This window comes from Prolixibacter sp. SD074 (assembly GCF_009617895.1).
Taxonomy (GTDB): Bacteria; Bacteroidota; Bacteroidia; order Bacteroidales; family Prolixibacteraceae; genus Prolixibacter.
This window is the reverse complement of sequence record NZ_BLAW01000001.1, coordinates 288,015-518,700: the sequence shown is the minus strand read 5'-3', so window position 1 is coordinate 518,700 and position 230,686 is coordinate 288,015. Positions and strand designations below refer to the sequence as shown.

At 43.9% G+C, this 230,686-nt stretch carries 182 protein-coding genes, 1 other RNA gene, 7 pseudogenes and 1 CRISPR repeat array (2 of these 191 only partly in view); of the genes and pseudogenes, 87 read left to right on the top strand and 103 right to left on the bottom strand.

What is annotated here, in order from left to right:
- Together GJU82_RS02190 and GJU82_RS02185 are read right to left on the bottom strand one after the other, a co-directional pair.
- A protein-coding gene (locus GJU82_RS02190; RefSeq protein ID WP_153630652.1) for a SusC/RagA family TonB-linked outer membrane protein crosses the window boundary here: on the bottom strand, positions 1-1,986 show its 5' portion. It extends 1,092 nt beyond the left edge of the window; the window shows 1,986 of its 3,078 coding nt (coding positions 1-1,986); the start codon lies at positions 1,984-1,986; its stop codon lies off the left edge, out of view.
- Positions 1,987-2,197: 211 nt separating this feature from the next.
- On the bottom strand, positions 2,198-3,433 hold the full coding sequence (locus GJU82_RS02185; RefSeq protein WP_153630651.1) for an ROK family transcriptional regulator: 1,236 nt from the start codon (positions 3,431-3,433) through the stop codon (positions 2,198-2,200).
- Between the two features lie 472 nt (positions 3,434-3,905).
- Between GJU82_RS02185 and nhaA the strand changes: the two genes are divergently transcribed.
- Together nhaA and ung are read left to right on the top strand one after the other, a co-directional pair.
- Complete coding sequence (gene nhaA / locus GJU82_RS02180) at positions 3,906-5,249, top strand: Na+/H+ antiporter NhaA (RefSeq protein ID WP_153630650.1); 1,344 nt, start codon at positions 3,906-3,908, stop codon at positions 5,247-5,249.
- A 128-nt stretch (positions 5,250-5,377) separates the two neighbouring features.
- Complete coding sequence (ung, locus tag GJU82_RS02175) at positions 5,378-6,040, top strand: uracil-DNA glycosylase (RefSeq protein WP_153630649.1); 663 nt, start codon at positions 5,378-5,380, stop codon at positions 6,038-6,040.
- A 30-nt stretch (positions 6,041-6,070) separates the two neighbouring features.
- Here ung and GJU82_RS02170 read toward each other — a convergent pair whose 3' ends face one another.
- Positions 6,071-6,334, bottom strand: coding sequence for an HAD hydrolase-like protein (locus GJU82_RS02170; protein WP_153630648.1), 264 nt, complete (start codon positions 6,332-6,334; stop codon positions 6,071-6,073).
- 158 nt (positions 6,335-6,492) lie between these two features.
- Here GJU82_RS02170 and GJU82_RS02165 point away from each other — a divergent pair, with 158 nt between their 5' ends.
- Positions 6,493-7,077, top strand: coding sequence for a penicillin-binding protein activator LpoB (locus GJU82_RS02165; RefSeq protein ID WP_153630647.1), 585 nt, complete (start codon positions 6,493-6,495; stop codon positions 7,075-7,077).
- A gap of 96 nt (positions 7,078-7,173) precedes the next feature.
- A complete protein-coding gene (locus tag GJU82_RS02160) occupies positions 7,174-8,574 on the top strand; it encodes a COG3014 family protein (protein WP_153630646.1) in 1,401 nt (466 codons plus the stop codon).
- Between the two features lie 131 nt (positions 8,575-8,705).
- Here GJU82_RS02160 and GJU82_RS02155 read toward each other — a convergent pair whose 3' ends face one another.
- Positions 8,706-9,161: a Dps family protein gene (locus tag GJU82_RS02155; protein ID WP_153630645.1), complete on the bottom strand. Its 456-nt coding sequence runs from the start codon at positions 9,159-9,161 to the stop codon at positions 8,706-8,708.
- Positions 9,162-9,262: 101 nt separating this feature from the next.
- Here GJU82_RS02155 and GJU82_RS02150 point away from each other — a divergent pair, with 101 nt between their 5' ends.
- The 5 genes from GJU82_RS02150 to GJU82_RS02130 all read left to right on the top strand — a co-directional run bounded on the left by GJU82_RS02150 (position 9,263) and on the right by GJU82_RS02130 (position 18,791).
- Positions 9,263-10,210, top strand: a complete 948-nt coding sequence (locus tag GJU82_RS02150; protein ID WP_153630644.1) for a LysR family transcriptional regulator — start codon at positions 9,263-9,265, stop codon at positions 10,208-10,210.
- Between the two features lie 408 nt (positions 10,211-10,618).
- A complete protein-coding gene (locus GJU82_RS02145; protein WP_153630643.1) occupies positions 10,619-11,806 on the top strand; it encodes a helix-turn-helix domain-containing protein in 1,188 nt (395 codons plus the stop codon).
- Between the two features lie 175 nt (positions 11,807-11,981).
- Positions 11,982-15,068, top strand: a complete 3,087-nt coding sequence (locus GJU82_RS02140; RefSeq protein WP_194830944.1) for a TonB-dependent receptor — start codon at positions 11,982-11,984, stop codon at positions 15,066-15,068.
- A 20-nt stretch (positions 15,069-15,088) separates the two neighbouring features.
- The gene (locus GJU82_RS02135) at positions 15,089-16,705 is read left to right on the top strand and encodes a RagB/SusD family nutrient uptake outer membrane protein (RefSeq protein WP_153630641.1); all 1,617 of its coding nucleotides are present in this window, start codon (positions 15,089-15,091) and stop codon (positions 16,703-16,705) included.
- Between the two features lie 808 nt (positions 16,706-17,513).
- A complete protein-coding gene (locus GJU82_RS02130) occupies positions 17,514-18,791 on the top strand; it encodes a DUF4010 domain-containing protein (RefSeq protein ID WP_153630640.1) in 1,278 nt (425 codons plus the stop codon).
- A gap of 180 nt (positions 18,792-18,971) precedes the next feature.
- Positions 18,972-25,799: direct repeats of the CRISPR family, unit length 36 nt; unit sequence GTTGTAAGTCTTTTCAATTTTGCATCAAACCACAAC.
- 207 nt (positions 25,800-26,006) lie between these two features.
- On the opposite strand, the gene cas2 is transcribed toward GJU82_RS02130, so the two are convergent.
- The 7 genes from cas2 to GJU82_RS02095 form a co-directional block, all read right to left on the bottom strand.
- The gene (cas2, locus tag GJU82_RS02125) at positions 26,007-26,345 is read right to left on the bottom strand and encodes a CRISPR-associated endonuclease Cas2 (protein WP_153630639.1); all 339 of its coding nucleotides are present in this window, start codon (positions 26,343-26,345) and stop codon (positions 26,007-26,009) included.
- A 62-nt stretch (positions 26,346-26,407) separates the two neighbouring features.
- A complete protein-coding gene (gene cas1, locus GJU82_RS02120) occupies positions 26,408-27,298 on the bottom strand; it encodes a type II CRISPR-associated endonuclease Cas1 (protein ID WP_153630638.1) in 891 nt (296 codons plus the stop codon).
- Positions 27,299-27,322: 24 nt separating this feature from the next.
- Positions 27,323-31,549 carry a type II CRISPR RNA-guided endonuclease Cas9 gene (gene cas9, locus GJU82_RS02115; RefSeq protein WP_153630637.1) on the bottom strand — a complete coding sequence of 1,409 codons (4,227 nt, stop codon included), beginning with the start codon at positions 31,547-31,549 and terminating at the stop codon, positions 27,323-27,325.
- Positions 31,550-31,962: 413 nt separating this feature from the next.
- The gene (locus GJU82_RS02110) at positions 31,963-32,541 is read right to left on the bottom strand and encodes a hypothetical protein (protein WP_153630636.1); all 579 of its coding nucleotides are present in this window, start codon (positions 32,539-32,541) and stop codon (positions 31,963-31,965) included.
- 535 nt (positions 32,542-33,076) lie between these two features.
- On the bottom strand, positions 33,077-33,376 hold the full coding sequence (locus GJU82_RS02105; protein WP_153630635.1) for a type II toxin-antitoxin system RelE/ParE family toxin: 300 nt from the start codon (positions 33,374-33,376) through the stop codon (positions 33,077-33,079).
- Positions 33,364-33,546 (bottom strand): hypothetical protein, encoded by a 183-nt coding sequence (locus GJU82_RS02100; protein ID WP_153630634.1) that lies wholly within the window; start codon positions 33,544-33,546, stop codon positions 33,364-33,366. The genes GJU82_RS02105 and GJU82_RS02100 overlap by 13 nt, the downstream gene beginning before the upstream one ends.
- A 34-nt stretch (positions 33,547-33,580) precedes the next feature.
- The gene (locus GJU82_RS02095) at positions 33,581-33,874 is read right to left on the bottom strand and encodes a hypothetical protein (protein WP_153630633.1); all 294 of its coding nucleotides are present in this window, start codon (positions 33,872-33,874) and stop codon (positions 33,581-33,583) included.
- A gap of 257 nt (positions 33,875-34,131) precedes the next feature.
- On the opposite strand from GJU82_RS02095, the gene GJU82_RS02090 reads away from it, so the two are divergent.
- Positions 34,132-34,749: a tyrosine-type recombinase/integrase gene (locus GJU82_RS02090; RefSeq protein WP_228488758.1), complete on the top strand. Its 618-nt coding sequence runs from the start codon at positions 34,132-34,134 to the stop codon at positions 34,747-34,749.
- A 151-nt stretch (positions 34,750-34,900) separates the two neighbouring features.
- Here the strand turns inward: GJU82_RS02090 and GJU82_RS17150 are convergent, their stop codons facing one another.
- The 3 genes from GJU82_RS17150 to GJU82_RS02075 all read right to left on the bottom strand — a co-directional run bounded on the left by GJU82_RS17150 (position 34,901) and on the right by GJU82_RS02075 (position 37,591).
- Positions 34,901-35,086 (bottom strand): hypothetical protein, encoded by a 186-nt coding sequence (locus GJU82_RS17150; RefSeq protein ID WP_194830943.1) that lies wholly within the window; start codon positions 35,084-35,086, stop codon positions 34,901-34,903.
- Between the two features lie 241 nt (positions 35,087-35,327).
- Positions 35,328-36,434 (bottom strand): Fic family protein, encoded by a 1,107-nt coding sequence (locus GJU82_RS02080; protein ID WP_153630631.1) that lies wholly within the window; start codon positions 36,432-36,434, stop codon positions 35,328-35,330.
- Positions 36,435-36,670: 236 nt separating this feature from the next.
- A complete protein-coding gene (locus tag GJU82_RS02075; RefSeq protein ID WP_153630358.1) occupies positions 36,671-37,591 on the bottom strand; it encodes an IS1595 family transposase in 921 nt (306 codons plus the stop codon).
- 9 nt (positions 37,592-37,600) lie between these two features.
- Here GJU82_RS02075 and GJU82_RS02070 point away from each other — a divergent pair, with 9 nt between their 5' ends.
- Positions 37,601-38,620, top strand: a complete 1,020-nt coding sequence (locus tag GJU82_RS02070) for a serine/threonine-protein kinase (RefSeq protein ID WP_153630630.1) — start codon at positions 37,601-37,603, stop codon at positions 38,618-38,620.
- A gap of 352 nt (positions 38,621-38,972) precedes the next feature.
- Here GJU82_RS02070 and GJU82_RS02065 read toward each other — a convergent pair.
- A pseudogene (locus GJU82_RS02065) lies at positions 38,973-40,082 on the bottom strand (IS91 family transposase); the annotation flags it as partial.
- A gap of 102 nt (positions 40,083-40,184) precedes the next feature.
- Positions 40,185-40,364 (bottom strand): annotated as a pseudogene (locus GJU82_RS17145) (tyrosine-type recombinase/integrase); the annotation flags it as partial.
- 243 nt (positions 40,365-40,607) lie between these two features.
- On the opposite strand from GJU82_RS17145, the gene GJU82_RS02055 reads away from it, so the two are divergent.
- The 4 genes from GJU82_RS02055 to GJU82_RS02040 are packed head-to-tail and all read left to right on the top strand — an operon-like array spanning position 40,608 to position 46,954.
- Complete coding sequence (locus GJU82_RS02055; RefSeq protein WP_153630627.1) at positions 40,608-41,804, top strand: hypothetical protein; 1,197 nt, start codon at positions 40,608-40,610, stop codon at positions 41,802-41,804.
- Complete coding sequence (locus GJU82_RS02050; protein ID WP_153630626.1) at positions 41,801-42,394, top strand: hypothetical protein; 594 nt, start codon at positions 41,801-41,803, stop codon at positions 42,392-42,394. The genes GJU82_RS02055 and GJU82_RS02050 overlap by 4 nt, the downstream gene beginning before the upstream one ends.
- Positions 42,378-46,070 carry an ATP-binding protein gene (locus GJU82_RS02045; RefSeq protein ID WP_153630625.1) on the top strand — a complete coding sequence of 1,231 codons (3,693 nt, stop codon included), beginning with the start codon at positions 42,378-42,380 and terminating at the stop codon, positions 46,068-46,070. The genes GJU82_RS02050 and GJU82_RS02045 overlap by 17 nt, the downstream gene beginning before the upstream one ends.
- A 5-nt stretch (positions 46,071-46,075) precedes the next feature.
- Positions 46,076-46,954, top strand: a complete 879-nt coding sequence (locus GJU82_RS02040; RefSeq protein WP_153630624.1) for a hypothetical protein — start codon at positions 46,076-46,078, stop codon at positions 46,952-46,954.
- A gap of 220 nt (positions 46,955-47,174) precedes the next feature.
- On the opposite strand, the gene GJU82_RS02035 is transcribed toward GJU82_RS02040, so the two are convergent.
- Positions 47,175-47,579, bottom strand: a complete 405-nt coding sequence (locus tag GJU82_RS02035; protein ID WP_373921445.1) for a transposase — start codon at positions 47,577-47,579, stop codon at positions 47,175-47,177.
- A 63-nt stretch (positions 47,580-47,642) separates the two neighbouring features.
- Positions 47,643-48,725 (bottom strand): IS5 family transposase, encoded by a 1,083-nt coding sequence (locus GJU82_RS02030; RefSeq protein WP_153630622.1) that lies wholly within the window; start codon positions 48,723-48,725, stop codon positions 47,643-47,645.
- 130 nt (positions 48,726-48,855) lie between these two features.
- Between GJU82_RS02030 and GJU82_RS02025 the strand changes: the two are divergent.
- A pseudogene (locus GJU82_RS02025) lies at positions 48,856-49,383 on the top strand (transposase); the annotation flags it as partial.
- A gap of 1,245 nt (positions 49,384-50,628) precedes the next feature.
- Here the strand turns inward: GJU82_RS02025 and GJU82_RS02010 are convergent.
- The 7 genes from GJU82_RS02010 to GJU82_RS01980 all read right to left on the bottom strand — a co-directional run bounded on the left by GJU82_RS02010 (position 50,629) and on the right by GJU82_RS01980 (position 56,845).
- Complete coding sequence (locus tag GJU82_RS02010; protein ID WP_153630618.1) at positions 50,629-51,927, bottom strand: IS1380 family transposase; 1,299 nt, start codon at positions 51,925-51,927, stop codon at positions 50,629-50,631.
- 526 nt (positions 51,928-52,453) lie between these two features.
- A complete protein-coding gene (locus GJU82_RS02005; RefSeq protein WP_153630617.1) occupies positions 52,454-52,876 on the bottom strand; it encodes a hypothetical protein in 423 nt (140 codons plus the stop codon).
- 15 nt (positions 52,877-52,891) lie between these two features.
- Positions 52,892-54,133, bottom strand: a complete 1,242-nt coding sequence (locus GJU82_RS02000) for a transposase (RefSeq protein ID WP_194830942.1) — start codon at positions 54,131-54,133, stop codon at positions 52,892-52,894.
- Between the two features lie 142 nt (positions 54,134-54,275).
- Complete coding sequence (locus GJU82_RS01995) at positions 54,276-55,610, bottom strand: hypothetical protein (RefSeq protein WP_153630615.1); 1,335 nt, start codon at positions 55,608-55,610, stop codon at positions 54,276-54,278.
- A gap of 4 nt (positions 55,611-55,614) precedes the next feature.
- On the bottom strand, positions 55,615-56,046 hold the full coding sequence (locus tag GJU82_RS01990; protein WP_153630614.1) for a hypothetical protein: 432 nt from the start codon (positions 56,044-56,046) through the stop codon (positions 55,615-55,617).
- Positions 56,047-56,222: 176 nt separating this feature from the next.
- Positions 56,223-56,504 carry a helix-turn-helix domain-containing protein gene (locus GJU82_RS01985; RefSeq protein WP_228488529.1) on the bottom strand — a complete coding sequence of 94 codons (282 nt, stop codon included), beginning with the start codon at positions 56,502-56,504 and terminating at the stop codon, positions 56,223-56,225.
- Positions 56,501-56,845: a type II toxin-antitoxin system RelE/ParE family toxin gene (locus GJU82_RS01980; RefSeq protein ID WP_153630612.1), complete on the bottom strand. Its 345-nt coding sequence runs from the start codon at positions 56,843-56,845 to the stop codon at positions 56,501-56,503. The genes GJU82_RS01985 and GJU82_RS01980 overlap by 4 nt, the downstream gene beginning before the upstream one ends.
- Before the next feature lie 289 nt (positions 56,846-57,134).
- On the opposite strand from GJU82_RS01980, the gene GJU82_RS01975 reads away from it, so the two are divergent.
- On the top strand, positions 57,135-58,010 hold the full coding sequence (locus GJU82_RS01975) for a site-specific integrase (protein WP_228488756.1): 876 nt from the start codon (positions 57,135-57,137) through the stop codon (positions 58,008-58,010).
- A complete protein-coding gene (locus GJU82_RS01970) occupies positions 57,995-59,203 on the top strand; it encodes an IS91 family transposase (RefSeq protein WP_153630610.1) in 1,209 nt (402 codons plus the stop codon). Before GJU82_RS01975 ends, GJU82_RS01970 begins: the two co-directional genes overlap by 16 nt.
- A gap of 437 nt (positions 59,204-59,640) precedes the next feature.
- Here GJU82_RS01970 and GJU82_RS01965 read toward each other — a convergent pair whose 3' ends face one another.
- From GJU82_RS01965 to GJU82_RS01955, 3 genes are all read right to left on the bottom strand, one after another.
- The gene (locus tag GJU82_RS01965; RefSeq protein WP_153630609.1) at positions 59,641-60,588 is read right to left on the bottom strand and encodes a hypothetical protein; all 948 of its coding nucleotides are present in this window, start codon (positions 60,586-60,588) and stop codon (positions 59,641-59,643) included.
- A gap of 122 nt (positions 60,589-60,710) precedes the next feature.
- A complete protein-coding gene (locus GJU82_RS01960) occupies positions 60,711-61,319 on the bottom strand; it encodes a hypothetical protein (protein WP_153630608.1) in 609 nt (202 codons plus the stop codon).
- On the bottom strand, positions 61,316-61,912 hold the full coding sequence (locus GJU82_RS01955) for a hypothetical protein (RefSeq protein WP_153630607.1): 597 nt from the start codon (positions 61,910-61,912) through the stop codon (positions 61,316-61,318). Before GJU82_RS01955 ends, GJU82_RS01960 begins: the two co-directional genes overlap by 4 nt.
- Before the next feature lie 231 nt (positions 61,913-62,143).
- On the opposite strand from GJU82_RS01955, the gene GJU82_RS01950 reads away from it, so the two are divergent.
- Positions 62,144-63,019, top strand: a complete 876-nt coding sequence (locus GJU82_RS01950; RefSeq protein ID WP_228488755.1) for a site-specific integrase — start codon at positions 62,144-62,146, stop codon at positions 63,017-63,019.
- Positions 63,004-64,212, top strand: a complete 1,209-nt coding sequence (locus GJU82_RS01945) for an IS91 family transposase (RefSeq protein WP_153630599.1) — start codon at positions 63,004-63,006, stop codon at positions 64,210-64,212. The genes GJU82_RS01950 and GJU82_RS01945 overlap by 16 nt, the downstream gene beginning before the upstream one ends.
- 390 nt (positions 64,213-64,602) lie before the next feature.
- On the opposite strand, the gene GJU82_RS01940 is transcribed toward GJU82_RS01945, so the two are convergent.
- Entirely contained in the window at positions 64,603-65,814 is a 1,212-nt protein-coding gene (locus GJU82_RS01940; protein ID WP_153630606.1) for a phospholipase D family protein, read from the bottom strand.
- Between the two features lie 896 nt (positions 65,815-66,710).
- Here GJU82_RS01940 and GJU82_RS01935 point away from each other — a divergent pair.
- Both GJU82_RS01935 and GJU82_RS01930 read left to right on the top strand, forming a co-directional pair.
- The gene (locus GJU82_RS01935) at positions 66,711-67,586 is read left to right on the top strand and encodes a site-specific integrase (protein ID WP_228488754.1); all 876 of its coding nucleotides are present in this window, start codon (positions 66,711-66,713) and stop codon (positions 67,584-67,586) included.
- A complete protein-coding gene (locus GJU82_RS01930) occupies positions 67,571-68,779 on the top strand; it encodes an IS91 family transposase (RefSeq protein ID WP_153630605.1) in 1,209 nt (402 codons plus the stop codon). Before GJU82_RS01935 ends, GJU82_RS01930 begins: the two co-directional genes overlap by 16 nt.
- Before the next feature lie 411 nt (positions 68,780-69,190).
- Here GJU82_RS01930 and GJU82_RS01925 read toward each other — a convergent pair whose 3' ends face one another.
- The 5 genes from GJU82_RS01925 to GJU82_RS17320 all read right to left on the bottom strand — a co-directional run bounded on the left by GJU82_RS01925 (position 69,191) and on the right by GJU82_RS17320 (position 73,308).
- Positions 69,191-70,486 (bottom strand): NAD(P)/FAD-dependent oxidoreductase, encoded by a 1,296-nt coding sequence (locus GJU82_RS01925; RefSeq protein WP_153630604.1) that lies wholly within the window; start codon positions 70,484-70,486, stop codon positions 69,191-69,193.
- A 31-nt stretch (positions 70,487-70,517) separates the two neighbouring features.
- A complete protein-coding gene (locus tag GJU82_RS01920) occupies positions 70,518-71,255 on the bottom strand; it encodes a ZIP family metal transporter (RefSeq protein WP_153630603.1) in 738 nt (245 codons plus the stop codon).
- 59 nt (positions 71,256-71,314) lie between these two features.
- Positions 71,315-71,761, bottom strand: coding sequence for a hemerythrin domain-containing protein (locus GJU82_RS01915; RefSeq protein ID WP_153630602.1), 447 nt, complete (start codon positions 71,759-71,761; stop codon positions 71,315-71,317).
- 81 nt (positions 71,762-71,842) lie between these two features.
- The gene (locus tag GJU82_RS01910; RefSeq protein WP_153630601.1) at positions 71,843-72,490 is read right to left on the bottom strand and encodes a DUF6448 family protein; all 648 of its coding nucleotides are present in this window, start codon (positions 72,488-72,490) and stop codon (positions 71,843-71,845) included.
- 167 nt (positions 72,491-72,657) lie between these two features.
- On the bottom strand, positions 72,658-73,308 hold the full coding sequence (locus GJU82_RS17320) for an AraC family transcriptional regulator (protein ID WP_228488528.1): 651 nt from the start codon (positions 73,306-73,308) through the stop codon (positions 72,658-72,660).
- A 736-nt stretch (positions 73,309-74,044) separates the two neighbouring features.
- Between GJU82_RS17320 and GJU82_RS01900 the strand changes: the two genes are divergently transcribed.
- The 6 genes from GJU82_RS01900 (at position 74,045) to GJU82_RS01875 (ending at position 81,131) form a co-directional block, all read left to right on the top strand.
- Complete coding sequence (locus tag GJU82_RS01900) at positions 74,045-74,920, top strand: site-specific integrase (RefSeq protein ID WP_228488755.1); 876 nt, start codon at positions 74,045-74,047, stop codon at positions 74,918-74,920.
- The gene (locus GJU82_RS01895; protein ID WP_153630599.1) at positions 74,905-76,113 is read left to right on the top strand and encodes an IS91 family transposase; all 1,209 of its coding nucleotides are present in this window, start codon (positions 74,905-74,907) and stop codon (positions 76,111-76,113) included. Before GJU82_RS01900 ends, GJU82_RS01895 begins: the two co-directional genes overlap by 16 nt.
- A 440-nt stretch (positions 76,114-76,553) precedes the next feature.
- Complete coding sequence (locus GJU82_RS01890; protein WP_228488754.1) at positions 76,554-77,429, top strand: site-specific integrase; 876 nt, start codon at positions 76,554-76,556, stop codon at positions 77,427-77,429.
- Complete coding sequence (locus GJU82_RS01885) at positions 77,414-78,622, top strand: IS91 family transposase (RefSeq protein WP_153630598.1); 1,209 nt, start codon at positions 77,414-77,416, stop codon at positions 78,620-78,622. Before GJU82_RS01890 ends, GJU82_RS01885 begins: the two co-directional genes overlap by 16 nt.
- A 440-nt stretch (positions 78,623-79,062) precedes the next feature.
- Complete coding sequence (locus GJU82_RS01880; RefSeq protein WP_228488754.1) at positions 79,063-79,938, top strand: site-specific integrase; 876 nt, start codon at positions 79,063-79,065, stop codon at positions 79,936-79,938.
- Complete coding sequence (locus tag GJU82_RS01875; protein ID WP_153630596.1) at positions 79,923-81,131, top strand: IS91 family transposase; 1,209 nt, start codon at positions 79,923-79,925, stop codon at positions 81,129-81,131. The genes GJU82_RS01880 and GJU82_RS01875 overlap by 16 nt, the downstream gene beginning before the upstream one ends.
- Before the next feature lie 523 nt (positions 81,132-81,654).
- Here the strand turns inward: GJU82_RS01875 and GJU82_RS01870 are convergent.
- From GJU82_RS01870 to GJU82_RS01860, 3 genes are all read right to left on the bottom strand, one after another.
- The gene (locus tag GJU82_RS01870) at positions 81,655-84,213 is read right to left on the bottom strand and encodes a DEAD/DEAH box helicase family protein (RefSeq protein ID WP_153630595.1); all 2,559 of its coding nucleotides are present in this window, start codon (positions 84,211-84,213) and stop codon (positions 81,655-81,657) included.
- 4 nt (positions 84,214-84,217) lie between these two features.
- Positions 84,218-86,137, bottom strand: coding sequence for a site-specific DNA-methyltransferase (locus GJU82_RS01865; protein WP_153630594.1), 1,920 nt, complete (start codon positions 86,135-86,137; stop codon positions 84,218-84,220).
- A 352-nt stretch (positions 86,138-86,489) separates the two neighbouring features.
- Complete coding sequence (locus GJU82_RS01860; RefSeq protein ID WP_153630593.1) at positions 86,490-87,650, bottom strand: tyrosine-type recombinase/integrase; 1,161 nt, start codon at positions 87,648-87,650, stop codon at positions 86,490-86,492.
- 317 nt (positions 87,651-87,967) lie between these two features.
- On the opposite strand from GJU82_RS01860, the gene GJU82_RS01855 reads away from it, so the two are divergent.
- Together GJU82_RS01855 and GJU82_RS01850 are read left to right on the top strand one after the other, a co-directional pair.
- Entirely contained in the window at positions 87,968-88,192 is a 225-nt protein-coding gene (locus GJU82_RS01855) for a hypothetical protein (protein WP_153630592.1), read from the top strand.
- Positions 88,193-88,324: 132 nt separating this feature from the next.
- Complete coding sequence (locus tag GJU82_RS01850) at positions 88,325-88,981, top strand: hypothetical protein (protein ID WP_153630591.1); 657 nt, start codon at positions 88,325-88,327, stop codon at positions 88,979-88,981.
- Positions 88,982-89,395: 414 nt separating this feature from the next.
- Here the strand turns inward: GJU82_RS01850 and GJU82_RS01845 are convergent, their stop codons facing one another.
- A complete protein-coding gene (locus GJU82_RS01845; protein ID WP_153630590.1) occupies positions 89,396-90,226 on the bottom strand; it encodes a 1,4-dihydroxy-6-naphthoate synthase in 831 nt (276 codons plus the stop codon).
- Positions 90,227-90,229: 3 nt separating this feature from the next.
- Positions 90,230-90,922, bottom strand: coding sequence for a futalosine hydrolase (mqnB, locus tag GJU82_RS01840; protein ID WP_153630589.1), 693 nt, complete (start codon positions 90,920-90,922; stop codon positions 90,230-90,232).
- Between the two features lie 422 nt (positions 90,923-91,344).
- On the opposite strand from mqnB, the gene folE reads away from it, so the two are divergent.
- Together folE and fabD are read left to right on the top strand one after the other, a co-directional pair.
- Positions 91,345-91,971 carry a GTP cyclohydrolase I FolE gene (folE, locus tag GJU82_RS01835; protein WP_153630588.1) on the top strand — a complete coding sequence of 209 codons (627 nt, stop codon included), beginning with the start codon at positions 91,345-91,347 and terminating at the stop codon, positions 91,969-91,971.
- A 202-nt stretch (positions 91,972-92,173) separates the two neighbouring features.
- Positions 92,174-93,064: an ACP S-malonyltransferase gene (fabD, locus tag GJU82_RS01830; RefSeq protein ID WP_153630587.1), complete on the top strand. Its 891-nt coding sequence runs from the start codon at positions 92,174-92,176 to the stop codon at positions 93,062-93,064.
- Between the two features lie 80 nt (positions 93,065-93,144).
- Here the strand turns inward: fabD and araD are convergent, their stop codons facing one another.
- The 6 genes from araD to GJU82_RS01800 all read right to left on the bottom strand — a co-directional run bounded on the left by araD (position 93,145) and on the right by GJU82_RS01800 (position 100,918).
- Complete coding sequence (gene araD / locus GJU82_RS01825) at positions 93,145-93,831, bottom strand: L-ribulose-5-phosphate 4-epimerase AraD (RefSeq protein ID WP_228488527.1); 687 nt, start codon at positions 93,829-93,831, stop codon at positions 93,145-93,147.
- A 43-nt stretch (positions 93,832-93,874) separates the two neighbouring features.
- Positions 93,875-95,920, bottom strand: coding sequence for a M13 family metallopeptidase (locus GJU82_RS01820; RefSeq protein ID WP_153630586.1), 2,046 nt, complete (start codon positions 95,918-95,920; stop codon positions 93,875-93,877).
- A gap of 262 nt (positions 95,921-96,182) precedes the next feature.
- Positions 96,183-97,571 carry an aminopeptidase P family protein gene (locus tag GJU82_RS01815; RefSeq protein WP_153630585.1) on the bottom strand — a complete coding sequence of 463 codons (1,389 nt, stop codon included), beginning with the start codon at positions 97,569-97,571 and terminating at the stop codon, positions 96,183-96,185.
- Between the two features lie 214 nt (positions 97,572-97,785).
- Complete coding sequence (locus tag GJU82_RS01810) at positions 97,786-98,562, bottom strand: uracil-DNA glycosylase (protein WP_153630584.1); 777 nt, start codon at positions 98,560-98,562, stop codon at positions 97,786-97,788.
- Between the two features lie 41 nt (positions 98,563-98,603).
- Complete coding sequence (locus GJU82_RS01805) at positions 98,604-99,968, bottom strand: DUF1080 domain-containing protein (protein WP_194830941.1); 1,365 nt, start codon at positions 99,966-99,968, stop codon at positions 98,604-98,606.
- Between the two features lie 242 nt (positions 99,969-100,210).
- Entirely contained in the window at positions 100,211-100,918 is a 708-nt protein-coding gene (locus tag GJU82_RS01800; protein ID WP_153630582.1) for an AAA family ATPase, read from the bottom strand.
- A gap of 222 nt (positions 100,919-101,140) precedes the next feature.
- On the opposite strand from GJU82_RS01800, the gene GJU82_RS01795 reads away from it, so the two are divergent.
- Positions 101,141-102,196: a Gfo/Idh/MocA family oxidoreductase gene (locus tag GJU82_RS01795; protein WP_153630581.1), complete on the top strand. Its 1,056-nt coding sequence runs from the start codon at positions 101,141-101,143 to the stop codon at positions 102,194-102,196.
- Between the two features lie 387 nt (positions 102,197-102,583).
- Here the strand turns inward: GJU82_RS01795 and GJU82_RS01790 are convergent, their stop codons facing one another.
- The 4 genes from GJU82_RS01790 to GJU82_RS01775 form a co-directional block, all read right to left on the bottom strand.
- Positions 102,584-102,823: a hypothetical protein gene (locus tag GJU82_RS01790; protein ID WP_153630580.1), complete on the bottom strand. Its 240-nt coding sequence runs from the start codon at positions 102,821-102,823 to the stop codon at positions 102,584-102,586.
- Positions 102,824-102,859: 36 nt separating this feature from the next.
- Entirely contained in the window at positions 102,860-104,152 is a 1,293-nt protein-coding gene (locus GJU82_RS01785; RefSeq protein ID WP_153630579.1) for a Gfo/Idh/MocA family protein, read from the bottom strand.
- Positions 104,149-105,108 carry an FAD:protein FMN transferase gene (locus GJU82_RS01780; protein WP_194830940.1) on the bottom strand — a complete coding sequence of 320 codons (960 nt, stop codon included), beginning with the start codon at positions 105,106-105,108 and terminating at the stop codon, positions 104,149-104,151. Before GJU82_RS01780 ends, GJU82_RS01785 begins: the two co-directional genes overlap by 4 nt.
- Before the next feature lie 97 nt (positions 105,109-105,205).
- The gene (locus GJU82_RS01775; protein ID WP_153630577.1) at positions 105,206-106,546 is read right to left on the bottom strand and encodes a Gfo/Idh/MocA family protein; all 1,341 of its coding nucleotides are present in this window, start codon (positions 106,544-106,546) and stop codon (positions 105,206-105,208) included.
- A gap of 272 nt (positions 106,547-106,818) precedes the next feature.
- Here GJU82_RS01775 and GJU82_RS17840 point away from each other — a divergent pair, with 272 nt between their 5' ends.
- The 5 genes from GJU82_RS17840 (at position 106,819) to GJU82_RS01750 (ending at position 111,936) form a co-directional block, all read left to right on the top strand.
- On the top strand, positions 106,819-107,538 hold the full coding sequence (locus GJU82_RS17840; protein ID WP_153630576.1) for a flavin reductase: 720 nt from the start codon (positions 106,819-106,821) through the stop codon (positions 107,536-107,538).
- Positions 107,539-107,571: 33 nt separating this feature from the next.
- Positions 107,572-108,150, top strand: a complete 579-nt coding sequence (gene rbr / locus GJU82_RS01765) for a rubrerythrin (protein ID WP_153630575.1) — start codon at positions 107,572-107,574, stop codon at positions 108,148-108,150.
- A gap of 509 nt (positions 108,151-108,659) precedes the next feature.
- The gene (locus GJU82_RS01760; protein WP_153630574.1) at positions 108,660-109,604 is read left to right on the top strand and encodes a glycosyltransferase family 2 protein; all 945 of its coding nucleotides are present in this window, start codon (positions 108,660-108,662) and stop codon (positions 109,602-109,604) included.
- Positions 109,585-110,481, top strand: coding sequence for a lysylphosphatidylglycerol synthase transmembrane domain-containing protein (locus GJU82_RS01755; RefSeq protein WP_153630573.1), 897 nt, complete (start codon positions 109,585-109,587; stop codon positions 110,479-110,481). Before GJU82_RS01760 ends, GJU82_RS01755 begins: the two co-directional genes overlap by 20 nt.
- Positions 110,482-110,559: 78 nt before the next feature.
- On the top strand, positions 110,560-111,936 hold the full coding sequence (locus tag GJU82_RS01750) for a sodium:solute symporter (protein WP_153630572.1): 1,377 nt from the start codon (positions 110,560-110,562) through the stop codon (positions 111,934-111,936).
- A gap of 411 nt (positions 111,937-112,347) precedes the next feature.
- On the opposite strand, the gene GJU82_RS01745 is transcribed toward GJU82_RS01750, so the two are convergent.
- Positions 112,348-113,676 carry a Gfo/Idh/MocA family protein gene (locus GJU82_RS01745; RefSeq protein ID WP_153630571.1) on the bottom strand — a complete coding sequence of 443 codons (1,329 nt, stop codon included), beginning with the start codon at positions 113,674-113,676 and terminating at the stop codon, positions 112,348-112,350.
- Between the two features lie 372 nt (positions 113,677-114,048).
- Positions 114,049-114,195, bottom strand: coding sequence for a hypothetical protein (locus GJU82_RS01740; RefSeq protein WP_153630570.1), 147 nt, complete (start codon positions 114,193-114,195; stop codon positions 114,049-114,051).
- A gap of 389 nt (positions 114,196-114,584) precedes the next feature.
- Here GJU82_RS01740 and GJU82_RS01735 point away from each other — a divergent pair, with 389 nt between their 5' ends.
- The 10 genes and pseudogenes from GJU82_RS01735 (at position 114,585) to GJU82_RS01690 (ending at position 124,696) form a co-directional block, all read left to right on the top strand.
- A complete protein-coding gene (locus tag GJU82_RS01735) occupies positions 114,585-114,722 on the top strand; it encodes a hypothetical protein (RefSeq protein WP_153630569.1) in 138 nt (45 codons plus the stop codon).
- 346 nt (positions 114,723-115,068) lie between these two features.
- Positions 115,069-116,178, top strand: a complete 1,110-nt coding sequence (locus GJU82_RS01730) for a mannose-1-phosphate guanylyltransferase (protein ID WP_153630568.1) — start codon at positions 115,069-115,071, stop codon at positions 116,176-116,178.
- A 587-nt stretch (positions 116,179-116,765) separates the two neighbouring features.
- Positions 116,766-117,887, top strand: a complete 1,122-nt coding sequence (locus GJU82_RS01725; RefSeq protein WP_153630567.1) for a glycosyltransferase family 4 protein — start codon at positions 116,766-116,768, stop codon at positions 117,885-117,887.
- A 338-nt stretch (positions 117,888-118,225) separates the two neighbouring features.
- Positions 118,226-119,320, top strand: a complete 1,095-nt coding sequence (locus tag GJU82_RS01720; RefSeq protein ID WP_153630566.1) for an MraY family glycosyltransferase — start codon at positions 118,226-118,228, stop codon at positions 119,318-119,320.
- A 293-nt stretch (positions 119,321-119,613) separates the two neighbouring features.
- Complete coding sequence (locus tag GJU82_RS01715; protein ID WP_153630565.1) at positions 119,614-120,702, top strand: DUF2027 domain-containing protein; 1,089 nt, start codon at positions 119,614-119,616, stop codon at positions 120,700-120,702.
- Between the two features lie 100 nt (positions 120,703-120,802).
- Positions 120,803-120,928 (top strand): annotated as a pseudogene (locus tag GJU82_RS17835) (four helix bundle protein); the annotation flags it as partial.
- A gap of 136 nt (positions 120,929-121,064) precedes the next feature.
- Positions 121,065-121,461: RNase P RNA component class A (gene rnpB / locus GJU82_RS01705), an RNA gene on the top strand.
- A 112-nt stretch (positions 121,462-121,573) separates the two neighbouring features.
- A complete protein-coding gene (locus GJU82_RS01700; RefSeq protein ID WP_153630564.1) occupies positions 121,574-121,933 on the top strand; it encodes a four helix bundle protein in 360 nt (119 codons plus the stop codon).
- A gap of 66 nt (positions 121,934-121,999) precedes the next feature.
- Positions 122,000-123,412: a capsule assembly Wzi family protein gene (locus GJU82_RS01695; RefSeq protein WP_153630563.1), complete on the top strand. Its 1,413-nt coding sequence runs from the start codon at positions 122,000-122,002 to the stop codon at positions 123,410-123,412.
- A 54-nt stretch (positions 123,413-123,466) separates the two neighbouring features.
- Positions 123,467-124,696 carry an S-adenosylmethionine:tRNA ribosyltransferase-isomerase gene (locus tag GJU82_RS01690; protein WP_153630562.1) on the top strand — a complete coding sequence of 410 codons (1,230 nt, stop codon included), beginning with the start codon at positions 123,467-123,469 and terminating at the stop codon, positions 124,694-124,696.
- Between the two features lie 161 nt (positions 124,697-124,857).
- Here GJU82_RS01690 and GJU82_RS01685 read toward each other — a convergent pair whose 3' ends face one another.
- Entirely contained in the window at positions 124,858-126,549 is a 1,692-nt protein-coding gene (locus tag GJU82_RS01685) for a sodium:alanine symporter family protein (RefSeq protein WP_153630561.1), read from the bottom strand.
- A gap of 334 nt (positions 126,550-126,883) precedes the next feature.
- On the opposite strand from GJU82_RS01685, the gene GJU82_RS01680 reads away from it, so the two are divergent.
- Positions 126,884-127,150 carry a hypothetical protein gene (locus tag GJU82_RS01680; RefSeq protein WP_153630560.1) on the top strand — a complete coding sequence of 89 codons (267 nt, stop codon included), beginning with the start codon at positions 126,884-126,886 and terminating at the stop codon, positions 127,148-127,150.
- 12 nt (positions 127,151-127,162) lie between these two features.
- The gene (locus GJU82_RS01675; protein WP_153630559.1) at positions 127,163-127,363 is read left to right on the top strand and encodes a PspC domain-containing protein; all 201 of its coding nucleotides are present in this window, start codon (positions 127,163-127,165) and stop codon (positions 127,361-127,363) included.
- Positions 127,364-127,533: 170 nt separating this feature from the next.
- On the opposite strand, the gene GJU82_RS01670 is transcribed toward GJU82_RS01675, so the two are convergent.
- A complete protein-coding gene (locus tag GJU82_RS01670) occupies positions 127,534-129,666 on the bottom strand; it encodes a Tex family protein (RefSeq protein WP_153630558.1) in 2,133 nt (710 codons plus the stop codon).
- A gap of 110 nt (positions 129,667-129,776) precedes the next feature.
- Between GJU82_RS01670 and GJU82_RS01665 the strand changes: the two genes are divergently transcribed.
- From GJU82_RS01665 to GJU82_RS01655, 3 genes are all read left to right on the top strand, one after another.
- Positions 129,777-130,055: a response regulator gene (locus GJU82_RS01665; RefSeq protein ID WP_153630557.1), complete on the top strand. Its 279-nt coding sequence runs from the start codon at positions 129,777-129,779 to the stop codon at positions 130,053-130,055.
- 199 nt (positions 130,056-130,254) lie between these two features.
- Positions 130,255-130,485, top strand: coding sequence for a LytTR family transcriptional regulator DNA-binding domain-containing protein (locus tag GJU82_RS01660; protein WP_194830939.1), 231 nt, complete (start codon positions 130,255-130,257; stop codon positions 130,483-130,485).
- Between the two features lie 54 nt (positions 130,486-130,539).
- Positions 130,540-130,785: a hypothetical protein gene (locus GJU82_RS01655; RefSeq protein ID WP_153630555.1), complete on the top strand. Its 246-nt coding sequence runs from the start codon at positions 130,540-130,542 to the stop codon at positions 130,783-130,785.
- A gap of 2 nt (positions 130,786-130,787) precedes the next feature.
- Here GJU82_RS01655 and GJU82_RS01650 read toward each other — a convergent pair whose 3' ends face one another.
- Complete coding sequence (locus GJU82_RS01650) at positions 130,788-131,564, bottom strand: NUDIX domain-containing protein (protein ID WP_228488525.1); 777 nt, start codon at positions 131,562-131,564, stop codon at positions 130,788-130,790.
- Between the two features lie 260 nt (positions 131,565-131,824).
- Here GJU82_RS01650 and GJU82_RS01645 point away from each other — a divergent pair, with 260 nt between their 5' ends.
- The gene (locus GJU82_RS01645; protein ID WP_194830938.1) at positions 131,825-134,284 is read left to right on the top strand and encodes a glycoside hydrolase family 3 C-terminal domain-containing protein; all 2,460 of its coding nucleotides are present in this window, start codon (positions 131,825-131,827) and stop codon (positions 134,282-134,284) included.
- A 224-nt stretch (positions 134,285-134,508) separates the two neighbouring features.
- Here the strand turns inward: GJU82_RS01645 and GJU82_RS01640 are convergent, their stop codons facing one another.
- Positions 134,509-135,450: an aldo/keto reductase gene (locus tag GJU82_RS01640; protein WP_153630554.1), complete on the bottom strand. Its 942-nt coding sequence runs from the start codon at positions 135,448-135,450 to the stop codon at positions 134,509-134,511.
- Positions 135,451-135,736: 286 nt separating this feature from the next.
- Between GJU82_RS01640 and GJU82_RS17830 the strand changes: the two genes are divergently transcribed.
- From GJU82_RS17830 to GJU82_RS01625, 3 genes are all read left to right on the top strand, one after another.
- On the top strand, positions 135,737-135,829 hold the full coding sequence (locus GJU82_RS17830) for a CatA-like O-acetyltransferase (RefSeq protein WP_153630553.1): 93 nt from the start codon (positions 135,737-135,739) through the stop codon (positions 135,827-135,829).
- Between the two features lie 118 nt (positions 135,830-135,947).
- Complete coding sequence (locus GJU82_RS01630) at positions 135,948-136,877, top strand: NAD(P)H-binding protein (RefSeq protein ID WP_153630552.1); 930 nt, start codon at positions 135,948-135,950, stop codon at positions 136,875-136,877.
- Positions 136,878-136,915: 38 nt separating this feature from the next.
- Complete coding sequence (locus tag GJU82_RS01625) at positions 136,916-137,455, top strand: RpiB/LacA/LacB family sugar-phosphate isomerase (RefSeq protein WP_228488524.1); 540 nt, start codon at positions 136,916-136,918, stop codon at positions 137,453-137,455.
- Positions 137,456-137,676: 221 nt separating this feature from the next.
- Here GJU82_RS01625 and GJU82_RS01620 read toward each other — a convergent pair whose 3' ends face one another.
- The 3 genes and pseudogenes from GJU82_RS01620 to GJU82_RS01610 all read right to left on the bottom strand — a co-directional run bounded on the left by GJU82_RS01620 (position 137,677) and on the right by GJU82_RS01610 (position 139,924).
- Positions 137,677-138,552, bottom strand: a complete 876-nt coding sequence (locus GJU82_RS01620) for a DNA adenine methylase (RefSeq protein WP_153630551.1) — start codon at positions 138,550-138,552, stop codon at positions 137,677-137,679.
- A gap of 2 nt (positions 138,553-138,554) precedes the next feature.
- Positions 138,555-139,442, bottom strand: a pseudogene (locus tag GJU82_RS01615) (NotI family restriction endonuclease).
- A 329-nt stretch (positions 139,443-139,771) separates the two neighbouring features.
- On the bottom strand, positions 139,772-139,924 hold the full coding sequence (locus GJU82_RS01610) for a hypothetical protein (RefSeq protein ID WP_153630550.1): 153 nt from the start codon (positions 139,922-139,924) through the stop codon (positions 139,772-139,774).
- A gap of 418 nt (positions 139,925-140,342) precedes the next feature.
- Here GJU82_RS01610 and GJU82_RS01605 point away from each other — a divergent pair, with 418 nt between their 5' ends.
- From GJU82_RS01605 to GJU82_RS01595, 3 genes and pseudogenes are all read left to right on the top strand, one after another.
- Positions 140,343-141,062, top strand: a complete 720-nt coding sequence (locus tag GJU82_RS01605; protein ID WP_153630549.1) for a DUF6261 family protein — start codon at positions 140,343-140,345, stop codon at positions 141,060-141,062.
- Positions 141,063-141,234: 172 nt separating this feature from the next.
- Positions 141,235-141,504: a hypothetical protein gene (locus tag GJU82_RS01600; RefSeq protein WP_153630548.1), complete on the top strand. Its 270-nt coding sequence runs from the start codon at positions 141,235-141,237 to the stop codon at positions 141,502-141,504.
- 622 nt (positions 141,505-142,126) lie between these two features.
- Positions 142,127-142,369 (top strand): annotated as a pseudogene (locus GJU82_RS01595) (4a-hydroxytetrahydrobiopterin dehydratase); the annotation flags it as partial.
- A gap of 2 nt (positions 142,370-142,371) precedes the next feature.
- On the opposite strand, the gene GJU82_RS01590 reads toward GJU82_RS01595, so the two are convergent.
- From GJU82_RS01590 to GJU82_RS01545, 10 genes are all read right to left on the bottom strand, one after another.
- Complete coding sequence (locus GJU82_RS01590) at positions 142,372-144,948, bottom strand: phosphatidylglycerol lysyltransferase domain-containing protein (protein ID WP_228488523.1); 2,577 nt, start codon at positions 144,946-144,948, stop codon at positions 142,372-142,374.
- A 605-nt stretch (positions 144,949-145,553) separates the two neighbouring features.
- Positions 145,554-146,582, bottom strand: a complete 1,029-nt coding sequence (locus GJU82_RS01585; protein WP_153630545.1) for a type II glyceraldehyde-3-phosphate dehydrogenase — start codon at positions 146,580-146,582, stop codon at positions 145,554-145,556.
- Between the two features lie 28 nt (positions 146,583-146,610).
- Entirely contained in the window at positions 146,611-147,675 is a 1,065-nt protein-coding gene (locus tag GJU82_RS01580; RefSeq protein WP_153630544.1) for a class I fructose-bisphosphate aldolase, read from the bottom strand.
- A 29-nt stretch (positions 147,676-147,704) separates the two neighbouring features.
- Entirely contained in the window at positions 147,705-149,780 is a 2,076-nt protein-coding gene (locus GJU82_RS01575; protein ID WP_153630543.1) for a copper-translocating P-type ATPase, read from the bottom strand.
- Positions 149,781-149,957: 177 nt separating this feature from the next.
- Positions 149,958-150,344, bottom strand: coding sequence for a DUF302 domain-containing protein (locus GJU82_RS01570; RefSeq protein ID WP_153630542.1), 387 nt, complete (start codon positions 150,342-150,344; stop codon positions 149,958-149,960).
- A gap of 5 nt (positions 150,345-150,349) precedes the next feature.
- A complete protein-coding gene (locus GJU82_RS01565) occupies positions 150,350-150,562 on the bottom strand; it encodes an SHOCT domain-containing protein (protein ID WP_153630541.1) in 213 nt (70 codons plus the stop codon).
- 20 nt (positions 150,563-150,582) lie between these two features.
- Complete coding sequence (locus GJU82_RS01560; RefSeq protein WP_153630540.1) at positions 150,583-151,221, bottom strand: Spy/CpxP family protein refolding chaperone; 639 nt, start codon at positions 151,219-151,221, stop codon at positions 150,583-150,585.
- A 95-nt stretch (positions 151,222-151,316) separates the two neighbouring features.
- Entirely contained in the window at positions 151,317-151,883 is a 567-nt protein-coding gene (locus GJU82_RS01555) for an AraC family transcriptional regulator (protein ID WP_194830937.1), read from the bottom strand.
- A gap of 862 nt (positions 151,884-152,745) precedes the next feature.
- On the bottom strand, positions 152,746-153,384 hold the full coding sequence (locus tag GJU82_RS01550) for a Spy/CpxP family protein refolding chaperone (protein ID WP_153630538.1): 639 nt from the start codon (positions 153,382-153,384) through the stop codon (positions 152,746-152,748).
- Positions 153,385-153,438: 54 nt separating this feature from the next.
- On the bottom strand, positions 153,439-153,651 hold the full coding sequence (locus GJU82_RS01545) for a hypothetical protein (RefSeq protein ID WP_153630537.1): 213 nt from the start codon (positions 153,649-153,651) through the stop codon (positions 153,439-153,441).
- Positions 153,652-153,974: 323 nt separating this feature from the next.
- Here GJU82_RS01545 and GJU82_RS01540 point away from each other — a divergent pair, with 323 nt between their 5' ends.
- Genes GJU82_RS01540 through GJU82_RS01530 form a run of 3 tightly spaced genes read left to right on the top strand, consistent with a single transcriptional unit; the run spans position 153,975 to position 155,006 of the window.
- Entirely contained in the window at positions 153,975-154,217 is a 243-nt protein-coding gene (locus GJU82_RS01540) for a DUF2007-related protein (protein ID WP_194830936.1), read from the top strand.
- A 6-nt stretch (positions 154,218-154,223) separates the two neighbouring features.
- Complete coding sequence (locus tag GJU82_RS01535) at positions 154,224-154,610, top strand: diacylglycerol kinase family protein (protein WP_153630535.1); 387 nt, start codon at positions 154,224-154,226, stop codon at positions 154,608-154,610.
- Positions 154,611-154,622: 12 nt separating this feature from the next.
- Complete coding sequence (locus tag GJU82_RS01530; protein WP_153630534.1) at positions 154,623-155,006, top strand: VOC family protein; 384 nt, start codon at positions 154,623-154,625, stop codon at positions 155,004-155,006.
- A gap of 251 nt (positions 155,007-155,257) precedes the next feature.
- Here the strand turns inward: GJU82_RS01530 and dinB are convergent, their stop codons facing one another.
- Entirely contained in the window at positions 155,258-156,331 is a 1,074-nt protein-coding gene (gene dinB, locus GJU82_RS01525; RefSeq protein ID WP_153630533.1) for a DNA polymerase IV, read from the bottom strand.
- On the opposite strand from dinB, the gene GJU82_RS17825 reads away from it, so the two are divergent.
- Entirely contained in the window at positions 156,297-156,497 is a 201-nt protein-coding gene (locus tag GJU82_RS17825; protein ID WP_153633266.1) for a helix-turn-helix transcriptional regulator, read from the top strand. The genes dinB and GJU82_RS17825 overlap by 35 nt on opposite strands.
- On the opposite strand, the gene GJU82_RS01515 is transcribed toward GJU82_RS17825, so the two are convergent.
- From GJU82_RS01515 to GJU82_RS01495, 5 genes are all read right to left on the bottom strand, one after another.
- Positions 156,480-157,745 (bottom strand): DEAD/DEAH box helicase, encoded by a 1,266-nt coding sequence (locus GJU82_RS01515; RefSeq protein ID WP_153630532.1) that lies wholly within the window; start codon positions 157,743-157,745, stop codon positions 156,480-156,482. The genes GJU82_RS17825 and GJU82_RS01515 overlap by 18 nt on opposite strands.
- A gap of 99 nt (positions 157,746-157,844) precedes the next feature.
- Positions 157,845-158,168, bottom strand: a complete 324-nt coding sequence (locus tag GJU82_RS01510; RefSeq protein ID WP_153630531.1) for a hypothetical protein — start codon at positions 158,166-158,168, stop codon at positions 157,845-157,847.
- Between the two features lie 81 nt (positions 158,169-158,249).
- The gene (locus GJU82_RS01505) at positions 158,250-158,858 is read right to left on the bottom strand and encodes a 3'-5' exonuclease (protein ID WP_153630530.1); all 609 of its coding nucleotides are present in this window, start codon (positions 158,856-158,858) and stop codon (positions 158,250-158,252) included.
- Between the two features lie 15 nt (positions 158,859-158,873).
- A complete protein-coding gene (locus GJU82_RS01500; RefSeq protein ID WP_153630529.1) occupies positions 158,874-159,506 on the bottom strand; it encodes a DUF5063 domain-containing protein in 633 nt (210 codons plus the stop codon).
- An 86-nt stretch (positions 159,507-159,592) separates the two neighbouring features.
- Positions 159,593-161,512, bottom strand: coding sequence for an ATP-dependent DNA helicase RecQ (locus tag GJU82_RS01495; protein ID WP_228488522.1), 1,920 nt, complete (start codon positions 161,510-161,512; stop codon positions 159,593-159,595).
- Positions 161,513-161,660: 148 nt separating this feature from the next.
- Here GJU82_RS01495 and guaB point away from each other — a divergent pair, with 148 nt between their 5' ends.
- The 6 genes from guaB to GJU82_RS01465 all read left to right on the top strand — a co-directional run bounded on the left by guaB (position 161,661) and on the right by GJU82_RS01465 (position 169,192).
- Positions 161,661-163,133 carry an IMP dehydrogenase gene (gene guaB / locus GJU82_RS01490; RefSeq protein ID WP_153630528.1) on the top strand — a complete coding sequence of 491 codons (1,473 nt, stop codon included), beginning with the start codon at positions 161,661-161,663 and terminating at the stop codon, positions 163,131-163,133.
- A gap of 68 nt (positions 163,134-163,201) precedes the next feature.
- Positions 163,202-164,341: a peptidylprolyl isomerase gene (locus GJU82_RS01485; protein ID WP_153630527.1), complete on the top strand. Its 1,140-nt coding sequence runs from the start codon at positions 163,202-163,204 to the stop codon at positions 164,339-164,341.
- Entirely contained in the window at positions 164,338-165,189 is an 852-nt protein-coding gene (locus tag GJU82_RS01480) for a hypothetical protein (RefSeq protein ID WP_153630526.1), read from the top strand. The genes GJU82_RS01485 and GJU82_RS01480 overlap by 4 nt, the downstream gene beginning before the upstream one ends.
- A gap of 13 nt (positions 165,190-165,202) precedes the next feature.
- Complete coding sequence (locus tag GJU82_RS01475) at positions 165,203-166,558, top strand: peptidylprolyl isomerase (protein ID WP_153630525.1); 1,356 nt, start codon at positions 165,203-165,205, stop codon at positions 166,556-166,558.
- A gap of 11 nt (positions 166,559-166,569) precedes the next feature.
- Positions 166,570-167,535, top strand: coding sequence for a MoxR family ATPase (locus tag GJU82_RS01470; RefSeq protein ID WP_153630524.1), 966 nt, complete (start codon positions 166,570-166,572; stop codon positions 167,533-167,535).
- A gap of 31 nt (positions 167,536-167,566) precedes the next feature.
- Positions 167,567-169,192: an OstA-like protein gene (locus GJU82_RS01465; protein WP_153630523.1), complete on the top strand. Its 1,626-nt coding sequence runs from the start codon at positions 167,567-167,569 to the stop codon at positions 169,190-169,192.
- Positions 169,193-169,227: 35 nt separating this feature from the next.
- Here the strand turns inward: GJU82_RS01465 and GJU82_RS01460 are convergent, their stop codons facing one another.
- The 4 genes from GJU82_RS01460 to GJU82_RS01445 form a co-directional block, all read right to left on the bottom strand.
- Positions 169,228-169,449, bottom strand: a complete 222-nt coding sequence (locus tag GJU82_RS01460) for a DUF2795 domain-containing protein (protein ID WP_073170646.1) — start codon at positions 169,447-169,449, stop codon at positions 169,228-169,230.
- An 87-nt stretch (positions 169,450-169,536) separates the two neighbouring features.
- Positions 169,537-170,082, bottom strand: a complete 546-nt coding sequence (locus GJU82_RS01455) for a cob(I)yrinic acid a,c-diamide adenosyltransferase (RefSeq protein WP_153630522.1) — start codon at positions 170,080-170,082, stop codon at positions 169,537-169,539.
- Between the two features lie 17 nt (positions 170,083-170,099).
- Positions 170,100-170,798, bottom strand: coding sequence for an ABC transporter ATP-binding protein (locus tag GJU82_RS01450; RefSeq protein WP_153630521.1), 699 nt, complete (start codon positions 170,796-170,798; stop codon positions 170,100-170,102).
- Positions 170,799-170,861: 63 nt separating this feature from the next.
- A complete protein-coding gene (locus GJU82_RS01445; RefSeq protein WP_153630520.1) occupies positions 170,862-171,623 on the bottom strand; it encodes a hypothetical protein in 762 nt (253 codons plus the stop codon).
- A 101-nt stretch (positions 171,624-171,724) separates the two neighbouring features.
- Here GJU82_RS01445 and recG point away from each other — a divergent pair, with 101 nt between their 5' ends.
- From recG to rsxA, 9 genes are all read left to right on the top strand, one after another.
- Positions 171,725-173,833: an ATP-dependent DNA helicase RecG gene (gene recG / locus GJU82_RS01440; RefSeq protein WP_153630519.1), complete on the top strand. Its 2,109-nt coding sequence runs from the start codon at positions 171,725-171,727 to the stop codon at positions 173,831-173,833.
- A 44-nt stretch (positions 173,834-173,877) separates the two neighbouring features.
- Positions 173,878-175,728 (top strand): sensor histidine kinase, encoded by a 1,851-nt coding sequence (locus GJU82_RS01435; RefSeq protein ID WP_153630518.1) that lies wholly within the window; start codon positions 173,878-173,880, stop codon positions 175,726-175,728.
- Between the two features lie 210 nt (positions 175,729-175,938).
- The gene (locus GJU82_RS01430; RefSeq protein ID WP_153630517.1) at positions 175,939-176,361 is read left to right on the top strand and encodes a SoxR reducing system RseC family protein; all 423 of its coding nucleotides are present in this window, start codon (positions 175,939-175,941) and stop codon (positions 176,359-176,361) included.
- Positions 176,362-176,373: 12 nt separating this feature from the next.
- Positions 176,374-177,261, top strand: coding sequence for a Fe-S cluster domain-containing protein (locus tag GJU82_RS01425; RefSeq protein WP_153630516.1), 888 nt, complete (start codon positions 176,374-176,376; stop codon positions 177,259-177,261).
- Between the two features lie 34 nt (positions 177,262-177,295).
- Entirely contained in the window at positions 177,296-178,633 is a 1,338-nt protein-coding gene (gene rsxC, locus GJU82_RS01420; RefSeq protein ID WP_194830935.1) for an electron transport complex subunit RsxC, read from the top strand.
- 39 nt (positions 178,634-178,672) lie between these two features.
- Positions 178,673-179,653, top strand: a complete 981-nt coding sequence (locus tag GJU82_RS01415; RefSeq protein ID WP_153630515.1) for an RnfABCDGE type electron transport complex subunit D — start codon at positions 178,673-178,675, stop codon at positions 179,651-179,653.
- Positions 179,650-180,297 carry an RnfABCDGE type electron transport complex subunit G gene (locus GJU82_RS01410; RefSeq protein WP_228488521.1) on the top strand — a complete coding sequence of 216 codons (648 nt, stop codon included), beginning with the start codon at positions 179,650-179,652 and terminating at the stop codon, positions 180,295-180,297. The genes GJU82_RS01415 and GJU82_RS01410 overlap by 4 nt, the downstream gene beginning before the upstream one ends.
- 5 nt (positions 180,298-180,302) lie before the next feature.
- Positions 180,303-180,878: an RnfABCDGE type electron transport complex subunit E gene (locus tag GJU82_RS17140; protein WP_228488520.1), complete on the top strand. Its 576-nt coding sequence runs from the start codon at positions 180,303-180,305 to the stop codon at positions 180,876-180,878.
- Positions 180,879-180,884: 6 nt separating this feature from the next.
- On the top strand, positions 180,885-181,457 hold the full coding sequence (rsxA, locus tag GJU82_RS17135; protein WP_194830933.1) for an electron transport complex subunit RsxA: 573 nt from the start codon (positions 180,885-180,887) through the stop codon (positions 181,455-181,457).
- A gap of 675 nt (positions 181,458-182,132) precedes the next feature.
- Here rsxA and GJU82_RS01400 read toward each other — a convergent pair.
- From GJU82_RS01400 to bcp, 7 genes are all read right to left on the bottom strand, one after another.
- Positions 182,133-184,232: a S9 family peptidase gene (locus GJU82_RS01400; RefSeq protein WP_153630514.1), complete on the bottom strand. Its 2,100-nt coding sequence runs from the start codon at positions 184,230-184,232 to the stop codon at positions 182,133-182,135.
- Positions 184,233-184,677: 445 nt separating this feature from the next.
- A complete protein-coding gene (locus tag GJU82_RS01395; RefSeq protein WP_194830932.1) occupies positions 184,678-185,379 on the bottom strand; it encodes a NigD-like C-terminal domain-containing protein in 702 nt (233 codons plus the stop codon).
- 206 nt (positions 185,380-185,585) lie between these two features.
- Positions 185,586-186,887 carry a threonine synthase gene (gene thrC / locus GJU82_RS01390; protein WP_153630512.1) on the bottom strand — a complete coding sequence of 434 codons (1,302 nt, stop codon included), beginning with the start codon at positions 186,885-186,887 and terminating at the stop codon, positions 185,586-185,588.
- A 4-nt stretch (positions 186,888-186,891) separates the two neighbouring features.
- Positions 186,892-188,103, bottom strand: coding sequence for a cofactor-independent phosphoglycerate mutase (locus GJU82_RS01385; protein ID WP_153630511.1), 1,212 nt, complete (start codon positions 188,101-188,103; stop codon positions 186,892-186,894).
- A gap of 33 nt (positions 188,104-188,136) precedes the next feature.
- Positions 188,137-190,560, bottom strand: coding sequence for a bifunctional aspartate kinase/homoserine dehydrogenase I (gene thrA, locus GJU82_RS01380; protein ID WP_153630510.1), 2,424 nt, complete (start codon positions 190,558-190,560; stop codon positions 188,137-188,139).
- 105 nt (positions 190,561-190,665) lie between these two features.
- The gene (gene recA, locus GJU82_RS01375; protein WP_153630509.1) at positions 190,666-191,688 is read right to left on the bottom strand and encodes a recombinase RecA; all 1,023 of its coding nucleotides are present in this window, start codon (positions 191,686-191,688) and stop codon (positions 190,666-190,668) included.
- A gap of 21 nt (positions 191,689-191,709) precedes the next feature.
- Positions 191,710-192,174, bottom strand: coding sequence for a thioredoxin-dependent thiol peroxidase (gene bcp, locus GJU82_RS01370; RefSeq protein ID WP_153630508.1), 465 nt, complete (start codon positions 192,172-192,174; stop codon positions 191,710-191,712).
- A 179-nt stretch (positions 192,175-192,353) separates the two neighbouring features.
- Between bcp and GJU82_RS01365 the strand changes: the two genes are divergently transcribed.
- The 6 genes from GJU82_RS01365 to GJU82_RS01340 all read left to right on the top strand — a co-directional run bounded on the left by GJU82_RS01365 (position 192,354) and on the right by GJU82_RS01340 (position 199,034).
- Positions 192,354-193,874, top strand: a complete 1,521-nt coding sequence (locus GJU82_RS01365) for an SPOR domain-containing protein (protein ID WP_153630507.1) — start codon at positions 192,354-192,356, stop codon at positions 193,872-193,874.
- 108 nt (positions 193,875-193,982) lie between these two features.
- Positions 193,983-194,258, top strand: a complete 276-nt coding sequence (locus GJU82_RS01360; protein WP_153630506.1) for an ATP-dependent Clp protease adaptor ClpS — start codon at positions 193,983-193,985, stop codon at positions 194,256-194,258.
- Positions 194,259-194,294: 36 nt separating this feature from the next.
- A complete protein-coding gene (locus tag GJU82_RS01355; protein ID WP_153630505.1) occupies positions 194,295-194,774 on the top strand; it encodes an NfeD family protein in 480 nt (159 codons plus the stop codon).
- Complete coding sequence (floA, locus tag GJU82_RS01350) at positions 194,771-195,763, top strand: flotillin-like protein FloA (RefSeq protein WP_153630504.1); 993 nt, start codon at positions 194,771-194,773, stop codon at positions 195,761-195,763. Before GJU82_RS01355 ends, floA begins: the two co-directional genes overlap by 4 nt.
- A 1,346-nt stretch (positions 195,764-197,109) precedes the next feature.
- Positions 197,110-197,961: a UDP-2,3-diacylglucosamine diphosphatase gene (locus GJU82_RS01345; protein WP_153630503.1), complete on the top strand. Its 852-nt coding sequence runs from the start codon at positions 197,110-197,112 to the stop codon at positions 197,959-197,961.
- Entirely contained in the window at positions 197,958-199,034 is a 1,077-nt protein-coding gene (locus GJU82_RS01340; protein ID WP_153630502.1) for a glycosyltransferase family protein, read from the top strand. The genes GJU82_RS01345 and GJU82_RS01340 overlap by 4 nt, the downstream gene beginning before the upstream one ends.
- A 118-nt stretch (positions 199,035-199,152) precedes the next feature.
- On the opposite strand, the gene GJU82_RS01335 is transcribed toward GJU82_RS01340, so the two are convergent.
- Positions 199,153-202,770, bottom strand: a complete 3,618-nt coding sequence (locus tag GJU82_RS01335) for a PAS domain S-box protein (protein WP_153630501.1) — start codon at positions 202,768-202,770, stop codon at positions 199,153-199,155.
- A gap of 131 nt (positions 202,771-202,901) precedes the next feature.
- Positions 202,902-204,536, bottom strand: a complete 1,635-nt coding sequence (gene treF, locus GJU82_RS01330) for an alpha,alpha-trehalase TreF (RefSeq protein ID WP_153630500.1) — start codon at positions 204,534-204,536, stop codon at positions 202,902-202,904.
- 325 nt (positions 204,537-204,861) lie between these two features.
- Between treF and GJU82_RS01325 the strand changes: the two genes are divergently transcribed.
- Complete coding sequence (locus GJU82_RS01325) at positions 204,862-206,169, top strand: MFS transporter (protein ID WP_153630499.1); 1,308 nt, start codon at positions 204,862-204,864, stop codon at positions 206,167-206,169.
- 245 nt (positions 206,170-206,414) lie between these two features.
- Here the strand turns inward: GJU82_RS01325 and GJU82_RS01315 are convergent, their stop codons facing one another.
- The 13 genes and pseudogenes from GJU82_RS01315 to GJU82_RS01260 form a co-directional block, all read right to left on the bottom strand.
- Positions 206,415-210,875: an efflux RND transporter permease subunit gene (locus GJU82_RS01315; RefSeq protein ID WP_228488519.1), complete on the bottom strand. Its 4,461-nt coding sequence runs from the start codon at positions 210,873-210,875 to the stop codon at positions 206,415-206,417.
- Positions 210,875-211,915 (bottom strand): efflux RND transporter periplasmic adaptor subunit, encoded by a 1,041-nt coding sequence (locus GJU82_RS01310; protein WP_194830931.1) that lies wholly within the window; start codon positions 211,913-211,915, stop codon positions 210,875-210,877. Before GJU82_RS01310 ends, GJU82_RS01315 begins: the two co-directional genes overlap by 1 nt.
- A gap of 185 nt (positions 211,916-212,100) precedes the next feature.
- Positions 212,101-212,682, bottom strand: a complete 582-nt coding sequence (locus GJU82_RS01305) for a TetR/AcrR family transcriptional regulator (RefSeq protein ID WP_194830930.1) — start codon at positions 212,680-212,682, stop codon at positions 212,101-212,103.
- A 442-nt stretch (positions 212,683-213,124) separates the two neighbouring features.
- Positions 213,125-213,637 (bottom strand): family 43 glycosylhydrolase, encoded by a 513-nt coding sequence (locus GJU82_RS01300; RefSeq protein ID WP_228488518.1) that lies wholly within the window; start codon positions 213,635-213,637, stop codon positions 213,125-213,127.
- A gap of 276 nt (positions 213,638-213,913) precedes the next feature.
- Positions 213,914-214,096, bottom strand: a pseudogene (locus GJU82_RS17820) (transposase); the annotation flags it as partial.
- Positions 214,097-214,120: 24 nt separating this feature from the next.
- A complete protein-coding gene (locus GJU82_RS01290; RefSeq protein ID WP_153630496.1) occupies positions 214,121-214,552 on the bottom strand; it encodes a hypothetical protein in 432 nt (143 codons plus the stop codon).
- Between the two features lie 31 nt (positions 214,553-214,583).
- On the bottom strand, positions 214,584-215,090 hold the full coding sequence (locus tag GJU82_RS01285; RefSeq protein ID WP_153630495.1) for a transposase: 507 nt from the start codon (positions 215,088-215,090) through the stop codon (positions 214,584-214,586).
- 187 nt (positions 215,091-215,277) lie between these two features.
- Entirely contained in the window at positions 215,278-217,137 is a 1,860-nt protein-coding gene (locus tag GJU82_RS01280; RefSeq protein ID WP_153630494.1) for an alpha-amylase family glycosyl hydrolase, read from the bottom strand.
- A 295-nt stretch (positions 217,138-217,432) separates the two neighbouring features.
- Positions 217,433-217,723: a hypothetical protein gene (locus GJU82_RS17300; RefSeq protein ID WP_228488517.1), complete on the bottom strand. Its 291-nt coding sequence runs from the start codon at positions 217,721-217,723 to the stop codon at positions 217,433-217,435.
- A complete protein-coding gene (locus tag GJU82_RS01275; RefSeq protein WP_228488516.1) occupies positions 217,720-218,676 on the bottom strand; it encodes an IS110 family transposase in 957 nt (318 codons plus the stop codon). The genes GJU82_RS17300 and GJU82_RS01275 overlap by 4 nt, the downstream gene beginning before the upstream one ends.
- Before the next feature lie 757 nt (positions 218,677-219,433).
- Positions 219,434-220,915 carry a RagB/SusD family nutrient uptake outer membrane protein gene (locus GJU82_RS01270; protein ID WP_194830929.1) on the bottom strand — a complete coding sequence of 494 codons (1,482 nt, stop codon included), beginning with the start codon at positions 220,913-220,915 and terminating at the stop codon, positions 219,434-219,436.
- Between the two features lie 201 nt (positions 220,916-221,116).
- Positions 221,117-224,329 (bottom strand): TonB-dependent receptor, encoded by a 3,213-nt coding sequence (locus GJU82_RS01265; protein WP_194830928.1) that lies wholly within the window; start codon positions 224,327-224,329, stop codon positions 221,117-221,119.
- Between the two features lie 212 nt (positions 224,330-224,541).
- Positions 224,542-225,528 carry a FecR family protein gene (locus tag GJU82_RS01260; RefSeq protein ID WP_153630491.1) on the bottom strand — a complete coding sequence of 329 codons (987 nt, stop codon included), beginning with the start codon at positions 225,526-225,528 and terminating at the stop codon, positions 224,542-224,544.
- A gap of 315 nt (positions 225,529-225,843) precedes the next feature.
- Between GJU82_RS01260 and GJU82_RS01255 the strand changes: the two genes are divergently transcribed.
- The gene (locus tag GJU82_RS01255; RefSeq protein ID WP_153630490.1) at positions 225,844-226,416 is read left to right on the top strand and encodes an RNA polymerase sigma factor; all 573 of its coding nucleotides are present in this window, start codon (positions 225,844-225,846) and stop codon (positions 226,414-226,416) included.
- A gap of 210 nt (positions 226,417-226,626) precedes the next feature.
- Here the strand turns inward: GJU82_RS01255 and GJU82_RS01250 are convergent, their stop codons facing one another.
- From GJU82_RS01250 to GJU82_RS01240, 3 genes are all read right to left on the bottom strand, one after another.
- On the bottom strand, positions 226,627-227,811 hold the full coding sequence (locus GJU82_RS01250; protein WP_153630489.1) for a sugar MFS transporter: 1,185 nt from the start codon (positions 227,809-227,811) through the stop codon (positions 226,627-226,629).
- A 33-nt stretch (positions 227,812-227,844) separates the two neighbouring features.
- Positions 227,845-228,780 carry an ROK family protein gene (locus GJU82_RS01245; RefSeq protein WP_153630488.1) on the bottom strand — a complete coding sequence of 312 codons (936 nt, stop codon included), beginning with the start codon at positions 228,778-228,780 and terminating at the stop codon, positions 227,845-227,847.
- Positions 228,781-228,932: 152 nt separating this feature from the next.
- Positions 228,933-230,686: the 3' portion of a glycoside hydrolase family 38 C-terminal domain-containing protein gene (locus GJU82_RS01240; protein WP_153630487.1), read on the bottom strand. The gene runs 1,486 nt beyond the window's last position; the window shows 1,754 of its 3,240 coding nt (coding positions 1,487-3,240); its start codon lies off the right edge, out of view — the gene reads right to left on this strand; its stop codon occupies positions 228,933-228,935.

Sequence of the window (230,686 nt, the reverse complement as noted above, 5' to 3'; positions counted from 1 at the left end):
ATCAGTATCGTTACCTACCTGTGCCCAACTGGCACGCAATTTTGAATAAGTCATCGCTGAATTATCCAACTTCAGCAGATCGTTGAAAAGGATGGAAGCACTAACCGACGGGTAGAAATACGACCAGTTCGATTCCGGAAGTGTCGATGACCAGTCGTTACGCGCCGAGCCATCCAGGTAGAACCAACGGTCATACGACAGACTAACCGTTCCGTACAACGAATTGATCTTCTTCTCCTGTAATGGAGTAAAACCGGGAAAAACATTTATTGAACTTAAAACTGGTGGAGCGTCCGGAATACGAAAATGGTCTCCATTTACGCTGTGACCACGATAGGTGTGGTGCATAGCGTTTCCACCAAATGAAGCGCTCAGGTTGACCTTGTCGGTCAAATCCTTGTTAGCCGTAAAAAGGAAATCAGCGTTGGTTTCCTGGGTCTGGCTTTCACGATAATTGAAACGTCCCGTTGAATAGTACCAGTGTCCGTACTGGTTAACCTGCTCGATATTCATTGTCGTCATATCGGTCCCCACACGAACATAGGCCGAAAGCCAATCTGTAAAGCTATACTGAATCTTGACAAATCCCTGGAAACGATCTTTCCAGTCTTTATTCTGATCGTGATAAACCATCCAGTATGGGTTCGAATTCAAGGATGTCGGACCGATTGAACTCAATGTTACCGGATCCTGGTAGTTTTTCAGATCGTTGATATCAACGTTTCTGGGAATATTAACCAAATAAGCCATGACACCTTCCGTACCCAGCGTCGGGCGGTTCTTACCATACTGCTTGAAATAAGTGGCTTTAGCATCTACGGTCAGCTTATCGGTTAGTTTGGAAAACGCTCTCAGGTTGAAGTTATTTCTCTCAATTTTTGAGTTGGGAATCATGGAATTAATCTGCGAATTGGTATAAGAAAACCGCATATTAATCTTATCATTCCCTCCATCCAGAGCAACCGTATTAATAGACGAAACTCCTGTCCTAAAGAAATCTTTCACATTATCCGGTTGCGGACTATACGGACGATTTTCGCCGGTATAATACAACTGACTGGAACCATCCATCATTGGCCCCCATGAACCTCCGGCCTCTTTCAAATCACCGACAGTTGAAGGAATCGCCCCCTGTGTCCCCTGGCCATATTGATTCTGATAGTCCGGAAGCAACATCGGGTTCTCAAAAGTAGTATTCGATGTAATGCTCACACCAATACCTTTCCGGGAAGATCCTTTCTTGGTGGTAATCATGATAACGCCGTTAGCAGCACGCGAACCATAAAGTGCGGCAGCATTCGGGCCTTTCAACACCGAAATCGAAGCAATATCATCCGGGTTGATGTCACCAATACCACTACCATAATCCAATTTGGAATATTCTCCCGTGTCCGCTTCGTTAGCCGAACCGAAACCTGAGTTATCCATCGGTACACCATCCACCACATAAAGCGGCTGGTTATTGCCGGTTAGCGAGTTGTTACCACGAATGATCACCCGGGAACTACTACCCGGTCCGAACGAGCCTTGCGTAATGGTTACACCGGCGACACGACCTGAAAGTGAGTTAATTGGGTTAGCATCCTTCACGGTAGACACTTCGTCACCTTTGACTTCGCTAACTGCATACCCCAACGATTTCTTTTCGCGGGTAACACCAAGCGCTGTGACAACCACTTCATCAACTGCCACATCCCTGGACTTCATTGTAACATTAATGGTCGAACGACCATTCACGGGAATCTCCTGGGTTTCCATACTAACAAATGAAAACACCAAAGTAGCATCTCCCGATTGTACAGTAACGGAGTAATTACCATCGGCATCCGTAACCGTACCGTTGTTTACTCCTTTCTCAACGACCGTTAACCCGGGTATGGGTTGACCGTCGGGCCAGGAAACAACTGTTCCTGTAACCGTGTGCTGGGCATATGCACCACTAATAGATGCTAGATACATTCCAAAAGCAAAAAAGAATTTCTTCATAAGACTTCTATAAATTCTATGATTAAAACAGAATTTGTACAATAATATTGCGATGTATCGCAGAAATGTAATGGTCCACCGAAGAACAGACAAAAATTGCCGAGTATTAACAACAGTGCATCTCCATCAAGACAAATTATAGATAAATGCTAATTAAGCAACAATCACCAGTGTATTCCGGCTAAACTGACAATCCCCCGTACAAATCTGTTTACTTGAGTTCATCCATGGCGTCACCAAAAACCTTTTGGAAAAGCATGGCAGCTATTCCGAGCAAACCCGAGTGCTCATCAATCTCCGAAATTTCGAGACGTACATTACTGCAGATATTTTCCAGGCAATACTGGTTTAAGGACTGTTGGATAGGTGTCATAATGTATTGGTTGGCTTGTGAAATAGGACCACTCAGGACTATCAATTCCGGGTTAAGCAATTGAATCAGAATGGAAAGTCCTTTCCCTAAAGCACTGCCTACTTGATTTAAGATAGAAATGGCGAATTCGTCACCACCGCGTGCGGCATTAATCACATCTTCTGTCTGCATCTCATCCGGATTATTCTTGAAAATCCGGGTTAATTGCGAAACCGTGCCATTTTTAACGCCACTTATCGCCAGGTTAAGTAGTTTATGAGCCGATGCCATGGTTTCGATACATCCCCGTTTGCCGCAAATACACAGTTCGCCTTCGTCCTCCAGCCTGATGTGACTGAATTCGCCGGCAAAACCACGGGAACCACTGTAAAGCTGGCCGTTTAATATCATCCCAACGCCAAGTCCCCAGCTCCAGTTCAGCACAACCGAATTCACGGTATTCTGCGCTTTACCGAAAACAAATTCACCAAAAGCCTGCATCCTTGCATCATTATCAATGTATACAGCCTTCTGAAATTTGGCACCGAAACGCTTTTTTACATTCCGTAAAGAGGGGTCCTTAATGGTGAAATTGATCCCTTCCTTTGAATCAATCAATCCCGGCATGTCAACGCCCACAGCAACGATCTTATCTTCCGGGATGCCAGTTTCACGAACCAACTCATTCGCTGCCTTGTGAAGCTTATCCACCAGTTTCGGATCATCAATATTGGTTTCAATAAACCGGATAGGGGTTACTTCCTCGTTGTGACAATTAAATATGGTTGTTTTTGCTTTATAGCGTCCCATATCGACCGCAATGATATAAAAAGCTTCGGCCACCAAACTGTAAAGAGCAGGTTTTCTTCCACCCCTTGACTCTCCAATACCGCTGGTTTCAACTGCTTTTAAGGCGATTAACTCATCAAGCAGCGTTTTAGTCGTGGGCAGGCTGATACGAACCTCCCTACTCAGATCGGACGCTGACAGCGAACGGTGTTCATACAATAAACTCAGTATCTGCATGCGCTGACGATAGCGCTTGATACCATTCACTGTCAATCTTCGGCTTTCCTCTTTACTTATCAGAATCATTTATCGCGTTTCCAATATTTGCAGGTACCAATTAAAGATAATTTTACAATTAAGTCAAGTTATTATTAAAGTTTTTTAAAAAGAATTAATAGTTCTGCATCTTTACACAGAAGTTCTTGTAAAAATAACAACACATAAAACAAGTCTTCTAGAATCGTGTATGTTTGAACATTTTGCATAGGTACAGCTTCTTATATTTCTCTTCATTTGAAAAATCAATCACGCGTTGACCATTCGGAAAAAAAGCGGAATTTTGGTATATTCCCATCAGATCACCGATGAAAGTCAACTGATTTTTTCTTCCATCCACATCGTTACTTCTTCTTCAAACTTCACTGGCAATTTTTTGTTATCTTGTATCAGGCAGCCTGACTGGAAATTTTCCCGACAACGGGAATTTTTTACCTTAGCAGGGTTATTTTTCAGGCCGCTTGGTCAAACGATTTTCTTAACCTGACGACAAATTCACCTTATGCAGGAAATGGTTTCCAAAAAAGTTATCCAGGCATCCCGCCGAAGATTTCATCAATTTCTCGAAAACGATGCCTCGGGAGGTATCCTACTCATTGTCTGTACAATTGCTGCTCTTCTCTGGGCCAACTCCGCCTTTCATGCATCATACGAACATTTGTGGCATACCGAAATTGCCCTTAAGGTGGGTGGTTTTGAAGTGGGAATGCACCTGTTGCACTGGGTAAACGACGGTTTGATGGCCATTTTCTTTTTTGTGGTTGGGTTGGAAATCAAACGGGAAGTCATTGCCGGTGAACTGTCGGGCATGCGGAAAGCTGCTCTTCCGGCGCTGGGAGCACTGGGAGGGATGGTTTTACCCGCCCTGCTATTTTCGGCGCTTACCATTGGGAAAGACGGCGCACAGGGTTGGGGAATCCCCATGGCTACCGATATAGCCTTTTCACTGGGAATTTTAAGTTTGCTGGGCAAGCGGGTTCCGCTTTCGCTGAAAATATTTCTGGTGGCACTGGCCATAGTCGACGACCTGGGTGCCATTATGGTTATTGCCATTTTCTATTCTTCAAATCTGCAGCTTGAATACCTGATGCAGGCGTTGGCGCTCATTTCGCTCCTGCTCATCATCAACTGGATGAAAGTTCGTAAACCCTGGGTTTATGTGGTAATTGGGACCATTGTCTGGTATTTCTTCCTGAAGTCGGGCATACACGCTACCATTGCAGGAGTACTGGTCGCCTTCACCGTTCCGTTGCGCCGGAACCTGATGACCAACGAATTCAACGATCATGTCGAAAAATTTAATCTTTGCGATGATTGCGCTACGTCCTATACCCTTCCCGACCAGGAAATACATAAACTCGATAACCTGAAACGACAAATCAAGTTGGTCCAGAGTCCGGCCCAACGCATCGAACACATGATGCACAAGATGGTGAATTACTTCATCATGCCGGCATTTGCCCTTGGGAATGCCGGCGTAGTGCTTGATGGCAGCAATATGGGCCCATACGGATATCTGAGCCTAAGCGTGGCCCTTGCCCTGTTTGTAGGAAAAGCACTGGGTATCACGCTCTTTTCATGGGGTGGAGTGAAGCTGGGGCTAGCTGAATTACCACAAAATATCAAATGGCCACACATGTTCGGAGTGGCTATCCTCGGCGGATTGGGATTTACTATGTCACTCTTCATTTCAAACCTGGCCTACTTCGACCTTTCTATGCTAAATGCTGCAAAATTGGGGGTTTTGGGAGGTTCACTGGTGGCTGGAGTTGTCGGATATTTGCTATTGTCCAAAATTCTTCCCCGACCGAAAAATGAGGAATTCAGCTACCCCGTGGAACCGTAACAATGAACAGTGAACAATGAGAATTGAACAATAAAGGCAAAAGAGTAGGCTCAGGTGCAGATTAAGAAAATCTGAAAAAGTAGTTCTAAAATCTTAAGTCTAATATCTAACGTCTATTATCTCTTTCTATGGATGTCAAAATAGAAGAAAGCTGGAAGAAAGTATTAAACGGAGAATTCGATCAACCCTATTTCGAGTCGTTGGTGAAGTTTGTCAAAGACGAATACGCCCGCCACAAGGTATATCCACCTGGGAAATGGATGTTCCATGCGTTCGATTGCTGCCCGTTCGATGACGTAAAAGTGGTGGTACTCGGGCAAGATCCCTATCACGGTCCCGGACAAGCGCATGGACTTTGTTTTTCCGTTCAGGATGGCATCGATTTTCCCCCTTCGCTTCAAAACATCTTTAAAGAATTGAACAACGATTTGAATATTCCCATGCCGAAAAGCGGTAATCTCGAACGCTGGGCACATCAGGGAGTATTTCTGCTTAACGCGACACTAACCGTTCGTGCCCGTCAGGCTGGTTCGCACCAGAACAACGGCTGGGAAACTTTCACCGATGCTGTCGTCCGCAAACTGGCCGAAGAAAAGGAACACCTGGTTTTCTTGCTGTGGGGAGCCTACGCCCAGCGCAAAGGCGAATTCATCGATACCAACAGGCATCTCGTATTAAAGGCGCCGCACCCATCACCTTTCTCTGCCAACCGGGGCTTTTTCGGTTGCCGGCATTTCAGCAAAACCAATGCCTACCTCGAACAACACGGAAAAACACCTATTGAATGGTAGAAGAAACGTTGAATTCTAAATGTTTCAATTTTAATTAACTGAATTTCGTACATCCCTTTTCCAGGAAAATAAACAAGGAACAACCCCCACCGCTTCTTCGTCCACTTCATCCGTAAGGGAAAAATGATGCTTAAATGAATCGAAAAGCAGCGGACCGATAAAAGAAAGCAGTTGATCTTCTTCCGGCGCCTTGATATTCATTCCGCGCAAAGCGTAACGAATGGAATTGAAAATCCCCACTTTCGGGTCGGTCAGTGTGCCACGGAGGTCGAAAAGGATATTCCGGTAGGCCATGAGTGTTTTCGCACAAAGTTAAAAAAGTCGATAAAAGCTTCCCATACGAATTCCAATTGAAACAAATTAATGGCATATTTCGAGCAATCGCCTTAACTTACGGCATATATTTTGTAAAAGAGAAAACCGAAAATAGATTGTAACCAAAAGGAATCATCATGAAAAGACAAATTCAATTATTTGCGCTGATAACTTTTGCCCTGATACTGGGCTCCTGTTCACGCCAGGTAACCCGCGTTGCCACCGACCAGGCCATCGATTTAAGCGGCCGCTGGAACGATACCGACTCGCGCCTCACGGCCGAAGCGCTGACCGAGCAGGTACTCAATCAACGTTGGCTCCACGATTTTGAACGAGCTCATGGCCGCAAGCCTGTGGTCGTAGTCGGGTTGGTGTATAACAAATCAACTGAACACATCGACACCGACACCTATATAAAAGACGTCGAACGGTCGTTCATCAACAGCGGACAGGTACGCCTCGTGCAAGCCGGTGAAAAACGCGAGGAACTCCGTGCCGAACGTCAGGATCAGAATACTTATGCCGCACCGTCTACCGCAGCCAAATGGGGCCGTGAATTGGGCGCAGACTTCATCATGCAAGGCGACATCAGCTCCATCGTCGACGCATACAAACGGAATAAGGTAGTTTACTACCAGGTAAACGAGGAGCTCACCAATCTCGAAACCAACGAGGTGGTTTGGATGGGCGAAAAGAAAATCAAGAAAGCGATCCGCAACTGATTTACTTATCAACAAATATAGTACAGCCCTGTTCGGTTAACTGAAAAGCAGGGCTGTTTCCCTTTTTTCTACAACACAGCCAAACCATTTCCCGGCATGAAGAAAATAATTTTCCTTACCGGATTGTGTATTTTTCCGTTGTTGCTTTTCACCGGATGTGCCACGTATTATCAGAAAAATCAAGCTTTTTACCAGGCATTCGAAAGCGGCAACATTGATAATGCCGAAAAAATTATCGAACAGTCTGAGAAAAAGGTGAAGCCTAAAGACAGGCTGTTATATCTTCTCAACCGGGGAGTAACCACGCGCATGTTGGGCGACTACCGCGAGAGCATCAAACTGTTTGGCGAGGCCGACCATATGATTGAAGATTACAGCACTAATTATGGTGCCGAAGCGCTGGCGCTCGTCACCAATCCCATGGCCACCCCCTACCGTGCAGAAGATTTCGAAAAGGTGCTCATTCACTTTTATCAGGCCCTCAATTACATCGATCTGAAGCAATACGACGATGCGCTGGTAGAATGCCGCCGCATCAACCTGCAACTGCACGCCATTAACGACAAATACCCCGACCACAAGAACCGGTACCAGGACGATGCATTTGCGCAACTGCTCACCGGCATTATTTACGATGGACTGAAGGATTACAACAACGCTTTTATCTCCTACCGGAACGCTTACAATGTGTACCAGAACAGCTATGCCAAAAACTTTGGCCTCACAGCTCCCGAACAGCTAAAACACGACCTGGTGCGCACCGCTGCCCTCATCGGTTTTAGACAGGAACAGCATCAATACGAAGATGAGTTCGGTTTTCAGTACCAACAGGCTGACTCCATCGGTTCCTCCGCAGTATTCTTCTGGCTCAATGGTTTGGGACCGGTGAAGAGCGAATGGTCGGTAAACTTCACCATGGTAAAAGGCGAAGGCGGCTGGGCCACTTTTGTGAATGACGAGTACGGCCTCTCCTTCCCCGTCTTCATCGGCGACCTTTCATCCAATGAAAAATCGAGCCTCGATGATTTACGTTTCATCCGGGTAGCCATGCCCCGCTACTCCGACAGGCAACCGGTATATAACGAAGCCACCCTGACAACTGCATCCGGGAAAAGTTATCCGTTGGAAATGGCCGAAGACATTGATGCCATCGCGCACAAAACGTTGCACGACCGCCTGTTGCGCGAAATGGGAGAAGCCATTCTCCGCCTGGCAGTAAAGAAAGGTATTGAAGCAGCTACCACCCAAAAAAACGATGCGTTGGGCATGCTGGTAAGCCTGGCGAACGCCGTTACCGAAAAAGCCGATACCCGCAACTGGCAGACCCTACCTTACGAGGTTGGCTATACCCGCGTTCCACTCCACAATGGCGAGAACCATCTCACCTTACACTTCACACCCGGGAATCAGGCACAAACCTTCAATGTGAATGGGCAAAGCGGCGAAACACGATTTATTACCTACCATACATTGGAAAGCTCGCCGCCGCAGCCATAAATTTCAGGTTAGGGCTGTGCCATTTCAGGTTACAATTTTCACGTTGTGCCGTGTGGTTACGAGAGTTACTGTTGTTACTGTTCACCTCCGGCCCTTATTCATATCATAAACTGGGTTCACCGGGTTTTGATTTAGGATAAAGTGGCATTCAACATCCACAGCTTCTTCTCGGTAGAGGCAATTAATTCGCTGAACAGCGCGACCGTCCCCTCGTCACCGTTGTTGGAAGCCGTTTCCTGTACTTCGCGGTACTCGCCCAGCAGATGTTCGAAGTTCTCCACAGTAATTTTCAAATTCTCTTTTCCGCGAGGTACATCTGCGACCGGTTCTACGCTGGTTTGGTCGAGGTATTCGCTGAACTGGTGGTAAGGTACCCCACCCAAAGTAAGAATACGTTCTGCCACATCGTCTACCACATCGGCCAATTCTGTGTAAAATCCTTCATACATCTTGTGTAACTGGTAAAATTCGGGACCTTTCACCAGCCAGTGCATGGTGCGCATGTTTTGATAAACGACCTGCAGATCGGCCAGTACATTGTTCAGTTGATTTACTACACTGTCGTTGTTTGTTCTTTTTGTTTCCATGATTCGATATTTTAATTGTTTGTTATCCTGTTTTGTTACTTCAAAGGTGATATTTTCTATTTTTATAAATATTTATAGATACATAAGCAAAAGATTATACCATGACCCTATTGCAACTATCGTATGTAATCGAGTTGAGCCAGCACGACTCATTCTCACTGGCAGCCAGGAGGTTACACATATCCCAGCCGGCATTGAGCCTGCAAATCAGCAAACTGGAAGAAGAGTTAGGGATGAAGCTGTTCAAACGTTCACCCAACCGGGTGGCACTGACAGCAGAGGGAGAGCTGTTTGCCGGTAAAGCCCGTGAACTACTGCAATTGGCCGGCAACCTGAAGGATCTACCTTTCGAACTGGGGAAAAAGCCGGAAGGAGAGCTGCGGGTGGGTGTCATCTCAACACTCGCACCCTATTGGTTTGCGATGTTTCTCGACCAGTTCGGCCAGGAGTATCCCAACATCCGGTTAACGGTAAGAGAGTTAAAGACTGAAGAGATTATCAGCCAGCTGAAAAACGGCCAGTTGGATGCAGGCTTCATCTCCACTCCCGTTTCGGCACCGGGAATGGTCTTTCGTCCGCTTTTCTATGAGAAATTCTACCTCTATGTGTCCGAACAGCACGAACTGTATGCCTCAGAAAGTATCGATTTGGACAAAGTTGATTTGAGGGAGATGTGGTATCTGCAGGAAGGGAACTGCTTTCAAAACCAGGTCGACTCGGTATGTGTATATGCGAAAGAACCCGGAGAATATCAGAATATCGTTTATCTGTCCAACTCCATCGAATCGCTTTGCCGGATAGTGGAGAACAGCGGCGGCATTACGTTCATACCCGAAATGGCTACCCTTTCGGTAAGTCCGGAAAAGGAGCAGATGATAAAAGAAATAGTTGGAACACCGCCTGTTCGTGAAATCAGCCTGGCCACCACCCGCATTTCAAAGAGCGACCGCCTCATCGAATTTCTTTTAGGGGAGGCTTTGAAGATCATTCCCAAACGAATGCTGGCCAACCCGGTAGAGAAGACGTTGGACACCGGATTACGGTTTTAATTCCCTTTCAACCCTAATTTGCGTATCAACAGCAATGGCGAATGGCACAAATGAAGAAGGGCGCTCCGACCGGAACACCCTTTTGTGCAGGTGTCACAAACATTTGCCTTTCACCTGAAATGTAACCTAAGCACAAAACTCAAAATGTGTAATTTGAACCAAGTTGCCAACTGTAGCTGTGACAGACACAAACAACAGGAGAGAAACAGGTGTATCTACTCCCAAAAAACACCCAAATTAAACGTTTATTCATTTTGCATTAACACAGCTGAAAGTATGACAAAAAGATTTTTTGTATCTTGCAGAAGGTAAAAACCAATTTTCAATTGGTACATTTTTCTTCCCCCTTTGGCAATTGATCTCATTTGTGGCATTCAATAATTAATTGATATACTGTACCAACAGCTTATGATACGTTACCTGGCTGTCCTCAATCCACTTTACGCAACCCTTTTTTGGGCCATTGTACTTACCATTGGAACGTTTCGAATGAACCGTGCTAAGTTTATGCTTGGGGTATTTATGATGGTGGCATTTTTACTATACCTGGGACATGCGTTCTATTTCATCCGCCAATTTGGCATTTTTACCTGGTATGAATGGGTATATACCCTCACCAGCCTGGCTGTCTTTCCGATGTATTACCACTACATAAGATTACTGACAGTTGAAACGCGCCTGAAACCAGCCGAGTTACTACATTACCTTCCCGGAGCGATTATCGCCATTGCCAGCCTCCTGCTTATTATATTTATGGGCCCAATTAACCGGCTCGCTTATATCCGCCACCTGGAACATGGTTCACACTCGTTTTACCTTTCCGCCAATCCGTGGATTAATGCCTGTCAAATGATTTTCCTACTGAGCCGCCTCGTTTTTGCAATCCAGGTATTTGCTTACCTGGTATTGAATATCCGGCTCATCCGGAAACACAAGGAGAATATTGCACAATATTATTCCAATCCGGAAGAACTGAGCCTGAACTGGGCACAACTGATGTATATTTTTCTCCTGCTCACTTCCATCGCAAGTTTTATCTTCAATGCGATGGGGCGCAGTAGCTTTCTCGACAACAGCCTGAAACTGCTCATTCCTTCCTTCACTTTCTCCGTGCTGTTGTTCATTATCGGTTATCTGGGTAACCGTCAGGACCAGATTGTGAAACAGATTGTTAAACTCAATGAGCTGTACCCTGAAAGAGAGGCAACAGAAAATGAACCAAACGATGTGGTTGTCAAACTCGAAGAGTATTTCACTTCCCAAAAGGCCTTCTTAAACAAAGACCTGAAAATTTGGGAGGTTTCGAAAATGCTCAACAGTAACCGGACCTATGTTTCAGGTATCATCAACAAGCATTACGGAATGAATTTCTGCAGCTATGTCAACCATTACCGTGTAGAGGAAGCACGCCGGATGCTCAAAGCAGAATCGTTTGACGGCTATACGCTGGATCATATCGGCGACCTGTCGGGATTTGGTTCACTAAACTCCTTCATCCGTGCCTTTCAAAAAGAAACCGGCATTACACCCGGGAAATACCGAGAAGACCGCAAAATCAGGACGGGCGATCAACCATATGCCCGAATAAAATCATAAGCACCTGATTACACCTTAATTTTCTGTTTTACCGAAAAGGATTTACCTGCACTTTACTCCTCATAATACCGATTGAAGATGTGATTTTTTTTCTCACTTTTACTGTTCGAAACGGGACAAGGATGGTAAGCTGATAAAAAAATGATAGGTCAGCCTGAATGAACAGGAAACCAGTTTGGAATCTTTGCTCGACGCCTTGTTTGATGGAACGCCAGTTACATACAGCGTCAACGGCGATCACGTAGTACTGTCGCGTTCATCCGAAAATGTCACGGGGAATGCTCAACCCCAGGGGCACACTGTATCGGGTAAAGTAAGCGATGGAAGCGGTGCTCCCCTTCCCGGAGTTACCGTTGTTATTAAAGGGACCACACACGGAACCATCACCGATGCCAACGGCGTTTATCACCTGGCTGATGTTCCGGCCAATACAACCCTGCTTTACTCCTTTGTAGGAATGAAGAATAAAGAAATTACCTACACGGGGCAAAGCACCATCAATGTAAAGATGGAGGAAGAAAACATCGGTCTGGGCGAGGTTGTCGCTGTAGGATACGGTGTACAAAAGAAAAGCGTTGTGACCGGCGCCATTGCCAGCGTCAATTCGTCTGACATCGGCAACACTTCGGTTTCGCAGGCACAGCAGGCACTGCAGGGAAAAACTTCCGGTGTGCAGGTTATCAACGCATCCGGAGCTCCTGGAGCCCCCATCAAAGTGAGGATTCGCGGATACTCATCGAACAACAACTCCAATCCGATCTACATCGTCGATGGTATCAAAACCACCGATATTTCCAACCTCGATCCGGATGATATCAGTTCCATGGAGGTATTGAAAGATGCCGCATCAACAGCCATTTACGGAGCCGAGGGTGGTAATGGTGTTGTCATCATCACCACGAAAAAAGGAAAATCAGGGAAACCCACCATTACTTACGATTTCCAATATGGATTGCAGAGTGTAGGGCATACGCCGAAGCTGATGAACACTTCGCAGTACAGCACCTTCATGAACGAAGCGGGATTAATTTCAAATGTCGACCAGACCTATAACACCGACTGGCTGGGTGCCATCTTCGAAACCGCGCCCATGCAGAAGCATCACATCTCCTTCTCCGGAGGTAAAGATGGTTCCACCTACATGCTGTCGATGTCGTACCTCAATCAGGATGGTATCGTGGTAGGTCCGCAGGATAAATACAAACGCTACACCGTTCGACTGAACTCCGATCACCAGATTCTGCCCTGGATGAAAGTTGGAAATACGTTTACCTACTCCAACAGTCAACGTGCTGCCATCAACGAATCGGGTGGTGAGTTTGGTGGAGTTATCGGCAGTGCGCTGATGATTGACCCGGCAACTCCGGTAGAATATACCGGCGATGTACCCGCACATGTTCAGACTTTCATTAACAACGGAAATCCGATTTTGAAAGCGCCGGACGGAAACTACTATGGTATTTCCAAATACGTCTTCGGAGAAATCGTCAATCCATTCGTTACGCAGGCCATCACCAAAGACCGGACACAACAGGATCAACTGCAAGGAAATGTGTATGCCGTGCTGACGCCGCTGAAGGGATTGACCATCACCTCACGGTTCAACCTGAACCTGACCTACCAGAATTATCACACCTGGAATCCGACCTATTACTATACCGCAGAGCGGAATAACAGTGCAACCAAGGTAATTGATAACAATGACCTTTGGAAAGACTGGATGTTCGAAAACTTTGCTTCGTATAACCATAAATTCGGCGATCACGACCTGACGTTACTGTTGGGTATGTCATCCGAGAAAGCCACACACCGCATTACCAATGCACAGGGTGGTCCGATGATTATGGAAAATCCGGCTTATGCACAGCTCGATTTCATCTCATCGCAGAAGAATGACCAGGTCAATGGCCGCATCTACGACAACCGCAAAGAAAGTTACTTCAGCCGTCTTTCCTATAACTACAAAGACAAGTACCTGCTCGAAGGTAGTTTGCGCCGCGATGGTGCCGGCCTGTCACAACTGCCCAAAAGCGGCCGTTGGGGAGTCTTCCCTGCCGTTTCCGGCGGATGGGTTATCTCGAACGAAGATTTTTTCCCGAAATCATTTATCACCAATGCTAAACTTCGTGCCAGTTGGGGTCAGAACGGTAGCCTCTCCAACCTGGGGAACTACAGCTATGCTTCACTCATCTCATCGACGAGTAACGGATACGCCCTGACCTACCCGATGGCCGACGGTTCATTCGGAACAGTATTTGAACCATCACAGCTCGAGAACCCGAATCTCCGCTGGGAAACCAGTGTACAAACTGACGTCGGCCTTGACCTCCGTGCGTTCCACGATCGGTTGACCTTCACGATGGATTACTACAACAAGAAAACCACCGATCTCATCACGCAGAATACACCTGCTCTGGAAGCCGGAAACGCAGCTTCCCCTATCAATGCCGGCGACGTAACGAACAAAGGTTTTGAGTTCGAATTGGGATACCGGAATAAAATCCATGATTTCAACTACGGTATTCACCTGAATATGTCGACACTGAAGAACGAAGTAACCTACCTCAACCCGACACTCGATCGCCTCTACGGTGCCCAGGTAGGTTCGGGCTGGACTGCCACTGCTGTTCAAAAAGGTGAACCGCTCTGGTTCTTCTACGGATACAAAACCAAGGGAATCGACCCGAAAACCGGCGATCCCATCTTCCTCGATAAAAGTGGTCAGCCAACCAATAATGTAACGGAAGCCGATAAACAGTACATTGGAAGTGCAATTCCGGATCTCTATTACGGTGGAAGCCTGGATGCATCATACAAAAACTTCGATTTGAATGTGAACTTCCAGGGAACTTCCGGTAACGATGTAATGATGGGCTGGATTCGTAACGACCGTCCGACCATTAACCATCCGGAATATTTCTTCAAAAACCGCTGGACAGCCGACAACACCACGGCAACGGAGCCGCGTGCAGGAACGAATCCAAAAGCATGGAACAGTGACCTCCTGGTATTCAACGGAGCTTTCATGCGAATCAAACAGATTCAGTTGGGATACAACCTTCCCAAATCACTGATGAATAACTTACATATGAAATCTGCCCGGTTCTACATATCACTCGATGATTTCTTCACATTCACCAATTACATCGGTATGGACCCGGAAGCTGGTACCAACAACAACAATAACAACAACATTGGTATCGACCGGGGAACGTATCCAACTGCTCGTAAAGTAATGTTCGGAACATCCATTTCATTCTAATCAACTAAAACGCAATGAACATGCAGATCAAAAAATATAAATTCAAGGTGGCGCTACTATCCGCCATTTTCTTCCTGTCGGGCTGTTCTCAATCATTTCTCGATACCACACCCGAAGGTTCTATCCCTGTGGACAGCTTCTATAAAACCGATGCCGACGCTAAAGGTGCCGTGCTGGGAGTTTACGACATACTTCAATCGATGTACGCCTACGACTGGGACAGCATGTGGATGCTGAAAACCCTGTTGTCTGATGAAATCTATACCGGTGGCGGACACCGTGGTGATCAGCCTCCTTATGAGGAAATCAATGAGTTCCGTTACAGCTCCAGCAACCCGGTTATTACCTGGTTGTTCCAGATGTCGTATTGGGGTATTTACCGCGCCAACCTGGTGATTGCGAAAATCAAACCCGAATCGGCCGCGAAAAAGCAGGCTATAGCCGAAGCGAAATCGCTACGAGCCATGCTTTATTTCGATCTGGTAACTTTATGGGGGAAAGTGCCGTTAGTAACCGAACCGGCAGCATCGCCCGAGCAGTACAACCAGCCACGCGCTAAAGTAGCCGACATCTGGGCGCAGATTGAAAAAGACCTCAACGAAGCTATCCCGGATCTTCCGCTGAAAAGCCAGCAATCAGCCGCTGATAAAGTACGCGTTTCGAAAGGTATGGCTCAGGCTATGCTGGGTAAATCACTACTCTTTGAGAAAAAATATGCTGATGCAGCTGCTGAATTCCAAAAAGTAATCGATTCCGGTGAATACGGATTGATTTCCGATTATTCACGAGTTCTCCGTAAGGAACAGGAATTCGGACAAGAGTCACTGTTCGAGATTTCCTATTCGGCTGATAAAAACTACGATTGGGGTAACTTCCAGTGGGGCAACAACGGCCGTAACACCGAAAGCAACGTCCACTGGCAGCTTTGCGGTCCGCGTGGCGATGGTTGGTTCACCGGTGGCTCAACCGGACTGGTAGCCGGATGGGGATTTGCTTATCCGCAGAAATCACTTTGGAATGCGTATACCGCTGCGAACGATACCGTACGCCGAAATGCAGCCATGATGAGCGAAAACCAGTTAATCGCGAAAGGCGGAAAACTGCGGAACCCCGACCAGAACAACTCCTATCCCTGGGGATGCGAAGGCTATGTTCGGCTGAAATATGGTCCATGGGCCAACGAATCGAATACAAGCGAAACTAGTGTAAAAGAGCTGAATTACGCTACCAATGTTCGTTTGATGCGCTATGCCGATGTATTACTGATGGCCGCCGAAGCCTATAACCGGGCCGGCGATGATGCCAAAGCACTTCCGTTGATCAACCAGGTACGGGCAAGGGTTAACCTGCCTGCCCTCGCTTCATCAGGCGACCAGCTTTTCGCTGACATTAAAACAGAACGTCGTCTGGAACTGTCGTTCGAAGGCGTACGCTTCCAGGACTTGGTTCGTTGGGGCGATGCCAAAACGATATTGGGCGACCAGGGTAAAATGATTCCGGAAGGAACCTTTACCAACGGACAGGAAGATTATATGAGTATTTCGGGTGCAGGCTTCAAGGATAAGAATGTAGTGCTACCCATTCCGGAACAGGAGATTTCCGTTAACCCGCAGAGTTCACAAAACACTGGATATTAATCTTTCCTGATAAGGAACGATAAAAACAAACAAATCATTCATACAGTTGGGTTAAACCCGGGGCCACCCTGCTACTGCAGCGGTGGCCTTTTTTTTGAGAACGTAAATTAAGAGGACAGGCTCCAGACGCGAGACCTTAGACCATAGACCTCTTAATTGTTCATTGCTCATTTATTTAAAGGCTTTCAGGTTAAGCTTCGCGGTTTCTGTAGTTAGAAATGTTTCTGTCGTTGTCAGGCTGAAGGACTGAAAGTCCATAGCCCGGGGTAAGGAGTTTCAGTGGAAGCTGGAACGACGCCACCCCGGGGAACAAGTATGAGTGACTAGAAAAGGCGCACAGCTCGATCATCCTTGAAAAGCATATGTTCCTGCGCCGCACTTGGAGGCGTTGTATTTCAGGATGGACTTTGCTTTGCTCTGCTTTGCAATTGCTGTTCTTAGGGAGTCTCTTGTTTTATGCTATGAGTATAACCAAACTTACTCCTTTATTAAAATGCTAGTCAAACGGCCATCTTTGCGTGGAATATTTGGTTGCAAAAAATTTTATGGGTTCGATAGTAAGAAGCAAGACTCCAGATTCCAGACCTTAGACCTTCCTTCTCCCCATTGCTAATTTATCATTGTTAATTACTCATTGATTGGATCTTAGACCTACCCATTGTTCATTACTAATTGTTCATCTTTCATTGCTCATTGTTCATCACCCTTTCTCACATTTCGTTTTGTTCTCATCCGAAAAAAATAATTATGCCAAATGCACGCGAAATTCTATCTTTATTCATGCTAAACGGATAATGTAAAACAGCCTATGAACTTTATACCCAATATCCCCGACGAAATTGTCCACTTCCTGCTGGTGCTCGTTTTCTCGCTACTGATCGGACTGGAACAACGCCGTCACCACTCCTCGAAGGAAAACGCCGAACTTTTCGGCACCGACCGCACCTTTACCTTCATCGGGTTACTCGGTTACCTCCTCATCGTCGTCAACGAAAAATCGTTCGTTCCCTTTCTCACCGGCTTTGTCATCCTGGGCTTGCTCCTCGGCATTCACTATTACCAGAAAATCAAAACGCAGCAGAAATATGGGCTCACCAGCACTGTCCTGGCCCTGCTCACCTACTCCATTCCGCTGCTCATCATAACGCAGCCCATCTGGCTGACGCTGTCATTTGTGGTAGCCATTTTGGTGATCACCGAAATGAAGGACGAGTTTGTCACCATCATGAAAAAAATATCGCAGGACGAATTTATCACCCTTGCCAAGTTTATCGCTTTCGCGGGAATCATTCTTCCGCTGCTGCCCCACGAAAATATTTCCGAATCCATTCCGGTATCGCCCTATCACATCTGGTTGGCCATTGTGGTTGTTTCGGGTATCTCGTACGCCAGCTATTTGCTGAAGAAACTGGTCTTTCCCCGCTCCAGTCTCACCGTTACCGGTATCCTGGGTGGGTTATACAGTTCCACCGCCACCACCGTCATCCTGGCGCGGAAAGAGAAAAGTGAGAGCCTGGGCGCCGAAGTTGTCTCGGCTATTATGATGGCTAACGGCATGATGTACCTGCGCATTCTCCTGCTGGCCTTCCTGTTCAACACGGCCGTGGCCATGCGACTGATTGTTCCGTTCCTGCTACTCTTCGTTGTCTCGATGGTGTTATCGCGGACGGCGCTGATGAAATCAACACAATCGAATCCCGGAAGTAAACAGGTGGAAACGACCCACCGGAACCCGCTCGAATTCCGGACAGCCCTGGTGTTTGGTCTCCTGTTCGTACTGTTCGGACTGATTACTCACTACGTGTCGCAGGTGTATGGCAATGCCGGGGTCACCAGCCTCGCCTTTGTGGTGGGGGTCACCGATATCGACCCGTTCCTGATGAACCTGCTGCAACAAAAGAGCACCCTTGATGTATTGGTCGTGGCGCTGGCCATCCTGAATGCCACCAACAGCAACAACCTGTTAAAAATGATATACGCGCTTTCGCTAAGCGGAAGTACGGTCAGGAAACGAATGGCGGTTCATTTCGGGGTGCTGCTTGCGGCAGGTATCTTGTGTTCCGTCTGGTTTTACGTGATAAAATAAGAATGGCTTCGGTATAAGTGAAGGCCGGTTTGCCATCGGTTGAGTCCGTCCGGGGCTTCTTTTCCCCTCACCCTGTTGGTGGTCGGAGACCCCGACAGGGGTATTGCTCTCATGTAAAAACCGCCGTTGATAAAAAAACCTGACAACAGGTTTCGGTAACCTGTCAGGTTAGAAACAACATCCGTAAGTCTTTTCAATTTTGCATCAAACCACAACATTATGCTGAAAGTCTAAAAATGCTTTTAAGTTGTAAGTCTTTTCAATTTTGCATCAAACCACAACACAACTTTGTTTTGTAATAATTTTTCATAGTTGTAAGTCTTTTCAATTTTGCATCAAACCACAACGCATTCCAAGGACACACGCCGGAGATTTACGTTGTAAGTCTTTTCAATTTTGCATCAAACCACAACACAACTTTGTTTTGTAATAATTTTTCATAGTTGTAAGTCTTTTCAATTTTGCATCAAACCACAACAGTTCGCGGCTCGTAAATAACATTTGTTTGGTTGTAAGTCTTTTCAATTTTGCATCAAACCACAACACATAGAACCTCAAAGCATCAACTTGCTGCGTTGTAAGTCTTTTCAATTTTGCATCAAACCACAACCCCTGGTAAGTAGCACCCTTGCCATCAGCCGTTGTAAGTCTTTTCAATTTTGCATCAAACCACAACGCTTCCCACCAATTGGATAACCGACCCGGTGTTGTAAGTCTTTTCAATTTTGCATCAAACCACAACCTCGGCCTGGTTATCCTCGGAACCGATAACGTTGTAAGTCTTTTCAATTTTGCATCAAACCACAACATCAAGTATGACAACCCCCCATCCAGTTAAGTTGTAAGTCTTTTCAATTTTGCATCAAACCACAACAAAGGTTACCGGTCCACTTCCGGTATTTTGGTTGTAAGTCTTTTCAATTTTGCATCAAACCACAACCTTTGAAACCCTGCAACAGATCACCAAATCGTTGTAAGTCTTTTCAATTTTGCATCAAACCACAACAACAATGTTTGCCTTACTTCAGGCATTTTAGTTGTAAGTCTTTTCAATTTTGCATCAAACCACAACATCAAACAGGTTGTAACTAATATTCTTGAGTTGTAAGTCTTTTCAATTTTGCATCAAACCACAACCCCTGTAAGCCTTTTGCTTGTCCCCATTTTGGTTGTAAGTCTTTTCAATTTTGCATCAAACCACAACTCTTAGCGCTGAATATGGTCTAAGGGAAAAGTTGTAAGTCTTTTCAATTTTGCATCAAACCACAACATACCCGATGAAGAACCCGACTTTCCGGCTGTTGTAAGTCTTTTCAATTTTGCATCAAACCACAACGCAGACGAAACGGAGGTATCAGAAGCAGATGTTGTAAGTCTTTTCAATTTTGCATCAAACCACAACAATATCCCATTCATTTTCATTTGAAGTAACTGTTGTAAGTCTTTTCAATTTTGCATCAAACCACAACCGCGAACATAAATCAGCTGACGGGTACAACGTTGTAAGTCTTTTCAATTTTGCATCAAACCACAACAGTAACCAACCTGGATGGTCCGCGTCGGGGTTGTAAGTCTTTTCAATTTTGCATCAAACCACAACTGTTTACTAATCGTGCGAATATTCTTTTTGGTTGTAAGTCTTTTCAATTTTGCATCAAACCACAACGCGGGTCTTGGTACCAAGACACCCATTGCGGTTGTAAGTCTTTTCAATTTTGCATCAAACCACAACCACTTTGGTTTTTGCAAAACCATTTTGTATGTTGTAAGTCTTTTCAATTTTGCATCAAACCACAACGGAAGGACTACGAATAAGTGAAGTCATCAAGTTGTAAGTCTTTTCAATTTTGCATCAAACCACAACAAAGCTCATCAATTGTGAGCAATGTTTTTGTTGTAAGTCTTTTCAATTTTGCATCAAACCACAACGCTCAGTATCTGCAATGATTGAGACTTCGAGTTGTAAGTCTTTTCAATTTTGCATCAAACCACAACGAAGTCCCTTCCAGTAAGCGAGCGCCGCTTGTTGTAAGTCTTTTCAATTTTGCATCAAACCACAACGCCACGTAAAAAATTGGGCGTGGAAGGCTGGTTGTAAGTCTTTTCAATTTTGCATCAAACCACAACCTGCTATATCTTTAATCTTTGAAATAGAAAGTTGTAAGTCTTTTCAATTTTGCATCAAACCACAACCGCCGATGACGAAGACATTCGAGAGCTGGCGTTGTAAGTCTTTTCAATTTTGCATCAAACCACAACCGATTATCTTATGGATGAAATTGACGAAAAGTTGTAAGTCTTTTCAATTTTGCATCAAACCACAACTGGGTCGAAGGCTCTTACACTTCAAATGTCGTTGTAAGTCTTTTCAATTTTGCATCAAACCACAACCAAGATTTCTCCTAGGGCTAAATGCCCTAGGTTGTAAGTCTTTTCAATTTTGCATCAAACCACAACGCTCGTCAACTTATACTTATATTGCAAACGGTTGTAAGTCTTTTCAATTTTGCATCAAACCACAACTTGAAAGTTGATTCAGGATTGCTGATTGGGTTGTAAGTCTTTTCAATTTTGCATCAAACCACAACCACTCGCTATGTGTAAATGGGTCGGAGCTAGTTGTAAGTCTTTTCAATTTTGCATCAAACCACAACTCGGCAGTGGATCCAGTGTCGGCAGTTGCTGTTGTAAGTCTTTTCAATTTTGCATCAAACCACAACTGCGTTGCTCGGGGGTAAGTTGTATGGTCGGTTGTAAGTCTTTTCAATTTTGCATCAAACCACAACTATTTAGTCGGTTCACTTGTAGCCGGAACTGTTGTAAGTCTTTTCAATTTTGCATCAAACCACAACCAACTCCGCTCGAACCTATTTTACCACGAGTTGTAAGTCTTTTCAATTTTGCATCAAACCACAACCTCTGGGCAATTACTGATTTTGAGTAGGGGTTGTAAGTCTTTTCAATTTTGCATCAAACCACAACGGTTATGCCCAAGCGGTACTTCTTAATAAAGTTGTAAGTCTTTTCAATTTTGCATCAAACCACAACCTTGACTTGTTTGGGTATAGTTGATTTCTCGTTGTAAGTCTTTTCAATTTTGCATCAAACCACAACATGAATTCAAAAATGCAAAAAAAGAAGGTTGTTGTAAGTCTTTTCAATTTTGCATCAAACCACAACTCGGCAGTGGATCCAGTGTCGGCAGTTGCTGTTGTAAGTCTTTTCAATTTTGCATCAAACCACAACATGTTCCTTCATCAGCATGCGGGCTTTGTCGTTGTAAGTCTTTTCAATTTTGCATCAAACCACAACGCTTCATCTTTGTTTATTTTTTCGGATCCAGTTGTAAGTCTTTTCAATTTTGCATCAAACCACAACCGATTTTGAAGGTCTGTGAAGCGCGCGTCCGTTGTAAGTCTTTTCAATTTTGCATCAAACCACAACGGAGGTTCGACAACTTGCCCAGCCAAAATGTTGTAAGTCTTTTCAATTTTGCATCAAACCACAACTCCCTTCAAAATGAGCTTGCAAAACTTGGTGTTGTAAGTCTTTTCAATTTTGCATCAAACCACAACAAGCAAAACCATTCAATCCAATTTTGACCAGTTGTAAGTCTTTTCAATTTTGCATCAAACCACAACAGAAAATGGAAGCAAAATAAATTTAAAGTGTTGTAAGTCTTTTCAATTTTGCATCAAACCACAACTTAAGCAATTACAGAAAAAATATGATTGTGGTTGTAAGTCTTTTCAATTTTGCATCAAACCACAACATTTAAGGGGTGCATAATTTTTGCGAACTTGTTGTAAGTCTTTTCAATTTTGCATCAAACCACAACGTAATGAAGAGACCAGTCAAATTAAGTGATGTTGTAAGTCTTTTCAATTTTGCATCAAACCACAACCGTACGAATGAAACTCCGTTGAATTTACTGGGTTGTAAGTCTTTTCAATTTTGCATCAAACCACAACTGGCTCGATACCGTCAAGGTCAAGACATATGTTGTAAGTCTTTTCAATTTTGCATCAAACCACAACGACTGCTTATTTATGTGGCATGGCAAAATAGTTGTAAGTCTTTTCAATTTTGCATCAAACCACAACCCAGGTAGCGTCTTTGAGCCGCGATCATGGGTTGTAAGTCTTTTCAATTTTGCATCAAACCACAACCAGAACTGTGTGCTTGTACCTTTCCAACCGTTGTAAGTCTTTTCAATTTTGCATCAAACCACAACAGACAAGCCTAAGGCTATGCATCCCTCCAAGTTGTAAGTCTTTTCAATTTTGCATCAAACCACAACATACAAGAGATGTTCTTGTTTATAGGCGAAGTTGTAAGTCTTTTCAATTTTGCATCAAACCACAACTTTTAACTTTTTGCCAAGCTTTTATAATAAGTTGTAAGTCTTTTCAATTTTGCATCAAACCACAACCCCACGTTTACAATTGTGAAGATTTATATTGTTGTAAGTCTTTTCAATTTTGCATCAAACCACAACTGACGAGGATGGCGTGAAACTTGCTGAACTGTTGTAAGTCTTTTCAATTTTGCATCAAACCACAACAGAGAACCCAGTCCGGTAGCTAAACCTCCTGTTGTAAGTCTTTTCAATTTTGCATCAAACCACAACGGAGATTTATCACAGGTTGCTTCTGCTGAGGTTGTAAGTCTTTTCAATTTTGCATCAAACCACAACCCCGGAGAAGTCCTTGAACCGCGCCCCAACGTTGTAAGTCTTTTCAATTTTGCATCAAACCACAACTGACGAAGGCTATGATACTGTTGAGAAGATGTTGTAAGTCTTTTCAATTTTGCATCAAACCACAACATTGATGGGTATTCAATCATTCATAAAAAAGTTGTAAGTCTTTTCAATTTTGCATCAAACCACAACCAATTCATTTTCCTGAGCAAAAAGAATGTTGTTGTAAGTCTTTTCAATTTTGCATCAAACCACAACGTCTAATGAGTTGTATTATTTTGCCTCCTTGTTGTAAGTCTTTTCAATTTTGCATCAAACCACAACAAATATGGTAATCCTGGCAGAGAGAAAGATGTTGTAAGTCTTTTCAATTTTGCATCAAACCACAACATATTTTGATAGATGAAAATACTAAAATAGGTTGTAAGTCTTTTCAATTTTGCATCAAACCACAACATCATATTTTAAAGGGACTCGTTCTACATAGTTGTAAGTCTTTTCAATTTTGCATCAAACCACAACGAGCGCCCAGTTGTTGTACATCATCGATACGTTGTAAGTCTTTTCAATTTTGCATCAAACCACAACCGCATTCGATCAGCAAATGGATTTGATAGAGTTGTAAGTCTTTTCAATTTTGCATCAAACCACAACGCTACAATAGTAACATATAATTTATAATGGTTGTAAGTCTTTTCAATTTTGCATCAAACCACAACCATATAGTAATACGACATTCTTGTTTTAAAGTTGTAAGTCTTTTCAATTTTGCATCAAACCACAACAACCGATCATCACATAATCTGCTCCTAATGGTTGTAAGTCTTTTCAATTTTGCATCAAACCACAACAACATCATTAGCTTTTTTACTGCCTGAGATAGTTGTAAGTCTTTTCAATTTTGCATCAAACCACAACCAAAATTTGCTTTGTACCTGCATGTTTTTCAGTTGTAAGTCTTTTCAATTTTGCATCAAACCACAACTTCGAAGTCTCTATAATTGCAGATACTGAGGTTGTAAGTCTTTTCAATTTTGCATCAAACCACAACAAAATTGGCAGAACGAACCTCGTGCAATTAGTTGTAAGTCTTTTCAATTTTGCATCAAACCACAACACCATTATTTGATTCAATTTGTGAGATTGCGTTGTAAGTCTTTTCAATTTTGCATCAAACCACAACCAATTAAAGAGTAGAAATGCAGAGCATTTCGTTGTAAGTCTTTTCAATTTTGCATCAAACCACAACACATCAAGAGCCGCCTTAGCTCCCGATTTAGTTGTAAGTCTTTTCAATTTTGCATCAAACCACAACCTGCAAGCCATTCATTATATATGCTATTGCGTTGTAAGTCTTTTCAATTTTGCATCAAACCACAACCTAGTTAGCATTGATGCATATCCTAATACTGTTGTAAGTCTTTTCAATTTTGCATCAAACCACAACTTGAAAAGTATTGTCAACAGAATGATGCTGGTTGTAAGTCTTTTCAATTTTGCATCAAACCACAACTGAACAGCAACGGTTAAGCCCAACACGAATGTTGTAAGTCTTTTCAATTTTGCATCAAACCACAACCCTGGTATAAAATTTAAAAAATATTTCCTTGTTGTAAGTCTTTTCAATTTTGCATCAAACCACAACACTAATGGGTATTCTACAATTCATTGAAAAGTTGTAAGTCTTTTCAATTTTGCATCAAACCACAACCTATAAAAAAGTTATTTACTCCGCGTATCCAGTTGTAAGTCTTTTCAATTTTGCATCAAACCACAACGGTAGATCGAAGATAGACCCTTAGTTTATTGTTGTAAGTCTTTTCAATTTTGCATCAAACCACAACATACATCGGTAGGTCCCTCAACGCAGATAGGTTGTAAGTCTTTTCAATTTTGCATCAAACCACAACAGTTTTTGCTAAATCTTTAATAACTGCTATGTTGTAAGTCTTTTCAATTTTGCATCAAACCACAACTGACATGGCATGTTCCAAGGCTGTTGAAGAGTTGTAAGTCTTTTCAATTTTGCATCAAACCACAACTCTTCACTGCATCACGACCATCCTCAGCATGTTGTAAGTCTTTTCAATTTTGCATCAAACCACAACGCTGGGGTTAGCAACATGTATTCGTCTTTGGTTGTAAGTCTTTTCAATTTTGCATCAAACCACAACCTGACGATATAATTCCATACGAAACGGCAAGTTGTAAGTCTTTTCAATTTTGCATCAAACCACAACAAGATATGCCAATACCAGAAGGTAGAGTTGGTTGTAAGTCTTTTCAATTTTGCATCAAACCACAACCTAGGGCTTCTTCTGCCCCGTTTTACAGGGCTTATGGCGATTTATTCAATCCCTAAAATCGCGTTTGTACTCCAAAGAAGTGGTTCAATGCCTCATTTTTTCGATTCGAAATATAATGATGCTTTTGATAAATCAGCATGTCAAAGAGCGATATTCCGTTTCCAACTTTTCCAAAGTTTGGAACTTTGGAAAAGTTTCCGTTCAAATTTAAAACATTTCCAGTTGTTTAGGGCCTTCCGGCATGGGTGAACTACGTTTTCCCCAATAGTTGCTGATGTTGCCATACTGCTTATCGGTGACCGTCAGAATGCTGACCTGTCCCTTCTCCGGAACAAAACTTTTCACCCGCTTCATGTGCACCTCCGCACTCTCTTTACTGGCACAATGCCGGTTATATACCGAAAACTGCATCATGGAAAACCCGTCTTTCAGCAAATCCTGACGAAAACGGGTCGCCTGCCGCCGGTCCTTTTTCGTGGTAACGGGCAGGTCGAAAAAGACAAATAGCCACATAATGTGATAAGCGTTTAGGCGGGTTTGTTCCATTGTTTTTTGAATGCTTGCGTTTCTTTTAACTTTTCCAAAGTTCGAAACTTTGGAAAAGTTTTCTAATTAAAAACCGGATAAACGATTTTCCTACTCTCACCGCTAAAGCAACGGCCCAGCGAAGCCGTTGTCTGCGACAAAGCCACCATCAGCGGCCGCTTGTTATCGTTAATCACTACATCAATGCTCATCAGGTTCAGCATGGCCGCCTTCATCTCCTTATTCAGCATCGTTTCATCGGGAAATTCGCTGTACACAAGCAGGGCAAGCCTATCGACATAGGGCCGGTACGGTTCCATGATATCGTCGGCCAGGCAAAAGGCATTGTACCGGTTGTGATGGTGAATCCCCAGGGTAGGCAGCAATCCGGAACCGGATAAGGCACGGGCTACAGCTGAACGCAACAGGATATACCCATAATTCAGCAGATGGTTGGGCGCTGCTCCATACCGGTCGCGGTAAAAATCATTTCCCAGCAACCGGTTCCAGTAAATACGGGCAGCCAGTCCTTCCCGGTTTTCCACATCGCCACTTTTCACACTTTTGGCATAACTCCGCAACTCAAAAGCCTTATGCCCCGATTTCTCCAACATGGTTGCCTGGTTGTTGATTTTCGCCTCAATCGTTTGTTTCCACAAATTCTTCCGCAAGGGTTCGGTCGCACTAAGCTGTGCCCGGAACAGTTCGTTCTGCAAACTGTGACTATCCAGGTTCAGCAACATAGACGAAGGCATGTGCTTGCTGTCGCAAAATACAACCGCCACATTGTTGGCATTCAAAATCTCCAGTAGTTTCATACTAAAGCCAATTTGCGGATGGTCGAGCACCACAAAGCCGATATCTTCCACCGGAACCGTTTTCGTGCTCAGTTCATCTTTTGACTGAATGACCAGCTGGTTATTCTTCAGGCTCAGGTAATAAGGATTCGAGAAAAACAGGGTTCGTTTTAGCATCAGGTGTAGTTTAACGTTTACCTCTTACCTAGTATGTTTTTCGATAAAAGCTTTCGAATACTGGATATCTATTCGCCCTAACTCATCAACTTTTGTTGGTACTGCGCGAAAAGATGACGGCACTTTTTTCAATAAAAATGCATCCATATCGTCAATTTTACTCTCAGATGCATAAACATCCTTCTCTGAAGAAGAATGACTATTCCTCTGCAAAATAATATTTTGGTCCTCATCAAATTTTTTGATTTTAAAAAGCCTCATATTTAAGTCTTTCTGAGCATTCCAATTTATTTCATCGGGATGTTTATCAAATATCAAAAATTGATCGCCTGTGTGAATGGAGAACAAAAAAGGATATTTGGGACGTATCAATACTTTGTTTTTCACCAAATCAATTGAATTGATTAGAAAATATTCTCTCTTTTTAAATTTTGTTCTCCCTTCAGGGTTGTCTGGAATTAAATCGCCAAACAATCGGGCTTCATAGTTTGAGTCTTTTTCTTTTAGTACATACACATCACGCTTATACTCCTTCTCCGATAGATCGATTTTTCGAATTTCTTTCAATGGATATTGGCTTTGTTTGTAAGCCTTTAATCTGATTTTACGCAAAACCATCTCTTTTAATACCTTTGTCTTCCCATTTCTATCGACATAGCTGTACTCCGGCAAAATAATAACTCCATCCTTTTTAAGTTTATCAATTTTCACATCTCCTCTTTGACGCTTAAGATCGTAAAGGCGTTCCTTAATCATTTCGTCGATAATTGAAGGGATGTCTTTATCTCCAAAATCTTTTATTAACGAGCGCTGGACAAAAACATCTTGCCCTTCTCTTTTTATTAATCCATATGGATTTGGTTTATTCAGTGCTCCTCTTAAATTCAATTTCTGAGGATTTTCTTTCCCTAATTCCTCGAGTAATGGTTTTATTCGGTCGACTTGCTTTTGATAGATAAAAACTTCGTCTTTTAGTTTTTTCATGGTATCAACAAAGTTTTCCATAGGCTCCTGCAAATACACTTTTGCAGATGAATCTCCGCTAAAGTAATCCCGCTCATAACGATGAAATGCTTCCGACATTCGGTTGACTGTTCCTTTCTCCACACAAGCGACAGTGACGGCATCAATACAGTGGTGAATGTGATTACTTCGGTCTTTTTCTTCATATTGCCCCTGCACCCCCCATATTTTGCGAAGCGTATCGGTCACCTGCCCGTTAATCACATTTACCTTTTTAAAGTATGAGTTCAGATAAGCACGGGCATATTTGGTAATTATTCGTGTATCAACAAGATTGGCATTATTAAATTTAGCCGGAATTTCTTCCCGCTCAAAGGTCTTGTATTTCTGAGCCAAATAGTCCAAACGTAACCGGGCATAATGTGCTTTATACATCAATTCATCGTGAGCTAAAGCATCTCCTGCCGCGGCCTTTGCTGCCAACTTATATTTTTTATGTTCTGCTTTTAATGACACTAAAGAGACATTGAATTGTATTTCGTTACTTGAAATATTATATGACTTCAACCACCTGTCTCGGTTTTGAACTATGGTATCCGCATCAACTTGCTGTCCGTTATATGTTAAATCAAGAATAGCAGGCAGCACATCCTGTTTGTAATTCCGATTGAAATCTGCATTAGCCAGTGTTTTATTGATTAACGAATTGTCATTCCATTTACTACGGGGAATAGTATGTTCAATATCATACTTTTGCTCGGTAAAAAACTTTTGCGGTGTAATGGTATCACCGGTATAAAGACAATGCCCGTTTTGTTCTGCATAAAGAATGTACTTGGTAATTTGTGTAGCGGTTGGATGAATGTTTTCACGAACATTCTCATCATAACATTCAATAATTTTTCGCCTTGCCCAATCCCGGATTGCCTTCTGGTCTTTCTGATATTGCGTTAATGCTCGTCGATAACTGGCACTGTTTATTTCGCGGGCCAGTTCTACATTCACTTCCGTATTTTTATCAACCAACCCTTCTTCAATCAACTTATTGACCAAATGTTTTATTTGATGCATGGCTTTATTGAAAACCGGATTCTTAATAGAACTGATTTCGGGATTACCCAAGCGCATTTCTGCTTCCGGGTAAACCTCTATAGCCGACGGATGGTAAAGCTTACTGACGTCTATAATGTCATTTGGAAATTGCTTCGCTAAAACATCTTTTATAAAATCGGGAACGGTTTTCGTCGAGAGATATTCAACATTCTGAGGCCGCTTGTTTGTTGCTTGCTTTACAAATTTGTTCCAGCATTGTTGCTCTAAACTACTTCGTTCTTTTTCAGTCATCGATTCCAGTTCGGAACCTGAAAACCAAGAGTTAATTTCATTCGATATGCCGTTTTGATGTGCCCGCTGGCTGTTGGGATCATCACCAAAACCGGCTTCTTCACTTTTATATTTATCAATATAGTTGTTAACAACGGCATTCACCCTTTTTTCAAACGCATGTTTTACCATTGCTTCTTTAATGCAATCGGTAATTTCTTCAGTCTCCATTGGAGAGGTTTTCCGACCAAGTACTTTTTCAATATTGGCTGTAAAAACTGCATGAGAATACAACATTCCTTCCTTTAAATAAGGCAGAATCTTTTTGATGGCTGATTTACTCAGACTCCCATAGCCTTTCACCAATTTAATTTTCGCGAAAGCTTCAGCATCAACCCAGTTTAAATGCTTTTCTGCAAATTCCATTCTGGCTTGTTGCTTGGTTTTCTCTCCAAAAGAATCGGTAAACAAACAATGCCAAATGTCTTCAATGCTGATTTGCTTTTTGTTCTTTTCATCCTTATACCCTGTATTGAGCAACGGCAACGTGCTGTAATAATATTTTCCTTTCTCATCCTTTCCTAAGACCTTTTTAATTTTAGCAATGGTTGGACATCCTGGGAAAGTGGTTGTCATTGGAAAATTGAATTCAACTTCGGCAGTCAATTTCTCTTTGTCTCTTATATACCGATAATCCTTTTCACCACATAACCGTTCTGCTAACTTCTCAAATTCCACATCCTTCACATAGTCAAATTGACTGACAATTGACTTCTTTTCTTCTTTATTTAGTGGTCTAAGTCTTTCATCTGAATCGGTCTTTATTTTAATCCGGTTAATCGATTCCCATTTTCGGAACTCTTCAAACAGGGGATGAGAAATTGCAATTCGTTTCCGCTCTGGTTCCAGAGGACATTTTGCAACTAAATCTTTTTGACTCTTCAGCGGACGTTGGTAAAAAATGGCGAATCGAAGTTTTTCTCTTAATTCTGCATCAATCTTTTGTTTGTCGCAGATATAATTAAACTCGTGCAAATAATGTTTTTCCCGATCGATGTATTTCCCCCTAATTCGTTGAGTCGTTCCATCATCATGCTTCCATCCATAGATAGAGTAGAAATAGCAACCTAACGTTGGTTGTCCACTATTTGCAATCTGCTGTGACAACTCATTGATTTCAGTTGCCACTTTCCCTAGGTTCTCCTTTTTATTAAACTCCTTCTCAATAAACTCAATTATTATGGGAAAAGAGGATTCTTTCTTTAGTTGCCGTCTGATTTTAGCAGCCAATGATTTGGCCTTTTTATCATTTTTGTACATTTCAGCGACGGCTTCAAACGGTTCAGAAAAAGATGGAGCGTTTGTATGTTCTTCCAGTAATTTGCTAATGGCAATTTTGAATTGTTCAATCGCATCATCAGCCTGTTCCTCCTCTTGCGAAAGGTATCCCCTGCGCTGGGCTAAATGGTAAAATGCACGCCCTAATTGGAAGCGCCCAATTTGAGAATCCATCAATCCCTCTTTTGTAGCTGCCAAATAACGGAGGTAATACGGCTGCTTATATTTTTCAGTTTCTATATCACCACCTTTGGTGCCAGTACGTTGCCATTTGATGAATTCAACATTGTTGCACGGGTAGTTTTTCTTATATCGCCAATTGCTTATTTCTTCTTTCGACAATTTTGGACATAATCCATAATCTGACAAGACTTGCAAGGTGGTTACTTTTCTTCGTCTTGTTCTGTCAATACGTCGCCTGGCACTTCGAAAGCCACGCCTTGTTGCTGCTTTTGACTTTTCCTGTCCATCAACTCCCTTTGGGAAAATATAACTTCCTTTTGTTGGAATATCATTTCCATTTTCCACCTGCTTTTTAAGAAAGTGATGGAGTCTATCTTCTTTTTCCAAAACAGCCCATCCGATGCTGTTGGTACCAATATCTAAACCAAGTTTTACTTTTGTCATAGTTGTATTTCTTAGAATATTTATTACATTTGAACTGCATCAAATCACAATAAGGCTATATGCCGAAGGAAAAAATTTAGAGCCTCAACAGTAATGTTGAGGTTCGTTGTTTTTATAGATATGCTATAAAGGTCCTTTCGACTACTTCTTTTTTGCGGAAACTGTTTGTCTCTCCCATCCGTCCAACAAATTTTCTCCGTCTTAAAAAAAATGCACACTGATTTCATGTAAATGGTTCAGTTAGTTTCATTACTAAACGTATTTTCCGGCAAAAAAAGTATGCCAAATTATGTTTAGGTAAAAAACCAAGCGTTAGGAGTTTCTAATTTATCAATAAAATGTTGTTTCACAAATGAGGCCTTTGTATTTTTCAATTCCCCGCCAGTGGTACCAGGCCGGCGGAGAATGAAAGTTTAAAGGTCGTCAGTCGAACTGCCCGCGCCGCCTGCCGGTTTTGCGCTGGTCAGGGTATACTTGTTCAGGCGTGCCGGATCGTCACGATAGATGATTTGCGCGGCTTCGCTGAGGGGAACCAGCAACTGGTACACCTCGTTCAGGCGTTGTACCCGTTCCTGGGTCAATACGCCCCGCTCCTTTTTGTACTTCTCCTGGTTGATATTGGCCTCGCGCAGTTCGGTGGCTACTTCAGGAATGGAAGTAAGCACACTTTCGCCGCATCCTGCGGCCACCAACTCGTCGTGATGCGCTGTGCCCATGTCGCCCAGCGTTTCCATGAACAACACCATTTTAGCCTGACTGTCGCGGACTTTCATATAGTCGTTCAAACCAAACTGGTTCTGAACAGCCGTGTTACCATTGTAAGCCTTTCGAATAAAATAGGCCACGTTATTGTAGGCATCGCTGCACTTTTTCATGGCAGCATCCACCTTCTGTGTCCATTCACTCATCTCGTCGATGATAACGGCGTCCGGCTTGATTTCCTTCACCCGGCCAACAGCTCCCTGAACCGTTGTTACATAATCGGGTGTCATAGTTGAATCAAATGCGGTAAAATCGCCGATATCATCGCTTAATGTGGACTAAAATCCTGGAATGTATCCAAAACTTCCGGCAGCCTAACTGCCCGGTATGCAAAAAAGGGAGGTTGCGTTTTGCCGGTTTGGTGAAAGATGTTCCGTGGAAACCCGGATAGTGCCTACCCTGAAATCGTTCTTTGAAAAATTGCACAACCGGTTTACCGGCTAAAAACTTTTGGTTTTTGGCTGAACAGGAAAAGTATGTCCGGAGGAAAACGAAAAACGTGCCCAATATCCGGGTCCCAGCACTAAAACAGGTAAAATAGCACAACCGGCAGCAGAAAAACAACGGAAAGGATGCAGGAAAACCATTCAATCCCCATAGGGTATAGCTTTGAACAGCAACGGTTAAGCCCAACACGAATTAAAACACAATTGGGCGTGCATTTTGAGCGCAGTTGCCCTGAAAAAAGGCAGTAAGTATGCAAACCTACTGCCTTTTTTCAGGGCCCAACTGTGCCTTAATTCCTAATTTGTTTGCCTATGTTGCTTATTCCAATCTGTCAGCTTTTAATAATCTTGCTGAATGATAAACTCGTAAAATATCAACTTGAAATTCATTAATTATTTTGTACACAATCCGATAATTTCCTGAAATCACTTCTCTGATGAATTTCATATTTATCTCTGGAACTACCCGTCCAACGTAAGGATTGTCAATAATATCTTGTGCTCGATTGTAGATTTTATTTACTGTGATTGACGCATATCGAACAGAATCCTTTGCTATGTAATCAAAGATTTCTTTTAAATCATCTGTTGATAGTTCAGTCCAAACTAACTTGACCATTTCTCAATCATATTTTTTACATCATCGTTTGAAACAGTTTTACCTTCATCCGATTGTTTAATGCCTTCTTCAACTTTTTCTATAAATATTAATTGTTCAATAAGCTCATCAATTGTAAATGAATCAGGAAGATTGTCAATCGATTGCCTTACAGTATTTTTAGTCAACATATCTTACACTTTTAATTTTATACAAATATAATGACTATTGTCCAAAAGAAATTGATTTCTCAAATCTCCGTTGTTTTTTAGCCTTAGTCAGTTTTTGGTGTCCAATCGCATAAAGAATCATTAGAACCAATCCAAGTACAAATCCTGGCAGACAAAATATAACCAATCTATCTGCTTTATCCAAATTTACAATCAGATAGAGAAATGTCAGGATAAGGCTTAGTCCTCCAATTATCAAGGCAATATTCATCGCACGAAATAATTTCTTATTCTCATTGTCAGTCAAGTTTGGAATCAATCGAGATTTTTTGAATTTTAAGTTTTTCATGTCATTAAATTTTAATCGTTTATCATCGTGTAGGATGTTTCTTGCAATTAGGCACAACGGTCACTTGCAAGTTGTCGTTGCGGATTTCGAAGAGCGTCAGTGTCCGGTAGGACATGACGGTCAAGAAAGGAGCGGAGACAACGCACCGCACGAACCCCGCAATGCAATTTGCAATTTGTTGAACTTAACCTCACTGGCGTTCGGTGGTTTTACAGGCCACCGAAAACCAGTATCTTTGAGGCATTTAATCATTTAAAATAACGTATTATGACAAATTTAAAAAAAGATTTGAACAGGAAGCGGTTTTACGCAATCTAAGTGAAAGGACCCGTAAAAGTTACTGGTGGCACATTGCCGATTACAGTAACTTTTGCAAAAAAGACCCGGAACACACGGGAGTAGAAGAACTCAGGGCCTATTTTCAAAGTATGCCCACCGACGGGAACCACAAGCCGGGCAGTGTAAAAATGGGCTACTACGCCCTTCGGTTCCTCTTTACAAATATTTACCATAAAGAGTGGGCAAAAGAATACCTTCCAACGCCAAAGGTTGCCAAAACACTCCCGCTGGTTTTATCAAAAGACGAAGTGAGCGATGTACTTGGGGCTATTGACAACTTCAAGCACCGCGCTATCATCATGCTCATTTATTCCACCGGGGCCAGGGTATCAGAGAGTGTAAACATCAAACTTACCGACATTGACAGTAAGCGGATGCAGGTCAACATCCAGGAAGGCAAAGGGCTGAAACAACGTAAAGTGCCGCTATCGCCGGTTTTACTTTCTGTTTTAAGGGATTATTACAAAAAGTACAAGCCACAGCATTATCTTTTTGAAGGCGCGGGAGGAAAAGGTACCCACCTGGGCATTACTTGATGATGCCAATTATCTTGCCAGCCTGTCGGGAGCTTTGCCCTTGCGAAATAACTAATTGCAATAATTCACTTACTTTTTTCATGTCTATTTGCTTCATCGCTTTTCCTTTATTTGAAAAAGCAAGATAAACAGGCCTAATTTAGTGTCCGGATTATACCAGAATGGCCGTCCGGATGTTTTCGGAATTTGCTGCTCTATTATCTCCTTCCTTTGCCTTTGCCATATCAGTCAAACAGATGTAATCCTCTTCCTCAATTTTCGTAATTGAGATTATTGCATTTTTTATATCAATTGTACTTATTGTACTTACTTTACTTATTTTACTTACTTTACTCATAATCAAATTATTCCAAATGTACACTTTTTGATTCTGATGATAAAATTCTGTTTAATTGATTGCAGGGAACTCTCCCAGCATGAAGCATAACGTCCTGGCTATATGCGCCTGGGCGTGGCTTTCAGACCAGTTGTGATTTTATCAGCTTGAACGCATTAAAGGGGGTAAAACGAAACCCTCAATATACTGTGGAGCCCCGGCTGGCGTATTACAGCTATGTTGCCGGCTGGGCTTTAATTCTTTATTCAATTAATTCGTAATTTGTACTTCTTCCTCCTTCTTCTGCTTTTTTGAGAATCCCTTTATCAATCAAGTCTTGTATATCTCTTAATGCAGTATCTGGTGAACATTTTGTTATTTTTGCCCATTTAGATGAAGTTAATTTCCCAAAAAAATCTCCATCCAGAATTTTGTTAAGCATTAATTTTTGCCTTCCATTTTGGATTTTTAATGCATTTTCTATCCAGAAATTGTGTTTGTTAATTACTTTTTCTAAAATTATATTAGATTCATTTAGAGCATTTAGTAAACAATTTAAGAACCAGGTGAGCCATTTTGTTATATTTAAATCTCCTTTTTGGGTTTTTTCAAGAATTTCATAATATTCCTTTCTTTCTTGTCTAATTTGGGCAGACATACTGTAAAACCGCTGTGATATTCCATCTGCCCGTGCTAATAGCATATCACTTATTGTTCTGGCAATTCTTCCATTTCCGTCTTCAAATGGATGGATTGTGACAAACCATAAATGAGCAATTCCTGCTTTCAATACTAAATCAATTTTTTCATAATTATTGAACCAATCAAGAAAAGAATTCATTTCTTCATCTATTAGTGTTGCAGCCGGGGCTTGAAAATGAACTTTTTCTTTTCCCATTGGCCCGGAAATCACTTGCATGGGACCCGTAGAATCATTACGCCAATTACCGACGATGACTTTATACATTCCACTTCTCCCTGTTGGAAATAACGCATAGTGCCAATCAAAAACTCTTTCCTTTGTCAAAGGTTGGCTAAAATTCTGCGTAGCATCAAGCATCATGTCTACGATACCTTCAACATTTCTGTCTGATGGTATTAATCCGGAAATGTCCATACCCAATTTGCGAGCAATTGATGAGCGAACCTGTTCCGGGTTTAGTATTTCTCCTTCGATTTCAGATGAACGTAATATTTCAGTTTTTAATGTTTCTAATTCAGCTTGTTGTTTTAGATTAAATCCTAAAGATTCCATCTTGCCAACAATCCTTCCTTGCAGGTTTCTCACCTTTCCAAGTAACTCTATTAGTTCTTGGTCATTCCAAGTAAAGTTCGGCCAAAATTCGTTTTCGTAAATGTAAACCTTCATTTTATTCCGCAAATTTTACGGTAAATATAGTGGGTTTTCTCTGCATTTTGAAACTTTCTCCGCATTGTTTGCGTTATTTAAAGGCGTTTTTCTCCGCATCCGGGGTCATTAGCCTTGCCGGCAACGGCTGGGCTTTATTCAATTATTTTCAATTTTGTCAATAAATCCTTACCACTTTCAATCAATCCCTTTTCCCAATTTTCCTTATAATTATTTAAAATATTTGAATTAGGCATTTAAATAATACTTTGTTTATAAGGGAAGGGCTCTGCATTAACCATTCTGGTTAAAAGGCTATCGAAGATTCTTTCCTTCATATTACTTCGGTTAAACCGGTAGCAGTATTCATCAATATAGGCTTGCAAATTTTCGACTTGGTGGTGCATGCCCCGGAGCCAGCCTTTGAAGCCCATAATACACCTGTGCAAGTCAGGGAAGTTGCCGCCCTTTTTCCCTGAATCAACCTGCACAAGATTACTGAAGTCTTTTACCAAAGGGGAATATCCTCGCCATTTATCTGTCTTTATTTGTGCACTTGTCTCAATGGTCATTTTCATAAACCCACCAAGTTCCTTCGAACTGCTCTGCTTGATGACCTTTCCGTACATACGGCTAACTCCTTTGCCGTTTCTCTCAATGGCAAATACAACCAACTTCTTTTTGCCGTTTTTTCTCCCCACAACCCCTTCTTCCTGGCCGCCGACAACTGTTTCATCAACTTCGGCCTTGCCATCGATTTTATGGTTGCCACTGCTTTCCATGGCTTTCATTACCTTGCCTTTGAACTTCCAGCAGGTCTTTTGTCTTAACCCAAGCTTTCTGCTTAGTTCCGTACTGCTGATCCCTTTTTTACTCGTACTTACATAATAAACAATGTAAAAGGCCTTTAATACCGAGAACTTTAACTGGTGAAACAATGTCCCGCTCGTTGGGGAGGAGATTCGGTGGCAACTGGTACACTGTCTGTCGAATAGGCGCTTTCCGTTACAATAATTGGTGTGTCCACAATTGGGGCAAACAAAGCCAGTCCCCCATTTTAGTTCAGTCAAATATTGATAACAAGAATCTTCGTCAGGGAAACGTTCCTGAAACTCAAAAATAGTAAGGCTTCTGAATTTGTTCTCCATTTTTATAATATTTCCCCCTAAAGTAGACATTTCTATTGTATTTACAAAGAGCCTAATTCAATAGATAAATTTCAAATTATTGACCATTTAGGTAGCGGTTTCTTTGGACATGTATTTTTATGTTTTGACCCATTTTTAAAAAGGGAAAGAGCGATTAAAATAATAAAGGTACCTGACCCACCTAGATTTGTGACCGCAGTTAAGGAAGGGCAAACCCTTGATATTTGTAGACATAAACATATTGTTGATGTTAAAGAGGTTCGGGCTACACTTTTTGAAGGTGAACCAGTAGTGATGATAGTAATGGAATACCTTTCACATGGTTCTATTCAAAAACATATTGAAAAAAGATTTATCTCTACTAAGGAGGCAAGCCGAATTATACAAAACAGTTTATTAGGACTAGAGCATGCGCATAATCAAAATGTTCTTCATCGCGATATAAAACCAGGTAATATAATGTTTGGTGAGAATGGAGAAGCTAAGCTTTCAGATTTTGGATTAGCGATAGATTACCATGTGGAGCCAAGTGATGTTATGGGCTACAAACCCCATCAACCTCTTGAAGTAATTCAAGGCAATCCAATGGATAAATTAAGTGATATTTATGCAATGGGAATTACCTTCTACAGACTTCTAAATAATACTAATAAATTGGTTTTTAATTTTAAAACTAAGGAGGAATGGATGAAAGCTGTTAAAAAAGATTTATTTCCGCCCCGCCAATTTCAACCACATATACCTGACAAGATTATAAAAATTTTAAAAAAATCAATTCATAAAAATAGTAAAACTCGATTTCAAAGCTGCACAGCATTTAGACAAGCTTTGGAGAAATTATCCTTCGCTATTGATTGGACTAGAGTTGATGATGATTTATGGTCAGGTCAGCATAATGATGACCAGTTTGAATTAAGTAAAATAAGAAAGCGCAGTGGTTGGACGATAGATTTTAAGAAAAATAATATCAGACGGACATCAAATTGCTTGAAATCAATATCCGATTCTGAAGTTGACAACCAGTTTTATAAAATATTAAGAGAAACAACTTTGAACTAAAATGCACGAAACGCCAACAAATTAGGAATTAAGGCACAGTTGGGCCCTGAAAAAAGCCAGTAGGTTGATTTACCTGCTGCCTTTTTTTAGGGTAACTGCGCTCAAAATGCACGCCCAATTGTGTTTTAATTCGTGTTGGGCTTAACCGTTGCTGTTCAAAGCTATACACTATGGGGATTGAATGGTTTTCCTGCATCCTTTCCGTTGTTTTTCTGCGGCCGGTTTTGCTATTTTACCTGTTTTAAGGCCGGAACCCGGGTATTGGGCACGTTTTTCGTTTTCCACCGGGCATACTTTTCCCGTTCAGCCAAAAACCAAAAGTTTTTAGCTGGTAAACCGGTTGTGCAATTTTTCAAAGAACGATTTGCAGGGTAGGCACTATCCGGGTTTCCACGGAACATCTTTCACCAAACCGCAACCTCCCTTTTTTGCATACCGGGCAGTTAGGCTGCCGGAAGTTTTGGATACATTCCAGGATTTCAGCCCACACCGTATCCTGTTTCTCTAAAATACGGATTCCATCTTCCAAGGCTTCTTCTTTTTGGTTTTCAGTTTCCTGTGCCAGCAGTTGTTTTGCCGTTTCGATGTTTTGTTTCCGGTAACGACTGGAAAAGATACCGTAGTACCGCACCTTAAAAAAGCCCTTTGGCAAAATGTGCAACAAAAACCGGCGGATAAACTCATTGATATCCAGTTTCATTTCCCGGAACCTGCCTGTACGGTAATCTTTCCATGAAAAACGGACTTTGCCATCTTTCACTTCAATAATACGCCGGTCGGTAATGGCAATACGGAATACGTAACGCGAAAGGTATTCCAGTATTTTTTCAGGATTGCCCATGGGTTTCTGTACATTTACCACCCAGCTTTTTTGGTACAGGGGCGCAAGAAAACGCACGAATTGCTCCGGCCCTTTTATGCCTGTCAGCTTTCCGTGAAAATCGAGCCCCCCCTTTTCCTTCGACTGCTTTAGCATATCCAAAAACTTGCCCCTGAACTTTTTGGCCAACACTTTCCCGGCGATAAAAAAGTTGTTTTTGTCCGGTACATGTACCCAGTGTTCGCGGTCGAAGCCCAGGCCCCCTGCGGGCATGATGCAATGCAGGTGCGGGTGTTCCTTCATGTTTTGACCCCAGGTATGGAGTACGGTAACCAGGCCAATATCAGCGCCCAGGTGCTTTACGTCACGGGTAAGTTCGAGCAGGGTTTGTGAAACAGCTTTGAACAACAAGCCATACATCACTTTCCTGTTTTGCAGGCAAAGCGGGTTTAACTCATGCGGCAGGGTGAACACCAAATGGTAATACCCCACCGGGAGAAGTTCTTTCATCCGTTTGTCCAGCCATTCCAGTTTTTCTTTTTGCTGGCACACAGGGCAGTGGCGGTTGCGGCAACTGTTGTTTGCCTTGCCCACATAACTGCAATGGTCGCATTTTTCAAAATGGCTCCCAAGCCCTGCTGTACGGGTACGTCGACAGCAGGTGGATTAAGCCCTGCTGTCCTTTTGTTACCTTGTTTTGGCTGATGTAGTTTCCCCCGTATTCACGCAGTAAACTTCCTACAGTTATTTGTTCCTGCATAGCCCCTCCAGTCCTTCCAGCGTGTCCAGCGGATTTACCACCTGGCTTGTGTTGAGTTGCTGCACGTGGAGGTATTTGAGCGTGTTGCTTAAATCGGAATGCCCCATCAGGCGCTGTATGACCAGAATGTTGGTGCCCTGTTCGAGGTGGTGCGTGGCAAAACAATGCCGGAAATTCCACGCAAATTTATTATCTTTCGGCTACGGCGGAAAGAATCCTGTGGATTTTTCCGCAACGAAATCATAGCCTAAACCGTTACCATTCACAGTGAAAAAGAAGAGAAACAAACTAAAATATAATGACAAGCCAACGCACAAATAGCACATTTGGTGTTTTGCCGACACAAAAACCCTCACAAGAAAAACCAAAAGAGCTATTTCTTTGCTGACACACAGAAACCGTAAAAAATGTTTGCATTTAATTCAATAAAAGATTTAATAAGCACTCTCTATAAAGAGAGGGAAATAATTGACTTCCTTTTCTCCAAAAGAAAGAACAGCGTCAAATATGACAACCTTTTGGAGTTTGTGAATTTTGAAGAAGAAAAACTGACTTCTCTAATTGAAAAGAATATTTTAGTTCAATTTGGTAGTACCGTTGATTTAAACCAAGACATTTTGGATTTTCTTGAAAAATTCACTGATTCCATTGAGGAAATTAATTACGAATATACCAGTGGATTAATCCGCATCTTAAAAGAAAATATTCAAAATTGGGAACTTGAAAAAAGACCAAACAAACAGAATGAATATCTTCTTAAAACCAAACGAAATATTGGAAATGTTGGCAAAGATGTTTTAAGAAATATAACAACATTGCGGGGAAGTGTTGAAGATGTTTTTGCGACAGAGAAAGTTTTCAGTATCAAAAAAAGTAAACTACAGGAATATGATAATAAAAGAAAAAATCTCGATGAATTATTAGAACAGATTGATGCATTTTTTCGAGAAAGCACATGGGAATACTTCATTAAGATGGTGCAAGATGATGAATTAAACCAAATTATTTTGAGACTCGATAGAGATATTATTATTGCCAGACAGAATCTGATTGATATTACTCAGAAAATTCTCGATTTTATAAATCGAATCAGGCAAGATTCCCAAATATTCAAGCACATTCAAAAGGTTAAACTTTTAAAAGACCAGCTTTTATTAGCAGAGAAAAGCAATTTTATTGATGTGATTTCAAAAGATAATAGTCTCCAATTCCAGAATGAAATTCGATTTTCAACTCCTTTATCTCTCGATTACATTCAGTCAGAAGAAGCTTATAATATTCTCCTTAGAATAAGTTATAAGTTAAAGAAATCTATAAATATTGACGAAAAATCATCCGGAATCATCCGAAATGAATTCTTAAATGGAAAGGACAAAAACCATTATGTGGTTGACACTAATAAACTTAAAGAAAGCTTTTTGTCAAGGGGTGGTGATTTATTTGATTTTATAAACAACTATAATTTTGAGAAAGAACTTTCTTTCGAGGAAAAAGTCACTTTGTTCTGTAAATTAGCCTCACAATTCAGAGATGACTTTTCGATTTCAGATACTTATTCCAAAATTGAAAATATTGAATATGCACTAATTACACCTAAATTATGACTGGAACACCACCAATACAAACATCAGATATTTTTGAAAGACTAAGCAAAGGACAATTCATCAGCGAAGATAGCGGGAGTGATGAAGTAAAAGATTTGTTCAATATCATTGAGTTAGAAAACAATTATGAAATACTGAGAGATTATTTTCAACGTATTGGATTCATATTGGAAAAAGGGTCTGGTTACTATTATTTCAGCAGAAAAGAAACAAATCAGATTTTAGAAGATAAAGTTAAGCGGGCATATAAATGGATTGATATTCTCGACTTTTTTAATACTTACGCAAAAGCAATCGATGAGCCGTTCTCCCAAGGTACAATTTTCTCTCCGTCCAGAATATTTGAGAAATCAAAAGTAAACAGTGCTTTACAAGAAAAGTTAGAAGCGCTCAAAAACTATCAGGAATTTGCAACTGAAAAACCGCTTGAAAGGATTCAGAAACTCTCTCGATATATGGTCAAAGAAACTTTTTTTGACCTTACAAACGAATATTCAGATGAATTCAAAGTACTTGCTTCATATCGTTATTTGCAAAAATTAGTAGTATCAATTGTAATTGAAGAGGAAGAAGATGAAACATTTGAATAAGATAATATTTATTAAGTCTGGCAATATTGACTACCAGGAAATTGTGTTAAATGGCAATGTCCATTTTACAGGAGACCAAGGGGTAGGAAAAACTACTGTTTTAAGGGCTATTTTGTTTTTTTACAATGCGGATACTCAAAAACTTGGAATTCCAAAAGTTGCAAATAAAAGTGATTTTGCTGATTACTATTTCGAATTTCCAAACTCGCATATTATCTATGAAATAGCAACTAAAGAAGGGAAATATTTAATATGGCTTTACAAGGAACATAATCAACTTTGCTACCGATTTATAGATTCCGAATATAAAAGAGAGTTTTTTCTTGAAGAAACACCAAAAGGGATTTTGCCTTTAAAACCGAATAAAATTTCAGAAAATATTTTAACGCAAACACGACATTCCAGAAAAATTATAAAGTTTACCGAATATCGTAATATTATCTACGGTGCGACAAATCAGATTAATGGGTTAAGCCGTAATTTCAAGCAATATTCAATTATTGAAAGTCCTGCCTATCAAAATATTCCTAAAACGATTTCAAATATTTATCTCAACTCAAATCTAAAGTCTGATGCAATAAAAACAACAATTATAAACTCTATTAGTGTTGATGATTTTGCACTTAATGAGGGCAAGGGATACAAAGTTGACCTTAATGTTCTGAGGACACAACTGAGTGATTTCAAACAAGATTACAACGATATTTCTGCTTATGAGAAAATTAAGCGAAGAGCTGAATTAATTATTCAGAATTATGACGAATTAAACCTGCTTGAACAGACAAAAATAATTACCGCCAGAACATTGGGGGCAAATCAGAAATACCTAACAACCAAAATTGAAAAATTAGAAATTGATTCTTCCAAACTTGATGAGAAGCATACAGATTGTAAAAAGCAAATAAAAGAGTTGCTGGAAAACTTCAGTAATACAAAATCAGACTTTGATAAGAAGATTGCTATTGCACAGAAGAATGTAAATGATGCCCAAAGCAAAATTAAATACTACGATAATCTACAAAAAGAAAATCTGAAAGGAATTGACACGATCCTGGATTTTGTAGCAAAAGAGACAATTTTTGAAACTGAAAGAGGAAATATCGAGAATGAAATAAAACTGCTAACATCGAAAGTTGAATCGATTGAAGAAAAATACAAATCAATTTTACAGCAACTTGAAAATGCCCATAATGCGAGTCTTAATATTTTGAATGATAAGAAATCCACTTTAAAAGCAGATTCAGCAAGACAACGAAGCAAAATCATTGAACAATATGCCGAATTCATTGAGGATTTAAGGCAACTATTTGAGAAACAGTTGGAAGATGAAACTGAAATTCAAAATCAGTTGAATGATAAAGAACGAAAACTTAAGCGTCAAAGAGACAAAATAGACATTACTCGTTTCTTTGAAGAAGAAATTAAATCGGAACAAGACAAATTCATAGATTTCAAAAATCTTATATCAGAGAGTAACAATAATATTAAATTACATAAAGAAGAAATTGAAAAACTTCAGAATAAAGGGAATCACGAGAAAGAAATATTAAAGCTTCAATTTGAAAACAAAAGAAAAGAGCTTGATAACAAACGTATTGCCACACAAGAAAAGCTTGATGAAATTGAGGAAAAGCTCGAAGCATTTAAAGACTCACTTCATGAATTTCTGAACAAAAACTATCCTGAATGGGAACAAACAATTGGAAAAGTGTTTGACGAAAAGATTTTACTTTCACAAAATCTTTCCCCACAAATAATTGAGAACAATAAGTCATTTTATGGAGTAAAACTCAATCTTGATGAAATTGATTTAAATGTAAAGACGATTGCTGATTATCAAAGCGAAAAGAATAAATTGATTTCAGTCATTGAGGAAATTAAATCGGAATTTCAAAAAGAACAAACAGAGTTTGAAAATCAAGAGCAAAAAATAAACAATAAGTATAATCAAGTTCTTAAAAAGCTAAATCAAGAAGTACTGCAAACCAAGACACTCATTACTCAGACTGAGGTGAAATATTCTCAAGCGGAACTGAAAATATCAAATCTTCAGAAGGATGCTGAAAAGAAAAAAATAGAAGAATTATCCAAGATAGAACCTTTGATTAAAGAAGTTCTTCTAAGCATTGGTAAAAACAAACAAAAATATCAGGACATAAAATCAGAAAAAGAGAAGAAAGTAAAGGAAAAGCAGGAAGAGCAAAAACAAGAAACCAATAAATTAAAAAGCCATTTTGACAATTTAGAACAGAAACTGGATGCCCGGATTGTTGGGGAAAAACAAAAATACCTGAGCAAAGTTTCACAGGTCAAAAACGACAGGATAAACGAATTAGAAGGTAAGGTTGACACAAAACGACTCAGTAAATTAGAAGTTGAGAAAGAAAGACTGAATCAAAGCTTACAGTCAATTAAAGAATTGAATCAAGTCGTTGCTGTGTACAATGAGGATAAAATAAATTTGATTGATAAACTTCCAGAGTTTGAAGCGGCTTTCTCAAAATTGAGTTCAGAACTCAGCTCTTTAAAAGAAAAATTCCAAAAAGTGAACAAAGAACTTTCCGATAAACAGACACTAATAAAAAAAGAATTTGATAGCATCAACGATGAATTAAAGGAACAAAGAAGGCAGATAAAAGAATTTGAGCAATTTAAACTATCACCTTTTTACAATGATGTTGAATATTACGTGGAACACGATGAAGATTCAGCAAACGAGGAACTTTTATCCGATTTAATTAAAAGGATTCAAAATCTTCAACAAACCTTATCTGAAAAACTAAAAGATTTAAAATCATCGATAAACAAGTTTGCAAGCCCACTAAGAGAAGGGAACATTTTTAATTTTCCAACTACTTTTACAGATGATGCAGCATATTGTTCATTTGCGAATGACCTAAAGGATTTTGTGGTTGACAATAAAATTGATGACTATAAAAAATACATCAAAAAAAACCATTCAGATTTAATCAGCCTTATTGTAAAACACATTGTGCAGCTCTCATCCAAGAAGAAAGAAATTGATGAGATAATTTCAAAAATGAATAAAGATTTTGAAAAGCATAATTTCGTTGGAGTTGTCCAAAAAGTTGAGTTAAAAGCAGACCCAAGTGAAAATAAAGTATTCCAAACATTTGAGGAAATAAGGAAGTTTCATGCTGAAAATCCATTTGGTTTTGGAGAATTAAATCTGTTCACGGGATTAAAATTAGAAGAGAACAATGATACTGCATTTAAGTTACTTGTTGCTCTGATGACAAATCTTGCACAGGAACAAAACAAAATTGAAATCTCACTTGAAGATACTTTTGAACTTAAATTTAGAGTTGTGGAAAACAACAAAGATACCGGGTGGCAGACAAAACTTGCAGATATTGGTTCAAACGGAACTGATGTTTTGGTGAAAGCAATGCTGTACATTATGCTTTTAAATGTTTTAAAAGAGACGGCTTCAAAAAAACAGAACGACTTTAAACTCCATTGTATAATGGATGAAATAAATATTATTCATCCCAAAAACATTGAAAGTCTAATAAACTTTGCAAATGACAGAGGAATATGGATGATAAATGGCTCACCAGTTGAAACCAATGCAATGGCATACAAATATGTGTATGATTTTGAGAAAACACCAGATAGCATTACTCACGCAAACCGCCTGATTGCACAAAATTAAAACCGATGGAAGTTCCATTATCATTTATAGAAAAACTAATAGCCATTTCAAGAAAGGAAACTGTTTCTATTGGTCAGTTTAAATCGAAACAAAACAGAGCTTTATTAGATATCTTTTTGGAGGAAAACATCCTCCAAAAAAGCAAAAAGAAAAATAGCTTCATAATTTACACAAACAACAATGAGCAACTTAGAAACTTCCTCAGAGAACGATACGGAATTATAAACCTTGAAGACTATTATCAATTATTAAACAATCCTAACTCAACTAAAAGTGAATCAGCACAAATTGCCTCTGACTCAAAAACAAAACGGACAAAGGTTTACACAGGTTTCTTTGTTAGAACATTTGCCGATATTGTAGGCAATTTAAATGGCATAAATATAAACCTTAAAACCTTAAAAGGAAGTTCATTATTTATTTCAGATTTTAAAAATTTTGTTATTTCCGAAAATGTTACAATTGTTGGAATAGAAAATCCGGAGACATTCTATTTAATAGAAAATTACAGACATTATTTTGACAAAATTAAGCCTTTGTTTCTATTACGATTTAATAACAATGCATTTATTGAATGGCTACAACTTATTCCAAATAAGTATGTGCATTTTGGAGACTTTGACCTATCAGGAATAGCAATCTATATTACTGAATATCGAAACAAAATTGACTTTAATAGATGCAGTTATTTTATTCCTAATGACATTGAGAATTTAATTAGTAATTCAAAAAACTATAGAGACTATGTGAATCAATTAAACGACCCAAAAGTTAAAGGGCTTGACTTTGAGAATTATCCTGAGATTAAGGACTTGGCAAATATGATTAAGAAATATAGAAAGACGATTGAGCAAGAAGTGTTGATGAATTCCAGCGCTTCATAGTCAAGCACGTTTGCAATTCGCACAAGCCAACACACAAGCCTAAAATTGCAAAAGAGTATGACTTTGCCAACACTGACAGATGGACGAAAAAAAGTACGACCGCACAACAAATTAGGAATTAAGGCACAGTTGGGCCCTGAAAAAAGGCAGTAGGTTTGCATACTTACTGCCTTTTTTTTGGGTAACTGCGCTCAAAATGTACTTAGGGTCTGCTGATTTTCTATGCGCCACACGAGTTCGATATTGGAATGAGCAAAAGGTTTTTGTCAAATAATTCTAATCTCAGCAGGTTTTTGATGGCCGCTTTTAGTTTTTTAAGTAAGAGCGCAAAAGAACCTTTCCATTTTTCTGCCACTTGCAGCAATTTGGCCAGGTTCATGACAAAAAGGATCGCATTGACCCATGATTCGGACGTTTCAGGAAGCCTGGCCATGATATTGTTGAGCCCGTATCCTCGTTTGCCTTGTCCAAACTTGCCTTCTACGTGGTTTCGTTTGGCTGCTTCTTTTTTGTCACGGTATTTCTGACTGGCAGTTTGGCTGTCATTTTTCGGTGGCCTTCCCAGGGGTTTGCCGTAGATCTTAATCCCTTTTTCTTTCAGGTATTTGCGGTTTTCCCTTGTCAGGAAAATCTGGTCGCCAAGGAATACCCGGGGATAGCAACCATAGGTATGTTTAAAATTTTCTACCTACATTTTCAAATCCGTGCTTTCATTGTAGGCATCCCAGCTGAACCGGTCTATCCGGCAGAATCCGTTCACCTCACTGATGTTGATTTTCGCTCCAAATTCGGTTTTCGCTTTGTCTTTTCCCCGGACAATCGGACGCACATGGGGCTGGAAAATGTTCACAATGCGGTTCTCGCATTGATGGGTTCTATTCTCATACATCAATTTTTGCTGGCTGTAAACTTTCCGAATGGTTGCCATCAGTTCCCTGTCGCGTTTTTCCAGCAATTCCGACCGACCGGGTTTTAACAATAAGCTGTCAACTATTTTTAGATCGCGGGAAATGTATTGAAGCTGTCCCCTGATTCCCCGGCGAATCTGCTTCTTTGTCTTCTTTTTCTTCTTTGCAATGTTCAGGTAATGCTTGCGGGCATTCCTGCGGTAGGTTCTTGGTTTTGTTCCATCTGCCGGGCGAAGGTACAACAGGTCTATGATTCGTTCCAGATTTCCCCTGGAGGTGTTTAAGAGTTTCAAATCTGTCGGATAGGTGATCTCCTGGTCGGCCACAGTCGCATCTACTTTCAGTGTTCCCCGGTTATCATTCTTTTCGGGCCCGTCGTTTTTGTCCTTATCCTTGTCCGTTGCCTCTTCCTTTTGTTGCTGTTGTTTTCTTTTAATGCGGGACTGATGTGGTTTAATTTGTTCGGATGATTCGATGATTCGTTGGTTGAAAGCTTCAAACTCATCGCCTCCCAATCTTTTGCGGATATCGACAAACAGGCTGGCATCAAAAACCGGTTGGGTGGTAAAACACGGCAGCCCGCAAAAGTATTGCAGGTAAATGTTTTCCTGTATCATTTCTATGGTACCCCGGTCATCCAGGCCAAGCTTGTGCTTGACTATCAAGGCCGCTATCACCGTGCGGATGTTGACACTTTTACGCCCCGAGCCCGCATCGAGCTTCCGGCTATAAACGGCTGCAAGTGAATCCCAGGGAATCAATGCGGCTAATTTCACCCATCGGTTCTCCTTGTCCAACCCTTGTTCAAAAGGATGCTTGAACATATTTAAACTTAATTGGCTTTGTGGTGTGTAATCAATCATATCTGCAAGGGTTTTGAACCCAATTTATACAAAACCATGCATTTACACCAATCATCAGCCTTGAAAATATGAACAAATAAATGTTGATAATCAATGTATTAAATGTATTCTTTGAGAATATCAGCAGTTTAACCGCTTCCTCACGCCTTTATACAAAAAGGACTGGGTGGTGAATGTGCAGGCACCCATGGGCAATCCTGAAAAAATACTGGAATACCTTTCGCGTTACGTGTTTCGTATTGCCATTACCGACCGGCGGATTTTGGAAGTGAAGAATGGCAAAGTGCGATTTTCGTGGAAAGATTACCGTACAGGCAGGTTCAGGGAAATGAAACTGGATGTGGATGAGTTTATCCGCCGGTTTTTGTTGCACATTTTGCCAAAGGGCTTTTTTAAAGTGCGGTACTATGGAATTTTATCGAGCCGTTACCGTAAACAAAACATCCTGGCGGCAAAACAACTGCTGGCACAAGAGGTCGAAAACCGGAAAGAAGAGGCACTGGAAGATGGCGGCCAGGTTTGGGAAAGACAGGATACGGTGTGGACTGAAATCCTGGAATGTATCCAAAACTTCCGGCAGCCCAACTGCCCGGTATGTAAAAAAGGAAGGCTGCGTTTTGCCGGTTTGGTGAAAGATGTTCCGTGGGAACCCGGATAGTGATACTCTGCAAATCGTTCTTTGAAAAAATTGCACAACCGGTTTACCGGCTAAAAATTCCCTGTTTTTGGCTGAACGGGAAAAGTATGTCCGGTGGAAAACGAAAAACGTGCCCAATATCCGGGTTCCGGCCCCAAAACAGGTAAAATAGCAAAACCGGCAGCAGAAAAACAACGGAAAGGATGCAGGAAAACCATTCAATCCCCATAGTGTATAGCTTTGAACAGCAACGGTTAAGCCCAACACGAATTAAAACACAATTGAGCGCGCATTTTGAGCGCTGTTACCCTAAAAAAAGGCAGTAAGTATGCAAACCTACTGCCTTTTTTCAGGGCCCAACTGTGCCTTAATTCCTAAAATGTTGGCGGTTCGGTTTTTTATTTATTCTTTACTATTTAGTTTTTCGGGTAAATATTTTGTCAACATACCGAGTTCAAAAGAATTATATGTTGTTTGAATTAGGTCATTAATTTCTTCATCACTAAAATTTGAAAAATCTAATCTACCAATTGGTGCGTTCATAAATTCATTAACAATTTCATTCGTATCTGTTTTAATAATTTTATCGACACCTTCTTTAAATATTTTTATAATCTTAATAAAAAATATAAATTTATCATCATTACTTTTTAATAATTCAGAAAGTTTATTAATCTGTTCATTTGTTAGTCTTATTATTATAAATTTTAAAAATTTCGTATGTTGTCCTTGAACAATAGTTTATTATAAGTAAATTTTTTAATACATCAATTTTTTCATAATCATGTTTAATATTCTTTGTTCTATATTTGTAAACATCACTTTTTAAAACTTTCTCAATTGTTTCAAAATCATCGTTAAACGTCTTGGGGTCAAATGGAAGATACCCAAGTCTTGTCTTATAATATTTTAATTCTTTATTCTCATTTCGTTTCTGTCTTTTATTAAACTGACCGCCAACGATCTGGCGGTATGAAAAGTTGCGGATTTAACCGCACAAACCTCCGCTAACCGATGAACCTAAACAAATGTAGAAACTTAACCCGCATTATTCATCAGCCGGAGAATTGTGCATAAAACTATAGCGTTCATATTTTTGAAAGCTGGGCTTGATGAAAACTACACTAAATTCCGGTCGGGCGATATAAATATTGGGGACAACCGATGCCGTGTCCGGCTGTTCTTGTCCCAAAACTCTCATTTTTTGACAACAGGGCATAGCAATCCCATCATTGTGCCCTGCTTGGTTGTTCGCTGCTGTTTATTTTATTGAAAGACCAGTTGCCTGAACAGTTCCTGGTGTACGAACGCCTTGGAAAAGCGGTAGTACACCTTTCGCTTTGTCGTTTTTATTGTTGCCCCAATTTTCAACAATGATGCCCTAATAGTATCAACCTGCCATTTTTTGGCCGCTTCGAAGCCTGTTTTCTTTATTGCTTCTTTCACAAGTAAAAATATTTCGTAGGACAAGCTGCTGAGGAACAACCGAAAAAAGTTTGGCCAAAAGCCATGGTCGGACAACCTGTCCGAAAAACACATGTTTTTTACCTCTTTGATCCGGTTTTCGCTGGCCTCGCCCCGTTTTACGTAAAACCCAAAATAGATGGACCGGGCATCGGCTTCTTCCATATTGCTGACAATATGCCTGACGTTCAGCCCCTTTCCCGTGCTTTCTATCTTCGAGTAGCATTGTTGTGGTTTGTGCCAGGTGCCTGCTTGATAGGTATAGCTTATAAAATGTTGGTGCTTGGTGTTGTTGGAAACGAACAAATGGCGCACGGCTTTCTCCGCCCTTGCGGTTTTTTTCTTCAGTGTTTCGTTTGCGGCGATGCCAACGGCGAACTTGAGGCCAAAATCATCGGCCAGTTGGTAAAAAGCGGGGCAACTGAAGCCGCTGTCGGCCCGCACAATGATCTTCAGTCCGGGATAGGCGGCCCTTATCTTTTTCAATATCCGCTTTAAAATGGCAACGTACCATTTGTTGGAGTGGCTGTTACCCGGGCGTAGTACCGGGAGGATGATCTGCCCCGTGTCGCCATCGTGGAAAAACAGTTCGTTGTACATGAACTGGCCGTAATAGCCATTGAACATCGACAGTTGCTGTTCGCCATGGGTGGGGTCGTCGGTGCCGTCAATATCGATCACAAGTTGTTCCCTGCCCGCCAGTGTGAGTACATAGCGGTCAACCCACGCATTGCACAAAGCAAATACGGAATGCTTGTCAAAACCGTTCTCGAACCTTGACATGGTGGGCTGTGAGGCCAGTCCCCCTTCAAGGATGTCCTTTAACAGCGGGTCGTTTTTCAGGTACTGGACATCGTTGGCATCTTCGTAGCCCTGTACCATGGTGAACACGCGCTGCTTTAAAAGCTTATCAATGGGGTGGACTATACGAAATGGATCACGACAATCGGGAATCACCTGGCTAAAATAGTGCAATATGCGATGTTTCCTTTCGAGTTTTTCCAGCAGTAGTACGGCCCCGTCAGAACTGACTGCATCTGCTGAAAAATCCATGTTTATTGCTGTCCTGCCTCGGTAAAAAACGGTATCTTTATTGCTCATAAATGGGTGCGTTTAAAAGTGTTGTTGTTTCGTTTAATCTACTTAAAGATAACACTTTGCACCCATTTTATTGTACTCGAGATGAATAATTCGGGTTAAATATTAACCGCTGACCCCGCAATTTTTTATGACCACTTGTTATAGTGCGTTTTTTACGGGTAGGCATAAAAATAAAACAAAATGGTAGAATTTAGATTTGAAGGATATACATACGATTTATGGATAAAACCCTGGAAGAAAGGAAATAGAAAATACGAAGCATTAAGGTGGAAAACAGGATGGAAATGTACTTGGAAAAGAATACCTTATGAATTATTCATAAAGATGAAAAAGAAGTGGAATGCTTCTCGTGCGTTGGCAAATGCACTACGGTCTAGGCTATGCGTAGTGCGGGATTTCAAGGCACTTCACTGTCCGTTTACCGATTAGTTTATTTATAGTATTTTCTTTCATTTCAGCACTTTCGCCCGCATTACGTATAGCCAATGTTGTGCTTTCGTGCTTTATATTTCTTACTTGATTAATCTTACCAAAAGATATACTTCCCACTTTTCTTTTCTTTTAATAGTTTCTCATTGTCAAATCCCATTCCCTTATTGTATTGTTCGTCAAATATTGCAGGTAAATCTGGAGTGGTCACTATTGTATCTGCCTTTTCGATCTTATTCTCGGTAATAGCACCTGTCAAGTACCCACCTGATATTTCAAGTTCATCTGAGCAAATAAGTTTACCGTGTAGCTTTTCCCTCAGTAAAAGGTAGTTGATGAAAAACTGAGGTCTTTTTTTCTTGGCAATCATTGTAAGGAAGAAGGTTTCCAGGTCGTCAAGTTTAACTACCCATGGATACACATCACTTTCATCAACTTCCAACAATGTTGATAGGTCATTCTGGATTTGAGCAAATGAATTTATGTTTACAATTGACCATCTCCCGTTTTTAGTTTTCAAAATTTAGTAAAAGGCTTAACTGTCCGTCATTAGGAGATGGATCTGATTGAGGAAGGAAAGCCTTGGTGTCATATTGGCCAGCAATACTTTTATTATCGTGCTGATTTTGTAATAGATAAAATTGCGTAGTTCGTACATACGTTCTTTGTTTAGTGTTTTTACCCCACTTTCAAGCAACAGCCTTGTGTGCAGGGATGAAAGCGATGAGTATATGATGCTCATGGCTATTGTCAGTATTGCCAGCATGCTTTGTAAGCCTTCGAATGTTTTGATTTGTATGTCTTCCAGGTTGTAACATTCCTTGATATGTCGGTGGTACTCCTCTATTTTCCACCTAAAACCATAGGCTGTAAATGCTTCTTTGATTACTTCAACAATACTGTCTTTTGGAGAACGTGTCAGTAGCCAGCAATATCCGCCATTGGCCCTTTTGGTTACAACAAGCCAAAGATCATGCATCTTGCCCTTGATTTGATACTGGACCTTTATCGCCCCGCATTCATAGACCAACTGGCGCTTCTTGCTTTTCTGTATCCTTGTAGCCGTTAATTTCATGAACAACGGCACTTTCTGGCTTATTTTGTTCACTGCCATTTCTTCGCCTTTGTACATCAGCTTTGTGGTTTTCTTCAGGCGCAGGTTAAAGTTGCCTTCATTGGCAATAATGAAATCCCTGCAAATGGGACGGTCCATTCCCCGGTCGAATATTGTTGTGACATCTTTGTTAATGATTGCCCCTACTTCGCCCATTGCTTCAAGAACCTCCTTGTTTTCACTTTTTGCGCCATGGTCAAAACTGTAAAGCTTATTGTACAGGGGAGTCATTTCCTGGTCTTTGCTAAAGTGGACAACATTCATCAGCCAATACCCAAGGCCAATGGTTCCTTTATCGCCATCTTTCACATAGTCCAGCCCATCCATCATCTTGGCATATTTCTTTTGGATATCAGAGCCATCGAACAGGATGTAGTCCCCATGACAGATTTTGCTTTTTACACTGTTCATATGTCCCCGGAATAACTTCATGAAAAAATCTTTCTTGTTATAATGGTTCCTAAAGCGCTTGGTCGTCTGGCTCAACGAGATCGTATCGCAAATGCCTGTGGCTATCTTATTGACCAATACTGTACCTGTCTTGAGTATCCCGGTGGTCATTTCCCTGATACATCGGGCTTCCGGTTTTGTTAATTGACCCTCAAGCTTAAGAAAATAGCGACTGATCTTGTTCTGTACCTGTTTTGTTAATACTTTTGACATGAGCTGGTTTTTAGAGATTATTTGCTTTTGTTTGCACAATAAAAATAACCTTTTTAAACCAGCTTTCCTCATATATAAACATCTTTAAACCCCTGATATGACTGGATTGTAGGGCTTGATCAATCCATTTTTCGGGAGATGGTCAATTTATGTTTACAACTATCGAAAAATCATTCTCTTCATATTTGGTTGTGTCAATTTCCTCAATCAGATTACCATCTTTATCTTCTATTCGAAGGGGTACTTGGTCTACAAATTTTTGCTCAACGCGCTTTGTTTGAGTGTATCCATAGCCAATACTCGCTTTAAAATCATCTTTGATTCTGACAAATGCTTTATTTGGGTCACGGAGTGGTTCACGCAGGTTGTAACCCTTAGCTTCAATGATGAATGCATATTCCTTCCACAGGAAAAGAATGTCTTGTTCACAACCATCTACGTAATAGCCTTCAAATACTTTATAGTCCTTTCTAAAAAACCTTTTAAAAAGGTCAACGATTCGTTTTTCAAGTAGCTTCCCTTTTCTATCAATTAATTTGTCTTTGGCCTTTGGGTTCTTAGAACATACTCTTTCAAGCAAATCATCAACAGCATGAATGACTTGCTTTACCTCAAATACCTGAAATAATCCATTTCCAATATCTACAATCGGAAATTCATACAAAGGATTGCTTGGTCGTGTTGAAGTGTAGTAAAGAAAGTCGCTTTGATTTCTTGAACAAGTGAGTAAAGGTAATATTGCTTTGATTTTATCTAGCGACAAATCAGCTGTCACCAAGTCTTCAGGTTTAAAACGGTTGATGATGCCGTGATCGGCCATGAAAGTATAAAGGGGTCGTCTTTCTTCACCGAGTTTCTTGATTTCTTCTGGCGCTTCATCTATAACACCCATTTGGATTTTGGTGTAGGTAAGCCAATCATCTTGAAAAAGGTCTTTTCTTGTACCAAAACCTTGAAATTTTCGCTGTACTAAATCATCAAGGTTATTGTAGAACTGGATAAAGTCGCTTGTTTTTACACCCGTTTCTGCAACTATGGTTTCATCAATTTGTGAGTAAAGGTCATTAACCCAATTGATGGTCTGTTCTTCGTAGTTAAGCGGGCCTTGATTAAAATAGGAAAGGAAAGATGGCATAGCTACTTGCCTGATTTTTTTCCATTCATCATCTATCTCTTCATCTGGCTTTGGGAAGAATAGCTTGTCGTATTCTCTTTCGATTTCATTTAACAGTTCAACAATCTTATTCCATTTTTCAGGCGTGTATTGTATGTCTTTTCCATGGGTATCATCAGAGGAAATCAATAAGCCCCCAAGAAAGTAGAGCTGACGCATTGGGGAGGAAAGTTTACCCAGTTGATCTTGAGCTCTTCCTGATGCTATGTTCTTCATAAGTCCTGAAAGGTCACCAAGGAACCATTCTGTGTCATAAGTGGACACTAAACCCTTTAATTCTTGTGACTTAGTTTCAAGACTCATTAGATTATTTTTTCAAATACGTATAGATATCTCTTTGTTCGTCATGCAAGGCAGTGCCTTTAGATTTTAACCTTTCCCAAATTTTAGTTGCTGGTTCGGTCCTCCATTCTGTGGAGAGAGATTTTGCATCTGAAACATTTGTACTCGAAATGATTGTCACATCAAGCACTTTACTTGCTTCATCAATAAGCTTTTCTGTAATTCCTTTACCCTTGTATTGAATCATATTCCTATTATTCATTACAGTTATTTTACCTGTAGAGTCATCTATTTTGGTCACAGCAAATTCATACCAGTCTGTAGCTTTTAAGTCAGCTGGCATCACTCTAAAAACCCATTTCACATGACTATTCTCCTCTGATTCTTCAATCGAGTAAAGAAATTCATTTTCATTACCGTCAGAATCGGTACATATTAATTTATTTTCAAAGTTCATATTTACCTATCAATGTTTATTCAGCATGAAGCACAACGGTTTTGCGGTATAAAATCGTTGCGCATTTAAAACACAACCTTATCAGCCCGCTAAGCCGTTGATTAAATGTTATTTCACTCAAATATAGCACTATCCGCGCAATGTTTTATGACCGCGTGTTGTGCTTTCGTGCTTTATTATCTGGGTGTTAATTGAATTGATAAATTTAAAGCGTTTGCAACTAATAATAAGTTCGAAATCCTCACATCTTCACCATTTTCAATCCGAGAAATATAAGGTCGCTTTTTCCCTACCGCCTCAGCCAATTTCTCCTGACTCATATGCAATTCTTTTCGTCTATTTCTTATAATCTCTCCGAAATAGTAGGAATATGCTTCTTCTCGGAATCTCTCTCTACTTTCCGAACCTTCTTTTCCATAGCGTTCTGCTAATAAGTCCTTTGCTTTCATTGTTTTCATAATCCCTTATTTTTTAAATATTCCTCTAAAATTCTCTCTGCTTCCTTAATTGCTTTAACATAGTCTTTATTCGACTTTTTAATAAATCCATTCAGACAAACAGCCTTTGTACATTCAGAAAAATTCAGGTGGTCAATCGCAAATATTAAAACTCGATATTCGTTTCCAGCTTTAATCCTCAATTCATAAAACCTTGAATTAGTCAGCTTTTTAACAAAATTCGTATGAACTATTTTTACTTCTCCGATAATCTCAATTAGTTGAAAGAATTTATCAGAGACTCTTTGTCCTTGAGCATCTATGAAGGCCATGCATTTTTCTGTAATGTCAATTTCTCTCATGACACAAAGGTAACGAATTCGTTACATAAATCAAACAATTCAGTTAGTGTTTTTTTGCTCGCAGGGTCTTTTCTCAGCATGAAGCACAACGGTTGGTACATGTTGTCGGGGCGGATTTCGGAGAGCGTTCCTGTCCGTAGGACACGGAACTGCGATGCGAGAATCCGCAGTTGGCGTACCACCGAACCCCGCCCTGCAATATGTACATTGTTGAACTTAACCTCACTGGCGTTCGGTGGTTTTACAGGCCACCGAAAACCAGTATCTTTGAGGCATTTAATCATTTAAAATTAATTATTATGACAAATTTAAAAAAAGATTTGAACAGGAAGCGGTTTTACGCAATCTAAGTGAAAGGACCCGTAAAAGTTACTGGTGGCACATTGCCGATTACAGTAACTTTTGCAAAAAAGACCCGGAACACACGGGAGTAGAAGAACTCAGGGCCTATTTTCAAAGTATGCTCACCGATGGGAACCACAAACCGGGCAGTGTAAAAATGGGCTACTACGCCCTTCGGTTCCTCTTTACAAATATTTACCATAAGGAGTGGGCAAAAGAATACCTTCCAACGCCAAAGGTTGCCAAAACACTCCCGCTGGTTTTATCAAAAGACGAAGTGAGCGATGTACTCGGGGCTATTGACAACTTCAAGCACCGCGCTATCATCATGCTCATTTATTCCACCGGGGCCAGGGTATCAGAGAGTGTAAACATCAAACTTACCGACATTGACAGCCGACGGATGCAGGTAAACATCCAGGAAGGCAAAGGGCTGAAACAACGTAAAGTGCCGCTATCGCCGGTTTTACTTTCTGTTTTAAGGGATTATTACAAAAAGTACAAGCCGCAGCATTACCTTTTTGAAGGCGCGGGAGGAAAAGGTACCCACCTGGGCATTACAGCAGTACGGACTATTTGTATTAATGCACGGCACCGCACGCCACAGGTTAAAAAGCCTTACACGCCACACACTTTCCGGCATTGTTTTGCCACGCACCACCTCGAACAGGGCACCAACATTCTGGTTATACAGCGCCTGATGGGGCATTCCGATTTAAGCAACACGCTCAAATACCTCCACGTGCAGCAACTCAACACAAGCCAGGTGGTAAACCCGCTGGACACGCTGGAAGGACTGGAGGGGCTATGCAGGAACAAATAACTGTAGGAAGTTTACTGCGTGAATACGGGGGAAACTACATCAGCCAAAACAAGGTAACAAAAGGGCAGCAGAGCTTAATCCACCTGCTGTCGGCGTGCCGCACCGGGGGCCTTGGAAGCCATTTCGAGAAATGCGACCATTGCAGCTATACAGAGAAATCTTATAACTCCTGCCGCAACCGCCACTGCCCTGTGTGCCAGCAAAAAGAAAAACTGGAATGGCTGGACAAACGGATGAAAGAACTTCTCCCGGTGGGGTATTACCATTTGGTGTTCACCCTGCCGCATGAGTTAAACCCGCTATGCCTGCAAAACAGGAAAGTGATGTATGGCTTGTTGTTCAAAGCTGTTTCACAAACCCTGCTCGAACTTACCCGTGACGTAAAGCACCTGGGCGCTGATATTGGCCTGGTTACCGTACTCCATACCTGGGGGCAGAACATGAAGGAACACCCACACCTGCATTGCATCATGCCCGCAGGGGGCCTGGGCTTCGACCGCGAACACTGGGTGCATGTACCGGCCAAAAACAACTTTTTCATCGCAGGCAAGATATTGGCAAAAAAGTTCAGGGGAAAGTTTCTGTATTTGCTAAAACAAGCCAAAGAAAAAGGGGAACTCGATTTTCACGGCAAACTGGCAGGCATAAAAGGGCCTGTGCAGTTTAACCGCTTCCTCACGCCTTTATACAAAAAGGACTGGGTGGTGAATGTGCAGGCACCCATGGGCAATCCTGAAAAAATACTGGAATACCTTTCGCGTTACGTGTTTCGTATTGCCATTACCGACCGGCGGATTTTGGAAGTGAAGAATGGCAAAGTGCGATTTTCGTGGAAAGATTACCGTACAGGCAGGTTCCGGGAAATGAAACTGGATGTGGATGAGTTTATCCGCCGGTTTTTGTTGCACATTTTGCCAAAGGGCTTTTTTAAAGTGCGGTACTATGGAATTTTATCGAGCCGTTACCGTAAACAAAACATCCTGGCGGCAAAACAACTGCTGGCACAAGAGGTCGAAAACCGGAAAGAAGAGGCACTGGAAGATGGCGGCCAGGTTTGGGAAAAACAGGATACGGTGTGGACTGAAATCCTGGAATGTATCCAAAACTTCCGGCAGCCTAACTGCCCGGTATGTAAAAAAGGGAGGTTGCGTTTTGCCGGTTTGGTGAAAGATGTTCCGTGGGAACCCGGATAGTGCCTACCCTGCAAATCGTTCTTTGAAAAATTGCACAACCGGTTTACCGGCTAAAACTTTTGGTTTTTGGCTGAACGGGAAAAGTATGTCCGGTGTGGAAACGAAAAACGTGCCCAATATCCGGGTCCCGGCCCCAAAACAGGTAAAATAGCAAAACCGGCGGCAGAAAAACAACGGAAAGGATGCAGAAAAACCATTCAATCCCCATAGTGTATAGCTTTGAACAGCAACGGTTAAGCCCAACACGAATTAAAACACAATTGGGCGTGCATTTTGAGCGCAGTTACCCAAAAAAAAGGCAGTAAGTATGCAAACCTACTGCCTTTTTTCAGGGCCCAACTGTGCCTTAATTCCTAAAATGTTACAATGCGTTTTTTTGATTTTCGTTTTATCTTGGTTAATGTTAACTTTATAAACTATCAATTTATTAAATATAATTATTCGCTGTACTTCTTTTTGTAAATAGCAATAGCTTCTTCATTACCTAATTCTACAGCCATTTTTAAATACTTTTTTGTCAAATCTTTATTATCCTTTTCTTCATAATATTCCGACATATGCAGATACAACATTCTTTCCACTTCTTTTAAATTATCACTATTTGGATTTCCAAGTTTTGCGACCTCAATACATTTTAAAGCAAAATCAAAATTATTGTTATCCGCATATTGAACTGTCCATTTTATCCAATCAACTTCATTTCGCCAATCAATTAGTTGTAACTCATTTTCCTCTTTATATTCATGTCCTTTGCTTAGTTTATTTCCTACTCGAAAATTTTCAATCCCTTGTTTCGGTAATTCAGTATTATTTGTATCAACAATATTTTCTATTAGTATGAATTTTATGGTGTTTAAGCTTTCTGATTGCTTTTTCTTTTGTTCCTCCGGTATTTCATACAATGGTTTATCGTAATTGAAATAATCGAACATATAATAGATTGCTTTAGTAATTATATCCTTTGGAAAAGGTAAAACGCTATTGGGTTTATACAATTGGTATTCACTGTTCACTAACAAATCACCCATACCTGCCAGGATGTTGCCAACAAATGGAAAATGGTATAAATCATCAAGTTTCCATTTTTCTGGAAGTTTTATTTCGTTTTCAGATAATTGGGATAATTTTAATCGTATTTTAGAATCATCGAGATTGTTTGAAAACATATCTCTACTTTCTATATCCTTAATTGTTTTGAGCCAGATAAGTTCAAGATTAACTTTCTGTCTTTCTTGCCAATCATCCGTTTTGACAGCATTATCAAATTCCGTTTCAAGTCTTTTTTTTGTTTTAAAATATGGAGATTGGCTTCTTTTATTTTTTTGATATTGGGAAAATATTATCCCAAATATGACAATCCCAATTATAATATAAATTACCTCCATTTTGTTTTTTTTTAAGTATCAGTTTATTGTTAAAACAAGGCTAAAAGCTTGCTGTTAATATTCATTCCGTGCTTCCCCGCACAGAATATCACATACTCACGCTTCCTCGCGTTTGCCTCTCATCAAGAGGCTTCGCTTTTATAAGCCTTGTCCATTTCTTTTCTGCTAAATTTTATCTCTCCAATTTTTTGGAGTTGGGTTATAAACTGCCCAATTGTTATTTTCCCTTTTTTTAATTTTAAATATCCTTTTTTCAACTCTGACGCAAGCAACAGCCCAAATTTCATATTGACTGCTATTTTAATTCTTGGCAAATCCCAACCTTTTCTATCTCTTGCATTGTTAAAAATTAAAATAGGATGAAAGGTGTCGTCATTTAATAACTTGTGTTTAAATGGCTGAAATGTATCATTTTCACCAACATACTTGCCATTCTTGACTTCAATCCCGAAATAAATTTCTTTGAATTTTGCTTTTACATCTACATCAGCGTCAGAGGTTGGTTTTTCGCATTTGAAACCAATACTTTTAAATAAATCAAGGATTGCAAATTCTAATTCAACATCATCTTTTTTCGTATCCGTATCTTTTCTTGGTTGAACAATACGGTCAAGGAAATAGAACTTTGCTTCAAGTTTTTTTACTTTCTCAAGAGCTTTCCTAGTTTCATTTCTTTTTTTTCGATAAAAAGAGTCAGCCTCAATTAATTCTGGAATTTCCCTGTGTTTCAATTTTCTTTGTTTTTAGTCAACATTGGAATTAAAAATAAACTGAATGCGATTACTCTAATATATTTTGTAAGACTAAACAGTCCAAAAATGCCAAGAAGTACTCCAAGTATTTTTATGGTTGCAACATAATATAATCCATCAAAAATCAATGAAGTCAGATAGTTATTAATAATATTTGGGAAAAACACCAACGGAATAAATAACAATATAAAAGTAGTTTCAATTGCAATCATTGTGTTGGTTAATTTTTCATATTCACGTGTATGTATATAAAAGTTATTCTGTTGTGATTTCTCTGCATTGTTCCTTTTGTCTGCGAAGAAAAATACAAAATAGATTAATGATATGAGAATCATAAAAATAAGAAATATTAATGCCGAGTTTTTTTCTCTAAATACTTGTATTGTCAAAACGGTAGAACTTATAAGAAAAAAACAATAAAGAGCTTTCTCAATGAACATTCCTGTTTTCATCATTTTTTCTGATTTAAACATTCGGAATATGCTCATTAAAATGAGTGCTATTAAAATCCATCCCCACTCAAACAGAATCATAATTGCACAGAATACGAGTGAAAATTTTAAATAGTCCATATTAGTTGTTTTTGGTTTTCAAAATGCATTGTAACGGTAAGTATAAGAATAGTAGCCGATTGCGTGCCACTTTCCTGTCAAGTTACAAGAAAGTTGGAGCGGACTACAAACCTTGAATTTACTACTGAACCGGCTATTATTTTTATACATTGTTGAACTTAACCTCACTGGCGTTCGGTGGTTTTACAGGCCACCGAAAACCAGTATCTTTGAGGCATTTAATCATTTAAAATTAATTATTATGACAAATTTAAAAAAAGATTTGAACAGGAAGCGGTTTTACGGAATCTAAGTGAAAGGACCCGTAAAAGTTACTGGTGGCACATTGCCGATTACAGTAACTTTTGCAAAAAAGACCCGGAACACACGGGAGTAGAAGAACTCAGGGCCTATTTTCAAAGTATGCTCACCGATGGGAACCACAAACCGGGCAGTGTAAAAATGGGCTACTACGCCCTTCGGTTCCTCTTTACAAATATTTACCATAAGGAGTGGGCAAAAGAATACCTTCCAACGCCAAAGGTTGCCAAAACACTCCCGCTGGTTTTATCAAAAGACGAAGTGAGCGATGTACTCGGGGCTATTGACAACTTCAAGCACCGCGCTATCATCATGCTCATTTATTCCACCGGGGCCAGGGTATCAGAGAGTGTAAACATCAAACTTACCGACATTGACAGCCGACGGATGCAGGTAAACATCCAGGAAGGCAAAGGGCTGAAACAACGTAAAGTGCCGCTATCGCCGGTTTTACTTTCTGTTTTAAGGGATTATTACAAAAAGTACAAGCCGCAGCATTACCTTTTTGAAGGCGCGGGAGGAAAAGGTACCCACCTGGGCATTACAGCAGTACGGACTATTTGTATTAATGCACGGCACCGCACGCCACAGGTTAAAAAGCCTTACACGCCACACACTTTCCGGCATTGTTTTGCCACGCACCACCTCGAACAGGGCACCAACATTCTGGCCATACAGCGCCTGATGGGGCATTCCGATTTAAGCAACACGCTCAAATACCTCCACGTGCAGCAACTCAACACAAGCCAGGTGGTAAACCCGCTGGACACGCTGGAAGGACTGGAGGGGCTATGCAGGAACAAATAACTGTAGGAAGTTTACTGCGTGAATACGGGGGAAACTACATCAGCCAAAACAAGGTAACAAAAGGGCAGCAGAGCTTAATCCACCTGCTGTCGGCGTGCCGCACCGGGGGCCTTGGAAGCCATTTCGAGAAATGCGACCATTGCAGCTATACAGAGAAATCTTATAACTCCTGCCGCAACCGCCACTGCCCTGTGTGCCAGCAAAAAGAAAAACTGGAATGGCTGGACAAACGGATGAAAGAACTTCTCCCGGTGGGGTATTATCATTTGGTGTTCACCCTTCCGCATGAGTTAAACCCGCTATGCCTGCAAAATAAGAAGGCGATGTATGGTTTATTATTTAAAGCCGTTTCACAAACTATGCTTGAACTTACGCGCGATGTAAAGCACCTGGGTGCTGATATTGGCCTGGTTACCGTACTCCATACCTGGGGGCAGAACATGAAGGAACACCCACACCTGCATTGCATCATGCCCGCAGGGGGCCTGGGCTTCGACCGCGAACACTGGGTGCATGTACCGGCCAAAAACAACTTTTTCATCGCAGGCAAGATATTGGCAAAAAAGTTCAGGGGAAAGTTTCTGTATTTGCTAAAACAAGCCAAAGAAAAAGGGGAACTCGATTTTCACGGCAAACTGGCAGGCATAAAAGGGCCTGTGCAGTTTAACCGCTTCCTCACGCCTTTATACAAAAAGGACTGGGTGGTGAATGTGCAGGCACCCATGGGCAATCCTGAAAAAATACTGGAATACCTTTCGCGTTACGTGTTTCGTATTGCCATTACCGACCGGCGGATTTTGGAAGTGAAGAATGGCAAAGTGCGATTTTCGTGGAAAGATTACCGTACAGGCAGGTTCAGGGAAATGAAACTGGATGTGGATGAGTTTATCCGCCGGTTTTTGTTGCACATTTTGCCAAAGGGCTTTTTTAAAGTGCGGTACTATGGAATTTTATCGAGCCGTTACCGTAAACAAAACATCCTGGCGGCAAAACAACTGCTGGCACAAGAGGTCGAAAACCGGAAAGAAGAGGCACTGGAAGATGGCGGCCAGGTTTGGGAAAAACAGGATACGGTGTGGACTGAAATCCTGGAATGTATCCAAAACTTCCGGCAGCCTAACTGCCCGGTATGTAAAAAAGGGAGGTTGCGTTTTGCCGGTTTGGTGAAAGATGTTCCGTGGGAACCCGGATAGTGCCTACCCTGCAAATCGTTCTTTGAAAAATTGCACAACCGGTTTACCGGCTAAAACTTTTGGTTTTTGGCTGAACGGGAAAAGTATGTCCGGTGTGGAAACGAAAAACGTGCCCAATATCCGGGTCCCGGCCCCAAAACAGGTAAAATAGCAAAACCGGCGGCAGAAAAACAACGGAAAGGATGCAGAAAAACCATTCAATCCCCATAGTGTATAGCTTTGAACAGCAACGGTTAAGCCCAACACGAATTAAAACACAATTGGGCGTGCATTTTGAGCGCTGTTACCCTAAAAAAAGGCAGTAAGTATGCAAACCTACTGCCTTTTTTCAGGGCCCAACTGTGCCTTAATTCCTAAAATGTTATGCGGTCGGCTTTTATTTCAATCCTTTTATTCTTCATAATATAAACTGTCTAAAAATGCAGCTCTTGCGTCACATACTTTTTCTTCTGTCTCACTTTTAGGTTTTGGATTTTGCCACCAATTACTATCATAAATCCTTTCAACGATGTCATCCCAATATCTTTCGTAATCCATTTCTGATTGAATAATACCAAAATCTTTACAAAGTGCGGAACGATTTTTACTATCAAAGCACACAAAAGTATCAGGACGTTTCATACATAAAAGTCTTGTTGCAGTGAGATTTTTAGCATCTTCAAGTCGAGTCCCAATGAACGCCTTTTTAAATTCGTTAATGAAATTATCATACTGGCCTTTTGTTATGTGTCCAGTATTTGGAATGCAGCCTAAGGCATTTGAAATATTTATATCTTTATTTATTATTTTGTTTTTGAATATGCCTGCACCTTTCATACTACCGAAATAACCCCAATCTTCCGCTCCCTTTATATCAAGTTTGTTTGGAATACCTGCAATAAATTTTCTTTGGTCTTCTGACAACTCGTTGAAATGATTAACACTTTCAAATAATTCTTTAGCTATCTCTATTGTTCTCAATCTTCTGTCAAGACCGTGAGATGTTTCGTTGCGAACTTCAGTCATAAACTCTGACCAACTTCTGTTCATCATCGGAACTTCGTGGATTGGTTTTGGTTTTCTTTTTTTACTACCATATTGTCCTGAAAGACTTTTGATTTTTTGTCTATGATTTTTCCAAGCTATATGGTATTTTTCAAGGTCTAATTTATTGAAAGTCTTGCCGTCAGAAAATGTCTTGTCAACGAGTTTTATAGCATTATTGTATGTCTCAGCCGAATTACTGTCTTTGTGAGTAATTAATAAGCTGGCTTCTGTGTTACTTGAGAAAGCTGCTGTTGTAAAGTTTGCACTCCCTAATATTATTTCCCATTTATCAGTCTTGTCCGCAAAAAGGTAGAGTTTTGGGTGAAATGTTCCTTCTGGTTGTTGGATAAAATGAACTTTTTTGTCATTTAAGAATGCTTCAATAAAATCTGGGTGTGTCTGATAAAAATGAATTCCTACAACAATTTTTTGAATTTTCCCTTTATTAGTCAATAGGTCATTGAAAGGTTTAGAACCTGAACTTGCCCAAGCTGTTGACCAATAAAAATGGTCATACTGTTCGGTCAGTCGTCTGAATTCTTTTTCTAATTCTTTTGCTGTTGTTATAAGTTTCATATTTGTTTGTGTCGTTTTTTAAGCTGCCGCATAACGGTTGGTACATGTTGCGGGGCGGATTTCGGAGAGCGTTCCTGTCCGAAGGACACGGAACGGCGATGCGAGAATCCGCAGTTGGCGAGCTACTACACCCGCCCTGCAATATGTACTTTGTTAACGGCTGGTTTTTATTCATCGTCAATTTGTTAACAGTATAAAAGTATCAATTTCCGAACAAAAGTTTCAGGTAACCACTTCGCTTTTAAAATTTTTTTCAACCCCCAAAAGTCAAAGTTGCTTGTGGGTTGCAGGTAACCGCTGCCGATTTGTTTCGACGGCACGTGAGCCTGACTATTCCTAACTTACTCCGCTGGCGGAAAACTTGCCTAAACCAAATGTCCCTGCCAATTTTTTTATTCCATTCCAGGTACAAACGGCCAAAAATCAAACTGTCAGATAACCACCGGCTTTTCCTAAAAAAGTGCTGAACAGTCAGACTGTAAAACAGTTTTAGCAAATTGTCAGGCCGCGAAAATTGGCAACAGCACCAAACTTTACTTTGCAAGTTTTGTGACAGCAATTTTACAAGCGAGCAGAAAACCAAAGAACGGACTTATCAAATAACCACCAATTTATTTTTCTCAAACTTGCCGTTAACGGTTGGTGCAAGTGGAGTGCGGGATTTTGAAACGGTTTCCTGTCAAGCTGCCACGTAGCCAAGCCGGCTTTTTATTAAACATTATTTTAAAACCGACATCCGTCAAAGACGGATTGGCGGTGGTTGAACAGGGCGCGAACGCTGGAATACCGCGCCCGCCCGCATTACATTTGCACTTTGTTGAACTTAACCTCACTGGCGTTCGGTGGTTTTACAGGCCACCGAAAACCAGTATCTTTGAGGCATTTAATCATTTAAAATTAATTATTATGACAAATTTAAAAAAAGCTTTGAACAGGAAGCGGTTTTACGCAATCTAAGTGAAAGGACCCGTAAAAGTTACTGGTGGCACATTGCCGATTACAGTAACTTTTGCAAAAAAGACCCGGAACACACGGGAGTAGAAGAACTCAGGGCCTATTTTCAAAGTATGCTCACCGATGGGAACCACAAACCGGGCAGTGTAAAAATGGGCTACTACGCCCTTCGGTTCCTCTTTACAAATATTTACCATAAGGAGTGGGCAAAAGAATACCTTCCAACGCCAAAGGTTGCCAAAACACTCCCGCTGGTTTTATCAAAAGACGAAGTGAGCGATGTACTCGGGGCTATTGACAACTTCAAGCACCGCGCTATCATCATGCTCATTTATTCCACCGGGGCCAGGGTATCAGAGAGTGTAAACATCAAACTTACCGACATTGACAGCCGGCGGATGCAGGTAAACATCCAGGAAGGCAAAGGGCTGAAACAACGTAAAGTGCCGCTATCGCCGGTTTTACTTTCTGTTTTAAGGGATTATTACAAAAAGTACAAGCCGCAGCATTACCTTTTTGAAGGCGCGGGAGGAAAAGGTACCCACCTGGGCATTACAGCAGTACGGACTATTTGTATTAATGCACGGCACCGCACGCCACAGGTTAAAAAGCCTTACACGCCACACACTTTCCGGCATTGTTTTGCCACGCACCACCTCGAACAGGGCACCAACATTCTGGCCATACAGCGCCTGATGGGGCATTCCGATTTAAGCAACACGCTCAAATACCTCCACGTGCAGCAACTCAACACAAGCCAGGTGGTAAACCCGCTGGACACGCTGGAAGGACTGGAGGGGCTATGCAGGAACAAATAATTGTAGGAAGTTTACTGCGTGAATACGGGGGAAACTACATCAGCCAAAACAAGGTAACAAAAGAGCAGCAGAGCTTAATCCACCTGCTGTCGGCGTGCCGCACCGGGGGCCTTGGAAGCCATTTCGAGAAATGCGACCATTGCAGCTATACAGAGAAATCTTATAACTCCTGCCGCAACCGCCACTGCCCTGTGTGCCAGCAAAAAGAAAAACTGGAATGGCTGGACAAACGGATGAAAGAACTTCTCCCGGTGGGGTATTACCATTTGGTGTTCACCCTGCCGCATGAGTTAAACCCGCTTTGCCTGCAAAACAGGAAAGTGATGTATGGCTTGTTGTTCAAAGCTGTTTCACAAACCCTGCTCGAACTTACCCGTGACGTAAAGCACCTGGGCGCTGATATTGGCCTGGTTACCGTACTCCATACCTGGGGGCAGAACATGAAGGAACACCCACACCTGCATTGCATCATGCCCGCAGGGGGCCTGGGCTTCGACCGCGAACACTGGGTGCATGTACCGGCCAAAAACAACTTTTTCATCGCAGGCAAGATATTGGCAAAAAAGTTCAGGGGAAAGTTTCTGTATTTGCTAAAACAAGCCAAAGAAAAAGGGGAACTCGATTTTCACGGCAAACTGGCAGGCATAAAAGGGCCTGTGCAGTTTAACCGCTTCCTCACGCCTTTATACAAAAAGGACTGGGTGGTGAATGTGCAGGCACCCATGGGCAATCCTGAAAAAATACTGGAATACCTTTCGCGTTACGTGTTTCGTATTGCCATTACCGACCGGCGGATTTTGGAAGTGAAGAATGGCAAAGTGCGATTTTCGTGGAAAGATTACCGTACAGGCAGGTTCAGGGAAATGAAACTGGATGTGGATGAGTTTATCCGCCGGTTTTTGTTGCACATTTTGCCAAAGGGCTTTTTTAAAGTGCGGTACTATGGAATTTTATCGAGCCGTTACCGTAAACAAAACATCCTGGCGGCAAAACAACTGCTGGCACAAGAGGTCGAAAACCGGAAAGAAGAGGCACTGGAAGATGGCGGCCAGGTTTGGGAAAGACAGGATACGGTGTGGACTGAAATCCTGGAATGTATCCAAAACTTCCGGCAGCCCAACTGCCCGGTATGTAAAAAAGGAAGGCTGCGTTTTGCCGGTTTGGTGAAAGATGTTCCGTGGGAACCCGGATAGTGCCTACCCTGCAAATCGTTCTTTGAAAAAATTGCACAACCGGTTTACCGGCTAAAAATTCCCTGTTTTTGGCTGAACGGGAAAAGTATGTCCGGTGGAAAACGAAAAACGTGCCCAATATCCGGGTCCCGGCCCCAAAACAGGTAAAATAGCAAAACCGGCAGCAGAAAAACAACGGAAAGGATGCAGGAAAACCATTCAATCCCCATAGTGTATAGCTTTGAACAGCAACGGTTAAGCCCAACACGAATTAAAACACAATTGAGCGCGCATTTTGAGCGCTGTTACCCTAAAAAAAGGCAGTAAGTATGCAAACCTACTGCCTTTTTTCAGGGCCCAACTGTGCCTTAATTCCTAAAATGTTAGGTTTTCGTGCTTTTCTTGATATAAGATTTTTCAAATATTTCGTAATTATTTGTCATTATATTTACCACAAGAATTTTTATCCTCTGTTAAAATTAGTCTGAGCGATGAATCTTTTGTAATATAAACCCATGCCCAATTTATAAATATAATTAATTTATTGCGAACACTTAAAATAAGCATAAGATGCAAAAACATCCATATAAACCAGGCAAAATATCCTTTGAACTTCAAAAAGGGAAAGTCAACAACGGCTTTATTTTGTCCAATTGTTGCCATTGAACCTAAATCCCTGTATTCATAATCCATCGGTACTTTCCCACGGATTAACCGCTTAAGGTTCTTTGCTAAATTCTTGCCCTGATTTATGGCCACATTTGCAACCTGTGGATGCCCTTTGGCGTATTTTGGCGTTTCCATGTAGGCAATGTCGCCTAAGGCAAAAATATTTTCACTCCCAAAAACTTTATTTATACGGTTTACTTTTATACGGTTTACATGGGTAAAACTTTCAGCCGGTAAGCCCTCTACAAAATTACCTGTTACTCCTGCTGCCCAAATAACCGTTTTGGTTTTTACTTTATCGCCATTGCTCAGCGCAAGTGTATTCCCATTATATTCTTTTACAAATTTTTCGGTGAGCAGTTTCACCCCCATTTTCTTCAAATATCTTTGAGAAGCATTTTGGGCCCTGTCACTCATGTTATTTAAGGTATTTCTGCTCCCTTCTACTAAATAGATTTGAAATTTTGTAAAATCAATCCTGGGATAATCTTTTGGTAATACATTCTTTTTGATTTCTGAAAAAGCACCCGCCAGTTCAACTCCAGTGGCACCTGCACCAACAATTACAAGATTTAAATAAGCTTCCCTCTCATCTTCCTTTAGAGAAATAATTCTTTCAAAAATCTTCAAAATATGATTTCGGATTTTAATGGCATCGTAGGTGGTTTTCAATGTCAATGAATGACTGCAAATTTCATTTTTGCCAAAGAAATTTGTTTTGCAACCTATGGCAATAGCCAAAAAATCGTAATCGAAATCACCAATGCTCGTGCTAATTTTATTTTTGTCGGGGAAAATCCGGTTGACTTCCGTCAGTCTGATTTGAATATGCTTTTTGTTTCTAAAGATGTGTCGGAATGGAAACGATATATTTGCCGGTTCAATTTGTGAAGTAGCCACCTGATAAAACAATGGCTGAAATTGGTGATGGTTGATTTTATCAATTAGAAGCACATCAAACAGGTTTTCGTCCAATCTTCTTACCAACTGGATGCCTGCAAAGCCACCACCGACAACGATTACTTTTTTTCTTTTTATGTGAAAGCTATCTTTTTTCATAATCACTTTAGATTTACAAAAACCATGGTTACTAGCTAATAAACAACTTGAAAGCCATCATAAAAACCACGCCTATTGTTAAGGCTATGCCAATACTTCCAGGGGCTGTTTTATGGCAGGCATCAGGTAATACCTCCGCTCCAATCATCCATATCATTGCTCCTGCAGCCAGTCCTAGTCCGAAAGGAAGAAATGGCTCAAAAACCAATACCAAAAGAAATGCAGGAACTGCCATCAACGGTTGGGGCAAACTGGAAAAGACACTCCATAACCCGGCTTTCCAAATCTTAACCCCTTTGGGAATAAGTACCAGTCCGATAGCAAGGCCTTCCGGAACATTATGCAGCGCTATAACAATGCTGATCATTGAGCCGAAAGAAAGATTATCTCCGCCAAATGAGAGCCCCACCGCAATGCCTTCGGCAAAAGAATGGATAGTCATAACGCCAATGATAACGATAGCTTTTAACAGGTCAGCCCTTGCCAGATCGCCAACATCGGGTGTTTTGCGTTTATCCAGCCATTTTCGGCTTATGGAAATCAGGATTACACCCGTGATTACTCCCAGTAAGGTTAGTACAGCATTGCTATTTGTTCCTTCATTGATAAGGTCAAAAGCTGCAGTCAGTAATAACCCACTTGCGAGGGCACTCGCCAGGCTCATCTTGCTGACAGAAATCTTTTTGGTAAAATACAAAGGAATAACGCCCAAGCCGGTGGCAAGGGCAGTTATACCTGAGTAAATTAAAACAATCATGATATCTGACATAGCTTAACAAATTCTATTCTGTAAATCTGGTTCTGTTTTGCCGTTTAAAGCTCAACCGCTTAAATGAATTTAAGTCTGATATATTCTCCAACTAATATAGCGGTAGGGTATGAAACTTCTTCTTCTGTTTGTGCGTGAAGCATAAGTTTTTGAGCAAATTCAGCAACCTCAGGATGATGTTCTGCTGTTGCATGTTGCACTAAAACCTCCAAAGCCGCAACAATTTGTTTATGTTCTGCCAACATTTCCGGAAGTTCTGATTTCAGTTTGTCCGTCATTTGCAAAACCTCTTTCATTTCTTCAGAAAGGCTTCCTGATGAAAGAGATGACAACAGCCCCAAAGGGGGAAGCGCGTACTCTTCTTCTTTGACAAAATGCGGATGCATCAATTCAGCAACTGTTTTTGCGGCTTCGCCTGTTTTGCCTGAAAGCTGCGTGGCTTGCCGGAGCATGGCATGTAATTCTTCATGCTCTTTATTTAATGATATAGGTGTTTTAAATTCCATGATACTTTTATTTTACGTTATATGATTTTAATTGGTTCTTTATATCTTCAACAAGAGTCATTAAAAAGATGTTTAGTTAATCTATTCACCAACTCCATGTGGGGGGCCGGCCTTAATTTTTTGGTAGAGTTTATGAGAATATATGATATACTTTACATAACTGTCCACCCACTGACGGCCGGCTTCTACACTTTTGTCCTTATTCTTTTTGGCCTCCAAAGCTTTTTGGAACCATTTAGAAGTTTCCTTTTCCAATTCCTCTTTGAGAAGTGTTTGTAAGGGGTCAATATCACCGGTTTCAAGGGCTTTTTCTGCTATCCCAATATCCAGCGCATTGGGACTGGCCGGTTTCAATCCTGTAAAAGGCATACCTTCCGCTTCGCGGTGCAGCCTGACCGTGTTACTCATAAAATATTCCGTTGCAAGTTCTTTTGATTCACTACCTTTGCGGTAAACACTTAAACTTTGCCTGAATTTATTCCTCAACTCTTCTTCCTGCTTTTCGCCAATCCAAATAGCAACTTTACTAAAGTCACCGGTTTTGAGTGCTTCTTTTGCAGCCACAGCCACGGGCCCGTTTTCGCGGTCGCAATGGGCGGAGGCGGGAAATGCAGAGAATAGCAAGAATAACGAAACGAGAACAATCGGGATAATTGTTTGCAAATTGCCTTTACGGGATTGAAGTCTTTCGCGACTTTCCGTTCCTGAATTGAAATCTTTTGTTTTCATAATAAATTGTTTTAAATGTTTTTAATCGAATTATCAGGAACAAAAGTACATCAGGTAACAGCGTTGTGCGACCTACTTTGTAAAGTAGTACCCATTTAGCAACAATTTGAAGTCCATAATATAGGACTTCAGGTAAAAAATAACCAGTGCGGGTGATTATAACCATTTTAGAGTTGCTTCTTATATTCACTTGGGGTGAACCCGGTTAGTTTTTTAAATACCCTGTTGAATGCCGATTTCGTATTAAAACCACAATCGAATGCAATTCCTAAAATGGTCAGATTTTCAAATTCGGGATTGTCCATCCTTGATTTAACTTCATCCACCCTGTATTGGTTAACAAAATCGAAGAAGTTGACATTAAACTGTTCATTTATAACACGCGAAAGATGATGGGAAGGTATATTGAGTTTTTCGGCTAACCCGGGAAGTGAAAGGTTAGCGTCCAAATAGGGTTTTTCGTTGCTCATAAAACTTCGTATTTTGCTTACATATTTTTTCGCATCAGTCTCTTTCATGACCACGCCGGAATATTTCGGCTTCGGTTCCGTAACGTATTCGATGCTGCTGTCAGGATATTGAATAAAAATTTCCTTTTGCTTTAGGCCGAAATAGCCGATTAAGATGATGAAAACAGACAAAGAAAGAGTAAGGCCATGCGTACAAAAAACCCATGAGAACAACCCGAAAACATGATGGACAGTGGCAAAAAACATTAAAACCGTCCAAACAGCCCCAAAAGTATAAACAAGCTTCCGTAGCCAATCGAGGTTAACATTCTCATACGATGAAAAATTATTGAAAATATTGATATCCAATTTTTTAAAAAGCCGGATGGATAAAATAAAATAGAATGGTCCGGATAAAACTATGAGAATCAGGAATAAATTAAAAAGTAAAGGAATTCCTTGTTCACTTTCTACGTGGTCTAATCTTATTCGCTCCGATATTACCGGGATTAAAGAAGCAATAACTATATAAAGGTTGAATAGGATAAAAGGAATAAAATGTAAAAGTTTTTTCCTGTTGAATTCAAACTCTTGGTCAATCAATGCAGAAATGTATAAATACAGGAATGGCCCGTGAAGCAAGAGTAATGAAATAAAACTGGCTGACAGGAGGTGAAAATCTATAAATAATTTATTTGCAAATAAAGCGTATATGCCTGTATATAAGCCCAAATAAATTAACCAGTAAATCAGTATTTTATCATGTAAGGCCTTATTTTTCTGCAAAATCAAAATCGCAAAAAACAAGGCATTGAAGGCAGCTATCAAAAAAAAGTATTTCATTGTTTGTTTCTATAAAATTCAGCTATGTCTATAATTTGCAGAATGTTTTTTAGCATGAAACCTAACGGTCGAGTGTATGTGCCGTAAGGGATTGCGGAGTAGTTACCTGTCCACCGACACGAAAGTTTGAGCGGGCTACAATGCTTGAATACCCACTAAAACCCTTATGGCATATACACTTTGTTGAACTTAACCTCACTGGCGTTCGGTGGTTTTACAGGCCACCGAAAACCAGTATCTTTGAGGCATTTAATCATTTAAAATTAATTATTATGACAAATTTAAAAAAAGATTTGAACAGGAAGCGGTTTTACGGAATCTAAGTGAAAGGACCCGTAAAAGTTACTGGTGGCACATTGCCGATTACAGTAACTTTTGCAAAAAAGACCCGGAACACACGGGAGTAGAAGAACTCAGGGCCTATTTTCAAAGTATGCTCACCGATGGGAACCACAAACCGGGCAGTGTAAAAATGGGCTACTACGCCCTTCGGTTCCTCTTTACAAATATTTACCATAAGGAGTGGGCAAAAGAATACCTTCCAACGCCAAAGGTTGCCAAAACACTCCCGCTGGTTTTATCAAAAGACGAAGTGAGCGATGTACTCGGGGCTATTGACAACTTCAAGCACCGCGCTATCATCATGCTCATTTATTCCACCGGGGCCAGGGTATCAGAGAGTGTAAACATCAAACTTACCGACATTGACAGCCGACGGATGCAGGTAAACATCCAGGAAGGCAAAGGGCTGAAACAACGTAAAGTGCCGCTATCGCCGGTTTTACTTTCTGTTTTAAGGGATTATTACAAAAAGTACAAGCCGCAGCATTACCTTTTTGAAGGCGCGGGAGGAAAAGGTACCCACCTGGGCATTACAGCAGTACGGACTATTTGTATTAATGCACGGCACCGCACGCCACAGGTTAAAAAGCCTTACACGCCACACACTTTCCGGCATTGTTTTGCCACGCACCACCTCGAACAGGGCACCAACATTCTGGCCATACAGCGCCTGATGGGGCATTCCGATTTAAGCAACACGCTCAAATACCTCCACGTGCAGCAACTCAACACAAGCCAGGTGGTAAACCCGCTGGACACGCTGGAAGGACTGGAGGGGCTATGCAGGAACAAATAACTGTAGGAAGTTTACTGCGTGAATACGGGGGAAACTACATCAGCCAAAACAAGGTAACAAAAGGGCAGCAGAGCTTAATCCACCTGCTGTCGGCGTGCCGCACCGGGGGCCTTGGAAGCCATTTCGAGAAATGCGACCATTGCAGCTATACAGAGAAATCTTATAACTCCTGCCGCAACCGCCACTGCCCTGTGTGCCAGCAAAAAGAAAAACTGGAATGGCTGGACAAACGGATGAAAGAACTTCTCCCGGTGGGGTATTATCATTTGGTGTTCACCCTTCCGCATGAGTTAAACCCGCTATGCCTGCAAAATAAGAAGGCGATGTATGGTTTATTATTTAAAGCCGTTTCACAAACTATGCTTGAACTTACGCGCGATGTAAAGCACCTGGGTGCTGATATTGGCCTGGTTACCGTACTCCATACCTGGGGGCAGAACATGAAGGAACACCCACACCTGCATTGCATCATGCCCGCAGGGGGCCTGGGCTTCGACCGCGAACACTGGGTGCATGTACCGGCCAAAAACAACTTTTTCATCGCAGGCAAGATATTGGCAAAAAAGTTCAGGGGAAAGTTTCTGTATTTGCTAAAACAAGCCAAAGAAAAAGGGGAACTCGATTTTCACGGCAAACTGGCAGGCATAAAAGGGCCTGTGCAGTTTAACCGCTTCCTCACGCCTTTATACAAAAAGGACTGGGTGGTGAATGTGCAGGCACCCATGGGCAATCCTGAAAAAATACTGGAATACCTTTCGCGTTACGTGTTTCGTATTGCCATTACCGACCGGCGGATTTTGGAAGTGAAGAATGGCAAAGTGCGATTTTCGTGGAAAGATTACCGTACAGGCAGGTTCAGGGAAATGAAACTGGATGTGGATGAGTTTATCCGCCGGTTTTTGTTGCACATTTTGCCAAAGGGCTTTTTTAAAGTGCGGTACTATGGAATTTTATCGAGCCGTTACCGTAAACAAAACATCCTGGCGGCAAAACAACTGCTGGCACAAGAGGTCGAAAACCGGAAAGAAGAGGCACTGGAAGATGGCGGCCAGGTTTGGGAAAAACAGGATACGGTGTGGACTGAAATCCTGGAATGTATCCAAAACTTCCGGCAGCCTAACTGCCCGGTATGTAAAAAAGGGAGGTTGCGTTTTGCCGGTTTGGTGAAAGATGTTCCGTGGGAACCCGGATAGTGCCTACCCTGCAAATCGTTCTTTGAAAAATTGCACAACCGGTTTACCGGCTAAAACTTTTGGTTTTTGGCTGAACGGGAAAAGTATGTCCGGTGTGGAAACGAAAAACGTGCCCAATATCCGGGTCCCGGCCCCAAAACAGGTAAAATAGCAAAACCGGCGGCAGAAAAACAACGGAAAGGATGCAGAAAAACCATTCAATCCCCATAGTGTATAGCTTTGAACAGCAACGGTTAAGCCCAACACGAATTAAAACACAATTGGGCGTGCATTTTGAGCGCTGTTACCCTAAAAAAAGGCAGTAAGTATGCAAACCTACTGCCTTTTTTCAGGGCCCAACTGTGCCTTAATTCCTAAAATGTTGAACTTAACCTCACTGGCGTTCGGTGGTTTTACAGGCCACCGAAAACCAGTATCTTTGAGGCATTTAATCATTTAAAATTAATTATTATGACAAATTTAAAAAAAGCTTTGAACAGGAAGCGGTTTTACGCAATTTAAGTGAAAGGACCCGTAAAAGTTACTGGTGGCACATTGCCGATTACAGTAACTTTTGCAAAAAAGACCCGGAACACACGGGAGTAGAAGAACTCAGGGCCTATTTTCAAAGTATGCTCACCGATGGGAACCACAAACCGGGCAGTGTAAAAATGGGCTACTACGCCCTTCGGTTCCTCTTTACAAATATTTACCATAAGGAGTGGGCAAAAGAATACCTTCCAACGCCAAAGGTTGCCAAAACACTCCCGCTGGTTTTATCAAAAGACGAAGTGAGCGATGTACTTGGGGCTATTGACAACTTCAAGCACCGCGCTATCATCATGCTCATTTATTCCACCGGGGCCAGGGTATCAGAGAGTGTAAACATCAAACTTACCGACATTGACAGCCGGCGGATGCAGGTAAACATCCAGGAAGGCAAAGGGCTGAAACAACGTAAAGTGCCGCTATCGCCGGTTTTACTTTCTGTTTTAAGGGATTATTACAAAAAGTACAAGCCGCAGCATTACCTTTTTGAAGGCGCGGGAGGAAAAGGTACCCACCTGGGCATTACAGCAGTACGGACTATTTGTATTAATGCACGGCACCGCACGCCACAGGTTAAAAAGCCTTACACGCCACACACTTTCCGGCATTGTTTTGCCACGCACCACCTCGAACAGGGCACCAACATCCTGGCCATACAGCGCCTGATGGGGCATTCCGATTTAAGCAACACGCTCAAATACCTCCACGTGCAGCAACTCAACACAAGCCAGGTGGTAAACCCGCTGGACACGCTGGAAGGACTGGAGGGGCTATGCAGGAACAAATAACTGTAGGAAGTTTACTGCGTGAATACGGGGGAAACTACATCAGCCAAAACAAGGTAACAAAAGGGCAGCAGAGCTTAATCCACCTGCTGTCGGCGTGCCGCACCGGGGGCCTTGGAAGCCATTTCGAGAAATGCGACCATTGCAGCTATACAGAGAAATCTTATAACTCCTGCCGCAACCGCCACTGCCCTGTGTGCCAGCAAAAAGAAAAACTGGAATGGCTGGACAAACGGATGAAAGAACTTCTCCCGGTGGGGTATTACCATTTGGTGTTCACCCTGCCGCATGAGTTAAACCCGCTTTGCCTGCAAAATAAGAAGGCGATGTATGGTTTATTATTTAAAGCTGTTTCACAAACCCTGCTCGAACTTACCCGTGACGTAAAGCACCTGGGCGCTGATATTGGCCTGGTTACCGTACTCCATACCTGGGGGCAGAACATGAAGGAACACCCACACCTGCATTGTATTATGCCGGCGGGCGGCCTCAGCTTCGACCGCGAACACTGGGTGCATGTACCGGCCAAAAACAACTTTTTCATCGCAGGCAAGATATTGGCAAAAAAGTTCAGGGGAAAGTTTCTGTATTTGCTAAAACAAGCCAAAGAAAAAGGGGAACTCGATTTTCACGGCAAACTGGCAGGCATAAAAGGGCCTGTGCAGTTTAACCGCTTCCTCACGCCTTTATACAAAAAGGACTGGGTGGTGAATGTGCAGGCACCCATGGGCAATCCTGAAAAAATACTGGAATACCTTTCGCGTTACGTGTTTCGTATTGCCATTACCGACCGGCGTATTATTGAAGTGAAAGACGGGAAAGTGCGTTTTTCGTGGAAAGATTACCGTACAGGCAGGTTCAGGGAAATGAAACTGGATGTGGATGAGTTTATCCGCCGGTTTTTGTTGCACATTTTGCCAAAGGGCTTTTTTAAAGTGCGGTACTATGGAATTTTATCGAGCCGTTACCGTAAACAAAACATCCTGGCGGCAAAACAACTGCTGGCACAAGAGGTCGAAAACCGGAAAGAAGAGGCACTGGAAGATGGCGGCCAGGTTTGGGAAAGACAGGATACGGTGTGGACTGAAATCCTGGAATGTATCCAAAACTTCCGGCAGCCCAACTGCCCGGTATGTAAAAAAGGAAGGCTGCGTTTTGCCGGTTTGGTGAAAGATGTTCCGTGGGAACCCGGATAGTGATACTCTGCAAATCGTTCTTTGAAAAATTGCACAACCGGTTTACCGGCTAAAAATTCCCTGTTTTTGGCTGAACGGGAAAAGTATGTCCGGTGTGGAAACGAAAAACGTGCCCAATATCCGGGTCCCGGCCCCAAAACAGGTAAAATAGCAAAACCGGCGGCAGAAAAACAACGGAAAGGATGCAGAAAAACCATTCAATCCCCATAGTGTATAGCTTTGAACAGCAACGGTTAAGCCCAACACGAATTAAAACACAATTGGGCGTGCATTTTGAGCGCAGTTACCCAAAAAAAAGGCAGTAAGTATGCAAACCTACTGCCTTTTTTCAGGGCCCAACTGTGCCTTAATTCCTAAAATGTTGAACTTAACCTCACTGGCGTTCGGTGGTTTTACAGGCCACCGAAAACCAGTATCTTTGAGGCATTTAATCATTTAAAATTAATTATTATGACAAATTTAAAAAAAGCTTTGAACAGGAAGCGGTTTTACGCAATTTAAGTGAAAGGACCCGTAAAAGTTACTGGTGGCACATTGCCGATTACAGTAACTTTTGCAAAAAAGACCCGGAACACACGGGAGTAGAAGAACTCAGGGCCTATTTTCAAAGTATGCTCACCGATGGGAACCACAAACCGGGCAGTGTAAAAATGGGCTACTACGCCCTTCGGTTCCTCTTTACAAATATTTACCATAAGGAGTGGGCAAAAGAATACCTTCCAACGCCAAAGGTTGCCAAAACACTCCCGCTGGTTTTATCAAAAGACGAAGTGAGCGATGTACTCGGGGCTATTGACAACTTCAAGCACCGCGCTATCATCATGCTCATTTATTCCACCGGGGCCAGGGTATCAGAGAGTGTAAACATCAAACTTACCGACATTGACAGCCGACGGATGCAGGTAAACATCCAGGAAGGCAAAGGGCTGAAACAACGTAAAGTGCCGCTATCGCCGGTTTTACTTTCTGTTTTAAGGGATTATTACAAAAAGTACAAGCCGCAGCATTACCTTTTTGAAGGCGCGGGAGGAAAAGGTACCCACCTGGGCATTACAGCAGTACGGACTATTTGTATTAATGCACGGCACCGCACGCCACAGGTTAAAAAGCCTTACACGCCACACACTTTCCGGCATTGTTTTGCCACGCACCACCTCGAACAGGGCACCAACATTCTGGCCATACAGCGCCTGATGGGGCATTCCGATTTAAGCAACACGCTCAAATACCTCCACGTGCAGCAACTCAACACAAGCCAGGTGGTAAACCCGCTGGACACGCTGGAAGGACTGGAGGGGCTATGCAGGAACAAATAACTGTAGGAAGTTTACTGCGTGAATACGGGGGAAACTACATCAGCCAAAACAAGGTAACAAAAGAGCAGCAGAGCTTAATCCACCTGCTGTCGGCGTGCCGCACCGGGGGCCTTGGAAGCCATTTCGAGAAATGCGACCATTGCAGCTATACAGAGAAATCTTATAACTCCTGCCGCAACCGCCACTGCCCTGTGTGCCAGCAAAAAGAAAAACTGGAATGGCTGGACAAACGGATGAAAGAACTTCTCCCGGTGGGGTATTACCATTTGGTGTTCACCCTGCCGCATGAGTTAAACCCGCTTTGCCTGCAAAATAAGAAGGCGATGTATGGTTTATTATTTAAAGCTGTTTCACAAACCCTGCTCGAACTTACCCGTGACGTAAAGCACCTGGGCGCTGATATTGGCCTGGTTACCGTACTCCATACCTGGGGGCAGAACATGAAGGAACACCCACACCTGCATTGCATCATGCCCGCAGGGGGCCTGGGCTTCGACCGCGAACACTGGGTGCATGTACCGGCCAAAAACAACTTTTTCATCGCAGGCAAGATATTGGCAAAAAAGTTCAGGGGAAAGTTTCTGTATTTGCTAAAACAAGCCAAAGAAAAAGGGGAACTCGATTTTCACGGCAAACTGGCAGGCATAAAAGGGCCTGTGCAGTTTAACCGCTTCCTCACGCCTTTATACAAAAAGGACTGGGTGGTGAATGCGCAGGCACCCATGGGCAATCCTGAAAAAATACTGGAATACCTTTCGCGTTACGTGTTTCGTATTGCCATTACCGACCGGCGGATTTTGGAAGTGAAGAATGGCAAAGTGCGATTTTCGTGGAAAGATTACCGTACAGGCAGGTTCAGGGAAATGAAACTGGATGTGGATGAGTTTATCCGCCGGTTTTTGTTGCACATTTTGCCAAAGGGCTTTTTTAAAGTGCGGTACTATGGAATTTTATCGAGCCGTTACCGTAAACAAAACATCCTGGCGGCAAAACAACTGCTGGCACAAGAGGTCGAAAACCGGAAAGAAGAGGCACTGGAAGATGGCGGCCAGGTTTGGGAAAGACAGGATACGGTGTGGACTGAAATCCTGGAATGTATCCAAAACTTCCGGCAGCCCAACTGCCCGGTATGTAAAAAAGGAAGGCTGCGTTTTGCCGGTTTGGTGAAAGATGTTCCGTGGGAACCCGGATAGTGCCTACCCTGCAAATCGTTCTTTGAAAAAATTGCACAACCGGTTTACCGGCTAAAAATTCCCTGTTTTTGGCTGAACGGGAAAAGTATGTCCGGTGGGAAACGAAAAACGTGCCCAATATCCGGGTCCCGGCCCCAAAACAGGTAAAATAGCAAAACCGGCAGCAGAAAAACAACGGAAAGGATGCAGGAAAACCATTCAATCCCCATAGTGTATAGCTTTGAACAGCAACGGTTAAGCCCAACACGAATTAAAACACAATTGAGCGCGCATTTTGAGCGCTGTTACCCTAAAAAAAGGCAGTAAGTATGCAAACCTACTGCCTTTTTTCAGGGCCCAACTGTGCCTTAATTCCTAAAATGTTAGCGTTTCGTTGTTCATTTTTCTCGTTAATTTTCTTTCATTTTTGCTGCATTGTCTTCTTGTCCGTGCGTTAGGAACAGACACTCTCTTTGCCAAGTTTTGGCTTGAGGGTCGGCTGGTGCGACTTGGCAATGTGTGTGGCTGTTTAGCGTTGGCATTCCTATTCGTTTAAAGTATTTTCTAATGTCGTCTTAAATTCGTTTTCGCTGTTGTAATTGTAGAATGGTACGGCTGTTATCAAATAAGTGTCCGTGTGGATTTTGATTGTCTTTTGTTCTGCTCTGATTTCATTTAAAAAGTCTTCTTTCCATTTGTCGTGGCCTTTTAAATGCTCTCCTTTAGGTTCTATGAAGACTTGAAAAGTCATTTGTGCTCCGTTACGTTGCTTGCAGAATAATAAAAAGTCTGGTTCAAAGGCTCGTCCGAGTTTGTCGAAGATTTTAATTTCTCTTTCGTTTCGGATTAGGTAAATGTTTTCAAACTTCTGATTCAGTCCTTCAAATCGTCTGGAAAACAGTTCTACAAATTTCTTTTCTTCACTTGTTCCGTAGTTAGCATTGTAAACATACCAAGGCTCGTTGGCTACTAAAGTTTCCTGTCCGTCTGCTCTTTCGCTGTCTTTGTAAACTTTAATTTCTTTGTCTTTGAAAACTTTATGAATTGGTTCTTTGATATAGTCTGAACCTTCATATTCTGTCGAGTTGCTCTTTATGTCTGCTTCAATGATTTGCAGAAGTCCGTTTAAGGCTTGCAAATAGTCGAAATGGCTAATTTCTTTCAGTCGTTTGGTTGTTCCGCTAAAAGTAATTTCTAAACCTGCTAAAAAGTCTGTGCTGTCAATGAAATTGGAAAGTGAACCAACACTTGGAAAGTAATGTGATAAACTGTCGAAATAGAAAAATGGGTTTTGGCTTAATGCAAAACGGATTGTGTTTTTCGGAATTTCAGTCAGCTTTACATCTTTGGTTTTAATTACTTCATCATTTGATTGTGTCGGCTCCATTTCAAAAAAGGCACTTGACATTCTGCCAACTCCCGAAGATAAAGTGTGTCGGTAGTTAGTTTTCTTAACTCCTAAATCGGCAAACGATTTTATGTTGTCAAAACTCTTTGGCACTTTCTTATTGAAGAAAACGTGTCCGTCTTTGTAAAAATCTGTTTTCTTAAATTCAGGTTTTAAAAACAAATTAAGTTGAACCAAATTAGCATCATCTTCATAAATACCCGAATCAACAAGAGCTTTCTTCAATTCCGAAATGTAACGACTATCTTCTTTGGTGTGATAATACAATTCTTCCAATGTTTTCAAGTCGTTGGAAATTTCATCATCAAATTTTCGGGTAAACTTGTCTTGCCCTTCTTCTAAAGCAAACGGATAATACCTTGCACCACGTCCAATTAATTGGGCTTCTGAAAGTGTCGTTTTGCCTGGCTTTCCGTCTTTGCCGTCTCGGTCTTCATAAAGGCGAACAATGTCAAACAAATTCAAAACGTCCCAACCTTCGTTCAGCTTTTGAACGGCAAAAATGGCACGGATTGGATTGTTTTCATCTTCTAATGTATTGAGCAATATTTGGTTTTGTTCGGCTTCTGCGTCATTATTGGCACTCAAGCAATTTTCAAATCTGAAATTGGTTTGAATACGTTTTACTATTTCGTTGGCTGAAATGCCTTTGGCTTCAAAAAATCGGAAAGCCTTTTGAACGATTGGAACAGTAGAAGTCTTTTGAATTTTCTCTACCATTGACACCGAAAAATCGTCAATCAGTTTGTGAAAGTTCTCTTTGTTCTGCTCTGATTCCTTGATTGTCTTTTTGGCTTTAAATAGAATTACAGGCTTCAAATTGATATTGTTTGAAGTTGCCAATTCCTGACGATACATATTCAAAATCAAAGCCTGAATGATTCTATCCTTCTCGTCATACAAGGAACGAATAAGATTGATTTCTTTGGAATACTTGTCTTTACGAAACTCGGCAAGGTCGTATTTGAAAATAACTTTGTCTTGATAGTGTTTTACCAATTCCGCTGTTTCGGTATCAATGGTTGCCGTATACTCCAATAAGATATTTTCAAAATTGGAATCGTGAATTTTCTTTACGGTGTCTTCCCAACTGCCAAACAGATTGCCCGATTTTGTTCCTGCTACCAAGTGGTGAGCTTCGTCAGCAATTAAAACCAATTTTTTGTCTTTAAAATCTTCGTAGGTTACGCTGTTTTCTTTGGTGTTGTTCAGGTCAATGTGAAGCTGTTGAATGGTGGTAAACTTCAAATTGATATTCTGATTGTCGGCTTCTTCAAAGTTGTCAATCTCTTTGATTAGCACTTCTTTTCCGTCAATCACAATTTTGTCGTTGAACAAGTATTTTGAAGCCTGCGGATTGAGGAAATTGTCTTTGGTTTTCTGAATGATATTGTTGCTGTTTACAAAAAACAAAAAGTTGCGATAGCCTTTTTGGTAAAGGTGCAACATCAAACCTGCCATTATCAAAGTTTTTCCGCTTCCTGTTGCCATATTGTAAAGCAAGTGAAAGGGTCTTTTGGGTTTGCCTTCAAAATCTTCTGAATCGCAAAGAATAAAACGCTGAAAAGATTCAATCTGATAAGGTCGCTGACCAAATCCGGGCTTTAAATTGTCGGTTATGTGATTAGGAACGGTAACTTGTGCAATAGCTCTTTTACCAAATTCCTGTAACAATGTGTCATATAAAAACGCCATTCGATTACTTCTTAATTTGGTAAAAATTTTGGGTTACTTTCTTTTCTTCTGCGGTGCAAGTAAAGTCGGCATCATTAAGCGAAGAAAGATTTACATACAATTGGTTTTTGTCTAATAGCTCGCAAAGGTGTTGTTTTTGCTCGGCAAGGCTCAAGGCTTTAAACTCTTCCAAATGCTCATCTTGCTTCTTTATATCCACATTGTAATTCAAGAAGCTTTTTGCTTTCATCTGTTCCCAAACCTGTAAAAGTGCTTCAGTGTCTTTGGCTTCTTCAATCTGCTCAATGAAAGTTTGATTGTATTTTTTGAGTTCGAGATAGATAAATTCATCTGAACCATTTTGCTCAATCACTCTCTGAACGCGTTTTGAAGTTACAGTTTCAACATAGTCCATTTGCTCACACATAATGAATTTGCGATTTCCACCATCTTCCTTGTTTAATTCTAAAACTGCGTGTGCAGTTGTACCACTGCCTGCGTGATAATCCAAAACAATAGCATCTTTATCGTTACCAACAACGGCATAAACACAATCTTTTACATTGTATAATGATTTCGGAAAACTAAATTTATTTTCTGGAACTAATCTACTAACAATTTTTGTCCCATACTCATTAGCATCATATTTAGGGTCAATCCAAACAGTTTTGTATTGCCCAAAATTTTTACCGATTTCAACATCCCATTGGCCACTTTTTTTTCTTGCTCGAAGTAGGTCTTTTATTTCTTCAACGGATTGTCTCGCATATCTCCACTTTCTTTCAATATTATCATTATCTATTGGATAAATATAAACCTTACCGTCTTTGATAATTTCTCTTTTACTTGGGTGAAAATCATCTTCACATACTTCACCAAATTCAATTATTTCTGAAGTCTTTGGGTCAACAACAATTGGATAGAAACAATTTTTTGCATCACTTCTTAAACTCTCACCACCCCAATTTCTTAAATTGGAAAAGTCAATTTCGCTTTCGTCAATTATTCTATTTCCAATTAATTTCTTTCCTTTTGGGACAACAAAAAATGCGTATTCGTGTGTATATGAGAAATTTGTCCCTTGAACACCCCTTGGATTATGAACAATTGTTATGCAATGCACTTCATAATCTTTGAAAAACTCTTTAAGCATTACGCCCAAATGAGGTTGTTCATTTTCATCAATTGCTACTATCAATACACCATCTTTTCTCAATAAGTCTTTTGCAGCTATTAACCTATTATACATAAAGGTTAGCCAAGTTGAACGCTTAAAACTATTATTGTAAGTAAAAGTATCTCCTAATCCACCTGTATTATATGGTGGGTCTATGTAAATCAGTTTTACTTTTCCTGCAAATTCTTTTTTTAGAGTGTGCAAGGCTAAAAGGTTGTTTCCTTTTATAATCAGGTTGTCGGTTATCGTGCCGTTCTCGTTTCGTTTAAATTGGTCAAGTAGTTTGTCTCCGTCTTTGTCAATGCGTTTGGCATTTGTCAAAACCTTTGGTTCTAGGAGTTGGGTAATTTCGTCTTGTGCCAAAATTTCATTGAAAAAAATTTCCTCTCGTTCGTCTTCATCACGGCTTTGTCCGCCTTCCAAAATGCAGTCCTTAAATGGCCATACCAAAGCCACTTCGTTGCGTTGTTTTAAGTATTTGTCGTCAATGGTAAGTCCAACCTTGTTTTTGTATTGGGTGTAGCTATCGTTCAGGTAGTTTTTCTGCTCTAGAAACTGCACAAACAGGTTTTGGTTGAAAACCAAAGTGCCTTTCACGTTTACAAAAAACTTTTCTTTCAGGTCTGCATTGTCTAACAACAGTCCAATCAGTTCTTCGTCAAAGTTCTGTGCTTTGTTCAGCACCACCCATTTTTTCAGTTCTCCGTTGTCTGTCACAAAGTTGGGCTCTTTCTTTAGTTGTTGCTCTAATGTTTCGTATAGTTTCATTTATATCAAATCCTTAAATTTTAAGTTTCAAAAATACATTTTTCAATTCGGTAATCTTTCAATTTACCACAATTCTTGTCAACGAGTTTTCAAGGGTGGTGGGTGGGCTCGGGTGCGTCGGTAAGAAAACAACTCTTTTGCAAGCTGAAGCATCGGCTTGTGTGTCGGGGCTTGCAAATGTGTTGTTTTGTGTGTCGGCAATTTTCATTTTTCTTTGTCTTTATGCAGCAAAAATTCCTTTATCATTCTGTCGTCTGTTTTGTCTTTTTACAATGAACGCTAACTAGTTTATATGTGTACCAAAACTACCATATATTTCCCATACGGGAGTGTTATGTGTACCTTTGGTATCTTATATTTTGAGATCATCAAATGGGTTTTTAATGTTTTGCAATGCACGGTTACTTACGTGTGTATAAATCTCAGTTGTTTTTGACGATTTGTGTCCAAGCAATTCCTGAATATAGCGAAGATCGGTCCCATTTTCCAGTAAATGGGTAGCAAAACTGTGTCGCAAACAATGAATGGTGTAAACCTTCTTGATTCCCGTTTTTTCCAGGGTTGCTTTAAAAACCTTTTGCAGGCTCGATGCTGTTAATGGCCCTCCCGGGGTTTGTCCTTCTATCAGGTACTGTTTGGGCTGATAAGCATGATAATATTCTTTTATTTTCGACAATAAACGTTCACTAATCGGTATGACCCGGTCTTTTTTCCCTTTCGAGTCAATTACCGACAGTAACCTTCTCTTCGAATCAAGGTGGTTTAGTTTTAGCTGAATCAACTCACTTCTGCGAAGTCCACACGAGTAGATTAGCATCATCGCCATTTTATGCTTGGCGTTTGTAATTCCATTGAAGAATTTTTCCAAATCTTCTTTACTAAATACCTTAGGTAATGGCTTTCCCTTTATAGGACGTTCAATCTTTTCACTGACTATTCGACGATTGTAGTGGAATTGGTAAAACTGTTTCAATGCACTCACGGTCTGATTCTGAAAAGTAGCACTGAGCCCGTTTTTCATGATAAACTCCGTGTTAAAATGCATAATATCGTTATCCGTGATGGTCTCCGGTGTTTTGTTCTGGTGAAACCCAAAAAAGATTTCCAATTGATGGATATAGGTTTTGACACTGTTGGCAGCATACCGTTTTTGTTCCATCCATTTTTTGAAGGACTGGATTTTTGTCTTCACCTCAGGCGATACGTGCGATTTGATGTTCTTTAAATTGTAACGGGGCTTAATTGAGCCTGGACGCTGGGTAGGTTGCTTGCCATTTCTTTTCTTTAACTCCGAATAATCTACGTAGGCCATCCCTTTCAATGCCTCAAAAAAGGCATGCAAATCGAACTGCCCTTCCGGGACGTACCAACATCCCATCGTTTGGCCCCAGCGTGCACCGGCTACCTGCTTCACGCTGTCAATCACCTTCTGGTCGTAACCAAACCTTAGGGTGACCACTGTTTTATCACGGTGACGGGCTTTTTCAAGTACGATGGTCGGCTTTGTCGGCATCTTGTTAGTTATTTCAGTTCCTCAATGTAGAAAAAATTGCTCAAAAACCGGGCATCGGGGCCCCCATCCAAACCCCTTTTTCGGTCGTCATAATTTCCGTTCACCTGCCAGATCCGGCCATTCACCATAAAAAATCGGCCATTCGTCAAAATTATTGGCACAAAACATTTTTTTTACTTAAGTTGAAAACTCATTCGTTTACAGGACAGGAAAACGGGAACTTTTGAGCGATGTAGGAACAGCGGGGCCGGAAGATAGGAGGTTTTCTTTTTTCCCCGGCCAAAACGAATGCAAAGCGTTCTTTAAATAGAATCCCTGTGGCAAAAATACCGGCCGGAGAACGAAAGCAGGTGCCCGCCTTGAAGCAGCGCACAACTGCCTTGAAGCAACACACAACTGCCTTGAAGCAACACACAACTGCCTTGAAGCAACACACAACTGCCCTGAAGCAACGCACAACTGCCTTGAAGCAACGCACAACTGCCCTGAAGCAACGCACAACTGCCTCGAAGCAACGCACAAACCGGACGGTAGGGACGTGATGCTTTGCGTCTTGATGATTGCATAGAGCGCAGGCTTAAGCCCCGGTTTTCAGCAACAAAGGCATTCAATGATAAGCATTGGATAACGGCCGGTTTCCCGGCCAGTATGTTTAATTTCAAATATCTTAATCTATGACTAGGCCTAAATTATCTGAAGCGGAACTGCTGGAACGCAACCGCGTAGCGTTAGAAAACGCCGAACAACAACCCGAAATTGCATCAGCCATGTCCGACCTGGGCTACGATGCAGCCAAAATCGCCGAAGGTAAAACCTTGCTGGCAGAAACCCAGCAAACCTACGGATTCAACAAAACGGAAGACGACGAAACGTCCGAAGCCTACAGTAGCTTTGCAGCCAACCGCGACGCCGTCGACGAAATCTATCGTAAGCACCGCAAAAAAGCGAAAGTGATTTATCGTAAGGATCCGTTGATGCTCGCAAAACTGAACATCGACGGCCAAATTCCCGAAAGCTACGCTAAATGGCTCGAAGTGGTGCAAAAATTCTACACGGAAGCTATCGCCGATACGGCTATCCAGGAAAAATTGGCCGGTTTGAAAATTAGCCTGGAGGAACTGACTGCCACCCAGGCGCAAATTGAAGAGCTAAAAAATGCAAGGACCATTTACCGGCGCGAAGTCGGAGAGTCGCAGGAGGCTACCAAAAAGAAAGATGCCGCGTTCGCTAAAATGGATGACTGGATGTCGGAGTTCTATGCCGTCGCCCGAATCGCCCTCGAAGACCAGCCTCAGCTGCTCGAGGCGCTCGGCAAAATAGTCAAAAGCTAACGGCACATAGCCAAAAGAGGGTGTCCGAAAATGGATTCCCTCTTTTTTCGTATGGCCGAAGCCCTGAATGACCATCCGGAATATTCCCTGTCGGTGGTCGGAGGCCCCGACAGTGGTTTGTGTAATGGTTAACCAATTTTTCCGGCCTGAAAGGCCAACTCAATTCAGCCCGGTGGCAACGCCCCGGGTATGGTTGGTTGTGTTGTTGGAAGCGGTCGTGCGATGTCGTCGATTGAAAATGATTACTGTTTCGACCGCAAGGGAGCGGAGCATCTCATAATGTGAAAACCTGTCAGGTTTCGAAGACCTGACAGGTTTGTCCCGTTCTGGATTTCCCTGTCGGTGGTCCGAAACCCCGGCAGTGGTATGCTTTGGATTTGATGCTTGTTGAATTGGTCTGTTGCCCCTCCCGGCTTAATCCAAAAATATCGACCGTTCCAGTTTCGGAATAATCCCCAAATCTTCGGCTTTGCCGTACAGGGTGCGTACGGCTTGTTTGCCTTCCTCGCCCAGGTTGCGCGTAAATTCGTTCACATACAAATCGATGTGGCTGCGCATTACCGACTCCTCCATTTCCTGCGCATAGAGTTTCACAAACGGATAGGAGGCATCAGGTTGTTCGTAAGCATATTCCACACTGCGCTTCATCACCCGGTTAACCTTCTCCTGCACTTCGCGCGGCAAGTTGCGGTTCACCACAATACCACCCAGGGGAATCGGCGAGCCGGTGGCCTCTTCCCAGTACTCGCCCAGGTCGAGAATCTTTTTAAGCCCTCTCTTCTGGTAGGTAAACCGGTTTTCATGAATAATCAACCCGGCATCCATCTCTCCCGAAAGGACAACCTCTTCGATATCCGAAAACAGGTATTCCTTTTTCTCCTTCACGGTAGGATATGCCACACTAAGCAACAAATTGGCCGTGGTGTGTTCGCCGGGAACCGCAATGCGCAAACCGGGCACTTCGTCGGGATAAATCTTCGTTTTACTAATCAGTAACGGGCCGTTATTCCGCCCCAGCGCACTTCCGGCATCCAGCAAAACATATTGCGAAGTTAACTGTGCATAAGCCGCGTAACTTAACTTGGTAATATCAATTTCGCCGGCAAACGCCAGTCGGTTCAACTCCTCAACATCCGCCATAACCGTCTCAAAAGTCAGTCCTTCGGTATCGATGCGGTTATGGACCATCGCATCAAAAATAAACGTGTCGTTCGGACACGTCGAAAATCCAAGTGTTAAGTTCATATTTTATGAAATCTGTAGTACGGTAGCAAAGTTGCGAAGAATTTTCAACAATTCGTCCGTCAGGTTCTCCAAAGCGGTTGGGATGTCCCATTTGGTTGTGTCGCGCGATTCAACAAAATTCGAAATAGCGCGTATTTCGAGAAACGGAATGTCCTCCATCAGGCAAACGTAAAAAACAGCCGCGCCTTCCATCGATTCGATATCGGCATCAAAGTTCATCTTCAACTGGTCAATGGTGGTGTTACGGCCATGGCCCATATTCACACTCAAGCCATGTACATTGTGCAATTCCATGCTTTGGCGGAAATGCGGGTTCATCAGTTTTCCTCCCTGGAAAGGAAACTGATCTTCCTTCATAAAACCAGCCTGAAACAATGTTTTAAAACCGCCCGGCTCTTCAATGCCCAAATCGCCAAACTGTTCGGAGGTCACATTAACCACCGTGCCAATGGAAAGCTCGTCGTAAAAACTTCCGGCTATACCGGCATTAATCACTAAATCGTATTTTTCTTTCTGAAGAAGACGCGTCAAATGGTAGGTGGTGAAGGAAAGCCCCACACCGGTAAGAATTAAGTCAATCTCCAAATCGTGCCAGCGATAATGCGACACCGGGGAATTTTCGCCTTCTATTTCCTCCATATTTTCCAGGAAAAGCTTCAGTTCAAAACAAGTCGCTGCTACAAAAAGAACCCTCATCAGATTGTTTCGTTGGATTACATCAAATTAATCAACTGCCAAAGATAATGTTCCCATCTATTATGAAAATTACCTTTCACACATTCTTACTCACTTTTGAGGAAAAGGTTAATATTTGTCTTTAATTTGTACCCAGTTTAATTAAAGATGCTGGAAATCAAGAGATGGATCACTGTTTCTGATCTGCCGTTTTCTTTCCTTTGCAGGAAATAGATAAATGTACGGAAGACAGAATTGGAAAGCTCCAAACAATCAGCCCCGTCAACCGTTATTAACAATCGCTATCCTGTTGGGGCAACAGGCAGGAAAACGAATTTACAAAGGAAACGAAGAAGGAAAGTTATATGAAACGGGCATGATTGAAATCCTGAAGAATAATTGTTTCATGCTACATTTCCGTTAAAAATAAAAAATACCGACGAATGAAATTTTCGCTTAACAAAGAGAATAACGGGGGATACAGTAAAATAGAACACTACAATACCGAAAATGTAGAAAAACTGGCCACCAACTACCACGATGTACTGGGATTGCTCGGTGAAGATCCAAATCGCGAAGGATTGAAAAAAACACCCATGCGGGTAGCCAAAGCCATGCAGTTTCTGACCCAGGGATACAACATGGACCCGGAAGAAATTCTACAATCGGCCAAGTTCAAGGAAGATTACCGCCAAATGGTAATCGTAAAAGACATCGAACTCTATTCGCTTTGCGAACATCACATGCTACCTTTTTTCGGAAAAGCGCATGTTGCCTACATCCCGAATGGATACATTACCGGATTGAGCAAGATTGCCCGCGTAGTGGAAGCTTACTCACGCCGGTTACAGGTTCAGGAACGTCTCACGCTTCAAATTAAGGAGTGTATCCAAAATTCACTCAATCCGCTGGGGGTTGCCGTAGTCATCGAAGCTACCCACATGTGCATGGTGATGCGCGGCATCGAAAAACAGAATTCTGTTACGACGACATCCGATTTCACCGGAGCATTCGAAAAGGTAGCCACCCGCGAGGAGTTTATTCGACTTATTAGTTCCGATCTTTCATAAATTGGAGCTTTTTGAACGCTTCATGACCAGAAACCAGATGAACTTTCGCCTGGTTTTTCTCATTCGGGGGACAATGTTTATCTTTGCCACGCATTTTATTTGTACCAAACGGCATTGTAACTACCCCGAAGAATGATGTCGACAGTGCATATTTATTGGGGTTGTGTTCTATATGAAAATTGAAGGACTAAAAAATTAGCTGATGAAAGCATTCGTTTTTCCCGGACAGGGGGCCCAGTTTGTTGGAATGGGAAAAGACCTGTACGACAATTCCGATTTGGCCCGCGAACTTTTCGAAAAGGCCAATGATATTCTCGGTTTCCGTATTACCGACCTGATGTTTGAAGGCGCTGACGAAGATCTAAAACAGACCAAAGTTACGCAACCGGCCATTTTCCTGCACTCCGTGCTGCTGGCGAAAACCCTGGACGATGAATTCAAACCCGACATGGTTGCCGGTCATTCATTAGGCGAGTTCTCCGCGCTGGTTGCCAATGGAGCGTTGTCGTTTGAAGATGGATTGGTACTCGTATCGAAACGGGCGATGGCGATGCAGAAAGCCTGCGAACTGGAGCCTTCTACCATGGCGGCAATTGTGGGCCTGGAAGACGATGTTGTGGAAAAAGTTTGTGCTGAAATCGACGACGTAGTTGTCCCGGCCAATTACAACTGCCCCGGACAGCTGGTTATTTCCGGTTCGAACGAAGGCATCGATAAGGCTTGTGCCAAATTAACCGGGCTGGGAGCCAAACGGGCCCTCAAACTCATGGTTGGCGGCGCTTTCCACTCTCCGCTGATGGAATCGGCCCGCACCGAACTGGCCGAAGCCATCGAAGCAACAACCTTCGATAAACCCAATTGCCCGGTTTACCAGAATGTGACTGCATCAGCCGTTACCGATCCCGACGAAATCCGGAAAAACCTGGTAGCACAATTAACGGCTCCGGTACGCTGGACACAGACCGTTAAAACTATGATTGCTGACGGAGCTACTTCATTCACCGAAATTGGTCCGGGAAAAGTACTTCAGGGGCTGGTGAAAAAAGTCGACCGCAGTATGGAAACCAACGGTATCAACGCTTACCAGGCATAAGAAATAAACACACCATTAATAAAAAGAGACAACCGTTTTTCAGTTGTCTCTTTTTTTATGATTGAAAATTGATGTATTGTTTATTCAAAGAAATGGCGGTCGAGAAATTGCTTCTCCACCGGCGAAACATTCTTCAGCGCCAGGGTGTGATGGGCCATCCGGGCCACCGTCTCCAGTACCACCGTGTGATCGAACGCACGGCTCACATCTTCTCCCCAACAGAAAGGCCCGTGACCGTAAACCAAAACTCCCGGAATACGGGAAGGATCCAAATGCATCCGATCAAATGTCCCTACAATCACACTACCCGTTGCCAGTTCCGGATCCGCATCTTCCGGTTTCTGTTCAACAGGTGGCGTACAGGGAATTTCGCCATTGAAATAATTGGCATGTGTGATGCCTAACGGCGGAATGCCCAGTCCAGCCTGGGCCCAGGCTGTTGCATATTCGGAATGCGAATGAACAATCGCTCCAATTTCCGAAAAACTACGGTACAAAATCAAGTGTGTTTCCGTATCGGAAGAAGGTTTCAGTTCTCCTTCAATCACCTTTCCATCAATATCCACGACCACCATATCCGCAGGAACCATCTCATCATATGAAACCCCGGAAGGCTTGATAACGACCAGTCCGCTTTTCCTGTCAATCGCACTGACATTTCCCCAGGTAAAAATAACCAGTCCCTGCTCAACCAATCGCAGACTTGCTTTATAAACCTGGTGTTTTAAACTTTCAAGCATCTTAACACCAAAAAACTCCCACCTCAAAACGAAGTAGGATTTTCGTTATAATTTATATCTGTTGCCCACCTCACCAGATAACAGCTCTTTTGTCTTCAGGTAAATACATTTTATCACCCGGTTTAACATTAAAGGCTGCATAGAAAGCCGGTAAATTCCGCAACGGGCCAATTACCCGGTAACGGCCAAGAGAGTGTACATCTTCTTTAGCACGGCGCAGAGCTTCCTTATCACGAATATTCTGTGCCCACACATGCGCATAAGCCAGATAAAAACGCTGGTCGGGAGTAAAACCATCAATCTTACCGGTTTCCTTACTGCCCATTTTGAAAGCATCGTAAGCAATATTCAATCCACCCAGATCGGCAATGTTCTCACCCAGGCAAAGGCGTCCGTTAGCATGGACCGTATCGGTATCCAGAACCAGGAACTGATTGAACTCATTAACCAAAACATCGGCCCGCTTATTGAAACGCTTAGCGTCATCATCGGTCCACCAGTCATTCAGGTTACCGTTTTTATCGAATTTACGTCCCTGGTCATCGAAACCGTGAGTCATTTCGTGACCAATAACCACACCGATAGCGCCATAATTGACGGCATCGTCACCATTCACGAAGAAGAACGGAGGCTGCAGAATAGCTGCCGGGAATACAATTTCGTTCATGCTTGGATTGTAATAAGCATTTACCATCTGCGGAGGCATATGCCATTCAGTTTTATCAACCGGTTTATTTACTTTGTCGCGGTTGTATTCGAAACCAAATTTGCGTGCCCGCAGAACATTCTGTACATACGAGTCATCTTTGATCTCCAGGCCTGAATAATCACGCCATTTATCGGGATAACCAACTTTTACGCCAATGGCAGCTAATTTTTCTTCAGCTTTCTTTTTGGTCTCGTCACCCATCCATTCAAGATTCTTGATGCGGTTACCCAATGCTTTACGCAGATTTTCGACCAGGGCCAGCATACGCTGTTTCGCTTCGGGCGGGAAATACTTTTTTACATACAGCTGACCAATAGCCATACTCATTGCACCACTAACCGTCCCTTGAACACGCTTCCAACGTGGGCGCATTACTTCTACTCCACTCATAGTCTTTCCGAAGAAATCGAAGTTCTGTTTTACGAAAGCATCTGAAAGATAAGAAGCGGTACCGTCAATTAACGACCAGCGAAAATAGGTTTTCCAGTCAGCAACCGGAACGTCTTTAACCATAGCATCCACTTCCTTCATGAAAGCAGGCTGCTCTACATTGATGTCTTCCGGCTGTACGCCAATTTGCCGGAAATAAGAAGTCCAGTCAATATCGGGGGCCATTTCAACCAATCCTTTCAGATTGGTTTTGTTGTAAGTTTTATCCGGATCACGCTGTTCCAGACGAGTCATGGCAGCTTTAGCCATCCGGGCCTCCATGCTCATCACGGTCTCTGCATTTTTCTTTGCAGTTGCATCATCGTCGCCCATTAAGCCAAACATCCTGGCTACATGATCAACATATTCTGCACGAAGCTTTTTCGCATGGTCGTTATCATCGGTATAATAAGAACGATCGGGTAAACTGAGTCCTGACTGATAGATCTGGGAAATGACCAGGTCACTGTTTTTCGCATCGGGTGCAGCATAGAAACCAAACGGAGTGGTAAATCCATAGGTTTCGAATGTTGCCAACGTTTTCTGAACGTCTGCCGGAGTTCTAATGGCGGCAATTTCGTCGAAATATGGTTTTAGCGGGGTTAAGCCCTGCTTTTCAATTTTGGCCGTATCCATACCCAGATTATACATCGTGCCAATTTTGTAGGCAACGGTCCCGGGCTCGTTGGTTTTATTAGCAGCATCCTGAACAACAGTTTTTACCTGCTCTTCTGTTTTATCGCCCACTTGGTCGAATGAACCATAACGGCTTTTCTCTGCTGGAATTGGGTGCATTTTTTTCCAACCACCGTTGGCATACTCATTAAAATCCTGGGCCGGACTTAGTGTCGTGTCCAGATCGGCCAGATTAATTGCCGGTTCAGCTGATTCCGTCTTACCTTTTTCATTGCAGGAAGTCATTGAAAAAAGCAAGCCGGTACAAAGTGCGCATGAAAGCGCCACCAGTTTGTTTCTCATCTTTTTGATATTGTTAAAGTTAACACTTGAATAAATATTTTCTGTCTGGTTCATAAAGCTAATCAATGATAATAGGTATAAACAGGACCTTTATCATTACAGTCTGCATTTAATATTTTTCGATTCGCCGCTTCCACGAATCGACAATACAAACACAATTCTCACTAAATTGTTGATTCACAACAATTATATCCTAACAAACACAAAAAAAACAGCCGGCTTTAAAAACCGGCTGTTTCAGCATTGATGCAATCGTATTTTTTTAACCACGCATGGTTTCTTCCACTTCATCGGGCGTGATGGGCAGGCGTTTTCCTAAGATTCGCGCACCTTCACTGGTCACTACCAAATCGTCTTCGAGCCGGATACCGCCAAAATCGGCAAATTCCATCACCTTATCGAAATTGATATACTCTGTATTGATGTAATCTTTTCTCCACTTTTCAATCAAGGCAGGGATGAAATAGATACCTGGTTCATTCGTTAACACGAAGCCTTCCTGCAAACGGCGGCCCAAACGCAAACCAGCTGTTCCAAACTGTTCCATCGGACGGGTTTCTTCATCGTAGCCAACGTAAATCTGACCGTAGTCTTCCATATCGTGTACATCCAGTCCCATCATGTGACCGAGACCGTGGGGCATAAACAAAGCATGTGCACCATGACGAACAGCTTCGTCCACATCGCCTTTTATCAGGCCTAAATCTTTCAATCCTGACGCAATTACACGAGCTGCATTCAGGTGAACATCGAGGTACCGAACACCCGGTTTTACCATAGCAGTTGATTCGTTGTTGGCTGCCAAAACAATTTCGTAAATATCCTTCTGCTTTTGCGTGAATTTACCTCCTACCGGGACGGTACGGGTAAAGTCCGAAGCGTATCCCATCGACGTTTCAGCACCGGCATCTGTCAACATCAGCTTGCCTTTTTTCAGCGTAAGCGAATGGTCATGATTATGCAGCGTTTCACCATGTTGCGATAATATAATGGGGAACGAAACACCACCGCCACCAGCAAGGGCAATGCCTTCGATGGTTCCGGCAATTTTTTGTTCACTGGCGCCTTCTTTTGCCATTTTCATGGCCGTTACGTGCATTTCGTAACCGGTAGCGCAGGCTTTTTCTATCTCGGCAATCTCATACTGGTCTTTTACCGAACGCATATCAACAATATGCTTAATCAACTCAAGTGATGTATAATCAGGCAACTTAGCTGTATGAATTCCTAACAGGCCTTTCAGTAACAACCGGTTATTGGCCCGGTACGGAGGAACAAAATGTACTCTGCGGCCCTGCCACAAAGCTTTGTTAACGTAAGCATAAACGTCATTAAACGAATTGGTGCATTTAACACCCACCTCGGCAGCCTGGTCCTTCAGCAATGGTTGCGGCCCCATCCAGATAATGTCGTCAATATCGACATCGTTACCGAAGAGCATATCCGTCCCTTCGTCTACATCAATCAGTCCGAAAAGCCCGGGTTTATTAATTCCAAAGAAATAAAGGAACGTACTGTCCTGCCTAAAATGATAAGTGTTATCCGGATAATTCATGGGTGCATCCACATTTCCGGGAAGCAAAACCAATCCTCCGCTCATCTTTTCGCGAAGGCGATTTCTCCGCTCTATGTAAACCTCTTTTTTGAACATTTTACCTGATTTTTTATGGTTAATTCTACTCTACATAAGTTAGTAAATATTCACCGCCATGACAATATTTTCAGCCAGTTTCCTGCAACAAGGCAGATGAATATCAATCATAACATTTTACATATTGCAAGAGTTCAGAGTGATATCCTATTCCTGCAAAATTCATCTTATCAGGATGTTTTTCGACATAAAGCAACGAAAAATGTATTTCGTTCTATCCAGGAAATAGTCTCTGTTGACTGGCCTTTTTACCGGAATTGGCAAAACCGGTCCAGTCAATTTCGTTCTTCAAAGCGGCAAAGGGGTTAACCTTGCCAAATAAAAAGTCGCTGGTGCGGCCAGGCTTATCGTAACACATCATCGGATGTTGCATGTGATAAGCATGTTTCAAATCAAGTCGGGCAACCGCCTTTCCAGCGTGATTTCCCCAGATGAACCAACGAGCAGATGGCCGCTCAGCTGCAAGGAACTTCAGCAAACGCTGGGTGAAAGGCTGCCAGTAAGCGCTATGACTTCCCGTCATTCCCACCTCGCACGTGAAAGCTGTATTCAGCAACAAAACGCCCTGATCTTCCCAATGCTGAAAAAGCTTTCCCGGAGGAAGAACCGGAAAATCCTGCCCAATTTGTTCTTTCAACTCGTTGAACTTAACAACGTGACCATTGCTGGTTTTATACAATAGCCTGAGAATATTCTTCAACGAAACATTCCGAAACGGTTCCGACCAGGATTTCAATGTTCCCACTTCAAATGCACGACCAGTGGCTACTCCTTCCTGCGGATACGGGTCCTGTCCCAAAATAACCACCTTGATTTCATCCAGCGGAAGCATTAAAAAACGCAACACATTTTCCGACGACGGAGTATAGTGAGAAGATGAAATTTCCTCTTCAATATTTTTCAGGATGGCAATTATTTCATGATTCAGAAACGGATTCCATGAAGGATGAACCTCTCCCGGAAGTTGATCAATAAATTTGAAGTTTCCCATGAATTCAAAAATAAGAATTCTTGTAGTTGACTGAAATACAGTTAACCCGTAATTTTTTCAGGTAATCCGTTTAATTGTACTTTTTTCTTTCCGGCTGGCCGGGGTACAAACATATCTTTGGGTGTTAAACCTACTGAATCTATTACTTGTAAACAATACTCCAACCGCCCTAACTCGTTGGCGGCATTGTTTGTTCCAAAAGAAAACGTCAGGCCGGCTTGCTTCGCCCGTTTGATAAAGGCGATGCCCGGAATCCGGTAACGCGCGTTGATTTCCAAGGCCACATCATTATCTTTCAAGACTTTAATCACGCGATCCATTCGTTCAGTTGTCCACAATTCATCGTAATGCTTTGCCAATACATCCGGCAAGAAAGTCGGGTTGACGTAAATATCCACTGGTTCCTGTCTCATAATGGATTCGATGCGACTGACCAGCATTTCCATGAACTGCTGATCGTTATCGACAAATGTTTCTTCCGGAATCCACAACCGCATTCTCCGCCCCTTATCGTCGGTCCAGGTCATGGCATCGGTGAAAATGTAATCGAACTTTGCCACTGCTTCCGGCGAGAAAAGCGTTACCCACTCTCTTCCCTCACACTGCATGGCTTTGAGTACCGGTTCATCTTTGATACTTTCCAGGTATTCATTCAAGGTCTTGTCATCCGTTACCGGGAATTTCAATCCGCAGTTAGCTGCTACGCCATAATTGATGCCCAATTCGCGACCATGACTGCGGAGCTCATCCATTGTCAAGCCGCCTTTCAAGTGCGAATGGTAATCGATGACCGGAAATCCTTGTTGATTCAGTAATGTAAGCTGACGTGTAATATCGTCTTCGTGCTCAGGTTCCGGTATTTTCGTTTCCCCGTTCTTCTCCAACGGCATCACCCGAACTTCTTTGACATCTATTTCGCCATCCACCGACGTTTTGTATAGCGCCAGTGTGCCTTCCGAAAAAACCATATTGGCACACTGCTTATTCCGCATAGGCAATATGGGCTCGTTGTACCCGGTCACCTTTTTGCCGTTTACACTGACGACAATGTGACGTCCTTCGACCTCAACAGCCAGTTTAAACCATTGACCATCATTCGCTGTGCGGACAAAGTTATTCCGGATATGGCTCAGGCTACCGGTTTTCTCCTGGTTTCCTATTCCGTAATCGCTGTTATTAATAAAAACATGATATCCGTAGTGTTCCGGAATATCGGCGTCCGGTGGAAAATGGATACAAAAAATTCCTTCAGCCCCGGCAGTCGTTCTTACGTTTGCCTCGACTTTGAAATCTTTCAACGAAAATTTGCTGTGTATTCCGGAATTATTATCGGCCAGCACAAAATCCTGGTCATCGTGCTGAACATCCTTCAACATCCAGAACTTCTCAAAATTATTGGAATTCATCACAAGCCACTCCCCCGTCTTTGGTTTTTGCTGACAGGAAAGAGTTAATAAAAAAATTAGGGAAAGTCCCAATCTCAAGGGGAATGAAAATTTTCTCATGGAGCCAGGCGGGTTTAATTCGGTTTTGTTCGTTTCAGTGAAATGAGCAGCAAGTTAGCAAAAATGTTCATTTTCACCGCATCAGAGACCACCAAAAAAGGCGCTGATTATAAGCGCCTCCGGTTAGTTTCGTTTTTCTTATACTAAATAATTTGCCTGTTCTTAAGGACACTCACAATGGCATCGACAATGTGATCGTCCAGCATGGTAGAGTAATTAAAAATCAGGTCAAAATCGCAATTACTCACTTTTCGTCCGGCGATATGCTCCACAAAAAGGTCACGCTGCCGATCAATCTCAATCACATAATCACGGGCATCGGAGTACGAAAGACTGCTGATTTGCATGATGCGGTTCACCCGCCAATCGAGCGGGGCTTCCAGCCGGATGGCCAGTCGATCGCTGATTCCCTGGCTCAGAATTTCGCCTCCTCGTCCAACAATAATATGATAGCCCGCAATGGCAAACGAACGAATCACCGTTCCTACCGTTTCAATTACTTTCTGGTCGTCGGAATCGTACACCTTTTCGGTAGAAAAAGCGCTGGACACCTCCTCTAGTGGTACTTTTCGCTCGCTCAGGAAAACATTTTTCACATGAGTTGGATCCATTTCCAATTCATTGGAGGCTTCCTCCAGAATTTCTTTACTAATCCAGCGCCACTCAACATCAGTTTTGGTGTCCGACAGATAGCTGTATCCCGTCAATATTTTCGATAGCTTCGTCGCAATACGTTTGGCAGAACATCCGCATTCGCGCGAAATCGTGATAACTGGTCCCGGAGATATATGCCCTTCCAGTTTCTGCTGTCTGAAAACCTCTGAGTAGTTGCTTAGAATATTTTGTACCATAATCGAAGTTTTTTACACCCTGGAACAAGACAGAAATCTGAAATCCGGGGATGGTTCGTAATGAATGATTACTTTGCTTAAAGTTATGCCTTGAGTAATCACCTATCAAGCGTTTATGCTCAATGACACAGATGTTTTATAATATGTTTAACTGAAACATTTTAAAACCCAGTATTCTAAACCAGATTTTTTATCTTTGAATAACGGTAATTTGTATTCTTTATGGAAAAAATAATCAAAACAGCGCTGGCATCCTTTGGCATGTCGGGTCAGGTCTTTCACGGACCGACGATCAAGGTAAATCCTCATTTCCAAATCAGTAAAATACTTGAACGAACTAAAAATCTTTCGATAAAAAATTATCCCGAAGCAACAATCGTTCGTTCATACGATGAAATTATCAACGACCCGGAAATTGAGCTCGTCATCGTCAATACGCCCGATACCTACCATTACGAAATGACGATGAAGGCATTGGAAGCCGGGAAACATGTAGTCGTTGAAAAACCGTTTACCAAAACCACCGAAGAGGCTGCCCTATTAATCCGATTAGCCAAAGAAAACAACCGGATACTGACGGTATACCAGAACAGAAGGCTGGATAGTGATTTCCTTACGGTGAAAAGTATTCTGGAAGCTGGCATGCTGGGGCGTTTAGTGGAGTTTGAATCGCATTTCGACCGTTACCGGAATTTTGTCCGTGAAGGCAATTGGAAAGAGACCGGTGATGAGCGAACCGGTGTGCTTTTCAACCTGGGGTCACACTTGGTCGACCAGGTCCTGGTTCTTTTCGGCGATCCGAAAGCGGTGACTTGTCACCTGGCGGCCCACCGCGCCGGAGGTGAAGTTCCGGATTATTACGACATTCGCTTGCATTACGACGGGTTTAATGCCATTCTGAAAAGTTCCTACCTGGTTAGGGAACCCGGACCGCGCATGATCCTGCATGGAACGGAAGGCTCCTTCCTCAAATGGGGAGTCGATCAGCAGGAAGCCATGTTAACGGCGGGCCGCTTACCCAACGAGCCTGACTGGAACGAAGAACCCGAAGAGTGGTGGGGAACTTTGCATACCACCATCAACGGGGTTGAATACAAAGGCAGGGTGAGAACCATTCCGGGTAATTTCAAGGTTTTTTATGAAAACCTGTACGAAGCCATACGACATGGAAAAGAATTGTTGGTAAAACCCGGGGAATCAAAAAAGGTAATCGACGTATTGGAAACCTGTGTCGAAAGCCACCGTCATCGTCGCACCATCGATTTCAAACCGTCCTAAAAATACAAAGGGTAAGTGCCCTTTTTCAGACTACAGCCCGGACCAAATTCAACCTTCAACAGATTGCCATCTTCGGGATGCTGGAAATATTGCGCTCCAACCACGAGATTGTTCAACTGCTCCGTAAAAACGGCCCCACCACGATCAACGTTATCCGGCGTGAGCCGAAACCAGGTTCCTTTCTGCTATTGGTTAAACCAGGAAAACAAACAGGCATGGCGACCTTTAACTGGTGATACGACATTAGGAAATGCATCAATATCGGGCATATCATAGACACCAATCAACGGAATTGCCAAATCAAGCTTTTCCGTTAAATAAGTCGAATCGGGTTGAGTCGTCACTTTGTATTTTAAATTCAACGATTTTCACATGTTGTTTCTTCCATCAGTCCACCTTCCGGATTAACCTGACAATTCCGGAAATAACCAGTCTGATAATGCCAATAAGGGCATATAGCACAAAACTGATGAGCAAAACAATGTGAAGCTGTGAATACAGTTCGCTCCACGAAGTATCGTATCTCACAATGCTGTAGACATTCATCAGAAATGCGATGATAAAACTGATTCCCCAAAAGATCAGTTCCTTTCTTCTTCGTTGCCGGGTTATAATCCAATCACTCACAGTTTCTTATTTTATTGGTTCTCGACTTTCCTGTTTTCAAACAAGTTCGGTATTCTTTTTCCAGGCATATTCTTCGGGCCATTCAATGATACGATTTTCCTGCATCGCCTGCAGCCCCAGCAAAACCGCCACGGTCGCATTATAGCCTTCACGCAGTAATCCCGGATAAGGCCGGCCATTCCGGACGGCTAACACAAAACCCTCCATTTCCAGCAACGTATCATCATACTGATAATCTTCCACCAGGTACTCGCCGTTGTATTGCACAGCCGTTTCCGGGACCCAGCTGGCACCTCCTATCGGAATAGTTTCAAAAACATCCTTTTCAAGATTATTGATCAACTGAAGAAAACCGGGAGATGGAGGCGGGTTCTCGGAATATATCTTGCGGACCTCGGGTTCAATGGTTCCCAAATGCCCCATAATTTGCTCTTCCAGCCCGTATTTTCGGTTACTGATGACCGAATCATATATGACCTTAACTCCTTTCGGATAATCGTAAACGCAAGCTACATTGTCGTAAACTTCACGACCGTCTTTCCAAAAGCAGATGGAACCGGAACCCATCACTCTTGTGGGAATTTCACCCAGAAACCAGTTAGCCACCTGGATCTGATGAGAAGCCAGCTCAGTCATTAATCCGGCTGAATACTCATCATACATGCGCCAGTTGATTTTCCGTTCCAGCTCGGGGTGCCCGTCCGGAACCGGCCGGCGCCAATCGTTGTTGCGATGCCAGTACGCCCGAATTTGTGTAATCTGCCCTATTTCGCCGGAAGCGGCCCGTTCGTATGCCTTTAGGTAAGCTGGATTAAACATTCGTTGATGACCAATCTGCAGGATTTTACCCGTACGATTAGCTGTCAATGTCATGGCTTTGCTATCCCCCAGTGTTCGGGCCATCGACTTTTCGCAGAAAACATGAATGCCGCTATTCAGAAAATCGACGGTGATATAAGCGTGTTCATGAAGCGGCGTGGCAATGACGACTGCATCCAGGTTGTCGACTTCGTCAAGCATTTTCCGGTAATCGTAAAACGCTTTTGCTTTGCCTTGAGTAAGCTCAATCGCTCTTTGATAATGCGGCTCATAGTTATCGCAAACCGCGGCAACTTCGACATTCTTCAGTTGCTGACAATTGAGCAGCAAGGCCCGGCCACGGTCTCCAACGCCGACAAATCCAAGACGGACCCGGTCGGAGGCTGCGCTTCCAACCTGAGTTTCCCCGGCCATCGCTTTTAGCCATGGCATCGACGTTCCAAGCACAGCCGAGCTGCTGAGTAACGAAACATCGCGGATAAATTGTCGTCGTGTCCGTTCGTCTTTCATAACAATTGGTTTGGTTTAGTTTGGTTATTACAAAGAAATTGTTTTTTCTGAATTGATGCCCCTGGCCCGAAAGTAACTACCACTACTTCATCGTATTCAAATTCATTCAAAACAACATCATATTGTCCAGGCAAAAGAAACATAAAAGCCGTGGACAAAATTTCGCCATTGAGCGGAGATTTACTCAACACCGATACCGACTTGCCTTCGCTGACCGGCTTTCCGGTTTCCGGATGGATGATGTGATTAGACACCCGGCCCCAGCCATCATCCGCCAGCAACCGGTTAGAAGAAGTGGTCAATGAATGATTGTTCATCTCGAATTCGTGAAGTATTTCTCCCGGTTTCACGGGATTTCGAACCGACATGGGCCAGTATTCTCCGGAAGGATGTTTTCCAAGTGTTAAAATGGAACTATCACCAAAATTAATAACCGCCCGGTTAACCTGATGAGCTGTCAGTATTTTCTGCACTTTTTCAAGCGCATATCCTTTACCATAAGCGCCGAAATCAATTCCGGGTTTCCCCGAAAGAAAACGGATGCGTTGGCCGCTCTTATCAAATTCCATCTTGTCCATTCCGGAAAATTGAAGACACCCCTGTTCTTCATTTTTCGTTGGCGCTTCATCGTTATTCTTCCATAAGCCGGAAACCTTTCCCATATTAATATCAAAAACTCCAAGCGTTTTTCGATGATATTCCCGGCAATCGAGGAAAGCCTTCCATAATTCATCCGACGATATATCGATCCAATGGGTATGCTTCTGCTGATTGATATTCCCAACCGGACCGTTTTCCCGAAAACGACTGAAAAGAAATTCAATCCGCTCCACCTCTACCCGGATTTCATGAAATAACATTTCACAAACCTGCGGCGATTGCCCAAGAATAAGCATGTCGAACCGGGTTCCCATGGCCGGAAACGAACGAACACATATTTCTCTTTCTAAGTTCATTTTCAATACTGAAAAAACAGGAAAGTAGCTATCCTCCCGGACAGCTACTTTACACATACTCTATGCTATCATTAAAAAAAATAATCGCTTGTGGTTTTCATATTTTGGGGGCCCAGCCTTTTTCGTAGGCTCTTCCCCACATCTTCATAGCTTCGTTGTCGTTTAGAATACGGCCATTCTCTTCGTTGCACGTAATCGGTCGTTTCATCTTCCAGGCAATGTTGGCCAGGTGACACAACATAACTGATTTATGGGCTTCATCGATGGGTGAATGCTGCCCGACATGCTTTCCACGGACCGTATCGAGGAAGTTATTGATGTGATTTAACGTCATCATATCACCGGTTCCTACTGTGTCGGATGTACTTGATGTTTGTCCCGTTTTCTGTTCCCTGAATTTATGACCACTCAAATCATACACTTCATATCCAGAGCGATCGATAATAACTGAGCCTTTCGTTCCGAAGATCACCGAACCCCGATCGCGGCCATATAGTTTTGCCGCATTACAGCTCTGCCCTTCCCAGGTAATTATTTTATTGCCCTTAAATTCGTAATGATTGAGTAACGTATCGTAAAACTGCCAATCGTCGTCCTTATCAAAATAACGGTCGCCGGTGGCTTTTACATGTTTGGGAAAATCGACCTGCAAAGCCCAGCGACATACATCCAGCTCATGCGTGCCGTTGTTGCATGTTTCGCCGGTCCCCCAATTCCAGAACCAGTGCCAGTTATACGGATGGTAATTGTCGTGATATGCGGCACGTGGTGCTGGTCCCTGCCAAAGTTCCCAATCAAGGTAATCCGGAACAGGGACAGGTTTTCCCACACCAATGGTTCCCCGCTTGTTGTTATAAAAAGCTTTTCCCAGGTACACCCCGCCAATCATGCCATTATGGATTTCCCGGATAACTTCTATGGTGTCGGGAGCCGAACGCTGTTGGTTCCCCATCTGAATTACCTTCCCATATTTGGCCTGAAATTTCTTCAGCAATTCCCCTTCTTTCGGATTGTGTGAACAGGGTTTTTCTACATACACATGCTTTCCAGCCTCCATCGCCATCCATGAAGCCGGAGCGTGCCAATGATCGGGTGTCGCAATAAAAACAGCATCGATGGTTTTATCCTCCAGCAAACGCCGGATGTCCCGTTCGCCCTTCGGTACGTTTCCGGTTGCCTTTTTGATGTTGGCAATGGTTTTTTCTACCACTCGTGCATCGACATCGCAGATATGCGTCACGACTGCTCCTGCCGCTTTCCCAAATTCGCCGGCAAGGTAATCACCTCGGCTTCGCGTTCCGATACCGGCTACGTTAATTTGTTCGTTGGCTCCAATAATGCGACTGTAACTTCTGGCTGACATGCCGATTCCGCCAATGGTGATGCCGGCTGCTCCTACCGACGATTTCTTCAGGAAAGTTCGTCTGTTCTCCTTCATTGTAGTTAATTGGTTTGATTTTGTTCTCGTACCGTGTACGATACCGACACGAATATAAGGAAAAATTCAACCTCCAAAGGTGTTAAATAGCATAATCACATGCCGATTTACCATCATTTTTTATCCCTGGAATTTTGATGAGACAATTACCCTGACCTTCAAAATATCTCCATACGATGGATAATAATTAACGATAAATCGGTTCCTCAATTCCTGTTAATTTACTTCTATTATCGCTAAATTAGTGGCTTATTCACCCAAAACAACAACCCATGAACATCAACGCATTTTTCAAGGTAAGCTACGGGCTATACCTTATTTCTACTAAATCAGGAGATAAACTGGGTGGTTATGTTGCCAATACGGCTTTCCAGGTAACAGCTAAGCCGGCACGATTTGCCATCAGTTGTAACCGCGATAACTTTACCGCAGAGTTAATCCGCGAAAGCGGCATTTTCGCATTCTCCGTTTTGCGGGAAGATGCTTCGCCCGAAATCATTGGCACCTTCGGTTACAAGAGTGGCCGTGAGATTGATAAGTTTGAAAAGGTGAAAACCATCACGGCACAAACCGGGGCTCCCATTGTCACTGATTCTTCGGTAGCCTGGTTCGATTGTAAAGTGACCGAAACGCACGAAATCGGAACGCACATTCTTTTCATAGGAGAAGTGCTCGATTTCGACATAATTGACGAAGGGGCCAATCCGTTGACCTATGCTTATTACCATGAAGTAAGGAAAGGTTTGTCACCGAAAAATGCGCCAACCTATATTGAGATGGAAAAACTTGAAGAAGAAAAAACCGAACAACCCGCAGAAGAAGCTCCCGCCAAAAACGAAACCTGGACCTGTCAGGTTTGCCATTACAATTATGATCCGGAAACAGGAGACCCGATTACCGGAATTCCGCCGGGAACAGCATTTGAAGATCTTCCGGACGACTGGGTTTGTCCACTTTGCGGGGCAACAAAAGACATGTTCGAGAAAGATTAGTCAGACCAAAATAAACCAAAAATCAATTAATAAATGGAGACAAATATCAAAGGAACCCGGACCGAGCAAAACCTACTGAAAGCTTTTGCCGGTGAGTCGCAAGCGCGAAACCGCTACGATATGTTTGCGAAAATCGCGAAAAAAGAAGGCTATGAGCAAATCGCAGCCATTTTTCAGGAGACGGCATTGAACGAAATTGCACATGCTAAACGGTTCTTCCGCTTTCTGGAGGGAGGAATGGTGGAAATCACCGCTTCCTACCCTGCCGGGGTGGAAGGTACGACCGCCGAAAACCTCCTGGCTGCCGCCGAAGGTGAAAACGAAGAATGGACCGATTTATATCCGGAGTTCGCCAAAGTTGCCGAAGAAGAAGGTTTCAAAGCAGCGGCCCTGGCTTTCCGGAAGATTGCTGAGGTAGAAGCCGAACACGAAAAAAGGTACCGGAAACTGCTGGAAAATCTGGAAAACGATTTAGTCTTCAAAAAAAAGAAAAAGGTTCGTTGGAGATGCCGGAACTGCGGTTATATACACGAAGGAGAGGAAGCGCTGGAACGTTGTCCCGCCTGTTTGCATCCAAAAGCTTATTTTGAAGAAGAAAACGCCAACTATTAACCGGGAATACCCGAAACAAATCAAGGCCCTATCGAGGGCCTTTTTTTATGTAAAACCTCAAAGTAAACACCAAGAAAAAGGGCGGTAAATCTACCGCCCTCAATTTTCCACCAACAAAAATTATTTAACCTCAAATCCCCCCTGCGAAACAGACGACCACTTCTCTTTCTACAGGGTTGTACAAATATATATATTTTTTTTAACTGTCAATTACCCTTGCTTGTTAATGAATGTTAATTTCAAGTTTCCGGATAAAAGAGTAATCAGCTTACCAACAAAAACACATCCATAACTCACTCTTTTTCTAGTTTTTAAAACCGTTCAAACACATCTCCAATCAGTTAATTAAAACTCATTATAAATAGAACTCTTCCGATTGGGTGCAAAGCAAAAAATAATATTAAAATAAAAAAGGTAACCGAATAACTCCCATTTCATTTTTACCCAGTCATAAATTTAGACCACATCATCAAAAATCCTAATTTTGCCTCAAATCAGAAACAGCGTCCATGGAAAAGATTTCAGTAGTGGTCACCGTGTTTAACGAGGAGGATAATATCCGGCCACTGGTTGAACAAATATCTGCCGCATTAACCGGTTACCCGTTCGAGATTGTCTATGTCGACGATGGATCGACCGACAACACCGTCCAGGTTATCAAATCAATGAATAATCCGCACCTGAAGCTGGTTGAGTTGAAGAAGAATTTCGGGCAGTGCCCGGCACTAAAAGCCGGCATCGACTATGCTACCGGCGATTTCATCGTGACGATGGACGGCGATTTGCAAAACGACCCATCCGACATTCCGATGATGGTCGAGCAGGCCAAGAAAGGCGATTTCGATTTGGTTGCCGGCATCCGCGAAAAGCGGAAAGATGGCTTTATTCTCCGGAAACTGCCATCGAAACTGGGCAACTGGCTGATCCGTCGGGTAACGAAAGTTGATATCAAAGACAATGGTTGCGCCTTGAAGGTTTTCCGTGCCGATATGGCCAAAAGCATTCCACTCTATGGCGAACTTCACCGTTTCATTTCGGTACTGGCCCATTACGAGGGAGCCAAAATTGATCAGGTAAATGTGAAGCACCATGCCCGCATTCACGGAGAATCGAAATACGGTTTGTCGCGTACGTTCCGGGTACTCAGCGACCTCATCCTGATGCTCTTTTTCCGCAAGTACATGCAAAAACCGATGCACTTTTTCGGAACTTTTGGTATCCTTACCGGACTTGCCGGAGGTGCTATCCTCTTCTACTTTCTCATTCTGAAACTGATGGGTGAAGACATCTGGGGACGTCCGTTGCTGCTGCTCGGAATCATTCTGCTGTTTATCGGATTCCAAATCATCGCGCTGGGATTACTGCTCGATTACCAGATGCGCACCTATTACGAATCACAACACAAAGCTCCCTATCAAGTAAGGCGCGTAACCGGTGGAGAAGAAACGAATTAAAAAAATCGGGCTAAACCTGCTTAAACTGGTTATTTCAGCAGGGGCCATTGCCTGGGTGCTTTCCAAAATTTCCTTCCGGGAAGTGATGCACATTTTCGGGCAATCGGCGCCGGGATACCTGATGCTGGCCTTGCTGTTTTTTGTACTATCGAAAGTGTTGGCGGCTTTCCGGCTCAACCTCCTTTTCCGCGAAAGCGGGGCACACCTCTCATGGTGGCTCAACCTGAAGCTGTACTGGATGGGTATGTTCTACAATTTGTTCCTACCGGGAGGAATCGGCGGAGATGGTTACAAAATTTACCTCGTGAATAAGTTCCGGCAAAACGGACTGAAAAAGAACTTTAGCGCAGTAGTCATCGACCGGGTGTCCGGACTCGTCGCCATCGGATTGATTACCATCACGCTCTATTTCTTTTCGGCCATTCAAATTCCTTACGGACAATGGGCATGGGTAGGATACTTTTTGGTATACAGCGGATTTTTGTTGTTGCTGAGACTTTTCTTTCCCTTGTTCCTGAAGATCCATCTGCCGCTTACCGGTTGGTCGCTGGCACTGCAACTATCGCAACTGTTTTCGGCTTTGTTTATACTGCTTGCTTTTCATCAGCAGGCTCACCTCGTCGATTACCTGTTCCTCTTTTTCCTTTCGTCGGTTGCAGCAGCGCTGCCCATTACCATCGGCGGGGCCGGCGCACGCGAACTGGTTTTCCTGTATGGTTCCCAACAACTGGGACTGGCAGGCGACCTTTCCATTGCCCTCAGTTTTATGTTCTATCTTATTACTGCTTTTGCATCGCTGTGGGGAATTGTCTGGGTATTTCGTCCGCCCTTCCGGGAAGAAGGAGAAAACGATCTGACAACAGGGCCTGCTTCCTGAAAATAGCCTGCCAGGCAAACCATTTGGGCAGAACGATATTTTGTCCGATTTTTGCACCACACCAAAACGTCCGGCTGCATGATCAAATACGTTTTCCTGGTACTGTACCTTGTCATCATGATTTGGGTGGGCATTCGCTCCTCCCGGAAGATCAAAACTACGGGTGACTTTTTCGTTGCCGGAAAACGGGGCAGTTTGTGGCAGGTAACCGGTTCACTGCTGGCCACCATTTTGGGAAGTTCAGCCATTCTGGGAACCGTTAATCTGGCTTACACACAGGGATGGGCAGCTTCCTGGCTCATGCTTTCGGCGGCTGCCGGGTTCATTGTTTTGATACCACTGGCCAAATATGTCAGCCGTTTCGGAAAATATACGCTACCACAGCTTGTCGGCGATTTTTACGGTCTGAAAGCTAAAACGCTTGCTTCCATTATTATTCCACTGGCATGGATTGGCATTGTAGCGGCACAAATCATCGGGGCGGCGAAAATCATGAACAGCTTTTTCGGCCTGGGCTATGGCTACGGCGTCATGGGAGCCGGACTGGTTTTTGTTTTCTATACCCTCATCGGCGGGCAGGTTTCCATCCTGAAGACTGACCAGTTTCAGGCTTTCTTTATTCTCACCGGCATTTTGATTTCAGCCATCTACATTTTCTTTCATTTTCCGGTATCACCGGTAAGAATGACACCGCTCGGTTTCCCATTCAACCAAAATTTCGATGTGCTTGACCTGATAGTGCTGCTGCTCTCCTACTCGGCCACGTTTGTGGTTGGACCGGATATTTATTCGCGACTGTTTTGTGCCAATAGTGAAGAAACGGCCCGGAAAAGCGTGAGGCTGACGGCAATTATTCTCATACCGTTCGCTTTCCTGATTACCTTTCTGGGTGTTTTTGCCAGTTACCAGTATCCCGATCTGGATTACCATACCGGTTCGGCGTTGATTCCGGTTATCATTCACGTGATGCCCGAATGGGGCATCGGACTGATGATGGCGGCCCTGCTTTCGGCAGTGATGTCGTCGGCTGATACGACGTTGCTGACGGCATCTATTATCATCAGCGACCCCATTTCCAAAGGACTCGACACTAACAATTCGTTGCTGAATACCCGGCTGATTATCCTTGGGCTGGGCGGGCTCAGCATTTTGCTGGCGCTGGAAGTTACGTCCATCATCCAGGTATTACTGATTGCGCTGGCCGTATTTTCCGGGGCCTTTATTGTCCCAACTGCGGCTGGCTTGCTTGGTTTCCGCACAAGCGAGGCAAGAAGCACTGCAGCCATGGCAGCCGGAAGTATCCTGGCTTTAGCCGGAAAAGTATACAGTTTGTACGGCGACCGGATGATTGGCAATTGGATTATCGTTTCTGCATTCGCAGTGAATGCGATCATTCTGTTTAGCGGAAGAAAGGCACGAGACGTTAGACATCAAACACGAGACGCCAGACAATAGATTTTAGAAAAAAATCGTCAAACGGAAGGCCATATTCCGTTGCGGTCGAAACAACCTTTAATTTCCAATCAACACCATCGCACGACCGCGGTTCCCGCGCACTATGCAAACCACCGGTTAAAACTGGTGGCTATTCAACTCCAATCCTGCCGGGATTAGTTCTTACGTTTCTATTTCCAAACATACCTCTCCAGTCTTGAGTCCTGGAGGGACAGCTTAATTCAGCCCAATGGCAACGCCTTGGGATATATATGTGTGGCGAAACGCATATCGCCCTGTTAGGGCAGATTAATAGGAAGTTTAATCCCTGCTCTTAAAACTTAACACTTACTTCTTAAAAGTATAGAAAAAACAGGCTCCCCAATTGCTTGAAGAACCTGTCTTATATAACTAAACTTAGCGTATGGATAATCAAATCAGTTTCCAGGGAGCGCGATATTCATAACTTAATTTCGCGGTAGCAGCACCATCTTCGTCATCCACAAATGTCTCTGTTTCCGGATCCCACTTGATGGTACGCTGCAGGTCGCAGGCGATGTTGCCCAGGTTACAAACCGTGGCACTACTGTGTCCGATTTCTACCGGGACAACCGGATCTTTCCGCTCGCGAACGGCTTCGATGAAATTCACCTGGTGCGGAATCTTGGTTTCATACGGACCATCATCCTTAGCTGTTACTGCAGGCATGAATTTCTCGTCCGAAGCATTGAAATAACCACGGGCAACCTCAATCCAGCCAGTCTCGCCCCAAAACTTGACCCCTTTGGTCAGTTTCTCATCGAACGGCTCGGAAGTCATCACGGTTCCGTTGGCATACCTGAATGTCATGTACTCGGTTCCATCACCAATAGGCGAAATTTCGACAGGCCCACTGCCATCCATACCTAAGCCCCACTGTGCAATGTCGAACATGTGAGCGCCCCAGTCAGTCGTGAAACCACCACCCATTTCCTTGTACCAGCGCCAGGCACCCCAGAACTGCTCATCCTGCGGAGGATCGAGCGAAATAGGCGGATCGAGTTCATTATTAAAATGAATATCTCCGGGCAACGGGCCCAACCACCTGTCCCAGTTCAAATCATCCGGAACCGGCTCCTCAGGAAGGTTATAGGGAGTGGGCGGTGCACCAACATAGGCATTGATTTTCTCGATTTTACCCAGCTTGCCCGATTGTACCAGTTCAACAGCATGTTGGAAATTGGGATCGGAGCGTTGTTGGCTGCCGATGCCCAGGATCCGGTTATTGTCGCGAACGGTCTTGCGCAAAACCTGTCCTTCCTTGATGGTGAAGGTCATCGGCTTTTCGAGGTACACATCCTTGCCGGTTTTACAAGCAGCCACAGCAATCATGGCATGTGCATGGTCGGGTACGGCAATCACTACTGCATCAATATCCTCACGACCCAATAGGTCTTCATATTTTTCGTACGTTTTCACGTCTGCTTTCTGACCGGCTTTGGCATAAAAATCGGTCACGCGTTGCTCGAAACGTTTGCGTTTTCTTCCATACACATCGCAACCGGCCACTACCTGTGTACCCGGAATTTGCAGGAATCCGTTGAGCAGGAACATGGACTGACGGCCCATACCAATGAAGCCCATGCGGATGACTTTGTCTGTTGCAGCTGGTTTTTCTTTACAGGAGGAAAGTCCCGGAAGCACGGCCAGGCCAGCCATTCCGGCAGCGGTAGTCCCCAGAAAGCGTCTGCGGCTGACGCTCTTCTTCGCATTGTTTTCCATAGTTTACATTTAATAAGTTAAGTTACTAGTTCAGTGTTCGGTGTCCGAAAAACTGGCTACAAATTAATGAATATATGTTAATTGTACAGTATGGTCAGCGAAAATCTTCCGACAAAAAACAATCCTGAAAGGTTTTGGAAACCTGTCAGGATAGTCATTCCCGGTTATTTGCATATCAGTATCTACTCATCCCAACCCTTCTCTGCACAATAAAAATCTGCGATAAAACATAAAAGCCTGCTACCGTCATTTTGATATACAATGGGATGTTAACGAAGAAATTTTAGGCCGTGAAATTTACGGCTTCACGGAACGCCCCATAGAAGTTTTTCTTCATCTGTCATATTGCTTCGCAAGCGCCTGGCCCGCAATTTATTTATTCTTGCTTAAAGAAGAAATGAACGGATTAGTTCCCGATGTGTGGTCGACTATGAAAAACTCATTTCCGAGCTCCCGATCGGTTCGTAATTGAGCAACAATCAGCATCGGCAAGTCATTGTAATTTAATTTTCGTTTCATCTTGTGTATTTGAGGTTACACTTCATTTTACCATCAGAAAAAATCATGGCTGACATACTTTTGAAACCCCTTTATTAAGCTGTTAACCTTCTACAAATCCCCAAAAGCACCCCCTTCAAAATACACATGCTATCCGGAAAAAAAGTGGAGTGGAGAACTCCTCAAATATCTGTCCTTCCGTTGTTTGTTAATACCTTTTTTCAGGAAAAGGTTACCCCATTCTTTCGAAAATATTTTGAGAATCACGCAATCCCACAGTCTAACCCCCGCATAACAACCGACTATTGTGAATATTAATCTACAAAAACAGAACAAACTACGTTTAAGGGACCAGGAACATCAGGGCCTCTTTTCTTATAACCATCAGGTAAACCGCCGTTGGTAACCTGATGGCCGGATTGATTGGTAAATTCCGGGATACCCTGGAATTGTGGCGGTTCTTGCTCATCCTGGTGGTGATGTACCTGGTTTCAGCCGCCTTTATTTTCATGATTCTGACAAGACTGGGAAGAGCATCGGGAGCTTAATCTACATGATTATATTTTTTCTAAAAGAGAGGCTGCCCAGAAAAAGGGTGGCCTTTTTTTGCACCCCTAAATCCCCTTCTGAACTCATTCTAAATTATTTAAAATTTTCAGCAATTTACAAAAGACACCCATAGATCCTTATTTGTGGTGAACGGTCGTTTTTTGATGGTGGATGCATCAATTTGTATGGTGAACGGCAAAATTGGGCAAACGTGGACATCGGGACTCCCCCGTGGCTAATGGCATTAACATAATAATAATCACCCTTCTCCCGCTCGCCCCATCACAGCGCCCATCCGTGGAAAAAATTCACTAAATTCGCATCTTTGAAAATTCATTACACAAAATGAACACCAACAACTATCTTGTCATCATGGCCGGAGGCATAGGCAGCCGGTTCTGGCCCATGAGCACCGCCGAAAAGCCCAAACAGTTCCTGGACATACTGGGAACCGGGAAAACCCTCTTACAACAAACCGTCCATCGTTTCCGGAACATCGTTCCCGCTGAGAACATCTACATTGTTACATCGGCCAACTATCAGCAACTGGCGCTGGAGCAGATCCCGGAACTGAATGCCAGCCAGGTATTGCTGGAACCCTGCATGCGGAATACCGCGCCGTGTATCGCTTATGCAGCCTGGAAAATCAATCGGCAAAATCCGGAAGCCAACATCGTGGTGGCCCCTTCCGACCACCTCATTACCGATGAGCCACAGTTTGAGCAGGTCATTCAAACCGGGCTGGACTTCACCGCTGCAAACGACACCCTCCTAACACTCGGCATGAAACCCCATCGCCCCGAAACGGGATATGGTTACATTCAGGCCGATCAAAAGGGAAATCAATTTTCTCCCGAACCATCGGGACTAAATTCTCCATTTTCAATTCATACAGTGGCGGCGTTTAAGGAGAAACCCAACCGCAAAACTGCCCAGCAGTACCTCAATGAAGGCAGCTATTACTGGAACTCGGGTATTTTTATCTGGAGTGTACCGAGTATCATGAAAGCTATCCGGTCGTATCTTCCTGACATTGCTAAAATCTTCGACAAGGGAAAGGATGCCTATTACACCGAACATGAACAAACCTTCATCAACGAACATTTCCCTTCGTGCCCGAAAATATCCGTCGACTACGGCATCATGGAGAAAGCCGATAACATTTTCGTGTTGCCGGCCGATTTTGGTTGGAGCGACCTGGGAACCTGGGGTAGTTTGTGGGAAAAACGGGAACGTAACAACGATGGAAATACCATAGTAGGCAGCGGCGTTCACCTCTTCGAATGCGCCGATACCATCGTCCATGTACCCAATGAACGCCCGATGGTGTTGCAGGGATTGGACGGTTACATCGTAGTAGAAGCCAACGGCGTACTGCTGATCTGTAAAAAAGAAGAAGAACAGCGCATCAAGGATTTCCGCGAAAGCGTAATAGCGATGAACAATGTGCAATGAGTATATGAAAATGGACAGGTCAGGTTTAGATGAGGAATGATTCCTGTTTCAGTAGATATCCTATGTCTTTTTTTTCTTAGCCGTTTATTTTTTTATTCCATGCAGAGTATGCGCAAAGATTTTCGCGGAGAACGCAAAAATGCCATTACCAATGATATGCATTGATGAGCCGGTTAATTATGCCAGTTTTAATTTCTCATTGCACATTGTTCATCACCCTTACCCCGCTTCTCCCGCCCGCCTTTTCTCCCACGCCCCATCACAGCGCACATCCGTGTCAATCCGTCAACGAAAGCAGCCTCGGAGCGCCAATCATTTTCAATTCTCAATTTTCAATTTTCAATTTCAAACACGCCTTTCCACAATCAACGTCGAAGCTCAACAGCGCCCATCCGTGAAAAAATCCGTGTAAATCTCATCCTTTAGGCAACCTTTTCCATCCCGCGAGCATCATCTATGAAGATGCACACAATGAAACCCGCACAACTACGTTAAAGTTACGTGCGATTTAAAGTAGAAGTAATACGGGTTATAGTGCAAATTATCTACATTTGTGTGTCTCTTAACCTCAAACGTATTAAAAAGACATGCCAGAATTCATTTATGTAATACTGAGTTTCGGACTTTCGCTGCTGATTGCCGTCAGGAGCATCCCGACCATCATCCGTGTTGCCCATCAAAAACATCTGTTCGACGAACCGAACGGACGTTCAGCTGCCACACAGGTGGTCCCCACCCTCGGGGGAATTGCCATCTTTCTGGGTTTTGTATTGAGTGTGACCATTGCCGGAAACGGTTTTGTGATGCCCGGGTTGAAATACATCATCGCAGCAGTTATCATCATGTTCTTTGTGGGGCTGAAAGACGATATTCTGTCGCTGTCTCCATGGAAAAAACTGGTAGCTCAACTTGCTTCCGCTTTCATGCTGATTGTTTTGGCGGATATCCGTTTTACCAATCTTCATGGATTCATGGGAATTCACGAGATCAGTTATCCCGTTAGTTTCCTGCTTTCCGGTTTTGTGATGATTGTCTTCATCAATTCCTTCAACCTGATTGACGGCATCGACGGTTTGGCTTCCGGCATTAGCATCATCGCAGCCACGGTGTTCGGCGTATGGTTCTACCTGGCGGGGCACATCGAATACACCATTCTGGCTTTTTCCCTTATCGGTGCGTTAAGCGGATTTTTCTGGTTCAATGTCTATGGTAAGAAAAATAAGATATTCATGGGCGATACCGGCTCCCTTATCCTGGGAACCATCATGTCGGTCCTGGTTATTCAGTTCAACGAACTAAACATCATACAAACCCGTCCATTTGCTGTTGCTTCGGCCCCGGCTGTTTCCTTCGGAATTCTCATCTACCCGATGTTCGACACCATCCGGGTATTTGCCATCCGGGTCTCCCAGGGACGCTCCCCCTTTTCGCCCGACAAGAATCACATTCATCACCGGTTGCTGGCAACGGGCATGTCCCACAAAAAAGCCACCTTCACCCTAATGGCTGTTACAGCAGTTTATCTGGTTCCGGTATTCCTGCTTCAGGGATTGGGCATATGGGGTTTGATGGCGGTGAATCTTGTTTTTGCTATGGGTTCGGTAATGCTACTGGGACGACACATCCAGGTAAAACAGCTTATCCGCAAGGATGACCCCTTCCAGCAGATATTGATCCCGCACCGTAACAAACGCCTGATTGATGATTGATATGCCGAACCTGGAACGACAGGATAAAAAACCGGCGCCTGTGCGTCACGGACTGGTGAGAGCGCTCAGCCAACTCGACAAAATTAGTTTCTGGTAGATACTAATCTCTTTCTTCTTTCTTAAAACTTAACGCTAACACTTAAAACATTTTTCCACCTGAAACCGGCAACCTCAAAATAAATGAGTTTTGGTTCCAAACTACTGCAAATCAAGATTAAAAGACTAAAAATATGATGAAAAGTTATTTTGTTTACAACAAATAATCCTTTAACTTTACGCGGATAATATATAAGACAGACACCAACAGTTCTTATTGTAATAATTTTTAACCTCAAAAAATGAATACATTGAAGGAAGTCATCTATTTGTTTGTCACCTTCATCATGGCCGCCGGAATAACTTATTTTTCTGTCCCGACCTTAATTAAGGTGGCCCGCATGAAGCACCTCTATGACGAACCCAATCATCGCTCCGCTGCGACGGACGTTGTTCCGACATTGGGTGGTGTTGCCATTTATGTCGGCTTTATCATTAGCATGATTATTGGCAGCGATGGTTTTATGTTTTCTGAAATCAAATACATTATCGCAGCTCTGACCATTATGCTCTTCATTGGCCTGAAAGACGATATTGTTGATATGGCGCCGAAAAAAAAGCTATTGGGGCAGATTCTCGCCTCACTTATCGTCATCATTCTGGGCAACATCCGCTTTACCAGCCTGCATGGATTCATGGGTATCTATGAGATACCGTTCCTGGTCAGCGTACCGTTGACACTATTTGTGATGATCGTTTTGATTAACGCCCTCAACCTGATTGACGGTATTGATGGGCTGGCATCGGGAATCACCATCCTGACATCGGCTACATTTGGCGGATGGTTTTTTATTACCGGGCACTACGCTTACGCGATAACTGCCTTTGCGTTGTCCGGTTCGCTAACCTCTTTCTTCTGTTTTAACGTATTCGGAAAAGAAAATAAGATATTTATGGGGGATACGGGTTCTCTCATTCTGGGAATGATTATGTCCGTTCTGGTTATCCAGTTCAACGAATTCAATATTGGCCTATTCGGAATCAACGCCTTCAAAGGAGCACCGGCTATCTCCATCGGAATCATGATTATCCCGTTGATTGATACCCTTCGGGTATTTGTTATCCGAATACTGCGCGGTACCTCACCTTTCACTGCCGACCGGAACCACATCCATCACAAGCTGCTCGATTTGGGCCTGAGCCACCTGCAGGCTACATTAACCATCCTGACGGTTAATCTCGGATTCATTGTTTTGAGCATCTCGTTACAAAACGTCCCGGTAGGAAAAGCATTTATGATTATTGCCCCGCTGGCAGTATTAATGTCAAGTGTTCCGTCCTACCTGTTGCGCCGCAAAAAAATCCGCAAAACAGCGCTGCACACGTACCCGGATTGAATAAAAGTTTTAAGGCAATTTGTATAACACAGATTGCTTAATCCTGCATAATACCTGCACTTCATGAGTTTATTTGAACAATGAAAAAAGATGCACCATCCGTTTGAAAATTCGGATGGTTGGAAAAAAGCTTACCATTTAATCATCTAAATATACTCAGGTCTTTCCGGTACTAAAATTTTAGTCGGTGCAAAAGAATTCAATAAACAATCTGCTGTCTTTCATCTAATGTCTAATGTCTGTCATCTGGCGTCTTTTTTGTACCTTCGCGGGAATAAAAAAGAGACAGCAACATGCAAATCAAAATAGGAGACCGCGTACGGTTTTTAAATGACGTAGGCGGCGGTAAGGTAACATCCATCATCAACCCCGACATGGTGAATGTGGAAACGGAAGACGGCTTTGAATTACCGACCCTGGTGACCAAATTGGTCGTCATCGGCGGCGGCGACACCTACGGGATACCCGACAAGGCTTCCGAAAAGAACACGGCAGCCCATCCGGCCACAACAACAAAAGCAACTCCGGAAGAGGATGAGGAAGAAGAAACCGGGCCGGAATTCTATGGCTTTGCCGAAATCAACCAGGTGGAAGGCAACAACCAGCCGCGATTCATTTTCGCCGTAGTCCCCGAAGATGCCAACAACGCGGTAGGCGCAGGCATTACGCTCTATTTAATCAATGATTGCAATTACACCGTGTTATACCAGTTTGCCTACCACCGGGACCAAAATTACGAAACCCGCGACAGTGGTACCCTCGAGCCCAATACCCGCATCCAGTTGGAGCAACTTACGCAGGCTGATTTGGGCGACCTTCCCGCGTTCTGTTTCCAGTTGCTTTACTTCCGGAAACATGCTACATCGATGGAAGCGCCGGTACAAAAGGAGATTTCCCTCAACCCGGTGAAGTTTTATAAACAGAACTCCTTTTCGAAAAACGACTACTTCCGAAACCCCGCCATGACCTTTCCCCTGGTAACCGATCCACTCACAGCGGAACTTGAAAAGTTATCCGACAAGGAATTCAAAAAGATAGTCAGGGAAAAAGAAAAGCCGCCCCAAAAGAAGATGCAACCGGTAAGTCTGCCGAATCAGGATTTGGTTGAAATCGATTTGCATATCCAGGAACTACTCGACAATACCAGTGGCCTGTCAAATGCCGATATGCTGAAGGTACAAATGGATACCTTCCGGGAAGAGATGGCCAAAGCCATCGATTTAGGCGTGAAAAAGATTATTTTTATCCACGGTGTAGGCAATGGCGTACTAAAAAACGAACTACGCCGCGAGTTGCAGCGTAAGTACCGTAAATACTCCTTCCAGGATGCTTCTTTCCAGGAATACGGATTTGGCGCCACCATGGTGAACCTGAAACGATGAGCTTGAGAGTGGGAGATTAGCGATAAGAAGACCAAGTGACTTGAAAACGGATTAATGGGCTATTTTTCTTAATTTCATTATGTCTTAAAAAGTCGACCTCATGAAGAAAATGATTCGGACGCATAATGAGTTGGAAGTATTTCAAATCGCATTTAGTACAGCGTTGAAAATCCATCAATTAACCATTCATTTTCCGATAGAGGAACGCTATTCGTTGACAGGCCAGATCAGGAGAAGCACCGGTGAGAAATTCTCCCGTTCACCTCATCTCCACTTCTCCCTTTCTCCCCATCTCCGTTTCTCCCAATCTCAACTTCTCCCTCTCCCATCCAATTCTCAATATAATTCAGTATTTTCGCCCTGTCGCAGACCGTTCTATCGCGTTCCTTTCGGGGAATGAGGAAAGTCCGGGCAACGCAGGGCGCCATGCTTCCTAACGGGAAGGCGGGTGTAAGCTTGCAGTAGCGTAACAGAAAATAACCGCTGCTTTGGGTTTCGGCCCGAAACAGTAAGGGTGAAAAGGCGGGGTAAGAGCCCACCGGTATCTGTGGCAACACAGGTAGCCGTACGCCTCATGGGTTGTAAGGCCAAATATACTGCGAGTCCGTAAGGACACAGTACGGGCCCGCGCTGGTTCCGGTTCGCCGGATATCGCAGGGGGTAGGCTGCTCGAGGCTGCCGGTGACGGTAGTCCCAGATAAATGATAGAAGCCTTGCCGAGGCAAGGTACAGAACCCGGCTTACAGGTCTGCGATTTTTTATTTTACAGTATTAAGATTTAGGTATTAAGTTTTAAGACAATTGAATGAGCTTTTAAATTTGTTCTGAAGGCCAGTAGAAGCTTCTGAAAACTTTCGAAAAAACAAAAGAGATGTATCATTCATTTGAGAATCTGGAGGTATGGGAAAAAGCATATCGATTGGTAATCCAAATCTATTCCACCATTTCCAGCATCAAAGAATACTTTATCAGAGACCAGGTATTACGTTCAGCCCCGTCAATTCCGAGTAACATTGCTGAGGGAGCTGAACGAAACTCAAAACAGGAGTTCATTCGATTTTTACATATTGCGAAAGGCTCTTGCGGAGAATTGCGGACACAACTGATGATTGGCCGTGATTTAAAATTAATGGATGGCGCAGAAGAGTTCATAAAGCAAACAATCGAAATATCTTCGATGCTTCATGGCTTAATCAAGAAAATCGAAGCATCTCAAAATAAAACTTCATAGCAATAATCGAGGAACATTGCTCACTTCTCTTAACACTTAAAACATAACACTTAACACTCGTTTTTAATGAAATTTCTCACCACCATCGTCCTCCTGAGCATAAGCTCGGTTCTGTTTGCCCAAAAGTCCGGCTTCACTCCGGACTTTAATACGTCCTTTAGCAGTTACGCGTCTTCCGGTGACGACCTTCCTTTTTGGATGACGGCCAACCAGAATGGTGTATTCACCATGCACAACAATACGTATCAATTACTGCAGGCTGGACTGCAGCGCGGTTTGGAGCGTGATTCAGCCAAAACCTGGGGATATATGTATGGAGCCAATTGGGTATATGGGTATGCCGGCGCTTCCGACTTCCAGGTTAACCAGTACTGGGCCGGATTGCGTTACAAATGGCTGGTGCTACGGGCTGGAGCCAAACCCGAACCAGTACAGTATGCCGGGCTCTCGTCCACCAATGGCAACATGTACTGGTCGAACAACTCGCGCCCCTTACCGGGAGTGACCCTTTCGACCAACGGTTTCATCCCGTTTTTCTTCTGGAAGAACTGGTTTTCGTTTAAAGCCGAATACCAGGAAAATATACTTCGCGACGACCGCTATGTAACGGACAGTCATCTGCACCATAAAAGTCTTTATTTACGGGCGCAATTGCCAAAAAACTGGCGCATCACCGCAGGATTGGACCACAACGTATTTTGGGGAGGCACTTCCCCCAATTATGGCAAACTACCCGGAGCACAAGATTATTTCCGTTACATCCTGGGCATGGCTGGGAGCAGCATTGCTCCGGAAACCGACATTTTAAATGCCGAAGGCAATACGCTGGGGATGTACAGCCTGGAAATCAGGAAGAGCTATGCAAATATGTCACTTGCATTCTATTACAACCATCCTTTTGAAGATAAATCCGGCCTGGAAATGGCCAACCTGCGTGATGGTTTGTGGGGACTGCACTATGCCAGTGCCAACAGAACGGCATTCCTCACCGATGTAGTGGCCGAGTACATGAATACCCGTAACCAGAGTGGTTCATTCCACTTGATACCAGACCCGACACCAACCGATCCGAACCGTCGTCATGGCCGCGGGAGTGACAATTATTTCAATCATGGTGTTTACACATCCGGCTATGTGTATGAGAATCATATGATGGGAACGCCGTTTTTTGTTCCCACCATCAACAGCGAGGGAATCTCCACCGGTTTCCGCAGCACCCGTATGTGGATGCAGCACTTCGGGCTAAAAGGAAATCTTTGCACTCATTTCACCTGGAAAACCATGCTTTCATGGTCGCGCAATTTTGGACAATATGGCACTCCATATCCGTCGCCGCTGAATGAGTTCTCTTTTCTGGCAGCAAGTCGTTACCACAGCAGCAAATTACCATTCGATGTAAAATTCGGTGTGGCCGGAGATTACGGCGATCGTTTTCAAAACAGAATCGGCGCTTTTGCCGGAATTCACTACGCATTCTAAGTATGATTCGTTGTGTAAAACGACTCTATATCCTGAAAAATCAAGCTTTATTACATGGTTCAATCAAAGAATCTTCAAAATATTTCCGTACAGGAGTTCACATACGAGTTACCCGATGAGCGCATCGCCAAATATCCATTGGCTGAACGCGACCAGTCGCAATTACTCATCTGGAACCAGGGAGAAATCTCGGATGACACCTTCCATAATCTCCCGGCGCATTTACCGGAAAATTCGCTGCTGATATTCAACAATACGCGGGTCATCCGCGCACGGTTGAATTTCCGTAAGCAAACCGGGGCCCGGATCGAGATATTTTGCCTGGAACCAACCACGCCTGCTGATTATGCCCTGTCCTTTACGCAAACAGAGCGATGCCGTTGGAAGTGCATTGTCGGTAACCTGAAAAAATGGAAGGGCGAAATACTGGAACAAACGTTGGAGCTGGACAATCAGCCAGTTAAATTCCGCGCCGAAAGAGTTGGTGCTGCAGGTAATGCACAGGCAATCGAATTTTCATGGGATAACCCGGCTTTCACGTTCTCTGAACTGCTGGAAGCAACCGGAAACATTCCCATTCCCCCGTATCTGCACCGCGAATCAGAAGAAAGCGACCTGACCCGCTACCAGACGGTTTATTCGCGCATTAAAGGTTCGGTTGCAGCACCCACCGCGGGCCTGCATTTCACCGAAAGGGTATTTGATTCGCTTTCGGCAAGGAATATCCAACGGGCAGAACTAACGCTACACGTGGGCGCCGGCACCTTTCAGCCGGTGAAATCCGGCACCATTGGCGGCCATGTGATGCATACGGAACACATCCGGGTCGAAAAAACCTTCATTGAGCAACTTCGCGATAAACTGGATTCGGTAATTGCCGTGGGAACCACTTCCATTCGTACGTTGGAGAGCCTATACTGGATTGGCAAAAAGTTAATAGAAAATCCGGACCTGAGTGAAAAGGATTTATTGGTAGCCCAATGGGAACCTTACCAGGATGAAAATCATCTTCCCTCGCCACGACAAGCCTTATCTGCAGTGATTGATTACCTTGCAAGCAACAACATGGACAAGTTGAATACAGCTACGCAGGTTATTATCCTGCCGGGATACGAGTTTCGCATCGTCAGGGGAATGATAACCAACTTCCACCAGCCCCAAAGCACCTTATTGCTGCTCATTTCCGCCTTTTTGGGCGACGATTGGAAACGGGTCTATCAACATGCACTAAATAACAACTACCGTTTCCTCAGCTACGGCGATTCGAATTTGTATATTAAGTGAGTTTTAAGCCATAAGTTTTAAGTGTTAAGACTTGTGTGTTGGAGAAGAAACTTAGCCTTTTGCTTCTTTGTATCAAAGATTATTAGAGTAAAAAAATAACTGTCTCCCTGTGAAGGCATGGTCATTCTTAAAACTTAACACTTGAAATCTTAAACTTATTTTTACCCTTTCGGGACTTTTTCGCCGGGAAAACGCGTGGCATATTCCACCCAGAAGTTCTTCACTTCCGATTTCATCTCTTTCCGAAGCAATAAAATACCAATCAAGTTGGGAATCGTCATCATGGCAATGGTGATGCCGGAAAATGTCCAAACGATGGTAGTATCGACAAATGACGCGAGGAAAAACCCGATAACGTATACAATCCGGTAGTAAATAACCGTATGCACACCGAAAAGATAAGTCATGGCCCGCCCTCCGTAATACGACCAGGAAATAGCTGTAGAAAATGCAAATAACAGCAGTCCGATAGACACAATATAACTACCGTACTTGCCAAACCAGCTTTGGGTGAAGGCCACCGTCGTTAATGGTGCGCTGTGTAATAGCGATCTTCCTCTAAGGTAATAATCACCCAATTCCGGGACTTTTCCATCGTCCACCTCAATTTTTCCTGTATAGGGCTCATTATCCCGGTTGTATACTTTTACGTGATCGGCGATAGAACGTGCATGAAGGATGGTCAGGTTATTCTGGATAACAGCATTTTTCACAATCAAATTACCGGTAAAACGAGGAAATTCAGGACTGTCGCTCAACTGGTTCATGTCTCTTCGCAAATCCTTCATTTCCGAAACATTATGCTGATCGACCGGCTTGGCCAGAATTTCCAAATCAGCCGCCTGGAACCGGTTCTCAAACTTTTTGTTCCAAACCCCCGATGACAGCAAAACCATTCCGGTAAGCGAACAGATAATAATCGTGTCGATAAACGGTTCCAGCAGGGCTACCAAGCCTTCCGATACCGGCTCATGAGCACGGGCAGCGGCGTGGGCAATCGGCGCCGATCCCTGACCAGCCTCGTTCGAGAACAATCCCCGGTTGACTCCCCGGTTAAAGGCAAATGAAAAGCCAGCTCCCAGAAATCCGCCAACAGCTGCTGTTCCCGTAAATACATCGCGGAAAATGGAAATAAAGGAGGGGATAATATTTTGATAGTTATACAGAATAACCGCAAACGCACCTACAAAGTAAATGAGCGCCATAGCCGGTACGAGTTTTGATGTAACCTTCGCAATCCGCTTAATCCCTCCGATGATAACTAACCCCAGGAGAAATGCCAGAAGGGCTCCTGATAATATTTTATTGATCCCCCACGTGGCAAACAATGAATTGGAGATACTGTTTATCTGCGGCAAACTACCAGTTCCAAAAGAAGAAAGAATGGTGGCAATGGCAAAAATTACCGCCAACCAACGCATGTTTAACCGGTTTTTCATGTAATACATCGGTCCGCCGGCAATACTACCATCCGACGCCTTTTCGCGGTACTTATGCGAGAGGGTTACCTCTACAAACTTGGTCGTCATCCCCAGCATGGCAGTCACCAACATCCAAAATAAGGCTGCCGGGCCTCCCAGGTGAATAGCCAGGGCGACACCAGCGATATTTCCTGTCCCAACAGTCCCCGAAAGTGCAGTTGTTAACGCCTGAAAATGGGACGTATCTCCTTCATCATCCTCTTTATCGAATTTTCCCCGGACAATGCGAAAAGAATGTTTCATATATCGGAATTGGGGAAATTTCAGGTAGATGGTAAAAAAAACACCGGTTCCCAGCAGCAAAAAAACAAACCATTGAGAACCGCCAACATAACTGTCAATTAAGGAAAGAATATCGTTCAGCTTTTCCATGAAACAGGTTTTAGGGTTAAGCGACAGCTTCCAAAAATAGAAATATTAAGACGGAATCAAATATTTAGCCGGGATAAATCCATTCCAATCATCGTTTCCTCAAGCGATAGCCAACCCGAAACTTCAGCAGCAAAAAAGTTGCTTATCAGCCGGAATGGCTTCCCGTTGACAATTACCCTTTCCCGGCGTTAACCAAAGATTTCAGGGAAACCGGAATTATAAAGAAGATTAACAGTTGAGCATCGGTTCATTTACAAAAATTCCTTACTTTTGATAAGGAAGAATCCCGGCAAGTCCGGTTCATTTGAACTTTAATCAATCAAATTCAGATACTATGTTACCAAAGTTTCTATTTGCTGATAACTCACAGGTGCTACCTGATAATGTCTTCGTTGTCCATACCGAACAACCCCGGTTTATCGTTGAATGCGACATTGAAGGTTTCTGGACCAACCAGGAAATTTACTGGCTCGACGATAAACCGGAAAGCGATGAATTGATTTCGGATTTGCTCGACCAGGCAGGCAACTTTATGGAGCTGGAACTGGAAAACCAGGAGCGGCTGTACGACGAAGAAGAGGATGAAGAGGATGAAGACTAAACTATTCTAATCATGCAAACCGGGTCGCCTAAACGACTGATACGCTCAAGAACCGATCGAATGATTGCGGGCGTTTGCGGAGGGTTAGCTGAATATTTCGATCTGGATGTTAGTATCATCCGGATATTGTTTGTTGTGCTAACCATCTTCACCGTAGCATTTCCCGGTATTCTGGTCTACATCATCATGTGGATAGTCGTACCGGAACAATAACCCATCTCTCATCGGCAGTTTTTCACTTCATGTTAATGAAGTAGAAATTGATATGTGCTATCTAAATTGATTGCTTATTCGTTCCACACCATTTTCCCCTTTCTCATTCCAGAATTATCCTCAACTAAAAACACATTATCAGCCTATTGACTCTTTACGCTAATTTTATCTTAATAACCAGCTTGTTTCAGCGAAAGGGAAATACGCTTCCGCGGAATATCGACCTCCAGCACTTTCACCATCACATGCTGGTGTAACTTCACCACCTCGTTGGGATCACTGATAAACCGGTCGGCCAACTCACTGATATGCACCAAACCGTCCTGTTTAACGCCTACATCCACGAAGCAACCAAACTTTGTCATGTTAGTCACAATGCCCGGAAGCACCATTCCCGGCTGCAGATCATTAATGGAAAAGATACCATCGGCAAATTCAAATACCTTGATTCCGGAACGGGGATCGCGTCCGGGTTTGGCCAACTCAGCTATAATATCAGTAAGCGTGGGTAATCCCACCTCATCGTTCACGTATCGGTTTAAATCGATCGATTTCCTTAATTCCTCACTTGCCACCAAATCGGTCACCTGCTTGCCTAAGTCTTTCGCCATTTTTTGTACCAACGAATACCGCTCCGGGTGCACAGCTGAGTTGTCCAGCGGATTCGCAGCATCCGGGATACGCAGGAAACCGGCGCTTTGTTCGTAAGCTTTTGGTCCCATCCGGGGAACACTCTTCAACGCTTCACGCGAAGCAAACGGTCCGTTTTCCTTCCGGTAATCGACAATATTCTGCGCCAGCGTAGCCCCCAAACCGGAAACATAAGTCAGCAGATGTTTGCTGGCGGTATTCACATTCACACCCACCAGGTTTACACACGACCCCACCACCGAATCCAGGCTTTTCTGTAACTGCTTCTGGTCTACATCGTGCTGGTACTGCCCTACTCCAATGGATTTCGGTTCAATTTTGACCAACTCAGCCAGCGGGTCCATCAAACGGCGACCGATGGACACCGAACCACGAACCGTCACATCATACTGAGGAAACTCTTCGCGCGCTACTTTCGAGGCCGAATAAATGGAAGCTCCGTCTTCACTGACAACAAAAACCTGTAAATCGCGATCGTAGTGTGTATTCTTTACAAAATGTTCTGTTTCGCGGCTGGCGGTTCCGTTTCCAATGGCAATCGCTTCAATTTTATAGGTACTGACCAGTGCAGAGAGTTTCTTTTTGGATTGCTTCACCTCCGATTGCGGCGGATGTGGATAAATGGTTTCGTTGTGCAACAGATTTCCCTGTGCATCGAGGCAAACCACCTTGCAACCGGTCCGGTATCCCGGATCAACCGCCAGCACGCGTTTTTGTCCAAGTGGTGCCGAAAGCAGCAACTGACGCAGATTTTCTGCAAATACACCAATGGCTTCCGTATCGGCTGCTTCCTTCGACGAATTGAAAAATTCCGTTTCGATTGAAGATGCCAGCAAACGTTTATAACTATCCTTCACCGCAAGAGAAACCTGATCCGCGCTGGCATTACGCCCTTTCACAAAGAGCCTCTCCAAACGCTCCATTATGCGTTCTTCATCGGGTGATATGCTCAGTTTCAGGAATCCTTCCTTCTCTCCACGACGCATAGCCAGCATCCGGTGTGACGGACAACGCTTCAACGGCTCTTCCCAATCAAAGTAATCACGGTATTTAATGCCTTCCTCTTCCTTTCCTTTCACCAAACGGGAACGAATAACCCCGTCACGGGAAAAAATATTCCGCACAATGTTCCGGGCAGCCGTATTCTCATTTATCCATTCCGCAATAATATCACGGGCTCCGGCCAACGCGTCCTCAACGGTTGGAACTTCATCCGAAAGGAAACTCGCAGCACGTCCTTCCGGATCGTTCTCAAACTGCTTCATCACAATTTTTGCCAGCGGTTCCAATCCCTTTTCCCGTGCAATGGTGGCACGTGTACGGCGTTTCGGTTTGTATGGCAAATAAATGTCTTCCAGCTCGTTCGGATCGAGGCATTGCTCAATTTTCTCCCTAAGTTCCGGAGTTAATTGTTCCTGCTCCTCAATGGTTTTCAGAATGGTCGCCTTCCGTTTCTCCAGCTCGACCAACTTCTCCATTTCCTCCTTGATGTTACCAACAGCCACTTCATCCAGGCTCCCGGTTGCCTCCTTCCGGTAACGGGAAATAAACGGAACCGTTGCCCCTTCCTCTAAAAGGGCAATGGTATTCCGAACCTGACGTTCACTGATATTCAGCCTTTCGGCGATAATATGATTGAATTTTGCGTCCATGTGCGGTTGAAATTAAGGAATCCAAATTTACTGAAAACAGAAGGGATTTCCTCACGTTAGTTTTCCACAATGGTTCACTAGTAGAAGATGAAAAGCCTGCGGCTCAGAAAATGGCCAGGCTACTGCAACAAACTGCTCCCGATGCCGAACTATTAGCTGCCACCGAAACTGTGGAAACAACCGTCAATTGGCTGCAGGAGCATCCTGAACCCGCTCTAATCCTGATGGACATTCATCTGGACGATGGGTTATGTTTCGAAATCTTCGACACAGTGAAAGTAACTGCACCGGTTGTTTTTACGGCAGCCTATGATGAATATGCCATTCGTGCTTTTAAGGTCAACAGCATCGATTATTTACTGAGACCCGTCAACCAGGATGATCCGTGAAAAGCACTGGCCAAGTTCCGCGCTATCCATGAGAAACACAATCATGGACAGGTAGAATATCAACATCTTTTGCAGGAATTTTCGCCGGCATACAAATCACGTTTCCTGCTGAAAATCGGGAACCGGTACAAGTCGGTTTCCGTTAACCAAATCAAATACATTTACAGCAGCAAAGGCAATGTTTTCCTGCAAAGCGTCGATGGGCAGCCATTTGCGCTGGAGTTCGCTTGACCATGTACAGCGATTACCCGATCCTTCGGAATTCTTCCGGATTAACCGCAATTGTCTGATACACATTGATGCTGTAGAAGAAATGGTTGCTTACTCTTCAAACCGTTTGCAATTGCGGATTACAGACGAAAAACCACACGAAATGTTCATGGCAAGCCGCGATCATGTTCCGGAATTTAAACGCTGGATGGATCGATAGGCAGGAAAAATCTGATATCTTCGTATCCAATTATTCACCACAAAAAGTCATATCATGAAGAATCCTGTCGCATCTATTATCATTTTTGTCATTATCGGCCTGGTGCTGGGCTATTTAATTTTCGGACGTATTTCAGGCGAGTATGTCGACATCAGCACCATATTCAAAAGCTCATCTGGCGCCATTGAATCATTTGGACGAAAATTGGCCGGAATCTCCAAAATACGTCAGAATATCCTGATTACCGGCGGTGTTGGAGGAATTGTCGGATACGTTGTTTACCTGATTCGCAAAAGATAAATTTACCAACCGCCCTGAAGGCCTTCCTTCAGGGCTTTTTGGTACTGCTCCAGATTGAACCGGTATAGATAGGGCGCTTTATGCGCTCCGCCCTTACGGTGCTCTTCCAACCGAACAAGGACCCCGTATCCCAGCATTTTCCGCTGAAAATTTCGTCGGTCGAGCGTTTTTCCCAGAATCGTTTCATATAACTTTTGAAGTTCCGGCATGGTAAATTTTCCCGGAAGCAGGTTATACCCGATAGGTTGGAAATTCAACTGGCGTCTCATGGTTTCCAGCGCGGCCTCAATGATTTTATTGTGATCGAGGATTAGCTCTCCCACAGTTTGCAAATCGAACCATTCACACACTTCCGAATCCCAGCTTTTTGCCGGAATTGCATCCTCGTAATTTACCAGGGCATAAAATCCTACCGAGATGAAACGCTGTGTTAACCAGTTATTCTTTTCAACCTCGATTCCTTCGCTTCGCATCAACTCCAAAAACTTCTCCGTGTTGGACCGGTAAATATCACTGAATACATGAAATTGCTGAAGAAATATATTGTCTAGCCCCGTACGTTCATTTAGCACCCGGTTCGCAGCTTCTTCCATGGTCTCCTCATTTCGGACAAAACCACCGGGTAACGCCCACCGATCATCATGACGGATTTTCACCAGCAAAACTTTAAGCTGATTGGCATGAAAGCCAAAAATGACACAATCGAGTGAAATATGCGCCATATAGTGCTCATCTCCCCGATTGACAAACTCATACATTTCCTGTTTTTGATCCATCATGAAAATTTTACTGCAAATAAAATCAATTTTTTGTTTCAGTTTCGAATGAAATTAAATATCATTGTGTCAGTAAAACACATTAATAAATGTAAACTTTTTAGCGACCATGTAAAAACCAATGCTGTAAATTAACTGACAACGACTGATTTAATGCCATTGCAGATCAAACCAATTACCGGGCTGATATAGCATGAACTTTCGAAAGGGTGTCTTACCCGCTAAGAATGGACTTGTAAATAAACGATAAAACTTAAGGACCCATGAAACATTTTCACAAGCACTTGCTGCTTGGAGCACTCTTGTTGATGCTCTCATCCCATTGGGTAAATGCCCAGGGACCGAAATTAGGAGAAGATCCCATTTCAAAAGTCATATCGACCATGACACTGCAACAAAAAGCGGAATTGGTAATTGGTACCGGAATGCATTTCGAAATTCCCGATTCCATAAAAGATAAACTTCCCGGAGGTGGGGCAAATTCACCTTTTTTTCAGGCTCCCGACACGACTTTAGGGAAAACCTACAATCAAATGTTGGACGAACTGCAAAAAATTTTTCCCGGTGCTGCAGGACATACAGCGATGTTCCCTGAGTTCAATATTTCAACCATGGTATTAACTGACGGTCCTGCCGGTTTGCGCATTCAGCCAAAGCGAAAAGGAACCGACCAAACCTATTATTGTACAGCTTTCCCAATTGCTACCTTGCTGGCATCAACATGGGACAAAAACCTGGTGACAAAAGTAGGTGAAGCCATAGGTAACGAAGTATTGGAATATGGCTCCGATGTGCTGCTCGCGCCCGGAATGAATATCCAACGTAACCCGCTATGTGGCCGTAACTTTGAATATTATTCGGAAGATCCGTTTGTTACCGGACATATGGCAGCTTCCATGGTGAAAGGCATTCAGTCGGAAGGCGTGGGTACATCCGTCAAGCACTTTGCTGCCAACAACCAGGAAACCAATCGTCTTTCGGTGAACACCATTGTCAGTGAAAGAGCTCTTCGTGAAATTTATCTCGAAGGATTCCGGATTGCCGTACAGGAAGCCGATCCATGGACCGTGATGTCATCTTACAATAAAATCAACGGAACGTATACTTCTGAGAGCAGTGACCTGCTGACCAAAATTTTGCGCGACGACTGGGGATTCAAAGGCTATGTAATGACCGACTGGACCGGTGGAAGCGATGTGGTTGCTCAAATGGAAGCCGGCAATGATCTGGTTCAACCTGGAAATCCCAAACAGATTCACGAAATTATTGATGCCGTAAAATCCGGAAAACTGGATGAAAAAATACTGGATCGAAACATCGCCCGTATCCTGAGAGTATTGATGATGACACCCGATTTCAAGGGTTTTCATCATACCGATAAGCCCGAGCTGAAAGCACATGCCGCCATCACCCGCCGGGCTGCAACCGATGGAATGGTATTGTTGAAGAACAACAACTCAGCTCTTCCATTCGCCGGAAATGTAAAAAATGTAGCTGCGTTTGGAAATACTTCCTACGAAATGATTACAGGCGGGACCGGAAGTGGTGATGTGAACGAAGCCTACACGATCTCCCTGACAGACGGTCTGAAAAACGATGGCTACACCACTGATGCATCCCTGAAAGATATTTACGTACCCTATATTAAAGATACAAGGGCACACCAGCCAAAACCGAAAAACATCCTGGCTGCCATGATGGGTGGAAAAATTCCTATAGCGGAAATGAATGTAACACCCGGGCTAGCCAAAGACATGGCTGCCAAAACGGATGTGGCACTGATAACGATTGGCCGTAATTCCGGTGAAGGAAGGGATAGAACTGCCGGTCCCGGTGATTTCGAGCTGACGGAAACGGAAAAAGCGATGATTAAAAATGTGACTGACGCTTATCACGCAGCCAGTAAAAAAACCATCGTTATCCTGAACATTGGTGGTGTAATCGAAACCGCCAGCTGGCGCGACATTCCGGATGCTATTCTGTTGGCATGGCAACCCGGCCAGGAATCCGGTAATTCTATCGCCGATGTGCTAAGCGGAAAGGTCAATCCATCAGGTAAGTTGGCCGTTACTTTCCCAATGAGCTATTCAGATGTTCCTTCATCGGATAATTTCCCTGGCCACGCCATAAAAAGTGACAAGCCGGCAGACAACAAAGCCGATGGTTCAGGTTTCTCCTTCCTGCGCCGCGTACCATGGGAAGTTACTTATCACGACGGAATTTATGTGGGATATCGGTATTATGATGCTTTCAATGTAAAACCGGCTTATGAATTCGGTTACGGACTTTCATACACCACGTTCCAATACAGCAACCTGAAACTGAGTTCCGATAAATTTGATGGTTCGATGACCGTTACCGTGGATGTAAAAAACACCGGAAAAGTAACCGGACAGGAAGCTGTTCAGCTTTACCTGGGTGCCCCAAAAGGCTCCGTTGAAAAACCGGTGAAAGAGCTGAAGGATTTTGGTAAAACCAAATCGTTAAAGCCGGGAGAATCGCAAACGCTTGCGTTCAAACTTAGCCCGAGGAGCCTGGCATCGTTCCACACCGATTCATCGGAATGGATTGCTGACGCAGGAACCTATAAAGTTGAGATTGGTGCTTCGTCGCGAGATATTCGTTTGAACGGAACCTTCGACCTTGACAAGGAACTGATGGTGAAAAAAGTAAACAAAGCGTTAACGCCTGCAGCTCCGGTTAAAGAAATTCAACCAAATTAGATTTTAGGTAAATCGTTTGGAAATTCAAGGTGTTCCACAATTTATACTGATTCGGGGACGCCTTTATCCTTAAACAAAAAGATTTTCATTGATTAGCAAATACACGGATAAGTTTATGACAAGTAGATTTTTTTTCACTTTTTGATTGACTGTTAATTTACATTTTAAGCGCAAAAAAAGCGCCCGTGAGCAGGGCGCTTTTTTTAATTTGATTGAATATATGCTTAATCAAGATTTTCCCGGATAGCTTTGTTGATTTTTTGCAAGTCATCAAGCGTAAGTGTAAAACTGCACGCTTCTGCATTCTCACGAGCCTGCTTGCCGCTCTTCGCCCCCACCAAAACCGAAGTAATTCCCAACTGACTAAATGTCCAGTTAATGACAACCTGGGCCACCGTTTTGTTATGATCACGGGCTACAGATTTCAGCGCTTTAATAACCTTCTGCACTTTCGACCATTCCGGTTCGTGGTAATAGTCATAAAACTTATCCCGGAAATCACCTTCTTTAAATGTAGGAATCTCCTTAAATTTTCCGGTTAGCAAGCCACCGGCCAAGGTTCCGTACGAAATAACTCCCAAACCTTTTTCCTGGCAATACGGTACAACCTTCTTCTCGATGCTTCGATCGAGCATGGAATACTGGGGCTGCAAACTAACGAGCGGAGTAATTTTCCTCACCTCATCCATCTGCTCCGGAGTGAAATTGGAAACGCCCAGATATCGGAATTTACCCGCTTTCTTGATTTTTTCAATTGCTTCGAGAGTCTCTTCAATCGGCGTATCCGGATCGGGCCAATGCAACTGGTACAGATCGATGTAGTCAGTCTTCAGGCGACGGAGCGAATCATCAATCTCTTTCATCACCGATTCCGGCTTCAGGTTTTTGATGAAATCATCTTTGGTGCGAACGATTCCGCATTTGGTCGCCACCACCACTTTATCGCGATAGCCTTTGATGGCTTTTCCAACCACCTCTTCGGCATGGCCGGCCCCATAAGCCGGAGCAGTATCAATCAGATTTATCCCGGAATCAATTCCGGACCGAAGCGCATAAATCGATTCACTGTCATCGACATGGCCAAAAAAATCGTTCCCCATGGCCCATGTGCCCAGTCCAACAGCAGTAACACTCAAGTCCGTGTTATGGATTCTTCTTACGAACATAATAACATTTTAATTTTAGTACGTCCACGGCATAATGCACACAAACAATGAATCAGCTTAATTTGCATTCGCTGCAACGTATTATGAAGTTTCAATTTAAGCTAAACCCTCATCTCAACACATAACTAAAGTCAATGGTTCAGCCTTACCTACCGAAAAGCGAAGGAACACGACATCCCGTTTTTTATTTGGTACCTCTATCAATCGCTTCTGGCAGCCAACCAGGCGGAACCTTTTCGCTATCGCATCATCGACAATGAAGTGGTTGCGTTAGACGAAATTAATAATGCCGGTTTCTGTGTCGGTCCACCACGGACTGATGGACGGATACCATGTTGGGCCGTTTCTGACGACGTTTCAGGAATTGCTTGAATCCTAGGTCATGCAGAATTCGTATCGAAAGATAGCACCGGACAAACTTTTTATTTTTCGGTTTTAACCGGAAAGCAATATAGCTTTAAACTGAATGACAGAATGTAACCTAAAAACGAATGACCATGCAAACCATTTTAGGAGCAGGCGGTGCCATTGGCATTGACCTCGCAAAAGAACTACTGGCTTACACAGACAAAATCCGGTTGGTAAGCCGAAATCCCGTTAAGGTAAATGCCGGAGACGAACTCTTCCCGGCTGATTTGACGAATGCCGAAAGCATTGATGAGGCCGTTAAAGGTTCCGAAGTTGTTTACCTGGTGGTAGGATTTCCATACGACATCAAAGTATGGCGTAAGGTATGGCCACAGGTAATGAACAACGTGATTGCCGCCTGTAAGAAACACAACGCCAAACTGGTTTTCTTCGACAATGTTTACATGTACGATCGCGATTCGTTGGGCTACATGACAGAAGAAACCTCCATCCGGCCAACCAGTAAAAAAGGCGAGATACGCCGCCAAATTGCAAAGACGTTGCAGGATGAGACAGCCTCCGGTGAACTCACCGCTCTCATTGCCCGTTCAGCCGACTTCCTGGGGTTAACCAACAGTGTTCCTGTGGAAATGGTCTATAAAAACCTGGCCAAAGGGAAAAAGGCTCAATGGCTTGCCAACGCCAACAAAGTGCATCAGTACACATTTGTCCCGGATGCAGCCAAAGCGACTGCGATGTTAGGAAATACTCCCGATGTATGGAACCAGGTCTGGCATTTGCCCACCGACCATTCCCGGTTAACCGGAAAAGACTGGATTACACTTTTTGCCAAGACGATGAGTGTGGAGCCAAAGTTTACAGTCGTTCCCAACTGGATGTTGGGCATCATCGGCCTCTTCATACCCATCATGCGGGAGCTGAAAGAGATGAATTACCAGAACGAACGCGATTATGTTTTCAACAGCACCAAGTTTGAAGAGCGCTTCGATTTTACGCCGACCAAACCCGAAGATGCCGTCAAATATGTGGTTGAAAAATTAAATGTGTCGGCAGGCTAAATTGTGTAGCAGGTTATTTTTTTCAAAAACTTATCGTAATGAATGACGGTACTTACAAGGCGCAACAACGCTTACTTGAAAAATTTCCTAAATTTGCTCAGCTAAAAATTAAAAACACACACATGATTTACCTGGCATCTGACCACGCGGGATACGAACTGAAAAATCAAATCGGTGAGTTCCTGAAAGAGATGAACCTTGATTTTGAAGATGTGGGCCCACACACCTATGAGGCACAGGACGACTATCCTGATTTCATTATCCCGGCAGCCGAAAAAGTGGCCGAAAAACCATTAGAGAACAAAGCCATTGTACTGGGTGGCTCGGGTCAGGGCGAGGCGCTGGCAGCCAACAAAGTAAAAGGCGTGCGGGCAGCGCTTTATTACGGTGGCCCGAAAGATATCATCACCCTGTCGCGCGTGCACAACAATGCCAACGTACTTTCGCTGGGCGCGCGTTTTTTGACCATGGATGAGATTAAAGAAGTCATCAAACTCTGGCTGGCAACCGATTTCACCGAAGAAGAACGTCATGCCCGTCGTTTGGAAAAAATACTTGCCTACGAGACGAAGAAATAAGTCGGTTCAAAATATTTGAGTAAATGCTAAAGAAGGCTTCCTGTGACCGGGAAGCTTTTTTTTCACCGGAAAGGATCAAGGTCATTTGGGAATAGGACGATAGCAGTGCGTGTTCTGCAGAAAAGAATGTAACCGAAACTTCATTCAAGCGGGGCGCCATGCCGGGCCGTTCCGGCCACATTAAACCCTAACATTTATATAATAATGGGAACCAGTGTTTTCTATTTCCACCATTCAAAATTGTCCGATATGATGATTTCATTCTTTTGAATATGGTGTGTCGTCTTCATTGGAATTGTCCTAAAATCAAAGTTATATTTGGCGGCCAACCCCCTTATTTCTTCCGTATCATCATACGTGAGCATAAATTTTCCTTTCAGTTGAGCAGTCAAAGCAAACAAAGCGTCATGGTCGATTTCGAAATGAGTGTATAGTCGTTTTCCTGCAACAGTGTATGGTGGGTCAATGAATGAATAAGTATCTACATCATTCTTAATTTTCTCCAATTCTGCAAATGCATCACCGGTTACAAACTTCATTTTTGATTTTACATGACCAACCGCCGTAATTCTATCATACAGGGTTTTTGGATACCAACGAGATTTGATCCCCTTTCCGTTCTCACCATTTTTAATTAGCCCTGAACCTTTAGTAATTATTCCCCCATGAAAGATTCTGTTTTTAAGAATTGTGCTTAAAGCCTGTTCCTTTATCGTTTTGTCTTCCTTTTTAAGTATTGCATTTGCATTTTCAGGGTTTAGATCAAATGAATAGATTTTTTCCGCCAACCAATTATGATCTCCATTGATAATTACTTCCCAAACTGCCGCGACTTCATGGTCAAGCTCAACCATTACTATTCTGTCTGCTAAGTTTTCAAATGCACCGGTGAGACTAACTATTCCACCACCTGCAAATGGCTCGATTAATGTTTTGGGAGCTTTTGATTGTTTAAGCCATTTTCTCACAACAGGAATTAACCAAGTCTTCCCACCGGGATATCTGAATGGGCTTCTTTGCGGCACTGAAGCCACATTTACAACTTTTGGAGTTGTTTTCTTTTGCTTATTTTCAAATATTGATAATTGTCCGTCCATGATTAACCGCTTATTATGTCTGTTAATGACGGAGCATCTGGTGGATTTTTGTCCAAGTGCTCGTCAAGACGGTTTTGTAAAATATTGATGAATTCTGAAATATCTCCGGGCTCAGGAGTAGTTACTCTTAAAAGTGCAGGTTCAAACTCTGTATAAACTGTTTCACTTAGGACAAGATTGTTTTGTTTTTGTTCCTTATCAAACACAAGGTCGTACAAAAACCAAGCAATGTCAGCTTTTGATTTAGTGGTTGTAGGAAGTGATGGGAGCGTTTCAAAAAATGATTTTTGTAGAGCTACGGTTTGTTTCTTCTTCCATTATCGGAAAATTCCACCCTTGTAAAGCATTTGTGGAATAAGTCGCTTTCGAGATGAAGATAGATAATCAGGTTTGGGATAGTTGTATCCTGTTGCCCACTCAAAGTCTTTGGAAGGCTTTTTTATATACTCTTCAAATGGATTTCTAAGGTTTCCTGAAATATAAACACCTTGAATTTCGAGAGAAGCAAAATCAATTAGTTGACCTTTATCGTTATACTGTACAAGAACAAAATCTATGTTGCCTGCGGATTGACCGTTTTTGTCCAAAAGCTTGATTTCAGACAGGGAAGTCCAATTTGCTTTTTGTCCAAATGCAAATTCAGCGGCATTTTCAACAATAACCCAATCTTCTCTAAATCTCGTTGGACAGGTTATTACCGGAATTCCATTATGCCAAACACTACAAACTCCGAGTGGATTGTTTGCTTTATCCTTGGTGCAATTCGGTACTTTGTTGTTAAAAGGACAAAGTTTCTGCCTCCGATAACGTTGTGCTTTTGAGCCGTCATTCTCAATCGGAAAGCCAAAAACTTCACCCAATGGACTTTTATTTTCTGTTTGCTTTGCCATGCTCAAAGATATACATTTCTGTCGGCCGATAGAAATTATGTTGGCGTTTTCCACATTGGCTACAACGAGTTTATATGTCTAAAAAAACTACCATATATCTCCAATATGGAAGTCATATATGTACCTTTTGTATTTTATATTTCTGGTTCGGGTTGACAACTACTACTTGTTCGTTCGATTCTCATGTTGTTGGTTCATTTCGTCCCTCCAAAATAAAAAATCCCCAAAATTTCCGTTCGCATACCAGATCCATACGTTCACCATAAAAAATCGATCGTTCATCAAAAAAATCGGGCCTTTCGTCAAAAAAATTGGGTAGGTTAACATTTTTAACTTATATTCAATTCACGGTTTTCGACAGACAGGCTAATCAGCAGGAATTTTGTGGAGAAAGGAAGTGGAAGAGATGAACCGTCGTGGCGTTCATTGACCTGGATACATTTCGGTGCATCAACCACACCCAACGGGCTACCCTGAACCATTCAGATTATTTTGTTGGCATCAGATGGAGTACTCCGAAGGAACCAGGCGTGAAATCAGCATCTGGTGAAGCGCCTGCCGGAACACAGGCACTAAATTGGCACCTGATTTACTACCTGCCGGAACGCAGGCACCAAATTTGAATCTGATTTAGTACCTGCCGGAATGCAGGAGCTTCGTCCGGAAGCTGATTTAGTACCTGCCGGAACGCGGGCACTAAATTTGAATCTGATTTAGTACCTGCCGGAACGCAGGCACTAAATTGGCATCTGGTTTAGTACCTGCCGGAACGCGGGCACTAAATTGGCATCTGGTTTAGTACCTGCCGAAATGAAGGAGCTACATCTGAAGCAAAAAGGAATAACCAAACGAATCAAACAATATCAATTTTTATTCACTAACCTTTAAACCGTTTTTTATATGAAAAACATAGCTTATTCTCTTCTTCCGCTTGACGGATATTATACATTTAGTCAGCGGTTCCTGGAATTATTGAAAGCTGCCAGCTCCGGAACATTCGATTTGGCAGCCGTTATTTCACCCCTCGGGTCAGTTTTCCTCAAATTCGAAGCGGCGTACAAAAAAGAGCGAAAAAGTGAATATACCGCTAAGCTGGCGGCGGCCGACGAGGCGCGCGACCGGGCGTACCTGGCACTGCGCCATTACCTGGTGGCCTGCTCGTATGCCAGTGTCGAGGGGTATAGCGCTGCCGCGGATACCCTGCTGACCATTTTCAGTCGGCTGGGCTGGTCGATGCAAAAAGCGGGTTACCAAACCGAATCGTCGCGGCTGGGGAACCTGATAGCCGAACTGCAGACGGACGAAAACGTCGCTCTGCTGACTACCGCTGAGGCAACGCCCTGGCTGGAGCGTATGATGACGGCAGCGGATGCATTTGAGGCGATTTACCAGCAAAAGCTGGCCACCGATGCTGCCGATGATACCATATCCGCCTACCGGTTGCGGAAGGTGCTGCAGCAACAAATCGAAATAAGCTTGTCGTGGATGGACGTGCAGCAACAGTTCAACAAATCGGACGAACTGACCACCCTCATTGGACAAGTAAACGAGTTAATCGCAAATACCATGACCGCCGCCCGGGCCAGTGCCACCCGGAAGTCGTCGGCGGAAGAAGAATAATTGTTTTATTGGTTAGCATTTTTATCACTCATGCTTGTAGTTAAATTTAGTTAGGTTAAGTTTTTGGTTTAGCCGCCGGACAGATATCCGGCGGCTTTTTTATGCCACCCTGTCGGTGGTTGGAGACCCGGACAGGGGTTTGTTTTTGATCTGATGCGTTGAATTGGTTTTATTGCCCCACCCTCCCGAGCCTTCGGGACTCCCTACCCAGGGAGGAGACGGTCGCGAAGGATGTCATCCCTCAGCAGGGATGACATCCTTTTTTGTACGCCGCGGCCCTGAACAACGTTCCGGTGGTGTGGGGACTCCTTTCCATGCATTGCATGCATGGTTATTCAACTTCAATCCCATCCGGGATTGGTACTTCGTGGCAGGTTACCCTGTCGGTGGTTGGAAACCCGGACAGGGGTATTCGGCTGCAGCGATTCCAATGAGCCTGTAAGGCTCCAATTCCAAAGCTTGGGGCAACACGCCCCAAGTTAAAGGTTTCCGCGAAGCAGGAATGAAGCCTGAAGGGCTTCAACTGTTCATTCCCCTATTCTTTCTCCCGATATCGGAACGGATATGTGCCAACCCTTCAGGCTGGTGATGGCATTACGATACTGCCTCTTGGGACGTTGTCCCAAGCTTTGGCATGTCAGGCCTTCAGCCTGAAGGCGACCACACCTGACTGCGTCGGCAGACCTGTCAGCGGCACTCGTCGGTTGGATCTTTATCTACTCACCCTATCCGGACTGCGTCCGAATTGCCCCTCTCTACAAGTAAAGATGGGCGGGGGCCGGTGCTGGCATCGGCGTTTGTACTTGCATTCTTCCCGGTAGGGTTGTTTTGGGAAATGATGCCTTTCGAATATGCAGCGGCGTTAGTCCTTCTCTATGATTAGAGAAGGGTTGGGATGAGTAGAAAACCTTGTTTCAAACACTCAAAGGCGCTGACATTGGGCTGAATTAAACTGTCCCTTCGGGACGGAATATCATGTCCCCTGAGGGACGATATCATGGTAGAAAACAGGTTGCACCGGAACACCAGGAAACAATCCGGCGGCTCGATCCGTTGAGAAAAGAAAAAGCCATATGAAGTGGGAAGAAAAAAACAATCAACTGGAGAAAGAATTTACTTTCAACAATTTTGTGGAAGCTGTCGATTTTGTCAACCGGGTGAAAGGGCCGGCCGAGGCAACACAGCACCATCCCGATATTTTGATTCACAGCTATAAGAAGGTAAAAATCATGCTAACCACACACAGCGAAGGACATGTTACCCTAAAAGACCATGAGATGGCCGGGAAGATAGATGAGCTGGCCTAAACTTAAGGCTTGATGACTTTCCGCAGTACGCCCGGCAAGCTGAACAGGTCGTAATCGTTATTGTAAATGATGTACTTGTTTTCCCACCGGGGTGAAAACTTATCCTTAAAGCTTTTCAACCCTTTGTAATGAGCGAACGAGCGAAGTTTTTCGTACGCAAAGCGAATGGACTTTTCGGGAAAATTACGTCCTGTATCAATGCCAGCCATCGGGGCAAAGCCCATATTCACCGCCTTAAAGCCCTCCTTCTTCAGGAAGGAAAACATCTCCACCATCAAAAACTCAATAGCGCCATTGGGTGCATCTTTGGTTTTCCGGATTAAATCATAAGTAGCTTCGCCGGGCACATAATCGGGCATGATATTGGCAAAGGCAATCACCTTTTCTTCCGGGCTTTCGATGGTCAGAATGGTTTGCTGTTTCAGTTCATCAAAATCGAAAACGCCCTGCGAGAATACCATTTCGCCGTAACCCCGATCGTCGAGCCAATCGTTTGACACGGCATGAATTTTCTGCAATGTTCCGTCCATCACCGGTGGACGATGAACTTTGAACGTATACCCGGCTTCCCGGAGTTTGTTGTTCGAATTCCGAAGCGACTTCTTCTCCTTTCCATCGGTATTAAAGGTCTCCATTTCCAGGATAGCTTCCTGACCGAAATTCAGCGACTTCATCCCGAGTGATTCATAAACGGACAAACTCTCTTCAGGCACCCGGTAATAGATACTCGTCATTCCGTTGCCTTTACAAAACTTTTCGAACGATAAAATAATGACCGCCATCTCCTCATCGTTGGCACAAACCGGATTTTCCAGTACAACGGCATAATTACCAGCCACCCGATAGGATACAAATCCTTCGGCCCCTCCAGGGAAGAACAAAAGTTTGTCAGCATAAGTCTTGAAATAATCCAGCGGCGACCGGCCGTATTTCTGTACCAGTCTTTTCGCTTTCTCCATCTCCGACTCATCTATTTCCACCTCTATCACGTAAGGACGGATGACGGAATAGATCAGAAAGGACATAGACAGAAAGCCGGAAATATTGATAGAACGCAGAAAAGCTCTTGTATAAGCATCGGCCGGATGTAGTATATCGCTACGATATAGAAAGAAGTTTTGGATGGTATATCTTACCGACTGAGAAAAACTGAAATCGATATTAAACCGGGTCTTATCGAGGAAATAAAAGCCCACTACACCATATATAATCACCGCCAACATCGTAAAAAGTGAAGCTGCCAGCCCAATCCGTCCTAACCGGGCGCTGTTCTGGACGTAGTACTGTCGACGGGTAATCACCAGTGCAACCAGCAGAAAGACAGAGAGTGTTGCCTCTTCGTAATCGATGGCTTTGAACAGGTTTCCCAGGATAGAAATCACCACCAGTCCCATGGCCATGTACCAGGCCGTTTTCGAGCCCTTTAGCAGGAAGGCGGAAACCACCAGCAGCATCAGGCCTACAGCAAAAACCGCATCGTTGGATATGTGAATAGCTGACAGCGGCAAGAAATCGCGGAGTAACAGCACCCGGCTGTGAATAGCTGGCGTGAGCGCCGAAATGATGTTGACGATTCCTACAGCAAACGTCAGAAATACCGGCAACACACGCAATATCAGGTTATTCCTGACAAGAAGAAAACTAAAGGCGCCCGCCAGTAACATCAGCCAGAATTCGAAAAAGCGATAGAGGAACGTGGCCGCAACGGCATCCGTCAACGAATAGCCATAACGCACGAGGATGAAACTCAGCGAAAGCTCGATGGCTCCGAGTCCACGCAAAAATGGCGAGGCAATCAGGAACAATACCGAGATGATGTAGCCCATCACGGCCGCTCCCGGCGATAGCGGTAAACCGAGCGCCCACATGGCAATCAGCAGATGGGCAATCCCGATGAATTCGATTAGTATTGAAATAGCAATGGTCGCCAGAAATCCTTTCCGGTTAACGGCAATGGCCTGTATTTCGTTAATCCGGGCTTCCAAAGACGGGCTCAGTTTCACCAGCCACTGATACAATTTCCCTTTCCGGACAATGGACCGAAAAACCCAAACAAATAACAGAATAAGTAGAATTGAACCACCCAGTGCATAGACTTCGTCGGATGAAACGGAATGCTGGAGAGCCGAAATCAAAATAGCTGGCACAGCGACCAATACTACAGACAGAATTCCCACAAAAGCATAAATGGAAGACGCAAAGTGGATTTGCGATTTGGACACCTGCTGCTCTTCAATATCGCGGGTGAAGAAGGCCAGTGAAGAGATACCGCCTGCTGGCAGGAAAACGCTGACAAAATTCCGTTTGAGGAATAAAATCATGGCGCTACGCAAGGTGATGCGTTGGTTCACACTGCGGAAACTGAAGAAATACATGAGTCCCTGCACCGCAATGTAGATAGCGGCCAGCACCACACCTGTCAAAACTTTCAGACGGGAAGCGTTTTGCAACGTTTCGCGGATTTGAACCAATTCCGACTGTTCGTGTTTCACGAAGTAAACGGCCAGGCCGATAAACAGAAAAGCCAGAATGGCCTGAAAGATAATGCGGCGGTTTTCGCGAATAAGGGTGATCGTCATTTGCGGTAATTCGCGCCGCCAAAGTGGGCCCTTCAAATTTATTTGCATCGGAGATTGTGATTATACCACGGTAAACAAAGTTAACAAAATGAAGTTTTGATGTTATCACTTTTTATAAACAGGCTCATTTTACTGATGCCCGCTTTTCTTCCTGGTTAACTGCTTGAATGCTCGCCGCAATCAAGTCGTCTTTTGTTCAACCTCCATGCGTTTGGGCCATCAACCGGCCCTTTTTTCAATTACCACTGCGAACTTAGGCTATCAGGGCAATCACTTTTTGTGCCCCCCACGGATTTTAGGAAACACTAGAGCATCATGCCATTCGGAATGATTTAAAACAACATGTCAAAGATGGACTATACCATGTTCAACATGGAAATTCAATGCACAACAAATTGAAAAAATTGCTGAATGAACGATTTTGGGGCGTATCAACGAAACACCTTCAGCAATATATGAATTGGTTCAGAATGAAGGAGGCTTTAAAAGGAACTGCTCAGCCCTTAACTGAATTGGCCAATCGAACCATATTGGATGTAAATCCTAAAAGCCCCGATTTAACAGACATATCAACACTGAGGTCATTTAATTTTTAACATATTTTCCTAAAAGTTCCGCCTAATTCCCAGGCTTTTATTGGTCTTCCGAATAGAATTTTCGGATCTTTTTTCTATTCCGGTCAATGCCCTGATGGCATCAATGGTTTCCGGGATTACAATGGCCTGGTTGTCCACCACGTAAGCATAAAACAATTCATCACCTTGTACTTTCAACATGTCCTGCCACAGCGCCACTTCGTACATATCCCCATATGGCCTGTTCAATGCCAACATCAGCTCTTTGATGGTGTTATTGGCTGAAAGTCCGTCACCGTAGTTGATAAAGGCAACACGGGTGGATGTCCGGAAGGCATCCAACACTTCTTCTTTACTTGTTTCCCTGGTGAGCAGTATATTCCAGTAATGCAAATGGCTAAGGGTTTCCGGGACTTTAACGTCCGCGGTTATTACATCCAGATCGGGATCAACCGTCTGTGCATCGGGTCCCTGGTGGCTGGGTATTTCCTTTTCGGGCACCAGCGTATTCATGATCCCGTTCAGATGGCTTTCCCAGGGATCTGTTGCCCGGCGGAGCAGTGTCCCTCTTGCTTTTTTCAACAGCCCTGCGTTTTTCAGGGCGGTAAGCGTACGCACAATGGAGGTAGTATTGCATGATACAACTCTCGTTGACGCCCGGCCCAATGCCGTTTCATAGTTGTTTTCGGCGCTGAAAGAATGACCGGTTGTTTCGTGCTTCTCTCCGCCTTGAACAATAAATTTCAGGTTGGCTTCCTTGTATCTCTCAATATTTTTGGAAGCTATCTTCTTTGGAGTACAATCCACAATAATGTCCGCCTTTTTTATCAGGTCGGAGAGGGTGCCCTGTACTTTTATTTCTGCATTTTCCATTTGCTTCCTGAAGTCGTCATTAAAAGCAAATACCGGGTATTCCCTTTGTACAGCTATTTTTATCCGCCAGTCGGTAATAATGTCGCAAACCCCGGCCAGTTCCATATCGTCCTGTAAGGCAACGGCATCGGCCACTCTTTTTCCGATGACCCCGTACCCATTAACAGCAACTTTTACTTTTTCCATTTTTTTTAATTTTTAGTTATTTATAAAATCATGCAATGGTGATGTCCCTTGAAAGATAAACATCCTGAATGATATTCAGTAATTGGACACCTTCCTGAAACGGGCGTTGAAAAGCCTTCCTTCCTGAAATCAGCCCGGTACCCCCCGCTCTTTTGTTGATCACGGCAGTGCGTACAGCCTCCGCGAAATCGGATGCTCCTGAAGAGGCGCCGCCCGAATTGATCAAACCAATTTTTCCCATGTAATTGTTGACCACCTGGTAACGGCACAGGTCAATAGGGTGATTGGTGGCAAGCTTATCATACATTGCCGGGACCATTTTTCCAAATTTGAGGTCACGGAATCCTCCGTTAGTATCAGGAAGCTTTTGTTTGATCAGGTCAGCCTTAATGGTTACCCCGATATGGTTGGCTTGTCCGGTAAGATCGGCCGCGGTATGGTAATCCCTGTCTGCTGTTTTAAAGGCACTGTTTCGTGTGTAACACCATAAAATGGTGCCCATCCCCATTTCGTGTGCTTCCTCAAAAGCTTCCGATACTTCCTGTATCTGTCGGTCGGACTCGGCAGAGCCAAAATAAATGGTGGCTCCAACCGCCGCCGCCCCCAGGTTCCATGCCTCGCGTACCGACCCAAACATAATCTGGTCATAGGTATTGGGATAGGTCAATAGTTCGTTGTGGTTTATCTTTACTATAAAGGGGATTTTATGCGCATATTTTCGGGCATGCAATGCCAGTCCCCCAAAGGTGGTGGCCACCGCGTTGCACCCGCCTTCAATTGCCAGTTTGATGATATTTTCAGGGTCGAAGTACATGGGATTTGGGGCAAAAGAGCTGCCTGCTGTATGCTCAATACCCTGGTCAACAGGCAATATTGACAGGAAGCCGGTACCGCCCAACCTGCCATGATTATAGATGGAAGCGAGGCTTTTCAGCACTTGTACGTTGCGGTCGCTTCCTGTAAAAACCTTTTCGAGGTAATCGGGACCGGGAAGCGTGAGTTGGTCTGCGGTTATTGTTTCACAAGTATGTGTTAATAGATCATCCTGTGAACTGCCCAGGTATTCTTTAATTTTTTCTATCCTGTTTATCATTTTTTGCTGCTTATTTTAAATAGTTGTTTTTATTTTTTCATTTTACGTTTTAAGAATTGCGCGTTAATGGCAACTATGATGGTGCTCAGGCTCATGAAAACAGCCCCGACAGCAGGGCCCAGCACAAATCCTGCGGAGTATAATACACCTGCCGCCAGCGGGATCGCCACAGCATTATATCCGGTGGCCCAAATGAGGTTTTGGATCATTTTGTTGTAAGTTGCTTTACCGAATAATATCAGGTTGGCTATGTCTTTAGGATTACTGTTCACGAGAACGATATCTGCGGTTTCAGCCGCTATATCAGTTCCCGAGCCCACGGCGATGCCCACATTGGCTTGTGCCAGAGCCGGGGCATCGTTTACGCCGTCGCCGGTCATGGCCACGAACTCACCCTTGCCCTGTAGATCTCTAACGATCTCCACTTTTTGATGGGGTAAAACCTCAGCGAAATAGCCATCCAACCCGAGTTCGGATGCTACCGCTTTGGCCACCCTTTCATTATCGCCGGTAGCCATAAATGTCTTGATATTGTTATCTTTAAATGTCTTGATGGCTTCCCTGCTTTCGGGGCGAATGGCATCCGACAGCGCTATATAACCTGCAACCTTTTCATCAATAGTTACAAAGACCACTGTTTCCGCCTCGCTTGAAACCGAACCTTCGGGCATTTCCCAGTTTTTCTCTTTTAAGTAACCGGGGCTTACTACTTTTACCTGTTTCCCTTCAACCCTGGCTTCAACACCCTTTCCGGTAATGGCATTGAATTTTTCAGTTTTGGGGATATTTACTTTCAATTCTTTCAGTTTATTTATGATGCCAACGGCAATCGGGTGTTCCGAGTTTTGCTCCAAAGCGCCGGCCAGGCGGAACATTTCTTCCTTTTTAATTGCTTTGTTTATCGATTCATACCTGGCAACGCCGAAAACACCAGATGTCAATGTTCCTGTTTTATCAAACAGAAGCGTCGTGATTTTCCTTGATTCTTCAAAGGCCGTACGGTTGCGTATCAGCAAGCCGTTTTGCGCCGACACGGCCGTTGAAATGGCCACCACAAGCGGTATAGCCAGGCCTAACGCGTGCGGACAGGCAATAACCATGACCGTAACCATTCTTTCCAGGGCAAAAACAAAATCGTAGCCTAGCAACAGCCATACGGTTAAAGTCCCAAAACCAGTGGTAAGGGCGATATAAGTAAGCCATTTAGACGCCCTGTCGGAAAGGTTCTGCATTTTCGACTTGGTTTTTTGCGCTTCTTCGACCATTTTTATCACCTTGTTCAGGTAACTGTCCTTACCGGTATTCACTACCTTTACCTTCAGTGATCCGTTGCCATTAATGGATCCCCCGATCACCTTATTGTCCTTTTCCTTTTTTACCGGTTTTGATTCACCAGTAAGCATCGACTCGTTCAGGTAACTGCTGCCATCCACGATAACCCCGTCAGCCGATACTTTCTCTCCGGGTTTGATGAGGATAATGTCATCTTTTTGGAGTTCTTCCAGTTTCACATCTTCCACTTTATCGCCTTTCACCCGGTGTGCCTCGGCAGGCATCATGCTTACCAGCAGTTGAAGGGCTTTTGATGCCCCCAATACCGATTTCATTTCCAGCCAGTGGCCCAACAACATGATGTCGATCAATGTAACGAGCTCCCAGAAAAAGTCAACCCCTTTAAGGCCAAACACCGTGGCGGCGCTATAAAAATAGGCAACTGATATGGCCATGGCAATCAATGTCATCATTCCTGGGCCTTTGGCTTTTATCTCCTCATAAAACCCTTTTAGAAAAGGCCAGCCCCCCCAGAAGTAAACAAAGGTAGAAAGGATCAGCAAGATATATTTGTTGCCCGGGAGCAGCCACTCGTAACCCAAAAAGTCCTGTATCATGGGTGAGAAAACCAGGATTGGGATTGAAATGATGGTTGAAACCCAAAACCGTTTGCGAAAATCCCGGATCATCATGGCATGGTGATCATGCGACCCTTGGCCCTGCCCGCTGTGGTTACTGTCTTTATGCGTGTGCCCGTCATGGTGTTCATGTTGTTCATGGTGGTCATGCGCTTTATGGTGTCCGGGTTCCTGATGATTGTGTTGCTTATCCATTTCGCTTCATTTTACTTTATCATAAGATATTTTCCTGCTTTAATTTTTGGGTTACTGTTTTTTGTTCTTCACCGACAAGCCCAGCGTTACCCAATCGTGCATGCCGCCCACGGGTAGTACAATATTTTTTTGGGCGGACGTTTTTCATTGATATCCATATTTTGTTTCTAATTATGATTACACGGCGTCGATGACTTTTTGAAGTTTTGTGCGGATTTCCTTCGCAATGCTTTCGAGCTCAGCATTTCCAACGGCCATCATTGAAGCTACCGGGTCAACCGCTGCAACTTCTGTTTTGCTTTCATCCAGTTCCTGCACAATTACGTTGCAGGGCAACATGGTGCCTATTTTGTTTTCTGCCTGGAGCGCTTCATAAGCTTTGGGCGGGTTGCACGCGCCAAGAATCCTGTATTTCCTGAAATCCACATCCAGCTTTTCCTTTAGCTTTTCGTGGATATTTATTTCTGACAATACGCCAAAACCTTCTTTTTTCAATTCTTCTGTTACTTTTTCAACGGCTTCGTCGAAAGAATAATTGGTGGTTTTTTCAATATAATATTTCATATTTTCTACATTAAATCCTTTTTCCGTTCTTCAAATTCCTGTTTGTCTATTTCTCCCTTGGCGTAGCGCTCTTTCAAAATATCGAGCGCCGACTTGCCGGGGCTTTGACTGGCGCTGTTGTTCCTGTTGAACCTTTGCGCCAACGGCCAGATAATGGCAATCAGCACAACAATGCCGATTATCCACCACCAGCCCATTCCGAATCCTCCTCCCATCATAATATCCTCCTTTCTTTTTATTATTGATTATTTTGATTTTGCATCATTCTACCCTGGCCCTGGTTAATCATGCCACCTTTCATCATTCCGCCTTGTTGCATCATCATGTTTTTCAATTGCTCTTTCTGGTCGTTGGTGAGCACTGCTTTCATTTTTCCGGCGGTTTCATAAGCAGCTACTTTCATGTCGGTTTTTGTTTCGGAACAGGCTTCCATCTGGTTTTTTACCTGGCTGGCCGAGGCGTTGTCTGCCAGCAAACTATTCAACTTCATCTGTTTTTTACGCAGTTCTGACTGATAATCGAGTTGTTGCTTTTTAAACCCGGTTTGCAAATCGAAAAGTTGATTCACCTGGTCATCGGTGAGCGACAGTTGTTGCTGCATGTTTGGCAGGCGGTTCACCATCATGCCGTATTTTTTCATGAGCATGTTTTGGTTCATCATTTGCCCGCACATAGGGCACATACCATTGTTCATCATGCCCTGCATCATTCCGCCACTTTGCATCATGCCACCTTTCATCATTCCGCTGTTTTGCATCATCATGCCTTGTTTTTGATTTTGATTGTTGTTTTGTCCCATCATTTGGGCGCTTGCCGTATACCCTGCCATAAACAGGAGGGCTGTTGTAATAATTACTAACTTTTTCATCTTTTTCATGTCATTAAATTTTAAATTGTTTATGCAAAGTAGGTGAAAATTAATTGCTTAACTGTTACATAATTTTTAAAAGAGTTTATAGTATTTTATTATTTTCATAGTAGTAATTCCCTTTGTTTTAACTTTTTCTTGTATTGAAGCGGTGAATCACCGGTTATCGATTTAAACTGACTTGAAAAGTGAGCGAGGCTACTGTATCCCAATTCATAAGATATTTCTTCAAAATTATGCTCATCAAAAAGTATGAGTTCCTTCGCTTTTTCAATTCTCTGATTGATATAATATTTCTCAATAGTCAAATTTTCAACTTCTGAAAAGACCGTGCTTAGAGAACCATAGCTCAGTCCTGTTTTCGTTACAAGGAAATCAGATAAATTTCTTCTCTCCTTATCAATAGAATTTTTTTGTAACCAATATAAAATGTAGGCCTTTATCTGTTCCACAATCTGCATCTTTTTGCTCTCAACCAATTCAAAACCGCCTTTTTTCAATTCAACTTTCAACTCATCCAAATAGTCAGCATCCACATTTGAAGTTTCGATTACAACTTCCCCCAGATTAATTTCCTCGATTTTAATTTTCAGTTTATTAATAATTTTTTCGACAACCCATATACAATGCTGGCATCTCATGTTTTTTATATGTAAAACCCGTGTTTCCATGTTTAATCTATTATAAGTATAAAATACCCTGGAAAATGTAATTGACAATAATCTGGGATTGCTCATTATCTCAAAGTAAACACAATAGGCAATCCCATCAGAAGTAAATGATAAACTTCCGCCTAATCAAGGGTATTTCAAATTATAAAAGATTGAATGAGAATGCGCACTGACATTCCGGAAGTCGATAGTGTTGGCGGACCATTACTATTATTTTCTACCAAACTAACAGCGACATCTTTTAAATAGGTTGGAATTGAATGTATATGAAGTATAGATGATATAAAATATGATACTACTTCCTCAAGTTCGAAGTGCGGAATTAAGCCTTGAACCAACGAATAATACTGGAAGGACGATCCGGAACAACAATTATCATCTTTTTCACTTGAATCGTGGCCATGCCCATGTTGCGACTCAGAACTCGTGGATTCACCGTGGTGGTGATTAACCTCATGAACTTCTGCCAATGAAATAATGGCATCATTTGTCAGACAAACTGTATTTACCAGGTAAACACCCAAAAAAGATATAAGGCAAAATGCCGCAATCCGGATTGTAGGTATTTTGTACAGATAAACCATTTTGTCAATATAAAGCTGTTCTTATTTATCAAAAAGGAACAGCTATCTTCTATTTACAACAGAGTAAAATATAAATTGTTTTGTTCCGGCACCGAGTTGATTAAGGGCAGCGATTACCATGTAAAACCATTTTTTAGTATTTTTTCGGCGAGACCGATGTTTATGTAATACCTTAAAGAGAATGATGACAATGCAAAAATCCGAAACGGGTGAAGCCTAAACACGACTTCACTCATTCCGAACAAGGGTATTTCTACTTAATAATACGCCTCAATCCATTAATTGTTCATCATTCCTTTTCCCATGCCATGGCCGTTCATGTTATTATTCTGCATGGAATTCATCATCTTATTATTCTGCATGGAATTCATCATCCAACTTTGGAATTCTTTCTGTTGGGAATTATTCAGAACGGATTCCATTTGCTGAACCGTTTTATAGGCTTCTACGCCCATATCAATACTTACATCGGTGCAACTTTGCAATTGTTTGCGTACCGCTTCAGCTGAGGCGTTGCTCTGAAGCAACGACTGCAGTTGCAGTTGTCGTTTTTGTTGCAACGCGCTTAAATCGATCTCTTTTTTCTGATAAGCTGATTTCAGGTCAATCAGTTTCTCCGTTTGATCGGATGTCAGCGAAAGCTGTGACTGCATGCGGGGCAGCATGGCTACCATTCGTTCATACCTCCACATGGGCAAGGTCCCTCCCATCATATGGGAATAGTTACCATTCATCATACCTTGTCCCATCATTTCACCGGACATCATTCCGTAGTTTCCCGTTCGGTTTCCCTGCATCATCATGCCCGATTGATTGTGCATGTTGCGCATCGATCCCTGGTTCATGTTTGATTGTGCTTCAGCTGACAAGCCTGTTGCCAGAAGTACAGCGACAATTAATACTGCAATTTTCTTCATCACAAATTCTCCTTTTAATTTTTGTTAAAACATCTAATTCGTTACATCGGGTGATTACCCGGAAACAGTTTGTGCCGGTTCATTATTTTCGCAGTCGGCTATCTCTTTTACCTGGCATGCTGCGCATCCCTGAGCATCGTTACCATCTTCCATCGAACAGGAATGAGCGGTAAATTCGGCCTTCGGATCGAAGAGCATTTTCACGCCTAACGCCAGCATGACAAAGGCGACCAGTACGATTGATATGAGAAATATTTTGAAAAACATGGCTTCTGATTTTAGTGATTGAACTTTTCGTTGATTTACCTACCGGTGAGCATCATTAATAATGCCGGCCATTTCGTTTTTAATGGAGTATCGATTTCATTATAGCCTCCCTTCATTTTATTTTCAAAGTTAAGTCCGGCCAATGGTTTAGCTGTTACACAATCCGTGATAAGATTTATACATTCGGCAGGTTATCCTGTTTTTTAGATTTTTTAACATGAACTCTTCTTCTGAGGCAGGTGATTGTCTCCAAATTCCCGTTAGGGGAATTGAGTTTTATGAATTAACTGCTAACTTTAGCCATCATCAAAGTATCCATGACCATGAATGACATTAAAGCCATAGAAGTATTTGCCGGAACCAGTTGGGAAGCCGGCCTGGTGAAAAGCCTGCTGGAAAATGCAGCAACTGGAGTATTCGTTCAGGATGAAATCCAGGGAACTTTGGTGCCCTGGTACACGAGCGCCGGAGGGACAAGTTCGATCCGGCTGGTGGTTTCCAGCGAGGATGAAGAGAAAGCCCGCGAAGTAGTAAACCAGTATTTGACTGATATAGCCCGCCGTTAGTCGTAAATGAAAAAATCAAACGATAACTTTTTTGTCCGCAGAAAACGAGCCTTTGGCCATGCCTGGAGAGGATTGCGTCTCCTTGCCGGGAGAGAGGTTCATTTCCGCATACATCTGATCGCTTTCATCGTGGTGCTGGCGGTTGGCTGGTGGACAGGACTCTCCCTGGCCGAATGGCTCAGCATTATCATTGTGAGCGGGCTGGTTTTTACGGCCGAGGCATTCAACAGCGTAATTGAACGCCTTTGCGACTTCGTATCGCCGGAGTACCATACACGGATAAAAGACATCAAAGATATGTCCGCGGCAGCGGTTACCCTGGCAGCTATTACGGCCTTTATCGCAGGATTGATTATCTTCATTCCGAAACTTATTTTCCCACTGTTTTCGTAATTGAAAGAATAGATGAAGATTGAACACATTGCCATCTGGACGCTCCACCTGGAGGAGATGAAAACGTTCTACGAGACTTATTTCTCGGCGAAAGCCGGGAAACAATATCACAACCCGGATAAGCAGTTTACGTCCTATTTCCTTTCGTTCGATGAAGGAGCACGGCTGGAGCTGATGCACCGGCCGGGAATGAGCCAGAACTCAGGCAGCACAGACCTGACCGGAATTACGCATCTGGCCTTTTCGGTAGGTAACCGGACAACCGTTGATCAACTCACGGAAAGACTCCGCCGCGATGGTTACGTGATTGCCGGAGAGCCGCGGGTAACCGGTGATGGATACTATGAAAGTGTCATTCTCGATCCCGATGGAAACCATATCGAAATTACCGGGTAAAAACAAAATACCGGATGTAAATGTCTTCTCTTTACATACCATGGTTAATTTGCCGTACAAAATGTAAACTTACTTTGCAGACGTTCCCGCTCCTGCTTGAAATATCATTATACTCACCGGATTATTACTTATCGCCGGCGGCGTCATGACCGGTTTGACACTGGGCCTTTTCGATGTAATTCACCTCAATATTAAGACTTTCTACCTCTTCAATATTGTTCCGGCCGGATTGGTTTCCTTCCGGGCTCTTATTAGAATTCGAGGGTAAGCTGAACAGGAATTCCTTCACCCGGAAGGGTCAGATTTGACATGGTCAATCCCAAAAGACGAACGCCTTTTTGGGCTGCTTCGTCGTACGGCAACAAATCGACACCGGTGCGATACAGCTGCTTCACCCCGATAACGTTTCCGCGGAAGGTATGGCCCCGGGTAATCTGTTCGAAATCGGCATATTTCACCTTGAGCGTTATCGTCTTTCCCATGGCCTGCTTTTTCCTGACCCGGTTCCAGACAATTTCGGCGATAATTTCCAGTTCGTGCTTTAACTCTTCCGCATCATACAGATCGCGATCGAAAGTACGTTCCCCACCAATCGATTTCCGTTCCCGGTTTGGATTTACCGGCCGGTTATCGATGCCCCGGGCAATGTCGTAGTAATAATTTCCTGCTTTACCAAACGAACGAATAAGTTCTGTCCGTTCCAGTTTTTTCAAATCGCGCCCAAAATGAATGCCCATTTCATGAAAACGGGTGGCCGTTACTTTACCAACACCAAAGAATTTGTCTATCTCCAGCTTTTCTACGAATGCTTCAGCCTCTTCCGGCGGAATGACAAAGATGCTATCCGGTTTCCGGTAGTCGGAAGCAATTTTTGCCAAAAACTTGTTACAGGAAACCCCCGCTGATGCGGTCAGGTTAACTTCGTCCTTTATCCGCTGCTTGATTTCGCGGGCAATCAGGGTCGCCGATGGTTTTCCTTTCTTGTGAAAAGTTACATCCAGAAAGGCTTCGTCTAGCGAAAGTGGCTCCACCAGATCGGTGTATTCGTGAAAAATAGATTGGATTTGCCCTGAAACCTGACGATACGCGTCAAAGCGCGGTTTGATAAAGATAAGCTCAGGGCATTTTCGGGCTGCGGTAACAGAAGGCATGGCCGATCGGACGCCAAACTTACGCGCTTCATAACTGGCAGCAGCCACCACACCACGCTGCCGGCTTCCACCCACAGCCACAGGTTTTCTCCGCAATTCGGGATTATCTCGCTGCTCTACTGATGCATAGAATGCATCCATATCGATATGGATAATTTTCCGGATCGTTTCCATAACAGGATTTCCTTCGTACAAATGTAACAGGGAAATCCGAAACATTGAGAAAGGGACTTCCCTGCCCCGCGTTAACAATCTGCGAGAGCTGGCTGAAGTCTTCAATTATTCGTTGGATGAGTTAGTAGATATCGATTTGAAAAGTAAGCTATTTCTTTGGGGATGATTTGCCAGGGTTGCGTCCTTTGCCACCAGAACGATTTCCGCCTTTTCCGCCTTTGCGAAAGGGTTTTCCGTTCCCCCGGCCCCTGCCGCTAAACTTCTTCGGGTTATAAACCGGCGATTCGCCCAATTCGGGAGGCACCGGAATTTTGGTCACTTCCCGCTCAATCAGCTCTTCAATCTTCTTGAAATCGTGCTGATCCTTTTCGGTAATGAAGGTGATGGCAACACCGGAACGTTGGGCCCGCGCCGTACGACCGATCCGGTGCACATAATCTTCCGCATCGTTCGGCACGTCGAAGTTCAGCACCAAGTCGATGCCCTCGATATCGATACCACGAGACAGAATATCGGTAGCTACCATTATCTGCGTCTTCTTGTTACGGAAATTGCGCAGTACCTCCTCCCGCTCTCCCTGCTCCAAATCGGAACTAATGCCATCGGCACGGAATTTCATCTTTTTCAGCTCCCGGACAATCTGTGTTACATTGGCCTTGCGGGAAGTAAAAATGAGGATGCTCTCGCAATCATCCTTATCCTTTAGCAGATCACTTACCAGCGGTAACTTCTGGCTTTCGTAGGTCATGTACGCCACCTGTAAAATATTTTCAGCCGGCTTGGAAATAGCAATATTTACCTCCTGAGGCTCTCTCAGGATGCTGTTGGCCAGTTTGCGGATTTTGGGCGGCATAGTAGCTGAAAAAAGCAGTGTTTGCCGTTCGACCGGCAATTCTCGCACAATGCGCATAATATCTTCAAAGAAGCCCATATCGAGCATCCGGTCGGCCTCATCCAAAATGAGGTGACGGACCGTGGAGAAATCGCCGTAGCGCAAATTCATGTGCGCCAGCAACCGGCCCGGCGTAGCCACAATGATGTCAGCGCCTTTCCGCAGTGCCACCCGCTGCCGCTCAAAAGCATTGGCCTCACCCCCGCCGTAAACGGCAATCGACGAAACAGGACAGAAATAAGAAAAACCTTCGATCTGCTGATCGATTTGAAATACCAGCTCCCGCGTCGGGGCAATAATGAGTGTATCGATTCCTTTACTGCCTCCGCGTGCAACGCGATTGAGCACAGGGAGCAAATAAGCTGCTGTTTTTCCGGTTCCTGTTTGGGCACAGGCGATGAGGTCTTTTTCCTGAAAAATAACCGGCATGGCTAACTCCTGCACAGGCGTGCACTCCTCAAATCCCATGGATTCGAGTCCATCCATTACTTCCGGTTCAAAATCAAATTCGGTGAATTTCAATGTTATTGGGTTTACTGTTTTTACTTCTAATAAACTAAGTTTGGTATCTTCTCCCGGAACTTCTTATCCGGATGTTTTCATTTTCTGCTAAGCTATAAACTATTCGACATAAAGCACTAATCCCTTCAAATATTCTCCTTCCGGATGATAAATATCGATTAGATGATCAGCGGGTTGCGTCTGTTGGTGCAGGATGCGGACCTTCCGTTGATCGACGAAGAGTCCGGTTTCCCAATCCACTTCAAACTTGTTGCCATACTCCATCACCTCATGCGTGGTGGATCCGCCCCACAGATAACTATCTTCCGGTTCTACATCTGCTTTGAACGGAAGCGTTCTGGCATTTTTATCGTAAATCGCCGAAACGCTTTCTCCCAGGGCATTCCGAATGGCTTCGGCAATCAATGACCGGTTGGGCCACATTCCGGCCGAATACGCCTGATAAACAACGGTTCCGTTGTAATAAACGATACCGGGAATGAATAGGGTACCGTCCTGTCGGGATCAGATTGCCATCTGACCTTCCATTTCGAGCAGGCGAACATATATTTCGTACGAAACCCAGGCATCCGTAGCCGCATAGATTTGCTGAGATGTTGTTAAAATCGGGGCTTCCCAGTTAGTCAGGCGCTGTGATTTGGAAATACGGAATCCCAGCACAATTCCGGCCAGTTTCTTCAGGCTGAAATTTTCGATTCCAAAATCCTTGACATATTCCTGCAATTCAACAAATCCTCCCGGACGGAAATGATTGACATTCTTCAAAATCTTAATGTCATCGCGAATTGCTGCGCCACTCTTCACAATTTTTGTATCGGCCAAAATGCGGAGCAGGCTTTCCGGCAAACCGATTTTATTGATTCGGAACAAAAATGCTTTATCGGCAGTAGAAAGCTGAAGAAGGGCAACCGGATTGGTTTGCCCTTTTTTGAAAGAAGGGCGTGTTTCGGTATCGAAACCAAGAATTAACTGCTGTTCCAGATAGTGAACCGCTTCGTCTACCTGTTCCAGTGTCTCGATAAGCTGAATCTCACCCTCGAAATGATTCAATGGCAATTCATTCAGTTCTTCTTTCGAAATACACTTATGTAAAACAGTTGTTTCCTCCTTCATAACAATAAAATCTTCCTATTCCCCTCTGAAATTCTTGAATTGTTGTTTCAAAATCCAGTCGGGACTATCAATTTGTTCCTCTTCTTTATTCTGTACGGCATCTATCTTCTTCGCATCTTCCGACAAATCCACATCACCAAAAGTTAAATTATGCAATGCCCGAAGACCGTTCACTAATCGTTGTCCCCAATAATCAGCAAAGTTACTCCGGCACTCCAACAAAGCATCATTCATGACCTCAACCGTACCAATGCGGTACGACAGGATGAAATCCTTCAAATCCTGGTAAATATCAGCCATATTCTCTGCCAGACTTCCTTCAACAGGATCTTCGCTGTATTGCATTGCCGGATCGAAAACCTCCAGGTAGGCATCGTGCTCACCCAGTTTTACTTGCAGCTTACGATGCAAATAATTGTAATCTCCCTCCGAAACAAACTTCGCCGGCTCATCCTCCAGCATATTTTCCACTTCCGGAAGCAGCGATGCTTTCAAATACAACAACGGAAAAATCTTCTGCATTTTATGCACAAAATCCGTCCGGTTGAATTCGTCCATCGTCTCCAGCGTAGCACAATACTCGTTGGCTACAGTTACAAACTCAATAACATTTACAGAATAGACAATATGTGAACTTTCTCCTTCCATTAACCGATGACAGATTATTTTTATAAATCAGGCACAAAGGTAATATAAAAAAGCGAGAGAATTCAGACGCGCGCCTTTAGCTTTTGTCAGGATTCTCTACTATGTAAACGCCCGTCCGGACTGTTTATTATATCGCCATTATCCAGCATCCAGCGCGTTACGCCCAGCACCTGTTTTTCCTTCCCGTCCAACTCATGCACCAAATCCTGAATCGGTAATGGCTTCTCCATTAACAAATCATTCACCTTCCGGGAAATCCGCTCAAATTCCGAACGGGTAACACCGGCCTGATGTTCCTGCCGGCAAACATCACATTCACCACAAGGCTGACCATCCGTCTGTCCAAAATAATCGAGCAGGACCACACTTCGGCATTGCTCCTCCTGAGCAGCATAGCGAATGACAGCATCTACCCGGTCGAGGAACCGTTGCTTACGAATGGCGTAATTCTCCGGACTGATTTTGATCCGTTTTTCGTCAATCCGCTCCTTGGTGAAAATAACCAATGCACTTTTCCGTCTGGGAATATAGCGGACTACTTTCAGCACATTCAACCTGTTCAGGTATTCCTTCACCACTTCCAAGGTGGTCTTGGCCCGTTGTGCTAAAATCCGTTCATTTACTACCGTAAATTCGCTAAAAACGCCGGTATACGAACGAAGGAGCAGCTTGATGAACGCGTCGAAGGAGGCATTAACTACCTGAAATTTATATAGTTCATCGCGGTTCACCCGAAAAAAAATGCGTGATGCATGTTCCAGTTCATCGGTGAATTCGAGGTAACCTTCGCGTTGCAATATTTTCAGGCAATGAAAAACAGCCAGCGGCTGGAAATTGAAATTGCGCGAAAAATCGCCCAGGTTAAAATCGAAAGCCCGCCCTTTGGCCGTTCCAACAGCCACGCTGAAGTAGTTCCCCAGCGCCTGGTAAACCCGGCGAATCATGTCCATTTGTGGAAAACTATCGGTTACCTGTTTGTGTAGTCTTCGTTTATCGGTGGCATTGAAGAGCAGAACAGCTGCCGCCTTTTTCCCGTCACGACCAGCCCGGCCAGCCTCCTGAAAGTATGCTTCCAGCGAATCGGGCAAATCGACGTGAATCACGAAACGAACATCCGGCTTATCGATTCCCATGCCAAAGGCATTGGTCGCCACAATTACCCGCGATTTACCGCTCATCCACTCATCCTGCTTTGTTGCCCGTATTTCCGGCGCCAGCCCGGCGTGATAGAAATCGGCAGAAACACGCCCCCTTCTCAGCAATTCGGTAATTTCCCGTGTTTTCTTTCGGCTGCGAACATATACCACGCCGCTGCCTTTAGCCTTCTTCACCGTTTCGACCAGGTAGCCCAGCTTATCTTCTTTCTGCCGGACCATGTACACCAGATTTTCGCGGTAGAAGCTTTTTTGCAGGACATTCTTCCCGGCAAACCTCAGCTTGTCCTGAATATCGTCGACCACGTCAGGAGTAGCCGTTGCCGTAAGCGCCAAAACCGGAATATCGGGGAAATAGTCACGCAATGAAGCAATATTCAGGTACGAAGGACGGAAATCATATCCCCACTGTGAGATACAATGGGCTTCATCAACCGTAATCAGGTTGAGTTTCATCCGGTGCAGGTACTCCTGAAACGAAGTGCTGGCCAATCGTTCCGGAGAAACATACAGGAACTTATAATCTCCATAAACAGCGTTCTTCAGGGTGACATCAATCTCCATGGAAGTCATTCCTGAATACACCGCCAATGCTTTAATGCGACGTTTCTTTAGGTTTTCCACCTGGTCTTTCATGAGCGCAATCAATGGCGTTACCACCAGGCATAGCCCCTCGTTGGCCATCGAGAAAACCTGGAACGTAATGGACTTTCCGCCGCCAGTGGGCATCAATCCCAGCGTATCCTTTCCCGATTCAACCGAACGGATGATCTCTTCCTGCAACGGACGAAAATCGTCGTAACCCCAGTATTTCTTTAATATTTGATGAAAATCCCTCATATGATCAGACACACAAATTTAGGAATTAACCCGTCAAAAACTGGTCTGTTATCCATCTTTCATAAAGTACGTTATTTCCTGCCTCAACCTATGCTAACGATGAAGCACTTTTCATACATTTTTCTTATTTTAGCCCATCATTCACCTAAAAGCTTTACCCATGTCGTTTCTGTCCGATAAAGTTGTTCATGAAGGCCTGACCTTTGATGACGTCCTTCTTGTACCCGCTTATTCCGAGGTTCTTCCGCGGGATGTGGATATTTCTTCCAATTTCACACGGAATATCCGGCTTAATACGCCAATCGTGTCCGCAGCCATGGATACAGTGACCGACTCGAAACTCGCCATCGCCATTGCGCGTGAAGGTGGCATCGGAGTGATTCATAAAAACATGAGTATCGAAGCACAGGCAAAACAGGTGACCATTGTGAAGCGGGCAGAAAACGGGATGATCTACGATCCGATTACCATCTCGAAAGAGAAGAAAGTAGGTGATGCCCTTTCAATTATGGAAACGTTCAAGATTGGTGGCATTCCGGTTGTCGATGCAGCCGGCTTACTGGTGGGAATTGTGACCAACCGGGACCTCCGCTTCGAAAGAGATTTGCAGCGTCCGATTGCGGAAGTAATGACTGTGGAAAATCTGATTACGACGGATGTATCGACCAACCTGGAAAAGGCGGCCAATATTTTACAACAATACAAAATTGAAAAGCTACCGGTCGTCGACAAGCACAACAAGCTTATTGGATTGGTGACTTATAAAGACATTACCAAAGCAAAAGACAAGCCGCGCGCCTGCAAAGACGAGAAAGGCCGCCTGCGGGTAGCTGCAGCCGTCGGCGTAACGCACGACACCATCGACCGGATTGATGCGCTGGTAGAAGCACAGGCCGATGCAATTGTCATTGACACGGCACACGGTCATTCGCGTGGTGTTTTAGCGATGCTCAAGAAGGCAAAAAGTAAGTACCCTGAAAAGGAATTCGTTGTTGGAAACATCGGGACCGCGGAAGCCGCTTCGGAACTGGTTTTTGCCGGAGCAGATGCGGTTAAAGTCGGCATTGGCCCGGGTTCCATTTGTACGACCCGTGTCATAGCAGGAGTTGGAATTCCCCAGCTCTCCGCCATTTACAACGTAGCCAAAGCCATTAAAAACAGCGGCGTTCCGGTAATAGCTGACGGAGGATTACGTTATTCCGGCGACATCGTAAAAGCGTTGGCAGCCGGTGCACACAGTGTGATGGCCGGTTCATTGTTCGCTGGTGTGGAAGAATCGCCCGGCGAAACCATCATTTACCAGGGGCGAAAATTCAAATCCTATCGTGGAATGGGCTCCATCGAGGCTATGCAACAAGGCTCGAAAGACCGCTACTTCCAGGATGTGGAAGACGACATCAAGAAACTCGTTCCGGAAGGCATCGTAGCCCGGGTTCCTTACAAAGGCACGCTGTATGAAGTTATTTTCCAGATGATTGGTGGTTTACGTGCAGGAATGGGATATTGCGGCGCCCACAACATTCACAAATTGCACGAGGCTAAATTCACCCGAATCACCAACGCAGGCGTCACAGAAAGTCATCCGCATGACGTTTCTATTACCCGCGAAGCCCCCAATTATTCACGGGAATAAACACTTAATTTCAAAACCGGAGCAAACGACTGACTTATTTCATTTTTAGCTAAATAGCCCTTAAGTTCATGTTCGAATCCATTTGCAGTGTACTCCTTCTTCTCCTGCTGACATTAACCGGAATTTCGGCTAACGCCAAAGAGAAACAGGTCATCATGACCATTGGCGGAGATAAAATTTACAACGACGAATTTCTCCGGATGTACCAGAAAACCAACCTGAGCCTGCCGGATTCCCTTCAAAAAACACCACGGGAATACCTGCAACTGTTCATCGACTTTAAACTAACAGTGCGCGCAGCGGAAGCGCTTGGAACGGATACGCTGAGTTCATTCAAAAGTGAACTTGCCCGTTACCGGGAAGAATCAGCAGCTCCTTACCCCACCGATTCCACCATAAACAAGCAATTGATTCGTAGGATGTACAACCGGATAACAACGGAGGTAAAAGCGTCACACATCCTGATAAGGGTTCCGCCCAATGCATCACCGGCCGATACACTGAAAGCCTGGAAGCAAATGAACGATTTACGACAACGCGCCTTGAATGAAGACGATTTCTCCAAAATAGCCCTTAATTACCCGGACGATCCATCAGCCAGAACAAATAAAGGAGAATTGGGCTATTTCAGCTGGTCCATGATGGTTTATCCGTTCGAAAAGGCAGCTTATGAAACACCGGTGGGACAAATTTCGTCCATTGTTCGTACGCGCTTCGGTTATCATATAATTAAAGTAGAAGACACTACCGGATTAAAGGAATTTTATACAAATCATCGTGAAAAATACAGAACGGAAAGGTATTTTGACGGGACTGTTTATCTTTGTCCCTCGCAGAAAACGGCAACAGCGGTTGAAAAAATGGTAGAAGCGGGGGAAAACAGTACAATCATCATTGAAAAATTTAAGGATCGGAAGGGATTTTCACGCCGAACCGGACAATTTAAACCGGGAGACAACCTTGCTGTCGATTTTTACATCTTCAATGATACGGATGCTGCCGCAAAGGCACATTCCAAATTGGCAGTATTGCAGGGGAAGCAGCAACCGGAAAGATTCAAACAGTTAAACGAAGTACGGGGGACCTGCATGGCCGACTATCAGGATTACCTGGAAAAAGAATGGGTAAAACAACTTCGGCAAAAATATCCGGTTATGATAAAACATCAGGTGATGAACAAAATATTGAAGCTCACGGCAGAAAAATGAGGAAGATATTTTTAGCGCTAACAGGCATAATGATTCTTTTTACTGCCTGTCAAAAAGGAAATAAAGAAAACGGGAAAGATGCAATTGCCAAAGTTGGCGATAAATACCTCTACCGGGAAGATTTAGCCAGTGTACTTCCGCATGATTTGAACAGCACAGACAGTACCCGCCTGGCGACCGATTACATTCAACGATGGCTTCACCAGGAACTGATTCTGCAAAAAGCGGAAGAAAACCTGACGCCCGAACAAAAAAATGTTCAACACGAGTTGGAAGAGTACCGGGCATCGCTGTTAATTCATAAATACCAGGAAGAATGGGTACGACAACGACTCGACACCGTTGTTACAGAGAAAGATATTCGCGATTTTTATGACCACAATCCGGAGAAATTTAATCTCAACCAGGATCTGGTTCAGGGAATATACATGGAAGTTCCCAAAGAGGTTGGCCGTGCCGACGAGATTAAAAAGTGGATGCTGTCCAATAAGTCGAAAGATATGTCGGCATTGGAAGTATTTAGTTTCCAATACGCTACCAAATACGACAATTTTTCCGATAAATGGATGGAATTCAGTCGTATTGAGTCGCGCTTACCGATGGAAATTATGAACACGGATCGATATTTGCATCAAAACAACTTCATTGAAACGACTGATTCAACAAGCGCCTATTTCGTTGCTATTAAAGATTTTCGCTTAAAAGGGGGAAAAGCACCATTCAACTTTGTGAATGATCGGATAGAAAACTTAATTTTGAACAGCCGAAAAATGGAGCTGATTAAGGAGCTCGAGAAAAAAATATACGAAAAAGGCGAAGAAGAAGATCTTTTTACCATTATGAAATGATAATCACTACGATATGCTGAAATATACATTAAAAATTTTACTGCCTGTTCTGTTTTTGTTCGCAGCTTCGGCTCAAACGTTTGGCCAGGACAAAGTCATTGACCAGATCGTTGCTGTTGTTGGAGGAAATGTTATTCTAAAATCTGATATCGAAACGCAGTATCTTCAGATGCAGGCACAGGGTGCCACTTCAACCGGGGACATGAAATGTGAGATCCTGGAAAGTTTGCTTGAGCAAAAACTATTATTGGCCGAAGCTGAACTCGATACAACTATTACGGTGACGGACAACCAGATTAACCAAGAGATGGACCGCCGTATGCAATATTTCATCGAACACATTGGTTCGGAAAAAGAAGTGGAACAATATTTCCACAAACCCATCATCCAAATTAAAGCCGACATGGAGGATGCCATCCGCGAACAACTGATGACGCAGCAGATGCACTCTAAAATCACCGAAGATGTGACCGTTACACCATCAGAAGTTCGCCGTTTTTATAAAGAAATGAAGCCGGATGAAATCCCGATGGTGAAAGAACAGATGGAATACGCCGAAATTACAGTACTCCCCAAGATTAGTGAGAAAGAAGATCTCCAGGTAAAAACTCAGCTTCGTGATTTGAAAAAAAGGGTTGAAAATGGAGAGAACTTTGCAACACTGGCTGTTCTGTACTCCGAAGGACCTTCCGCAAGGAATGGTGGAGAATTGGGTTACCTGGGACGTGGTCAGCTCGATCCGGCATTCGCGGCCGTAGCTTTCAACCTGAAACCGGGAAAAGTATCGAAAGTGGTGAAGAGTGAAATGGGTTACCACATCATTCAGCTCATCGACCGGAAAGGTGAAAAAGTGAATGTTCGCCATATCATTATCAAACCCAAAGTGGAACCGGAAGAGCTGGAGCGCGCCAGGCAGCATATCGACAGCATTGCAAATTATATCCGTCGTGACAGCATATCGTGGGAAAAAGCTACATATCTCTACTCTTTCGACAAAGATACCCGGAACAATAATGGACTTGTTATCAATCCTCAGACCGGTTCTTCCAAGTTCGAAGCTAGTCAGCTAGACCCGGCAGTAAGTAAGGTGATTACGACCATGAAAATTGGTGAAATCTCCGATCCTTTCCTCATGCTTGACCCGAAACGTCAGCGTCAGGTATATACCATAGTCAAACTGCTTGATAAAACGGAACCACACAAAGCGAATCTGGCAGAAGACTATCAGCTCCTAAGCAATATGTATCTGCAAAAGAAAAAAGAAAATGTATACGAGGACTGGATTGCTGACCGGGTGGCAAAAACATATGTCCGCATTGACGATTCGTATGTTAATTGTAACTTCAAGTTCAAGAACTGGGTTAAATAACCACCTGGAACATGATGTTTAATAATGATACAGAAGCCGTCGACGCTTTACGTGTAAAGCACGACGAGCTTCTTCGCGAAATACAAAAGGTTATCTATGGTCAGGACGAAATCATCAAACAAGTCCTGATTTCCATTTTCAGTAAGGGACATTGTCTGCTGATTGGAGTTCCGGGGTTGGCCAAAACACTCCTGGTGAATACTATTGCCCAGGTTCTCGGCCTGCACTATAAGCGCATTCAGTTTACACCCGATCTGATGCCGTCCGATATTATTGGTACGGAAATTCTGGATAAAGACCGGGCATTCAAGTTTGTGAAAGGCCCTTTGTTCGCAAATATCATTCTTGCCGACGAAATTAACCGGACGCCACCGAAAACGCAGGCAGCATTGCTCGAGGCCATGCAGGAAAAGTCGATAACTTCCGCAGGCACCAGCTATAAGCTCGATGAGCCGTTTTTCGTATTGGCAACACAAAATCCTATCGAACAGGAAGGAACATATCCCCTGCCCGAAGCACAACTCGACCGTTTTATGTTTTCCATCTGGTTGGATTATCCTGCCCATGAGGATGAGATGACTATCGTGAAGAACACCACTTCCGATTATCATAACGAGGCAATGAATATTATTTCAGCCGAAGAGATTCTTCATTTTCAGGAACTAATAAAACGTGTTCCGATTAACGACAACGTGCTCAGGTATGCGGTTACACTGGCAGCCAAAACACGCCCGGGAACAAAACACGCGCCGGATATAACCAATAAATACCTCAAGTGGGGAGCCGGGCCAAGAGCGTCTCAGTTTCTTGTCCTTGGAGCAAAAACACATGCGGCATTGCATGGTAAATATTCACCCGATATCGAGGATGTGGAAGCGGTGGCTACGGCCATCTTACGCCACCGGATTATCAAGAATTACAAGGCGGAAGCGGACGGAATCGGTGTGGATGACATTATCGCTCAACTCATGAAATAATCACCTCGACCATTAATTTGAAAAATCACGGATGAAGCTATTGGCAACATATCGAAATGCCTTTCTTTTTTTGATTACAGCTATTGCCCTGTTTTCACTGCAATCCTATACTCCTCAACCACAGCCGCAGAAAAAAAGGAGAAGAATAGAACTGGAGCACGCCGATAGTTTAATGTATAATGAAAAAATTGTTGCCGATGCGCAACGATTGATTGGTCATGTGAGGCTGCACCACCAGGGTATTGTCATGACCTGCGACAGTGCATACTCATACAACAGTAAGAATATGGTCGATGCCTTTGGTAATGTTCACATTATTCAGGGCGACACACTCCACCTCTACGGACAGTACATCAATTACAATGGCGACAGCCGGATGGCCAAGGTCCGCCGTAACGTCAAACTCATTAACAAGACCATCACGCTGACCACCGATTCGCTCGATTTTAATATGAATACCAACATTGGGTATTACAACCACGGCGGAAAAATTGTGGATACAGCTAATGTGCTGACAAGCCGGATTGGACGATATTACGCTGATCAGGATCTGTTTTTCTTCAAAGATTCGGTTAAGGTAACCAACAAGGATTTTGTGATGCATGCCGATACACTGGAGTATTTGAGCGAAAAAGAACGTGTCCGCATTGTTGGCCCCACCACCATCGTGGGAACCAAAGAAAAAGGTAAACTCTTCTCGAAAAGCGGTTGGTACGATACTCAGACCAACATCTCCGAATTATATAAAGGCTCCCGCCTCGAACGCAATGACCAAATACTGGAAGGCGACACATTGTATTACAACAAAAACACAGGGGACGGGAAAGCTTTTCACAAGGTAAAACTGACCGACCTAAAAAATCACACGGTTATTACCGGGAAACGTGGCGTATACAACGAATTCAGTGATAAGGCAATGGTTACCGATTCAGCGTTGTTTATGCACTATTCCGAAAAGGACACCTTATTCATGCATGCCGATACGCTGCATTCGGTCCCGGATACATCGCAAACAAAAAAGAAAAAGGATCAGAAGATATTCCTCGCCTACTACGGCGTTCGCTTTTTCCGTTCCGATATCCAGGGAAAGTGCGACTCGCTGGCTTATCAGATGAGTGATTCGACCATCGAAATGTATCACGATCCGGTATTGTGGTCTCAAAACAACCAGATGACCGCCGACGTGGTTAAAATGACTACGCACGAAAAATCACCGGACATCGTGAATATGGAGAATAATGCCTTCATTATTTCGGAAGAGGATTCCGCAAAATTCAACCAAATTAGCGGAAAAGACATGCTCGGTTACATCCGCAACAATAACCTGTATAAAGTGGAAGTAAATGGCAACGGCCGTTCGATATATTTTGCCAAAGATAAAAATAACTACATCGGGCTAAACCGGGTCGAGAGCAGTAATATCAATATTTACCTGACCAACGGGCACATCAACAACATTACTTTCATAACCCGCCCCGACGCCAGGATGCTTCCGTTGGATGACGTGAATACAAGTGAAACGATGTTACAGGGATTTAAATGGAGACCGGAAGAGAAACCCAAAAACCGGTACGATGTTTTTTCAAAGGAGAAGAAAGAGTTGCGCCCCAAAGAAAAAGCGCAGAAACAAAACAAAATTGAATCTGCGCCCAAATAATTTCCTTAAGGACACGTCGCTAAGTAAAAACCTATTTAATATTCATCTTCATTGAAAAAGAAATCATCCTTGCTCGGATAATCCGGCCAAATATCTTCGATGGATTCGTACACTTCGCCCTCGTCCTCAATCTCTTGTAAATTCTCGATGACTTCTAAGGGCGCCCCTGATCGGATAGCATAATCGATCAACTCGTCCTTGCTCGCAGGCCAGGGGGCATCCTCCAATTTTGACGCTAGTTCCAATGTCCAATACATAATATTATTTAATTATATTATACCTTGCATTTTTTTGCGATTATAAGCATTTTTTTTTAAAATTTGATGCCTAATTTTCAATCTTTTTTATGCTTTCCAGGCGATTTCTTCCGCCCCAGTCTCATAGGATACCTTCCGGGATAAGACAAACAGGTAATCTGACAAACGGTTCAAATATTTAATTATTTCGTGTGGTACGTCGACACGTTGGGACAATTTATAAACATTTCGTTCGGCCCGGCGACAAACCGTGCGTGCCAAATGACAATACGATACCGGGTTATTTCCTCCCGGAAGAATGAAGTGCGTAAGCGGCGGAAGCTCAGCCAGAATCTTGTCCATTTCATTCTCGAGTTGTTTCACATCTTCTTCGCAACACGGCAAATGCTCGTTGCTGTCTACCCGGTCGGTATCGGTGGCCAACCGGGCACCAATAACAAATAATTTATTCTGAATCTGAATAAGTTCTTCTTTATCGGACTGCATGATATCCTGCGAACGAATCAAACCGATCCATGAGTTCAATTCGTCAACAGTACCATAGGCCTCCAGACGTGAATCTGACTTGGGAACACGTGAGCCACCTATCAGGCCGGTTGTTCCGTCGTCTCCTGTGCGGGTATATACACTCATTTGAAAAAGATTTAGCGTTAATAAATCGGATTACTGTTACGGTAATCAGCTTCAACTTCACCATCCTTGAGTTTGATAATTCGATGCGCGTGCCGGGCAATATCTTCTTCGTGAGTAACCAGAATAATAGTATTTCCCAGTTTATGAATCTCGGCGAAGAGTTTCATGATATCTTCCGAAATCTTTGAATCGAGATTACCAGTCGGTTCATCGGCCAATAAAATGGATGGATGGTTCACCAGGGCCCTGGCAACAGCGACCCGTTGCCGCTGACCGCCCGACAACTCATTCGGTTTGTGTTCAACCCGATCTTCAAGGCCCACCTGAACCAGTTGGGCCAAAGCCTGCTGTTCGCGCTTTTTACGGCCAATACCGGCATAAACAAGCGGCAACATCACATTTTCGAGAGCCGAATAACGGGGCAGCAAATTAAAGGTTTGAAAAACAAACCCTATTTCATCGTTGCGGATTTCCGCCAGCCGACCATCATCCAACGATCCCACATCAATGTCATTCAAGTGATAAGAACCGGCAGTAGGCGTATCGAGGCATCCGATGATGTTCATCAAGGTAGACTTACCAGAACCGGAAGCCCCCATAATGGTCACATAATCCCCCTTGTCTATCGAAAGGGAAACCGAACGCAAGGCTTGCACAACTTGTGGTCCTACGTAATAGTTCTTAATAACGTTGTTGAGTTGAATAACTTTTCCCATTTAACAGAATATTTCAACTTTATACAAAGTTAACGGAATTGCAACGGTTCATCCAATGCCTTGTTAATATCTTATCACAAAATTTTCTTTCTGCAAACCCCTCAGGCAGATAGCCAAACCTAAGGTAAAAAAATCAAGGGAAATACGCACGAATTCCTGTTTGGTCAATTCAATCCAACGAGTTTCCATTTGCGGACTATGATGAATTCCATTCACGATAATGGCCTTTGGCTTCTCTCCCCGGTTCCGGGTGATGTCCTGAATGATTTCACGGCAACGGTCCGGATCTTCGGGATAACTAATGACCACAAAGGAATTTTCTAAATCTGCTGTTGAAAAATCTGGTAAACCATATTGAACCGACACATTCGCAACCTTCGATTCCTCCAACAAATATTCCGTCACCGAAAGAAGTACGGGTTTTCCGTCATAATGAAAAACCGGAATGCGGCTATCAGCTTTTGCCAGATACAACAAACTCATTCCGGAAACCGCCCCTGCACAAATAATGTTTTTCGGTTGAAATTCGTTGATCAGCCGAAACAACATTTTCCCGTATTTTGGCAATAAATCATGTCTCCGGACCAGCAACTTCAGTTTTTCCTGTATATCCCCCTTCTCCGGAGCACTTCCGGGAACTTGCACACTGGAACGCATCAGCAATGCCCACGCTTTATCAATCGTTTCATAAGCATAGTAACTTCCCCGATTTTCAATCACGTTTGTCAGCAATCCAAAAAGGAAAGGGGAATGTATGCCATGGCCATACCGGTGACGGGCTGTTAACCAATAAGTAATATAACGTTTCAACTGAAATAGGGACATAAACGAAAATTGAAAAGATGTATTCCTTTTTTCACAAAAGTCAGGTTTTTCTTCCATGCTGCACGCAGGAAGTAAATATATTTTATTGTTATATTTGTTTCATGCCTGAATTTCTTGACCAAAATATCAAATTCCTGCCGGGAGTAGGCCCCAGGCGAGCCAGTCTGCTGAACAGTGAGCTGAAAATTTTTACTTTCCGGGAACTGCTTTACTACTTCCCATTCAAATACGTCGACCGGACCCGCTTTTACAATATCAGGGAAATTGATTCCAAATTGCCGTACATCCAGGTTAAAGGAAGAATTACCGGGGCCGAAGTGGTTGGAGAAGGACGAAGTCAGCGGCTGGTCGCCTTTTTCACCGATGGCACCGGAGTACTGGAATTGGTTTGGTTCAAAGGAATCAAATATGTCCGCTCATCGCTAAGTACGGCCAAACAGTACGTTGTTTTTGGAAAACCGACCGAATTCAACGGTCAATACAACATCGTTCATCCCGAACTGGAGGAAGCCGATAATCAACCGGGGAAGCAGGTGCAGGGTTACATTCAGGCATTTTACAACACAACAGAGAAACTGAAGAAGGGTTTTCTGAACTCGAAAGCGATTCTAAAACTTCAACAAAATCTTTTTCCGTTAGCCAAAGGAAAACTCAAAGAGACCTTGCCGGCCTGGCTGGTCGAAAAGTATCACCTCATGTCGTTGCCCGAAGCCATCGGAAATATCCATTTCCCACAAAATCCCAATGCGCTACGCAAAGCGGAATACCGGCTTAAATTTGAAGAACTGTTTTACATTCAGTTGAAAATCCTTCACCTGAAAGCCGACCGTCAAATGAAATTCCGGGGGCACCCATTCACCATAATCGGTGACTACTTCAACGAATTTTTTCACCACCATCTGCCCTTTGAGCTCACCAGGGCACAGAAGCGGGTAATCAAAGAGATCAGGAAAGATGTGGGGTCGGGCAAGCAGATGAACCGTCTGCTTCAGGGAGATGTAGGTAGTGGAAAAACCATGGTAGGGCTAATGACCATGCTCATGGCGCTCGACAACGGTTTTCAGTCGAGTATGATGGCCCCGACAGAGATCCTGGCCAACCAGCATTACAGTTCCATCAAGAAATTTCTGGGCAACATGTCCGTGAATGTCCGCTTGTTAACCGGCTCCACAAAAAAATCGGAGCGAAAAGAAATTCACGAACAATTGGAAAACGGCGAACTTCACATCCTGATTGGAACGCATGCTTTGCTGGAAGAAAAGGTGATGTTCAAAAATCTCGGGATGGTCATCATCGACGAGCAGCACCGGTTTGGTGTGGCTCAGCGTGCCCGTCTGTGGCGAAAGAATTATGTCCCGCCTCATGTACTGGTGATGACGGCAACTCCTATTCCGCGTACGCTGGCCATGACTGTTTACGGTGATTTGGACGTTTCCGTCATCGACGAACTGCCACCAGGACGAAAGCCGATTAAAACCATGCACTATTTCGAGAACAACCGTAAGAAGGTGTATGATTTCATGCGAAAGGAGATTGAGATTGGCCGCCAGATTTATATGGTGTACCCACTTATTTCCGAATCGGAAAAAATGGACTTCAAGAATCTTGAAGAAGGGTACAAGCACATAAAAACAGCATTCCCCGAACCCAAATACCATGTCGGCATGGTGCATGGAAAAATGCGTCCGAAAGACAAAGATGCCGAGATGGTGCGTTTCAAGAATGGAGAGACTAACATTATGGTGGCAACCACCGTTATTGAAGTGGGTGTAGATGTTCCCAACGCTTCGGTGATGGTGATTGAAAGCGCCGAGCGTTTTGGCCTGTCACAGCTTCACCAGTTGCGCGGCCGTGTGGGACGTGGTGCTGAACAATCCTTTTGTATCCTGATGTCGAAGTACAAGCTAGGCGCCGAAAGCCGGAAACGCATTGAAACCATGGTGGGCACAAACGACGGTTTCGAAATTGCCGAAGCGGATATGAAACTTCGTGGCCCGGGAGACATCGAAGGCACACAACAATCGGGTATGGCCTTCGACATGAAGATTGCCAACCTGGCTAAAGACGGTCAGATTTTACAATACGCCCGCGATATTGCTGCTGATATTCTGGAAGATGACCCCGCCTTGGCAAAGCCTGAAAACAATTTGCTTCGTAAACAATTGATTGCTTTACGAAAAAACCATTTAAATTGGAGCTCGATTAGTTGACGACAACCTGGAACTTGAACTTAACCTGATTTTGCTTTTTCCCAATGAATAAAATATCCGGAAATAACAACCAACGAAACATCTTCTACCGGTACTTTTTCACCTATACCCTGCTTTTCGGTGGTTTTGCGGCACTGTTTTTCCTTCCGTATCTGCGCATTCGTATCGACGAATTCACCAGCAATATTGAACTGCAGGAAAAGAACAAGATTGCCGTTCAATACCGGGGTTTGCTTGACGATATCGCTTTCGTGGTCACCGATATCATGTTTCTTTCGCACGAAGAGCACATGAGTGAGTATGTCAACAAGCCGAATCTTCAGGATAAAACGGCACTTTCGCAGGAGCTCAGTAACCTGATGGTGCAAAAATCGTTTTACGATCAGATTCGGTTTATCGACAAAAACGGGATGGAACGCCTGCGGATGAAAATGGATAAATACGGAAAACCTTATCTGATGAAGGAAGGTGCCTTACAAAACAAGGCCGATCAGGAATTTTTTATCCATACCATTCATCTCAAACCATACGAAGTCTATCTTTCTCCACTCAATATGAATGAGGAAAATGGCAGAATTGAACTTCCGCTGAAACCCATCATTCGCATTGCAACGCCCATTCCCGACAAAGACGGTTCGGTGAGAGGCATATTGGTTCTCAATCTAAATGCCGGTTACGCCTTGCGAAAATACCTCGAAGGAGACGGAAGCCACCAGGGAAATTCATTGCTGGTAAATCGTTCGGGCTATTACCTGCTTCACCCCGACCCAACCAAAACCTGGTCGTTTATCGACGAGGGAAATTCACGGAAAACCTTCCGGGAAGATTTTCCGGAGGCCCATAAAAAAATATGGGCCGAAAAAAACGGTCAGTTCCAGAACGATGAAGGTCTCTTTACCTTCCAAACCCTGCATCCGCTAACACGAATCAAAGAAGTTTACCGGGCATTGAACCTTCCGCTCGACAGCCTCCCTATATTTGGCGAATCGCAGGACTATCTTTTCAAGGTTATTTCGCATGTGCCGGAATCGCGCATAAAAGAAGGAGAACGACGAATATACAGTCGGCTGGGCGCTCTTTTTGCCGCAGTCTTTGTTTTACTGCTCTTCCTGGCGCGTTCGGTAGCCAAAACTCTTACTTATCGCCGGATGGACGAACTAAAATTGAAGCATTCGGAAGAAGAACTGCGGAAAGTCAACATTACTAAAGATAAGTTCATCAGCCTGTTGGCCCATGATTTAAAGAATCCGCTTTCTTCCATTATGGGCTTTGCCGAAGTTTTGCAAAGCAAAGATGAAGCTTTCCCGGAAGAACAACGACGAAGTTTTGCCAGGGTCATTCGCCATTCGTCGCGCAGCATGGTCGAATTAATTGACGATGTACTTGACTGGTGGCACGCGCAAAGCGGAACCCTCGTCGTTCAGCCGGAAGATTTCGACGTAAAAGAGCTGGTTGAAGCGGTGCTGATTTTGCCATCCGGTCAGGCCGAGAAAAAGGATATTAAGCTGGTAACCCGTATTGAGGAAGGATTACACGCCTATGCCGATCCCAAAATGATAGCCACGGTCATCCGGAACCTCGTTTCGAATGCCATCAAATTTTCCTATCGGGAGAAAGATGTCATTATCAGTGCAAAAAAAGAACATCAGCAGATACTAATTAGTATTCAAGACTTTGGGATAGGAATATCGGAAGCCAACCAGAAAAAATTATTCCAGGTAGGTCATAAATTTTATACCAAAGGGACCGAAAATGAACCGGGAACCGGTATTGGCCTGATCCTGTGTAAAGAATTCCTGGGAAAAAACAATAGCACCATCGAAGTAATAAGTACCGAAAACAAAGGAACCACCTTCCAATTTCGACTTCCTGCATCAGAAATTGAGAACACATAATTTTCTTGTTTTCTTGAAAAATACGCTCTCTTCTGATTATCAATAATATTATCACGCCTGTCATTTCGAATTATCTATATATCGAATTGTATATATTTTATTTAAAACAATGCTAAATTACCAATAGGTGTTTAAAGATATATCCTCAATAATCTGATAGATAAAAAAGCTCGTTACATTTGCGGGGAAATTTTCTACCGTTTAGGAAAAATGGAAAACAAGGGAAATATCTTCCATCGGGGAGTTGTAAAGTTTGTGGATGACCATCGGATTGTGGTTGGAATCGTTTCCCAGTCAGCCTGCGTATCATGCCAGGTCGGTGGCTCGTGCAACATGTCCGATATGAAGGAGAAGGAAGTGGAGATTGAAAATTGGAATGGCACTTATTCCAGGGGAGAATTTGTCGAAGTGATTGCCAGTGAATCGCAGGGATTCCGGGCACTTTTTGTTGCATACATCCTGCCCCTTATCATACTTTTATTCACACTCATTATTTTGCTTCAGACTACCGGCAATGAATCGCTGGCAGCACTGGCTGCATTGGGTATTTTAGTGCCTTACTACGGTATTCTGTATCTCCTGAAAGAAAAAATCAAACAAACACTGAATTTTAGTATTCGAAAACTGAAATAAACCTCAGATAAAATGAGCATTACACTGATCTATACTGTTGTTGTTCTCAGCGCCATCGGGATCATCGCTGCGATCATCCTGTACTATGTATCACAAAAATTCATGGTTCACGAAGATCCGCGTATCGACCAGATCGAGGAGGCGCTTCCAGGCGCCAATTGTGGTGGATGTGGATATGCCGGTTGTCGTGCTTTCGCCGAAGCTTGTGTAGCCGAAAACGAACTGAGCGACCTTTTCTGCCCCGTGGGTGGAAACGATTGCATGAAGGAAATTGCCGGTATTCTCGGATTGGAAGCGGTGCAGAAAGCACCCAAAGTAGCTGTTCTTCGTTGTAACGGGACCTGCGATCATCGTCCGAAAACCAACGCATTCGACGGAGCAAAATCCTGTGCTTCCGCTTCTGCGCTTTACAGCGGCGAAACCGGATGTGCTTTCGGTTGCCTTGGTTACGGTGATTGTGTGGATGTCTGCGATTTCGATGCCTTGCACATGAATCCCGCAACCGGCCTGCCGGAAGTAGACGATGAAAAATGTACCGCTTGTGGCGCCTGCGTCGATGCCTGTCCGAAAGACTTGTTCGAGCTTCGCAAGAAGATGCCGAAGGACCGCAAGATTTACGTGGCCTGCCGCAATGAGGACAAAGGAGCGGCAGCGAAAAAATCATGTGAAGTGGCTTGTATCGGTTGTAACAAATGTTTCAAAGTGTGCCCGTTCGATGCCATTACCATGGAAAACAACCTGGCCTTCATCGATTCGGACAAGTGTAAACTTTGCCGCAAATGTGTCCCTGTTTGTCCTACCGGCTCCATCATTGAAGTGAATTTTCCGCCAAGGAAAATCAAAACCGGGCAGGTAGCCGAGCCGACATCAGCCGGCTCCGATACAACAGATAAAGCCTGATAAACGAATAATTAACGATAAACTGGAGGTCAACGTGTTAAAGACATTCAAAATGGGAGGTGTTCACCCGGCAGAAAATAAATTGTCGGCCGGCAAAGCCATCGAAAAGCTGCCCCTCCCCACAACCGTCAGTATTCCCGTTGCTCAACATATCGGCGCTCCCGCCACCGTAGTGGTTAAACGCGGCGACGAAGTCAAAGTCGGTACGGTAATCGCGCAAAGTTCGGGATTTGTATCCACCAATATCCATTCATCCGTTTCCGGGAAAGTGAAGAAGATTGATGATGTGATGGATTCTTCGGGATACAGGAAAAAAGCAATCATCATCGATGTAGCAGGTGATGAATGGGAACAAGGGATAGATACTTCCGATACACTGATTAAAGAAACCCATCTGAATGCGAAGGAGATCAATGCAAAAATTCTGGCAGCCGGGATCGTCGGTTTGGGTGGAGCGACTTTCCCCACGCACGTGAAACTGAGCCCGCCTCCGGGAATGACAGCCGAGGTATTGCTCATCAACGGTGTGGAATGTGAACCTTACCTCACCTCCGACCACCGCTTGATGCTGGAAAAAGGCGCCGAAATTATTGCCGGGACCAAGCTGCTGATGAAATCGCTGGGCGTGAATAAGGCAGTAATTGGTATCGAAAACAACAAACCCGATGCAATTACCCGCATGCAGGATCTCACGGCCAACGAACCGGAAATCTCCGTTCAACCGCTGAAAGTAAAATATCCACAGGGTGGTGAGAAGCAGTTAATCAAAGCCGTTACCGGCAAGGAAGTCCCGTCAGGGGCATTGCCGATTGCCGTTGGTGCGGTAGTGAATAACGTAGGTACAGCCTTCGCCGTTTACGAAGCAGTGATGAAAAATAAACCCCTGGTCGAGCGGGTGGTTACCGTTACCGGAAAATCGGTCAAGGAACCGTCGAACCTAATGGTCCGTATCGGGACGCCTGTTACCGATTTGGTGGAAGCCGCCGGTGGCATGCCCGAAGATACCGGGAAAGTGATTAGCGGCGGCCCGATGATGGGACGCGCCATCACCACGCTGGAAGTTCCGGTGACAAAAGGAACATCCGGTATTCTCCTCATCCGCGACGAAGAAGCAAAGCGGAACGAGGTGGAACCTTGTATCCGGTGTGGCAAATGTGTGACGGTTTGTCCGATGGGACTCGAACCCTACCTGCTCATGACCATGTCGGAAAAGAAACTGTGGGAACGCAGCGAAGACCGTCATGTAATGGATTGCATCGAATGCGGCTCCTGTTCGTTCACCTGCCCGTCCAACCGACCGTTGCTGGATTACATCCGGTTGGGAAAAGGAACGGTAAGCAAACTCATCCGGGCAAGGAAATCACAGAACTAATCGAATATTAATCAGACAAAACAAACAGCAAAAATACCGATGAATAAACTGCTAACCGTATCACCTTCCCCGCACATAAAGGGTGATGAGTCCATACGGAAAATCATGTACGGAGTGGTACTGGCCATGTTACCGGCCTTTGCCATGTCGGTTATGTTTTTCGGCTGGGACAGCGTAAAGGTGACACTCACTGCCGTAGCGGCGAGTGTATTCTTCGAATATGTAATTCAAAAGTATATCATGAAGGTCAGGCCCACGGTCGACGATGGTTCCGCTATCGTTACCGGGATTTTGCTGGCCTTTAACGTACCGGTGGGATTGCCGGTATGGCTCATTGTTCTGGGAGCATTGGTTGCCATTGGCGTTGGAAAAATGTCATTCGGTGGACTGGGACAAAACCCGTTCAACCCCGCATTGGTAGGGCGCGTGTTCCTGCTCATCTCCTTCCCGGTCCAGATGACCACCTGGACAGCCAACAAGGTTGTCGCTGACGGTTTCTCAGGTGCAACTCCTCTCGGGCTTCTGAAAGAAGGACTGAAAAATGGTGAGACCATTCCCCAAATCACTTCCCAACTTCCCAGTCATTTCGATCTGTTCTGGGGAAATATGAGCGGTTCGTTGGGTGAAATTTCCGCGGTAGCATTGCTGTTGGGTGGTGTTTACATGCTGTGGAAGAAAATCATCAGCTGGCATACCCCCGTTGCCGTTTTGGGAACCATCTTCATTTTCGAAGGCATTCTGTGGTTAGCCAATCCGGAACGTTTCATGGACCCGATGTTTCACCTGTTTACCGGTGGTGCCATGCTGGGAGCTATTTTCATGGCAACTGATATGGTCAGCTCGCCAATGACGCATATGGGAAAACTGATTTTCGGCATCGGTATCGGAATCATCACGGTACTTATCCGAAACTTCGGGGCGTACCCCGAGGGTATTTCGTTCGCGATTCTTATCATGAACGCCTTCACCCCGTTGATTAACGCCTATGTCAAACCGACTAGATTTGGGAGGGTTGCATGATGGCTAAAAGAGAATCGAACTTCATCAATATGCTGGTAACGCTGTTTGCTGTTACCTTCATCGCGTCCGCCTCGCTTGGCCTGGTGAACGAACTGACCCGTGATGCCATCAAGAATGCCAATGCCAGGGCACAGGAAAAAGCGATTGCCTCTGTACTTCCCAACTTCGACAAGCTGGGCAAAAGTGTGATGGTACTTCCGAAAGACGGGCCCGACAGCCTGGAATTATTCCCGGCGTACGATGCACAAGGCAACGAAGTTGGAACCGCCGTTAAAACGTATACCAACAAAGGTTTCTCTGGTCACTTTACCGTCATGGTCGGCTTTAAACCCGACGGCACCATTTCCGGATACGAAGTACTGCAACACCAGGAAACACCGGGCTTGGGTTCCAAAATGGGCCAATGGTTCCGGAACAAGGATAAACCGAAACAGGATATCATCGGGAAAAATCCCGGCAAGGTTAATTTCCACGTGTCGAAAGACGGTGGAGATATCGATGCCATTACAGCGGCCACCATTTCATCACGTGCATTTCTGGATGCTGTACGCAGGGCCTACAATACCTGGAAAAATGAATCGGATGGGACGAGCGGTCCGACGACAACCAAAAACAAAGCTCAAACGAAAGGAGGTAACTCATGAATCAGATGAAAAACTTTACTAAAGGTTTACTGAAAGAGAACCCGGTATTTGTACTCCTGCTGGGAATGTGCCCCACACTGGGGGTCACCTCATCTGCTATCAACGGGATGGGCATGGGACTGGCCACCACCTTTGTGCTGGTGATGGCCAACTTTGTGGTATCACTGGTAAAAAGCGGCATCCCGGATAAAGTTCGTATCCCGAGTTTCATCGTTATCATCGCTACCTTCGTGACCATTGTCCAGCTGACCATGCAGGCTTACCTGCCGTCGTTGTATGAAAGCCTCGGGTTGTTCATCCCGCTCATCGTGGTCAACTGTATCGTATTGGGACGTGCCGAAGCTTTTGCATCGAAAAACACAGTTTGGTCTTCCATCATCGACGGATTGGGCATGGGGCTCGGTTTCACCTTTGCCCTGACGTTGTTAGGGACCGTTCGTGAGTTCCTCGGCAGCGGCAAAATTTTCGGATTGACCATCTATCCGGAACATTACGGTAGCCTGATTTTCATCCTGGCCCCCGGAGCCTTCATCGCGCTGGGTTACCTGATTGCCATCATCAATAAACTCAAAAAAGCCTGATAAGTTATGCAATACATTATCATTATCATATCGGCCATTTTTGTCAATAACATCGTACTGGCACAGTTCCTCGGAATCTGCCCGTTCCTCGGTGTTTCGAAAAAGACGTCAACCGCCATCGGTATGGCCGGGGCCGTTGCCTTTGTGATGACACTGGCAACCATCGTGACCTATTTGATTCAATATAATATTCTGAATCCGTTGCACGTAGAATACCTGCAAACCATTTCGTTCATCCTGGTGATTGCCGCACTGGTCCAGCTGGTCGAAATCATCCTGAAAAAGGTCAGTCCGGCACTTTACCAGGCGCTGGGCGTTTTCCTCCCGTTGATTACCACCAACTGTGCCATTCTGGGTGTAGCCATTCTGACCGTTCAGAAAGACTTTAACCTGATAGAAGGTGTGGTTTATGCCATCTCTACCGCTATCGGTTTTGGACTGGCGCTGGTGATTTTCGCCGGATTGCGCGAGCACCTCGACCTGATGAATGTACCGAAAGGTTTGAAAGGAACGCCTATTGCGCTGATTACCGCCGGTATCCTGGCGATGGCCTTCATGGGATTCTCCGGAATCGTTTAAGCCGAAATTTCGTACGAATTCGATATACAAAAGCTGCCCCGATGGATGTTGGGGCAGCTTTGTTGTTCTGTTACAATGAGGAGAAAATTAATGAATCCAAACTTATTTTTAACCACCCTCTGTCAACAATCGTATTGAGACAATTAGGTTTCCTCAATACATTTATATTGACAATTCTTCTTTTTTTCGCAATTATTTGTCAATAAAATATCGGGTCCCTTTCTCTGTCCATGAACCTAACCCGGGGTGGCGTCATCCCGACATGCGCCGCGGATTCCTTCCCCCGGGCTGTGGGCTTTCAGGCTTTCAGCCTTTTTCTCAACGCCGACAAAAGTTTTCGTGCTACCCTGGGGTAGGGAATGCTGCCGACAAAAGTTTTCGTGCTACCCTGGGGTAGGGAAAGCCGCCGACAAAAGTTTTCGTGCTATCCTGGGGTAGGGAAAGCCGCCGACAAAAGTTTTCGTGCTATCCTGGGGTAGGTTGAGCCGCCGATTTCTGTCGGCAACATTCCTGAGGGCCGGTTGAGCTGCCGATTTCTGTCGACAACTTCCCGGAGGCCGAAACCCTAAAGGAGACTTTTAGAGGCTGATGAAAGAAGGAGCAACCAGGTGACATACGAACAAAAAAGGCCACCTCAACCGGGGCAGCCTTTCATATCGTGCCAGGAAAAAATCCTTATTTCAGGTATTTATCGAGCCAGTTGAAGAAGACCCGTTGCCACAGGATACCATCCTGTGCCTGCAATACCCAGTGACTTTCTTCGGGGAAGTACAGGAACTCTGCCGGAATTCCGCGCAAGCGTGCTGCGTTAAAGGCTGCTTCGCCCTGCGTGTAAGGAATACGATAGTCTTTTCCACCGTGAATGACCAGAATCGGGGCATCCCAGTTCTGGACGTATTTATGCGGCGAGAACCTGGCGTATGACTTCATCGCTACCGGGTTTTTGAAGTCCCAGTACGAACCGCCCAAATCCCAGTTTACAAACCATATCTCCTCGGTGGTAGTGTACATTGCTTCGAAGTTGAAGATACCATCGTGGGCGATGAAGGCTTTGAAATAGCCATTGTTATGTCCGGCCAGGTAGTAAACCGAGTAACCGCCAAAACTGGCGCCTACTGCTCCCAGTCGGTTATTATCTACGTAAGGCTCTTTCGCCACGGCTTTAATAGCCGACATGTAATCGTCCATCGCCAGGCCGCCGTAATCGCCCGAAATTTCCTCGTTCCACCTGGTACCGAAACCGGGCAGTCCGCGGCGGTTCGGGGCAACGATGATGTAATCGTTGGCAGCCATCATCTGGAAGTTCCAGCGGTACGACCAGAACTGGCTAACCGTACTCTGCGGTCCACCTTCGCAATACAGCAACGTCGGATATTTCTTGTTCGGATCGAAATGCGGCGGATAAATCACCCACACCAGTTCCTTTTTGTTATCGACCGTTTTCACCCAACGTTTTTCCACCTTACCGAAAGTAAGCTGGTCGAGGTATTTTTTGTTGATAGCAGTAATCTGCATCGCTTTTCCATCAGCCGGGTTCACACTGTACAGATCAGCCGGATGCGACATGGAAACACGCTGTCCGATGAGCTTATTGCCGGCGGTCATCACACCCTGGTAGTTGTGCACCCCGTCTGTAATCCGGTGAATACTGTCAGCAGCTACATCCAGCGAGTACATTTCGTCGGTAGCGTGGATATCGGAAATGAAATAAATCGTTTTGCTATCGGCAGACCAAACCAGGCCGTGGACATTTTGGTCAAAATCCTTCGAATAATCCTTCTTGTCGCCGGTCGCCAAATCAGCAATGAAGAGGCGGTTTTTATCCGATTCGTAACCGTCACGCTCCATGCTTTCCCACGCCAGCTTTTTGCCGTCAGGCGAGAAAACCGGGTTGATGTCGTAGCCCATCATCCCTTTGGTATAGTTGATGGTTTCACCGTTAGCGATATCATACAGATAGATATCGGAATTGGTGGAAAGCGCGTAAGCGCGGCCCACTTTCTTTTTGCAGGTATAGGCAATCTTTTCCCCGTCAGGCGAGAAATTAACCTGCTCGATGCCGCCAAACGGTTTCATCGGCGTATCGAAGCGCCCGCCTTTCATGATATCGGTTCCGGCTACCACATTATTCTCGTTGTAGTCAGTCACGAAAACATGCTGGTAGGTGTAATCATGCCACTGGTCCCAATGCACATACATCAGGTCAGTTTCGAGACGGGCGTTTGCTTTCGGAAGGTCAGGAAAAAGATCATGCACACTCTTGTCAAGCTTCACTGCTTTGATGTAGAGAATCCGGTCCTGGGCAGGCGCATATTTGAACCCGATAATACCCCCATCAATATGCGAAACCTGGTGCTGACCGGAACCGTCGGGATTCATTTCCCATAATTGCACGCTTCCGGATTTGGAAGAGAGGTAACCAATCTTCTTGCCGTCAGGACGCCATTGGGGATTGAACTCTTTTTCCGGTGTGTCGGTCAGTTGTACCGGGGTTCCCCCATCGGTGGAAACCGAATACAAATCGCGGTAGGATTTATTTTCCGGAATATTGAAATAGGTTACAGCATATACCACCGATTTTCCATCGGGCGAAACTTCCGCCCCGCTCATTCGGCCAAACGACCAGAGCACTTCGGGAGTCATAATGTCGGAGGTCAGCTTGGGGACCTCGGGCACGAAATTCTTTTTCTCCACTTTCGGCGCTTTCGTGGCAGTGGTGCAGGCCATCAGGCTAACCATTAACAGCGGAAGTGTAAAAAGAGCCAGTTTTTTCATCCGTTTAAAATTTATAATTATGGTCCATAATTTAATTCTAAATTTGAGAACGTATGGAACCGCTTCGCTCTCACATGAATTTTTTTAATCATTGCCTTTGGCGAACTTTTGATTAAAAAAGTTCATGTTCGTTTCATTGTACAACAATTTTCTGATTTGACACAAATTTAACCGGAATAATCATTCGGTCAAGAAAGGGCAAAACAAAAGAGGGTGTCCTAAAAGTTGAATTGGAAAAGTGTTTACTTTCAAATTGAAAGCAATCTTGGATTTACCCCTCCTCCCGATGGACATCGGGACTCCCCTAAAGGTGAGGCTTAAAGTCCCCTTCAGGGGATTTAGGGGTAAATAACTAAAGCTGTACTTACAATTTGATAGTTCTGAAAATGCTCTTTGTACTTTTCGGACACCCTCTTTTGACTTTCTGCCTATGAATTATCCCTGCTCAGGTCCCGTAGTGGTATATCATAACCGGCTCCTGCACGGTCTGACCGTCATAGTTGGTATAACGGACAATGAAATTAATTGAATCATTGGCAGCAGCCTTCAGGGTCCCCAGCTTGAAGCTGACGATGCCCGAAGTCCGGTAAACCTGCTCATCGCCGCGGGCATTGTGCTTCAAATCGAGCATGTAGGGTTGCGTTACCCCATCTCCGGTTTCATCGTTCACCAGGTTGATGTAGTGCGTTGAACCAGCCGTGTAAAAGGAAATCTCCAGGTTCAGGATACTATCCTGCGACATCCAAATGTCTTTCATATCCACCGGGTCGTAGCCCATGCTGTCGGCATCGACTTCAGAAGCATTTGCAATGTTTTTGTAGAGGATTTCCCTTACATCGTTCACTTTTCCGTAATAGGTAAGCGAACCATCGCTATTGGTTTTATCATCCAAAGGATTGAAGTTCACCCATACCCGCTGATTGTCATAAACATTGAAATAGGGAACCGATGTAGCCATCGGGACAAAGGAATCGCCGTTGTCCAGTTGGATGACATACGAGTTAACATCCGGACTCTGTTTCTGTACAACGCCCAGGCTGACGATGAAGTCGCCCACAGAATATTTTCCGTCGTCATCTAAATCGCAGGATGTTGTTACAACAGCGAGAAACGACGCACCTAACAGCAATAATAGCACCTTTCTCATAACCATACCTTTCTCTCTTTAATAGTTCAGTTGGTATAAAGATGACGGCAAAAATCGTGTCAAAGGTTGCGTTCCGTAGTGTTAATTCAGGAGATCAATTAAGTGGTTGTGCAAATCATTGCCACGAATAGTTCTTTCACCCTTCTCATCCGGTGAACCGATCATTGTAATGGCAAGTTCACCGACGTTTAAATCACGTTGAATTTCTATTCCGCGTGCTCCAGCAAGAAAGCTTTGAATGAATCGAACGACGCGTTGAGTGAATCAATCATATGTTCGTTGCGCAGGAAATTCTCCAACCTTTCGGGCATCGGCACATTGCCTTTGCCAATCACGCCTTCCACTGTTTCAGTGAACTTGGCCGGGTGGGCTGTTTCCAGGAAAATACCGGCCTCGCCGGGAAGAAGATTATCTTCCAGCGACTGGTAACCGGTGGTCCCATGCGGATCGAGCAGGTAGCCCGTCTGCTTGTAAACGCGGCCCAGCGTTTCGCGAATCTCGTCATCGGTATATCGTGTCCCGGATATATCTTTGCGGATGGCTTCCACATCATTCTGGTACAAATCGAGAATGCGGACAAAGTTGCTCGGATCGCCGACATCCATGGCATTGGCAATGGTTGCCACCGATGGCCGCGGCTTGAACGCTCCTGTTTTCAGGTATTCAAAAACCACATCATTCCGGTTATTGGCCGCAATAAAACGGTGCACCGGAAGCCCCATTCGTTTGGCAAATAAGCCGGCGGTGAGGTTCCCGAAGTTGCCGCTCGGTACCGAGAATACCACTTTCTTATCCTTCTCGGGAAGATGGGCCCAGGCATTGAAATAATAAAATGCCTGCGGCAGAAAACGCGCCACGTTGATGGAGTTAGCCGAAGTAAGCGTGAGCTGCTTCTTCAGGTCGGCATCCGTAAACGCCAATTTCACCAGCCGCTGACAGTCGTCGAACGTTCCGTCAATTTCCAGCGCGGTAATGTTATGCCCCAGTGTGGTGAACTGTTTCTCCTGAATTTCGCTCACCTTCCCTTTCGGGTACAGTACGTAAACATGAATTCCGGGTACGTTAAAAAAGCCGTTGGCTACAGCGCTTCCGGTATCGCCCGAAGTGGCCACCAGCACATTTACCTTTCCCTTTTGCTGCGACAGGAAATAGCCGAGGAGACGGGCCATGAACCGGGCGCCAACATCTTTGAACGCAAGCGTCGGGCCATGAAAAAGTTCAAGCGAATAAATGGAATCGCGCACATGCACCAACGGCGCATCGAACGAGAGCGTATCGAAGACAATCTCCTGTAAATCTTCTTCCGGAATGTCCTCGCCAAAGAGATGCTTCGCTACTTCGAATGCAATTTCACGGAAAGTGAACGATTCCATCTCTTTGAAAAACCATTCCGGCAACGGGACGATGCGTTCGGGCATATACAACCCACGGTCGGGAGCCAGGCCTTCGGTTACGGCCGTGCGTAAATCAACGTTAGGCGCTTCGTTATTGGTACTGTAATATTTCATGGGTTTATTCGGTTCCGAGAAATTTTTTCATAAACTGGTTACCTTCCACCGTGCCGTACGCGCCTTTCGCTGCAGCTTGTTCGGTGTATCCGGTCACATCATCGGGCGTTTCTCCCGGCCGGTAAATAACAAAAGGGATGGCATCGCGGGTGTGTGTCCGGATTTTCCACGGCGTAGGATGATCGGGCAATAACGACAGCGCTACCGGCTCGTCCATTTTGGCCGTTTCCTCCAACAGATAACGGACCACGCGGTTATCGAGATATTCAATGGTTTTTACTTTCAAATCGTAATCACCTTCATGGCCCGCTTCGTCACTTGCTTCGATGTGAAGGTACACAAAATCGTGATCGCGCAACGCGTCGATGGTGGCCTGCGCCTTCCCTTCGTAATTCGTATCATATAAACCCGTGGCGCCTTCCACCTTGATCACATCCATGCCGGCATACACGCCAATGCCCTGGATGAGATCGACCGCCGAAATCACGGCAGCAGGCCCAAGGCCATACATTTCCTGCAACGTCTGCATCTTCGGTTTGTAACCGGGTGACCACGGCCACACGGAAGTCGCCGGATCTTTTCCGGCCTCTCTCCTTTTCCGGTTAACCGGATGATCGGCCAGTATTTTTTGTGAACCCAGAATCAACTGACGAATCAACTCCGCTGTTTCTTTGCCTTCCGGCGATAACGCTTCAGGCAACAAACCGGCAAAAGGCTTTTCAGGCACATCGTGGGGAGGAACACATTTCACCATTTTATTGCCGCCTTTAATAACCAGCAGATGACGGTACGACACGCCCGGATAGAAACGTATAATTTCAGTTCCCAGCTTCTCGTTCAGATAAGCAATCAGTTCTGCACCTTCTTCGGTCCCGATATGTCCGGCTGAATGGTTTTTCAGGATATCTCCCTCCACGCACACCAGGTTACAGCGCATGGCTAAATCGCCGGGTTGCAGTTCCACGCCCATGCTGGCAGCTTCCAACACGCCACGGCCTTCAAAAACAGCTTCCACATCGTAACCCAGCACCGCCATATTGGCCACTTCACTTCCCGGGTGCAACGACTCGGGAATGGTTTTGAACAACCCGCTCTTCCCCATTGCCGCCAGCTTGTCCAAATGCGGCGTATTGGCTGCCATCAGCGGGGTTAGGTTTCCTTTTGATGGCTCGGGCAAATCAGCCATTCCGTCTCCAAGGATTACTATATATTTCATTGTCTTTCTAATCTATTTTCAATTCCACATTCATTATATATTCGAAACCTTGATCAAATCGGCAAATACGCCGGCTGCTGTTACAGCAGCGCCTGCTCCGTATCCTTTGATTAGCATCGGAAACTCGTTGTACCGCTCGCTGGTGAGCAATACAATGTTGTTACTGCCTTCGAGGTCGAAGAACGGATGGCGGGCATCCACTACGCGCAAAGCCACTTCGGCCTGGCGATTTTCGAATTTACCAACAAAGCGCCAGCGTTGGTTATTAGCAACCAATTCCTTCCGGCGTTGCTCAAATTCTTCATCCATTTCGTTGATCGTTTCCCAGAATTCGTCCAGCGTTCCATCAAAGTATTTTTGCGGGATGAATGGTTCTATTTTCACGTCTTCTTTCTCGATTTCGTACCCGGATTCACGGGCAAGGATAACCAGCTTACGTACCACATCGATACCGCTTAAATCGACACGCGGATCGGGTTCCGCATACCCTTTGTCCTTCGCCATTCGGATAGCCATGCTCAACGGAATTTCTTCGCTTAGCGTATTGAAAATGAAGTTCAATGTCCCGGAAAGAACCGCTTCGATACGCTGGATACGGTCACCCGAACGTTGCAGGTCATTAATAGTGGAAATCAATGGTAATCCAGCTCCAACGTTCGTTTCGAACAGGAATTTCACACCTTTTTTACTGGCCGTATCTTTCAGTTTTTTATACCGGCTGAAAGACGAAGAAGCCGCGACCTTGTTTGCCGCCACTACCGAGATAAAGTTATCGAGAATATGATGGTAATGCCCCGCTATTTCGGCACTAGCCGTGCAATCGACAAATACGGAGTTAAACATGTTCAAATCAATCATCTTCCGGCAAAAAGCCGACATATTCGACTTCTCGTCCGAAGACTTCAGCAGGTTGTCTACTTCGCGTACCTGGATACCGTCGCGGTTGAAATACATTTTGCGTGAATTTGCTACGCCGGCCAGTTTTATTTTCAAACGGTGCTCCCGCGTCAAACGGGGTTGCTGCCGCTCTATCTGTTTCAACAAGTCGCGGCCAACGGTGCCGATTCCGACCAGGAAGATATTCAGTTCGATATAAGGTGACAGGAAGAACGATTCATGGACCACATTCAATGTTTTTCGTAAATCGGAATGTTTCACGACCCACGAAATATTTTGTTCGGAGGCCCCCTGCGCAATGGCGACTACGTTGATCCCGTTTTTCCCGATGGTATGGAAAAGTTTTCCGGCAATACCGGCCGAATGTTTCATGTGCTCGCCGACAATCGCCACAATTGAGAGGTTCTCTTCGATCGTTATTTTATTGATACGCCCGGAAGCTATTTCCGCAGCAAATTCATCTTCAATACCTTCACGCGCCACCTCTGCAGAAACCGAATCCACTGCAAAGCTGATGGAGTTCTCGGATGAAGCCTGCGAGATGAGTATCACATTGATTTCTTTTCGCGCCAGCACGCCGAAAATCCGGGCCGATATTCCGGTTACGCCAATCATCCCGAGGCCCTGAACGGTAATCAGGGTAATACCCGACATGGACGAAATTCCTTTGATGGGCCGATCTTTCCAATTCGTCTCCTCCAACCCGATGAGCGTCCCTTCGGCATTGGGGGCCATGGTATTTTTTATCTGGACCGGAATGCCTTTTTTGTAAACGGGCAAGATCGTGGGCGGGTAAATCACCTTCGCACCAAAGTGCGATAATTCCATTGCCTCCGAATAGGTTAGCGACGGAATAGGATATGCCTTGCTGATAACGCGCGGATCGGCTGTCATAAAACCATCCACGTCAGTCCATATTTCCAGCTTTTCGGCATCAAGCGCTGCAGCAAACAACGCCGCCGTATAATCGGAGCCTCCACGTCCGAGCGTGGTCATCACGCCATTTGATGAAGACGAAATGAAGCCCGGAGCCACAGCCACCCCTTTCAGGTTACTGCAGCGTTCGGCTATTAATTGATAGGTTTTGTCCAAATCGACATACGCACGGCCAAAATTTTCATCCGTTTTAATGACTGCCGCGCTGTCAATCAGTTCTGCCTTCAAAAACTCACTAATCAGCAGTGAGGACATTCGTTCACCAAAGCCAACAATTTTATCGAGGGTTTTCGGCGTGAGTTCATAAATCAGTGAAACACCCTGAAAAATTTTCTCCAGCTCTTCGAAATAAGGATGCAATTGGGCCGTCACGCCGTTCAATTGCCCGCCGGCAAAAAGTTGTCCGGCCATCTCTTCGTGCCGCGTTCGAATGGCTGATAAACCTGTTGTAAATTCTCCGCCTTCGGCTGTTGTCCGGGCAGTCAGCAGCAAGGTATCCGTAATGCCGCTCAGTGCCGATACCACCACGATGACAGGGGTATTTTGTCCTTTAACTATTTCGTCAATCCTTCTTACATTTTCATGCGATCCGACTGATGTTCCTCCGAATTTCAAAATCTTCATGGGCAAAATATTATGAATTATCAGCAATTCACTTGCACAAAGGTTAAAAAAATTCTGAACCGGGATTTCCCCGGTTCAGAATCACATGTATTTCTTAAGAAAAATTTATTGCTTGACCGGGGAAGTAATGGCTTCCAGAATTTTTGCTTCCAGTTCTTCCGCCAACTCCGGGTTATCTTTCAATAGGTTTTTCACGCCTTCGCGGCCCTGTCCGAGTTTTGTTTCACCATAACTGAACCAGGAACCACTCTTCTTAATGATGTTCAAATCAACTCCCAGGTCAATAATTTCACCTGTTTTCGAAATTCCTTCGCCATACATGATGTCGAATTCCGCTTTGCGGAAAGGCGGGGCGACTTTATTTTTCACAACCTTCACGCGCGTATGGTTTCCCTGTACCTCTTCGCCATCTTTAATCTGACCGATGCGGCGGATATCAAGACGAACAGAAGCATAAAATTTCAGGGCATTACCACCGGTGGTTGTTTCCGGGTTACCGAACATCACCCCGATTTTTTCGCGCAACTGGTTAATAAAGATACAGCAGGTTTTGGTGCGGCTGATGTTACCAGTCAGCTTACGCAATGCCTGCGACATCAGGCGGGCTTGCAAACCGACACGTGCGTCACCCATTTCGCCTTCAATTTCCGCTTTCGGGGTCAAGGCGGCAACCGAGTCAATCACAACCAGGTCAATTGCTCCGGAACGAATGAGGTTATCGGTAATTTCCAATGCCTGTTCACCATTATCGGGCTGCGAAATCAGCAACTCATCAATATCAACGCCCAGTTTACGGGCATAAAACGGGTCGAACGCGTGTTCCGCATCAATAATGGCAGCAATGCCTCCCTGCTTTTGTACTTCGGCAATGGCATGAATGGCCAGCGTGGTTTTACCCGACGATTCCGGTCCGTATATTTCGATAACACGGCCTTTGGGAAATCCACCAACACCCAAAGCCACATCAAGTGAGATAGAGCCTGAAGGAATTGCCGGGACATCCACGTGCGGACGGTCGCCCATGCGCATGATAGAGCCTTTTCCGTAACTCTTCTCAATTTTGTCCATTGTCAGCTGAAGTGCTTTCAGCTTTTCTTTGTTTACATTCTGCTGTTCTTCTTTAGCCATATAATTAAGCGTAATTTAGTTTCAGAGGTTGAGTTCTCCGGCTATTTGTGTTGTGTGTTCCTTGGTTTTCACTTTCCGGAAAATTTTCTCAATAATTCCTTCTTCATTAATAACAAATGTGGTACGCAACACTCCCATGTAAGTCTTACCGTACAATTTCTTTTCACCCCAGGCCCCATATGCCTGGAGGAGATCTTTTTCCGGATCGGAAATTAAATTGAACTTCAATCCGTACTTATCGATAAATTTCCGGTGCGATTCTTCGGAGTCGGGACTGACTCCAACTACTTCATATCCTTTTGAAATCCAGTAATCGTAGTTATCGTTCAGGTCGCAGGCTTCGGCAGTGCATCCCGGTGTATTATCTTTCGGGTAAAAATACAGAATTAACTTCTTCCCTTTGAAATCATCGAGCGAAATAGTTTTACCTTCTTGGTTTTTACCTTTAAAATCAGGAGCTTTATCTCCTTCGTTTAGTTCTTTCATAACCATAAATTTAGACTGATTATTACAAATATACTTTAAAATAGGATCACCACATAAAACAGATTATTAAAAGTGGTGTTCAAATTGATGACCGCGTTAGCGGGAAATAACCCAAAATTTGTATTTTTAACTCACGGACATCAATCAAAATGAGCTTTTCACTCCCAAAGAGAAAAAACATGAAACCAAAGCACCGGATTTTAAACATTTTCCTTACACTAATTTTGCTCTTTCTGTTGCCATTTAATGTATCGGCACAAAAGGAAAGGGATATGGAGGCTAAGGCCACGAATTATTTTCACGCCCAGAATTATAAGGATGCGCTGCCACTCTACAAAGAGCTTGTCAAAATGTATCCCGAAGATGAAGGACTCAATTACTACTATGGAGTTTCCATGGTAGAAACGGAGCACTACGGCCCCGATGCCTGGAAAGCGTTGCTGACTGCCTCTCTTGGCCGGGTACCTTCGGATGTATACTTCTACCTGGGAAAATGTTTCCACGCTGAATCGGATTGGGATTTAGCCACGAAATACTATCAGCGTTTTGCCGATTATGGGCGGAACAAGGATTTAAAACGATTGGGATTACGGGAATACATGGATTTATGTTCCCGGAAAATCAATCCATTTAAAGCAGCCACTGCTGATAAAAAAACACCAAAAGATACGGTTAAGCCGGTCCAGGATCAGGAAAAGCCATTATATGAATCATTCATCGCATTAACTGCGGAACAGAAAAAACATCATCCGGAGTTATTTTCGACAGACGACACGCAATCGGCAATACCTGGTAATATGAATAGTCCCAACGTACCGGTATCTGAAGTAACAGCAGAACAGAAAGAAAGATATCCTCATTTATTTGCTACCGAGAAGATCAATTCCGGAGAGGATTCCTCTGAAGATACAATGCCTGCCCCTGTTCAAAAGAAGATGTCCTCTCCGCCGGCAGGCCTCGATAATGCATGGTTCAACTTCCGGGTAAACAGCCGGATTAAATACCATGAACTGGAAGACTTCCGTACACAAGACGGAAAATCCATTTTTGCAAAAGGCTGGATTGCCAGCATACGGCAGGACTCACTGGCAGCTGCAACTCATCATCTGCGGAAAGAATATGAAGGGCAGGATCCGAAGAATAATGCCGAACTGTCACAAAAAATCCTTCAGGCAGAACAGCTCTCCTACAAATTAATGAGAGAAAGAGAAGATTATTTCCGTCAGGCCCGACATGCAGAACAACAATATTGGAATAGTCAGCCGGATAATGAAATTGAGCAATTTGCGACTGCACTTAAGGAAAAGCAGGAACAGCATATTAAAGAGCGGGAAGAAGCCTTGGCCGCCGAACAACAAGCTCCGGCAGCCAAGCCCAAACCTGTCGCAAGAAAGCCGGTTGTAACGCCACCAGCTGACAAAATTGAGTATCGCGTTCAGATCGGTTCATTTAGCAAAGGTTTACCGCCTTACGTACAACGCTTGTACGATAAACTTTCCAAATTCAGGAAGATCGACCATTATACCGACGATAAAGGAATTGTTGTCTATACCGTTGGTAAACTCCGCGATTATCATGCAGCCGTCAATCTGAAAAAACAACTTCGGCAGGAAGGTGCCAGTGACGCATTTGTGGTTGCATACAAGAACGGGGAAAGGATTAAAGTAAGTGAAGCATTGAAAATTCAGAAGGGTAAATAAATGTTTTTCTTAACCAATGTTCTTTCTTTTCGTGAAATTTGGAAATTGTTACTAATTTTAGTGGAGAATAACCGGAGAAAGGTTCAGCATGTAAAACAACGATTTCACATGGAAACACAGAAGAAAAAACAACACAGTTTAACGGAAGAGGTCGACAAGGAGAAGAGATATTCGTTGTTTCTTCATAATGATGATTTTCATTCATTCGATTATGTTATCGATGCGTTAATGGATGTTTGTCATCACAATGCGCAACAGGCCACGCAATGTACTTATCTCATCCATTTCAAGGGGAAGTGCGACATCAAGCAAGGCTCCATGGAATTTCTGCGGCCAATGCGTCAAGCCCTTGCAGGCAGAAGCCTGAAAGCAACAATTAAATAAGGCATAAACTATTTATTCACCCACTTTCATACACAAATGACTATCCTGACCATACTGCTTCTTATTTTTCTGGGAATCGTTTTATTACTTCTTGAATTTGCCGTGATCCCCGGAATCACCATTGCCGGAATCGGAGGTATGGTACTCTTTGGTTACAGCATCTACCTCGCGTTTGACAACTATGGTGTAGCCACTGGAATCGGGACAGTGCTTTTCATTATCATTGTTGTTCCCATCCTGATATTTAAGCTTCTTAAAGGGAAAATCGGAGATAGTATGTCACTGAAATCAACCATTATCGGAAAAACAAACCTGGTTGAGGATACCCGTTTCCATGTAGGAGACAAAGGAGTTACAGTTACCCGGCTTGGTCCTGTCGGAAAGGTTGAATTTGACAGACAGGTGATGGAGGGTAAATCAACCGGCCCCATGTTGGATGCCGGTACTGAAGTTGAAATTGTAAAAGTTTTTAAGAATCAAATAATCGTTAAACCCATAAAAAAAGAAAAGTTATGATTCCAGGTACTGTAGGAATAATTGTCGGGATAGTCGTCCTGCTGATTATCTTCCTTTATTTTATACCGATTGGACTTTGGTTTTCAGCCATCGTATCAGGGGTAAGAATCTCGTTGATGCAACTATTCCTGATGCGCTTCCGTAAAGTTCCTCCGGGTGTGATTACCCGGGCGATGATTGAAGCGCATAAAGCAGGATTGGGAGGAATCAAACGTGATTTACTTGAAGCGCACTACCTTGCCGGTGGGCATGTTGAAAATGTGGTGCACGCACTGGTTTCGGCTGAAAAAGCCAATATCGAACTTACCTTTAATATGGCGACAGCCATTGACCTCGCTGGCCGGGATGTTTTTCAGGCAGTTCAAATGTCAGTAAATCCAAAGGTTATTGACACACCACCAGTAACAGCCGTATCAAAAGATGGTATTCAGCTGATCTCTAAAGCCCGTGTAACCGTAAGGGCCAACATCAAACAGCTGGTGGGTGGAGCCGGTGAAGAAACCGTTCTGGCCCGTGTTGGTGAAGGTATTGTATCGTCAATCGGTTCATCATTCTCACACAAAGAAGTATTGGAAAATCCGGATTCTATCTCACGCGTTGTGTTGGAAAAAGGGTTGGACGCTGGTACTGCTTTCGAGATTCTGTCCATCGATATCGCCGATATTGACATTGGTAAAAACATTGGTGCGGTATTGCAAATGGACCAGGCCGAAGCGGATAAAAATATCGCTCAGGCAAAAGCAGAGGAACGCCGTGCAATGGCTGTCGCCCTTGAGCAGGAAATGAAAGCCAAGGCCCAGGAAGCGCGTGCCAAGGTGATTGAAGCCGAAGCACAGGTACCGCTGGCCATTTCTGAAGCCTTCAAAAATGGTAACCTTGGCATTATGGACTACATGAAGTACCAAAACATCGGTGCTGACACAGCCATGCGCGATTCGATTGCAAAAGATGAAAGTGGTTCATCATCCACCAGCAATCAATCGGAATAGATTAAGACCACTCATTATTTCAAAAGGAAAAGGAACGATCGATTATTCGTTCCTTTTTTGCTTTCCCCACTCCCCCAAAAATTGCCCCTGCAATCGTTTGCGAAATATTTTTAACATTGTCTTAATGAAAACAAGTGTTTTAAAACATACATTTGTCATGTGATTTTTATTCATAGGTTTGGATTTAGTTAGTTTTTATTGGTTTAGTTAGTTTTAGTTAGGTTGGAAAAGGATAGATGCCCGTCTATCCTTTTTTTTATTGACAAAAATCTGACATACAACCAAGTCAGCAGAAAGATTGACAGGTGTAAAATGACGTAATATGACCGACAAAAAAATAAAAGGACAATTAAAAACAGCCATACCAAAAAGATCATCTTTTTAAAATTCTTTTAAAAGTAGCTTAACACACAAACATGTTTTTCAGCATATATTTGTAATAGATTTTTATTCATAGGTTTGGATTTAGTTAGTTTTATTGGTTTAGTTAGGTTGGAAAGGATAGATGCCCGTCTATCCTTTTTTTTATGCCTAAGATTCGGGAATTCCCCCAATGCATTTTGAATCGTAAACAGCGTTTGAATTCCCGGCATAATCAAATCCGATATTGGTATGACTTATTATCGATTTAATCTTCTTTTAAAAATGACTTAACACAGAAACATGTTTTTCAGCATATATTTGTAATAGATTTTTATTCATAGGTTTGGATTTAGTTAGTTTTATTGATTTAGTTAGGTTGGAAAGGATAGATGCCCGTCTATCCTTTTTTTTATGCCTAAAAATTGCTGCCATCCAAATCCACAATTCAGTTCGCAGGTGACCATCGCCTCACACCACCTGCCGATACTAATTTCAAACAAAGACGAAGCTTATGCCGATGAAAAATATTTTGACTTTGTCTTCATTTTTTAAGGCACACTTAACATACAAATTATGTTTTTCAATATATATTTGCAGCGATTTTCAAACACAGGTTTGGAATTCGTTTTATGGATTAGTTAGTTTAGTTAGGTTGGAAAAGGATAGATGGCATCTATCCTTTTTTTGCCTTCACTTCTGAGGTAATTTTCCCCCGGAACGAAGATGTTTCGAAAGTTTTTGGCCGTTACTAATGCCGCCCAGATATATTACCTGCTTAACGCCGGTTTCTTCCACAATTGTCTTTCAACAGTAAACCCTGTACGCTATTGTTATGCACAAATTAAGTCCATACTACAATCATATGACTGGTAGTATTCCACTAACAATAACCTTCCGTTTTATTCATCATACCATCATTTCAGCTTAACATGCAAGACATTGAACATGACTTAATTGCCATATGCCAATTTTGATTAAAACGTATGACTAAACAAAGAAAAATTGATCTGGTGGTTCTATCAGATATTCATCTTGGAACCGCCGGAAGCCACGCCACCGAATTGCTGAAATACCTGAAAAGCATTCGTCCCAAAACCTTAATTCTGAACGGTGACATCATCGACATCTGGCAATTCAGGAAACGCTATTTCCCAAAATCACACCTGAAAGTAATTAAACACCTGCTGGGAATGGCATCCAAACGCACCAACATTTATTACATTACCGGAAACCACGATGAAATGTTCCGCCGCTTCAGCGGACTAAAAATCGGGAAGCTGAAGATTGTAAATCAGCTGGAACTCGACTTGGACGGCAACCGCAGCTGGTTTTTCCATGGCGATGTATTCGATGTAGTGATGCAATATTCCAAATGGCTGGCCAAACTCGGAGCGATTGGTTACGATACCCTGATTTGGCTGAATACTAAAGTCAACTGGATCAACCGTCAATTCGGATTTGAACCCGTTTCGTTCTCTAAAAAGGTGAAAAACTCGGTGAAAGGCGCCGTAAAATATATCAACTCTTTCGAAGACACGGCGGCATCGTTGGGCGCAAAGAAAGGGTACAAAAACATCGTCTGTGGGCACATTCACCACCCCGAAATCAAAGAATTGGAATTCCCGCAAGGCAACATTACCTATCTGAATTCAGGCGATTGGATTGAAAACCTCACCAGTCTGGAGTACGACGATGGCGAGTGGAAAATATTCAGTTTCCGCGACGATTTTGTGGAAGAAGACGGCTTCACTCCCAACGAACGCGAACAACTGGTTGATTTCGATCCGAAAGAGCTTTTCCAGGTACTGCTAAACGAATTTCAAGCGGAAGCATGAAAGTCCTCTACGCCATACAAGGAACCGGAAACGGCCATTTGAGCCGGGCACGGGACATTATTCCGGTAATTGAAGAATATGCCCGGCTCGATATTCTGATCAGCGGAACGCAAGCCGAAGTTGAGTTGGGACATCCGGTTAAATACCGGAAAAAAGGACTGGGTTTTGTCTTCGGTAAAAACGGAGGAATCGATATCCTGAGCACTTATCGCAATGCCAATATTTCCAGCCTGATGAAGGAGATTAATACCCTTCCGGTAAAAAATTATGACTTGGTTATCAACGATTTCGAACCGGTTTCGGCATGGGCATGCCGTCGGAAAAATGTACCGTGCATTTCACTCAGCCATCAGGCTTCGCTGCTAAGCAAACAAGTGCCCCGACCATCAAAAAAAGACCCGGCAGCGACTTTCCTGTTAGAAAACTATGCTCCCACCGATTTCCAGATAAGTTTTCATTTCGCTCCTTACGACGAGCATATTTTTACACCGGTCATCCGGAAACAGGTGCGGGATACAGAAACCGATGACAAAGGACACTACACAGTTTACCTCCCGGCTTTCGATGATAAAAAGCTGATTAAAAAGCTTTCTTTTTTTGATGACATACGCTGGGAGATCTTCTCTAAACACACCCGGTCGACCTATCAGAAAGGAAACATCACCGTTCGTACTGTTTCGAACGGGGCATTTCTGAAAAGCATGGCCGAATCGACAGGCGTACTTTGCGGAGCAGGTTTTGAAACTCCGGCAGAAACCTTATTCCTGGGCAAGAAGTTGATGGTAATTCCTATGAAAAGCCAATATGAACAGCAATGTAATGCAGCTGCGCTGAAACAGATGGGAGTACCGGTTATCAAAAATCTAAAAGAAAAAAATCTGCCGAAGATTGGTGACTGGTTATCAGATGGCAAGCCCATTCCGGTATTCTATCCCGACCAAACCCGAACTATCGTGAAGCAGATATTTGAAGGACATATTGCCAGGATACTCAAAGATAACGAGCACGAAAACAATTTACTGATCAGGGAATATTATCGCACCAACATACCCGAATATGAAACAACTGACTAACCGGCTGAATTGAGACAAGCAACACACAGAGTCCCTCCTTATCAAATAACAGTAATCCATTTTCCCGTACAAAAGCTGCCCGGAATCTCACTCCGGGCTCTTTTCATTCTAATTCGTCTTACTTTCCTGACGAAGGGATTGTGAAGTAAAAAACGGAGCCTTTTCCGGGGATCGATTCCACACCAATTTGTCCGCCCATCAGCTGTACCAGGCTTTCAGCTATGCTAAGGCCTAATCCCGTTCCCCCGATAGCTTGCTTCTGTGCGCTCACAGTCCGGTAAAAGCGTTCGAAAATTTTCTTGTGCTCTTCTTTTCGGATCCCCATTCCCGTATCACGAACGAAAAAGCGGGCACCACTTCCCTGGATGGCATAGCCTATTTCAATTGTTCCTTCCCGGGTATATTTGATGGCATTGGAGAGAAAGCTTGACATGACCTGCCGGATTTTCTCACGGTCAGCAATTAAACGATCCTGTCCGGCGGCATTTGGAAGTTTTTTAAGCAGAGCTACAGGCTTGCTCCGCACTTCGCGAAGGAACGAAAGGTGCAAATCTTCCAGCAGCTCAGATGGACAAAAATCTGTTTCTTTTAATGGAATTGCCTCTGTATCGAGGCGGGAAACAGCCATCACATCGTCGACAATGTTCAGCAGATGGTCAGCATTTGAATTGATGATACGAACAAACTGTCCACGTTTTTCCGAGTCGATATGCTCTTCCAGCAAATTCGCAAAACCAACGATAGCATTCATCGGCGTTCTGATCTCATGACTGATATTGGCCAGGAAAGCTGATTTGAGCTTATCTCCCTCCTCCGCTTGTTCCTTCGCTTTCACCAGGGCTTTTTCCATTTGTTTGTATTCCGTAATATCCATTACCACACCTTTGAGCCTGACAAGCACACTATTTTCAAAAATCGAAACAATGCGGTTATTTAACCATCGTTGTTGGCCATCCGGAAGAACGATGCGTATCTCATCTTCAATCATCTGTTTTTCGGACGAAAGTCGATCAAATAATTTTCTCATCAGATACTGGTCATCTGGCAATAGTCGCTCCAGAAAATCGCGGTAGGATAGCATTCTCTTTTCGGGATCCAAACCGAATATCTTGTTGCAGTTTTCTGAAGCATGCATGGTTTCGTTAACCAGATCGTACTCCCAGTCCCCCATCCGGGCAATTTCCTGTGCCTCTCTCAACGATGCCTCACTATTCTTCAGCTCGTTTTCAGCCCGCTTCTTATCCGTCACATCTTCCATGATAACGATGTACTGAGTAATTTCACCGGCATCGTTGGTAATGGGCGATATCGTTACAGTTTCCCAATAAAAGCTGCCGTTCTTTTTACGGTTTAGAAACTCACCTTTCCACTCCTTCCTTTGTTGCAGGGCCGACAACATTGTATTAAAATCATCTTCCGGAAGGTGACCGGGGTTCATAATTCTCGGACTCCGGCCTTTTACATCTTCCAGTGAATATCCGGTTAAAGCGGAAAAACGGGGATTAACGTACTGAATCAACCCATCAGCTCCGGTAATGATAAAAGATGCCGGGCTCTGCTCCACCGCGACACTTAGGGTCAGCAGCATTTCCTCTGCCTTTTTTCGCGGAGTAACATCATGCACGATGCCATGAACCATAGGTTTACCGCGAAGAACGATTGGGCCGCTAAATACTTCAACATCACAGGTAGAGTGATCGGCTTTCCGGTGCTTAAACTCGTAGTGATTATGCGTTGAATAATCGACGTTCTGCAGCTTATCTCTAATTTCATCTGACGGAAGCGTGTTAATATCCGCGATATTCATCGAGGTAAGCTCTTCGTATGTCCACCCATAGAACTCGACTGCTGCATGATTCGCATCAATGATATTGCCATTTCCCTTGTCTATCAAAAACATCACCGCATGGTTATTACTGAACAGTGTCCGGTAACGCTCTTCGCTGTCATGCAAAGCTTTCAGGGCTTTATTTCTTTCAGTAACATCGGTTGCCAATACCAAACGAGCAGGTCGGCCATTAAACGTCAGGCGATGAGAGCTGATAGCAACGCTAATCATTTCTCCGTTTTTCTTTTTGTGCCGCCACTCTCCGGCCCGATCGAAGTCGTCCTCATGCCTTCCCAAATCAATCATCATCTGTCGAATATCTTCTTCCGGACAGATATCTTGTATCGTCATCGACAGGAATTCTGTCCGTGGGTATTTATAATGTTTTACTGCCGCGTTGTTTACTTCAATAAATTGATTCGTTTCCAGATCATAAATCCACATGGGCTGTGGATTGTTGTGAAACAGGTATTTGTACTTCTGCTTGCTTTCCACCAAGGCCTCTTCTGCTCTTTTGTCCTCGGTAATATCCTGAATGACGCCAAACATTTTTACCGGTTTGTCAGCATCATTAAACTCCAGTGCACCTATTCCATGTAGCCACCGAACCTCCTGGTCGTTTTTTCGACGAATAGGGTAAACTCTGTCGAAAGGTTCGCCTTCTCCTATGACTTCATTCAGGAAATAATTTTCAATACTTTTACGGTATTCCGGAAGAATAAACTCCAACCATGATTTAATAGTCTTAGTTTCCGTTAGTTCGATACCGAACAACCGATCCAACGTTTCAGAACTGGTCCACTTTCCTGAAACCATGTCAAGAACATAGTGCCCCATTCGGCCAACCCGCTGCGCCTCTTTCAGCAATGACTCACTTTCTTTCAAGGCTGTTTCAGCTTGTTTTTGGCCGGTAATATCCTCGACACTTGCCCAGATATATTTTACCCCTTTCTCAACCAGGATTTGACCTTTCAACCGAACCGGTATCAAATGCCCGTCCTTATGGATATATTCCTTTTCGTACGGGCCAAAATGTCCCATATGCGATAAACTATTCAGTTGCTGCTCTTCCTGCTCCCGGCAATCCGATGGTGTCAGATCCCAGCAGGTTAGCTTTAGCGCTTCTTCCCGGGTATATCCTATTATACCGAGCATGGCCGGATTCATATCAACCAGTTTTCCATCCAGCGTTGTCAATACCAATCCAATGGACGTCAGGTTCAGGTATCCCTGACTGACAAATTCCATTGTCCAGTCGTGATCGTTTTTGCAGCGATAGATCAGGCCGGGGACATTATCCAAAATTGAGGAATACAATCGAAGATTATCTTGTAACGAGATGTCTGATAGAGGAGATTCCTCTTTCGAAATTTGATTTGCCGTAAGTTCCCCGGATATTTTCCCTACGGGTTGTTCAGCCAACAAAGCCAGCACCGGAGCCATCCGGGTTAATTGCTGAAATGAGTTATTTTCAAGTTTTGATTCTTCCGGGATTCCCCAGAACAATAGCAGCCCGTTTAATCTTCCCCCAACCAAAAGCGGAAGGCAAAAAACGGGAACCGCATCTTCCGACAAGACTTTTTCAATCACGGTTGTGTCGTTGTGTGAGGAAATTATATGGGGTTGACGAAGGCTGCCCCATCGTTTGATGAGCGGGGACAAAGCAGGGAAATCTTCTACTGGCTCAGTTACCGAGAGGTTGGAAAAAGAAATATCAAAATCCTTCCCGCTGACACGGGACAAAACCGATATGGCCCGGGCGTGTGCTAAGTTCTGAAGAAAAGATAACAAAGACATCGAGAAAGCACCATCTCTCGAAATAATAGTCAGGAAATCATCATAGGCTTTTTCGGCAATATAATTCTCATTATACAGCAAGTCAGCCTCCGGGGTAGCGTTTTTCATCATTAAATAAGCATACAGGTTAGCAAGTTAATTATTAGCATGTCAACTAAAAATTTCCGGATGTCGAATATATTCATGTGTTTATACTTTAAGAGTCAAAACAGATATATTCCATAACCGGAAAAACAAGAATATTATTTTTCAGCGGCCAATTGCTCGTAGACACCATTCGTCCAGCCAAACCCATCCTGATTGGGATATTCTCCGCCGCCACCGGGAACCTCAGGATTCACCACATTGTACTTCTCTTCCATCCGGTAATACTTTTGATAAACCTCTTCGTTCACCTTCATCCAGCGCTGTTTAATTTCGTCCGCGAGCGCATCACAACCATAATTGCGAAGTCCCTGAATCGTTATCCATTGCAGTGGCGCCCAACCATTGGGCGCGTCCCACTGCTGTCCGGTAGAATAAGGAGTTGTGGCCACTCCTCCCGCCTTTAGGAGTTCGTCCCCGACCAATTTCCTCACGCCAGCAGCCTGCCCGGCGGAAGCCATATGGAAGAAGAGCGGATAAACGGCTGCTAACGAAATAATACCAGTTTGTTTTCCCTTGGTATAATCGTAGTCGAAATAAAATCCTTTTTCGCCATCCCAGCAATAGCGGTTCAATGCATCCAGCCTTTTTTGCGCTTTTTGCTCAAACCGGGCTGAAGAAACCGAATCACCCTTTACCTTATATGCATGGCCAATGGTTTTTTCCATATTGAACATCAACGCGTTTAGGTCTACCGGAACAATATCGGTCGTGTGCATGGTATACAAGGGGAAACTTCCGTCAGGAGATTCCTTCAGCCAACGGCTCGAAAAATCCCATCCCGATTCGGCAGCCGAACGGAGATCACGGTACATCTTCAAACTATCCAGCGACGGATTAAGGGCCAGCGCCTGTCTTACCGTATGAACATCTTCGCTGTAAGCTTCCGAACGCGGAAATTCCCCTTTGTCATAATAACGATTCAACAGGGTGCCATCCTCCATCCGGACCACATGCCCGCAAGCTGCTTTACCAACATTGACTTTATCGGCACCATGCATCCAAAAGCTGTATTCCTCAACTATTTGGGGTAAATAGTGTACATAAACGGAATCATCTTTTTTCTGGCGGGCAAGTAAACTCACCATTAACGCAAAGAAAGGTGGTTGCGAACGAGTCAGGTAATAGGTCCGGTTTCCGTTGGGAATAAATCCTAGGGTATCGATAATGTAAGCAAAGTTATCAATCATCGAATTGATGACACCTATCTTTCCATCAGCAGCCAAGCCCAACATGGTAAAATAGCTATCCCAGTAGTAAACTTCGCGGAAACGTCCTCCGGGTACTACATACAAGTTTGGCAACGGGATAAGCGTTCCTGAATGAGCAACATCAGGTTGCCGCGACAATACCGACCATAAATGTCGGATATGTTCCCGAATAGGTAACGTATCAGGATTACTCATCGGATGATAGGAAGGGATAATAAAATGCTTCTCAACAAATTGCCTCAATACCTTCGTATTATCCTTATTTACAACACCTTCGTATGCTTTGCGAATTTTGACCGGAGATTCCTTCGGAACGCAATCGACGAACGTCTTGCTATCGGGAAAAATATCGGATTTTTGTACACTGTAAAACAACGGGCCGTAAAGAGCCTCAGGAGTACCAACATCAACGGGTTGGGTAATTTGTTTCTGACAACTGGTTGAGAACGTAACCAATAAGGTTAAGAACAGCCAGAAAAACGGACGGTGAATTGCCTGCCTGAAAGCAAAATATTTTTTCATATGTTCGATATTTACTCCTAAATTGCCTGGCACCTAGACCATTTGTCAGGAAAGGATACCAATTAAATGGTAAAAAGACATTTTGATGGTTAGGTGTACCTATTTTCCTTAATCCAAAGTTTCCAGCAAAACTTTGTTTGCTCCTACAAAATACATTCTACTGGAAACTTACCGAACCAAAAATAAGTTTTCTTAACCAGAAAAAACAGTTAAAAACGGGAAATACGGACGGATTATTTCATTTTAGCAAAAACAGACAAGGATTAATCTAATTTTCCCGAACAGCATGGTGCGGATTTGTTAATTTTGGGGTTCGGAAAGAACTATGCATACACCTGGAAACAATTATCTCTCGAGACCTCTCAACGGACTAAAAAACACCTTTCGTTCGTTGCAATACCGGAATTACCGGCTCTTTTTTGGCGGACAAAGCATTTCGCTCACCGGCACCTGGATTCAGCGGATTGCCATGCCCTGGCTGGTTTATCACCTGACAGGCTCGGTCGTGTTGCTGGGAGTTGTCGGTTTTGCCGGCCAGATTCCCACTTTTCTGTTGGCGTCCTACGCCGGCGTCATCACCGACCGCCGGAACCGGTACCATATTCTCATTGCTACCCAGATACTGGCTATGTTGCAGGCACTTACCCTGGCACTGTTCTACTTTCTTGGCATCATCGAGGTATGGCATATCCTGGTGTTGAGCGTTATGCTTGGCATCATCAACGCCTTTGATGCGCCGGCCCGGCAATCGTTCGTCATCGAAATGGTGGAGAGAAAACAGGATTTAGGCAACGCCATCGCACTAAACTCCTCCATGGTGAACGGTGCCCGCCTGATAGGTCCTTCCGTTGCCGGAGTACTGATTGCCACTACCGGCGAAGGTATCTGTTTCCTTATCAACGGACTGAGCTACCTCGTAGTCATCGCTTCGCTGCTGGGTATGAAAGTAACTCCGCGTGTTATCGCGAAGAAATCGACCCGCGTTATTCAGGAATTGAAGGAAGGTTTTCATTATACCTTCGGCTTTGCTCCCATCAAATCCATTATTCTGCTACTGGCGCTCGTCAGCCTGATGGGGATGCCCTACAATGTACTGATGCCCGTTTTCGCCAAAGAAGTGCTTCACGGCGATTCGCATACCTTTGGATTTCTGATGGCAGCGACCGGACTGGGAGCTATTACCGGGGCCATGTACCTGGCTTCGCGAAAAAGTGTGGACGGACTGGAACGTCTCATACCTGCAGCTGCTTCCGTATTTGGACTGGGCCTGATTGCCTTTTCGCAGTCGCGCCTATTCTGGTTATCGATGATACTCATGGTCCTGACTGGCCTCGGAATGATGCTCACGATGGCTTCCAGCAACACCATCATTCAAACCGTGGTAGACGATAGCAAACGTGGCCGGGTAATGAGCTTCTACACGATGGCGCTTATGGGAACCGCTCCATTCGGCAGCCTGTTTGCCGGAGCCGTAGCCAAAGCGGTGGGAGCGCCACTGACGTTAGCGATTGGCGGCACTGCGGTAACTACCGGGGCCATCCTGTTTGCCCGCCGGCTTCCCAAAATACAGGAAGGCATCTTCCCGGTATACCGCAAAATGGGAATTCGCTCCGGAAACCCGGGAAAACAATAGTATCGGTAAACGTTGTCGCGATTAAAGCATCCGAACATAATTTTTCATAAATTGGGAAATCAACATTTGATTTTTCCTTCCTGATACTTTGTCAAACATGCTCAAGCAAAAGCCCCAAACGATAGCTTTGAAAGCTGCAACGATTATTCTCGTTAGCTTTCTGTTCTTCAGTTGCAATTCAAGTTTTCACGGCATAATAGCAACCACTCTCATTCTAAAAACCATCCTTAAGAAAAACCAACCTGCTATCTTCCTGTTACTTCCAGGTAATGAACTTTCGTAACCAGATATTGCGTGAGGGCATCTACGTACCGATCGTGCGATTGCTGAACCTGCGCCTGAGCCTCCATCATATCTGAAACCCGTATCATTCCGGCTTTGTAATTATCATTGTTCTCTTTCAAATTCTCCTCCGCCTGCTGAACAGATGTCTTTGCCAACTGCACCTGCTGATAAGCTTCGTCAAGCTGGTTGCGGACCAGTTGCATTTGCAGCAGCAACTTCTGCGTGTTATCATTCACTGTGTTCACATTCTGCTCCTCCTTCAGCCTGCGCTCTTTTAACTTGTGCGAAGCTTCCCACCATCCGGAAATTGGAATTTTGATGGTCCCGAAAACCATACCGGTAGTGGAGCTATTGCTGTCGATATCCAGGTACTGACCACCAACTCCTACTCCCACCTGGGGCATATATTCACCACGCCGCAACTTTGTTTTGTACTTCTCTGCTTCCGAACTTTTTTGCAGCAACTGATATTCTGGTCTTTTCGCCAAAGCTTCCGCATGATTGATATAATACGCTTCCGGGGCCATCGCCTGAGGGATGGTATCAGCAAAATGAATTCCTGCCTGATAATCAATACCGATGTACTGGCAGAGAGCCATCTTGGCCATCTCAATCCCATTTGCTAACTTCAGGTGGTTCATTTTTAATTCATTCTGTTTCAATTCCACCTTTAACAAGTCGTTTCGGGTAATTAAACCAGCCTGGTAGGAGTCAGTCACCTCTTTGTGTAACGTATCCACCATCTGCATGTAGCGTTCCAGCGTTTTCCTCTTTTCATTCAACGCCTCAATCTGCCAATATTGTTTTTCAGTATTGAGAGCGACTTCTTTTTCGGTAGAAGTCAGCTGAAGCTGGTTAACCTCGATACCCAGATTGGCCAATTTGTTGCCTGTTGCGACCCTCCCACCGGCAAAAACCGGTTCGGTTGCGGTGAGCAATCCTACTGCACCTTTCTCCAACAAGGGAATATTCATCCCCGGAAAGTAGGCATACTGTGTTGCCAGACCTAAGTTCGCAGGATTCCCATCGTAAACCGGAAGGTCCCCACCCGGGATACTCATATCAAAAACTGATTTATTGTATTTGAAGGCCATAGTTGTCGCTTCAACCTGTGGAAAATATTTAGTAAAGGCTGCCTTTTTCTCCTGTTCGGCCGATTGAACATCCAGCATTTTATTTTTTACCTGGGCATTATTCTGCAATGCCAGCGTTTTGCATTGCTCCAGGGAGTACTCGCGGTCCTGCGCCTGGACCACCGGGCTTATCACCAGCAAAGCCAATAGGGTTAATATCACTGGTTTCATTTTTCCTCTGTTTGAAAGTTCATCAATGGTTACCTTTTCCCTTATTTTATCGGTGCCCCGGAAGATCAGCCAGTAGGCTACCGGAAGAATCAATACCAGTAAAACCATGGAGGTTAGCGTACCGAAACAGATAATGGTTCCCATGGGCGCCCATAACGAACTATTGCTGATAATCATGGGGATAACGCCCATCGATGCTGCAGCGGAAGTGAGGAAGATGGGGCGCATTCTCCGCTTGCCAGCTTCAAAAGCTGCCTCCAGAACCGTTTTCTTGTACTGATGCCTCAATTCTTCTGCATAATCAAGCATAATGATCCCATTTCGTACCAGAATTCCAATCAGACTAATAACTCCCAAAATAGAGGTAACACCAAAATCTTTCTCCATGATTAACATTCCAAGTGCAGCACCAACAATACTTAATGTAGCCGAACTCAAAACGAGCAGGGCCAGGCTGGGCTTCTTGAAATGGAAAACCAGAATCATAAAAATGATAAAAATACTAATGAACAAAGCTCCAAGCACTTGAGGAAGTATCTCGGAGTCCGTTTCATGTGCCCCTCCATAACTGATACGGTTTCCTACTGGTAGCTGCTGATTTTCGGCTATACTTTTTACTGCCCGGAAAACTTTATTGGTATTGGTCCCCATAACAACATCTCCTTGAATGGTGATAGTCCGAACGCCGTTTCTACGAACTATTTGTCCCTGTGTCCAATCCGGTTTGACATTGGCGATCTGCCGTAAAGGAACCGAAACGCCCGGGATAATTGAATGGATATACTCATCTCCAATATCTCCATAAGAAGCAGCTTTATTCGCGCGTTCGCTTTTCAGTTTAACCGGAATCTTATAATCGCCTTCCCACAGGGTGGTTAATGGCAACCCGTCAAAATCAATCGCCAGGTTCGTCGAAACAAGTGTTTTTGTAATCCCTAAACGGTTGGCCTCCGTATCATTGATATTTACCTCCGTTCCGGGCAGCATTCCTTTATAATTGGTATGTACCCAGGTTATTCCTGGGACCGTTCTCATTTTAGTGATAAGCGAATCAGCTATCGATTTCAGATCACCCAGATTATTCCCGGAAACTCTCACTTCAATAGGATTTGCAGCCTCCTGATAACTCAACTGTTTGAAACGAACATGGGCATTGGGAAAATAATCGGCATACTTTTGCGAATATTCATTCAACATTTCCTCTGTCCCGCGATTTGAATGCGTATTGACAATGAACTGCGCATAATTCTTAGCCGGCATCTGGGGAGCATAAGTAGTATGAAAACGAGGTGAGCTTGTTCCAATAAATGACGTAATCGATTTCACCCGGGCATCCTTATTCAAAATCTGCTCTAAACTATCAGCCACCTGCGCAGTCTGCTCCAGGGAACTCCCCTGTGGCAGATAAATCTCAACCGGGAACTGGTCACGTTCGGCGATAGGCATCAGTTGTCGTGGCAAAACAGCGAACAAAATGCCTCCCACCAAAACCGCAACGATTCCTGTTACAATAGTCACTTTGGGATGTCTAAAAGCCCTGCCCAACCATTTTTCGTAGGTTTGCTGCACAACATCAAGGAAACTGCGCTGGCCTTCTTTCCTCTTCCGCTTCGATTTTTCGAATCCGTTTTTAATAAAAACATACTGGATAAACGGGATCAAAAACATGGCAACGAGCAGGGAAATACCCAATGTGAGGGTAACCGTCCATGGGAAAAAATGGACAAAGTCCTTGACCATTCCTTTAGTCGTGACCAGAAATGGAAAGAAGGTGATACTGATAGCGAGTGTTGCCGAAAAGATCGCTTTAAAAAAACCTTTTGCACTACTGATAGATGCATGCCAATGCGACATACCATGATCTAGCTTATCCATATAGCTATCCACAATGACAATGGAGTTATCGACTATCATCCCCAGTACGACGATCAGAGCTGCCAAACTCACCGTGTTCAGCTCAATTCCGGTCAGGTACATAATTCCAAGTGAAATAAAAATGGTAATCGGAATGGAAGTCGATGCAACGGCCGCTACCCTAAATGGCAACAGGAACATCGTAACCAAGATGACCGCGACGATGGCATAAAGCATTTCGAGCAGGAAGGTGGAAATGGAATCGCTAACCACCTTTGGTTGATTGGCCACACGCTCAATGTTGACGCCATCGGGCAGTTCAGACTGGAACTGATTCAGGACCTCTTCCACATCCTTTCCGTACTGAACAATATTATTTCCAGATTGCATCTCCATCGAGATCAGTAAACATTTATGCCCGTTATTAGTGATGTAGCTGTCAGGCTTGGGATACTCTCTTACAATGCGGGCTACATCTTTCAGGCGAATGATATTTCCGGCCGGATCAGCGTAAAGGATCTGCTCTCCAATCTCCTTTTCGTTGTTATAGGTTGGCGCAACATGAATAGGGGCATTATAATCAGGATTATCCACCGTCCCACTGATCGTGGTAAAACCTTGCGTGAATAAGTTCGCCAACAATGTTGTTGGAGTTATTCCATAATTGACCAGTTTTTCCCTGTTCAGGTAAATACTGATTTGCTCATTCTGCAACCCGTAGTTCCGCAATTTGGATACGGATTGAATCCTGCGCAATCGGTTTTCCAACTCGTCCATATAATTTTGCAACTCATGATAGGACTTATGGTTCGATTCAATCGTCACCAACAAGGCAGAAGTATCGCCAAAGTCACTATTCGTGTACAAAGCCAGCACACCTGCCGGTAACTGGGCTTTGAAATTACTTAACCCGTCATTCAGCTTTGCCCAGAATTTATCTTTATCCTTAACATCATCGTTCAGCTCGACGTAAACAATCATCAAGCCATCCTTGGACACGGAATAGGTATCCTTCTTTTTAATTTCCTGGAAACTATACAAATACCTCTCAACTTTCGAAGTCAGTTGCTCTTCAACTTCCGCCGAACTGGCTCCCGGATATACACCGATCACCAATCCCTGCCGGATGGTAAACGATGGGAACTCCTGGCGAGGCATAACAAACAATGCATAGACTCCCAACACCAACAACATCACTGTAATCAGAAATACAACCTGCCTGTGCCGCATGGCAGACTCAACAATACCCAACTTTTCCCTCATCACTTAATTATTTGTATGGTCGAATTATCTTCCAGTTTCTGGTACCCTTCGGTAATCAACAAATCGCCGCTGGAAAGGCCTTTATTGATAGTAACTCCATTGGTTACTAAAGCACCTGTTTCGATGTATTTTTTTTTGGCTTTCTTTGATTTTGCATCAGCAATAAAAACAAACCGCTTACCATTCCCGTCAGTTTGAACGGCCGAAAGTGGAATGACAATCCGGCTGGCAAGAACCGGATTACTAATGTTCACAGAACAAATCATACCCGGTTTCAGTACCTTATCTGGATTATCGAGTTCCACTTTCACCCCATAGGTATGCGAAAGTGGATTAGAGATAACACCAATTTCCGTTACTTGCCCTTTAAACTGCTGCTCTCCAAGTGCCGACACCTTTACAACAGCATTCAATCCTTTGGAAATGCCGGCAATCTCATTTTCCGGGACCGGAACTTTCACTTTTACCTTACTTATTTTGACGAGCCGGAATGCCGGATTTCCTGGAATAACACTCATCCCCGGCTCTATTTCTCTTCGCCCGATAATTCCACTGGTTGGTGCAAATAACTTACAATCGGCCACTTTCCCTTTCGCGAGAAGTGCAGCTGCGTTTGCCTGAGCCAATCCACTTTTTATCTCTACGAATTTCACTTCCGGAAGGCTTCCCTTTCGGTAAACCGGCTCCAACCGGTTATAGGCATCCTGTGCCTGTTCTTCCTTAGCCAGTGCCATATGATAAGCGTTCCGGTAGCTTTCCTCGTTCAACGTTGCCAGCAATTGTCCCCTTTTTACCGACTGCCCCTCTTCCACATTTACCTGTTCAGCAGTGCCTGCAATCAGGAAACTCAAAGGTATAGATACCGATGCTTCGATGGTTCCTATATAAGAATATTCGATCCCGTCGGCACCGGATACAATCTTTTGTGTAGTTATCTTTATGCCATCCATATTATTTCCTCCTGATGTATTCTTCACATTGGAGTTACATCCTGCCAGTACAGTCGCTATCAGGAGCAGGCTTAACCTTACATGTTTCATTTTCACTATCATAATTTAATTACACATCAATACTACTTTAGTTTTTTAGTCGGATTCTGGTCAAAAAAAAATCATGACCTCATATAAAGAATAATTTGACAAATTATTGCTTGTTGTCTGCATATATACCGCTCCAAAAACAATACTACTCATCTGGTATTTTCGTCGAATTTGCAATAAAAAAATTAGCTGAAAAGCTTAGGGACAAAAAGCAGAGCTGCTTTGGTTAATTTTTCTTCATCAAATGTCCCATCCCGCTCAACTGAATATTGTACCACACCGTAAAATGCTGCCAGGAACAGTTCCGCAATACAGGGAATATCCTCCCGTTCAACACCACGGTATTCTCCTGAATCATAACCATCTTCCAAAATTCGCATAATGTACAATTTTTCAAAGTCAAGCATTTGAAAGAAATGCTTTTTCGCTCTCGCTTCGAACATACTATCTTGTTTTACAATATAATAAAGATTAGTCTTTTGAATAATTCCTAAATTGAACTCAATCACATAAGCTTGGAGTTTGTCCAGCATTTTCTTGTACTCTTCCACCTTATCTTTCACATGCTGTCTGAGATTAATGACTTCCATATGAAGGACCGCATCAAAAACTTCCTCCTTGCCCTTAAAATAATGATACAGTGTGCTCTTCGCTTTTCCACAGGCAATAGCAATCTCGTCCATGGTGGTCTTTTTCAGTCCAAACTGCTGAAACAACTTTTGTGCTTGTTCCAGTATTTCAGCTTTTACAATTTCATCTTTTGACATTGACATGCTTTTCGACCAAATTTGTTTTTTGGTAGTGAAAAAATAAATAATAAAAATACCATCCAAACATTTCCCGAAAAATTTACGAAGGATTTATTTTTTCACATTCTGGTAACCCAACTCTCCATTTCCAGTCTGTTTAAACACATTTTCATGTGATTTGTTATACAACTGATAATGACAATACTTCGTTAAAAATGTAGATAACTATTTGAAAATGAGCAAAATAATCTATCAAGATATTTACATAAATTCCTGATAATAAGTATGTTAATGGATTTTACCACAAATCTGTTATAGAATAACTACCAGGAGATACAATAATTATAATTCATTAATTATCAGAATATTAAATATAATATCAGTTTTTAACAAATGCAGGAAAGACTTTTTCTGCGAAGTTGTTATCCTTTTGCTTTCCATCAAAGGGCGTGTTAACTTTTTACAGCTCGGCCGTTTCGGAGACTTCAAAGAACAAAGATACCGACAACAATTTGAAAAACCTTTCCCCTGGCTGGATTTCAACAAAGAACTCACCCTTTTGCATGGTGGCAGTCGGTTTGTAATAGCATTTGACCCAAGTTATATCAACAAGTCCGGGAAGAAAGCCCCGGGGCTTGGCTGGTATTGGCCGGGTTGCGCCGGTTGCTACATAGGGATCTTGTTTCAGTATTACTCCAATTCGCTTAAAAGGTCCGAAAGGAGAATCAGCCATGGCATAGGCTACCCGGTAATTTGGTCCGCCCCAACCGCCTTCGGACCACATAAAGTAATACTTTCCGTGACGAGCAAACATATTAGGTCCCTCGAGGTAGCCCTCAGGTGTTATCTCGTTGAAATCGGTCCCATCCTTAAAAGGCAGAAAGCCGGTAAAATCATCCTTCAGCCGTGCGATATTGCAATGTCCCCATCCACCGTAAATCAGATAATACCAGATAATCTTTATACGGTCCATTCGGTCGATCAGAAATGCCAATTCCAATGCCTCCCTCCTGATCGTCGCTCTGAATGTCATTAGCAGCAAAAAACAGGAAATAATGGTTATCCTTTTTTACAATAGCCGGTCCGAAAGAGAGTTGTAGCGAATCTGATTTTGCTGGTCAATGTTGAAAAGGAATTTAAACTTTTGGGAGTTATATATATCTTCCAGTTCACAAAGACTTATTTTGGTGCTTGCAAGGTATCCATATAGTAACAGGTAAAACATATTCTTGCCGAACAGTTTTTTTACCTAGGGTCTGCTGATTTTCTGCGTGCCGCACGAGTTCGATATTGGAATGAGCAAAAGGTTCATGACAAAAAGTATCGCATTGGCCCATGATTCGGACGTTTCAGGAAGCCTGGCCATGATGTTGTTGAGCCCGTAGCCCCGTTTGCCTTGTCCAAACTTGCCTTCAACGTGGTTTCGCTTGGCCGCTTCTTTTTTGTCGCGGTATTTCTAACTGGCAGTTTGGCTGTCATTTTTCGGTGGCCCCCCCAGGGGCTTACCATAGATCTTAACCCCTTTTTCTTTCAGGTATTTGCGGTTTTCCCTTGTCAGGAAAATCTGGTCCCCAAGGAATACCCTGGGATAGCAGCCATAGGTTTGTTTAAAATTTTCTACCTGCATTTTTACATCTGTACTTTCATTATAGGCATCCCAGCTGAACCGGTCTATCCGGCAGGACCCGTTCACCTCACTGATGTTGATTTTCGCCCCAAATTCGGTTTTTGCTTTGTCTTTTCCCCGGACAATCGGACGCACATGGGGCTGGAAAAGGTTCACAATGCGGTCCTGGCATTGATGGGTTCTATTCTCATACATCAATTTTTGCTGGTTGTAAACTTTCCGGATGGTTTCCATTAGTTCTCTATCGCGTTTTTCAAGCAATTCCGACCGCCCGGGTTTTAATAACAAGCTGTCAACTACTTTTATATCGCGGGAAATGTATTGAAGCTGTCCCCTGATGCCCCGGCGGATATGCTTCTTTGTTTTCTTTTAATGCGGGGCTGGGGCGGTTTAACCTGTTCGGATGCTTCGATGATCGTTGGTTGAAAGCTTCAAACTCATCGCCTCCCAACCTTTTGCGGATATCGACAAACAGGCTGGCATCAAAAACCGGTTGGGTGGTAAAACACGGCAGCCCGCAAAAGTATTGCAGGTAAATGTTTTCCTGTATCATTTCTATGGTGCCCCGGTCATCCAGGCCAAGCTTGTGCTTGACAATCAAGGCCGCTATCACCGTGCGGATGTTTACACTTTTACGCCCGGAGCCCGCATCGAGCTTCCGGCTATAAACGGCTGCAAGTGAATCCCAGGGAACCAATGAAGCTAATTTCACCCATCGGTTTTCCTTGTCCAACTCCCGCTCAAAAGGGTGCTTGAACATATTCAAACTTAATTGGCTTTGTGGCGTGTAATCAATCATATCTGCAAGGATTTTGAACCCAATTTATACAAAACCGTGCATTTACACCAATCATGAACCTTGAAAATATCAACAAATCAATGTTGATAATCAATGGATTATATGTGAATTTAAAGAAAATCAGCAAACCCTAATTAGCTCATCTTTCAATAGCTGGCCTGCTTGCGGCCGATAACCGGACGATTACTTATTCCAGTTGAAAAACGGCTGCTTCATTGGCCGGCACCGGAATGCGGTTCAGGTTTTTGATGGCAGTACCTGTTATTACATTCATGGCAGTGGAGGCTGATTGTGTCCTTTCCGAATAATCATCAGCATTGAGGATGATTTCATGGTTGTTGGAATTGACCACCACCATAACTGTCTGAGTGTCGGTATAACGGAAATAGACATAAATATTGTTGGTTGGGAAGTATTGCATCATTTTTCCCTTTTTCAGAGCATCAGATTTTTTACGGTAATTGGCCAATCGTTTTAGGAAATTGTAAATCTCATTTTCCTGATTGTTACGGCCTTCCCGGGCGAACTTGTTTTCTTTATCACCGGGCCATCCTCCTGGAAAGTCGCCTCGTACCAGTCCGTCGGGTGAACAGAAACCCGTCATTCCTATTTCGGTGCCATAATATATCTGGGGTATTCGGTTGGTAGTGAGCAGCACGGTGAGTGCGGTTTTGAGCTTTTTCACATCTTCTCCCAGAATCGATGAAATCCGGCTCAGATCATGATTGTCCAGAAATGCCAGATTGCAGGAGGGAGACTGATAGATAAAATCTCCGGCCAGGGTGGCATACACAGGGTTCATGGCCACATTGGGTGTAAGTTTGTTTTTCCACTGATCGGGCGACTGGTTCAACATGGTTATAATGGCTTCACGCAACCGGAAATCGGTGATGCCGTCGATGTGGGTGTCGAGGCCCCGGTTGACGGTGTTTCCTCCGCTGAAATAGGCCTGTTTGGCCATGCCGTTCACCCATGTTTCGGCAAGGATGGTCACTCCCGGAAACTCTTCTTTAACCCGGGAGGCCCAATGTGCCAAAAATTGAGTATTGTTGTAGAAATAGGTGTCTACCCGAATCCCGTCAATACCTGCAAAGGCGAGCCACCAGATGGTGTTTTGCGTCAGGTATTTCTGAACAAACTCATTGTCGTTGTTCAGATCGGGCATGGAGTGATGAATCCATCCTTTCAGCGTGGCCTGCCGGTCTTTTTGTGCTGCATAAGGATCCATTACCGGTTCGCAATTGTAGGTGCTTTGCGGATATTTTACGGGATCGTTGAGCCAGTCATCCATCGGGAGGTCTTTGAGCATCCAGTGCTCACTCCCAATGTGATTAAGCACCACATCCTTGATGACTTTGATCCCTTTTTGATGACAGAGGCTCACATACTGCTCATAGAGCCGGTTGGACCCCAAACGGGGATCAATTCGGTAATGATTGGTCACGGAATAGCCGTGATACGAAGTCACAGGTTGATCATTCTCCACTTCGGGGGTAAGCCAGATAGTGGTGACACCCAGATCCTCAATATCGTCGAGATGATCGATAATGCCCTGCAGGTCGCCCCCATGCCGGTAATACATGGAATCCCGGCTAAGAGCAGTCTCCTGCATAGAGGGAATGACGTCGTTTTGCGGACATCCGTTGGCAAAACGGTCTGGCATGATGAGGTAAACCAGATCTTCAGAACTTATTCCCTGGTTTCTTCCCTGCTGCCGGGGGTTTGGGTATAAGTGGTAGTTAAAAGTATAGTCTCCGAAATTGATGGGAAGGGTACCTGCCGGTGTGACAGGCCGGATGGTAATATCCAGAAAGAGGTAATTGGCATTATCCATGCGGTGAACTTGCTGTAATGTTACTCCGGGGTAATCGATGGATACGGAGCTACCGGAAATGTTTTTGCCATACACCATCAGCTGGAGGTGGGGATTGTACATCCCTGTCCACCAGTATGGAGGATCTATGCGTTGAACGCTGTTGTTCTCGCTGTGGGCACAGGAAAGGGTCAGGAACATGAGTAAAAGAAAAGTGATCGTTTTGTATTTCATACGTAAATTTTTAGCAAGTAATGTTTTTATAATTATCTGATATTCAGAATAATTTGTTTTTAATCTTAGTGTTTGGACAAAACAAAAGAGAGCACTCATTAACCAATGAATGCGGTTATTGGATCGGCTTTTATTTTTTTACAACTGCTAAGAAGTTTAAAATTTCATACACGTGCTCTTATGTCACAGTCTTGGCCGCTTAGCAGTTGAGGCCAGTTTCATACGCGGCTTAATTGTTGTCCCAGGACAACGGCTGCCAGTAAAGATCGACCTTTATATTGCTTTATTTGTCGGTTTAGCCGGCGGGTTTGAGAAGCTGCACATTATACCCCAGTTTCTCCAGTTCTTTTTTCAGGTAAACTTTACGCTTTTGTTCCTGCCTGCTATTGACAAAAGAAGCACCCAGTTCCCGGTACACCACTCCGTCGCTCAATACATGGTAGACAGACTTCAGGATCGAATGTCCTACTGCGATGATGGCTCGTTTTTTGCCTCGTCTTGCTGCCAACCGGTGATATCTGGCGTTGTAAAAGGTGTCTTTGGTGCGAACCGCCGCCCAGGCTACTTCAGTTAATACCGTTTTCACCTGTTTGTTCCCGTGGCTGGTGCGCCCGCTTTTTTTTTACCAGCACTCTCATTGTTGCCCGGACACATCCCCGCCCAGGAAGCCAGGTGTTTCTCCGTCGGAAAGACACTCATATCCAGTCCGATCTCGGCCACCAGATCTTCCGCCGTCTTGGTACTCAACCCCGGGACAGCTCTCAGGTTTTCCACCACATTCTCGTAGTCCTTCAGCATATCCCTGATTCTTGTGTTCAGACTTTCAATAACTGTCTCCGTAGAGGCAATGTCTTTTTGAATAGTCTGAAGCAGGTAGATGTGATGACCGGTCAATAGTCCCTGGCAGGCTTCATAAAGATCTTCCTTACTCGCTTCCAGCTTCCGGTGGTAAACCTCATCAATGTCGGCCATGGTAATGTTCTTCCCTTCACACAGCTTGCCGATCAGTTTCGTGCCAACAACCCCCTGGGTATTGCTCAGTACACTGGAAAGCTTCACATTGCAATCCTCCAGGACCCGGATAATCCGGTTTTTCTCCGAGGCGATATGCTGGATCATCTTTGTGCGGTAACGGGTCAGATCCCGTAACTCCCGCTGTTCCCGGGCCGGAATGTAGCTGGGTTTTAACAACCCGGCCAAAAGCAGTTTGCAAATCCATGCACTGTCCTGTTTGTCCGTTTTGTGCCCCGGTACATACTTGATATGGCGGGCATTCACGATCCAAACCTTTATCCCCGTTGGCTCCAGCACATGGTACACCGGCTTCCAGTAAACCCCTGTGCTCTCCATGGCTATATGCGTAATGCCTTTCTCCAATAACCAGTCTCTCAGTTCTGTCAATGAACGCGTGAAGGTTCCGTATTCGCGGGTCTCCTTCCTCAGTCCCTCGCCATCTATGGTGGCGACTACAGTCTTCTTGTGAACGTCAATGCCGCATCCCCTGGATACAACCTGACTGAATGATACTTGTGACTCCATCTGAATTCGTTTTTTAACAAAGATACAGCGGAGGAACAGATATTTTCATTCGCTTGGACGTCGTTTCGCGTCATGGAGGTTTCATATGTATAAAATTTATCTAAGTTATTGGTTACCGAAACTTCGGGAGAATTCGCATGAAAGAATATTATACATGTTCTTTGGTGATTCCCTTGTCATGCTTGTTTCATATTGATTTTTGGTTCATCATGAAGATGCGTACTTACATTCATAATAAAATTTGTTCATTCAATAAGAGATGTCTTGCAATAACTAAAACATACGACACCTTCAGCATCGATATTCTATATTTAGGGCGAACTACTATAAACACAGGAGCCCTTCAGGCTCCGTTTCCCTTAAATTTAAAGGCCTGACCCCGAAGGGAGCCAAATATTTATAGATGTACTATTTATATGAGAATCGACTCCCAAAGTGGGGCTTGCCAGTTAGGTATATTTGTTTGCTTTTTCCATGTTTTTTTTCGATTATGATCTTTTCTAAGTATCTAATAGGTACGCATTATTATAATGAACCTAATTCTTTTATTATTGCATGGTCGATATCATTGAACAGAGCACGTGCAAGCGTGTCCGGGAAATGAGTGGTGAGCGGAGCACCCGGAGGTTGGAGAATTGAAAAGGCAGAATCAAACTAGGTTGGCCTTCTCTTATTCACTCAACCTTCCCGGTTTTCGTGCTCCACCACTCATCGGGGCATGCGCTGTGACTCTTGGCTCATCAGCTCACACCTTACCCTAGTAACCTTTGTTTTGGGTTAGATTGGGATTGTTGGCCAAGGTGGTTTCGGGAATGGGGAACAGCTCGAAATGGCTATCGCTTCCAGGCATAAAATCGTGTGCTGTCCCGAATTTGCCAAACCGGATCAGATCCTGGCGGCGCCACCCTTCCCAGCACAGTTCGCGTGCCCGCTCATCCAGCAGCTCCTGGGGCGTCAGAGTTCCTGAAAAGGGAGGCATTCCGGCCCTTTGACGCACCCTGTTCAGGTCTGTCACTGCCTGTAACTCATTGCCCAGGTGTAATAGACACTCCGCCCGCATCAGCAATACATCGGCAAAACGAAAAACGGGAAAGTCGTTGCCACCGCTGTTGCCATTGTAGGGGGCTCGCTCAAAGGAAAATTTGAGATTGCGTGCTCCTTCGTAAGTTCCGGCATTTTCCAGGCTTGCGATGGAGGGTTGGTACACCAGGTCCTGGCCGTTACCGTTTTTTACCACCTGACCGTTTACCACCACTGGTTCACCGTAGATCCACTGGTTTTTTCGGATGTCCCCATCGGCATATTTCTGCAGAAAATTCTCATGAACACAAGCCCCGTTCCATGAGTTGATGCCATAAGCCTGACCATGCTCGTAGGCCAGCGTGCGGAATTCATAAATCATTTTGGGAGCCAGCACGGGATCAATGGGGATAGCCAGCATGACTTCGTCGGTGGGACATTCATCCCCGAAAAGTGCGAAGTAATCGTTGTGAAGATCGTATCCCAGTTCTTCCACTTTGTTGCAAGCCTCCAGAGCATCGGCCCAGTGATTAGTGCCGGTGTAAACCCCTGCATTCAGATAGAGTTTGGCCAGCAGGGTATATCCGGCAGCCTGGTTAAACCTACCGTAGAGGTTTTCTTTAGCATCGCCCAGCAAGGGAACACTTTCGCGGAGTTCTTTTTCGACAAACGCGAATACTTCGCTGCGTTTGCTTTGCGATATTTCCGAAAGGGGAGTGGAGCGATCGGTGATTATCGGAACATTTCCCCAGCCATCGAGGAGCAGGAAATAGAAGAAGCTGCGTAACACCCGGGCTTCTGCAATGTATTGTTCGCCGGACTGGTTGGAATTGAACACCTCGAGTGCTGTGTTGCAATCGATGATGGCCTGATAGAGCCACTCCCAGGTACCACCCAGGAAGCTGTGCGAGGGTGTCCAGTTATGGCGATACAGCTGCATCCACACACCGCCGTCCTGCCAAGAGGCGCCACGGGCGGGAATCATCAGTTCGTCGGTGCTGACTTCATTGAGGTCGTACCAACCCTTTTCGCCGGCATACCCTTGGTGGTTGGCTTCGCTGCGCAGTTGGGCATATATCCGGGCCAGGGCGTTGGTGATCTGCTCGTTGGTGGTGTAGAAGCGATCGGCCTCTATCTGGTCGTAAACCTTTTCGTCCAGATCGCTACACGCCGGTAGCAGAAGGAATAATATGCTGAAATATATTAGGTATTTGTTCATGACTTTTATTTTTTTATTGGTTTTACAGATGTGATCATAATTTCTGTCCATAAAGTGCCATTTACTGCGTTACACTTGTCCGAGAACTACTCATTTACGAAAGGTAAACTCCGTATTTTCGGACTTCGAAAGCCTTGGAAATGACACCTTCTGAACAGACACATGATTACTAACATACTTTCCCGACTTTATAGCCGGACGCTATTTAATCGTGAGGTTTACCCCAAAGGCAAAGCTTCTGGCCCTGGGATAGAGATTGAAATCGTCTATGCCAAAGCCGGCAGCTCCGTCAGATTGAATCTCGGGGTCGGTGCCTTTATAGCCGGTGATGACAAAAAGATTGTTGGCTGTGAAGGAGAGACGAAAGCGGGATATGGTCTCGTTTCTGACAGGGATATTGTATCCCAGGGTAAGGTTGGAGAGCCGGAAGAAAGATCCGTCCTGTATCCAGAAATCCGAGAAGTCAGACATCACCTTAAAACCGTTATCCACCGCTTCGGGCACCATATTGAGTATGCCGATCTCTCCCAGCCGGTTGAGGCGGCTCCAGGTGCCGTTGTAGATTTCGTTGCCCTGTGACCCGGTGAATACCAGCATGGCGTCGAAGTTTTTGTGGCGGAAAGAGGTGTTGATACCATAAGTGAAATCAGGTTGTGGATTTCCGGCATTGTACCTGTCGGGGGAGCGGTTGTCGATGGTGACGCTGCCGTCGTTGTTGAGATCGGCAAGGATTTCATTTCCCTGATCGTCGACTCCTGCATGTTTGTAAACATAGAAGATACCTACCGGGTCGCCCACCTTGAGAAAAGAGACCGCCCTTCCGTCGACATAGCCATAAGGCACCAGGTCAGTGGAAAGTTCATTGCCGTTGAGGGTGCCACTGAGTGATTTTATTTTGTTCTCATTTTTGGAGAAGTTGATTTCTACCGACCAAGAGGTATTTTCGGTTTTTACTGGCAGGTATTCCAGCGAGCATTCGAAGCCTTTGTTGGTCATCTCCCCAATGTTGGCCCAAAGCGTATTGGTATAGAAGGGAGGTACCGGAACGGCATATTCGTACAGCATATTGTCGGTATGGCCATTGTAATAGTCGATGGAGCCCATAAGCCGGTTTTTGAACAGATAGAAATCCAGTCCTATGTTGACCATTTTTTTAACCTCCCATTTGAGATCTTTATTTTCGTTTTGTGAGGTTCCGTAGAGGGTAACGGATTGGCCGTTGAAGAGTGTAGATCCCTGCGATGCCAGCAATCTCAATGACTGGTAAGGAACCAGTCCGCCCTGGTTGCCTGTTTCGCCATACCCCAGCCGCAGCTTCAGATCGTTTATGTTGGTGGAACTGCTCAGGAATGGCTCCTGCGAGATGCGCCAGGCCACCGAAGCCGAAGGGAAGGTACCCCACTTGTTGCTTTTCCCCAGCTTGGACGAGCCATCATGACGAATGTTCAGGGTAAGCAGGTATTTGTCACTATACGCATAATTCAGGCGGGCTAGGTACGATATCAGGGTGCTTTCGTCTTTAAAAGAAGAGATATCACCACTTTGTACATCCCCGATGTTGCCATTCCCCAGATTGTTGTACCCGTTGATGTCGGAGATGAAATCACGGCCGATGGCTTTAAAACCTTCGTTGGTGGACTGCTGCCACTCATACACCCCGGTAAATGCGATGCGATGGTGCTTCAGCGTCTTCTTGTAGTTGAGTGTCAGGTCGAGCAGTTCCTCGTGGAGAGAGGCCTGACTTTTTTGGGCAAACCCATGATAGGTATAGCCATTGGTGCCAAAGAGATCGCCCGGCTGATAATAACCATAGGTGTTGTTGTGCTTACGTTTGGAAGCAAACACCCCCAGTTTCATATCCTCCCAAAGGTTGTATTCCGATCTGATGCTTCCGAAATAACTGTCCATGGCGCCTTGGTTGCGGGTCTCCTTCAGTAGCGCCACCGGGTTGACATATCCCCAGATGCTGGAATCGTAAAACCAGCTCCCGTTGCTGTTGACCACCGGTTCTACCGGTCTGCGTTGATAAGCAGCCACCAGTGCCATGTTGATGTCATCGTAATCGTCGGTTGCTACAAAATCTGCTTTGGTGGCATTAACATTGAGGTGAAGCGTGGTCTGCAAGCGACCATTGAGATTTTTCTGATGAACCTTCAGAGAACCTGTAAGCCTGTCGGAACCTGACTCCAGCAGAAGGCCTTCCTGGCTGATGTAGCTGAGAGAAGCTCTGTAGCTGAGCTGTTCGGTTCCTCCCGTAATGGCTATGTTGTTATCCAGAATATGGCCGTTGCGTGTAATCTCATCGAACCAATTGGTGTCGGCTCCGTAATCAGAAGCGCTGATGCCGCTTTGATCCACATAGTTGCGCCATTGAGCAGCATTCATCAGATCCGGCTTTCCGGATACAGTCTCCAGTGAACTTACACTGTTGATTTCCAGCTGCATTTTGCCCGCCTTACCACTTCTGGTGGTGACGATCACTACACCTGCCGCCCCACGGGATCCGTAGATGGCCGATGACGAGGCATCTTTGAGGACATCGAAGGAGGCAATATCGAAGGGCGACAATGTTTGCAACAGTTCCGGGCCACCCTGCACTCCATCCACTACCACCAGGGGATCGTTGCCTCCGGCCAGTGAATTGATACCCCGTATGCGTATGGTGGGTGCCTGATTAGGATCTGAACCCACCTGCGAGATGTTGACCCCCGTCATGCGTCCCTGAAGTTGCTGCAGGGGATTGGTGACAGGCCCGGGATTGAAATTGTCCCTCATCATACGATTGACCGACCCGGTAACATCCGCTTTTTTGAGGCTTCCGTACCCAATTGCCACAACTTCATCTAATCCAATGGATGCTTCTTCCATTCGAACGTTGATAACATTATTATCACCTACATTAACCTCTCTGGTTTTCATTCCTACAAATGAGAAAACCAACGTCTTAACATCTGGTTTAATCTTCAATGTATAATTCCCATCAACATCCGTAATGGTTCCATTCGTTGTCCCTTTAACGAGAATTGTAGTTCCGGGAATAGGTTCTCCATCCTCACTGGTTACCTTTCCAGTTATTACTTTTGACTGGTTAACCGGAATCTGGGGTTCGCCCTCGTTCTCGTGAAACAGGGCGACCTGCCGACCAATAATTCGGTATTGAATGTCCGTGCCACTCAGAATTTCATTCAGGATATCCTGAATATTCCGATCCCGTATGTCGACAGTAACCTTTTTATCCGTCTGTATATTATCTGAATAGAAAAACCGAAATTCACTTTGATTTTCAATTTTCTTCAGGACCTGTCCGATGGTTTCATTCTTGACGGACAAGGATAACTTGGTTGATTGCGCGTAGGTTTCGGAGGCTAAAACTGAGAAAGCCGACAAGCAAAGTATGAGAAAGCTCAGTTTCATACGTATTAAAAGTTTAACAAAGAAATATCCTAAAGGGACTTCCTTCAGTCTCTTTTTTTTCATAGGTTTGAAATGTTTAAATGAATAATTTTCAACAATTATTTTTCAAACAGGTGGAAAAGTTCGCGGCTTTTCCACCTATTTTTACCAACCACTTCCCCGCGTGGTTATTATTTTCTGGGAATTTACTTCATAGGCAATTTATTTATCAGTTATTTATTGGTACTGGTGCTTTTTCTATAAATAGTTAGTTTTCTTGCATCTTTATTGTAAGCATATTTGACCGGAAGTGTAATTTCCATCAATTCCATAATCTCCCGAATGGACTCAAATTCAATATTTGCTGTCAACCTGAGATCCATTAAAGAAGGATCGTCCACGTGAATATTCACATTATACCAACGTTCCAGGCGTTTAACAACTGTCGATAATGGTTCGTTCTGAAAGATAAGCCGATCGTGAATCCAAGCAGAAAATATGCGGGTATCCACCTTACTTAGGGTGATCGATTCTTGCAGCGTATCGATATGTGCCTGTTCTCCGGGAGTTAGAAAATCACGAGCCCCGGAATGTGTTTCCAACATTACTTTTCCCCGTTCCAGTGTTACTACAGGTATTTCATTTCTGTAAGCCATAACGTCAAAAGCTGTTCCCATTACATTTACATCAAACCGGGATGTTTTTACCGTAAAAGGGTCGCCGTTTTTTGCCACGTCGAAATAGGCTTCTCCCATCAATTCGACAAGTCTTTTTCCACCAACAAATTTTGCAGGGAATCTAAGAGATGAACCTGAATTTAACCATACAGTAGATCCGTCTGGTAACTGGAATGATGTCTTCGATGCCAATGGGGTTGAAACGGTCTGATAAACAGCGGACGCATTTCTTCCTTTATATACCTGAAAGAAGTATGTAACGGCCAATGGAATGAACAAGACCGCTGCAAGCCGCACCAGGTAAGTCATCATCTTTCGGGATCTCGAAAGCGGCACTTCCTGACTGTTGATCTGATAGTGAATCTGATGCAACGTATCTGATAAATCCGGGGCTTCATCATGCAACGGCATAGTGTTCCAATCCTCTTTCATGTTAACCGACAATTCTTTTTCATTTCCCTGCTTTGTAATTAAGTCGACAAACAGGTTGAACTCATCCTCCCCACACCGGTTTTCCAGATATTTTTGAAAAAATTTCTTCACAATATTTCCCTTTACATATGTTTAAACGCTTAGGTCAGACAAAACCCCCACCAATTTTTAACATTTTTTTTAATTTCTATATATTTATTCATTCATACTTACCCAAAACAAGAAAATTCTCCTCTGCAAACTTCCGCGAGAACAATAGTTAAATGTCTGGTTTCGTGCATTTCCAGATGGGGAAAAAACAATAATACAAGGCTGTCTTCATAGATTCCTGCCTTTTATTGATTAATGTTAATACCGATAAAATACAGGAAAGAAAACATTTTTTGTAGTTTTACGACAGTCATATTCGTTGAAGCCAACTAAACCATGGATGACATTAAATTAATAAAACGTTTTAAGGCTGGTGAGAAGATCGCGATTAACGAATTATATGACCGGTACAGCAACAAACTTTATCGTTTCGCACTCGGGTACCTAAAATCAGATGCTGAAGCCAGGGACATCGTCCAGGAGGTGTTCGTTCGTCTCTGGAATAACCGAAAAGATTTAGAAGAAAGCACCAAATTCGAAGCTTTTCTTTTTACGGTAACCAAAAACATCGTTGTATCAACATTTCGAAAGAAAATAATCGAAAAGGAGTACCTCGATCATCTAAAATACCTGGTCATAGACAATCATTCTGACACCGAAACCCAAGTCGATTATGCGTTGTTGTCTGAGAAGGTAAGTAGCTTAATCACCCAATTACCAGCACAACAAAAAAAAGTTTACATCCTTAGTAAGGAAAAAGGATATACCAACAAAGCAATTGCAGAAGAACTGGATATTTCGATAAAAACGGTTGAACGCCACATTACCAAAGCCCGTCGTTTTCTGAAAGAAAATCTGGGGAACTATGGTATAATTGCCCTGTTATTTTACGAATTGTTCATCCGCTGAAGAATATCTTCAATCGATTTTCAACTAAGCAATCCCTTGCGAATAATCCACCCTCTTCGCCGGTACTAATACGACCTTCTTTCCATACAAATCAATACGATTGGCTATATCCTACAGCCCTTTTCATACCGAAAAGGAATAAATAACAAAGGGAATTCCATTGCTTTTACTCAGATGTCAATGAAGAATTCCCTTTTAGTGTTTTCACAATTACGCCACCGAAATCTTTCGGTGTAAAGCAAAAGCTACATAAACCAGGTAAAGCGCACTAGCCAAAATCACCATTACTGCTCCCACCTGCGAACCAATGGTATCGGACAACAAGCCCATGAAAAAAGGAATCACAGCTCCGCCAAACACTCCGGTAATCATCAGTCCGGAAATCTCATTGGCTTTATCGGGACGCGATTGGATAGCCATTCCAAAAATGATTGGAAAAATATTGGCAATTGTAAATCCCACAATAGCAAAGAGACTAAAGATCAACGCCTCATTTCCGGCAAAAATCAGTGCAAATAATGCCAATGCCGCTATGATGATATTCCATTTAAAAAACTTCTCTGAAGAGTAACGTGCCAGTAAGAATGCCCCCAGGAAGGTTCCCAGCGTACGGAATGCAAAATAAACACTTGGTCCGTATCCCGCTTTGATAGCAGTCAATCCTCCCCGCTCCATCAAAATTTTTGAGGAAGCCGTGTTGATTCCTACGTCGACGCCTACCACGAAAAGAATCCCCAGAAAAAGCAACAGAATGGTCCGGTCTTTCAAAATTCCCATCACACTGCCAAATGTATTCACTTGTGCCTCCGCTGAAGATTCTCTGATAGGAGTAGCCAGCAACCAAACAGTAGACAATAGAGTAATAACGGCATAAATTGGGAAGATATACCGCCAGCTTCCCAGAGCAGTAGCAGCGAAAGCTGCGATAAAAGGTGCACTGAATGAAGAAGTAGCTTTCACAAACTGACCTGCTGTCAGGCTACTCGTCAGCTTATCTCCTTTTACAACGTTAGTCAACAAAGGGTTCAACGATACCTGCAATATGGTATTGGCTATTCCCAACAAGGCGAATGCTATCAACGACATCACAAAAGTGTAGTCAACCAATGGCAAAAACATAGCGATGATTGTCAACACATTACTAAGGACAACCGTTTTCTTCCGTCCTATTTTATTCATTAATATCCCGGTAGGAACTGAAAATATCAGGAACATAGAAAATAAAGCCACCGGAATCAGGTTTGACAAGGTATCCCGGAACTCAGGGCTGTAATCACTCAGCAGATCCACTTTCACGTGCGCCGAGGTAATACCAACCACATCACAGAAGCCCATCACAAAGAAGCCGAACAGTACGGGCAATACATGTATATATTTGTTCTTTTGCGTTTGCATTTTGTTGTTTTATTAAATAGATAATCCGATAATTCACATTTTCGACAACACTGGTTCAATGTGCCGCCAATAAGCTGGATCAAGCATACGGGCGCACCCGATAATCGCTGCATCTTCCTTAAGTCCCGAAGAAACGACATTCGTCTCAACCTTAAGTGATGATAGTTCTGCTTTGAAAGCCGGTCCAAAAAGCGGCCAGGCTCCCATAACATTACCTCCAATAACCAGGGTTTCGGCCTCAAAATCTCTCAGCCACGGTCCCAGAAAAACGCCCAGATTGGAACCAAACTCCATAAACAGCTCTTTCGCTTCTACCTGTCCCGCAACAGCCCGGTCAGCGACATCTTTCACGCCGGTAATTATTTCCCCGGAGATAGCAGCCCAACGGGCAACGAACCACCGGGTAGAGAAGTAATCGTCAGCAATACCCCCCATGAAGGGAAGATGCCAGACACAGCCCATCTCCGGAACTCCCTCTGCTTCCACGACCGGAACTCCGTCAGATACGAAAGCCGACCCAAAACCAGTTCCGAGAGTGACCGAAACACTTTTTGCCGTTCCCATGGCTTGCCCCTGCCAGGCTTCGCCTACCGCAAATGCAGAAGCATCATTCATAAACCGCAAGGAAACTTCCACCGGTAATTCCAAACGGGCAGCTAGCTCCTGTTGTACATTTACCCCATAGAGATTTTCGAACTTGGCCACCTTTTCGAACAGGGCAACCCCTTTGTCATAGGCAAACGGACCAGGCATGGCAAAACCTATTCCAGACAGACAGTCCGGATCAAGACCAATAACAATCTGATTCAAAGCATTTTCCCACCCCTCCAAAATGTCATTGTCCGAAGCCTGATTATCGATTTTCCGCTCCGAGCGGTTCGTATCCACAATGCATCCTTTAACCAAGTCTACTAGGGCGCAATTGATATGACTTCCACCAATATCAGCGCCGATCGCATATCTTTTCATAATGTTTTAAATTCTTTTTTTGCATGCTTTCTCTCTATTCAAATCGATTTCCACCTGAAATTCGTGGGAAGTTAATTCCGGATACGAAGCCAAAAAGAATATATCTATTTCGCCCCGTACCCGGAATGCTGATTCAATTCAACGGTTGTACCCTAACGAATTGTCACAGCTTTTGCATCGTGAAAATCATCATATAAAGGATGCAATGGTTTTGCTGCACCTCCGGATCCATCAACCGCTGTTATCGCCAGCACCTTAATTTTATCGTTATCCGGTAACTTGATGCTCCGGGTACCTGTCGGTACCTTTAGTTCATATTGATACAGATAACAGTATTGGTAGGCGAGATTCTTTGACGGATAAGCCTGATGACGGTGTGAAGCAAACCAGGCGATATCATCTCGCTTCACATACGGGTCGTCTATCGATTTAACCGTGTGTCCATCGTCGGCAAAGTTTCGATGATAAAACTGGCCTATGTAACCAGACCATCCCTGGATATTCAGCGAATGAACTTCATCCCCGGCCATAAAATTTCCGCGTGTATCCTGTGTCGCTGCAGCGAGAATACAAATTCGCTCAAACTGTCCCCCGGGTAATTCGATTTCTTGTCCTTTACAACTAACAGCGTTATTCATGCCATCATCCTTACCCCCTGTAAAAAACTGAATTCCTTCGCTATTGATAACGCCAGGAACCATTTCAGCAGGTAAACTTGACCGCCAGGCAAAATTGCCATCGTCACGGTTATCATCAAAACTCATCACATCCTCGTTATAAGGCAGCTCTACCTGAACCTGCTTCACTGAACCAGATATACCATCCGGCACCAATCTGACTGCGTAACTGCAAACGGCATCGTGAGTCAATGAAAAATCCAACCGGTTTCCAGAAAAGTCAGCTGAGCCAATTTTGCGTTCCTGACCATCCACCTCGTAAGCGTCCGCAATTTTTCCATGGAATAAAACCTGGGCCTTTTTCAGCTCTTTGCCAGATAATTCATTCAACCGAACCAGGTAGTAATCGCTGTGTTCCATCTTTTTAAAAGCCATAACCCCGGCTTGCGGCGTACTCAAAGAAAGAAATGATACATTTTTGCTCCATGCCCCAGTATGTCCGGGTACTTCAAAAGCCATCAAAGGCTGGTTAAAGTATTTCCCCTGCCAGGCGGACTGACCTTGCTGCCAGCCCCCCTTGTGCCCGTAAAGGCCATACCGAAACTTCTGCACTCCCCAATCCTGAGTATCCTGATAACGACACCAATTCCACCGGGAATTGACCTCTGGAGTGAACAGCAAGGTTAAACGAAGGGTGTTATCCGAAGGCTTGTCCGAGCCATATTTACAATCTTCCAGTATTGTTATGCCATAATCGCCACTTTTATCAGTCAGATCGAACCATTTTTTTGATGGAACCTCATATTTCAAGTGATTATTGTTACCACGTTTAATGGTTCCCAGGCCCAGGTTATAGGTGGCCTTCGGGTTACTGACCGTTAACGGGAAAGCAGCTTTCAAGCTCACTCCCTTCGATTGCCAATCAGCTGTATTCGAGACTTCCACTCGTTTTCCTGCTTCTCCAGAAGAAAGACTAATCACCTGACTGATGGAAGAATTACGTCCTTTACGGGTCACTTCAACAGCCACACGAACGGGTCCGTTCTCAACCACTCTCACAGTTGCGGACTTATCCATATAGCCTACCGGTGATTTTTGCCGATCTTTCCAGTCCATATTCCATGAAGGCCATTCGGCGGGAGCCTCGTGCAGGAATTCCAGCCGGGCCGGAGATGCCAGTAACTCTTTCCGGGCTTTTTTGTCAAAAATACTAGCGACATCGCCGTTATCTCCCAGTGTTACCTTATAATACGAATTCTCAAGCGTGCGCTCAGTTGCCTTCAGACTGT

Coding starts and splice junctions, on each gene's coding strand:
- GJU82_RS02185 (WP_153630651.1), bottom strand. CDS start 3,433: ATGATTCTGATAAGTAAAGAGGAAAGCCGAAGATTGACAGTGAATGGT.
- nhaA (WP_153630650.1), top strand. CDS start 3,906: ATGCAGGAAATGGTTTCCAAAAAAGTTATCCAGGCATCCCGCCGAAGA.
- ung (WP_153630649.1), top strand. CDS start 5,378: ATGGATGTCAAAATAGAAGAAAGCTGGAAGAAAGTATTAAACGGAGAA.
- GJU82_RS02170 (WP_153630648.1), bottom strand. CDS start 6,334: ATGGCCTACCGGAATATCCTTTTCGACCTCCGTGGCACACTGACCGAC.
- GJU82_RS02165 (WP_153630647.1), top strand. CDS start 6,493: ATGAAAAGACAAATTCAATTATTTGCGCTGATAACTTTTGCCCTGATA.
- GJU82_RS02160 (WP_153630646.1), top strand. CDS start 7,174: ATGAAGAAAATAATTTTCCTTACCGGATTGTGTATTTTTCCGTTGTTG.
- GJU82_RS02155 (WP_153630645.1), bottom strand. CDS start 9,161: ATGGAAACAAAAAGAACAAACAACGACAGTGTAGTAAATCAACTGAAC.
- GJU82_RS02150 (WP_153630644.1), top strand. CDS start 9,263: ATGACCCTATTGCAACTATCGTATGTAATCGAGTTGAGCCAGCACGAC.
- GJU82_RS02145 (WP_153630643.1), top strand. CDS start 10,619: ATGATACGTTACCTGGCTGTCCTCAATCCACTTTACGCAACCCTTTTT.
- GJU82_RS02135 (WP_153630641.1), top strand. CDS start 15,089: ATGCAGATCAAAAAATATAAATTCAAGGTGGCGCTACTATCCGCCATT.
- GJU82_RS02130 (WP_153630640.1), top strand. CDS start 17,514: ATGAACTTTATACCCAATATCCCCGACGAAATTGTCCACTTCCTGCTG.
- cas2 (WP_153630639.1), bottom strand. CDS start 26,345: ATGGAACAAACCCGCCTAAACGCTTATCACATTATGTGGCTATTTGTC.
- cas1 (WP_153630638.1), bottom strand. CDS start 27,298: ATGCTAAAACGAACCCTGTTTTTCTCGAATCCTTATTACCTGAGCCTG.
- cas9 (WP_153630637.1), bottom strand. CDS start 31,549: ATGACAAAAGTAAAACTTGGTTTAGATATTGGTACCAACAGCATCGGA.
- GJU82_RS02110 (WP_153630636.1), bottom strand. CDS start 32,541: ATGACACCCGATTATGTAACAACGGTTCAGGGAGCTGTTGGCCGGGTG.
- GJU82_RS02105 (WP_153630635.1), bottom strand. CDS start 33,376: ATGGTCAAGTTAGTTTGGACTGAACTATCAACAGATGATTTAAAAGAA.
- GJU82_RS02100 (WP_153630634.1), bottom strand. CDS start 33,546: ATGTTGACTAAAAATACTGTAAGGCAATCGATTGACAATCTTCCTGAT.
- GJU82_RS02095 (WP_153630633.1), bottom strand. CDS start 33,874: ATGAAAAACTTAAAATTCAAAAAATCTCGATTGATTCCAAACTTGACT.
- GJU82_RS17150 (WP_194830943.1), bottom strand. CDS start 35,086: ATGAGTAAAGTAAGTAAAATAAGTAAAGTAAGTACAATAAGTACAATT.
- GJU82_RS02080 (WP_153630631.1), bottom strand. CDS start 36,434: ATGAAGGTTTACATTTACGAAAACGAATTTTGGCCGAACTTTACTTGG.
- GJU82_RS02075 (WP_153630358.1), bottom strand. CDS start 37,591: ATGTCTACTTTAGGGGGAAATATTATAAAAATGGAGAACAAATTCAGA.
- GJU82_RS02055 (WP_153630627.1), top strand. CDS start 40,608: ATGTTTGCATTTAATTCAATAAAAGATTTAATAAGCACTCTCTATAAA.
- GJU82_RS02050 (WP_153630626.1), top strand. CDS start 41,801: ATGACTGGAACACCACCAATACAAACATCAGATATTTTTGAAAGACTA.
- GJU82_RS02045 (WP_153630625.1), top strand. CDS start 42,378: ATGAAACATTTGAATAAGATAATATTTATTAAGTCTGGCAATATTGAC.
- GJU82_RS02040 (WP_153630624.1), top strand. CDS start 46,076: ATGGAAGTTCCATTATCATTTATAGAAAAACTAATAGCCATTTCAAGA.
- GJU82_RS02030 (WP_153630622.1), bottom strand. CDS start 48,725: ATGATTGATTACACACCACAAAGCCAATTAAGTTTAAATATGTTCAAG.
- GJU82_RS02010 (WP_153630618.1), bottom strand. CDS start 51,927: ATGAGCAATAAAGATACCGTTTTTTACCGAGGCAGGACAGCAATAAAC.
- GJU82_RS02000 (WP_194830942.1), bottom strand. CDS start 54,133: ATGTCAAAAGTATTAACAAAACAGGTACAGAACAAGATCAGTCGCTAT.
- GJU82_RS01995 (WP_153630615.1), bottom strand. CDS start 55,610: ATGAGTCTTGAAACTAAGTCACAAGAATTAAAGGGTTTAGTGTCCACT.
- GJU82_RS01990 (WP_153630614.1), bottom strand. CDS start 56,046: ATGAACTTTGAAAATAAATTAATATGTACCGATTCTGACGGTAATGAA.
- GJU82_RS01985 (WP_228488529.1), bottom strand. CDS start 56,504: ATGAAAACAATGAAAGCAAAGGACTTATTAGCAGAACGCTATGGAAAA.
- GJU82_RS01980 (WP_153630612.1), bottom strand. CDS start 56,845: ATGAGAGAAATTGACATTACAGAAAAATGCATGGCCTTCATAGATGCT.
- GJU82_RS01970 (WP_153630610.1), top strand. CDS start 57,995: ATGCAGGAACAAATAACTGTAGGAAGTTTACTGCGTGAATACGGGGGA.
- GJU82_RS01965 (WP_153630609.1), bottom strand. CDS start 60,588: ATGGAGGTAATTTATATTATAATTGGGATTGTCATATTTGGGATAATA.
- GJU82_RS01955 (WP_153630607.1), bottom strand. CDS start 61,912: ATGGACTATTTAAAATTTTCACTCGTATTCTGTGCAATTATGATTCTG.
- GJU82_RS01945 (WP_153630599.1), top strand. CDS start 63,004: ATGCAGGAACAAATAACTGTAGGAAGTTTACTGCGTGAATACGGGGGA.
- GJU82_RS01940 (WP_153630606.1), bottom strand. CDS start 65,814: ATGAAACTTATAACAACAGCAAAAGAATTAGAAAAAGAATTCAGACGA.
- GJU82_RS01930 (WP_153630605.1), top strand. CDS start 67,571: ATGCAGGAACAAATAATTGTAGGAAGTTTACTGCGTGAATACGGGGGA.
- GJU82_RS01925 (WP_153630604.1), bottom strand. CDS start 70,486: ATGAAAAAAGATAGCTTTCACATAAAAAGAAAAAAAGTAATCGTTGTC.
- GJU82_RS01920 (WP_153630603.1), bottom strand. CDS start 71,255: ATGTCAGATATCATGATTGTTTTAATTTACTCAGGTATAACTGCCCTT.
- GJU82_RS01915 (WP_153630602.1), bottom strand. CDS start 71,761: ATGGAATTTAAAACACCTATATCATTAAATAAAGAGCATGAAGAATTA.
- GJU82_RS01910 (WP_153630601.1), bottom strand. CDS start 72,490: ATGAAAACAAAAGATTTCAATTCAGGAACGGAAAGTCGCGAAAGACTT.
- GJU82_RS01895 (WP_153630599.1), top strand. CDS start 74,905: ATGCAGGAACAAATAACTGTAGGAAGTTTACTGCGTGAATACGGGGGA.
- GJU82_RS01885 (WP_153630598.1), top strand. CDS start 77,414: ATGCAGGAACAAATAACTGTAGGAAGTTTACTGCGTGAATACGGGGGA.
- GJU82_RS01875 (WP_153630596.1), top strand. CDS start 79,923: ATGCAGGAACAAATAACTGTAGGAAGTTTACTGCGTGAATACGGGGGA.
- GJU82_RS01870 (WP_153630595.1), bottom strand. CDS start 84,213: ATGGCGTTTTTATATGACACATTGTTACAGGAATTTGGTAAAAGAGCT.
- GJU82_RS01865 (WP_153630594.1), bottom strand. CDS start 86,137: ATGAAACTATACGAAACATTAGAGCAACAACTAAAGAAAGAGCCCAAC.
- GJU82_RS01860 (WP_153630593.1), bottom strand. CDS start 87,650: ATGCCGACAAAGCCGACCATCGTACTTGAAAAAGCCCGTCACCGTGAT.
- GJU82_RS01850 (WP_153630591.1), top strand. CDS start 88,325: ATGACTAGGCCTAAATTATCTGAAGCGGAACTGCTGGAACGCAACCGC.
- GJU82_RS01845 (WP_153630590.1), bottom strand. CDS start 90,226: ATGAACTTAACACTTGGATTTTCGACGTGTCCGAACGACACGTTTATT.
- mqnB (WP_153630589.1), bottom strand. CDS start 90,922: ATGAGGGTTCTTTTTGTAGCAGCGACTTGTTTTGAACTGAAGCTTTTC.
- folE (WP_153630588.1), top strand. CDS start 91,345: ATGAAATTTTCGCTTAACAAAGAGAATAACGGGGGATACAGTAAAATA.
- fabD (WP_153630587.1), top strand. CDS start 92,174: ATGAAAGCATTCGTTTTTCCCGGACAGGGGGCCCAGTTTGTTGGAATG.
- GJU82_RS01820 (WP_153630586.1), bottom strand. CDS start 95,920: ATGAGAAACAAACTGGTGGCGCTTTCATGCGCACTTTGTACCGGCTTG.
- GJU82_RS01815 (WP_153630585.1), bottom strand. CDS start 97,571: ATGTTCAAAAAAGAGGTTTACATAGAGCGGAGAAATCGCCTTCGCGAA.
- GJU82_RS01810 (WP_153630584.1), bottom strand. CDS start 98,562: ATGGGAAACTTCAAATTTATTGATCAACTTCCGGGAGAGGTTCATCCT.
- GJU82_RS01805 (WP_194830941.1), bottom strand. CDS start 99,968: ATGAATTCCAATAATTTTGAGAAGTTCTGGATGTTGAAGGATGTTCAG.
- GJU82_RS01800 (WP_153630582.1), bottom strand. CDS start 100,918: ATGGTACAAAATATTCTAAGCAACTACTCAGAGGTTTTCAGACAGCAG.
- GJU82_RS01795 (WP_153630581.1), top strand. CDS start 101,141: ATGGAAAAAATAATCAAAACAGCGCTGGCATCCTTTGGCATGTCGGGT.
- GJU82_RS01785 (WP_153630579.1), bottom strand. CDS start 104,152: ATGAAAGACGAACGGACACGACGACAATTTATCCGCGATGTTTCGTTA.
- GJU82_RS01780 (WP_194830940.1), bottom strand. CDS start 105,108: ATGAACTTAGAAAGAGAAATATGTGTTCGTTCGTTTCCGGCCATGGGA.
- GJU82_RS01775 (WP_153630577.1), bottom strand. CDS start 106,546: ATGAAGGAGAACAGACGAACTTTCCTGAAGAAATCGTCGGTAGGAGCA.
- GJU82_RS17840 (WP_153630576.1), top strand. CDS start 106,819: ATGAACATCAACGCATTTTTCAAGGTAAGCTACGGGCTATACCTTATT.
- rbr (WP_153630575.1), top strand. CDS start 107,572: ATGGAGACAAATATCAAAGGAACCCGGACCGAGCAAAACCTACTGAAA.
- GJU82_RS01760 (WP_153630574.1), top strand. CDS start 108,660: ATGGAAAAGATTTCAGTAGTGGTCACCGTGTTTAACGAGGAGGATAAT.
- GJU82_RS01750 (WP_153630572.1), top strand. CDS start 110,560: ATGATCAAATACGTTTTCCTGGTACTGTACCTTGTCATCATGATTTGG.
- GJU82_RS01745 (WP_153630571.1), bottom strand. CDS start 113,676: ATGGAAAACAATGCGAAGAAGAGCGTCAGCCGCAGACGCTTTCTGGGG.
- GJU82_RS01740 (WP_153630570.1), bottom strand. CDS start 114,195: ATGAAACGAAAATTAAATTACAATGACTTGCCGATGCTGATTGTTGCT.
- GJU82_RS01735 (WP_153630569.1), top strand. CDS start 114,585: ATGGCCGGATTGATTGGTAAATTCCGGGATACCCTGGAATTGTGGCGG.
- GJU82_RS01730 (WP_153630568.1), top strand. CDS start 115,069: ATGAACACCAACAACTATCTTGTCATCATGGCCGGAGGCATAGGCAGC.
- GJU82_RS01725 (WP_153630567.1), top strand. CDS start 116,766: ATGCCAGAATTCATTTATGTAATACTGAGTTTCGGACTTTCGCTGCTG.
- GJU82_RS01720 (WP_153630566.1), top strand. CDS start 118,226: ATGAATACATTGAAGGAAGTCATCTATTTGTTTGTCACCTTCATCATG.
- GJU82_RS01715 (WP_153630565.1), top strand. CDS start 119,614: ATGCAAATCAAAATAGGAGACCGCGTACGGTTTTTAAATGACGTAGGC.
- GJU82_RS01700 (WP_153630564.1), top strand. CDS start 121,574: ATGTATCATTCATTTGAGAATCTGGAGGTATGGGAAAAAGCATATCGA.
- GJU82_RS01695 (WP_153630563.1), top strand. CDS start 122,000: ATGAAATTTCTCACCACCATCGTCCTCCTGAGCATAAGCTCGGTTCTG.
- GJU82_RS01690 (WP_153630562.1), top strand. CDS start 123,467: ATGGTTCAATCAAAGAATCTTCAAAATATTTCCGTACAGGAGTTCACA.
- GJU82_RS01685 (WP_153630561.1), bottom strand. CDS start 126,549: ATGGAAAAGCTGAACGATATTCTTTCCTTAATTGACAGTTATGTTGGC.
- GJU82_RS01680 (WP_153630560.1), top strand. CDS start 126,884: ATGTTACCAAAGTTTCTATTTGCTGATAACTCACAGGTGCTACCTGAT.
- GJU82_RS01675 (WP_153630559.1), top strand. CDS start 127,163: ATGCAAACCGGGTCGCCTAAACGACTGATACGCTCAAGAACCGATCGA.
- GJU82_RS01670 (WP_153630558.1), bottom strand. CDS start 129,666: ATGGACGCAAAATTCAATCATATTATCGCCGAAAGGCTGAATATCAGT.
- GJU82_RS01665 (WP_153630557.1), top strand. CDS start 129,777: ATGGCCAGGCTACTGCAACAAACTGCTCCCGATGCCGAACTATTAGCT.
- GJU82_RS01660 (WP_194830939.1), top strand. CDS start 130,255: ATGGGCAGCCATTTGCGCTGGAGTTCGCTTGACCATGTACAGCGATTA.
- GJU82_RS01655 (WP_153630555.1), top strand. CDS start 130,540: ATGAAGAATCCTGTCGCATCTATTATCATTTTTGTCATTATCGGCCTG.
- GJU82_RS01650 (WP_228488525.1), bottom strand. CDS start 131,564: ATGATGGATCAAAAACAGGAAATGTATGAGTTTGTCAATCGGGGAGAT.
- GJU82_RS01645 (WP_194830938.1), top strand. CDS start 131,825: ATGAAACATTTTCACAAGCACTTGCTGCTTGGAGCACTCTTGTTGATG.
- GJU82_RS01640 (WP_153630554.1), bottom strand. CDS start 135,450: ATGTTCGTAAGAAGAATCCATAACACGGACTTGAGTGTTACTGCTGTT.
- GJU82_RS17830 (WP_153630553.1), top strand. CDS start 135,737: ATGCCGGTTTCTGTGTCGGTCCACCACGGACTGATGGACGGATACCAT.
- GJU82_RS01630 (WP_153630552.1), top strand. CDS start 135,948: ATGCAAACCATTTTAGGAGCAGGCGGTGCCATTGGCATTGACCTCGCA.
- GJU82_RS01625 (WP_228488524.1), top strand. CDS start 136,916: ATGAATGACGGTACTTACAAGGCGCAACAACGCTTACTTGAAAAATTT.
- GJU82_RS01620 (WP_153630551.1), bottom strand. CDS start 138,552: ATGGACGGACAATTATCAATATTTGAAAATAAGCAAAAGAAAACAACT.
- GJU82_RS01610 (WP_153630550.1), bottom strand. CDS start 139,924: ATGGTTCAGGGTAGCCCGTTGGGTGTGGTTGATGCACCGAAATGTATC.
- GJU82_RS01605 (WP_153630549.1), top strand. CDS start 140,343: ATGAAAAACATAGCTTATTCTCTTCTTCCGCTTGACGGATATTATACA.
- GJU82_RS01590 (WP_228488523.1), bottom strand. CDS start 144,948: ATGACGATCACCCTTATTCGCGAAAACCGCCGCATTATCTTTCAGGCC.
- GJU82_RS01585 (WP_153630545.1), bottom strand. CDS start 146,582: ATGGAAAAAGTAAAAGTTGCTGTTAATGGGTACGGGGTCATCGGAAAA.
- GJU82_RS01580 (WP_153630544.1), bottom strand. CDS start 147,675: ATGATAAACAGGATAGAAAAAATTAAAGAATACCTGGGCAGTTCACAG.
- GJU82_RS01575 (WP_153630543.1), bottom strand. CDS start 149,780: ATGGATAAGCAACACAATCATCAGGAACCCGGACACCATAAAGCGCAT.
- GJU82_RS01570 (WP_153630542.1), bottom strand. CDS start 150,344: ATGAAATATTATATTGAAAAAACCACCAATTATTCTTTCGACGAAGCC.
- GJU82_RS01565 (WP_153630541.1), bottom strand. CDS start 150,562: ATGATGGGAGGAGGATTCGGAATGGGCTGGTGGTGGATAATCGGCATT.
- GJU82_RS01560 (WP_153630540.1), bottom strand. CDS start 151,221: ATGAAAAAGATGAAAAAGTTAGTAATTATTACAACAGCCCTCCTGTTT.
- GJU82_RS01555 (WP_194830937.1), bottom strand. CDS start 151,883: ATGGAAACACGGGTTTTACATATAAAAAACATGAGATGCCAGCATTGT.
- GJU82_RS01550 (WP_153630538.1), bottom strand. CDS start 153,384: ATGAAGAAAATTGCAGTATTAATTGTCGCTGTACTTCTGGCAACAGGC.
- GJU82_RS01545 (WP_153630537.1), bottom strand. CDS start 153,651: ATGTTTTTCAAAATATTTCTCATATCAATCGTACTGGTCGCCTTTGTC.
- GJU82_RS01540 (WP_194830936.1), top strand. CDS start 153,975: ATGAATGACATTAAAGCCATAGAAGTATTTGCCGGAACCAGTTGGGAA.
- GJU82_RS01535 (WP_153630535.1), top strand. CDS start 154,224: ATGAAAAAATCAAACGATAACTTTTTTGTCCGCAGAAAACGAGCCTTT.
- GJU82_RS01530 (WP_153630534.1), top strand. CDS start 154,623: ATGAAGATTGAACACATTGCCATCTGGACGCTCCACCTGGAGGAGATG.
- dinB (WP_153630533.1), bottom strand. CDS start 156,331: ATGGAAACGATCCGGAAAATTATCCATATCGATATGGATGCATTCTAT.
- GJU82_RS01510 (WP_153630531.1), bottom strand. CDS start 158,168: ATGTGGCCCAACCGGTCATTGATTGCCGAAGCCATTCGGAATGCCCTG.
- GJU82_RS01505 (WP_153630530.1), bottom strand. CDS start 158,858: ATGAAGGAGGAAACAACTGTTTTACATAAGTGTATTTCGAAAGAAGAA.
- GJU82_RS01500 (WP_153630529.1), bottom strand. CDS start 159,506: ATGGAAGGAGAAAGTTCACATATTGTCTATTCTGTAAATGTTATTGAG.
- guaB (WP_153630528.1), top strand. CDS start 161,661: ATGTCGTTTCTGTCCGATAAAGTTGTTCATGAAGGCCTGACCTTTGAT.
- GJU82_RS01485 (WP_153630527.1), top strand. CDS start 163,202: ATGTTCGAATCCATTTGCAGTGTACTCCTTCTTCTCCTGCTGACATTA.
- GJU82_RS01480 (WP_153630526.1), top strand. CDS start 164,338: ATGAGGAAGATATTTTTAGCGCTAACAGGCATAATGATTCTTTTTACT.
- GJU82_RS01475 (WP_153630525.1), top strand. CDS start 165,203: ATGCTGAAATATACATTAAAAATTTTACTGCCTGTTCTGTTTTTGTTC.
- GJU82_RS01470 (WP_153630524.1), top strand. CDS start 166,570: ATGATGTTTAATAATGATACAGAAGCCGTCGACGCTTTACGTGTAAAG.
- GJU82_RS01465 (WP_153630523.1), top strand. CDS start 167,567: ATGAAGCTATTGGCAACATATCGAAATGCCTTTCTTTTTTTGATTACA.
- GJU82_RS01460 (WP_073170646.1), bottom strand. CDS start 169,449: ATGTATTGGACATTGGAACTAGCGTCAAAATTGGAGGATGCCCCCTGG.
- GJU82_RS01455 (WP_153630522.1), bottom strand. CDS start 170,082: ATGAGTGTATATACCCGCACAGGAGACGACGGAACAACCGGCCTGATA.
- GJU82_RS01450 (WP_153630521.1), bottom strand. CDS start 170,798: ATGGGAAAAGTTATTCAACTCAACAACGTTATTAAGAACTATTACGTA.
- GJU82_RS01445 (WP_153630520.1), bottom strand. CDS start 171,623: ATGTCCCTATTTCAGTTGAAACGTTATATTACTTATTGGTTAACAGCC.
- recG (WP_153630519.1), top strand. CDS start 171,725: ATGCCTGAATTTCTTGACCAAAATATCAAATTCCTGCCGGGAGTAGGC.
- GJU82_RS01435 (WP_153630518.1), top strand. CDS start 173,878: ATGAATAAAATATCCGGAAATAACAACCAACGAAACATCTTCTACCGG.
- GJU82_RS01430 (WP_153630517.1), top strand. CDS start 175,939: ATGGAAAACAAGGGAAATATCTTCCATCGGGGAGTTGTAAAGTTTGTG.
- GJU82_RS01425 (WP_153630516.1), top strand. CDS start 176,374: ATGAGCATTACACTGATCTATACTGTTGTTGTTCTCAGCGCCATCGGG.
- GJU82_RS01415 (WP_153630515.1), top strand. CDS start 178,673: ATGAATAAACTGCTAACCGTATCACCTTCCCCGCACATAAAGGGTGAT.
- GJU82_RS01410 (WP_228488521.1), top strand. CDS start 179,650: ATGATGGCTAAAAGAGAATCGAACTTCATCAATATGCTGGTAACGCTG.
- GJU82_RS17140 (WP_228488520.1), top strand. CDS start 180,303: ATGAAAAACTTTACTAAAGGTTTACTGAAAGAGAACCCGGTATTTGTA.
- rsxA (WP_194830933.1), top strand. CDS start 180,885: ATGCAATACATTATCATTATCATATCGGCCATTTTTGTCAATAACATC.
- GJU82_RS01400 (WP_153630514.1), bottom strand. CDS start 184,232: ATGAAAAAACTGGCTCTTTTTACACTTCCGCTGTTAATGGTTAGCCTG.
- GJU82_RS01395 (WP_194830932.1), bottom strand. CDS start 185,379: ATGAGAAAGGTGCTATTATTGCTGTTAGGTGCGTCGTTTCTCGCTGTT.
- thrC (WP_153630512.1), bottom strand. CDS start 186,887: ATGAAATATTACAGTACCAATAACGAAGCGCCTAACGTTGATTTACGC.
- GJU82_RS01385 (WP_153630511.1), bottom strand. CDS start 188,103: ATGAAATATATAGTAATCCTTGGAGACGGAATGGCTGATTTGCCCGAG.
- thrA (WP_153630510.1), bottom strand. CDS start 190,560: ATGAAGATTTTGAAATTCGGAGGAACATCAGTCGGATCGCATGAAAAT.
- recA (WP_153630509.1), bottom strand. CDS start 191,688: ATGGCTAAAGAAGAACAGCAGAATGTAAACAAAGAAAAGCTGAAAGCA.
- bcp (WP_153630508.1), bottom strand. CDS start 192,174: ATGAAAGAACTAAACGAAGGAGATAAAGCTCCTGATTTTAAAGGTAAA.
- GJU82_RS01365 (WP_153630507.1), top strand. CDS start 192,354: ATGAAACCAAAGCACCGGATTTTAAACATTTTCCTTACACTAATTTTG.
- GJU82_RS01360 (WP_153630506.1), top strand. CDS start 193,983: ATGGAAACACAGAAGAAAAAACAACACAGTTTAACGGAAGAGGTCGAC.
- GJU82_RS01355 (WP_153630505.1), top strand. CDS start 194,295: ATGACTATCCTGACCATACTGCTTCTTATTTTTCTGGGAATCGTTTTA.
- floA (WP_153630504.1), top strand. CDS start 194,771: ATGATTCCAGGTACTGTAGGAATAATTGTCGGGATAGTCGTCCTGCTG.
- GJU82_RS01345 (WP_153630503.1), top strand. CDS start 197,110: ATGACTAAACAAAGAAAAATTGATCTGGTGGTTCTATCAGATATTCAT.
- GJU82_RS01340 (WP_153630502.1), top strand. CDS start 197,958: ATGAAAGTCCTCTACGCCATACAAGGAACCGGAAACGGCCATTTGAGC.
- GJU82_RS01335 (WP_153630501.1), bottom strand. CDS start 202,770: ATGATGAAAAACGCTACCCCGGAGGCTGACTTGCTGTATAATGAGAAT.
- treF (WP_153630500.1), bottom strand. CDS start 204,536: ATGAAAAAATATTTTGCTTTCAGGCAGGCAATTCACCGTCCGTTTTTC.
- GJU82_RS01325 (WP_153630499.1), top strand. CDS start 204,862: ATGCATACACCTGGAAACAATTATCTCTCGAGACCTCTCAACGGACTA.
- GJU82_RS01315 (WP_228488519.1), bottom strand. CDS start 210,875: ATGAGGGAAAAGTTGGGTATTGTTGAGTCTGCCATGCGGCACAGGCAG.
- GJU82_RS01310 (WP_194830931.1), bottom strand. CDS start 211,915: ATGAAACATGTAAGGTTAAGCCTGCTCCTGATAGCGACTGTACTGGCA.
- GJU82_RS01305 (WP_194830930.1), bottom strand. CDS start 212,682: ATGTCAAAAGATGAAATTGTAAAAGCTGAAATACTGGAACAAGCACAA.
- GJU82_RS01300 (WP_228488518.1), bottom strand. CDS start 213,637: ATGGACCGTATAAAGATTATCTGGTATTATCTGATTTACGGTGGATGG.
- GJU82_RS01285 (WP_153630495.1), bottom strand. CDS start 215,090: ATGATTGATTACACGCCACAAAGCCAATTAAGTTTGAATATGTTCAAG.
- GJU82_RS01280 (WP_153630494.1), bottom strand. CDS start 217,137: ATGAAATACAAAACGATCACTTTTCTTTTACTCATGTTCCTGACCCTT.
- GJU82_RS01275 (WP_228488516.1), bottom strand. CDS start 218,676: ATGGAGTCACAAGTATCATTCAGTCAGGTTGTATCCAGGGGATGCGGC.
- GJU82_RS01270 (WP_194830929.1), bottom strand. CDS start 220,915: ATGAACAAATACCTAATATATTTCAGCATATTATTCCTTCTGCTACCG.
- GJU82_RS01265 (WP_194830928.1), bottom strand. CDS start 224,329: ATGAAACTGAGCTTTCTCATACTTTGCTTGTCGGCTTTCTCAGTTTTA.
- GJU82_RS01255 (WP_153630490.1), top strand. CDS start 225,844: ATGGATGACATTAAATTAATAAAACGTTTTAAGGCTGGTGAGAAGATC.
- GJU82_RS01250 (WP_153630489.1), bottom strand. CDS start 227,811: ATGCAAACGCAAAAGAACAAATATATACATGTATTGCCCGTACTGTTC.
- GJU82_RS01245 (WP_153630488.1), bottom strand. CDS start 228,780: ATGAAAAGATATGCGATCGGCGCTGATATTGGTGGAAGTCATATCAAT.